The 182,456-nt window shown below is 72.8% G+C and carries 166 protein-coding genes, 3 pseudogenes and 1 riboswitch (1 of these 170 cut by a window edge); of the genes and pseudogenes, 87 read left to right on the top strand and 82 right to left on the bottom strand.

Translation table 11 applies throughout. The features are described from left to right. Positions 1-390: 390 nt before the first annotated feature. Complete coding sequence (locus tag IF00_RS0111000) at positions 391-1,803, bottom strand: FAD-dependent oxidoreductase (RefSeq protein WP_030316867.1); 1,413 nt, start codon at positions 1,801-1,803, stop codon at positions 391-393. Between the two features lie 205 nt (positions 1,804-2,008). Between IF00_RS0111000 and IF00_RS0110995 the strand changes: the two genes are divergently transcribed. From IF00_RS0110995 to IF00_RS0110985, 3 genes are all read left to right on the top strand, one after another. Then, positions 2,009-2,503 (top strand): Lrp/AsnC family transcriptional regulator, encoded by a 495-nt coding sequence (locus IF00_RS0110995; protein WP_030316865.1) that lies wholly within the window; start codon positions 2,009-2,011, stop codon positions 2,501-2,503. Between the two features lie 75 nt (positions 2,504-2,578). After that, complete coding sequence (locus IF00_RS0110990) at positions 2,579-2,974, top strand: TOBE domain-containing protein (RefSeq protein ID WP_030316863.1); 396 nt, start codon at positions 2,579-2,581, stop codon at positions 2,972-2,974. Positions 2,975-3,113: 139 nt separating this feature from the next. Further along, positions 3,114-3,746 carry a DinB family protein gene (locus IF00_RS0110985; RefSeq protein ID WP_030316861.1) on the top strand — a complete coding sequence of 211 codons (633 nt, stop codon included), beginning with the start codon at positions 3,114-3,116 and terminating at the stop codon, positions 3,744-3,746. Positions 3,747-3,800: 54 nt separating this feature from the next. Here IF00_RS0110985 and IF00_RS0110980 read toward each other — a convergent pair whose 3' ends face one another. Continuing rightward, positions 3,801-5,861 carry a SpoIIE family protein phosphatase gene (locus IF00_RS0110980; RefSeq protein ID WP_030316859.1) on the bottom strand — a complete coding sequence of 687 codons (2,061 nt, stop codon included), beginning with the start codon at positions 5,859-5,861 and terminating at the stop codon, positions 3,801-3,803. Between the two features lie 370 nt (positions 5,862-6,231). Here IF00_RS0110980 and IF00_RS0110975 point away from each other — a divergent pair, with 370 nt between their 5' ends. Both IF00_RS0110975 and IF00_RS0110970 read left to right on the top strand, forming a co-directional pair. Continuing rightward, the gene (locus IF00_RS0110975; protein ID WP_030316857.1) at positions 6,232-7,881 is read left to right on the top strand and encodes a hypothetical protein; all 1,650 of its coding nucleotides are present in this window, start codon (positions 6,232-6,234) and stop codon (positions 7,879-7,881) included. A gap of 53 nt (positions 7,882-7,934) precedes the next feature. Then, a complete protein-coding gene (locus IF00_RS0110970) occupies positions 7,935-9,782 on the top strand; it encodes a serine/threonine-protein kinase (protein WP_245234478.1) in 1,848 nt (615 codons plus the stop codon). On the opposite strand, the gene IF00_RS0110965 is transcribed toward IF00_RS0110970, so the two are convergent. From IF00_RS0110965 to IF00_RS0110960, 3 genes are all read right to left on the bottom strand, one after another. Next, positions 9,764-12,964: a helix-turn-helix transcriptional regulator gene (locus IF00_RS0110965; RefSeq protein WP_030316853.1), complete on the bottom strand. Its 3,201-nt coding sequence runs from the start codon at positions 12,962-12,964 to the stop codon at positions 9,764-9,766. The two genes, IF00_RS0110970 and IF00_RS0110965, sit on opposite strands and share 19 nt — an antisense overlap. A gap of 69 nt (positions 12,965-13,033) precedes the next feature. Further along, entirely contained in the window at positions 13,034-13,198 is a 165-nt protein-coding gene (locus tag IF00_RS43555) for a phosphoenolpyruvate hydrolase family protein (protein ID WP_280922609.1), read from the bottom strand. A gap of 5 nt (positions 13,199-13,203) precedes the next feature. Next, complete coding sequence (locus IF00_RS0110960) at positions 13,204-13,638, bottom strand: DUF2000 domain-containing protein (RefSeq protein WP_030316851.1); 435 nt, start codon at positions 13,636-13,638, stop codon at positions 13,204-13,206. Between the two features lie 49 nt (positions 13,639-13,687). On the opposite strand from IF00_RS0110960, the gene IF00_RS0110955 reads away from it, so the two are divergent. Next, the gene (locus IF00_RS0110955) at positions 13,688-14,503 is read left to right on the top strand and encodes an AraC family transcriptional regulator (protein ID WP_030316849.1); all 816 of its coding nucleotides are present in this window, start codon (positions 13,688-13,690) and stop codon (positions 14,501-14,503) included. Between the two features lie 136 nt (positions 14,504-14,639). Next, complete coding sequence (locus IF00_RS0110950) at positions 14,640-15,170, top strand: carboxymuconolactone decarboxylase family protein (RefSeq protein WP_030316848.1); 531 nt, start codon at positions 14,640-14,642, stop codon at positions 15,168-15,170. Between the two features lie 37 nt (positions 15,171-15,207). Here the strand turns inward: IF00_RS0110950 and IF00_RS0110945 are convergent, their stop codons facing one another. From IF00_RS0110945 to IF00_RS0110930, 4 genes are all read right to left on the bottom strand, one after another. Next, complete coding sequence (locus IF00_RS0110945) at positions 15,208-15,591, bottom strand: VOC family protein (RefSeq protein WP_030316846.1); 384 nt, start codon at positions 15,589-15,591, stop codon at positions 15,208-15,210. 137 nt (positions 15,592-15,728) lie between these two features. Next, positions 15,729-16,076: an ArsR/SmtB family transcription factor gene (locus tag IF00_RS0110940; protein WP_030316844.1), complete on the bottom strand. Its 348-nt coding sequence runs from the start codon at positions 16,074-16,076 to the stop codon at positions 15,729-15,731. Positions 16,077-16,270: 194 nt separating this feature from the next. Continuing rightward, positions 16,271-16,657 carry an STAS domain-containing protein gene (locus IF00_RS0110935; RefSeq protein WP_037637908.1) on the bottom strand — a complete coding sequence of 129 codons (387 nt, stop codon included), beginning with the start codon at positions 16,655-16,657 and terminating at the stop codon, positions 16,271-16,273. A gap of 28 nt (positions 16,658-16,685) precedes the next feature. Further along, the gene (locus IF00_RS0110930; RefSeq protein ID WP_051820051.1) at positions 16,686-17,027 is read right to left on the bottom strand and encodes an ArsR/SmtB family transcription factor; all 342 of its coding nucleotides are present in this window, start codon (positions 17,025-17,027) and stop codon (positions 16,686-16,688) included. A gap of 258 nt (positions 17,028-17,285) precedes the next feature. On the opposite strand from IF00_RS0110930, the pseudogene IF00_RS0110925 reads away from it, so the two are divergent. After that, positions 17,286-17,954, top strand: a pseudogene (locus IF00_RS0110925) (NADPH-dependent F420 reductase); the annotation flags it as partial. 53 nt (positions 17,955-18,007) lie between these two features. On the opposite strand, the gene IF00_RS0110920 reads toward IF00_RS0110925, so the two are convergent. Next, positions 18,008-18,622, bottom strand: a complete 615-nt coding sequence (locus tag IF00_RS0110920) for an isochorismatase family protein (protein WP_051820050.1) — start codon at positions 18,620-18,622, stop codon at positions 18,008-18,010. Between the two features lie 160 nt (positions 18,623-18,782). On the opposite strand from IF00_RS0110920, the gene IF00_RS0110915 reads away from it, so the two are divergent. The 3 genes from IF00_RS0110915 (at position 18,783) to IF00_RS0110905 (ending at position 21,323) form a co-directional block, all read left to right on the top strand. Beyond that, positions 18,783-19,487, top strand: a complete 705-nt coding sequence (locus tag IF00_RS0110915; protein WP_030316836.1) for a VanZ family protein — start codon at positions 18,783-18,785, stop codon at positions 19,485-19,487. A 68-nt stretch (positions 19,488-19,555) separates the two neighbouring features. Then, the gene (locus IF00_RS0110910; RefSeq protein ID WP_030316834.1) at positions 19,556-20,251 is read left to right on the top strand and encodes a response regulator transcription factor; all 696 of its coding nucleotides are present in this window, start codon (positions 19,556-19,558) and stop codon (positions 20,249-20,251) included. Then, on the top strand, positions 20,244-21,323 hold the full coding sequence (locus IF00_RS0110905) for a sensor histidine kinase (RefSeq protein ID WP_030316832.1): 1,080 nt from the start codon (positions 20,244-20,246) through the stop codon (positions 21,321-21,323). The genes IF00_RS0110910 and IF00_RS0110905 overlap by 8 nt, the downstream gene beginning before the upstream one ends. Here IF00_RS0110905 and IF00_RS0110900 read toward each other — a convergent pair. From IF00_RS0110900 to IF00_RS0110880, 5 genes are all read right to left on the bottom strand, one after another. Further along, positions 21,320-22,285 carry a hypothetical protein gene (locus IF00_RS0110900; RefSeq protein WP_030316830.1) on the bottom strand — a complete coding sequence of 322 codons (966 nt, stop codon included), beginning with the start codon at positions 22,283-22,285 and terminating at the stop codon, positions 21,320-21,322. The genes IF00_RS0110905 and IF00_RS0110900 overlap by 4 nt on opposite strands. After that, a complete protein-coding gene (locus IF00_RS0110895) occupies positions 22,285-23,589 on the bottom strand; it encodes a DUF2306 domain-containing protein (RefSeq protein ID WP_245234474.1) in 1,305 nt (434 codons plus the stop codon). Before IF00_RS0110895 ends, IF00_RS0110900 begins: the two co-directional genes overlap by 1 nt. A gap of 131 nt (positions 23,590-23,720) precedes the next feature. Beyond that, positions 23,721-24,236: a PadR family transcriptional regulator gene (locus IF00_RS0110890; protein ID WP_030316826.1), complete on the bottom strand. Its 516-nt coding sequence runs from the start codon at positions 24,234-24,236 to the stop codon at positions 23,721-23,723. Between the two features lie 52 nt (positions 24,237-24,288). Then, positions 24,289-24,846 carry a hypothetical protein gene (locus IF00_RS0110885; protein ID WP_030316824.1) on the bottom strand — a complete coding sequence of 186 codons (558 nt, stop codon included), beginning with the start codon at positions 24,844-24,846 and terminating at the stop codon, positions 24,289-24,291. A gap of 58 nt (positions 24,847-24,904) precedes the next feature. After that, on the bottom strand, positions 24,905-25,216 hold the full coding sequence (locus tag IF00_RS0110880) for a hypothetical protein (protein WP_030316822.1): 312 nt from the start codon (positions 25,214-25,216) through the stop codon (positions 24,905-24,907). Between the two features lie 93 nt (positions 25,217-25,309). Here IF00_RS0110880 and IF00_RS43550 point away from each other — a divergent pair. Then, positions 25,310-25,465: pseudogene (locus IF00_RS43550) on the top strand (response regulator transcription factor); the annotation flags it as partial. On the opposite strand, the gene IF00_RS41070 reads toward IF00_RS43550, so the two are convergent. From IF00_RS41070 to IF00_RS0110860, 4 genes are all read right to left on the bottom strand, one after another. Beyond that, positions 25,405-25,896 (bottom strand): STAS domain-containing protein, encoded by a 492-nt coding sequence (locus IF00_RS41070; protein WP_037637959.1) that lies wholly within the window; start codon positions 25,894-25,896, stop codon positions 25,405-25,407. The pseudogene IF00_RS43550 and the gene IF00_RS41070 sit on opposite strands and share 61 nt — an antisense overlap. Before the next feature lie 174 nt (positions 25,897-26,070). Next, positions 26,071-27,213 (bottom strand): 2Fe-2S iron-sulfur cluster-binding protein, encoded by a 1,143-nt coding sequence (locus IF00_RS0110870; protein ID WP_030316818.1) that lies wholly within the window; start codon positions 27,211-27,213, stop codon positions 26,071-26,073. An 18-nt stretch (positions 27,214-27,231) separates the two neighbouring features. Beyond that, positions 27,232-28,722 carry a phytoene desaturase family protein gene (locus IF00_RS0110865; protein WP_030316817.1) on the bottom strand — a complete coding sequence of 497 codons (1,491 nt, stop codon included), beginning with the start codon at positions 28,720-28,722 and terminating at the stop codon, positions 27,232-27,234. Further along, on the bottom strand, positions 28,719-29,144 hold the full coding sequence (locus IF00_RS0110860) for a nuclear transport factor 2 family protein (RefSeq protein ID WP_030316816.1): 426 nt from the start codon (positions 29,142-29,144) through the stop codon (positions 28,719-28,721). The genes IF00_RS0110865 and IF00_RS0110860 overlap by 4 nt, the downstream gene beginning before the upstream one ends. Positions 29,145-29,343: 199 nt before the next feature. Here IF00_RS0110860 and IF00_RS47990 point away from each other — a divergent pair, with 199 nt between their 5' ends. Then, entirely contained in the window at positions 29,344-30,942 is a 1,599-nt protein-coding gene (locus IF00_RS47990) for a serine/threonine-protein kinase (protein ID WP_425338293.1), read from the top strand. A 91-nt stretch (positions 30,943-31,033) separates the two neighbouring features. On the opposite strand, the gene IF00_RS0110850 is transcribed toward IF00_RS47990, so the two are convergent. Both IF00_RS0110850 and IF00_RS0110845 read right to left on the bottom strand, forming a co-directional pair. After that, entirely contained in the window at positions 31,034-32,446 is a 1,413-nt protein-coding gene (locus tag IF00_RS0110850; protein WP_030316814.1) for an aminopeptidase P family protein, read from the bottom strand. Between the two features lie 127 nt (positions 32,447-32,573). Beyond that, the gene (locus IF00_RS0110845) at positions 32,574-33,149 is read right to left on the bottom strand and encodes a hypothetical protein (protein WP_158710441.1); all 576 of its coding nucleotides are present in this window, start codon (positions 33,147-33,149) and stop codon (positions 32,574-32,576) included. 268 nt (positions 33,150-33,417) lie between these two features. On the opposite strand from IF00_RS0110845, the gene IF00_RS0110840 reads away from it, so the two are divergent. Continuing rightward, positions 33,418-34,401 carry a helix-turn-helix domain-containing protein gene (locus tag IF00_RS0110840; protein WP_030316812.1) on the top strand — a complete coding sequence of 328 codons (984 nt, stop codon included), beginning with the start codon at positions 33,418-33,420 and terminating at the stop codon, positions 34,399-34,401. Here IF00_RS0110840 and IF00_RS0110835 read toward each other — a convergent pair. From IF00_RS0110835 to IF00_RS0110815, 5 genes are all read right to left on the bottom strand, one after another. Next, the gene (locus IF00_RS0110835) at positions 34,349-36,478 is read right to left on the bottom strand and encodes a prolyl oligopeptidase family serine peptidase (RefSeq protein ID WP_030316811.1); all 2,130 of its coding nucleotides are present in this window, start codon (positions 36,476-36,478) and stop codon (positions 34,349-34,351) included. The two genes, IF00_RS0110840 and IF00_RS0110835, sit on opposite strands and share 53 nt — an antisense overlap. A gap of 4 nt (positions 36,479-36,482) precedes the next feature. After that, entirely contained in the window at positions 36,483-37,031 is a 549-nt protein-coding gene (locus IF00_RS0110830) for a nitrobindin family protein (protein ID WP_030316810.1), read from the bottom strand. Positions 37,032-37,118: 87 nt separating this feature from the next. Then, complete coding sequence (locus IF00_RS0110825; protein ID WP_030316809.1) at positions 37,119-39,188, bottom strand: iron ABC transporter permease; 2,070 nt, start codon at positions 39,186-39,188, stop codon at positions 37,119-37,121. A 4-nt stretch (positions 39,189-39,192) separates the two neighbouring features. Beyond that, positions 39,193-40,170 (bottom strand): iron-siderophore ABC transporter substrate-binding protein, encoded by a 978-nt coding sequence (locus tag IF00_RS0110820; protein ID WP_030316808.1) that lies wholly within the window; start codon positions 40,168-40,170, stop codon positions 39,193-39,195. Then, positions 40,167-41,027, bottom strand: a complete 861-nt coding sequence (locus tag IF00_RS0110815; protein WP_030316807.1) for an ABC transporter ATP-binding protein — start codon at positions 41,025-41,027, stop codon at positions 40,167-40,169. The genes IF00_RS0110820 and IF00_RS0110815 overlap by 4 nt, the downstream gene beginning before the upstream one ends. 448 nt (positions 41,028-41,475) lie before the next feature. On the opposite strand from IF00_RS0110815, the gene IF00_RS0110810 reads away from it, so the two are divergent. The 5 genes from IF00_RS0110810 (at position 41,476) to IF00_RS0110790 (ending at position 46,641) form a co-directional block, all read left to right on the top strand. Next, positions 41,476-42,336, top strand: a complete 861-nt coding sequence (locus IF00_RS0110810) for an ABC transporter permease (protein ID WP_209439745.1) — start codon at positions 41,476-41,478, stop codon at positions 42,334-42,336. Then, positions 42,309-43,040 (top strand): ABC transporter ATP-binding protein, encoded by a 732-nt coding sequence (locus IF00_RS0110805; RefSeq protein ID WP_030316802.1) that lies wholly within the window; start codon positions 42,309-42,311, stop codon positions 43,038-43,040. The genes IF00_RS0110810 and IF00_RS0110805 overlap by 28 nt, the downstream gene beginning before the upstream one ends. 71 nt (positions 43,041-43,111) lie before the next feature. Continuing rightward, positions 43,112-44,146 (top strand): ABC transporter substrate-binding protein, encoded by a 1,035-nt coding sequence (locus tag IF00_RS0110800; protein ID WP_030316799.1) that lies wholly within the window; start codon positions 43,112-43,114, stop codon positions 44,144-44,146. After that, entirely contained in the window at positions 44,143-45,354 is a 1,212-nt protein-coding gene (locus IF00_RS0110795; protein WP_030316797.1) for an LLM class flavin-dependent oxidoreductase, read from the top strand. Before IF00_RS0110800 ends, IF00_RS0110795 begins: the two co-directional genes overlap by 4 nt. Before the next feature lie 93 nt (positions 45,355-45,447). Then, positions 45,448-46,641 carry an NAD(P)-binding domain-containing protein gene (locus tag IF00_RS0110790; protein WP_425338292.1) on the top strand — a complete coding sequence of 398 codons (1,194 nt, stop codon included), beginning with the start codon at positions 45,448-45,450 and terminating at the stop codon, positions 46,639-46,641. Positions 46,642-46,647: 6 nt separating this feature from the next. On the opposite strand, the gene mltG is transcribed toward IF00_RS0110790, so the two are convergent. Both mltG and IF00_RS0110780 read right to left on the bottom strand, forming a co-directional pair. Continuing rightward, on the bottom strand, positions 46,648-47,505 hold the full coding sequence (gene mltG, locus IF00_RS0110785) for an endolytic transglycosylase MltG (protein WP_030316790.1): 858 nt from the start codon (positions 47,503-47,505) through the stop codon (positions 46,648-46,650). Between the two features lie 306 nt (positions 47,506-47,811). Beyond that, positions 47,812-49,701 (bottom strand): ABC transporter ATP-binding protein, encoded by a 1,890-nt coding sequence (locus IF00_RS0110780; RefSeq protein ID WP_037637905.1) that lies wholly within the window; start codon positions 49,699-49,701, stop codon positions 47,812-47,814. Between the two features lie 90 nt (positions 49,702-49,791). Between IF00_RS0110780 and IF00_RS0110775 the strand changes: the two genes are divergently transcribed. The 3 genes from IF00_RS0110775 (at position 49,792) to IF00_RS0110765 (ending at position 54,884) form a co-directional block, all read left to right on the top strand. Continuing rightward, positions 49,792-50,271 carry a MarR family winged helix-turn-helix transcriptional regulator gene (locus IF00_RS0110775; protein ID WP_030316783.1) on the top strand — a complete coding sequence of 160 codons (480 nt, stop codon included), beginning with the start codon at positions 49,792-49,794 and terminating at the stop codon, positions 50,269-50,271. A gap of 37 nt (positions 50,272-50,308) precedes the next feature. After that, positions 50,309-53,233 carry an FAD-binding and (Fe-S)-binding domain-containing protein gene (locus tag IF00_RS0110770; protein ID WP_030316780.1) on the top strand — a complete coding sequence of 975 codons (2,925 nt, stop codon included), beginning with the start codon at positions 50,309-50,311 and terminating at the stop codon, positions 53,231-53,233. 226 nt (positions 53,234-53,459) lie between these two features. Beyond that, on the top strand, positions 53,460-54,884 hold the full coding sequence (locus IF00_RS0110765; RefSeq protein ID WP_051820048.1) for a Gfo/Idh/MocA family protein: 1,425 nt from the start codon (positions 53,460-53,462) through the stop codon (positions 54,882-54,884). Between the two features lie 61 nt (positions 54,885-54,945). On the opposite strand, the gene IF00_RS0110760 is transcribed toward IF00_RS0110765, so the two are convergent. Continuing rightward, on the bottom strand, positions 54,946-56,562 hold the full coding sequence (locus IF00_RS0110760; RefSeq protein ID WP_030316777.1) for a peptide-N4-asparagine amidase: 1,617 nt from the start codon (positions 56,560-56,562) through the stop codon (positions 54,946-54,948). Between the two features lie 192 nt (positions 56,563-56,754). On the opposite strand from IF00_RS0110760, the gene IF00_RS0110755 reads away from it, so the two are divergent. Both IF00_RS0110755 and IF00_RS0110750 read left to right on the top strand, forming a co-directional pair. Continuing rightward, positions 56,755-58,638 carry an ABC transporter transmembrane domain-containing protein gene (locus tag IF00_RS0110755; RefSeq protein ID WP_030316776.1) on the top strand — a complete coding sequence of 628 codons (1,884 nt, stop codon included), beginning with the start codon at positions 56,755-56,757 and terminating at the stop codon, positions 58,636-58,638. Beyond that, complete coding sequence (locus IF00_RS0110750) at positions 58,635-60,416, top strand: ABC transporter ATP-binding protein (RefSeq protein ID WP_030316774.1); 1,782 nt, start codon at positions 58,635-58,637, stop codon at positions 60,414-60,416. Before IF00_RS0110755 ends, IF00_RS0110750 begins: the two co-directional genes overlap by 4 nt. Positions 60,417-60,488: 72 nt before the next feature. On the opposite strand, the gene IF00_RS0110745 is transcribed toward IF00_RS0110750, so the two are convergent. Continuing rightward, positions 60,489-61,196 carry an NAD(P)-dependent oxidoreductase gene (locus tag IF00_RS0110745; protein ID WP_030316772.1) on the bottom strand — a complete coding sequence of 236 codons (708 nt, stop codon included), beginning with the start codon at positions 61,194-61,196 and terminating at the stop codon, positions 60,489-60,491. A 122-nt stretch (positions 61,197-61,318) separates the two neighbouring features. Between IF00_RS0110745 and IF00_RS0110740 the strand changes: the two genes are divergently transcribed. Then, on the top strand, positions 61,319-62,065 hold the full coding sequence (locus IF00_RS0110740; RefSeq protein WP_051820047.1) for a TetR/AcrR family transcriptional regulator: 747 nt from the start codon (positions 61,319-61,321) through the stop codon (positions 62,063-62,065). Here the strand turns inward: IF00_RS0110740 and IF00_RS0110735 are convergent, their stop codons facing one another. Then, entirely contained in the window at positions 62,066-62,857 is a 792-nt protein-coding gene (locus tag IF00_RS0110735) for a metal-dependent hydrolase (protein WP_030316768.1), read from the bottom strand. 70 nt (positions 62,858-62,927) lie between these two features. Here IF00_RS0110735 and IF00_RS0110730 point away from each other — a divergent pair, with 70 nt between their 5' ends. Then, positions 62,928-65,501 (top strand): DEAD/DEAH box helicase, encoded by a 2,574-nt coding sequence (locus IF00_RS0110730; protein ID WP_030316766.1) that lies wholly within the window; start codon positions 62,928-62,930, stop codon positions 65,499-65,501. A gap of 14 nt (positions 65,502-65,515) precedes the next feature. Beyond that, on the top strand, positions 65,516-66,379 hold the full coding sequence (locus IF00_RS0110725; RefSeq protein ID WP_030316764.1) for an acyl-CoA thioesterase: 864 nt from the start codon (positions 65,516-65,518) through the stop codon (positions 66,377-66,379). A 47-nt stretch (positions 66,380-66,426) separates the two neighbouring features. Here the strand turns inward: IF00_RS0110725 and IF00_RS0110720 are convergent, their stop codons facing one another. Further along, a complete protein-coding gene (locus IF00_RS0110720; RefSeq protein ID WP_030316762.1) occupies positions 66,427-67,497 on the bottom strand; it encodes an RNA ligase (ATP) in 1,071 nt (356 codons plus the stop codon). A 116-nt stretch (positions 67,498-67,613) separates the two neighbouring features. After that, positions 67,614-67,850, bottom strand: a complete 237-nt coding sequence (locus tag IF00_RS0110715) for a DUF6011 domain-containing protein (protein ID WP_030316760.1) — start codon at positions 67,848-67,850, stop codon at positions 67,614-67,616. A gap of 36 nt (positions 67,851-67,886) precedes the next feature. On the opposite strand from IF00_RS0110715, the gene IF00_RS0110710 reads away from it, so the two are divergent. Both IF00_RS0110710 and IF00_RS0110705 read left to right on the top strand, forming a co-directional pair. Next, entirely contained in the window at positions 67,887-68,369 is a 483-nt protein-coding gene (locus tag IF00_RS0110710; protein WP_030316758.1) for a glutathione peroxidase, read from the top strand. A gap of 4 nt (positions 68,370-68,373) precedes the next feature. Continuing rightward, positions 68,374-69,144, top strand: coding sequence for a putative protein N(5)-glutamine methyltransferase (locus IF00_RS0110705; RefSeq protein WP_280922608.1), 771 nt, complete (start codon positions 68,374-68,376; stop codon positions 69,142-69,144). A gap of 31 nt (positions 69,145-69,175) precedes the next feature. Here IF00_RS0110705 and IF00_RS0110700 read toward each other — a convergent pair whose 3' ends face one another. Further along, entirely contained in the window at positions 69,176-70,393 is a 1,218-nt protein-coding gene (locus IF00_RS0110700) for an MFS transporter (RefSeq protein WP_051820046.1), read from the bottom strand. Positions 70,394-70,509: 116 nt separating this feature from the next. Here IF00_RS0110700 and IF00_RS0110695 point away from each other — a divergent pair, with 116 nt between their 5' ends. Then, positions 70,510-71,082 (top strand): CGNR zinc finger domain-containing protein, encoded by a 573-nt coding sequence (locus IF00_RS0110695; protein WP_030316753.1) that lies wholly within the window; start codon positions 70,510-70,512, stop codon positions 71,080-71,082. A 28-nt stretch (positions 71,083-71,110) separates the two neighbouring features. Here IF00_RS0110695 and IF00_RS0110690 read toward each other — a convergent pair whose 3' ends face one another. Genes IF00_RS0110690 through IF00_RS0110630 form a run of 13 tightly spaced genes read right to left on the bottom strand, consistent with a single transcriptional unit; the run spans position 71,111 to position 83,327 of the window. Next, positions 71,111-71,914 carry a hypothetical protein gene (locus tag IF00_RS0110690; RefSeq protein ID WP_030316751.1) on the bottom strand — a complete coding sequence of 268 codons (804 nt, stop codon included), beginning with the start codon at positions 71,912-71,914 and terminating at the stop codon, positions 71,111-71,113. Positions 71,915-71,960: 46 nt separating this feature from the next. Beyond that, on the bottom strand, positions 71,961-72,503 hold the full coding sequence (locus IF00_RS0110685; RefSeq protein WP_030316750.1) for a nuclear transport factor 2 family protein: 543 nt from the start codon (positions 72,501-72,503) through the stop codon (positions 71,961-71,963). Positions 72,504-72,529: 26 nt separating this feature from the next. Continuing rightward, positions 72,530-73,306 carry a hypothetical protein gene (locus tag IF00_RS43185; RefSeq protein WP_030316749.1) on the bottom strand — a complete coding sequence of 259 codons (777 nt, stop codon included), beginning with the start codon at positions 73,304-73,306 and terminating at the stop codon, positions 72,530-72,532. Beyond that, positions 73,303-73,818: a hypothetical protein gene (locus IF00_RS0110675; protein WP_030316748.1), complete on the bottom strand. Its 516-nt coding sequence runs from the start codon at positions 73,816-73,818 to the stop codon at positions 73,303-73,305. The genes IF00_RS43185 and IF00_RS0110675 overlap by 4 nt, the downstream gene beginning before the upstream one ends. Beyond that, complete coding sequence (locus IF00_RS0110670; protein ID WP_030316747.1) at positions 73,815-75,089, bottom strand: MCE family protein; 1,275 nt, start codon at positions 75,087-75,089, stop codon at positions 73,815-73,817. Before IF00_RS0110670 ends, IF00_RS0110675 begins: the two co-directional genes overlap by 4 nt. Further along, positions 75,086-76,294 carry an MCE family protein gene (locus IF00_RS0110665; RefSeq protein WP_030316745.1) on the bottom strand — a complete coding sequence of 403 codons (1,209 nt, stop codon included), beginning with the start codon at positions 76,292-76,294 and terminating at the stop codon, positions 75,086-75,088. The genes IF00_RS0110670 and IF00_RS0110665 overlap by 4 nt, the downstream gene beginning before the upstream one ends. After that, positions 76,291-77,388 (bottom strand): MCE family protein, encoded by a 1,098-nt coding sequence (locus tag IF00_RS0110660; protein WP_030316743.1) that lies wholly within the window; start codon positions 77,386-77,388, stop codon positions 76,291-76,293. Before IF00_RS0110660 ends, IF00_RS0110665 begins: the two co-directional genes overlap by 4 nt. Beyond that, the gene (locus IF00_RS0110655; protein WP_030316741.1) at positions 77,385-78,434 is read right to left on the bottom strand and encodes an MCE family protein; all 1,050 of its coding nucleotides are present in this window, start codon (positions 78,432-78,434) and stop codon (positions 77,385-77,387) included. The genes IF00_RS0110660 and IF00_RS0110655 overlap by 4 nt, the downstream gene beginning before the upstream one ends. After that, on the bottom strand, positions 78,431-79,486 hold the full coding sequence (locus IF00_RS0110650; RefSeq protein ID WP_030316739.1) for an MCE family protein: 1,056 nt from the start codon (positions 79,484-79,486) through the stop codon (positions 78,431-78,433). The genes IF00_RS0110655 and IF00_RS0110650 overlap by 4 nt, the downstream gene beginning before the upstream one ends. Further along, entirely contained in the window at positions 79,483-80,736 is a 1,254-nt protein-coding gene (locus tag IF00_RS0110645; RefSeq protein WP_030316738.1) for an MCE family protein, read from the bottom strand. Before IF00_RS0110645 ends, IF00_RS0110650 begins: the two co-directional genes overlap by 4 nt. Position 80,737: 1 nt before the next feature. Beyond that, positions 80,738-81,544 carry an MlaE family ABC transporter permease gene (locus IF00_RS0110640; RefSeq protein ID WP_030316736.1) on the bottom strand — a complete coding sequence of 269 codons (807 nt, stop codon included), beginning with the start codon at positions 81,542-81,544 and terminating at the stop codon, positions 80,738-80,740. Between the two features lie 5 nt (positions 81,545-81,549). Beyond that, positions 81,550-82,314, bottom strand: a complete 765-nt coding sequence (locus IF00_RS0110635; protein WP_030316734.1) for an MlaE family ABC transporter permease — start codon at positions 82,312-82,314, stop codon at positions 81,550-81,552. Continuing rightward, positions 82,311-83,327 carry an ABC transporter ATP-binding protein gene (locus IF00_RS0110630; RefSeq protein WP_030316732.1) on the bottom strand — a complete coding sequence of 339 codons (1,017 nt, stop codon included), beginning with the start codon at positions 83,325-83,327 and terminating at the stop codon, positions 82,311-82,313. The genes IF00_RS0110635 and IF00_RS0110630 overlap by 4 nt, the downstream gene beginning before the upstream one ends. 579 nt (positions 83,328-83,906) lie before the next feature. On the opposite strand from IF00_RS0110630, the gene IF00_RS0110625 reads away from it, so the two are divergent. From IF00_RS0110625 to IF00_RS0110610, 4 genes are all read left to right on the top strand, one after another. After that, entirely contained in the window at positions 83,907-84,542 is a 636-nt protein-coding gene (locus tag IF00_RS0110625) for a hypothetical protein (protein ID WP_030316730.1), read from the top strand. A 96-nt stretch (positions 84,543-84,638) separates the two neighbouring features. After that, on the top strand, positions 84,639-86,282 hold the full coding sequence (locus IF00_RS0110620) for a DUF6801 domain-containing protein (RefSeq protein WP_030316728.1): 1,644 nt from the start codon (positions 84,639-84,641) through the stop codon (positions 86,280-86,282). Between the two features lie 90 nt (positions 86,283-86,372). Further along, positions 86,373-87,317, top strand: a complete 945-nt coding sequence (locus IF00_RS0110615) for a hypothetical protein (RefSeq protein ID WP_030316726.1) — start codon at positions 86,373-86,375, stop codon at positions 87,315-87,317. 216 nt (positions 87,318-87,533) lie between these two features. Then, positions 87,534-88,742 (top strand): PucR-like N-terminal domain-containing protein, encoded by a 1,209-nt coding sequence (locus IF00_RS0110610; RefSeq protein ID WP_030316724.1) that lies wholly within the window; start codon positions 87,534-87,536, stop codon positions 88,740-88,742. A gap of 48 nt (positions 88,743-88,790) precedes the next feature. Here IF00_RS0110610 and IF00_RS0110605 read toward each other — a convergent pair whose 3' ends face one another. After that, positions 88,791-90,164: a cytochrome P450 gene (locus IF00_RS0110605; protein ID WP_030316723.1), complete on the bottom strand. Its 1,374-nt coding sequence runs from the start codon at positions 90,162-90,164 to the stop codon at positions 88,791-88,793. Positions 90,165-90,306: 142 nt separating this feature from the next. On the opposite strand from IF00_RS0110605, the gene IF00_RS0110600 reads away from it, so the two are divergent. The 3 genes from IF00_RS0110600 (at position 90,307) to IF00_RS0110590 (ending at position 91,851) form a co-directional block, all read left to right on the top strand. After that, complete coding sequence (locus tag IF00_RS0110600; RefSeq protein WP_030316722.1) at positions 90,307-90,774, top strand: VOC family protein; 468 nt, start codon at positions 90,307-90,309, stop codon at positions 90,772-90,774. 101 nt (positions 90,775-90,875) lie between these two features. Next, a complete protein-coding gene (locus tag IF00_RS0110595; protein WP_051820065.1) occupies positions 90,876-91,520 on the top strand; it encodes a DNA alkylation repair protein in 645 nt (214 codons plus the stop codon). 151 nt (positions 91,521-91,671) lie between these two features. Next, on the top strand, positions 91,672-91,851 hold the full coding sequence (locus tag IF00_RS0110590; RefSeq protein ID WP_030316720.1) for a hypothetical protein: 180 nt from the start codon (positions 91,672-91,674) through the stop codon (positions 91,849-91,851). 194 nt (positions 91,852-92,045) lie between these two features. On the opposite strand, the gene IF00_RS0110585 is transcribed toward IF00_RS0110590, so the two are convergent. Beyond that, complete coding sequence (locus IF00_RS0110585; RefSeq protein WP_030316719.1) at positions 92,046-93,263, bottom strand: acyl-CoA dehydrogenase family protein; 1,218 nt, start codon at positions 93,261-93,263, stop codon at positions 92,046-92,048. Positions 93,264-93,425: 162 nt separating this feature from the next. Between IF00_RS0110585 and IF00_RS0110580 the strand changes: the two genes are divergently transcribed. After that, positions 93,426-94,073 carry a TetR/AcrR family transcriptional regulator gene (locus tag IF00_RS0110580; protein ID WP_030316718.1) on the top strand — a complete coding sequence of 216 codons (648 nt, stop codon included), beginning with the start codon at positions 93,426-93,428 and terminating at the stop codon, positions 94,071-94,073. 145 nt (positions 94,074-94,218) lie between these two features. Here IF00_RS0110580 and def read toward each other — a convergent pair whose 3' ends face one another. Beyond that, positions 94,219-94,779, bottom strand: coding sequence for a peptide deformylase (gene def / locus IF00_RS0110575; protein ID WP_030316717.1), 561 nt, complete (start codon positions 94,777-94,779; stop codon positions 94,219-94,221). A gap of 126 nt (positions 94,780-94,905) precedes the next feature. Here def and IF00_RS0110570 point away from each other — a divergent pair, with 126 nt between their 5' ends. The 5 genes from IF00_RS0110570 to IF00_RS0110550 all read left to right on the top strand — a co-directional run bounded on the left by IF00_RS0110570 (position 94,906) and on the right by IF00_RS0110550 (position 99,580). After that, a complete protein-coding gene (locus tag IF00_RS0110570) occupies positions 94,906-96,153 on the top strand; it encodes a Mur ligase family protein (RefSeq protein ID WP_030316715.1) in 1,248 nt (415 codons plus the stop codon). Positions 96,154-96,172: 19 nt separating this feature from the next. Next, complete coding sequence (locus IF00_RS0110565; RefSeq protein ID WP_030316713.1) at positions 96,173-96,901, top strand: type 1 glutamine amidotransferase; 729 nt, start codon at positions 96,173-96,175, stop codon at positions 96,899-96,901. A gap of 192 nt (positions 96,902-97,093) precedes the next feature. After that, positions 97,094-98,119 (top strand): 6-phosphofructokinase, encoded by a 1,026-nt coding sequence (locus IF00_RS0110560; protein WP_030316712.1) that lies wholly within the window; start codon positions 97,094-97,096, stop codon positions 98,117-98,119. 115 nt (positions 98,120-98,234) lie between these two features. Then, positions 98,235-99,182 carry a cytochrome c oxidase assembly protein gene (locus IF00_RS0110555; RefSeq protein ID WP_030316709.1) on the top strand — a complete coding sequence of 316 codons (948 nt, stop codon included), beginning with the start codon at positions 98,235-98,237 and terminating at the stop codon, positions 99,180-99,182. 185 nt (positions 99,183-99,367) lie between these two features. Then, the gene (locus IF00_RS0110550; RefSeq protein ID WP_030316708.1) at positions 99,368-99,580 is read left to right on the top strand and encodes a hypothetical protein; all 213 of its coding nucleotides are present in this window, start codon (positions 99,368-99,370) and stop codon (positions 99,578-99,580) included. 26 nt (positions 99,581-99,606) lie between these two features. Here IF00_RS0110550 and IF00_RS0110545 read toward each other — a convergent pair whose 3' ends face one another. Next, positions 99,607-100,653 carry a DUF3048 domain-containing protein gene (locus tag IF00_RS0110545; RefSeq protein ID WP_030316706.1) on the bottom strand — a complete coding sequence of 349 codons (1,047 nt, stop codon included), beginning with the start codon at positions 100,651-100,653 and terminating at the stop codon, positions 99,607-99,609. A gap of 79 nt (positions 100,654-100,732) precedes the next feature. On the opposite strand from IF00_RS0110545, the gene IF00_RS0110540 reads away from it, so the two are divergent. Next, a complete protein-coding gene (locus tag IF00_RS0110540; protein WP_030316704.1) occupies positions 100,733-101,422 on the top strand; it encodes a lysophospholipid acyltransferase family protein in 690 nt (229 codons plus the stop codon). Positions 101,423-101,520: 98 nt separating this feature from the next. Continuing rightward, on the top strand, positions 101,521-102,558 hold the full coding sequence (locus IF00_RS0110535) for an NAD-dependent epimerase/dehydratase family protein (protein ID WP_030316703.1): 1,038 nt from the start codon (positions 101,521-101,523) through the stop codon (positions 102,556-102,558). A gap of 52 nt (positions 102,559-102,610) precedes the next feature. On the opposite strand, the gene IF00_RS0110530 is transcribed toward IF00_RS0110535, so the two are convergent. The 8 genes from IF00_RS0110530 to IF00_RS0110495 all read right to left on the bottom strand — a co-directional run bounded on the left by IF00_RS0110530 (position 102,611) and on the right by IF00_RS0110495 (position 109,676). Next, complete coding sequence (locus IF00_RS0110530) at positions 102,611-104,191, bottom strand: alpha/beta hydrolase (RefSeq protein WP_030316700.1); 1,581 nt, start codon at positions 104,189-104,191, stop codon at positions 102,611-102,613. 191 nt (positions 104,192-104,382) lie between these two features. Next, complete coding sequence (locus IF00_RS0110525) at positions 104,383-105,126, bottom strand: urease accessory protein UreD (RefSeq protein WP_030316699.1); 744 nt, start codon at positions 105,124-105,126, stop codon at positions 104,383-104,385. Further along, the gene (gene ureG / locus IF00_RS0110520; protein WP_030316697.1) at positions 105,123-105,800 is read right to left on the bottom strand and encodes an urease accessory protein UreG; all 678 of its coding nucleotides are present in this window, start codon (positions 105,798-105,800) and stop codon (positions 105,123-105,125) included. The genes IF00_RS0110525 and ureG overlap by 4 nt, the downstream gene beginning before the upstream one ends. Before the next feature lie 19 nt (positions 105,801-105,819). Then, a complete protein-coding gene (locus IF00_RS0110515; protein ID WP_030316696.1) occupies positions 105,820-106,485 on the bottom strand; it encodes an urease accessory protein UreF in 666 nt (221 codons plus the stop codon). Further along, a complete protein-coding gene (locus IF00_RS0110510; protein WP_030316693.1) occupies positions 106,485-108,206 on the bottom strand; it encodes an urease subunit alpha in 1,722 nt (573 codons plus the stop codon). The genes IF00_RS0110515 and IF00_RS0110510 overlap by 1 nt, the downstream gene beginning before the upstream one ends. Beyond that, positions 108,199-108,579 (bottom strand): urease subunit beta, encoded by a 381-nt coding sequence (locus IF00_RS0110505; RefSeq protein WP_051820045.1) that lies wholly within the window; start codon positions 108,577-108,579, stop codon positions 108,199-108,201. Before IF00_RS0110505 ends, IF00_RS0110510 begins: the two co-directional genes overlap by 8 nt. Before the next feature lie 13 nt (positions 108,580-108,592). Next, positions 108,593-108,895 (bottom strand): urease subunit gamma, encoded by a 303-nt coding sequence (locus tag IF00_RS0110500; protein WP_030316690.1) that lies wholly within the window; start codon positions 108,893-108,895, stop codon positions 108,593-108,595. A 163-nt stretch (positions 108,896-109,058) separates the two neighbouring features. Then, complete coding sequence (locus tag IF00_RS0110495) at positions 109,059-109,676, bottom strand: TetR/AcrR family transcriptional regulator (protein ID WP_030316688.1); 618 nt, start codon at positions 109,674-109,676, stop codon at positions 109,059-109,061. A gap of 104 nt (positions 109,677-109,780) precedes the next feature. Here IF00_RS0110495 and IF00_RS0110490 point away from each other — a divergent pair, with 104 nt between their 5' ends. Continuing rightward, positions 109,781-110,788 carry an ABC transporter permease gene (locus tag IF00_RS0110490; RefSeq protein WP_030316686.1) on the top strand — a complete coding sequence of 336 codons (1,008 nt, stop codon included), beginning with the start codon at positions 109,781-109,783 and terminating at the stop codon, positions 110,786-110,788. A 123-nt stretch (positions 110,789-110,911) separates the two neighbouring features. On the opposite strand, the gene IF00_RS0110485 is transcribed toward IF00_RS0110490, so the two are convergent. Then, positions 110,912-111,190 carry a type II toxin-antitoxin system Phd/YefM family antitoxin gene (locus tag IF00_RS0110485; RefSeq protein ID WP_030316684.1) on the bottom strand — a complete coding sequence of 93 codons (279 nt, stop codon included), beginning with the start codon at positions 111,188-111,190 and terminating at the stop codon, positions 110,912-110,914. 43 nt (positions 111,191-111,233) lie between these two features. Between IF00_RS0110485 and IF00_RS0110480 the strand changes: the two genes are divergently transcribed. The 3 genes from IF00_RS0110480 to IF00_RS0110470 all read left to right on the top strand — a co-directional run bounded on the left by IF00_RS0110480 (position 111,234) and on the right by IF00_RS0110470 (position 113,186). Then, positions 111,234-111,872 carry a ClpP family protease gene (locus tag IF00_RS0110480; RefSeq protein ID WP_063740643.1) on the top strand — a complete coding sequence of 213 codons (639 nt, stop codon included), beginning with the start codon at positions 111,234-111,236 and terminating at the stop codon, positions 111,870-111,872. Between the two features lie 7 nt (positions 111,873-111,879). Further along, a complete protein-coding gene (locus IF00_RS0110475) occupies positions 111,880-112,185 on the top strand; it encodes a hypothetical protein (protein ID WP_030316681.1) in 306 nt (101 codons plus the stop codon). Between the two features lie 390 nt (positions 112,186-112,575). Next, positions 112,576-112,706, top strand: a riboswitch (cyclic di-AMP (ydaO/yuaA leader). Between the two features lie 3 nt (positions 112,707-112,709). Continuing rightward, the gene (locus tag IF00_RS0110470; RefSeq protein ID WP_030316679.1) at positions 112,710-113,186 is read left to right on the top strand and encodes a C40 family peptidase; all 477 of its coding nucleotides are present in this window, start codon (positions 112,710-112,712) and stop codon (positions 113,184-113,186) included. 71 nt (positions 113,187-113,257) lie between these two features. Here IF00_RS0110470 and IF00_RS0110465 read toward each other — a convergent pair whose 3' ends face one another. Further along, a complete protein-coding gene (locus IF00_RS0110465; protein ID WP_030316677.1) occupies positions 113,258-113,695 on the bottom strand; it encodes an ATP-binding protein in 438 nt (145 codons plus the stop codon). Positions 113,696-113,851: 156 nt separating this feature from the next. Continuing rightward, a complete protein-coding gene (locus tag IF00_RS0110460) occupies positions 113,852-115,033 on the bottom strand; it encodes an 8-amino-7-oxononanoate synthase (RefSeq protein ID WP_030316675.1) in 1,182 nt (393 codons plus the stop codon). A gap of 143 nt (positions 115,034-115,176) precedes the next feature. Here IF00_RS0110460 and bioB point away from each other — a divergent pair, with 143 nt between their 5' ends. The 11 genes from bioB to mug all read left to right on the top strand — a co-directional run bounded on the left by bioB (position 115,177) and on the right by mug (position 125,697). Continuing rightward, a complete protein-coding gene (gene bioB / locus IF00_RS0110455) occupies positions 115,177-116,439 on the top strand; it encodes a biotin synthase BioB (protein ID WP_030316674.1) in 1,263 nt (420 codons plus the stop codon). Continuing rightward, positions 116,432-117,712 (top strand): adenosylmethionine--8-amino-7-oxononanoate transaminase, encoded by a 1,281-nt coding sequence (locus IF00_RS0110450; RefSeq protein ID WP_030316672.1) that lies wholly within the window; start codon positions 116,432-116,434, stop codon positions 117,710-117,712. Before bioB ends, IF00_RS0110450 begins: the two co-directional genes overlap by 8 nt. A gap of 20 nt (positions 117,713-117,732) precedes the next feature. Then, on the top strand, positions 117,733-118,467 hold the full coding sequence (gene bioD, locus IF00_RS0110445) for a dethiobiotin synthase (RefSeq protein ID WP_030316669.1): 735 nt from the start codon (positions 117,733-117,735) through the stop codon (positions 118,465-118,467). 103 nt (positions 118,468-118,570) lie between these two features. Next, a complete protein-coding gene (locus IF00_RS0110440) occupies positions 118,571-118,915 on the top strand; it encodes a VOC family protein (RefSeq protein WP_030316667.1) in 345 nt (114 codons plus the stop codon). A gap of 10 nt (positions 118,916-118,925) precedes the next feature. Further along, complete coding sequence (locus tag IF00_RS0110435) at positions 118,926-119,600, top strand: class I SAM-dependent methyltransferase (RefSeq protein ID WP_030316666.1); 675 nt, start codon at positions 118,926-118,928, stop codon at positions 119,598-119,600. A 63-nt stretch (positions 119,601-119,663) separates the two neighbouring features. Next, the gene (locus tag IF00_RS0110430; protein ID WP_030316664.1) at positions 119,664-120,089 is read left to right on the top strand and encodes a GNAT family N-acetyltransferase; all 426 of its coding nucleotides are present in this window, start codon (positions 119,664-119,666) and stop codon (positions 120,087-120,089) included. 222 nt (positions 120,090-120,311) lie between these two features. Beyond that, on the top strand, positions 120,312-121,655 hold the full coding sequence (locus IF00_RS0110425) for a hemolysin family protein (RefSeq protein WP_030316659.1): 1,344 nt from the start codon (positions 120,312-120,314) through the stop codon (positions 121,653-121,655). Next, a complete protein-coding gene (locus IF00_RS0110420) occupies positions 121,652-122,671 on the top strand; it encodes a hemolysin family protein (RefSeq protein WP_030316658.1) in 1,020 nt (339 codons plus the stop codon). Before IF00_RS0110425 ends, IF00_RS0110420 begins: the two co-directional genes overlap by 4 nt. A 131-nt stretch (positions 122,672-122,802) precedes the next feature. After that, positions 122,803-123,585: an SGNH/GDSL hydrolase family protein gene (locus IF00_RS0110415; protein ID WP_030316657.1), complete on the top strand. Its 783-nt coding sequence runs from the start codon at positions 122,803-122,805 to the stop codon at positions 123,583-123,585. A gap of 109 nt (positions 123,586-123,694) precedes the next feature. Then, positions 123,695-125,137, top strand: a complete 1,443-nt coding sequence (purB, locus tag IF00_RS0110410) for an adenylosuccinate lyase (protein WP_030316655.1) — start codon at positions 123,695-123,697, stop codon at positions 125,135-125,137. A 62-nt stretch (positions 125,138-125,199) separates the two neighbouring features. Then, positions 125,200-125,697, top strand: a complete 498-nt coding sequence (gene mug, locus IF00_RS0110405) for a G/U mismatch-specific DNA glycosylase (protein WP_030316653.1) — start codon at positions 125,200-125,202, stop codon at positions 125,695-125,697. Positions 125,698-125,751: 54 nt separating this feature from the next. On the opposite strand, the gene IF00_RS0110400 is transcribed toward mug, so the two are convergent. Next, positions 125,752-126,162 carry a hypothetical protein gene (locus tag IF00_RS0110400; protein WP_030316651.1) on the bottom strand — a complete coding sequence of 137 codons (411 nt, stop codon included), beginning with the start codon at positions 126,160-126,162 and terminating at the stop codon, positions 125,752-125,754. Between the two features lie 208 nt (positions 126,163-126,370). Between IF00_RS0110400 and IF00_RS0110395 the strand changes: the two genes are divergently transcribed. Beyond that, positions 126,371-127,528 (top strand): ROK family transcriptional regulator, encoded by a 1,158-nt coding sequence (locus IF00_RS0110395; protein ID WP_030316649.1) that lies wholly within the window; start codon positions 126,371-126,373, stop codon positions 127,526-127,528. A gap of 53 nt (positions 127,529-127,581) precedes the next feature. Here IF00_RS0110395 and IF00_RS0110390 read toward each other — a convergent pair whose 3' ends face one another. Together IF00_RS0110390 and IF00_RS0110385 are read right to left on the bottom strand one after the other, a co-directional pair. Continuing rightward, a complete protein-coding gene (locus tag IF00_RS0110390) occupies positions 127,582-128,322 on the bottom strand; it encodes a GntR family transcriptional regulator (protein ID WP_030316647.1) in 741 nt (246 codons plus the stop codon). A gap of 291 nt (positions 128,323-128,613) precedes the next feature. Continuing rightward, positions 128,614-129,498, bottom strand: a complete 885-nt coding sequence (locus IF00_RS0110385) for an RNA polymerase sigma-70 factor (RefSeq protein WP_037637948.1) — start codon at positions 129,496-129,498, stop codon at positions 128,614-128,616. Between the two features lie 134 nt (positions 129,499-129,632). On the opposite strand from IF00_RS0110385, the gene IF00_RS43545 reads away from it, so the two are divergent. Further along, positions 129,633-130,466, top strand: a complete 834-nt coding sequence (locus tag IF00_RS43545; protein ID WP_078944614.1) for an alpha/beta fold hydrolase — start codon at positions 129,633-129,635, stop codon at positions 130,464-130,466. 69 nt (positions 130,467-130,535) lie between these two features. Here the strand turns inward: IF00_RS43545 and IF00_RS0110370 are convergent. Then, positions 130,536-131,372, bottom strand: a pseudogene (locus tag IF00_RS0110370) (EamA family transporter); the annotation flags it as partial. A gap of 208 nt (positions 131,373-131,580) precedes the next feature. On the opposite strand from IF00_RS0110370, the gene IF00_RS0110365 reads away from it, so the two are divergent. The 5 genes from IF00_RS0110365 to pntB all read left to right on the top strand — a co-directional run bounded on the left by IF00_RS0110365 (position 131,581) and on the right by pntB (position 136,581). Beyond that, complete coding sequence (locus IF00_RS0110365; protein WP_030316639.1) at positions 131,581-132,150, top strand: DUF6434 domain-containing protein; 570 nt, start codon at positions 131,581-131,583, stop codon at positions 132,148-132,150. A 255-nt stretch (positions 132,151-132,405) separates the two neighbouring features. Beyond that, complete coding sequence (locus IF00_RS0110360; RefSeq protein WP_037637900.1) at positions 132,406-132,987, top strand: TetR/AcrR family transcriptional regulator; 582 nt, start codon at positions 132,406-132,408, stop codon at positions 132,985-132,987. Between the two features lie 211 nt (positions 132,988-133,198). Then, positions 133,199-133,396, top strand: coding sequence for a hypothetical protein (locus IF00_RS0110355; RefSeq protein ID WP_030316630.1), 198 nt, complete (start codon positions 133,199-133,201; stop codon positions 133,394-133,396). A 238-nt stretch (positions 133,397-133,634) separates the two neighbouring features. Next, complete coding sequence (locus IF00_RS0110350) at positions 133,635-135,161, top strand: Re/Si-specific NAD(P)(+) transhydrogenase subunit alpha (RefSeq protein WP_030316628.1); 1,527 nt, start codon at positions 133,635-133,637, stop codon at positions 135,159-135,161. A 1-nt stretch (position 135,162) separates the two neighbouring features. Continuing rightward, positions 135,163-136,581, top strand: coding sequence for a Re/Si-specific NAD(P)(+) transhydrogenase subunit beta (pntB, locus tag IF00_RS0110345; RefSeq protein WP_030316626.1), 1,419 nt, complete (start codon positions 135,163-135,165; stop codon positions 136,579-136,581). A gap of 171 nt (positions 136,582-136,752) precedes the next feature. Here pntB and IF00_RS46825 read toward each other — a convergent pair whose 3' ends face one another. Both IF00_RS46825 and IF00_RS0110335 read right to left on the bottom strand, forming a co-directional pair. After that, complete coding sequence (locus IF00_RS46825) at positions 136,753-137,691, bottom strand: TetR/AcrR family transcriptional regulator (protein ID WP_245234473.1); 939 nt, start codon at positions 137,689-137,691, stop codon at positions 136,753-136,755. 16 nt (positions 137,692-137,707) lie between these two features. Then, a complete protein-coding gene (locus IF00_RS0110335) occupies positions 137,708-138,709 on the bottom strand; it encodes a helix-turn-helix domain-containing protein (protein ID WP_030316622.1) in 1,002 nt (333 codons plus the stop codon). 91 nt (positions 138,710-138,800) lie between these two features. Here IF00_RS0110335 and IF00_RS0110330 point away from each other — a divergent pair, with 91 nt between their 5' ends. The 6 genes from IF00_RS0110330 (at position 138,801) to IF00_RS0110305 (ending at position 149,073) form a co-directional block, all read left to right on the top strand. Continuing rightward, positions 138,801-139,832, top strand: coding sequence for a saccharopine dehydrogenase family protein (locus IF00_RS0110330; RefSeq protein ID WP_030316621.1), 1,032 nt, complete (start codon positions 138,801-138,803; stop codon positions 139,830-139,832). Between the two features lie 106 nt (positions 139,833-139,938). Further along, positions 139,939-141,471, top strand: coding sequence for a MocR-like pyridoxine biosynthesis transcription factor PdxR (pdxR, locus tag IF00_RS0110325; protein ID WP_078944613.1), 1,533 nt, complete (start codon positions 139,939-139,941; stop codon positions 141,469-141,471). 153 nt (positions 141,472-141,624) lie between these two features. Next, positions 141,625-143,214 carry an alkaline phosphatase D family protein gene (locus IF00_RS0110320; RefSeq protein ID WP_030316617.1) on the top strand — a complete coding sequence of 530 codons (1,590 nt, stop codon included), beginning with the start codon at positions 141,625-141,627 and terminating at the stop codon, positions 143,212-143,214. A gap of 105 nt (positions 143,215-143,319) precedes the next feature. Then, positions 143,320-144,729: an SWIM zinc finger family protein gene (locus IF00_RS0110315; RefSeq protein WP_051820044.1), complete on the top strand. Its 1,410-nt coding sequence runs from the start codon at positions 143,320-143,322 to the stop codon at positions 144,727-144,729. Between the two features lie 56 nt (positions 144,730-144,785). After that, a complete protein-coding gene (locus tag IF00_RS0110310; RefSeq protein ID WP_245234472.1) occupies positions 144,786-147,530 on the top strand; it encodes a DUF7824 domain-containing protein in 2,745 nt (914 codons plus the stop codon). Between the two features lie 88 nt (positions 147,531-147,618). Next, positions 147,619-149,073 carry a GNAT family N-acetyltransferase gene (locus tag IF00_RS0110305; protein WP_030316613.1) on the top strand — a complete coding sequence of 485 codons (1,455 nt, stop codon included), beginning with the start codon at positions 147,619-147,621 and terminating at the stop codon, positions 149,071-149,073. Here IF00_RS0110305 and IF00_RS0110300 read toward each other — a convergent pair. Then, entirely contained in the window at positions 148,970-150,211 is a 1,242-nt protein-coding gene (locus tag IF00_RS0110300; protein ID WP_030316611.1) for a trans-sulfuration enzyme family protein, read from the bottom strand. The two genes, IF00_RS0110305 and IF00_RS0110300, sit on opposite strands and share 104 nt — an antisense overlap. 59 nt (positions 150,212-150,270) lie before the next feature. Here IF00_RS0110300 and IF00_RS0110295 point away from each other — a divergent pair, with 59 nt between their 5' ends. The 3 genes from IF00_RS0110295 to IF00_RS0110285 all read left to right on the top strand — a co-directional run bounded on the left by IF00_RS0110295 (position 150,271) and on the right by IF00_RS0110285 (position 153,038). Next, positions 150,271-150,768 (top strand): Lrp/AsnC family transcriptional regulator, encoded by a 498-nt coding sequence (locus IF00_RS0110295; protein ID WP_030316610.1) that lies wholly within the window; start codon positions 150,271-150,273, stop codon positions 150,766-150,768. A gap of 49 nt (positions 150,769-150,817) precedes the next feature. Further along, a complete protein-coding gene (locus tag IF00_RS0110290; protein WP_030316609.1) occupies positions 150,818-152,521 on the top strand; it encodes a DUF885 domain-containing protein in 1,704 nt (567 codons plus the stop codon). A gap of 67 nt (positions 152,522-152,588) precedes the next feature. Continuing rightward, entirely contained in the window at positions 152,589-153,038 is a 450-nt protein-coding gene (locus IF00_RS0110285) for an Lrp/AsnC family transcriptional regulator (protein WP_030316607.1), read from the top strand. On the opposite strand, the gene IF00_RS0110280 is transcribed toward IF00_RS0110285, so the two are convergent. The 3 genes from IF00_RS0110280 to IF00_RS0110270 form a co-directional block, all read right to left on the bottom strand. Beyond that, positions 153,028-156,066, bottom strand: a complete 3,039-nt coding sequence (locus tag IF00_RS0110280; RefSeq protein WP_030316605.1) for an AAA family ATPase — start codon at positions 156,064-156,066, stop codon at positions 153,028-153,030. The genes IF00_RS0110285 and IF00_RS0110280 overlap by 11 nt on opposite strands. Beyond that, positions 156,063-157,241, bottom strand: coding sequence for an exonuclease SbcCD subunit D (locus IF00_RS0110275; RefSeq protein WP_030316603.1), 1,179 nt, complete (start codon positions 157,239-157,241; stop codon positions 156,063-156,065). Before IF00_RS0110275 ends, IF00_RS0110280 begins: the two co-directional genes overlap by 4 nt. Positions 157,242-157,753: 512 nt before the next feature. Beyond that, positions 157,754-158,602, bottom strand: coding sequence for a caspase family protein (locus IF00_RS0110270; RefSeq protein ID WP_030316602.1), 849 nt, complete (start codon positions 158,600-158,602; stop codon positions 157,754-157,756). Between the two features lie 239 nt (positions 158,603-158,841). Here IF00_RS0110270 and IF00_RS0110265 point away from each other — a divergent pair, with 239 nt between their 5' ends. From IF00_RS0110265 to IF00_RS0110255, 3 genes are all read left to right on the top strand, one after another. Beyond that, positions 158,842-159,705: a DNA/RNA non-specific endonuclease gene (locus IF00_RS0110265; protein ID WP_030316600.1), complete on the top strand. Its 864-nt coding sequence runs from the start codon at positions 158,842-158,844 to the stop codon at positions 159,703-159,705. 327 nt (positions 159,706-160,032) lie between these two features. Next, positions 160,033-164,328: an AAA family ATPase gene (locus tag IF00_RS46820; protein WP_063740641.1), complete on the top strand. Its 4,296-nt coding sequence runs from the start codon at positions 160,033-160,035 to the stop codon at positions 164,326-164,328. Positions 164,329-164,334: 6 nt separating this feature from the next. Next, on the top strand, positions 164,335-165,477 hold the full coding sequence (locus IF00_RS0110255) for a trypsin-like peptidase domain-containing protein (protein ID WP_037637896.1): 1,143 nt from the start codon (positions 164,335-164,337) through the stop codon (positions 165,475-165,477). Between the two features lie 180 nt (positions 165,478-165,657). Here the strand turns inward: IF00_RS0110255 and IF00_RS0110250 are convergent, their stop codons facing one another. After that, positions 165,658-166,284: a YigZ family protein gene (locus IF00_RS0110250; protein ID WP_030316589.1), complete on the bottom strand. Its 627-nt coding sequence runs from the start codon at positions 166,282-166,284 to the stop codon at positions 165,658-165,660. A 55-nt stretch (positions 166,285-166,339) separates the two neighbouring features. Further along, positions 166,340-167,803, bottom strand: coding sequence for a PucR family transcriptional regulator (locus IF00_RS0110245; protein WP_030316587.1), 1,464 nt, complete (start codon positions 167,801-167,803; stop codon positions 166,340-166,342). Positions 167,804-167,989: 186 nt separating this feature from the next. Here IF00_RS0110245 and IF00_RS0110240 point away from each other — a divergent pair, with 186 nt between their 5' ends. From IF00_RS0110240 to IF00_RS0110230, 3 genes are all read left to right on the top strand, one after another. Then, entirely contained in the window at positions 167,990-169,477 is a 1,488-nt protein-coding gene (locus IF00_RS0110240) for a long-chain-fatty-acid--CoA ligase (protein WP_030316585.1), read from the top strand. 67 nt (positions 169,478-169,544) lie between these two features. Then, the gene (locus tag IF00_RS0110235; RefSeq protein ID WP_030316584.1) at positions 169,545-171,038 is read left to right on the top strand and encodes a carboxylesterase/lipase family protein; all 1,494 of its coding nucleotides are present in this window, start codon (positions 169,545-169,547) and stop codon (positions 171,036-171,038) included. A 79-nt stretch (positions 171,039-171,117) separates the two neighbouring features. Beyond that, the gene (locus tag IF00_RS0110230; protein ID WP_051820042.1) at positions 171,118-171,558 is read left to right on the top strand and encodes a CoA-binding protein; all 441 of its coding nucleotides are present in this window, start codon (positions 171,118-171,120) and stop codon (positions 171,556-171,558) included. A gap of 56 nt (positions 171,559-171,614) precedes the next feature. Here the strand turns inward: IF00_RS0110230 and IF00_RS0110225 are convergent, their stop codons facing one another. Together IF00_RS0110225 and IF00_RS0110220 are read right to left on the bottom strand one after the other, a co-directional pair. Continuing rightward, positions 171,615-172,178: a YbaK/EbsC family protein gene (locus IF00_RS0110225; protein ID WP_030316576.1), complete on the bottom strand. Its 564-nt coding sequence runs from the start codon at positions 172,176-172,178 to the stop codon at positions 171,615-171,617. 89 nt (positions 172,179-172,267) lie between these two features. Continuing rightward, the gene (locus IF00_RS0110220; RefSeq protein ID WP_030316574.1) at positions 172,268-172,840 is read right to left on the bottom strand and encodes a helix-turn-helix domain-containing protein; all 573 of its coding nucleotides are present in this window, start codon (positions 172,838-172,840) and stop codon (positions 172,268-172,270) included. A gap of 104 nt (positions 172,841-172,944) precedes the next feature. Here IF00_RS0110220 and IF00_RS0110215 point away from each other — a divergent pair, with 104 nt between their 5' ends. Further along, the gene (locus tag IF00_RS0110215; RefSeq protein ID WP_030316573.1) at positions 172,945-173,808 is read left to right on the top strand and encodes a DMT family transporter; all 864 of its coding nucleotides are present in this window, start codon (positions 172,945-172,947) and stop codon (positions 173,806-173,808) included. A 101-nt stretch (positions 173,809-173,909) separates the two neighbouring features. Here the strand turns inward: IF00_RS0110215 and IF00_RS0110210 are convergent, their stop codons facing one another. Beyond that, the gene (locus tag IF00_RS0110210; RefSeq protein ID WP_030316572.1) at positions 173,910-174,656 is read right to left on the bottom strand and encodes an acyltransferase; all 747 of its coding nucleotides are present in this window, start codon (positions 174,654-174,656) and stop codon (positions 173,910-173,912) included. Positions 174,657-174,787: 131 nt separating this feature from the next. Between IF00_RS0110210 and IF00_RS0110205 the strand changes: the two genes are divergently transcribed. Then, a complete protein-coding gene (locus IF00_RS0110205; protein ID WP_030316570.1) occupies positions 174,788-175,315 on the top strand; it encodes a gamma carbonic anhydrase family protein in 528 nt (175 codons plus the stop codon). Positions 175,316-175,400: 85 nt separating this feature from the next. On the opposite strand, the gene IF00_RS0110200 is transcribed toward IF00_RS0110205, so the two are convergent. After that, positions 175,401-176,054, bottom strand: a complete 654-nt coding sequence (locus tag IF00_RS0110200) for a DedA family protein (RefSeq protein WP_030316568.1) — start codon at positions 176,052-176,054, stop codon at positions 175,401-175,403. 194 nt (positions 176,055-176,248) lie between these two features. Continuing rightward, positions 176,249-176,701 carry a DUF4442 domain-containing protein gene (locus tag IF00_RS0110195; RefSeq protein WP_245234471.1) on the bottom strand — a complete coding sequence of 151 codons (453 nt, stop codon included), beginning with the start codon at positions 176,699-176,701 and terminating at the stop codon, positions 176,249-176,251. Positions 176,702-176,807: 106 nt separating this feature from the next. On the opposite strand from IF00_RS0110195, the gene IF00_RS0110190 reads away from it, so the two are divergent. Continuing rightward, positions 176,808-177,980 (top strand): DUF8017 domain-containing protein, encoded by a 1,173-nt coding sequence (locus IF00_RS0110190; RefSeq protein WP_030316564.1) that lies wholly within the window; start codon positions 176,808-176,810, stop codon positions 177,978-177,980. Between the two features lie 144 nt (positions 177,981-178,124). Further along, a complete protein-coding gene (locus tag IF00_RS0110185; RefSeq protein ID WP_078944612.1) occupies positions 178,125-179,543 on the top strand; it encodes an MFS transporter in 1,419 nt (472 codons plus the stop codon). Here IF00_RS0110185 and IF00_RS0110180 read toward each other — a convergent pair. After that, the gene (locus tag IF00_RS0110180) at positions 179,505-180,350 is read right to left on the bottom strand and encodes a spermidine synthase (RefSeq protein WP_030316560.1); all 846 of its coding nucleotides are present in this window, start codon (positions 180,348-180,350) and stop codon (positions 179,505-179,507) included. The genes IF00_RS0110185 and IF00_RS0110180 overlap by 39 nt on opposite strands. A 34-nt stretch (positions 180,351-180,384) precedes the next feature. Then, entirely contained in the window at positions 180,385-181,194 is an 810-nt protein-coding gene (locus IF00_RS0110175; protein WP_245234470.1) for a DNA alkylation repair protein, read from the bottom strand. Between the two features lie 123 nt (positions 181,195-181,317). Here IF00_RS0110175 and IF00_RS0110170 point away from each other — a divergent pair, with 123 nt between their 5' ends. Next, positions 181,318-182,085: a TVP38/TMEM64 family protein gene (locus IF00_RS0110170; RefSeq protein ID WP_030316556.1), complete on the top strand. Its 768-nt coding sequence runs from the start codon at positions 181,318-181,320 to the stop codon at positions 182,083-182,085. Between the two features lie 75 nt (positions 182,086-182,160). On the opposite strand, the gene IF00_RS0110165 is transcribed toward IF00_RS0110170, so the two are convergent. Then, positions 182,161-182,456 carry the final stretch of a thiolase family protein gene (locus IF00_RS0110165; protein WP_030316554.1) on the bottom strand. Its footprint extends 874 nt past the window's final position, so 296 of the gene's 1,170 nt are visible here — the last part of the coding sequence; the start codon falls outside the window, past its right edge; its stop codon occupies positions 182,161-182,163.

The following is a 182,456-nucleotide window of genomic DNA, read 5'->3' as shown; positions in this document are numbered from 1 at the left end:
GGGCGGCTCCTGTTCGAGGCGTGACGCGGCGGGGGGGGGGAGGCGGGGGTGCGGGGGCGTGAGGCGGGGGCGCGGCGGTGTGGGGCGTGAGGCAGGGGGGGGTGGGCTTGGGCGGCCATGCGCACGTCGGCGCACCGCCGGCGACCCGAAGGGCACGATACGGCAGACATCGGGCGCGGCGACGACGCGGCGCCAGGCACCCGGGGCTGTCCTCTCACGCCCTCCGTACCCGCGAACAGGCAGGTCGGACGGGCACGAGGCGACTCCGTTCGCGCCGCCCGCCGTCGCCGCGCGCGGGCCGATTCGATGGCCGATCACGCGCTCCCTGATACACGGCGGATACAAACCCGTGCGGCTGTCCCGGGCACGGCACCTCCCCTGCCCGCCGGCTCAGTCCTCCGTCAGCGCGCGCGTGGCCGGGCCCTGGAGGACGCTGCCGTCGGCGGCGAAGCGGGAGCCGTGGCAGGGGCACTCCCAGGTCTGCTCGGCCTCGTTGAAGCCCAGCTCGCAGCCCATGTGGGTGCAGCGTCGGGCCGTCCGCCGACCCGCCACGCAGTGGCGCGCCACCGTGGACTGTCGCCGTACGACCCCGGGAACCTCGCGGACCGGCAGGTGGCGGCGCGGGTCGACGAGTTCCGTCCAGGCGGGGCGCGGCGCGCCCGTCACGTGCGCGGCAAGCAGGCGGCCGGCGGCGACGCCGTTGCTGAGGCCCCATCCGCCGAAGCCGGTGGCGAGGTAGACATGCTGGGTGTCCGGGTGCTCGTGGCCCACACAGGGCATCCCGTCCGGTGTGTGGACGTCCTGCGCCGCCCACCGGTGGATCTCCGTCGCCTCGGCGAAGCCCGGCAGGTGCCCGCGCGCCCACGCCTCCAGGCTGTCGTACCGCTCGGGCACGCCCCCGCTCCCCGGCTCGAACGCCTCGCCCGCCACGATCAGCAACCGCCGCCCCTCTCCCAGCGGAGCCGTACGCACCGACCGGACGCCGTCGTCGAACGTCACGAACATGCCGTAAGGGGCATGGCGTTCGTCCACGGACGCGGCGACGACGAGTTCCCGGCGCACCGAGAGGCGCACCAGGAGGCTGCTGTGGCAGCGGAGCGGGAAGTGGGTGGTGAGGACGACGTCCCGGGCGTGGACCGTGGCTCCGCCCTCCACCGTGAGACGGCATTCGGCGCCGTCGTGGAGCCCGGTGACGCGCGTGCCCTCGTGGAGGCGACCGCCCCGCGCGACGAAGTCGTCCGCCAGGCCGAGCAGGAACCGGCGCGGGTGGAACTGGAGCTGGTCCTCCACCCTCACGGCGGCCACGACCGGGTACGGGAGCCCCGTGTCGGTCACCGTCGTCGCCCGCAGACCCGCTTCCTCGGCGGCGTCCGCCTCCTCGTGGATGTCCGCCGCACTTCCCTCGTCGACGGTGTACGTGAAGGCCGGCCGGTGTTCGATCTCCGCGTCGACCCCCAGTTCCACGCAGTCCCGCACCACCTGGCGCAGGGCGTCCTCCTGGGCGTCGGCGTACAGGGCGGCGCCCTCCGGGCCCCGACGGCGGCGCAGGCGCGCGTAACAGAGGCCGTGCAGGGAGGTCAGCTCGCCGGCGGCGTGCCCGGTCACGCCGGCCGCGATCCGGCCGGCCTCCAGGAGGACCACGTCCGCCCCCGCGCGGACCAGATCCCGGGCGGTGGACACGCCGGCGACACCGGCGCCCACGACGACCACGTCGGCGGAGAGATCACCGTCCAGGGGCGGGTGCGCGGCGTCGGGCGGCGGCGCCGACGCCGTCCAGTACGAGTTCCCGGATCCGCGTCGCATGGTCGCTCCTCTCCGCGGCTGCCCGGTGGACGGCACGCGGTACCCCTCCTCGGGAGATACCCGGAGCCGTCTGGCTCAGTCGCCTTCCGGCCACCGCCGTATGCGCGGAGGGGCCCTGGAGGAGCGGATTCCGTACCGGAATGAAACGATTCCGAACCCGGGTACCCCCGTACCGCACCGAAGGAACCGAGGAGGACCGCCGCGTATGGCCGTGGACGAGCTCGACACCCGGATCCTGCGGCTGCTCATCGAGCAGCCGCGGACGAGCGTGCGTGAGTACGCGCGGATCCTGGGCGTGGCGCGGGGCACCGTACAGGCCAGGATCGATCGTCTGGAACGCGACGGGGTGATCACCGCGACCGGTCCCGTCCTCTCTCCTGCCGCGCTGGGGCACCCGGTGCTCGCCTTCGTCCACGTCGAGGTGACCCAGGGGCACCTCGACGAGGTCGGCGACGCACTCGCGGCCGTGCCGGAGATCGTGGAGGCCTTCTCCATCACCGGTGGCGGCGATCTGCTCACCCGGGTGGTCGCCCGCGACGCCGGGCACCTGGAGGACGTCATCCAGCGACTCATCCAGCTGCCCGGGGTGGTCCGCACCCGTACCGAGATCGCGCTGCGGGAGCGGGTGGCCCACCGGCTGCTGCCGCTGGTCGAGGCGGTCGGGCGACGGTCGGGCGGCGGGCGGATTCCCCCTGAATGACAACGCTTGTCCAGGACGATGAGATATGCGCCCTTTCCTTGCATATAAGAGCCTCGGGGGCCTAATCTCTCGCACATGCAGTCCTACACCATCGGGCAGGCGGCACGCCTGCTGGGCGTGAGCCCCGACACCGCACGCCGCTGGGCCGACGGCGGGCGGTTCGTCACCCATCGCGACGAGAACGGCCGACGCCTCATCGACGGCCGCGACCTGGCCGCCTTCTCGGTCGAGGTCGCGCAGAGCGGCCAGGGCGACGACGACGTGGCGTACACGTCGGTGCGCAACGCGTTCCCCGGCATCGTCACGGCCGTCAAGCTCGGCGACATCGCCGCGCAGGTGGAGATCCAGGCGGGTCCGCACCGGCTCGTCTCGCTCCTCACCCGTGAGGCCGTCGAGGAATTGGGTCTCGAGGTCGGCATGCAGGCCACCGCCCGCGTGAAGTCGACGAGCGTGCACATCGACCGGATCTGATCCCGCCCCTCGCTCCACCCGACTGCCCGCCGGGCCCGACCCCGCTTGTCACCCCGCCCGGCTACCCACCGGGCCTGACCCCGCCCGCCTCTCCTCACCGGCCGGCCATGCCCCGCCCCTCTGCGATCCGGAGCCCCCGATGGCGATACCCGCTCGGCTCGTCCCCCTCCTCGGCCAGTTCGACTTCGCCCGCCGGCGGCTGACCGACCGCATGGCGGGGCCGGTGAGGGACAGCGGGAACGGTACGGACGTCGAGGTCGGTCCGATGACCGACGCGGAGTACCTCTGGGAGCCGGGGCCCGGCTGCTGGTCCGTCCGACACCGCGTCGAAGGTCCCGGGCCGCGCGCCACCGTGCTGACCGGCACCGAATCCGGCGACTGGGGCAGGGACGCGACCCCGGCACCCCATCCGGCACCGCCGCCGTTCACGACGATCGCCTGGCGGCTGAGTCACCTCAGCGAGCTGCTCGCGCTCCGCGCCGACCACACGAACGGCAGCCACACCCTCACCCGCGACGACTACACGATCAGCGGGGACGTCGCGACGGCCGTCGCCGCGTTCGACACCGCCGCCGGCGCCTGGCGGGACGCCCTGCTGTCCGCCGACGACAAGGCGCTCGACACCGTCGGGTACAGCACCTATCCACACGGCAGCGATCCCGAGGATCCCTTCCTGGAGACCGTCTGGTGGGTGAACCAGGAACTCCTGCACCACGGGGCGGAGATCGCCCTCCTCCGTGACCTGTACCGGCTCCGGCACGCGGGAACCTGAGCCCGGCGCGCCCGGACGAAGCCGAGGCGAACCCCCTTCCCCCGTACGCGATCGTCAGCTGGTCGTCCGGGCGAGCAGTATCGCCACGTCGTCCTGCGCGGGCGCCGCGAGCAGCTGCTTCAGGATGTCGTCGCACAGCTCGTCCAGGGGGCGGTCGAGGTGCCTGAGCGCCCGGCCCAGCTGTCGCATCCCCTCGTCGAGGTCGCGGTCGCGGGCCTCGATGAGGCCGTCGGTGTAGAGGACGAGCAGCCCGCCCTCGGGCAGGGCGACCTCCTCGGTCCCGAAGTCGTGGGCGCCCGTGCCCAGCGGGGTTCCCGGCGGTCCGTCGAGGAAGGTGATCGTCCCGTCCGGAGTGGCCACGGCCGGTGGTGGATGACCGGCGCGGGCGATGACCCAGCCGCCGGTGGCCGGGTCGTGGACGGCGTAGACGCAGGTCGCCATCGTGTCCTCACCGAGGTCGGCCACGACGGCGTCGAGGGAGCTGAGCATCTCTGCCGGCGGGATGTCGTGGCGGGCCAGGGTCCTGACCGCTGTGCGCAGTTGACCCATGACCGCGGCCGCGTGGATGCCGTGGCCCATGACGTCACCGATGACAAGACCCGTCCTGCCGCCGGGCACGGTGATGACGTCGAACCAGTCGCCGCCGACGTCATGGGCGCTCGCGGGCAGGTAGCGGCCGGTGAGTTCGAGCCCGGTGACGTCGGGCAGCGCGCTGTTGGTGAGGCTGCGCTGAAGGGTGAGGGCGGCCTCCCGCTGGGTCGTGTAGAGGCGGGCGTTGTCGATGTTGAGGGCGGCCCGGGCCACGACCTCGTCGATGAGGACGCAGTCCTGCGCGTCGAAGGGCTCGCGGGTCCGCAGCCGGGTCACCGTGACCGAGCCGAGCACCTTGCCGCGGGCCACCATGGGGATGAGCCGTGCCGACCCTATGCGGGTGGCGAAGTAGGTGCGGAGCGCCTCGGTGCGCGGGTCGGTGAACAGGTGCGGGATGTCGGACGTGAAGAGGTTCGTGGGCCGGCCGCGGGCGACGACCCCCTCGTACACGGAGTCCAGCGGGATCTGGAAGGTCTGCCCCGGGACGAGCAGGGACGTGGGGGCCGTGGGGTCCGGGAAGCGGGCCGCGAGTCGGCGGAGCACCCCGCGCGTGGAGGCGACCGGGTCGTCCGGTTCGAGGACGGACTCCAGCATCTGGACGTCCGCCGAGTCGGCCAGCTGCGGCACGAGGAAACGTACCGTCTCCTCGGCCGTCTGCTGCAGGTCCAGGGTCGTGCCGATCCGCGCCCCGGCCTCGGCGAGCAGGGCGAAACGGTGGCGGGCCCGCTCGACCTCGGTGTGCGCCTCCTGGCTCTCGGTGATGTCCACGAGGGACGCGATGAGTCCCAGGGACCGCCGGTCGGTGCGGTCGATGAGCGGGGCGTACGAGCAGGACCAGATGTGGTCGCGGTCGGGGTCGGCGGGGGTACGTCCGACGCGGCGGGCGTCGACGACGGCGTTCCCGCTCTCCATGACCTGGCGCATCAGGGATTCGAGCGAGGCGGCGTTGACGCCGGGCACCACCTCCGTGAGGCGGCGGCCCACGTGCTCGGCGGCCCCCACCCCGTTCATCCGGGCCAGGGCGTCGTTGACCCTGAGGAACCGCAGGTCGGGGCCGAGCAGGGCGAGACCGATCGGCGACTGGGTGAAGAGGCTCTCCATCGCCGCGAGGTTCTCCCGCATGCGCAGGACCTCCGAGGTCTCCACCGCGATGAGCATCGCGCCCGGCCGGCCCTCCGGGTCGGCGGCGGGCACGATCCACATCTCCATGGCGATCGTGTGGCCGTCGCGGTGCAGGACGGGGAGGGTGCCGACCATGGTCTCGCCGGCCTGGACGCGATGGGTGAGCCGTTCGGCGAGTTCACGGTTGTCGTCGGGGACGAGGAGGGGCGTGGCGAGCCGTCCGATCGCGTGCTCGGGGCGGTGGCCGAGCAGATCCTGGGCGGCGAGCGACCACTCGACGATGCGACCCTCGGCGTCTTCACGCCACAGGGCGATCGGGAGCAGTTCGCGGAGCACACCCGCGTCCCCGACGGCCGCCCGGGGCGGCTGCGGAACCCTGCTCGACGACTCGTGAGTCTCCAACGCATCGACCTACGCATCGGCCCGGCCCCGGGGGGCGCATTCCCTATCGAATCACCCTAGCCGAGTACCTGGGGGCGGGCGCTGCGTTGTGCGGCCGAACGATGGGGTGAGGAGGGAGGCGGCGGGGTCGGGGTGAGAGGGGGGAGGGGACACCGGGACATCGGATTCCGTAGTTCTACGGATGTGCGGGCGGCTCGGGGCTGCGAAAGTCGGTCCGACCTCTGTGTACGCGGGTTCCGCCGGGTGCCCGGCCCTCTCCCGCCCCGTTCCTTGCCTCCTCCCCTGTCTCCTCGCATCTCTCGCTCTCCTCGTCCTCTCCCGTTCCCCCGCTTCGTCCCCTCCCGTCCCCTCTCCCCGGAGCACCCCCCACATGAGCAGCCGCTCGCCCGACGAGTTCCGCCTCGGTGTGCGCCCGTACGACCGGCGGGCCGGTACCGGCGACGAACCGGAGGATCCGCACGAGCTGCTCCACCGGGCCCGGCGGCTCACCGCCCATGGGCACCCCTGGGCGGGAAGTGCCTGGGAGCGTGCCGCGACAGCCCTTCAGCGCGCGGGTGGGGCCCTCACTCCCGGGGACCACGCCGACGCTCTGGACGCGACCGCGCTCGACTGCCGGGGCGCCGCGCGGCCGGCTGCGGGGCCGCTCTTCTTCCGGGCCGCCGACCTGCACGAGCAGGCCGGACAGCGGGGCAAGGCCCTGGTGTCGCGGGCACGTGCGCTCGTCGCGGGTCCGGGCCGCGGAGGGACGGCCTGCGCCCGGCTCGCGGAGCTGTGCGAGCGGGCCACGGCACTCCACCGCATCGGGCAGGCCGAGGCCGCCGAGACCGCGACGGTGCGTCTGCTGCACCTTCGGGCCCGCGCCGATCTGCTCGACACCGCACCCGACCCGACGGCCGAGGCAGCCGCCCTGCGCGAGGAACTCACCCGGCTGATCGCCTTCGCCGCACCGCACCGGGCGGATCCCGCCGTCCTCGGCGTGCTCGCCGACACACGGGCGCTGCTCGGCCGGATCGCGGCGCCGGACGACCCGGCCGCCGCACAGACCCATCTGAGGGCGGCACTCGACGACCACCGGGCCGGGGGCCGGCTGTGGCCCGCCACCGAACATCGACTCCTGCTCGCCGCCGTACTGCGGTCCACCGGCGCGCACGAGGAGGCGGCCGCACTCCTGCGAGCCGCCCTCGCCTCCGGAGTGACGGGCGCGCCACTGCGGGCCGCCGACCGGGCCCGTCTCTGTCTGGCCCTGGCACGGACGCTCTCCGGGTCACGCGATCAGGAGCGTGCGGCCCGGGGAGGGAAGGAGGAGACGGCGGAGGAGGGCGGCGAGCGGCTGTCGCTGCTCGCCGAGGCCGTCCGTCACACCGAGGGGCCGGCGCAGGACGTTCGCGTGGGCGCCCTCGCACGGCTCCTGCTCGGTGTCGCCCACGCGGAGCGCGGCCACTACGGCAAGGCCCTCGGCCTCCTCGAACAGGCGCTGACCGGGTTCGCGGAGGACGGCGACACGACGGCGCGCGTACGGGCCCGGGCCTGGCTCGCCGAGTGTCTGCTGCACCTGGGCGAACCCGGCCGGGCGGCGCGGGAGTACGCGCTCGCCGCGGCGGAGGCCCGGTCGTGGGGCGACCCACGCCATGGCGCGGCGCTGGGCCGGCGGACGGCGGAAACGCTCGGCCCGGCCGGATCGTCCGGGAAGACGGCCCACGCGGGCCAGCCGGATGCCGGGGGCGCCACCGCGCTGCCGGAGGAGACCCACCGTCCGGAGACGGCGGGGACCCACCGCCCGGTGCCGGAGGTCCACGGCACGAGCGGTACGGTCGACGCCGACGCGAAGGCCGCGACCGAGGCCGAGGCGGAAGTCGGTGCCCCGGCCGGGGGCTCGCGGGGGCCGTGGCCGGGCTTGCGTGCACTCCCGGAGCCGTTCGGGCCGCCGGCGTGCTACCAGGTCGACGTGTACGGCGAAGTGGGCGGGGCAGGGCCGCAGGCCGCCACCGCCCCGGGGACCCGAGTACAGGGGTGCGAGTGAACAGAGTGATCGACGGCCGCTTCGAGCTGGTGGAGCGGCTGGGCGGCGGCGGCATGGGAACGGTCTGGCGAGCCCGCGACCTGGTTCTCCACCGTGACGTGGCGGTCAAGGAGGTGCGCCCGCCGGATCCCGCGCACGCCGAGCACGACGTCGAGGGAGCCCGGACCCTGCGCGAGCGTGTCCTGCGCGAGGCGCGCGCCCTCGCCCGGATCGACCACCCCAACGTAGTGACCATCCATCACATCGTCGACGCCGGCGAGGGCACCTACCCGTGGCTCGTGATGGAGCTGGTCACCGGCGGATCCCTCCAGGACCGGCTCGACCGGGGCTCGATGACTCCGGTCGAGGCCGCCACGCTCGGCCGCGAGCTGCTCTCGGCCCTGCGGGCCGCGCACGAGCGGGACATCGAGCACCGCGACGTCAAGCCCGCCAACGTCCTGCTGCGCCCCGACGGGCGGCCGGTGCTCACCGACTTCGGCATCGCCGCGATCCGCGAGTCCACCGTCCTGACGGCCTCGGGCTCGATCATCGGCTCGCCCGACTACATGGCGCCCGAGCGGATCCGCGGCGGTGGCGGCAGCGGTCCGGCCGCCGACCTGTGGTCGCTCGGCATGGTGCTGTACGTGGCGGTCGAGGGCCATCACCCGCTGCGCCGGGAGAACACGCTCGCGACGCTGGCGGCCGTTCTCTCCGACGACGTGCCGCCCCCGCGGCGCGCGGGCGAGCTCACCGGCCTCCTTGCCGGGTTGCTGGTGCGGGAGCCGTCCGCCCGCCCGGACGCGGAGGAGCTCGACCGCGCGCTCGCCGCCGTCACGTCACCGGATCCGGCCGCACGTCCGGCACTCCGTCAGGACGCCGACGCGGTACGGGGCCGAGCGCCGGCTCCCTCGAACGGGGCGGGCGCGCAGACCTTCGGCCGGCCGGGTGCGGCGGGCGACGGCCGGAGCGGGGCGACGTCGTTCCACCTGGCGCCTCCGGTGGGCCACCCGGTACCTCCGGCGGTCTCGGGTGCGGGTCCGGCGGTCTCGGGTGCGGGTCCGGCGGTCTCGGGCGCGGGCGCGGGTCCGGCGGTCGCCGCGACGGCGTCGCAGGGCGCCTCGCCCACCGATGCTCCCCCGTCGGCCGCGCATCCCGCGGCCGATGCCGTGTTCGCCCCCTCCGGTGGCTTCCCCGCGACCGCTCCCTCCTCCGCCTCCGCGGCCCGTGCCGCCGGCCGGCGGCGGCGTCGTACCGCCCGGCTCCTGGGTTCCGCCGCCGTCGTGGTGCTCGCCGTGGGGATTCCCGTCGGCGCCATGACGTGGGACTGGCGGCCGGACGACCCGGGAAGCGGCCCGAGCAGCGCGCCTCCGTCGCAGCAGGGGCCGGTCGCCCAGCGGCCCGACGCGTCGAGCACACCGACGTCCACGTCCACGCCGTCGCCGGAGGCGTCGACGGACGTCGAGCCGGTGAAGGGCAGTCTGCTGACGCCCGCCGGGGTCCGGTCCGCCATCGCCGCGATCAAGGAGGCGTCGGGCGGGACCATGGTGACCAGCTTCGTCGTGTACCCCGACTACGCGATCGCCGAGTCACTGGTCAAGGGCAGTACGAAGCGGTACGACCGGTACATGTACCGGGGCGAGGACGCCGCCGTCCGCCAGGGATCCGGCACGGCCTTTCCCGGCTCGGTCCCGACCGACCTCAACGACTTCGACTGGGACGTCCTGCCGGCACTGATGAAGCGCGCGGACAAGGAACTGGGGGTCGACAAGCCGACCAGCCGCTACCTCGTCATCACCCCGCCCTCGTCGGTCTTCGGGACCAAGGCCGGCATCAGCGTCTACCTGTCCGACGCGTACGGCTCCGCGTATCTGAGCGCGGACGCGAAGGGCCGGGTGACGGCGACCTATCCCCGCGAGAACTGACCCTCACCGACGCCGTCCCTGACCACGAGGGAGGCGAGCGCCGCCCGGGTCTCCACTCCCGTCTTGCGGTAGACCCGGGCGACATGGCTCTCGACCGTGCGCGGGCTGAGACAGAGCCGGGCGGCCACGGCCTGGTTGGTGAGTCCTTCGGCGACCAGCACCGAGATCTCCCGTTCCCTCGGGGTGAGGACGGCGAGCCTGCCCCCGGCCGCGCCCTCCGGAGGTGCCGGGCGGGTACGGTCGGCCAGATCGACCAGCATGCGGGCGCCTCCCTCGACGGCCAGTCGTCTGCCTCTGCGCCACTGGGCGGCGGCCGCTGTCCCGTCGCCCGCCGCATGCGTCTGCGGCGCGGCGAGGAGCAGACTGTGGGCCTCCCGCAGGACGGCCCCCGAGCGGGCGCTCTCACGTGCCGCGTCGGTGAACGCCCGTGCGGCGGACGCCGATTCGCCGCGCCGAACCAGGACCTGCCCCCAGGCGCGCAGCGCGGCGGCGCGCTGTACGGGCAGCCCGAGCGGCTCCGCCTCCGCGAGGGCCCGGCGGGCGACCCGCTCGGCCTCCGCCGGGTCTCCGGTGGCGAGGGCCGCGCCCGCGAGCAGTTCGAGGTATCCGGGGCGCAGCGAGGGCTGGAGCCGGGAGAGGTCGCGGTCGCCGCCCGCACGCACGAGCACCTCGCGCACCCGGTGCGGGTCGCTGTGGAGCGGCACGGCGAAGCCGAGCAGGGAGCGGGTCTGGGTGGCCCACCAGCCTTCCGCGGTCCCCACCGTGGCCGCGGCCTCCTCGGCGGCGGCCGAGGGCTCGGGATCACCCAGGGGCCGGGCGTGGAGGAGGACGACGGCCCGGATCGCCCCGCTGAAGCCGACGAGTTCGGCACCGCCCAGAGCGCGGGCGACGGCGAGTGACTCCTCGGCCAGGTCGAGCGCGGCGCCGACCCTGCCGGTCAGCAAGTGGACGTACGCCGAGCAGAGCAGCAACTGCGAGAGCGCGAAGGGCCGTCCGGCACGCCGGGCCATCCCGATGCCGCGGGTGGCATGGCGCTCCGCCTTCCCGTACTCCTCGAGGAAGACCTCGGTCCAGCCGAGTCGTACCAACGACTCGGGATGGGCGGCCAGTTCGCCGTCGGTGACGGTGTCGGTGAGGGCCGCGGCCTCGGTCGCGTGGACGCGGGCGGCGGCGGTGTCGCCCTCGTACACCTCACCGAGCGCGGCCAGGGTGAGCACCTCCGCCGTGCCCGCCTCGTCGTGCCGCGATCTGGCCTCTCCGAGGGTTCGGGCGACGACGGACCGGACCTCGGGGTACCGGGCGGCGAAGAGGGCCCGGCAGCCCCACTCGACGACGAGCCAGGTCCTCAGGTCGGGGCGGGGGCCGGGGGTGCGCTCCAGCTCCCGGCGGAGCAGTGCGTCCGCCTCCGGGTAGCGGCCGAGGTGGCGCTCCATGAAGGCGCAGAGCAGGACGGCGGAGGTCCGCAGCTCGGCCGTGTGCGGCGCACGGCAGGTGTCGATGAGGTGGTGGAGGAGGTCCCTGCTCTCCGCCACCCGGCCGGCGGCTCCGAGGGCCCGGGCCCGTCGGAGCGTCAGGTCGCGCCAGGCGGCACGGTGCTCGGCGGTGTCGGGGAGCAGCGCGAGGACGGCACCGAGCCAGTGGGCGGCGCGCGCGGGGTCGGCCGCGCCGATCCGCTCGGCGGCCTCGACCAGCTCGGCGGCGGCGTCCGGGTCCCAGACCGTCACGGCGTGGACGAGGTGCGGAGCCCGCTCGGTCACGGACGCCCCGGCGGCGGCGAGCGCGGCGGCCGCCCGCCGGTGCAGCTCGCGGCGGCGCCACGGGTCGAGCGTGCTCCGGACGAGCTCGGGCAGGGCGGGGTGGCGCAGCACGAGGATCCGCCCGTCCTCGTCGGTCCGGACGAGGTCGCGACGGGTCAGCTCTCCGAGGACGTCGCCCAGGGTCATGGCGGCCGGAGGGCCGGGCGGGTGCGGCGGGACCGCCGGGGGCGGGGAGACCGGGTGGGCGGCGACCGTGGGCGGGGACACGGCGGCGGCGAGCAGCTCGGCCGTGGCGCGTCCGTCGAGCACGGCGAGCGCCTCGACGACCGCCCGCTGCGCCCCGTCGAGCGGGGCGAGTTCGTCGAGAACCACCGCGACGGGCCCGGTCCCGGACGCCCCTCCGCCCTGGATACGCGCGTGGGCGAGGGCGCGGTGGTAGAGCGGGTTTCCGAGGCTGACGGCGTGGACCTCACGGGCGAGGCCGGTCGGCAGCCCGGGGACGAGCCCCTCGGCGCACTCGTCCGGTGTCAGAGGTCCGAGGGCGAGCCGGGCGAGGTCTCCCGAGTCGGCGGCACGGGCGAGCGCGGAGGCGAGCGCGGGCGTGGTCTGACGCTCGCGGCGGGCGAGAACGAGCAGGACGGGCGACCGGAGCGGATGGCGAAGGAGATGGTCGACGAGCGCGACGGAGGCGGGGTCGGCCACGTGAAAGTCGTCGAGTGCGAGGACGAGGACGGGGCCGCCCGCCGGAACCCGCCGGAGCGCCGCCACGATGCGCCGCAGCCGGGCCGCGTCACCGCCATCGGACCACGCGGCCTCCGCGCCGAACGCTCCGCCGGAGGCGCGGAGGCCGTCCGGGGCACTGACGACGCCGCCCGGGGCCGTACGCGCCGACGTGCCCGAGGCGACCGCGGGGCTCGGGGGCGTCGGTCCGGCCGCAGGGCTCGGGGGCGTCGGTCCGGCCGTGGATCCCGTCCCGGCCGGAGAACCCGCCCCGTGGTCCGCGCGGGGCGCCGCCGGTGTCGACTCGACGAGATCGGCGAGGGCTGACAGGGCCGGGGAGAGAGCGCGGTCGTGGTGATCCAGGTCCGCGAAGGCGTCCGCGAAGGCCTGGAAGGCCGGGCTCGGTTCCCGGCCGGAGACGGTGGAGCCGCCGGGGAGGACGGATCCGGCGGGGACGACGAGTCCGGCCGGGACCGCGGGTCCCGCGCGGCCGCGGAGGACCGTCGCCCCGTGCCGCCTCGCCCGTGCCGCGAACTCGGCGAGGAGCCGGGACTTGCCGATGCCCGGCTCGCCCACGACCTCCACGACCGCCGGGCCCCTGCCTTCGGCACGGTGACGCAGTGGCACGTCGAGCCGGTCGAGTTCGCGGGCCCGCCCGACGAAGGGCGCACGGCCGGCACTTCCCGGATCGGCGAAAGTGTCCACGTGCGGTCCCCCTCGTGCGGTCGTTCTCTTCCCCGCTCCCAGTTGTACGGCACGCCACCGACAACGGCGTCAGCCGGTGGTCGGGGCCTTGAGGGCGCGGGTCTGTTCCGTGATGGCCCGCTTCGTCGGCAGACGCTCGATCGATGAGGCACCGAAGAAGCCGACGACGCCCGTGGTGCGCTCCAGAACGTAGCGCGCGGGCCGGGTGACCGTCCCCCTCCCGTGAGCTCCCAGGGCCCTCAGGGATGCATCCGGGCACCCTTGAGCACCTTGTCGACCGCGTTGCGCGGCCCGTACACCGCGAGGCCGGCCAGATCCAGCTCGCCGGTCCCCACGGCCCGTACGGCCGCGCGGTTGTCGCGGTCGTTGCCGGTGGTGAACAGCTCGGTCGTGAAGACCGCCCGCGGGAGAGCGCGGGAGAGTGCGCGGGCGTGCGCCGCCGTCAGCGTCTCCTTCGTCCCCTCGAAGACGAGCACGGGCTGTCGGAACATCGGCAGGTAGGGGGTGCCGTCGGCGTCCGCGTACGGTTCGCCGATCACCTCGGGCAGCTCCGGTCCGAGGCCGCTGACCAGGAACGCGGTGACGTTCAGGCGCTGCCAGGTCTCCAGGTCCTCCCGCAGCAGTACGGCGATCTTGGTGTCGAAGCGCACGGGCGCGGTGTCGGTGGTCGTCATGGTCCGAGACTGCCGATCCGCCCGCCGTGCCGTCTTGTACATTCCTTGCATGGTGGCCGGTCAGCAGGTTTCGGCATGGCGCCCGCACGTGCCGGGGGTCGTGGAGGTCTTCCACGCCCGCTTCACCGCGCACGCCTACCCGATGCACGTCCACGACGTCTGGACCCTGCTGATCGTCGACGACGGGGCCGTCCGCTACGACCTCGACCGGCGCGAGCACGGCACCCCGGGCGACACGGTGTCGCTGCTCCCGCCGCAGGTGCCGCACAACGGCTCGCCGGCGACCCCGCACGGCTTCCGCAAGCGGGTCCTCTATCTGGATCTGACCCAGCTGGACGAGAGCTTCATCGGCGCGGCGGTGGACGGCCCCGATCTCGTCGATCCGCTGCTGCGCCGTCGCGTCGGCCGGCTGCATGCGGCGCTGGCGGAGCGGGGCGGCGAACTGGAGGCGCAGAGCCGGCTCGCCCTCATCCGCGAACGGCTCCGTACCCGTCTGCGGCCCCGGACGGCCGCCCGCCCGCGACCCGCCGATCCCGGGGTGGCCCATCGGCTCCGCGAGCTCCTCGACGCCCGGCTGCTCGAAGGGGTGACCCTGGACGAGGCCGCGCGGCTCCTCCACGCCCATCCCACCCATCTCGTACGGGCGTTCAGCGGCGCTTTCGGCATCGCCCCGCACCAATATCTGACCGCCCGCCGGCTCGACCGGGCGCGTCGGCTGCTCCTGGACGGGCAACCGCCCGGGGAGGTGGCGACGGCGACCGGCTTCTACGACCAGTCGCATCTGAACCGCTCGTTCAAGCGGCTCGTCGGCACGACCCCGGGGCGCTTCGTCCGGAGGCGCGAGGAAGCGGCGCCCGTGTCGTGAACCGGCCACGCTCCGTGGCGCGGCACGGACGTACGGCCGTGCCCGGCTCGGCAGGCGGTTCGGCGGTTCGGGTGCGTCGGGAACGTCTTCGCCCCGCTCCTCGTTATACCCCCCACGGGTATAATGAGGAGGCTCGATGACCACGAGAAGACTGACCGCGCTCACCCCCGAGCAGGCACCGGGCCGGGCGGGCGAGCTGCTGACCGACATCGCCCGACGGCACGGCTCCGCCGGCGAGATGGTGTCGACGATGGCACACTCACCGGCCCTGCTCGACGGCTGTCTGAACCTCTCCCGGGCGATGAAGCGGGTGAAGATCCCGCGCGCCCTGAGCGAGAAGCTCTCCCTCGCCGTCCGGGAGTGGATCGGCTGCGGCACCTGCGCCGAGGCGCACCGTGCGGCCGGCCGCGCGGCGGGCCTGAGCGAGACGGACATCGAACTGGCCCGCCAGGGCACGTCCACCGACCCGCGGGAGGCCGCTCTGATCGGCCTGGCGCTACGGGTCCTGGCCGAACCGGGGTCCCTCTCGGACGAGGACATCGTCGAGGTCCGGGCACACGGCTGGAGCGACCGGGTGATCGCGGAGGTGGTCGGCGTGGTCACCCTCAACCTGCTGACCGGCGCCTTCAACCTGCTGGCGGGCATCCAGCCGGACCGCAAGGCCTGAGGGAGGGCTTCGGCCCGGGAGTCCGGTCGTCCGCGGCTCAGGAAGGCGTCCTCGCGTGATCGGAGTCGCCACGGAGGACGCAGAACTCGTTGCCCTCGGGGTCGGTGAGGACCGCCCAGCCCGTGCCGTCGGGGTTCCGGTGGTCGGCGGCCAGGGTGGCTCCGAGGGCCAGGAGGCGCTCGACCTCCTCCTCGCGCGAGGCCGTCGGGCGCAGGCACAGGTGGAGGCGGTTCTTGAAGGTCTTCGGTTCCGGTACCTGGTTGAAGTACAGGACCGGGCCGTCCTTGAGCATGACCCGGGTCTCCGGGTCGCCCGGTCCGCTCTCCGGATCCAGCGGGCAACCGGTCACCTCGCTCCAGAACCGCGCCAGCCCATAGGCATCCGAACAGTCGACCGCTACGTTCTGCACCACCGAGTACATGCCGCTCAGCCTGCCCGAGAAGCGGGCCGGCCCGCCACCGAAAACCGCGACGGGGGGGGACGCCGACCTGTGCCGACCGCCCCGCCTTCCGAGGCCCTGTGGCCACCGCACCGGGCGCAGGTGGAGCCGCGTTCCCGCTAGGGGGTCTTCTCCCGGGGTACCGCCACCCGGAGATCGGCCAGCAGTTCCGCCTGTCCCGCGAGGACGCCGGAGAGGATCGTGCGGGCGATCATCAGCAGTTCGGCCACCTGAGGACTCGTCAGCGCGTAGTACACGGCCGTGCCTTCGCGCCGGGCGACGACCATCTTCGCCCGGCGCAGGACGGCCAACTGCTGTGAGAGGTACGCCGGTTCGACGCCGGTGTCGCGGAGCATCTCGGCGACGCCGTGCTCGCGCTCGCTCAGCAGCTCCAGGACGCGAATGCGGACGGGGTGTCCCAGTGTCTTGAAGAACTCGGCCTTCAATTGGTAGAGCGGCGTACTCATCGCACCCACCCCGCGCGTCGCGTCGACCCGGCACTCTGCAGCATGCCCCCATCCTCGCGCGTGCCGGAGCGGAAACGCACCGGGGACGGGTCAGCGGCGGATCATGGCCGGAACCTGCCAGGACGTCCCGGCACTTGGGCGGTACACGGACCGTACTTGGGCGATACGTGAGCGGTCATGGCGCCGCCGAGCCGTCAGGTGGTCGGCCAGGCGTCGCTGCGCCAGGCCCGCTGCTCCGCGCCCGCGTCGCGGTGCGCGGCGAGCGCCGCGGCCAGGTCGCGGTGGACCGGGACCGGGGGGCCTTCGCCCGCCGGGACGAGGGAGCCGTCGGCGGGTATCGCGGCCAGTTCGAGGGCGCGGCCCGCGGCCCGCAGCCGGAGCGCCGCCTCCGCGACGGCGAGCTGCCCGCCGACCGACCAGCCCCGCAGCCGGGTCAGGTCGAGGACGACCGGCCCCGTGCCCCGCGCCACCGCCCACCCGACGGCCCCGGTGAACCGCCCCACGGCGTCGGCTCCGAGGAACCCGGCCAGGGACAGTACGCCCAGGTCCTGCTGGACGGTGTAACGCCACTCGATGGTCATGTGGGTCGTCATCCTTCTCGTACGGCGATCACTGCGGAAGCACGGGCTGCGGAAGCACGGGTGGGAGGCAGGACTGCGGGCCGGAGGCGATCTCGGTGAGGATCCGCCGGGCGGCCTGCATCAGCTGGGTCACGTCTCCGCCGGTGAGCGTGTACACGACGGTGGATCCCTCGCGGGCGGCGGTCACGATCCCGGAGCGGCGGAGCACGGCGAGCTGCTGCGAGAGCGCCGCCGGCTCGATCTCGATCCGCGCGAGCAGTTCGCGCACGGGCATCGGCCCGCTCTGGAGGAGCTCCAGGACCCTGACGCGTACGGGGTGGCCCAGCATGCGGAAGAACTCGGCCTTGGCCTGGTACAGCGGGACCGGCACGGTGTCCTCCGGGGGCGCGGGTGCGCGGGGGCGGGTCGCCGCAGCCCGACGGCTCCCCATGGGCACGGCCCGACCAGGATGTATCGAATTGCAGAAATTTGCAATTTGCCTTTCACGTTCTGAGACGGCTCGCCGCACCCTTCTCGCCGCGCGCCACAGGGACCGGTTTCGCGACCGGTTTCGGGCATCGGGAACAGACGCCGGGTTCAGGCGGCTGGATCAGACATCTCGTAGAGAGCCGGAACGGACAGAAGGAAGCGCACCATGAAGATCGGCATCATCGGCGCCGGCAACATCGGCGGCAATCTGACCCGCCGCCTCACCGCCCTCGGCCACGACGTGTCCGTGGCCAACTCCCGCGGCCCGGAGACCCTCACCGCGCTCGTCGAGGAGACCGGCGCCACCGCCGTCACCGCCTCGGAGGCCGCGCGGGGCGCCGAGATCGTCGTCGTGACGGTCCCGCTGAAGAACGTCCCCGACCTGCCGGCCGGGTTCCTCGACGGCGCGGCGGAGGGTTTCGCCGTGATCGACACCGGCAACTATTACCCCCGCGAGCGCGACGGCCGAATCGCCGCGATCGAGGACGAGGGCCTGACGGAGAGCCGCTGGACCGAGCTCCGGATCGGCCACCCGGTGGTCAAGGCCTTCAACGGCACCTACGCGCAGGACCTCCTGGAGCGGCCGCGCCCGGCGGGCGACCCGGACCGGCTCGCCCTGCCCGTGGCGGGTGACGACGCGGTGGCGAAGGAGAAGGTGCGGCTTCTCATCGACGAGCTGGGCTTCGACTCCGTGGACGCCGGCGGGATCGACGACTCCTGGCGCCAGCAGCCGGACACCCCGGTCTACGGCCTGCGGGAGGGAGTGGGCGCCGTGGTCAAGGCACTGAGCGAGGCCTCTCCCGAGCGTCCCGAAGGCTTCCGGGGCTGACGGCGCACCCTGGTTCCGGTCCGTGGATTCCGAGCGGGCCGGGACCCCGGACCTCAGCGGGCGGCAGGGGCCGTGAACGTGACCTCGGAGGCCCGTACGGTGACCTCCGCGTCGCTCCCCAGGGCGTACGCCGCGACCCGGGAGACCGTCGCGGCCGGGACGACCTCGCTGATTCCGGGCGCCGCCGGAACGTCCTGGGTGGCGTGGGCGTCGTGCGGCACGACGACGCGATAGCCGCGTGCCAGGGCCGTACGAGCCGTCGCCTGCACACACATCTCGGACATCACGCCGCAGACGGCGACCGCACGCACGCCCGCGTCGGTGAGCACACCGCCGAGCCGGGTCTCCTCGAAGCCGTCGTCGTGCGGCTTACGGATGACGAGCTCCCGGGGCCCGGGCTCGACGGGGTGGTGGAGCTCCCAGCCCGGCGTGTGGGGCTCGTCCTCCGCTCCGGGCGGTCCGTCGTTCTGGAGGTGCACGACGAGCGCGCCCTCCCGCCGGGCCCGCGCGAGGAGATCCGTCGTACGGTCGACGAGCCGCGCGGCCGCGGGCACGGCCCCGTCACCGGTGACGAAGGCGGACTGCACGTCCACGACGATCAGCGCGTCCACGGGCGGGGGGATCGGGGTGTCCACGGCGGTCGGGGCGGTATCGACGTGTCGGCTCATCCGATCATGATCCCGCCCAACCGACCTTGCTGCCAGGGGATTTCGAACCCTGTCCTCGCCTCGCGCCCCCGTTCGTACCGGCGCGAGTCCTTTTCTTGTATCGCGGGTGTATCGGGAATCGCATACGCCCCCGCAACCGCCCTCCCACTTCAATGGGGGCATGACCCACAGCGCGCCCCTGCCCACACCGCCCCGCCGCACGCGGAGGATCGTACTCATCGGCCTGGCGGTCCTCGGTCTGGCGGGCGCGCTGTACGTCGTGCGGGGGCCGCTCATGATGTCCGCTCCGCGGTGCATGGCCGGGCGGTGGCACGGCTGCTTCGACACGTTCAACGGTGTGGTGCTCATGACGCTGGTCGCGCTGCCGTTGTCCCTGCTCATGGCGGGGGCCCTGGCGCTCCGGCGGCGGGCCGCCGGTGTCGCGCCGGCGTGGCGGTTGTCGCTGGCCGAGGTGGGCATGGTCCACGGGACGGTGCCGTTCCTGTGGCTGACCATGATGCCGGGCGCCGCGCCGGGCATCGCCCCCGCCCGGGTGAGCCTGGTACCGCTGAGGGACCTGGTCACGATGGGGACGCTCGGGATCGTCGGCAACCTCCTGGTCTTCGCCTCACTGGGCTTCTTCGCCCCGATGCGGTTCGCGGCGTCCGCGTCCCTTCCCCGGGTCCTGGCACTGGGCGCCGGCTGTTCGATCCTGGTCGAGACCGCCCAGTACGTCTTCCAGCTCGACCGGGTGTCCTCCGTGGACGACGTCCTGGTCAACACCACCGGCGCCGCCCTGGCCGCACTGGCCTCGCGGCACTGGTGGCGCACCCGGGGGGACGCGCCTTCGGACCGCCCCCGCCCTGCCATGGCATCGGCGGCCTGAGCCGTGCGTCCGGTGTGCTCCCGGCCTCGCACACGTCGGCGCCGTGTTCCACTGCTTAGGCTTCCGTCATGCGCGTACTGATCGTGGAGGACGAGCCCTACCTGGCCGAAGCCGTCCGTGACGGGCTGCGGCTCGAGGCGATCGCCGCCGACATCGCCGGCGACGGCGACTCCGCCCTGGAACTGCTCAGCGTCCACTCCTACGACCTCGCGGTCCTCGACCGCGACATCCCCGGCCCCTCCGGCGACGAGGTCGCCCGGCGCATCGTCGCCTCCGGGAGCGGCATCCCCATCCTCATGCTCACCGCCGCCGACCGGATCGACGACAAGGCCTCCGGTTTCGAGCTCGGCGCCGACGACTACCTCACCAAGCCGTTCGAGCTGCGAGAGCTCGTCCTGCGGCTGAGGGCGCTCGACCGCAGACGCGCGTACACCCGGCCTCCGGTCCGCGAGCTCGCGGGCCTGCGGGTCGACCCGTTCCGCCGGGAGGTCTTCCGGGACGGACGTTATGTCGCGCTCACCCGCAAACAGTTCGCCGTCCTCGAAGTCCTCGTCGCCGCCGAGGGCGGGGTCGTCAGTGCCGAGGAGCTGCTCGAACGGGCCTGGGACGAGAACGTCGACCCCCTCACCAACGCCGTACGCATCACCGTGTCCGCACTGCGCAAACGGCTCGGCGAACCATGGATCATCGCCACCGTGCCGGGTGTCGGCTACCGCATCGCGACCGGACCCGACGCCGCCCGCCCCGGCACGGCGCGTGGATAGACGCCGGGGGCTCAGCGCCCGAATGAAACTCACCCTGAGCTACGCCGGTTTCCTCGCCGTCGCCGGCGCTCTGCTGCTGGCCGTGGTGTGGGGGTACCTGCTGCGGTACGTCCCCGACAACTCGCAGGGCCTGCTCGGGATCTCGCCCAACCGCTACCTCCTGGTGCGCACCTTCTTCCCGGCGGCGGCCGTGGCGATGGCCTGCCTCCTCGTGTTCGGCCTGGTCGGGGGGTGGCTCCTCGCCGGCCGGATGCTCGCACCGCTCCACCAGATCAGGGAAGCGGCACGGAGGGCCGGGGACGGGTCGCTGTCCCACCGGATCCGGATGAAGGGCCGCCAGGACGAGTTCCGTGAACTCTCCGACGCGTTCGACTCGATGCTCGGAAAACTCGAGTCGCACGTCGACGAACAGCGCAGGTTCGCCGCGAACGCCTCCCACGAACTGCGCACCCCGCTGGCGATCTCGCGGGCACTCCTCGACGTCGCCCGCAAGGACCCCACCCGCGACCGGGAGGAGCTCGTCGAACGCCTGCAGGCCGTCAACACACGGGCGATCGACCTCACCGAGGCCCTCCTGCTGCTCAGCCGCGGCGACACCGGGAACGTCACCCGCGAGAGCGTCGACCTCTCCCTCCTCGCCGAGGAGGCCGCCGAAACGCTGCTCCCTCTCGCCGAACAGCGCCGTATCGCGCTCGACGTCACCGGCGGCGCGGCCCTGACCAGCGGCTCCGCGGAGCTCCTGCTGCGGATGGTGACGAACCTCGTCCAGAACGCCGTCGTCCACAACGTCCCCACCGGCGGGACCGTGACGGTCCGCACCGGGACGGACGGCACCACGAGCGTGCTGCGGGTCGAGAACACGGGGCCGCCCCTCCCACCGGAACTGGTACCGACGCTCACCGAACCGTTCCGGCGGGGGGCGGAACGTGTGCGCACCGGCGAACACGCAGGCGTCGGCCTCGGCCTGGCCATCGTGCACAGCGTCGTCCGCGCCCACGACGGCGCTCTCACCCTCACCCCCCGCCCCACCGGCGGCCTCATCGTCACGGTCCGGCTCCCCGGCGCGCCCTAGGCGCCGTCAGCCGGCGAGGGCCGGTCAGCGGACCAGGCGCCGGGCGCCGCAGCGGGCGCGGTGTCGGGTGGGGTACCGGGCGCGGTGTCAGGTGGGGTGCCGGTGGGGGCGACGCTTCGGTGGTCGGCTCGGGAGAGCAGCCAGTGGCCCGAGACTCCCGTCGTGAAGAGGCCGGTGACAAGGGCGAGAAGCGAGACGCCCGGACCCGAGGTCCAGTCGACCGACCGGAAGTGGACCGCGAGGACGACCGCCGTGGCCAGCGCGATCAGCGGGACGGCCCGCAGCGCGGGACGGATGCGGGTCAGGTCGTCCTCGGCCAGCGCGCCGAGGACGCCGACGCCCAGTGCGAGCGCCCAGACACCGAGGCCCTGCGCGTCGGCGCGGTTCACCGTCCACGGCACGAGCGCGCCCCAGAACGCGGGGAAGGCGAGCAGCCCGGTGCCGATGCCGAGCCACCCCGAGCCGACGACGGCGAGCGGCGGCTTCGACCAGGCGGGCAGCGGTGCGACCGGCTGCCGCGGTGTCGCGCCCGCGCGCCCCGGGGGCCTGCGGTACTGCGCGACCAGGCAGCCCACCGCGCCGAGGGCGAGCAGTCCGAGGGTGGCGACCCAGCCGAGGCTGAAGAGGGCGAGGAAGAGCGGCCCGCCCTCGACCGCCTGGAGGGAGCCGCCGTTCAGCAGGCTCACCGCGAACAGCCCGGCCAGCACGATCACCAGCGGCAGCACCAGGCTCCGTACGTCCTCCCAGAGGCGCGCCCGCCCGATCGTGAAGAGCGCGGGGGCCACTCCGGCCATCGCGGCTCCGATGAGCCCGGGGCTCAGGGCCTCCGGGGACACCCAGGGACCCGCCGCGTACCCGAACAGGCTCGTCACGGTGAGCAGGGCGCCGGTGGTGAGGCTGATGCCGCCCACGACGGCGCTCAGGACGACGATGCCGGGCGACAGTTCCTTCTGGACGGCCATCAGTTGCTCCCGTCCGCTCCTGCACCGCCGGCACCGGCACCGACCGGATGCGCGGTCGACCGGCCGCGTGGGTCCGGCGGACCGTCCGCCGACTCCCCCTGTCGTTTCAGGACTTCGCGGCCGTGGAGGACCCGCAGGCTCACCACGGTGACCGCCGCGTACGCCAGCATTCCCGCGCCGATGCCGACCCCCGCGATCAGGGACGTGAGCCGGTCCAGGCCCATCGTCCGCTCCAGCACGGGCACGGTCACCGCCGAGAAGGCGGGCGCCAGGCACTGGGCCGCCAGGTGCAGCCGCCACTCCTCGCGCGCCCAGGCCGCTCCCCGCCCACGGGCACGCGCCGCGCGGACCGCGACGACGGCGTACGTCAGCACGTACGGGACGAGGTACGCGACGAGCAGTCGTCGCCCCTGCGTCCCCTGGTCGAGGAGGGCGTACGTGATCCAGCCCAGGCACGCGGCGCCCAGGACGTGGGCGGCGACGAGGACCGGGCCCGGGGCCCAGGTGCCGGTCAGGCCGGGAACCTGGGTCCGTCGGTCGAGGGCGCGGGAGGCCAGGAGCGCGCCGAAGGCGACGAGGGCACCGAGGTGCATGATCGCGACGCGGTTGACGTCCTGGAGGGAGAGTCCGGGGTACAGCGCGGGCAGCGCGCCCCATTCGAGCCGCAGCAGCGGAGCGGTCATCAGGAAGCCGTAGCAGAGCAGCAGCCAGCGCTGGTGAAGGTCAGGGAAGCCGCGCACGGCGGCAAGGACCCCGAAGGTCACGCTGCCGACCGTGCCGACCAGGATCGTCGCGAGGACGATCCAGAACGCGGCGCCGCTGAAGGCCTCCGCCGGCGGGGTGCGCAGGAGGTAGAGCGCCGCGCCGGCCATCGAGACGTACACCGTGCCGGCGAAGACGGTTCCGAGGACGCGGTGCAGCCGGATGCGGCGGCGCACCGCCGAGAGCAGCTGCACCGGGCCGAGCAGCATCAGGAGGCCGCCCAGGACCGAGTGGACGATCAGCGGGACCAGGCTGCGGGTGTACGGTCCCATCCGGTCGCGGACGGCGTCGGCCACGAACTCCGCGGACACGGAACGGCCGAGGAGCCACTCGCCGATGGCGGGCGCTCCGGGTGTGGCGTACGGCCAGAGTTCGGTCATGGCGATCGGCGCGTACACGAGGCAGACCACCGTCACCGCGACGACGGACACCCGCCCCCAGTTGATGCCTGCACCGGTGCCGGTGCCCGTGCCCCCGCCCGTATCCGTGCTCGCATCCGTGCTCGTACCTGTGCTCGTATCCGTGCCCGTCGAACGTCCCACGGCGCATCCCCCTCCACCGTCCACGGCGCCGGTCCGCCGCGATAGTCCTTTCTGGACTATGGAGGAAGGTAGGGCGGGGCACCGCCGGGGTCAACCGGTCGGTAACAAGAATCAGGACGCGCGGACCGGGATCAGGACTCGCGGCTCTCGACCCAGTGCCAGAAATCGACCATCATCCGTTCGTAACGGATGCCGAACTCCAAGGCCTCGCGCTGCCCGCGTGTCAGCAACTCACCCACCTCACCGGCGAGTTCCTCGTACTCGTCCAGGGTCCGCCGGTGTTCCTCGATCTGCACCGGGGCATGGACGCGCGGGCTCGCCCCGAACCACAGTTTGAGGATGCCGCGTTCGCGCGCCTCGACCGGGACGAAGGCGGGGTCGGCCAGCCAGCCTCGGAGCGCCTCCGCGCCCTCCTCGGTGAGCTTCATCAGACGCCGGTTCCGGCCCCCGGACTGCCTGACCTCCGAGAGCAGCCCCGCCTCCAGAAGCCGGTCGCACTGGGCGTAGACCTGTGCGTGCGGCATGGACCAGAACGGTGCCACCGTCCGCGCGGCCTCGACCTTCACGTCGTACGGGCTGGCCTCACCCAGCTTGTCGATGATGCCCAGCACGAGGAAGGAGGGCGTGGTCAACCGGACTTCAGACATGCGTCCGACGGTATCGCGCGGGCCCGGCTCCGCCCCTCCCTCCGCTGCCCCCCTACTCCGCCCGCAGGGCCCGCGCCGTCGCCGCCCTGGCCGCCCAGCCCGCCGGAAGCAGGGCGCCGGCCGTCGCGATCACCACGCCGGCGGTCGCGAGAAGGGCCGGCGGGGGCGCGCCGTAGACGTCGATGTCGGCGGACGGAATCGTGGTGCCGACCGCGCGGCCCTTGGCCGGCATGACCTGGCGGTGGAGAGCCGCGCCGAGCGGTACGCCGTGCGGGCTGCCGGCGGCGTTCCCCTCGTACGCGACGAGCGGGGCGCCGCCCTTGAGCCCCGCCGTCTCCACCTGGGTCTGCGCGGTCCGGTACACGGAGGCGGTCCCCGGGAGCGCGGCGATCGCCGCCGCCACCGCGGCCGGATCGGCCGGCTTCCCCGGCAGAGGCGCTCCCGGGACCCCGTCCTCGGCACCCGGCTGCCCCGGTGCCGGGTCGTCCGGCCGCGCCACCGTGCGGACGGTGACGTCGCCGCCCTTGTCCGGGTCCCCGTCGGTCTTCACCGCGACCAGCGTGCTCCCGAGTCCCACCGCGAACGTCACCGCGAGGGCCCCGAAGGCCACCGCCGCGGCCGTACTCGCCGCACGCGCCGGGCGCGCGAGGGCGCGGCGAGGCCCAGGGTCACGGGGCGCGGCAGTGGCAACGGCCGGCCAGGCCGCGGATCCGGAGCCCACGCCCGCCCGCGGCGGACGCACCGAGGCGGAGCACCGCCGCGGTCGGCATCCGGGCGGCACGCAGCGCGGGGCCGAAGGCGGCCCCGGCCACCACCGCGAGGGCGGCCGCCGGGACCACGACGTCCACCCAGAGCGGGATGAGGACCGCCGTCGTCCCGTAGGTCTCCGCAACTTCGGCCAGGAGGGGTACGGCGAGGACATTGCCGAGGGCGACGCCGAGCAGGGCCCCCGCGGAACCCGGGATCGGGGCCTGCGCCACGTAGCCCGGCCGACCTGGAGCGGGGTGAAGCCGAGTGCCTTGAGGATCCCGATCCGGCGGGTCGCGGCGCCCACGGCGCCGCTCCCCACGATGCGGTTCCGGCTGAGCGAGGCGACGGTGAAGACGCATGTCGCCCGCATCCTGTCGAAGCTCCGGCTGCGCGACCGGGCGCAGGCCGTGATCGCCGCCTACGAGACGGGTCTTGTCACACCGGGTTCGGACAGCAGGGGCCCCGCCGGATCCCAGTGAGGAGCCGTCATGTCCGGCAGCCCGCCCGGCGGCCCCACGTCCCATCCGTCCGGGAAGACGCCCGTCACCTCCCCCTCGGGCTCCCCCGTCGCATCCCACTCCGATCCCCGTTCCGGGCACAGGACGTCGTCGAGTTCCGTCAGGCGGATGAGGCGGAGGATCCACGGCTGGTCGCAGACGAGCCGCCAGCACGCCCCCCGCTGCCGGGTGCGCCCGGCGCAGTGGGCGAGAAGGCCGAGCCCCGTGGCGTCGCAGAAGGTGAGGCGCCGGATATCGACGGTCAGGGCGTCGGACTCCCGCACGAGGGCGTCGAGCTCGGGCCGCAGGTGCCGCACCAGGACGAGGTCGAGTTCACCCCGGAGGGCGGCGACGGTCTCGCCGCCGGTCGAGCGGACGACCATGTAGGGGTCATGACGGGGGATCAGCTGCATCGGGCGCTCCACAGGGTGGCTCCATGTGTCGCTTCGAGCGTGGACGTCCCCCTTCCGGGAGGGACGTTTCGCCTCGGCCGCTGTCACCTGAATCGGTGAATGTTCGAGCCACTTCCCCTCGTACGGACGACCGATGTGCGTACGTACGGCCTCACCCCCGGTCCGCACTCCCCCTCACACGTCCAGCTCCACGTCGGTCAGGGGATACGCGACGCACGCGTGCGCGTACCCCGAGTCCGGGTCGGAGAGCCGGAGCCGGGCCTCCTCCGCGTGGTGGACCTCGCCCTTGAGGACGCGGACCCGGCACAGGCCGCACTCGCCCGAGCGGCAGGCGGACTCGGGGCGGATGCCGGCGTCCTCCAGGGCGTCCAGGAGGGGACGGCCGCGCGGGGTGCGGAAGGCCGTGGCGCGGGTGGCGACCGTGACCGGCTCCGCCGGATCGGCACCGGCCGGCCAATGCGGCTGCCGGGTGGGATCGGCGGGGGCCCCGTTGACCTCGAAGCGGATCCGGCGGCGCGGGTGTCCGAGCCGCCCGGTGAGCTGCCCGAGGGCGTACGGGTAGAGGGCCTGGGGCCCGCACACGTACACCATCCGCCCGTCGAGGGGTCCGGCGAGCTCCGTGACGCGTGCGGCGGTCAGCAGTCCGGTGGGGCCCGGCCACCGCGGATCCGGTTCCTGGAGGACGTGGTGGACGCGGATGCCGGGATGGCCGGCGGCGAGCGCGTCGAGCTCCGCGCGGAACAGGATGTCGTCGAGGGACCGGGAGCCGTAGAGGAGATGGAAGCGCCGGTCGAGGCCACGGTCGACGATCTCCCGGAGCATGCTCATCGCGGGTGCGACACCCGAACCGCCCGCGAGGAAGACGACGTCCTCGCCGTGGAAGAGCGGGTTGTGGTGGAAGGTGCCCTGGGGGCCGGTGGTGGTCAGGGCGTGACCGGCGGCGAGGGTGTCGAGCAGGTGGCTGCTGATCCGCCCGCCGGGCACGCGGCGCACGGTCAGGTCGTAGTGGCTCAGGTCGGCCGGGCTCGAGGAGATCGCGTACGGCCGGTTCGTCCCGTCCGCGAACACTCCGACGTACTGCCCTGCGAGGAAGGGCGGCAGGTCGGCGCCGTCGGGGCGGCGGAGCCGGAAGGTGCGGGTGCTCGGCGTCTCGTCGACGACGCGGTCGACCCGGAGGTCGAGGCGGCGCGGGTGGTAGGTGTCGATGGTGCGGCGGGTCCGCGCGGCGTGATCGACGGCGTCGGGCGTGCGGGCCGCGATCTCGTCCCGGATGCGGTCCGCGCCGGCGAAGCGCGCGGCGAGGTGATGAGGCGTCACAGATCTCTCCCGGTCTCTTCAGGCGGTCCTGGACCGCAGCAGGCGCCGGGCCACGCGCGCGCCCGCTTCGAGGGTGGGCTGGAAGCCGCCCATGCCGGACCAGGATCCGGCGAGGTGGAGCCCCGGCACGTGCGGGTGGAGCTCGCTGTCGCGGAACTGCCAGCTCTCGGTGGCGTCCTGGTCGTATCCGTAGATCGCCCCGCCCGGGTGGCCGAGGTAGCGGCTCATGGTGAGCGGGGTGGCGACGTCGACCTCCTCGATGACACCCCGGATGCCGGGGGTGACGGTCTCGACGAGGTCGAGCAGGGTCTCGGCGTAGGCGAACTTCTCCCGGGCGTACGCGGCCGGTTCGACGTCGTCCCAGGCGGAGCCGTACTGGAGGGTCATGAGGCTCACATGAGTGGCCCCGCGGGGTGCGAAGCCGATGGGCTCGACGTCGTACGAGGTGACGCAGATGCCCCGGGCCGGCTCTCGGGTGCGCCAGGAGGCGGACGTGCGGTCGGCGTCCAGGTCGGTGTTGACGAAGGTGGTGCTCGCGGTGAAGCCGAGTTCCGCCGGGGTGGCGTCGAGGCCCATGTGCAGGACGAAGCCGGAGACCCCGATCCGGCGGGAGGCGAGGTCGGTGCGGACGGCGCCGGGGATGTCGAGGCCGTCGAGCATGCCGTAGGTGAGGGGCAGGGAGGCGTTGGAGACGACGTCGGTGGCGCTCACCTCCTGGCCGTCGTCGAGGCGGACGCCGACGACCTTCCCGCCCCGCGTCAGGATCGCGTCGACGGCGGTGTGGAACCGGACGTCGCCCCCGGCCTCCAGGAACGCGTCGAGGATCGCGCCGGACATCGCCTGCGATCCGCCGCGGAGGTGCCAGGGCTTGAACTCCAGGTACGCGAAGAGGACCAGCGCCAGGTCCTGGAAGGGCAGCCGGGACGGGGGCTGGCCGAGGTAGCCCCAGTAGGAGGCGAGGACCGCCTTGAGGCGCTCGTCCTCGAAGTGCTCGTCGAGGACGTCCCGCGCGGGCCGCAGGCCGTGCCGGAAGAGGAGCTCGTCCACCTGGTCGGCGGGAGTGCCGCGCATCGCGGCGATCTGCCAGAAGGTGAGGTCCCGCACGAGGGCGAAGAACCGTTCCAGGCGGGCGTGGTTGCCGGGGAAGTGCGCGTCCAGAGTGGCGGTCGCGCCCTCCCAGTCCGCGGGGAGGGTCACGTCGAAGGAGCCGGGCACGACCGTGCGGTAGAGGTCGGGTTCCCCGACCCAGGTCAGCCGGTCGCCGATGCCCAGTTCGTCGAAGAGGGGCCGCAGCGTGAACGCCTGGCCCTCGGCCCCGATGCCGGAGAGCTGGTGCAGCGCCACCTCGAACTCGAACCGGCCCCGGCGGAAGGAGGTCGCGCAGCCGCCGGGCACGCTGTGGCGCTCGACGAGCAGCGTGCGGGCGCCGGCGCGCTGGAGGGTGGCGGCGGCGGTGAGGCCGGCGTTGCCCGCCCCGATGACGACGGCGTCGAAGTCCGCGCCGCTCACCGCTCGCCCTCGGGGGCCGTGCCCGGGGCGGACGCGGCGAAGGCCTCCTCCTTGATGCGTTCGAACTGGGCGCCCATGGCGGCGGAGAGCGCCTGCGCGGCGGAGAGGGGCCGGACCATGACCATGAAGTCGTCGATCCTTCCCTCTTCGTCGAAGTGGAGGAAGTCGCAGCCGTTGATCTCCATGTCGCCGACCTTCGCGGTGAAGACGAGGGCGTGGTCCCTGCCGTCGTCGCTCCCGATCTCGCGGACGTACGTGAAATCGGTGAAGACGCGCATGACTCCGCGCAGGATCGCGGCGGTGATGGCCTTGCCGGGGTACGGGCGGAAGGCCACCGGGCTGGTGAAGACCACGTTCTCGGCGAGCAGGGCCTCGATGGCGGTGTGGTCCCGGTTCTCGACGGCGGTGCGGAACGGATGCACGAGCACTCCATATGCAACTTGTTGATTAGGTGCAAGTGCAGCTAACCGCATCGCCCGGGAGACGTCCAGAGGCCGGCCGGCCCCCACCCCGGCTCCCCCTCACTCCTGCGACCGTGATCATCCGTGAGTGACGCCGCACGGAGGGTCGGCCATACTGGCCCGCGGCACTCCAACGGGGGTGCCGCGCAGGGGGTGGCGAGTGGACGGCGTGGACCTGCCGGAGCGCATCGGCGACTACGCCGTGGAGCGCGAGCTGGGCTCGGGCGGCATGGGGACGGTGTACCTGGCACGGTCACGGGGCGGACGCACCGTGGCGGTCAAGGTGGCCCGGCCCGAGCTGGCCGCCGATCCGCATTTCCGCGCCCGGTTCCGCGCGGAGGTCGACGCCGCCCGCAGGGTCGGCGGGTTCCACACCGCGCAGGTGGTCGACGCCGACCCGGACGCGGCAGCGCCCTGGCTCGCGACCGCCTACATCGCGGGGCCGACGCTCTCGGGGCTGCTCGCCGAGCACGGACCGATGGACGAGGCCCGACTGCGGCTGCTCGGCGCGGCGCTGGCGGAGGCGCTGCGGGCCATCCACGCCTGCGGCCTGATCCACCGCGACCTCAAGCCGGGCAACATCATCATGGCCGACGACGGACCGCGGGTGCTCGACTTCGGTATCTCCCGGGCCCTGGAGGCGACCCGGCTGACCTTCACCGGCGCGGCCTTCGGCACCCCCGGCTTCCTGGCCCCCGAGCAGGCTCAGGGTCTCGAAGTGGGCGGCGCCGCGGATGTGTTCGCGCTGGGCGCGGTGCTGGTGGCGGCGGCCGGCGGGCAGCCGTTCGGGGAGGGCACCCCGGTGATTCTGATGTACCGGGCCGTGCACGAGCCGGCGGACCTGTCCGCCCTGCCGGAGGGCATACGCCCGGTGGTCGCCGCCTGTCTGGCCAAGGACCCGGCGCAAAGGCCCACCCCCGGAAGGCTGTTGGACCTCTTGGCCCCGGGCACCGCCGCGAAGCCTGCCGCGGACGCGGCTGCCCACCCACCGACGCAGGCCTCCCCGGCGGCGCCGTCCCCGTCGTCGGCACCGGCGCCGGCGCCGACGCCCACCGCCGTGTCGGCCGCCGCAGACATCGCGGATGCCACGACCGTCGGCGCGGCCCCGCACGCCGCGGCCCGGGGCGGCGAGTCCCCGGTGGGGAAGACGCCCACCGGACGGATCCTGGCCGGTGTGGCCGGAGCCCTGCTCGTGCTCGGTGCCACCGGCTACGGCATCCACGCGGCCGGAGGACCGGGCTGGGGCTCGAACGCCTCGTTCCCCCCGGCCACGCACGAGCTCGTCCTTCCCGAGTCGATGGTGGACGGCGCGTACGGGCGCAACATCGAGAACCGCCTTCCCGCCGACCCCCAGTCGGACGACGGAGGCCGGAAGGGCTCGACCCACTACTCCGCCGACTACACCGTCACCAGTACCGGCATCGAGAAGGGGGTCACGTTCCGCACGGTGGAGGTGTACGGCTCGTCCGGACGGTACACGGACCCCGAGTCGGACCGGGACAGCCTGATGAGAGCCATGACCGTCACGGGCAGCGAGACCGTCGACGATCCGCCCAGAACGATCCGCGTGCCCGGCGCGGACGTCGACTTCCGCTGCGAGACGGTGGACGGAAAGACCGTGTGCGGCTGGGGCGACGCCAACACCACCGTCGCGATCGAGTTCACCCCGAGCGCCACCCTCGAAGTGGCGGCGGCGGAGACCCGCAAGATACGCGACGAGATCCGCAGGCCGATCGCGACCCCGACGGCCTCCCCCTAGGGCCTGTCGAGCCCGGCGCCGGCGCCTCCGCCGGCGCCGGCGGTACGCCACCGTCTCCCCCGCGCTCCTTCGTGATCGACCTCCGGCGGGGTCAGCCCGCGAAGCGCGCCATCCAGGACTCGACCTCGGCCGAGGAGCGCGGGAGGCCCGCCGACAGGTTCTCGTGGCCGTCGTCGGTGACGACGAGGTCGTCCTCGATCCGGACGCCGATGCCCCGCCATTCCTCCGGCACGGTCAGGTCGTCGGGCTGGAAGTACAGCCCGGGCTCGACGGTGAGCACCATGCCCGGTTCGAGGACGCCGTCAACGTACTCCCCCGTGCGGGCCTGTGCGCAGTCGTGGACGTCCAGGCCGAGCATGTGCCCGGTGCCGGCCATCGTGAAGCGGCGCTGGAGACCGAGGGCGTAAGCCCGGTCGACAGGGCCCTCGATGAAGCCCCACTCGACGAGCCGCGCCGTCAGGTGCCGCTGGGACGCCTCGTGGAAGTCGCGGTACGGGGCACCCGGCTTGACCGTGGCCATGCCGGCCTCCTGCGCCTCGTACACCGCGTCGTACACCTGGCGCTGGACCGGGGTGAACGTGCCGCTGATCGGCAGCGTGCGGGTGACGTCGGCCGTGTAGAGGGAGCGGGTCTCCACGCCGGCGTCGAGCAGGAGCAGTTCGCCCGGCCGGACCGGGCCGTCGTTCTCCGTCCAGTGCATGATCGTGGCGTGCTCACCGGCCGCGCAGATGGAGCCGTATCCGACGGCGTTGCCCTCCAGGCGCGCCCGGCGGAAGAAGGTGCCCTCGATCCACCGCTCGGAGGAGGCGACGGCCCGCGACAGCTCGCCGACGCAGTCGGTGAACCCGCGGACGGTCGAGTCGACCGCCTTGCGCATCTCGCCGATCTCCCAGGCGTCCTTGACGAGCCGGAGTCCGGAGAGCGCCTCCTCCAGCTCGTCGTCGCGCGCCTCGTCGGTGGTGACCGCGGCCTCGAGTGCCGGGTCGATGCCACGGACGATCCGGGTCGGCACACCGGTCCCCGCGGCCAGGTCCTGGGCGATGGTCCGGACGTCGCGGCAGGACAGCCCGAGGACGACCTCGGCCTCGGCGAGCGAGCGGCGCCGGCCCATCCACAGCTCGGCCGTGTAGCCGATCCAGAACTCGTCGTTGTCGCGGCTGTCGCGCGGCAGCTGGTAGCAGTAGGCGTCGTGGCCGCCGTCCGCGCGGGGTTCGAGCACGAGGGCGCCGTCGCGTGCCTGGTCGCCGGTCATGTGCACGTATCCCGTGTACGGGCGGAAGGGGTACGTGTCGTCGTTGGAGCGGGTCTTGAGGTTGCCGGAGGGGATCACGAGGCGCTCGCCGGGGAAGCGCGCGGAGAGCGCGGCGCGGCGGCGGGCCGCGTACGGGGCCTGCTCGTCGGGCTCGAGCCCGTGCCGCTCGGTGTCCGCCCACCCCGACCTCATCAGGGTGGAGAGCTCCTCGGAGACGCCTTCGTAGAGGCCGTTCTTGCGACCCTTCGCCACGTCCTGCACCTTCTTCCGGATGGGTTCCTCGACCGCCGTGGGCCGGCGGTTTCCGGAAGGTACTCCGCGACGCGGGCTCCGGTTGCCGAAGACCGCCAGTGGCACGGATCGGCCACCCCCGCAGCCTTCAGCGGGGCGTCCAGGCGGCGGCCGGCCAGTCGTACGCGGAGAAGCCGTCCGGCAGCTTGCCGCAGGGCGCGTAGGCGCTGAGGGCGAAGGTGCCCGTCGGCTCGTACCAGTCGACGTCCACCTTGTCGCCCGTCCCGGGGTGCTCGAAGCGGAAGCCCAGGTCCGAGACGTTCTCGCTGACGAGCTTCCAGCCGTCCCGCTCCAGGCGGAGGCGGGTGCGCGCCTGCGCCGCGCGGGCCGTGGTCTCCGGCACGTCCGTGACGCGCCAGGACAGCCCGAAGCTGCGCACGTCGGGGCGGCCTCGGTCGATGTGGGCGACGGATCTGAGGCCGCGGTAGGAGCAGGTGCCCGTCTCCACCCGGGACCGCACCTCGGGGGCTCGGGGCAGCGCGGCCTCGTCGTACACCCGTTGCGCCTGCGCCTTGAGGCGCCCGGCGACCGCGTCGGGGGCGGCCTCGGGGTACGGGGCGCCGTTCCAGAGGTGGTGACCGGCGGCGACCAGGCCCACGGCGATCAGACCGTAGAGGAGCCGCCGCACCACTCGGCGCGGACGGCTTCGGGCGACTGCACTCATGATCGGGAGCGTAGGACGGCCACCCGGCACCGCGCGTGGGCGCTGCTACTCACTCGTGGGTGAGTAGCGGCGCCGCGGCTCGGCGGCCCAGTCCCGGACCGCTCCCCCGACGATGCGGTGGGCGACGGCCGAGGCCCGCGCCGACGCGGTCGGCCCCCCGGGGTCGCCGCCCCTGCCGGCGGCTGTCCGAGGGGGCCTTCAGCCCCGTCACGGCACACGAACGGCGGGGACCCGACGGCCCCGGGTCGAAGGCGTCGATAATCGGTCCATGGCGAACGAGAGACTCGGCGAGGCACTCCGGCTTCTGGGTATCGGGCAGGAGGGCACCCGGGTGTACCGGGCGCTCCTGGAGTGCGGGCCCGCGCCGCTGAGTTCGATCGGGGCCGCGGCCGGACTCGGGGACGAGACGCTGGCGGAGGCGTACCGCGAGCTGGTCGACTGCGGTCTGGCGAGTACGGCCGAGGAGGGTTCCGACGTCGTGGCGCCGGTGCCGCCCGCCGCGGGCCTGGAGATCCTCGGGCGGCGCCGGGCGGCCGAGCTCGACGAGTCCCGGATCACCGTCGGAGGCGCGTTCGAGTCGTTCCGGCGGCAGCGGCTCGCGGGGTACCACGATCCACTGGTGGAGGTCGTGACCGGTGACGCCATCGGGCTCCGGATGCGTCAGGCGTGGGCGAGTGCCCGGGAGCAGATCCGGCAGTTCGACTCGCCTCCGTACTTCCCCCTCGTCGGTGCCACGGACGACGCGCTCGCCACGCTCGCGCGGGGGGTGACCCAGCGGGTCGTGTACTCGCGGGAGTCCCTTGAGCATCCCGGGCAGTTGGAGAACTCGATCGAGCCGTGCATCGAGGCCGGCGAGCAGGCGCGGGTCCTGCCGTCGGTGCCCGTCAAGCTCCTGATCATCGACGACGCGTACGCCCTGGTCGCCCTGTCGATCAAGGAGACGGACGTGTACAACACGATGCTGGTCGTGCAGCCGTGCGGCCTGCTCTCCGCGCTCGTGGCGCTGTTCGAGCAGGCCTGGCAGAACGCGCTGCCGTTCCACGGACGTTCGGCCCGGCCGGCGGGGCTGCTGCCCGCCGACCGGCGTCTGCTCCGGCTGCTCGCGGCAGGCGCCAGCGACGAGGTCATCGCCCGGGAGATCGGCGTCAGCCGCCGTACGCTCTTCCGCCGCGTGCAGGTCCTGATGGCCCGGCTCGGGGCTACGAGCCGGTTCCAGATGGCGCTGCAGGCGCAGCGGTCGGGGTGGCTGTGAGCGGTCCGGGGATCGTCGGCGCCGCCGCTCCCGCCTGCGCTCCTGCTCCCCCTCCGGTGAGCTGCTGCCACAGATAGGTGTGCACGAGCGCGCTGTTGTGGGCGGCCTGTTCGTTGTCGCCCGCGCCGGCGTGCCCGCCGCCGGTGTTCTCGTGGAAGAGGACCCGGTGGCCGAGCTCCCGCAGCCGGGCCGCCGTCTTCCGGGCGTGCCCGGGGTGGACGCGGTCGTCGCGGGTCGAGGTCATCAGGAGGACGGGCGGGTAGTCCCGGTCCGCCGCGAGCCGGTGGTACGGGGAGACATCGAGCAGGTGGGGGCGGTCGGCCTCGTCGTCGGGGTCGCCGTACTCGGCGATCCAGGACGCGCCCGCGAGGAGCTTGTGGAAGCGGGTCATGTCGAGGAGCGGCACCTGGGCGACGATCGCGCCGAAGAGCTCGGGGTGGCGGGTGAGCATGGCGCCCATGAGCAGCCCGCCGTTGCTGCCGCCCTTGGCGCCCAGCATGGCCGGCGTGGTGATGCCCCGCGCGACGAGATCCTCGGCGACGGCGGCGAAGTCCTCGAAGGCCCGGGGGCGTTCGGCGCGGAGCGCGGCCTGGTGCCAGTCGGGGCCGTACTCGCCGCCGCCCCGGATGTTCGCGATGACGTGGGTCCCACCGCGTTCCAGCCAGGCCCGGCCCGTCACCCCGCCGTAGAACGGGGTGAGCGAGACCTCGAAGCCGCCGTAGCCGTAGAGCAGGGTGGGGCCGGGGCCGGGCGCGGTGGTGCGGTCGGGGCCGATGACGAAGTACGGGACGCGCGTGCCGTCCCGGGAGGTCGCGAAGTGCTGGTCGACGGTGAGGCCGGTGGGGTCGAAGTGGTGCGGGGCCTGCTTGAGGACCTCCGAGCCGCCGCCGATCCTCCCGTGGTGGAGGGTGGAGGGCTGGAGGAACCCGGACACGTCGAGGAAGTACTCGTCGGACACGTCGGGGTCGGTGTCGACGACGCTCACGGCGGACAGGGCCGGGACGCCGACGAGCGGCTCGCGCGTCCAACCGCCGCCGTCGGGGACGGGGGTGAGCACCTCGATGTGGGCGCTGACGTCCCGCATGGTCTCCAGGAGGAGGTGGTTGCGGGTCCAGGTGTGTCCGGCGAGGGCGGTCCGGGGATCGGGCGTGAACAGCACGTCGGGAGTGCGGTCGCCCGCCAGGAAGGCGTCGAAGTCGAAGGCGAGCAGCGAGCCCGTCGGCTGCCCGAGCCACGCGGACTTGAGGGTGACGATCAGGTACTGCCGATGGGCGTAGGCGCTCGCGTCGTCGGGCACGTCGATCCGTACGCGGGTGCCGTCGGGGCGCAGGAGGTACGTCTCGCTGTGGAAGAAGTCCAGGGAACGGCCGACGAACTCCCGCTCGAACCCGGGTGTGGTGTCCCGGTAGCCCCACGCGGCCACGTCCGCCGGGTCGGCCTCGTAGACGAGGGTGGCGTCCTGGACGGGTGTGCCACGGCGCCATCGGCGGACGGTACGGGGGTAGCCGGAGTCGGTGAGGGAGCCCGGGCCCAGATCCGTACCGACGAAGACGGTGTCGTCGTCGACCCATCCGATCCGTGTCTTGGCCTCGGGAAGCCGGAATCCGTCGTCGACGAACTCCCGTGTGCCGAGGTCGAATTCGCGCACGACGACGGCGTCGCCACCGTCGCGCGAGAGCCGCACCAGGGCCCGGTCGTACGCCGGCCGCCGCACGCGCGCCCCGTCCCAGACCCATTTCTCGCCCTCGGCGGCGGCCAGCGCGTCGACGTCGAGGAGCACCTCCCACTCGGGGGCGTCCTGGCGATACCGCTCCAGGGTCGTCCGCCGCCACACTCCGCGCAGATGATCCGCGTCACGCCAGAAGTTGTACAGGTGCTCGCCGCGCCGCACGGTGTAGGGAATCCGGTCGGAGGCGTCGAGGACCTCCCTCAGCCGCGCTTTCAGGGCCCCGAACGCCTCGCCCTCGGTCACCGCTCCCGCGGTCTCCGCGTTCCGCTCGGCCACCCAGGCCAGCGCGGCCTCTCCGGAGACGTCCTCAAGCCACAGGTAGGGGTCGTCGTCGTTCAGGTTCCCCATGGGTCTACTTCCCGTCCTCGCGTCGCAGGCGTGCCGACAAGTGGTGTTGCAGCCGGAGGCCCACCGCCGCCAGGTCGTGGACGAACTCCAGGGTGTCCGCGTCCGCGAGGGTGTAGCGGCGGCGTGTGGCCTCGACGTGCTTGGCCGTGGGGGCGAGGGCTACCGTGTGGGTGGTGAGGTCGATCGCGCCGTTCTCGACCCGCCCGACCATGATCTCGGCGATGCCGGTGGGCTGGGTGATCAGCGCCTCGACGGCTCCCTCGGGCTTGAGGCGCCACCAGCCGCTCTCGCGCGCCGCGGGTCGCAGCGGGGTGCCGTCCGCGTCGATCAGCCAGGCGCGCGCCTCGTAGTGCAGGAAGGGGCGGCCGTCGTGGCTGAAGGTGACCTCCTGCGCGTACGTGAAGTCCTCGGCGAGCGTCGGGTACCCGCCCCGGCCCGTGCCGACCCAGGTGCCGAGCAGCCCGGTCACCGGCGCGAGGAACTCGTGCGGTGCCGGTGCCGCGTCCGGCCGGAGGGCGTCGGGGTACGGAGGGTGCCGGTCGCGGTCGGTCATGGTGCGTGCTCCTGGGTCGAGGCCTGTGCCGGAGGGCAGCTTAGGTCGTCCGCCCTCCGGCCGGGTCTCGTGGCACTCGTCGTACCCCTAGCCGCGTCGGCTCCGTACCAGCAGGTAGAGGAAGTACGGCGTGCCGATGATCGCTGTCATCATGCCCGCTCCGAGCTGGGCCGGGGCGATCACCGTGCGGCCGACGAGGTCGGCGGTGCAGACGAGGACGGCGCCGAGGAGGACGGCGACCGGCACCACGCGCACGTGCTGACGGCCGACGAGGGCGCGGGCCGCGTGGGGTGCGACGAGGCCCACGAAGCCGATGGTGCCGGCGGCGGCGACGGCGGCTGCGCTGAGCAGGACGGCGAGGACGAGGAAGCCGAGGCGGCCGCGGCCCAGGTTCAGGCCGAGGAGTCGCGGGGTGTCCTCGTCGAGCGACACCAGGTCGAGTTCGGTGCGCCGGGCGGCCGCGACGACCACGCCCACGACGAGGACCGCCGCGAGGGGGACGATGTCGGGCAGGGTTCGCCCGTACGTGGAGCCCGAGAGCCAGGTCAGCGCCTTGATCGCGTTGAACGGGTCGGTGAGGATGATGAGGAGGCTGATCAGGGCCGCCGCCCCGGTCGCGACACCGAAGCCGACGAGGACGAGCCGGTTCTGCTGGAACCCGCCCCGCGCGGCGAGGCCGAAGACGAGGACGGAGCTGACGGCGGCGCCCGCGAAGGCACCGCCCGCCACGCTCCACGATCCGACCATCGGCACCGTGGTCACCAGGAGGACCGCGCCGAGCGCGGCACCGCCGGAGACACCCAGGATGCTCGGTTCGGCGAGCGGGTTGCGGGTCACGGCCTGGACGAGGGTGCCGGCCAGGGCGAGGGCGGCGCCCGCGAACAGCGCGGCGAGGACGCGGGGCACGCGCGTGTCGAGGACGAAGGCGGTGGTCTGGCCCGCCTGCCCCCGCAGCCAGTTGACCACGTCGCCGAGCAGCAGCTGGGCGTCGCCGAGGAGCACGGCCGCGATGACCACGCCGACGAGGACGACGACCAGGACGGCGGTGGTGGTGAGGAAGACGGCCCGGCTCCTGATGTGCAGCCGGTCGGGCGCGGAGGCCGCGGCCGTGTCCCGGGTCCGGCTGGCCATGACGATGAGGAAGACGGCACCGACGAGGCTGGTGACGATTCCCGTCGGGACGCCGACCGCCACGTCCGAGGGCACGAGGACGCGCAGGAGCACGTCGGATCCGAGCACCAGGGCCGCGCCGGTGAGGCCCACGACGGGCAGGTTGCCCCGCGTGCGCGTGAAGGCGCGGAACCGCCGGGCGAGCGGCCGGACGAGCGCGGGCGCGCACAGTCCGACGAAGCCGATGGGTCCGGCGAGGGTGACCGCCGCCGTGGAGAGCAGGGCGGCGAGCACGACGGCGGTGAGCCGGGTGGCGCGGACGGGTACGCCGAGGCCGCGGGCGGCGTCGTCGCCGAGGGCGAGGGCGTCGATCCGGCGGGCGAGGAGCAGCAGTCCGACAAGTCCGACGACGGCGATCGGCAGCATCTGGAGGACGCCGTCGAAGCCGTTCTGGGCGATGCTGCCCTGGTTCCAGTGGTAGATGCCTTCGGTCTGCTGGGGGAACAGCAGGAGCAGGCCCTCGGTGACGGCGGTGAGTCCGAGGGTGAGGGCGCTGCCCGCGAGGACGAGCCGGACGGTGCCGGTGCCGAGGCCGGACAGGCCGAGGACGACGGCCGCCGCGGCGAGCCCGCCGGTGAACGCGATGCCGGAGGAGGCCAGCAGGGGCAGCGAGACGCCGGTGGCGCCGGCCAGACCGAGGGCGAAGTAGGAGCCCGCGTTGACCGCGAGGGTGTCGGGCGAGGCGAGGACGTTCCGGCTGACGGCCTGGAGGGCGGCACCCGCCATGCCGAGGACGGCGCCCACGAGCAGGCCCGCGGCCATGCGGGGCAGCCGGGACGCGACGACGACGGACGCGTCGGACGCGTCGGCACGGCCCGTGAGCGCCTTCCACACCTCCGGGGCGCCGACCGCGGCCGTGCCCTGGGTGATGTCCACGACCGCGAGGGCGACGACGAGAAGGATGAGGGCGGCCGTCACCGGGGCCGCGCCCGTCCGGGACGTGGCCGTCGGCGGACGGGTGGGGGGGGTGGTTGCGGTGACGGCCATGGTGTTACTTCGTCAGGGCGGCGACGAGGGAGTCGACGTACTTGCCCATCGACCCGGGGCCACCGAACATCCAGACGCCGTCGGGCAGACGGTGGACGTTGCCCTTCTTGACGAACGGCAGCGAGGTCCACACCTTGTCCTTGGCGAGGACGCCCTGGAACGGGTTGCTGGAGGCGTCGCCGTCGTTGCCGATGTACGCGAACTGCACGTCACCGATCGTGGTGAGGCCCTCGACGTCGGTGGCACCGAGGCCGTAGGCCGGGTCGCCCTTCACCGTCCAGGCGTTCTTCAGGCCGAGCTTCTCGTTGACGGCGCCGATGAGCGAGCCGCTGGTGTAGGGCCGGAGCGAGACCTGGTTGGAGACGACGTACCCGTCGGCGAAGGCGTACTTCGCACCGGCGAGCTTCGCGTCGGCGAGGGCCTTCCTGCCCTCCTGGAGCTTCGCCTCGAACTGCTTCTTGAGCTCGGTGGCCTTGTCCGTGGTGCCGGTGGCCTTGGCGATCAGGTCGAGGTTCTGGGTCATCCGGCCGATCGGGTCGGCGGCGTCGGCGGCCTTCACCTCGAGGACCGGGGCGATCTTGCGCAGCTGCTTGACGGCGGCCGGCGGCAGGTCGGAGGTCGCGAGGATGAGGTCGGGCTTGAGGGCCGCGACGGTCTCCATGCTCGGCTCACCGCGCGTGCCGATGTCCTTGGGCTCGTTCTTCAGCGGGACGGCCGTGTCCCAGGTCTTGTAGCCCTTGACGTCGGAGACGCCCACCGGGTCGACGCCGAGCTCGATGAGGTGCTCGACGACGTTCCACTCGGTCCCGATGACCTTCTTGGCGGGGCCGTCGAGCTCCACCTTGGTGCCGGTGGCATCGGTGAGGGTGATGCGCTCGGTCGTCTTCTTCGCGTCGTCGGCGGCGGGCTCGGTGGTGCCACAGGCGGACAGGGCGAGGGCCGCGGTGGTGGCGGCCGCCGCGGTGAGGAGAAGTCGTCTCATGATGTGGTGCTGAGCCTTTCGCTTCGCGAGTGGTGGCGGCCTATCGCACGGGTGCGCAGCCGGCCGGTGAGTGGATCGGTGTCTACTTCGATACGGATGCCGTACGTGCCGGTCAGCCGCTCGGGAGTCAGTACGTCCTCGGGGGCGCCGTCCGCGACCACCCGTCCCGCGTCGAGCAGGACGATCCGGTCGGCGACGGCCGCCGCCTGGTCGAGGTCGTGGAGAACGGCGCCGACGGCGATGCCGTGGTCGTCCGCCAGGTCACGCATGAGGTCGAGGAGTTCGACCTGGTAGCGCAGGTCGAGGTAGGTGGTGGGCTCGTCGAGCAGCAGCACGCCCGTCTGCTGGGCGAGGCAGCCGGCGAGCCAGACGCGCTGGAGCTGGCCGCCGGAGAGGTGTTCGGCGCCGCGCCCGGCGAGTTCGGTGACGCCCGTCATGGCGAGCGCGCGGTCGACGGCTTCCTTGCCGCCCGGGTCGGCCTTGCCCCAGCGTCCCCGGTACGGGTAGCGGCCGAACTCGACCACGTCGCGCACCGTGAGCCCGCTGGGGGTGGGGCGTCCCTGGGTGAGCAGGGCGACGTGGCGCGAGAACTCACGGGGGCTCAGCGCGAGGCCGTCGACGGCCCCGTCGAGCATGAGCGTGGCCGTGCGCGGCTGCTGGAGCCGTGCGATGGTGCGGAGCAGCGTCGACTTGCCGCTGCCGTTGGGGCCGACGAGGACGGTCACTTCGCCGGGGCGCAGCGTCATGGAGGCGTCGTGGACGACATCGACGCCTTCGTACGCCACGGTGACGCCCGTGGCCGAGAGTTCATGACCGCGGGGACGAGTCGTCGCGTCGGTCTGTTCAGCTGCTTGCACGTCGCAGAGGTTAGCCTAACCTTACCGATCGGCAAAAGGGGGTCCTGAGTCGCGGACACAAGAGGCATTCAGGCCAAGCTGATCTCCCGGTCCCACTCCACCCCCTTCGATCGCGAAGGGCGTCCACGCACCCCCGAAGCGCGTCCACGCTCCGAGACACCGTTGACCCGGAGCGTGAGCGTCGCTACCTTCGCGCCATGTTGCGTACAGCCCTGCTCACCACGCGCGGTCACATCGACCTGCTGCGGGTGGCCTCCGCCGCGTGTCGCCGCGGCTGCTGACGCCCTTTCACGTCTCCGACGCGCCGCCGTCCCTCCGACGCCGCGCGACGTACCCGTATCCCCACTGACGCTCTGACCGCCGCGTGCCCGCGCTCACCCCGCGCCGCCCGCGGTCGCTGACGCGTACCCACACGCCCTTCCCCTCGTCCCTCCCCCGGAGTCCCGCCATGACGGTCGACCACGCCCCGCCCCATTCCCCGCCCGACATATCGCCTTTGCCGGATGTCGAGCCCCTCACCCCCGACCGCGGTCCCGGCCGCACCCCCACCGTCCCGCGCTGGCTGCGCCGCACCGTGGGACCCGTCCTGCTCCTCGCCCTCTGGCAGACCCTCAGCACGACAGGAGTGCTGCCGGCCGAGGCGCTCGCCTCGCCGGGGACCATCGCCCGCGCCGGCGGTGAGCTGATCGGCGACGGGACCCTCCCCACCGCGATGGGCGTCTCCCTGCGCCGGGTCGCCGCCGGACTGCTGATCGGCGGCATCGTCGGCATCGCGCTCGCTCTGCTCTCCGGGCTCTCCCGGCTCGGCGAGGACCTCGTCGACGCCCCCGTCCAGATGCTGCGGACCGTGCCCTGGGTCGGCCTGATCCCGCTCCTCATCATCTGGCTGGGCATCGGGGAGGCGCCCAAGGTGGCGTTGATCGCGCTCGGCGTCGCCTTCCACCTCTATCTGAACGTGTACGCCGGAATCCGCGGCGTCGACGCCCAACTCGTCGAAGCGGGACAGTCCTTGGGGCTCGGACGCTGGGGTCTGGTCCGGCACGTCGTGCTTCCGGGCGCGCTGCCCGGGGCCATGACCGGGCTGCGGTACTCCCTGGCCACCGCCTGGCTGGCACTGGTCTTCGGCGAGTCCATCAACGCCGACGCCGGCATCGGCTTCCTCATGAACCAGGCGCGGGAGTTCTTCCGCACGGACGTGATCGTCGTCTGCCTCGTCGTCTACGCCTTCCTCGGCCTTCTCGCCGACGCCGTCGTCCGTACTCTCGAAAGGCTGCTTCTGCAATGGCGACCGACCTTCACCGGGCAGTGACCGTCCAGGGCCTCACCCGTTCCTTCGACGGGCGGCCCGTCGTCGACGGACTCGATCTCACCCTGCACGCAGGCCAGTTCACCGCGCTCCTCGGCCACAGCGGCTGCGGCAAGTCCACCCTCCTCCGGGTCCTCGCCGGGCTCGACCGGGAGATCTCCGGCACCGTCCTCGTCCCGCGCCGTCGCGCCGTCGCCTTCCAGGCGCCGCGCCTGATGCCGTGGAAGCGGGTCTGGCGCAATGTGCTCCTCGGGCTGCCCGGGAAGCCGGGCCGTGCGGTGGCGGAGAAGGCTCTGGCCGAAGTCGGACTCGGTCACCGCTCGGGCGCCTGGCCGAAGACGCTCTCCGGCGGCGAGGCGCAACGGGCCTCCCTCGCCCGGGCCTTGGTACGGGACCCGGACCTGCTGCTGCTCGACGAGCCGTTCGGCGCGCTCGACGCGCTGACCCGGATCAAGGCGCAGCGGCTCGTGGCCGAACTGTGGCAGCGGCGCGGCTGCACCGTGCTGCTCGTCACCCACGACGTGGACGAGGCCCTGCAGCTCGCGGACCGCGCCCTGGTGATGCGGGACGGCGTCATCGCGTACGACACGGCCGTCGACCTGGACCGGCCCCGCTCCGCGGGCGATCCCGCCCTGGCCGCGCTCCGCACCCGACTGCTCGCCGAACTGGGTGTCAACGAGGACGCGTTCGCCGGACAGGCGGCCTGACCGATGCCTCTTCCCCTCCCTCACCCTCTCCCTCGGCCCCTCCGTCGTCCCCTCCCCAAGGAGCGATCCCTGTGAAGTCCTTCCGTCTGTCCACCGCGGCTCTGCTCGTGCCGCTCGCGCTTCTCGCCTCCGCCTGCTCCGGCGCCTCCGCGGCCGGTTCGTCCTCGAACTCCGACGGCAAGGGCTCGCTCGTCCTGAACGTCGGCGACCAGAAGGGCGGCGTCGAGGCGCTGCTGCGGGCTTCCGGTGAGCTGGACGACCTCCCGTACCGGGTCACATGGTCGACGTTCACGTCAGGACCACCCCTGCTGGAGGCGGTGAACGCCAAGGCCGTCGACATCGGCTCGGTCGGCAACACGCCGCCCGTCTTCGCCGCGGGCGCCGACTCGAAGATCACCGTGATCTCCGCGACGCACGGCGACTCCGCGGGCGAGACGATCCTCGTCGGGAAGGACTCGCCCCTGGGCTCCGTGGCGGACCTGAAGGGAAAGCGGGTCGCCGTCGCCCAGGGCAGCTCCGCCCACTTCCAGCTGATCTCCTCGCTCGGAAAGGCGGGCCTGGAACTGAGCGACGTCCGGGTCACCCTGCTGCAACCGGCGGACGCCCTGGCCGCGTTCACCAGCGGCAAGGTGGACGCCTGGGCGGTCTGGGACCCGTACACCTCGCAGGTCCTGCTGAGCGGCAAGGGCCGGGTCCTCGCCGACGGGCGCGGGCTCGTCAACGGCCTCGGCTTCCAGGTCGCCGCCCCCTCGGCCCTCGCCGACCCCGCGAAGGCCAAGGCCATCGGTGACTTCGTCGAGCGGCTCCGGCGCGCCCAGGCCTGGGTGTTCGACCACCCCGAGGACTGGGCAAAGGTCTGGGCGAAGGAGACCGGGTTGCCGTACGAGGTGGCGCTCGCCGCCGTGAAGCGCAGCAACGGCACCCGTATCCCGGTCGCCATCGACGACGCCGCGATCGCCTCCGAGCAGAAGATCGCGGACACGTTCGCCGCCCTGGGGCTCATCCCGCGCACGTTCCGCTTCGCCGACTTCGTCGACACCCGCTTCAACAAGGACCTGCCGCCGTCCACCACTCCGGCGCGCAGCTACGGAAAGGCCTCCTCATGACCGTCCATCTGCACTGGTTCCTGCCCACCGGCGGCGACGGCCGGACCCTCGTCGACCGGCACGCCTACACGGACGGCGGGATCACCCGCGACCGCGCCGTGTCCGGGGTGCGCGCGCCCGACATCGACTATCTGATCCAGATCGCCAAGGCGGCCGAGCAGTTGGGGTTCGAGGCCGTGCTGACCCCGACCGGGACGTGGTGCGAGGACGCCTGGCTCACCACGGTCGCGCTCGCCCAGCACACCGAACGGCTCAAGTTCCTGGTGGCGTTCCGGCCGGGGGTGATCTCGCCGGTGCTCGCGGCCCAGATGGCGTCCACGTACCAGCGGATCACCCGCGGCAGGCTCCTTCTCAACGTGGTGACCGGCGGGGACTCCACCGAGCAGCGCCGCTTCGGCGACCACCTGGACCACGACCGGCGGTACGCGCGCACGGCCGAGTTCCTGTCGGTCGTGCGGGGTGCCTGGAGCGGGCGGCCGTTCGACTACGAGGGCGAGCACTTCCGGATCGAGGGCGGGCTCACCGCGCTGCCGCCGGACCCGCTGCCCGAGATCTTCTTCGGCGGCTCCTCCGTCGCGGCCGGTCCGGTGGCGGCCGAGCACGCGGACGTCTATCTGACCTGGGGCGAGCCGCCGTGGCAGGTCAAGGAGAAGATCGACTGGATCCGGGGCCTCGCGGAGGAGCGCGGCCGCACGGTCCGCTTCGGGATCCGGCTGCACACGATCTCCCGCGATTCGGCGCGCGAGGCCTGGGCGACGGCCGACCGGCTCCTCTCCGATCTCGACGCCGGGACGATCGCCGCCGCGCAGCAGGTGCTGGGCCGGAGCGAGTCGGTCGGCCAGCAGCGGATGCTGGCGCTGCACGAGGGCGGTTCCCTCGGTCGCGACCGGCTGGAGATCTCGCCGAATCTGTGGGCGGGGGTCGGTCTCGTACGGGGCGGGGCCGGCACCGCGCTCGTCGGCAGCCACGCCGAGGTCGCGGACCGGATCGAGGAGTACCACGACCTGGGCGTGGAGCACTTCGTCCTGTCCGGGTACCCGCATCTGGAGGAGGCGTACTGGTTCGGCGAGGGGGTGCGGCCGGAGCTGGCGGCGCGTGGTCTGCTGCCGACGGTCCTGCCCTCCCCGCTGCTCGGTGTCCCGGCCGCGAACGGCCGGCCGGCTTCGGCGCCGGGGGGTGCTCCGCTGCTCGTGGCCGGCGGGCGGTAGGACGCGGCCCGGCGCACGGCAAGGCGGCCGGCTCGTCGGCTCCGGTCGTGGGGGCGCGGGAAGATCCGCGCCCCCACCTCGGTTGGTAGAACCGTGAACGATTACGGGGTCGAAGAGGCAGGGACCGTGACAGCGGCCGAGGAGCCGACGCCGGTGGACGTCGTCGTCATCGGCGCGGGACAGGCCGGGCTCTCGGCCGCCTTCCACCTGCGCCGCACCGGCCTGGAGCCGGACCGGGACTTCGTCGTCCTGGACCATGCCCCGCGACCGGGCGGCGCCTGGCAGTTCCGCTGGCCGTCGCTCACGTACGGCAAGGTGCACGGGATGCACGCGCTGCCCGGCATGGAGCTGACCGGCGCCGACCCCGTTCGGCCGTCCTCGGAGGTGATCGGCGCGTACTTCGACGCGTACGAGCAGACCTTCGACCTGCGGATCCACCGCCCCGTCGACGTCACGGCCGTCCGCGAGGGCGACCGCGGACGAGGGGACGAGGCCGGGCGGCTCCTCGTCGAGACCTCCGAGGGTACGTACGCCACTCGTGCCCTGATCAACGCCACCGGCACCTGGGACCGCCCCTTCTGGCCGCGCTACCCGGGCCAGGAGACCTTCCGGGGGCGCCAGCTGCACACCGCCGGCTACCCGGGCCCGGAGGAGTTCGCCGGGAAGCGGGTCCTCGTCGTCGGCGGCGGAGCCTCCGGCACCCAGCACCTCATGGAGATCGCGGACGTCGCCGCCGACACCTTCTGGGTGACCCGGCGCGAGCCGGTCTGGCGCGAGGGGCCGTTCGGGGAGATGGAGGGACGGGCCGCCGTCGCGCTGGTGGAGGAGCGGGTACGGCAGGGGCTGCCCCCGAAGAGTGTCGTCTCGGTCACCGGGCTTCCCCTCAACGACGCGATCCGCGCCGCACGCGCGCGCGGGATCCTGGACCGCCTCCCGATGTTCGACCGGATCACCCCGACCGGGGCGGCCTGGGACGACGGCCGGACGGTCGACGTGGACGTGATCCTCTGGGCGACCGGCTTCCGGGCGGCGATCGACCATCTCACCCCGCTGCGGCTGCGCGAGCCGGGTGGCGGGATCCGGGTCGAGGGCACCCGCGCGGTCCGGGACGAGCGGGTCCACCTCGTGGGGTACGGACCGTCGGCGTCGACGATCGGTGCCAACCGGGCCGGCCGGGCGGCGGTCGCGGACATCCGGCGCCTGCTGCGCCGCGAGACGACCGCCGCGGCGACGGCGACCGCACCGGTGGCCACCGCGCCGGCCTCACCGGTGGCCGCCTCCGTGTGATCCGGCTCAGCCCTTCTCGGCGCCCCGGTTGGCGTTGAACTCGGCCACATTGGCCTGGTGGGCCGCGTAGTCGGCGGTGAAGCGGGTGTCTCCCGGGGTCACGGTGACGAAGTAGAGCCAGTCGCCGTCCGCCGGACGGATGACCGCGTCCATGGCCTGGTCCCCCGGGTTGCCGATGGGCGTCGGCGGCAGCCCCTTGCGCTCATAGGTGTTGTACGGGCTCCGGAGGCGTGTGTCCTCCAGCGTGGTGTCCACGGTGCTGCGGCCGAGCGCGTAGTTGAGGGTCGAGTCCATCTGGAGGGCCATGCCCCGGGCGAGCCTGTTGTGGACGACCCGAGCGACCTTGGCCATGTCTTCCGGGTTGTCGGCCTCGGCCTGGACGATGCTGGCCGCGATCACCGTCTCGTACACGCTCATGCCGTGTGCCCGCGCGCCCTCGGCGATGCGGGCGGCACCGAAGCGCTTCCCGGCCGTGTCGACCATGAAGCGCAGCAGCCCCGCGGGGGTGGTCGCGTCGAGGACGGGATACGTCGCCGGGAAGAGGTAGCCCTCGGGGTTTCCTCCCGCGGCCGCGGGCAGCGGGAGGGCGGACGCGGCCGCCGCCTTCCGGGCGGTGCCTTCGGGCACGCCGAGCGCCCGGTCGACGGCCGTGTAGACCTGGCCGGCCCGCCAGCCCTCCGGGACCAGGAGCGCCCGGGGCTGTTCGACGACCGGCTCGTCCCGCGTCAGGAGCAGGGGCAGGGTGACGGCGACGGCGACGGCCGCGGCGACGAGAGCTCCGAGGAGGAGTGCGAGGCGGCCGCGCCGGGTGAGCCGGGGACGGCGACGTGGGGGTGCGTACGGTGAGGGCGGCCGGTACGTCATGGCCGCACGCTAACCCGCTGTGTACGGGAATCCCGGGAACCCGCGCACGCGGCGGCGCCGCCGGCCCCCTGGGACGGGGGGCCGGCGGCGCCGGGGCACTGCGATCGTCAGACGAGCCAGCCCAGGAAGTGGAGGACGCCGGCGAGCAGGTTGGTGATGACGTTCATGGTGGTGCTTCTCCTCGTACAGGTACATCAGTGGGACTGATGCTTCAGTGGGACCGCACGGTCACGGTCTGCAGCCCGTCGATCGCGCACCGCAATCATCCGACGTCGTACGGGAGTTGAGCAACGATTCCCGGAACGATCACACGTTCTGGGGAACAACCGCTCCCACGTTCGCCTGTTCGGCTTCGGCGGTGGCGGTGGCGGTGGCGCCCATGACTTGCGCGGCGCTCAGAGCGTCCCGCCGGACCAGGGCCGCGTACTTCCCGTCGCGGGCGAGCAGGTCGTCGTGCGTGCCGCGCTCCGCGATCCGGCCCGCCTCCAGGACGACGATCTGGTCGGCGTCACGGACGGTGGAGAGCCGGTGGGCGATGGTGATGGTGGTCCGGCCGGCCGACAGGGCGTCGATGGCCTGCTGCACGGCATGCTCCGTACGGGTGTCGAGGGCACTGGTGGCCTCGTCGAGGATCAGCACGGGCGGGTCGCGCAGGATGGTGCGGGCGATGGCGAGGCGCTGCTTCTCGCCGCCCGAGAAGCGGTAGCCGCGCTCGCCGACCAGGGTGTCGTACCCCTCGGGCAGCGAGGCGATGTGGTCGTGGATCTGGGCGGCGCGGGCGGCTGCCTCGATCTCCTCGTCGGTGGCGTCCGGCTTGGCGAAGCGGAGGTTGTCGGCGACGGAGGCATGGAAGAGGTACGTCTCCTGGGAGACGACGCCGACCGCGCGGGCGAGGGTGTCGAAGTCCAGGTCGCGCACGTCGACCCCGTCGAGGGTGACGCGGCCGCCGGTGACGTCGTAGAGCCGGGGCACCAGGTAGCTGAGGGTGGACTTGCCGGAGCCGGTGGGTCCGACGACGGCCAGGCCGCTCCCGGCGGGCACGGTCAGGTCGACGGAGTCGAGCGTCGGGCGGCCGCCGCCCTCGGGGTCGTAGTGGAACTCGACCTTCTCGAAGGCGACCTCGCCGCGGACCTCGGCGAGCCGGACGGGCTCGGCGGGCTCGGTGATGTCCACGGGCAGGTCGAGGTACTCGAAGATGCGCTGGAAGAGCGCGAGGGACGTCTGGATCTGCACGCCGGTGGAGAGCAGGCTGACGGCGGGGCGGAACAGGCCCTGCTGAAGCGAGACGAAGGCGACGAGGGTACCGAGGGAGATGGCGGCCCCGCCGGAGCCCAGGGCGATGCCGGCGGCCCAGTAGATCAGGGCGGGCATGGCGGCCATGACGATGCCGATCGTGGACATCCGCCACCGTCCGGCCATGGAGGAGCGCACTTCGAGGTCGACGAGGCGCTCGGACTCCTCGGCGAAGGACTTGGTCAGGGAGTCGGCGCGGCCCATGGTGCGGCCGAGCAGGATGCCGCTGACCGAGAGGGACTCGGTGACGGTCGCGGCCATGGCGGCCATCTGCTTCTGGCGCTGGGTGGTGATCCGCTTGCGCTCGTCGCCGACGCGGCGGCTGATCCAGACGAAGACCGGCAGCAGGAGCAGCGAGACGAGGGTGAGCCGCCAGTCGAGGGCGAGCATCGCGGCGACGGTCGCGACGACGGCGGTGAGGTTGGAGACCAGGGAGGTGGCCGTCGAGGTCACCGTCGCCTGCATGCCGCCGATGTCGTTGGCGATGCGGGACTGCACCTCGCCCGTACGCGTGCGCGTGAAGAAGGCGAGTGGCATCCGCTGGAGCTGCTCGTAGACCCCGGTGCGCAGGTCGTGCATGACGCGCTGGCCGACGGTGGTGGAGATCAGGGTCTGGAGCACGCCGAAGACGCTGGTCAGCACGGCGGTGGCGATCATGCCGAGGGCGAGCAGGCTGAGCAGCCCGGTGCGCCCCTGGGGGATCGCGGTGTCGAGGATCTCCTTGAGCAGGAAGGGTGAGGCGACGGTGACGAGCGAGGCGGCGCCGACGAGAAGGCCGACGAGCGCCAGGCGGGCACGGTAGGGACGGAAGAGCCGCAGGATGCGCCGCAGCTGCGCGGGCTCCTTCGGCTGCGAGGAGTCGCGGGGCGGGGGCGTCCAGTCGGACTGGTCGTGGGGGCGCATGGGCTCCTTCGAGGGTTCGGCGATGTCGATGAGAGCTTAGCTCATTGTTACCTATGCTCACAATGAACATGGTCCTGATATTGTTCCCGCATGAGCACCTCCGCCGTCCCGACCGGACCCGGCCGTTCGGGGGAACCCGACGCCGACGGCCTCCTCGCCGAGCAGCTGCTGCGCCTCACCCGGCGTCTGCACCGCATCCAGAAGCGCCACCTGGAGCCGGTCGGCATCACGCCCGCCCAGTCCAGGCTGCTCCGCACGGTCGCACACTTCGGGGAGCCGCCCCGGATGGCCGACCTCGCGGCCCGGCTCGAAGTGGTCCCGCGCGCGGTGACCAGTCTCGTCGACGGCCTGGAGGCCGTCGACCGGGTGCGCCGGGTGCCCGATCCGAGCAACCGCCGGGTGGTGCGCATCGAGCTCACCGACGCGGGCCGCGCCACGCTGCGGGAGCTGCGCAGCGCGCGCCGGGCGGCCGCAGAGGACATCCTTGCTCCATTGACCGCCGCACAGCGCGAGGTGCTCGGAGGTCTGCTGTCCGCCCTGGTCGACCCCGGCCCGGAGGGCGGCTGCTGACCCTCGGGCGCGCGGACGCGCGAAGGGGAGCCGTGACATGCCGTTGTTCGAGCCGAACCCGCAGGCCCTTCGCCCCGGTACGAAGCGGAGTCCGGCCCCGGACCGCGTGCCGGAGCTCCAGGCCAAGGGGACGCCGAGGCGGCTGCGCGAGGAGCTCACCGAGTTCCTCGGTCCGGACAAGGTCCTCTCGAAGATCTCCGACCTCGTGCGGTACGCCTCCGACGCCAGCCCGTACCGCTTCGTCCCCCAGGTCGTCGTGGTCGCCGAGGACATCGACGACATCTCCACGATCCTGTCGTACGCGCACGGCAAGGGCCGCGAGGTCGTCTTCCGGGCCGCCGGGACCAGCCTCAACGGCCAGGCGCAGGGCGAGGACATCCTGGTCGACGTGCGCCGCCACTGGGCGGGCGTCGAGGTCCTGGACGGCGGTGCGCGGGCCCGGATCCGCCCCGGCACCACCGTCGTACGGGCCAACGCGGCACTCGCCCCGTACGGGCGGGTCCTGGGTCCCGATCCGGCCAGCGCCATCGCCTGCACGATCGGCGGGGTCGTCGCCAACAACGCCTCGGGCATGACGGCCGGGACGACGAGGAACTCGTACCGGACGGTCGCCTCGCTCACCTTCGTGCTGCCGAGCGGGACGGTGGTCGACACGGCCGACCCGGCCGCCGACGAGGAGCTGGCGCACGCCGAGCCGCGGCTGTGCGCGGAGCTGATGCGGCTCAAGGCGGAGATCGAGGCGGACACCGGGCTCACCGACCGGATCCGCGCCAAGTACGCCATCAAGAACACCAACGGCTACCGGCTCGACGCCTTCCTCGACGGCGACACCCCGGTGCGCATCCTGCGGGGTCTCATGGTGGGCTCCGAGGGCACCTTCGGTTTCATCTCCGAGGTCGTCTTCGACACCCTGCCGCTGGACCGCGAGGTGTCCTCGGCCCTGCTCTTCTTCCCCTCGCTGCCGGCGGCGGCCGAGGCCGTCCCCCTCTTCAACGCGGCGGGAGCGCTGGCCGTCGAGCTGATGGACGGCAACACCCTGCGGGCCTCGGTGAGCGTGGCGGGCGTCCCGGCCGACTGGGCGGAGCTGCCCAAGGAGACGGCGGCGCTCCTGGTCGAGTTCCGGGCGCCGGACGCGGCCGCGCGCGAGGCGTACGAGCGGGCGGCGGCGGAGGTCCTCGCCGGACTCGATCTGGTGGCCCCGGTGGCCTCCGTGGAGAACGCGTTCACCACGGACCCGAAGCGGATCTCCGGCTACTGGAAGGCCCGCAAGGCCTTCGTGACGGCGGTCGGCGGCTCACGCCCCTCCGGTACGACCCTGATCACCGAGGACTTCGCGGTACCCCCGGCCCGGCTCGCGGAGGCCTGCGAGGCCCTGCTCGACCTCCAGTCCCGGCACGGCTTCGACGCCGCCGTGGCCGGCCACGCCGCGCACGGCAACCTCCACTTCCTGCTCGCCTTCGACGCGGGCGACCCCACCGACGTCGAGCGGTACGCGGCCTTCATGGACGAGTTCTGCAAGCTGACCGTGGAGCGGTTCGACGGCTCCCTGAAGGCGGAGCACGCCACCGGCCGCAACATCGCGCCGTTCCTGGAGCTGGAGTGGGGAACCCGGGCCACGGACCTCATGTGGCAGGTCAAGGAGGCCATCGACCCCGACGGGGTGCTGGCCCCGCGGATCGTCCTGGACCGCGACCCGCACGCCCATCTGCGGGGGCTCAAGACGATCCCCACCGTGGAGCGGATCGCCGATCCCTGCATCGAGTGCGGCTTCTGCGAACCGACCTGTCCCAGCAGCGATCTGACGACCACTCCGCGCCAGCGGATCGTGCTGCGCCGGGAGATGATGCGGCAGCGCGACGGCTCCCCGGTCGAAAGCCGTCTGCTGGAGTCGTACGGCTACGACGCCGTCGACACCTGCGCCGGCGACTCCACCTGCAAGCTGGCCTGTCCGGTGGGGATCGACACGGGCGCGCTGATGAAGGAGTTCCGGCACGAGCGGCACACCTCGCGCGAGGAACGGATCGCCGCCCTGGCCGCGAAGAACTTCCGCGCGGTGGAGGCCTCCGCGCGCCTCGCGGTCGCCGCGGCCGACCGGATCGGCGACCGGGTCCTGGAGTCGGTGACGGGCCTGGCGCGCCGGGCGGTCAGCACCGACCTCGTACCGGAGTGGCTGCCGGAGATCCCGGGCGCGGCGGCGCGGCGGCTGCCCCGCACCCACCGTCCCGCGGCGGTCGCCGTCTACTACCCGGCCTGTGTGAACCGGATCTTCGGGAATCCGGACGGCGAGCGGGGCCCTTCCCTCCCGGAGGCCGTGGTCGCGTTGTCGGCACGCGCGGGGAAGCCGGTGTGGATCCCCGACGACGTGGCCGGAACGTGCTGCGCGACGATCTGGCACTCCAAGGGGTACGAGCGGGGCAACGAGGTGATGGCGAACCGCATCGTCGAGGCGGCCTGGGGCTGGACCGCGGGCGGGACGCTGCCGCTGGTGGTGGACGCCTCCTCGTGCACGCTGGGCATCGCGCACGAGGTCGTGCCGTACCTGACGGAGGACAACCGGGCGCTGCACGCCGAGATGACGGTGGTCGACTCGCTGGTGTGGGCGGCGGACGAGCTGCTCCCCCGGCTCGACGTACGCCGGAGGGTCGGTTCCGCCGTGGTCCATCCGACCTGCTCGATGCGGCACCTGGGCGACGAGGACAAGCTGACGGAGCTGGCGCGGGCATGCGCCGAGGAGGTCGTCGTCCCCGCCGACGCGGGCTGCTGCGCCTTCGCGGGCGACCGGGGCATGCTGCACCCGGAGCTGACGGCCTCGGCGACGGCCAGGGAGGCGGCCGAGGTGACGGCGCGGCCGTTCGACGCGCATCTCTCGGCCAACCGGATGTGCGAGATCGGGATGGACCGGGCGACGGGCCGCAGGTACGGGTCGGTGCTCCTCGCCCTGGAGCGCGCGACACGACCCTGACGCCCTTCGCGTTCTTGGCGGCCCCTCACCCCGCTGTGGGTGCGGGGCCTTTCGTACGTTCGGGTGAGGGAGGGTGTCCGGTACGGCTCGGTCCGAGATCCGGAACAGTACAGTCCAACCACCCGTCGCGAGAGTCCTGTCGGCGCCTTGCGCACCGTCGGTCACCGGGGCCTGGGTCCTGAGCGGGATTCATGAAACAGCCGTGCCCACAGCTCCGGGAGGTTCCATGAACGAGCAGCCACCGCACGACCCGAGCCGCCGCGGGGTCCTCAGGACCACCGCCGCCGCGGCCGGGGCGGGTCTCGGCATCAACGCCCTCGGTGTCCCGTCCGCGGGGGCGGCGGCCCCGGCCGCCGCCCCCGCCGCCGCATCACCCGTCGTGACCGCGGCCGCGCCCCGGCGCCTCGGGGCCACCATGGCCGGGGTCCCCTTCACGGGCCGCTCCACCGTCCGGGTCGGCATCGTCGGCTACGGCAACCGGGGGGCCGGCATGATCGGCCACTTCCTCTCGCTCCCCGGGGTCCGGGTGAACGCCGTCTGCGACCCCGTGCGCGACAAGGTCGAGCGGGCCGCCGCGGCGGTGGTCGCCGCCGGCCAGCCCGCCCCCGCCGTCTACGCGAACGGCGAGAACGACTACGAGAACCTCTGCGCGCGCACCGACCTCGACCTCGTGTACGTGGCCACCCCCTGGGAGTCCCACTTCCAGATCGCCCGCGCGGCGATGCTCAACGGCAAGCACGTCGGCGTGGAGTGTCCGGTCGCGATGCGGCTCGACGAGCTGTGGGCGCTCGTCGACCTGTCGGAGCAGACCCGCCGCCACTGCATGCAGCTGGAGAACTGCTGCTACGGCCGGAACGAGATGCGCGTGCTGCGGATGGCGCACGCCGGAAAGTTCGGCCGGCTCCTGCACGGAGCGGGGGCGTACAACCACGACCTGCGCGGTCTGATGTTCTCCCCGACGTACTACGAGGGCCCCTGGCGGCGCCGCTGGCACACGCAGTTGAAGGGCGACCTCTATCCCAACCACGGCTTCGGTCCCGTCGCCACCTACATGGACGTCAACCGGGGCGACCGCGCGGTGAGCATCAGCAGCTTCGGCACACCGGCGCTGAGCCTCGCCGAGTACCGCGAGGAGCACATGCCGCCCGGCGACCCGAGCTGGAAGGAGACGTACATCGGGAGCGACCGGACGATCAGCCTGATCCAGACGGCCCAGGGCCGGGTGATCCGTCTGGAGCACGACGTCTCCACCCCGCACCCGTACAGCAGGATCAACAGCCTGGGCGGCACCCGGGGCGTCTTCGAGGACTACCCGGCCCGGATCTATCTGGAGCCGGACCACAAGGACGACCAGTGGGCCGACTTCGCCGCGTACGCGGGCGAGTTCGACCACTGGCTCTGGAAGGACCACGGCAACCCGCCGGGCGCCCACGGCGGCATGGACTACATCATGGTCTTCCGCCTGATGCAGTGCATGCGGCTCGGACTGCCGCCGGACTTCGACGTCTACGACGCCGCCACCTGGACGGCGCCGGTGCCGCTGAGCCACGCCTCCATCAAGGCGCAGGGCGCGCCGCAGGAGATCCCCGACTTCACGCGCGGCGAGTGGCGCAAGGCCCGCTCGGGCGTGGATTCGGTGAAGCCCGCCTGACGGCGGGACTCCCGGCGTACGGTGCCCGGCCTCCGCGTGCGGGGTCCGGGCACCGCCCTGTTCAGCAGCGCCGCAGGTCCTGGGTGACCGTTCCCTGAACGGCCGTCAGGCTCCGGTCGTAGCAGCCGTCGGAGCCGTACAGCCGGTAGCGCTCGTTCGTGGTCGCGACCGCGTGCCGCTGGTCGCGCGGGACACCGGTGGTGTACGTGGCGTCCCCGGTGTACGTGTCGTCGAGCCGCGACCAGGACAGGCGCCGTCCGTCGCGCAGGACCGTGGTGTCGGCGCGGTCCCCGAGGGTGAGGACGGTCCGCAGCCGGTCGCCCGTGCCGATCGTGGTCTCGCCGTCCATGGTGTACGTCCGGTCGGCGCGGGTGACGGTCCGGCCGCTGGTCACGGTCTCGCGGTCGGTCCAGCGCGCGGTGAACGCGTCCGGGTTCTCCCCCTCGCCCCAGCGGTGCACGGAGGTGTGGGCGACGGTCCGGTCGACGGTGGTGGTGACCCGGCCGTGCGAGGTGTTCAGGTGTCCGGCGACGGTGAGCCGGTGGCCGGCGTCGGTGTCGAGCCGGTGGAGGGAGTCCGCGGTGCCCGCCGTGTGGACGGAGGAGTTGCGCGGGGCCGTCTCCTCGTGGCGGTCGAGGCCGCCGGTGACGACGCGGCTGCCCTCGTCCTGCCAGAGGAGCACGTTGGTGGGGGTGGACCACCCCGACAGCCCGGCCGGGACCCCGGCGACGGTGACCTCCACGCGGTGGGCGCGGCCGTCGTTGAGTACGGCTGCGAAGGGGGTCAGGTCGTAGAGGATCGGCTGGACGTCGAAGGCGCGGGGCCCGGGGGTGACGTACCAGAGGAAGGGGTTCGACCAGCCGCCGGTCCAGACGGTGGGGAAGGGTGCGGCGATGCCGGCGAGGCGTCCGTCGACGGAGACGCGGACCTCCCGGTGCGGTCCGTCGGTGGCCCGGCACGAGTAGGGGGCGGCGTCGGGGACGGAGAGGTACCAGTACTCCTCGCAGCCGCCGCCGGAGCCGGTGGCGTACACCTCGGCGAGGACGCGCTCGGTGTTGCGCGGGGTGGTGAGGGCGGGGCCGGTGAGGGGGATCACCCGGTCGGGCGTGCCGGCGGCGGGTTTCACACGGCCCTGGGCGGTGTGGAAGGTGAGGGTCACGCGGACGTCGAGGACCCCGGTGTAGGTCTCGTTCACGACATTGCCTATGAGCATCTCGACGGCGCCGGGGCGGCTGAGGGTGTCGCGGTAGCGGGTGACGTCCTTCTCGACCGACCAGGTGATGCCGTCGGGCGAGGGCTGCGGCGTCGAGGTGCGGAGGATCTCCACGCCTCCGACGGTGAGGTACCCGAGGCGGTCGTACTGGCGGCCCTTCACGTGTCCTTCGAGGCGCAGGACGACCTTGTTCCAGCGGGTGCCGCATTCCTTCGGCGGGGTGTATCCGCCCTGATAGGGCGTGAAATCCCGAAACCGGGCGGCGGCGAGGACGACCTCGCAGCTGCGGGTGCCGGGCGTCTCGACGGGCGGGGCGGCGGTGACCGGGTCGTGCCAGTCGCTCGTGAACTCGGCCGGGGGCGTCGGGCCGTTCGGACCGTCGGCGGCGGCCGGGTGGGCGGTGAGGAGCGCGCCCGCGGCGAGGACCAGGCCGCTGAGCATGCTCATGATCTTGAGTGATCTCATGGGGCTGGAGTGAAGCGCGCTCGGCACCGTGCGGTCCAGAGGACGATGAGCGGACATGGCGCGATCTGTTCCCCCGTGTGGAAAATCGATTGCCGCTCCCGGGGGAATTCGCGAACCTTGCACGGCTTTCCCCGCCGTCGCACACCCCCGGCGCGCGTTCCCCCAGTCGAGACCCGGAGACCCTGGGACGCCATGCAGATTCGAGATCTTCCCTACGCCGACCCCGGGGTCCCCGACGTCCGCTCGGGCACCCGGTTCCTCGTCTGGCTCGGCCGTCAACAGCTCGGCGGGCAGGTGAAGTCCATGCTGTGGGGACTTCTGCACCATCTGGGCATCGCCGGACTGCCCCTCGGCATCGGCATCGCCGTGCAGTCGGTCGTGGACCGCGACGGCGGGCGCCTCGGGCTGGCCGGAGTGCTGCTCGTGGTGCTGGGCGCCGCGATCTCGGCCGGTGACGTGATGCTGCACCGCACCGCCGTCACCAATTGGATCACGGCCGCCGCGCGCGTCCAGCAGCTCCTCTCCCGCAAGACCGCCGAACTGGGCTCCGTCCTGACCCGGCGGGTCGCCGCCGGCGAGGTCGTCGCCGTGTCCACCGGCGACGTCGAGAAGATCGGCTGGTTCGTCGAGGCGCTGTCGCGCTTCGCCGCGGGCGCCGTGGTGCTCGTCTTCATCTGTGTGGGCCTCGTCGTCTACCAGCCCGCCCTGGGCGTCGTCGTGGCCGTCGGTGTCCCGGTCCTCGCCCTCGCCGTGCTGCCGCTGCTCCCCCGCGCGACCCGCCGGGCGGACATCCAGCGCGAGAAGGCCGGCAAGGCCACCGAGCTCGCCTCCGACACCGTCGCCGGACTCCGTGTGCTGCGCGGCATCGGCGGAGAGGAGCTGTTCCTCGGCCGCTACCGCGCCGCCTCCCAGGAGGTCCGCACGGCCGCCGTGCGCAGCGCCCGGATGTGGGCGCTCATCTCCGCGATCCAGGTCGTGCTGCCCGGCATCCTGCTCATCGTCGTGGTGGCGTACGGCGCGCGGCTCGCGTTCGACGGGCGGATCACGGTCGGCGAACTGGTCACCGTCTACAGCGCGGTGGCCCTGACCTACCACCCGCTGCGCAACTTCGAGGAGATCGCCATGGCCTTCTCCTTCTCCCGGCCGTCCGCGAAGCGGGCCGCCCGGGTCCTGGCGCTGGCCCGCACGACCGGCACCACCACCGCGGACGACGGGAACGAGGACCGCACGGCGGCCGGCGACCTGTACGACCCGCTGACCGGGCTGCTCGCGCCGGCCGGCCGCTTCACCGCGGTCGTCTGCGGCGACCCGGACGTGGCCGGACGGCTCGCGGACCGGCTCGGCGGCCACCCGGCCGATCCGGGCGAGGACCACACCTCGGTGCTGCTCGGCGGGGTCCCCCTCGACGAACTGCGGCTGGACACCGCCCGTACGGCCGTCCTCGTCCAGGACAAGGACCCGGTCCTGCTCTCGGGCACCCTCCACGAGCTGCTCGACGTGCCCCGCTCCGGCGAGGTGCTCCCGGACCGGGCCCTGGCCGCCGCCCAGTGCGACGACGTCCTCGACGCGCTCGCCCAGGCGTCCGTGGACACCGACGGCGATCCGATGCGCACCCGGATCACCGAGCGGGGCCGGTCGCTCTCGGGCGGCCAGCGCCAGCGGCTCGCCCTCGCCCGGTCCCTGGTGACCGACCCGGAGGTGCTCGTCCTCGACGAGCCCACCTCGGCGGTCGACGCGCACACCGAGGCCCGGGTCGCCACCGGCATCGGCGCCCTGCGCGCGGGCAGGACCACCGTGGTCCTGGCCTCCTCGCCGCTGCTCCTGGACCGCGCCGACCGGGTCGTCCTGGTCCACGAGGGCCAGGCCGTCGCCGTCGGCACCCACCGCGAACTGCTCGCCCGTGAACCCCGCTACCGCGCGGTCGTCACCCGCGAGACCGACGAGGAACTCGCCGCGGCGGCGCCGCCCGCCGCCCTCGACCCGCTCGGCCCGCTGGAGGGGCACGCCGACGACGAACCGGGCGGCGGACTCGACGCGACCGACGAACTCGAAGCACTGGAAGGGGAATCGGCATGATCGGCCTGGCGCCACCGGAGTACGACCCGGCGGCCCCGACGACGGCGACGACACTGCCCGTCGCCGCCGACGCCACCGTCCGCGGTTACGTTCGCGAGCTGCTGCGCCGCCACAGACGGGCGTTCGCACTGCTCATCGGGGTGAACGCGGTCGCCGTGATCGCCTCGATGGCCGGCCCGTACCTGCTCGGCTCGGTGGTGGACCGGCTGGCCACGGGCGCGCGTGAACTCCATCTGGAGCGCACGATCGCCCTGTTCGCGGCCGCCCTGCTCATCCAGACCCTCTTCGTCCGGCTCGTCCGGCTGCGCGGGGCCATGCTCGGCGAGGAGATGCTCGCCGACCTGCGGGAGGACTTCCTCGTCCGCGCGGTCGGCCTGCCGCCGGGCGTCCTGGAACGGGCCGGTACGGGCGACCTGCTCTCCCGGATCACCACGGACGTCGACCGGCTCTCCAACGCGATGCGCGAGGCCGTGCCCCAGCTGGCCATCGGTGTCGTGTGGGCCGGATTGCTGCTCGGCGGCCTCGCGGTCACGGCGCCGCCGCTCGCGCCGGCCGCGCTGCTCGCCGCGCCGCTGCTGATCGTGGTCTCCCGGTGGTACTTCCGGCGGGCGCCGGCCGCGTACCGCTCGGAGTCCGCGGGGTACGCGGCGGTGGCCGCCGCGCTCGCCGAGACGGTCGACGCGGGCCGCACGGTCGAGTCGCACCGCCTCGGCGCGCGGCGGATCGCGCTGTCGAACCGGCGGATCTCGGAGTGGGTCGCCTGGGAGAGGTACACGCTCTTCCTGCGCTCGGTGCTCTTCCCCGCCGTCAACCTCACCCATACGACGGTGCTGCTCGCGGTGCTCCTGTTGGGCGGGGTGTTCGTCCTCCAGGGCTGGATCGACGTCGGGCAGCTGACGACGGGCGCGCTGCTCTCCCAGATGCTGGTGGACCCGATCGGCATCGTGCTCCGCTGGTACGACGAACTCCAGGTCGCGCAGGTGTCCCTGGCGCGGCTCGTCGGCGTCCGTGACATCGAGCCGGAGGCCGGCGACAGGGAGGTACGGCCCGAGGGCCGGGCCGTCCGGGCGGACGACGTCAGGTTCGGCTACCGCGAGGGTGTCGACGTGCTGCACGAGGTGTCCCTGAAGGTGGCCCCCGGCACCCGGCTGGCGCTGGTCGGCCCGTCCGGCGCCGGCAAGTCGACCCTCGGCCGCCTCCTCGCGGGCATCTACGCCCCGAGAACCGGCTCGGTCACCCTCGGCGCGGCCGAGCTGGCGCGGATGCCCGCCGAGCGGGTCCGTGAGCACGTGGCCCTGGTCAACCAGGAGCACCACGTCTTCGTGGGCTCGCTCCGCGACAATCTGCTCCTGGCCCGGACGGGGGCCACGGACACCGAGCTGTGGGGGGCGCTCACGGCGGTGGACGCGGAGGTCTGGGCACGGGGGCTAGACGAGGGCCTGGACACCGAGGTCGGCTCGGGCGGCCGTGCGCTGACTCCGGCGCAGGCCCAGCAGATCGCGCTGGCCCGGCTCGTCCTCGCGGACCCGCACACCCTGGTCCTGGACGAGGCGACCTCGCTGCTCGACCCGCGCGCGGCCCGGCATCTGGAGCGGTCCCTCGGCCGGGTCCTGGACGGGCGGACGGTCGTGGCCATCGCGCACCGGCTGCACACCGCGCACGACGCCGATCTGATCGCGGTGATCGAGTCCGGCCGGATCAGCGAGCTGGGCAGCCACGCGGAACTGGTCGCGGCGGACGGGGCGTACGCGGCGCTGTGGAGGTCGTGGCACGGGTGACGCCCGTGGGAAACGGGCCGGGCCGGGGTGTCGTACGACGCTCCGGCCCGGCCCGTTTCTCCCGGGCCCTGATCAGTAGCCGACGGTGAAACGGCGCTGGACGAAGCGCGGCAGCTCCGCCTCGTCGACGAGGGCGACGGCCGCGTCCTCCGCCGAGACGCGGCTGCGCCCCTCGGCGTCGCGGACCGGCTGGTCCTCGCCGACGCGGAAGCGGCCGGTGCGCTCGCCGGGGGCGATGTCCTCGGCGGGGCTGAAGTAGGTCCAGCGGCGGTTGGAGGTGCGCAGCACGTTCAGTGCGTCGCGGTGGCCGCGTACCGCCGCCGCGTAGGCGCGGGGCAGGCCGACTTCGTCGAGGGTCTCGTGGAGCCGTTCCTCCGCGTCGGCGAGCACGACGCCGGGCTCGACCTCCAGGCTGCCCGCGCCGCCGACCACGATGAGCCGGGTCCTCGGGTGGCTTTCGAGGGCCTTGAGCAGGGCGCGGGCCGCGGTGGCGTAGACCCCGGCGTCGGCGATCGAGCGCCGGACGGTGTCCGCCATGTCCCGGGCTGCGTTTCCGGGCTGGAAGGCGCTGATGAGGACGTCGAGTCCGGGCAGGGCGGCGGTGATGCCGGCCGGGTCGAGGACGTCGAGGCTCGCCCAGGTGATGTTCTCGCGGGTCTCCCGCGCCGCCGCCCCGGTGGCGTCGCGGCTGAAGGCCCTGATGTGGTGCCCTCGCTCCAGGGCCTCCGCGACGACGCGGCTGCCGATGGTTCCGGTGGCTCCGACGACTCCGATGTGCATGGCTCTCCCCTGTGCTCACACCCTCGGTCGCCACCGACGTGACGCCGTGAGAAAACTATACGCCGTGAAGTGCACGGCGTGCAGTTTCCATACGGCGACCAGGAGAGGGATAGGCTGCCCGCATGACCGGGACATCGGGAACGACCACGGGGACGGCTCCGGCCGGGCGCGGCCGCCGCGAGCGGCTGCGGGCCGAGACCACCGCCGAGATCAAGGACACGGCTCTGGGCCTGATGGCCTCGGGCGGTCCCGACGCCATCACCCTGCGGGCCATCGCGCGCGAGATGGGAATGACGGCCAACGCGATCTACGGCTACTTCGCCACCCGCGACGACCTGGTCACCACGCTCATCGACGATGTGTACTCGGCGCTCGCCGACGCCGTGGAGGCGGCCTGGGCGCACGCCCCCGCCGAGGGCCCCGCCACCCGGATCCTCGCCTGGGCCCGCGCCTTCCGCACATGGGCCCTGGCCAACCCCGAGGGCTTCCGGCTCGTGTACGGCGACCCCGTGCCGGGCTACCGGGCGCCCGAGGAAGGGCCCGCGCCGGACGCGGCCCGCCGGGTCTGCACCGGCCTCGCCGGACTCGCCGCGGCGGCCTGGCCGTACGCCGAACCGCTCTACCGGGACAGCGCGTTCGGCTGGGACGACTTCGACGCCGGGCTGCTCGACAAGGTGCGCCCGGCCTTCCCCGACCTGCCGCCGGCCGGCGTCGCCCTCGCGCTACGGCTCTGGGGGCATCTGCACGGACTCGTCGCCCTGGAGGTGTACGGGCATCTGGGCCGCCAGACCACGAGCCCGGACAAGCTGTTCCAGGAGGAGCTGAACCGGCTCGTGACGACGCTCGGGGTACCGAAGACCAGCGGCTAGCTAGAGGAAGCCGAGCGCCGAGGCTCCGCCCACCCCGCCGAGCACCATGAACGCGGGCATCAGGACCTTCAGCTCGACCCAGCTGCCGGCCCGGAAGCGCATGCCCTTCGGCGGGCCGAGCGGGTACCACCGCTTCCGGCCGACCGGGATGGGCCACAGGATCGGGCAGCCGGAGACGGTGAGCGCGTCGCCGATGTCGTGGACGAGGGCACCGAGCACGATCGGAAGCCCGAGCCACAGGTACTCCTGGCCGGGGCCGGTGAAGAACCAGTCCGCGCCGTTGCCCGGCTGGTCGAGGACGCCCGCCAGGATCCACGCGCTGGTCGCGCCGAGCAGCCAGACCAGGACGTCGCTGGACATCCGGGCGGCCCGCCACAGCAGGCCCTCCACGGCGAGGACCAGGTGCACGAAGAGGATCGCGAGCACCGCCCACCGGCCGCCGGTGACCGCGGCGACGGACGCGCCGCCGCCGATCAGGACCGCCCAGAGCCAGGTGTGGGTCAGGGTCCGGTGGCCGCCCGACCTGCGGGGGTCGGCGGAGGAGCGGGTCGCCTTGTAGACGGCGTACGACAGCTTGTCGACGATCTCGCACAGGCCCTTGGAGACCGGTCCGAAGGCCCGCGAGATGGTCGCTGACTTGTGGTCCAGGTCGGGGGCGAGGGCCGCGCCCGCGCAGATGAGTGCGCCGACGACGAGAACCGGCCACGGCATCGGGCGGTCGAAGGCCGCCGCGGCCGCTCCGACACCCAGCCAGGCCGCCGCTCCGGACAGCGAGTGTGCCGGTCCCATCATGGTTGGCCCGCCCCGTTTCTCCCCTGCCGGCGCTCAGTTGACGACCGGTCGACGGACGAGCCTATCGTCCGTGATCTTCGAACCGGTGGCCGGTTCCCTCATCCGGGCGGAATCCAGGCAAGATGGGGGCGTGACCCTTATCGATCAGCTGCCGCCGACCGCCGACCCCGACGCCCTCTTCGAGGCCTTCTCCTCCTGGGCCGAGGACCGGGGCATCACGCTCTACCCGGCCCAGGAAGAGGCGCTGATCGAGGTCGTCTCCGGGGCCAACGTGATCCTCTCCACGCCCACCGGATCGGGAAAGTCGCTGGTCGCGGCGGCTGCCCACTTCACCGCGCTCGCGAACGACCAGGTGACCTTCTACACCGCGCCGATCAAGGCGCTGGTGTCGGAGAAGTTCTTCGACCTGTGCAAGATCTTCGGCACCGAGAACGTCGGCATGCTGACCGGCGACGCCTCCGTGAACGCGGACGCACCGGTCATCTGCTGTACGGCCGAGGTGCTGGCGTCGATCGCGCTGCGGGACGGCAAGTACGCCGACATCGGCCAGGTCGTCATGGACGAGTTCCACTTCTACGCCGAGCAGGACCGCGGCTGGGCGTGGCAGATCCCGATCCTGGAACTCCCCCAGGCACAGTTCGTCCTCATGTCGGCGACGCTCGGTGACGTGTCGATGTTCGAGAAGGACCTGACCCGGCGCACGGGCAAGCCGACCTCGGTGGTCCGCTCGGCGACCCGGCCGGTGCCGCTCTCCTACGAGTACCGGCTGACCCCGATCACGGACACGCTGACGGAGCTTCTGGAGACCAGGCAGGCGCCCGTCTACATCGTGCACTTCACGCAGGCGCAGGCCGTCGAGCGCGCGCAGTCGCTGATGAGCATCAACATGTGCACGCGCGAGGAGAAGGACAAGATCGCCGAGCTGATCGGCAACTTCCGCTTCACCACCAAGTTCGGCCAGAACCTCTCGCGTTACGTCCGGCACGGCATCGGCGTGCACCACGCGGGCATGCTGCCGAAGTACCGGCGGCTCGTCGAGAAACTGGCGCAGGCCGGCCTCCTGAAGGTGATCTGCGGGACGGACACGCTCGGCGTGGGCGTGAACGTTCCCATCCGTACGGTGCTCTTCACCGCCCTCACGAAGTACGACGGCAACCGGGTGCGGACCCTGCGCGCGCGCGAGTTCCACCAGATCGCCGGCCGCGCCGGCCGGGCCGGCTTCGACACCGCCGGTCTGGTCGTCGCCCAGGCGCCCGAGCACGTCATCGAGAACGAGAAGGCGCTCGCCAAGGCCGGCGACGACCCGAAGAAGCGCCGCAAGGTGGTCCGCAAGAAGGCGCCGGAAGGCTTCGTCGCCTGGAGCGACACCACCTTCGACCGGCTCATCGACGCCGAGCCGGAGCCGCTGACCTCGCGCTTCAAGGTCACCAACATCATGCTGCTCTCGGTGATCGCCCGCCCGGGCAACGCCTTCGAGGCGATGCGCAAGCTCCTGGAGGACAACCACGAGCCGCGCAAGGCGCAGCTGCGGCACATCCGCCGGGCCATCGCGATCTACCGCTCCCTGCTCGACGGCGGTGTGGTGGAGCAGCTGGACACCCCGGACGCCGAGGGCCGCACGATCCGCCTCACGGTCGACCTCCAGCAGGACTTCGCGCTCAACCAGCCGCTGTCGACGTTCGCCCTCGCCGCCTTCGACCTGCTCGACCCCGAGTCCCCCTCGTACGCCCTGGACATGGTCTCCGTCGTCGAGTCGACGCTCGACGACCCGCGCCAGATCCTCGCCGCCATGCAGAACAAGGCGCGCGGCGAGGCCGTCGGGCAGATGAAGGCGGACGGCGTCGAGTACGAGGAGCGGATGGAGCGGCTCCAGGACATCTCGTACCCGAAGCCGCTCGAGGAGCTGCTCTGGCACGCGTACAACATCTACCGGAAGTCGCACCCGTGGGTCGGCGACCACCCGGTGTCGCCGAAGTCGGTCATCCGTGACATGTACGAACGGGCGCTGACCTTCACGGAGTTCACCTCCTGGTACGAGCTGGCGCGCACCGAGGGCATCGTCCTGCGGTACCTCGCGAGCGCGTACAAGGCGCTCGACCACACGATCCCCGACGACCTGAAGACCGAGGACTTGGAGGACCTGATCGCCTGGCTGGGCGAGATGGTGCGCCAGGTGGACTCCTCGCTGCTCGACGAGTGGGAGCAGCTCGCCAACCCGGAGGTCCAGACGGCGGAGGAGGCCCAGGAGAAGGCCGACCAGGTCAAGCCGGTCACGGCCAACGCCCGCGCCTTCCGGGTCCTGGTGCGCAACGCGATGTTCCGCCGGGTGGAGCTGGCGGCCCTCGACAACGTGGACGCGCTCGGCGAGATGGACGCCGAGGCGGGCTGGGACGCGGACGCGTGGGGCGAGGCGATGGACGCGTACTGGGACGAGTACGACGACCTCGGTACGGGCCCCGACGCGCGCGGCCCGAAGCTGCTCGCCATCGAGGAGGACGCGGCCCACGGCCTGTGGCGCGTCCGGCAGACCTTCGCCGACCCGAACAACGACCATGACTGGGGCATCAGCGCGGAGGTGGATCTCGCGGCCTCCGACGAGGAGGGCCGTGCGGTCGTCCGCGTGACGTCCGTCGGACAGCTGTAGAGGAGAGGGCTGACGTGACCAATCCCGCCGAGAGGCTCGTCGATCTGCTCGACCTGGAGCAGATCGAGGTCAACATCTTCCGCGGGCGGAGCCCGCAGGAGTCGCTGCAGCGGGTCTTCGGCGGGCAGGTCGCCGGGCAGGCCCTCGTCGCGGCCGGCCGCACCACCGAGGGCGACCGGCCGGTGCACTCGCTGCACTCCTACTTCCTGCGGCCGGGCCGGCCCGGCGTGCCGATCGTGTACCAGGTGGAGCGGGTGCGGGACGGGCGGTCGTTCACGACCCGCCGGGTCACGGCCGTGCAGGAGGGCCGGACGATCTTCAATCTGACGGCCTCCTTCCACAAGCCGGAGGAGGGCGCGTTCGAGCATCAGCTGCCGCCGCGGCACCTGACCGACCCGGAGAGCCTCCCGGACCTCGCCGACGAGATCCGCGAACACCTCGGCGCCCTGCCGGAGGCCCTGGAGAGAATGGCCCGTCGGCAGCCCTTCCAGATCCGGTACGTGGACCGGCTGCGCTGGAACCAGGACGAGGTCAAGGGCGCGGATCCGCGGAGCGCGGTGTGGATGCGGGCCGTGGGGCCGCTCGGCGACGACCCGCTGATCCACACCTGCGCCCTGACGTACGCCTCGGACATGACGCTCCTGGACGCGGTACGCATCCCGATCGAGCCGCTCTGGGGCCCGCGGAGCTTCGACATGGCGTCGCTGGACCACGCGATGTGGTTCCACCGGCCGTTCCGCGCGGACGAGTGGTTCCTGTACGACCAGGAGTCCCCGATCGCGACGGGCGGCCGGGGACTCGCGCGGGGCCGGATCTACGACCGCGAGGGGCAGCTCCTGGTGTCGGTGGTTCAGGAGGGCCTCTTCAGGAAGCTCTGAGCCGGGTGCCCGACCGGACAGGGCCGGTCAGGCCCGGTCCCGTCCCGTCACTCGTACTCGGTGCCGCCCTTCCGCGTCAGGTAGGCCGGGCTGACCGCCTTGGCGATGGCCCGGCCGCCGACGACCGGGCTGTACCGCTCGGTCGCGGGCCGGATCACGACGCCCTCCCGCAGGTGGGTCTCCCGTCCCGAGACGGTCTCCCGGCCGCTCGCGTGGACGAGGACCGTGTCCAGGTCGTACGGGCCGGAGTACAGCCGCGGTACGAGCGGGACCTCGCCGGCCTCCAGGACCTCGGCCGGGTCCAGCCACACCACCCGACCGTCGATCTCGGCCGACACGTCGAACAGCGCGTAGCCGACGGTCTCGGAGCGGGCGTCGGCGCCGTAGGCCAGGTCCTGCACCCCGGAGCCGTAGACCTCGCCGAAGAAGCCGACCCGGCGGGCGCCGAGACGTTTCGCCACTCGCTCGGCGACGGCGGGCAGGCCGTGACCGTGGACGGCGCGCCAGTACAGGTTGCGCGGGTCCTCCTGGAGGGCCAGGCCCTTCGACCCGAAGCCCTTGGACGAGACGTGGACGCGTCCCTCCTCGGCGAGGAAGGTCATCAGGCAGGCCGTGCCGTGGAGCTTCTCCGTCAGGACGACGGGCTCGCCGGGCTCGAAGATCTCCGGATACCGCTGAAGGTTCTCGATGTCGACCCAGGGCAACAGGTCGGGCGCGACCTCCACGTCACCGCTCATGGTCGGCGGTATCGGCGGCACCCACTTGGTGATCCCCAGCGTCTCCGCGAAATCGGTCCGCTCGGCCGCCGCAAGGGCCAGGTCGGCATCGGCCAGCGCGCCGGGCCGGCACACGATTCCCTGCGACAGCTCCCCGCGCAGCCGTACGGCCTTGACCCGGTCCGAGTTCCCGCCGGCGAGCCGTCCCGTGAGCCCGAGCTCCTCGACGAGCGCGGTGGGCAGCACGGCCTGCTCCGGGATGTAGACGGCGGCGTCCCCGGTCCGATACGCGCCCTTGGCGACGACGGCCCGGTAGAGGCCGACCTGTGCCAGCTCCAGGGCGTCGGCGTTCGGATGGGGATGGACGGTCAGGACTTCGGCGGTGACGCGCAGGGTCGACATCTCAGGACTCCGGGTGCTCGGGTTTCAGTCTCATCGGGGCCCACTGTGCCGACGGGGAAACGGCTGGGCGATCTTTTTTCCGGCTGGTAGCGTCACCGGGTTCCCGCCCAAGGGCCCTACAGGGCCTGGTCGATGCCCGGGAGGGTGTCCTGGTCCACCTCGTGGCGGCGGGTGCGGATGTCGGGCGCCGGCGGATGGAGTCTGGCGTCGCAGGTGGGGCCGAGGCCCGTGCGGCGGGAGTCGGCGCCGGTGAGGGGACGGCCGCAGAGGCGGCAGAGGATCCGGCGCGGTCGGGACCCCGGTTCCCCCTCGGGTCCGGAATCGATCGAGATTGCCAGTGGTTCGTCTCCCATGCTGAGATCAAACCCTATCCCCACGAGGAGCAGTCCATGAGCCTGTACGACATCCCGCTGAAGACCCTGACCGGCGATCCGGTCTCCCTTGCCGACTACCGGGACCGCGCGGTCCTGGTCGTGAACGTCGCCTCCAAGTGCGGCCTGACCCCGCAGTACGAGGGTCTGGAGAAGCTGCAGAAGGAGTACGGCGACCGCGGCTTCACCGTGCTCGGCGTGCCCTGCAACCAGTTCGCGGGCCAGGAGCCCGGCAGCGCCGAGGAGATCCAGACCTTCTGCTCGACGACGTACGGCGTCTCCTTCCCGCTCCTGGAGAAGCTCGACGTCAACGGCGAGGCCCGCCACCCGCTCTACACGGAGCTGGTGAAGGTCGCCGACGCCGAGGGCGAGGCCGGTGACGTCCAGTGGAACTTCGAGAAGTTCCTGATCGGCCGCGACGGCCTGGTCACCCGCTTCCGTCCGCGCACCGAGCCCGGCGCCCCCGAGATCGTCTCCGCGATCGAGGCCCAGCTTGTCTGACGTCGTGAGCGACACGGGGGTCGTCGAGCGACTGCGGGCCGCGGGCTGTGTCTTCGCCGAGGAGGAGGCGGAGATGCTGCTCGCGGCGGCGGCCGGGCCCGCCGAGCTGGACCTGATGGTCGAGCGGCGGGCTTCGGGCCTGCCCCTGGAGCACGTCGTGGGCTGGGCCGAGTTCGCCGGGCTGCGCATCGAGGTGGACGGCGGGGTGTTCGTCCCCCGGCGCCGTACGGAGTTCCTGATCGAGCACGCGGTGGACCTGGCCCCGCCGGGCGCCGTCTGCGTGGACCTGTGCTGCGGCTCCGGCGCGGCGGGCGCGGTCCTGCTCGACCGGGTCGAGGGCGCGGAGGTGCACGCCTCGGACATCGAACCGGCGGCGGTGCGCTGCGCCCGCCGGAACGTCGAACCGCGCGGCGGCCGGGTGTACGAGGGCGACCTCTTCGCCCCGCTGCCCCCGGAACTGCGGGGCCGTGTCGAGGTCCTGGTCGCCAACGTGCCCTACGTGCCCACGGGGGACATCGGGCTGCTGCCCCCTGAAGCCCGCGACCACGAGCCGCTCGTCACCCTCGACGGCGGCCCGGACGGTCTCGACGTGCTGCGTCGGGTCGCCGCCGAGGCACCGGAGTGGCTGGCGCCCGGCGGGCGGCTGCTGGTCGAGACGAGCGAGCGGCAGGCCGAGCGGGCGGTGGACGCGGTCACCGCCTGCGGTCTGGAGGCACACGTCCTGAGCTGCGAGGAGCGGTACGCGACCGTACTCGTGGCGACCCGGGCGGCCTGACGGGGGGGGCCGATGCGCTGCCGGACGGACCTCAGCGGCGCACGGCCTCGTTGATCACCGTAGGCTCCTTCCGGGAGCCGGGCCGCCGCCGGATGCCCGCGTAGACCACCGCCGCCACGATGTGCAGGGCCGCGATGGCGGCCAGGTCCCAGGCGGCCGAGCCCGAACCGGCCCCTCCGACGAGAGCGGCCCCGAGCGCCGCGGCCGAGACCTTCAGCCCGGCACCGATGGTGAACACCTGGGTCCGGCGGTTCGGCGGTGCGTGGTCCGCGCGCAGGCGCAGGGTGGCGGTCAGCAGGAGGCCGTCGCACACCCCGGCGGCCGCGAAGGCGGCCGCGCAGGTGAGCGGCCCCGGGGCAAGGGCCGCCACGGCGAGTGCGAGTCCGGTGCCGGCCAGGCCGGTCACGGCGAGGCGGACGGGGTCCGCGGCCGGCCGCAGCCGGGCGAGGGCGAGGGAGCCGGCCAGGGCGCCCGCGGCGAACGCGGTCATCAGCCAGCCGCCCGTGCCGGGGCGCCGCTGGCTGTCGGCGAGGAGGACGGCGGTCGTGGTCAAGGCGCCGAGCCCGACGAAGGCCAGAGAGGTGGCCGTGGTGATCGCCCGCAGTTCCCTGCTGCCCCAGACCGCCACCAGACCGGCGATCAGGTCACCCCGTACCGCTGAGGCGTCCGGCCGGGCGGCCGGGCGCGGAGGCAGGGGCAGCGCGCAGGCGAGCACCGCCGCGGCTGCCGCGGCCACGGCCAGGGCCGCCAAGGCCGCACCGGAGCCCACCGCCGCGGCAGCCGACCCGGCCGCTGCCGGGCCGACGACGCCGGCGGCGTTGTAGACCGAGGCGTCCAGGGCGTAGGCACGGTCCTGCTCCGGGCCGGGGCCGAGCATCAGGGCCGGCAGGCTGGAGAGACCGCCGGAGACGACCGGGCCGCAACAGCCGCCCGCCGCGGCGATGACGAGCACCGCGGGCAGGGGAAGGCGCCCGACGCTCATCGACAGGGCGGCGATGGCTGCGGCGAAGCCCGCGAGGGCGACCGAGTAGAACGCCCTGGGCCGCCGTGCGCGGGCCGCCAGGGCGCCGGCCGTCGGGGCCGCCAGGACGTGCGGGGCCATCCACGCCGCCAGGACGACAGCGCCCTGTGTCGCGTCGTCGAGGCGTTGCGCGGCGAGCATCACCACCCCCACCGCCATGCCTTCCTCGGCCGTCCGCGCACAGAACGCCGTCGCCAGGTAGAGCCTGGTGCCCCCGAGCCCGGACATGCCCGTCCCCTTCCGTAACGGCTTATCACGTAAAGACGTTACAGTAGAGGCGAAGGCCGGACCGGGCACCCCCGGCCGGCGGCGACGACAGGCATCTACGGCATGGAGGGCGCGCCGTGAACCAGCAGGGCTTCCAGCCCGCCCAGCGCTTGATCGACATCGCGAGCGCGGTACGGACCACCCCGGACCTCTCCCGGGCCGCGCTCGCGGAGCTCCTCGCCCACCATGACGAGAGCCCCGACGACCTGACCGGAGCCGCGTTCTCCGACGAGGACGCCCGGGAACTGCGGGACGCGGCCGTTCTGATGTCCGGGATCCTCGCCGAGGCCGACATCGACCGGGCCGCGCTCGCCCTCAACCGCGTGCTCGCCGCGCACGCCTCCGCGCCCCGGCTCTCCCGCCACGACGGGCACGCCTGGCACCTGCACGTCGACCACGGCGACGACGCCGGCTGGGGCACCTGGTTCCTCGCCTCCGGCGCCCTGGCACTCGCGCGGATCCTCAGCGAGCACGGGCGGGTCACCTGGGGTGCGTGCGAGGCCTCGAACTGCCGGAACTTCTACCTCGGCACCGGGCCCGGAAGCCCCCGCCGCTACTGCTCCACCACCTGCGCGTCACGCGCACGGGTCGCGGCCCACCGCCGCCGCAAGCAGCAAGCGGCCCCCACGGACGGCCGGCCGAGCCGCTGACGACGACACGGACGCCCCCGAGGCCGGCTCAGCGGCCGAAGGTGTCGATGTTCTCGACGAGCCAGCGGCCGTCGCGGAGCACGACGTCCACGGCGAACATCGCGCCCGCGTAGACACCCTGGTCCCCGGCCTTGGCCGTCTTGCCCTTCGACGGCAGGCCGGCCGTGCTCACGCTGCTCTGGTCGGCGTAGACCAGGACGCGGGCGCGGTCGCCGTCGATCCGCTCCACCGCGCTGTCGGTGACGGTCGTGGTGATCACCGTCTTCTGCTCGGCCGCCTTGGCGAGCACCCCGCCCAGCAGCGTCCGGTGCTGGGCGACGGCCTTGCCCGTCAGGAGCGTCTTGCCGGCCCGCTCGAAGGGGGTGGTGTCGGCGTGGTCGTACGAGAACAGCGCGGCGACGGCGGCGCCCGTCTGCCCCTTGATCTCGCTGGTGCGGGCGAGATCCGTGAGCGCGGTGTTGCCGCGCGCGGGGTCGTCACGGAGCTCGCCCGCCCTGCTGTACGCCCAGCCGGCGAAGCCGCCGAGCAGAAGCGTCAGGAGGCACAGGACGGCGAGGGGGACGCGGCCGGCCCTCCGGCCACCGGTCGTCTCGCGGGTGGTCCCCTCACCGCCGGTCTTCCGGCCGTCGGTCGTCCGGCGGGCCCCCGTCTCCCCCTTCGGCTCCGCGGCCGTCTCCCGTACGGACTTCGCCGCCGGTCGTTCACCGGTGCGCGGGGCGGGTTCCGTGAGCACACCCGCGGGCGTACGGGTCCTGCCGCCGGGTCCCGACTGGTCGGCGAGGGCGGCCCGGCGGCGGCGCTGGCGGTTGAGGTGGTGGCGGGGCGTCGGCATCGTGCGTGTCCTTTCGGGTGCGGGCGGCTGTCGCGGTACGGGCCGGTCAGCCGACCGCCGTGCCGCCCACCGGGGCCTGCCCCAGCGCACTGAGCTTCCAGTGGCCGTCGGTGCGGGTGAGTTCGCCGAGCATGCGGCTGTCCTTGTCCGTGCTCTTGCTGTCGGGCGTCGTGACGGTGATGCGCAGAGCGACGAGCAGCCGGGCCCGCCCCGCCCGGTCGTCCAGTTCCGTGACGGCCCCGGACAGCACCCGGGCGGTGGTCACCGTCCTCGCGGCCCTCACCTGGCCCGTGAACTCCTTGCGGCCCTCGACCAGTTGTTCGTGCAGTGCACCGGTCGTGGAGGACTCCCAGAGGTCGAGCCCCTGCTCCACCCGTTTGTGGTCCAGGGTGTTGAGGTTCTGCACGGCCTGCTCCCCGGCGGCGAGCGCCTCGTCGCGCTGCACGGCGTACGCGGCGGAGTCGTCATGGGCGGCCGCGTACCAGTCCCGGCCGGCCCATGCCGCGGAGGCACCCGCGGCGAGGGTGAGCACGAGGGCCACGGCCAGGGCCGGGCGGATGCCCGCCGGGGTGCGGACCGGACGTGTCATGGGGTGCTCCCGTCTCCCGCTCATGGTCAGCGGGCCTTGATGTCGACGATCAGCCACCGCTCGCCCTGGAACTTCGCGGTGACGGTGAGCTGGGCCGCCGCGGACGTGGCGGTCGGCTCGTCCTGACGCGCGTCGTCCCGGCGCGAGGTCTGGTCGAGAAACACGAGGAGGCGCGCGCTGTCCTCGTCGAGTTCGATCACGCCGGTGCGGACGGTCTGGGTGCTGAGGGTGATGCGCTGCTCGACGAGCTTCGCGCGGACCTGGGCGAACAGGTCCGCGTACTGACGGGCGGCGCGTCCGGCGAGGACGGTTCCGGCGGAACGCTCCACAGCGTCGTCGCTCGCGGGTGTGTAGGAGAAGATCCGGGCGAGGCCCTCGCCGACGTCACCGCCGACGCGGGCGGTGGCCCCGGCGTCGGTGAGCGCGTGGTTGCGTGCCGATGAGGTCGACGTGAGCTGGTGGGCGCCGTGGAAGAAGGCGCTCCCGGCGAGGAGCAGGGCGGCGACGGCCGAGACGAGGGCCGCCTTCTGCCAGGTGGCGGGGAAGGAGCGGACGGGGACCTCCGCGTCCCCGTCCGTGGCCTCCGGCTCCCCCTCGACGAGGGTCGTGGCGCCGCCCGGGGCTTCGGGTGCGGCATCGCCCGGGGCCTCGGCTGCGGCGACCGCCGGGGTTCTCGTCGTGGCGACGGCCGGGGTTCTCGTCGTGGCGACGGCCGTCTCCTCCGGTTGCTCCGGTGCCTCTCCCCCGTCGGTCGCGGGCTCGGTCGACCGGGCGGTCGTCGTCCTGCGCAAGAGTCGCGTCATTCGTCCTCGTTCTCCTCGGCTCCGGCGACGGGGACCGCGCTCAGCGCCGCGACTCTCCAGGTGTCCTCGCCGGTGCGCGTCAGGACCGCCTCCAGGCGCTTGCGGTCGGTGGTCGCGGCGCCGCCTCCGCGCGGGGTGACGTCGACGCGGACGGTCGCGATGAGTTTCGCCGTACCGGCTCTCGTGTCGAGCGCGGTGAGGGCGGCCTCGGTGACCGTGGCGCGCGCCGAGGCGCCCACCGCGGGTGTGGTACGCCCCAGTTCGGTGCGGAGCGGTCCGGTGGAGGCGTCGCGCCAGGCCCGGATGCCCGCTGCGGCGTGCTCGCGGGTCGAGGCGTCGAGGGAGTTGAGGACGGTGAGACGGTCCCGGCCCTCGGCGAGCGCCGTGTCCCGTTCGCGGCTGAAGGCGAGGCCCTCGTCGGTACGGGCCTGTGCGTAGGTCCAGGCGCCGGTGCCGCAGAAGCCCAGGGCCACGACGAGGGCGCCGGCGCCGAGGATCCGGCCCCGCCTCATCGGGTGCCGCCGGTGTTCAGGCCGAGGAGACCGGCCATGTCCGTCGGCCCGCCGTTCTGGCCGGGCAGCGCGAGCGCCCCGGGCAGCGCCCGCCCCGTGTCCGTCGTGGTGCGCGCGCTGCCCGAGGGCAGGGAGCCGGGCCGGGCCGGTACGGGGACGCGGCCGCCCTTCGGCGCGTGGGCCGAGCCGCGTACGTTGACCCCGGCCGCGGCGGAGCCCGTACAGGAGGCGCCGGTGTTGAGGGCGGGCGCGGTGCCCAGGTCGAGACCGTTGCGGTAGCGCGTGGCGCCGTATCCCGAGGTACAGGGCAGCGGCTTGAAGAAGGTGACGGCCATGCCGAAGTTCATGCGGCCTCCTTCGACGGCGGTGGCTCCGGCGGAGACGGCCGTCGGGTACTTCACGAACAGTTCCTCCATGCCGCGCTGCCGGGTGACGGCGATCTCCGAGGTGGTCAGGAGGTTGGCGAGGACGACGCTCAGGCTCGGGTCGAGATCGCGCAGGAGTCCGCTGACCTGGCCGGTCGCGTCGGGGGTGACGGCGAGGAGGCGGCGCAGGTCGCCGTCGGAGCCCTTGAGGGTGGTGGCCAGGGTGCGCGCGCCGGTGGCGAAGTCCCGGATGGCGCGGCTCTCCTCGGCCTGGGTGCGCAGGACGACCTCCCCGTCGTCGATGAGCCGGGTGGTGGCAGGCAGCGACGTGTCGGCGGCCTGGACGAAACGGCTGCCGCTGTCCAGGAGGACCTGGAGGTCGTCGCCGTGTCCCTGGAAGGCCTTGCCGAGTTCGTCGACGACCGTGCGCAGGGACTCCAGGGGTACGGAGCCGGTGAGGTCGTTCATGCTCGCGAGCACGTCGGTGACCGGTGCCGGTACCTGGGTGTCGGACTGTTCGATGCGGGCGCCGTCGGCGAGGAAGGGGCCGTCGTCGCTCTCGGGGCGCAGGTCGATGTACTGCTCGCCGACGGCGGAGAGTCCGGCGACCACGGCCCGCGCGTCGGCGGGGATCCTCGGAGCGGACTTCTTGATGCGCAGTTCGGCCACGACGCCTTCGGCGGTCAGACCGATGTCGCCGACCCGTCCCACGGAGACGCCCCGGTAGGTGACGTCGGAATGGGTGAACAGGCCGCCGGTGCGGGCGAGATGGACCCGCACCGTGTAGTGGTCGGCGACGCCGGCGTAGCGGCCGAGGTCGGCGTAGCGGACGCCGACGAAGCCGAGGACGAGGACGGCGATGACGAGGAAGGCGAGGTTCTTCAGCCGTACGGTACGGGTGATCACCGGGTCTCGCCTCCGTCCTTCGGCGGGGTGGCCGGGGGCAGCGGCAGGGGCGGGTGCGTGCTCGGGATCCGGCCGCTCGCCCCGGTTCCCCCGCGGGCGGCCGGACCCGGGTCGGACGGGGTGGGGGTGGGCGTGGGCGTGGGTTCGGTCCTGGGGATCAGCGGCGGGATCACCTGGGTTCCCGGGGCGGCGGCGAGGTGCAGATAGGTGTTGAGGTAGTCGCCCTTGACCCCCCGCAGCACTTCGTCGGTGAAGGGGTAGGTGAGCAGTACCTGGAGCGATTCGGGCAGGTCGGCACCGGCGTCCGCGAGTGCCGTGAGGGTGGGCGCGAGGGCCTTGAGGTCGGCGACCATGTCCTTCTTGCTCGCGTCGATGGTGGTGACGGCGACCCCGGACAGGGTGTCCAGGGCGCGCAGCATGGTCAGCAGAGAACCCCGTTGGTTCTCCAGCGTCTTGAGACCGGGAGAGAGTCCGGTGAGGACCGTGTCGACGTCCTTCTTGCGGCCGGCGAGGGTGGCGGAGAGCCGGTTGAGGCCGTCGAGGGCGCGGGTGATGTCGCCGCGGTGGGCGTCCAGGGTCGTGACGAGGGTGTTGACCCGTCTGAGCATCGCGCGGACCTCGGGTTCGCGTCCGCCGAGCGCCGCGTTGAGTTCGCGGGTGATGGTCTTGAGCTGGTTGACGCCGCCGCCGTTGAGGAGCAGGGACAGGGCGCCGAACACCTCCTCGACCTCGGTGTTGCGGCTGGTGCGGGCGAGCGGGATGACGCCGCCGTCGGCGAGCCGTTCGCCGTCGTCCTTGGGCGGGGCGACGAGCTGGATGTACTTCTCGCCCAGGAGGCTCGACTGTTCCAGGCGGGCGCCCGCGTCGGCGGGCAGCCGGACGTCGCCGTTGATCTTCAGGGTGACGCGGGCGGACCAGGTGTCGGCTCCGAGCTCGATGGCGGTGACGCGGCCGACGGCGACGTCGTTGACCTTGACCGCGGACTGCGGCACGAGGCTGAGGACGTCGTCGAGTTCGGCGGTGACCGTGTAGGGGTGGGAGCCGAGGTCGGCGCCGCCGGGCAGGGGCAGGTCCTCGATGCCGTCGAAGCGGAAGGGGTTCCCCGGGGTCACGCCGAGGACGACGGCGAGCCCGACGCCGAGCGCGATCACTCCGACGGCTCCGGCTCCGGCCGCCCTCCGGGTGGGCAGGGCGGGGCGTCTCATCGCTCCCCCTTTCCGGTGGCCGCCGAGGGAGCGCCGGTCGGCGAGGAGCCGCCGGGCCCCACCGCGCCCCCGGCTCCCCCTGAGCCGCCGGTCGACGCCGAGCCGCCGGTCACCGGCAGCGGGAGCAGCGGTCCGCCCATGCTGATCTCGTTGAGGTTGGCGCGGCCGTCCAGGGTGCGGGTGTCCTTGTTGTACGCGTTGACGACATTGCCGGCGGCGAGGGGGGCGACATCGAGGGCTTCGGCGAGAGAGGCGCGCTGGTCGACGAGGGTCTGGGTGAGGGGGACGAGCCGGTCGACGTTCTTCTTCAGTTCGCCGCGGTTGTCCTTGATGAACGCCTTGACCTGGACGAGGGCCTTGCCGAGTTCCTTGAGGGCGCCCGCGAGGTCGTCCTTGTTCTCCGCGAAGTAGCCGACGACCTCGTCGAGGCGTTCCTGCGCGGTGCGGACGTCGCCGTCCTTGTCCTTGAGCATGGTGGTGAAGGTCTGGAGCCGGCCGAGGGTGGTGAAGAGGTCCTCGCTGCTGCCGTCGAGGGTCTTGGCGGCCTTGCCGAACTCCTTGATGGAGGTGCCGATGGACGTGCCGTTGCCCTTGAGGTTCTTCGCGCCGGTGTCGAGGAGTTCGGACAGGGCGCCGGTGGAGTTGGCGCCGTTGGGTCCGAGTGCCCGGCTCAGTTCGGTGATCGAGTCGTAGAGCTGGTCGATCTCGACGGGGGTGCGGTTGCGGGCGGCGGGCAGTTCCGCGCCGTCGCCGAGGGTGGGGCCGGTGCTGTACGCGGGGGTGAGCTGCACGTACCGGTCGGCGACGATGCTCGGGGCGACGACGAGGGCCCGGGCGTCGGCGGGAACGCGTACGCCCTCGTCGAGGAGGAGCCGGACGCGTACCCGGGTGCCCTGCGGCTCCACGGACTCGACCTCTCCGACCCGTACGCCGAGGACGCGCAGGTCGGAGCCCGCGTAGATGCCGACCGTGCGGTCGAACCAGGCGGTGATCCGGGTGCCGTCGTCGTCGAGGACGCGGACGGCGACGAGACCGCAGGCGGCGAGCAGCACGAGGGCGAGCCCGGCGACGAGGGGCCTTCTGGGTCTGGTCATCGTTCACCGCTCCCCTTGGCCGTCGCCTTCTGTTTCGGCGGCAGGCATCCGGTCGTGGGCTGCGAGGCCTCGGGCAGATAGGTGCGGGGCACCACTCCGCACAGGTAGCTGTCGAACCAGCGGCCGCTGCCGAGGGTGTTGCCGACGAGCCGGTAGTACGGGCCGATCAGCGCGAGTGTCTTGTCGAGCTGGCCGCTGTTCTTCTCCAGGACTCCGGTGACGCGGCCGAGGGCCTTGAGGGTGGGGCCGAGCTGCCGGTCGTTGTCGCCGACGATGCCGCTGAGTTCGGTGCCGAGCGCCCTGCTGCCCTTGAGGAGGGCCCGGATGGCGTCGCGGCGCTTCTGGAGTTCGCCGAGCAGGGAACCGCCGTCTTCGATGAGGGTCTCGAAGCTGGACTTCTTGTTCTCCAGGGTCTTGGTGAACTTCCTGCTGTTCGACAGGAGCCGGGCGAGTTCGGTGTCGCGCTTGGAGACGGACTTCGACAGTTCGGAGAGGCCGGTGGCGGCGTTGCGGACGTGCGGCGGCGAGTTCTTGAAGGTGTCGGAGATCGTCTCGAAGCTCTCCGCCAGCCGGGCGGTGTCGATGGCGTCGACGGTGCCGCTGAGGTCCTCGAAGGCCTGGGTGACGTCGTACGGGGAGGTGGTGCGCGCCTGCGGGATGCGGGTTCCGGGGTCCTGCCGGTCGGAGCCAAGCGGGTCGAGCGCCAGGTACTTCTCGCCGAGGAGGGTCTTGATGGCGATGGCGGCGGTGGAGCGGTCGCCGACCCAGGCGTCGCCGACCTCGAACGTCACCTTGACCTTGGCTCCGTCGAGGGAGACCTCGGTGACCTTGCCGACCTTGACGCCGGCGATGCGCACTTCGTCGCCGGCGTCGAGTCCGGCGGCCTCGGAGAAGTCGGCGCTGTAGGTGGTGTCGTCGCCGACGAGGGGCAGCCGTTCCACGTTGAAGGCCAGGGCGGCGACCAGGGCGAGGAGCAGCAGTCCGGCGACGGCGACGGCGATCGGGTTGCGCTCCTTGACCGGCTTGAGCCGGGGGCGGGGGCTCATCCGCGGCACCTCGGTTCGGTCACGGCGATCCCGGTCGGCGGCTTCGAGCCGTCGGATGTTCCCACGCCGGTCACGCGCGCCTCGCAGAGGTAGAGGTTGAACCACGATCCGTACGAGGACAGCCGTGCCAGGGCGGTCATCTTGGCGGGGGTGTTGGCGAGGAAGGACTCGATGGCGGGGGTGTGCTCGCCGAGGGTGCCGGAGAGCCTGCCGAGTTCGCGGATGTCCTTCTTGAGGGGAGCCCGCGCCTCCTGGAAGAGCCCGGCGGTCGTCGTGGTGAGGGCGCCGATGGCCTGGACCGCCTCACCGAGGGGTTTGCGGTCGGTGTTGAAGCCGGTGACGAGTTTCTGGAGGGTGACGACGAGGTCGTCGAAGGCCGCCTCGCGGTTGTTGAGGGTCGTGAGGACGGTGTTGAGGTGGGTGACGACCTGGCCGATGACCTTGTCCTTGGCGGCGACCGTCTTGGTGAGGGAGCCGATGTGGCGCAGCAGGCTGTCGACGGTGCCGCTCTCGCCCTGGAGGACCTGTACGAGTGATCCGGCGAGGTCGTTGACGTCGGCGGGCGAGAGGCCCTCGAAGAGCGGCTTGAACCCGTTGAAGAGCAGGGTCAGGTCGAGGGCGGGGGTGGTGCGGGCGAGGGGGATGGTGTCCCCGTCCCGCAGGGTGCCGGCCAGGTCGCCGCTGCCCCGGTCGAGGGAGACGTAGCGCTGCCCGACCATGTTGAGGTACTTCACGGCGGCGGTCGCCGAGCGGGGCACCGAGCGGTCCTCGCGGACCGAGAAGGTGACCTGGGCGGTGCGCCGTTCGACGACGCGTACGTCGGTCACCTCGCCGACCTTCACTCCGGCGATGCGCACGGAGTCGCCCTTGACGAGCCCGGTGACGTCGGTGAACAGCGCCTTGTACGAGCGGGTGGCGGAGCCGACCCCGGTGTTGGCGATGCTGAGGCCGAGGACGGTGGTGGCCAGCGCGGTGACCAGGGCGAACGCGAGGGACTTCAGGAGCGTGCCGGTCAGTCCGCGGCGGCGCGTGGGGGTGGGCCGTTTCGTCATCGGAGGGTCACCTCCGCGCCGCGGAACGCCGGGCCGACCAGTGTGCTGCTCCAGTCCGGCAGGTCGCCGGGCCGCTTCTTCGCCCCGGGGGCGAGCAGTTCGTTGACGAGGTCGTTCTCCTGCGGGGAGTTGGCGGGGCCGAGGTCCTGGTCGGCGGCCGCGGAGGCCCGTACGGCGGGTGCGACCGGGATGCCGAGGTAGGGGACGGGGTAGCAGCGCGGGCCGCCGCCGGAGCCGTACGACGGCGTGTCCCGGCCGGGGACGTACGCGCCGCGCGAGGGCACGGTGGTGACGTCGACGTGCAGTCCCGGCTGGTTCGTTCCCTTGCCGAGGGCCTTGTCCATGGCCGGTACGAACTGGGCGAGGGTGCGCAGGGTGCAGGGGAAGGACGGCGCGTACTCGGCGAGCAGTTGCAGGGTGGGGCGGCTGGTGGCGCTGAGCCGGATGATGTTGTTCTTGTTCTGGCGCAGGAAGGCGGTGAGGTCCTGGGCGGTCCTGGTGGTGGAGCCGAGGGCGCCGGCGAGGTCGGCCTCCTTCTCGGCGAGGGTGCCGCTGGTGGTGGTGAAGTCGGTGAGCGCCGTGACGATGTCCGGGGCGGCGTCGGCGTAGAGGTGGCTGACCTTCACGAGTTCTTTCAGGTCGCGGGTGAGGGCGGGAAGGTGGGGGTTGAACTCCCGGAGGTGGGCGTCGAGCCGGGTGAGGGTGTCACCGAGCTTGTCGCCGCGCCCTTCCAGGGCCTGGGAGACGGCCGACAGGGTGGCCGAGAGCTTCTGCGGCTGGACGGCGGTGAGCAGGGGCAGGACGTTGTCGAGGACCTGCTGGAGTTCGACGGCGTTGCTGGAGCGGTCCTCCGGGATGACGTCGCCGGGGCCCAGCGGCTCGGCCGTGGAGTCGCCGGGCGGTACGAGGGCGACGAACCGTTCCCCGAAGAGGGTCGTGGGGAGCATCTGGGCGCGGACGTCGGACGGCACGTGGCGGAGGGTTCCGGGCCGCATGGCGAGGGTGAGCCGGGCTCCGCCGTCGGTGGCGTCGATGGCGCGGACCTCGCCGATGACGACGCCGCGGAGTTTCACCTCGGCGCCGAGGTGCATCTCGTTCCCGACGCTGCCGGTCTCGACGACGATCGGGTCGGAGTCGGTGAACTTCTTGTCGTAGACGGCGACCGCGAGCCAGGCGAGCAGGGCGGGCACCAGGAGGAAGACCACGCCGGCGAACCGGCGGCGCAGGGTCTCGGCACGTGAGTCGCTCATCTCACCCCGCCACCTTCACGGTCGTGGTCGCGCCCCAGAGGGCGAGCGACAGGAAGAAGTCGGTGACGCTGATGAGCACGATGGCGTTGCGGACGGAGCGGCCGACCGCGATGCCGACGCCGGCGGGGCCGCCGGAGGCGCGGAAGCCGTAGTAGCAGTGGGCGACGATCACCATCACGCTGAAGATCAGCACTTTCAGCACCGAGAGCAGGACGTCCGTCGGTGACAGGAAGAGGTTGAAGTAGTGGTCGTACGTGCCCTGGGACTGGCCGTTGAACAGGACCGTCACATAGCGCGAGGCCAGGTAGGAGGAGAGCAGGCCGATCGCGTACAGCGGGACGATGGCCACGACACCGGCGATGATGCGGGTGGTGACCAGGTACGGCATGGAGCGGATGCCCATGCCTTCGAGGGCGTCGACCTCCTCGTTGATGCGCATGGCACCGAGCTGGGCGGTGAATCCGGCGCCGACGGTCGCGGAGAGGGCGAGCCCGGCGACGAGCGGGGCGATCTCGCGGGTGTTGAAGTAGGCGGAGACGAAGCCGGTGAACGCGGCGGTGCCGATCTGCTCCAGGGCGGCGTAGCCCTGGAGGCCGACGACGGTCCCGGTGAAGAGCGTCATCGCGATCATGACGCCGATGGTGCCGCCGATGACGCCGAGGCCGCCGGAGCCGAAGGCGACCTCGGCCAGCAGCCGTTGCACCTCCCTGAGGTAGCGGCGCAGTGTCCGCGGTACCCAGAGCAGGGCCTTGACGTAGAACAGGAGCTGGTCACCGGACCGGTCGAGCCAGACGAACGGGGAGGCCATCGCGCTCAGCCTCCCTTCGGCGGGACGATCTGCAGGTAGATGCCCGTCAGCACCATGTTCACGAAGAACAGCAGCATGAAGGTGATGACGACGGACTGGTTGACGGCGTCGCCGACCCCCTTGGGGCCGCCGCGGGGGTTGAGTCCCCGGTAGGCGGCGACGATGCCGGCGATGAACCCGAAGATCAGGGCCTTGAGTTCGCTGATGTAGAGGTCGGGCAGCTGGGCGAGGGCGGAGAAGCTGGAGAGGTAGGCGCCGGGGGTGCCGCCCTGGAGGATGATGTTGAAGAAGTAGCCGCCGAGCGTGCCGACGACGGAGACCATGCCGTTGAGCAGGACGGCGACCGCCATGGTGGCGAGGACGCGCGGGACGACCAGCCGCTGCACGGGCGAGACGCCCATGACCTCCATCGCGTCGAGCTCCTCCCGGATCTTGCGGGAGCCGAGGTCGGCGCAGATGGCGGAGCCGCCGGCGCCGGCGATCAGGAGGGCGACGATGAGGGGGCTGGCCTGCTGGATGACGGCGAGGACACTGGCCCCTCCGGTGAACGACTGGGCCCCCAGCTGCTGGGTGAGCGAGCCGACCTGGAGGGCGATCACGGCGCCGAACGGGATGGAGACGAGCGCGGCCGGCAGGATGGTGACGCTGGCGACGAACCAGAACTGCTCGACGAACTCCCGGAACTGGAAAGGGCGTCGGAAGACGGCCCTGGTCACTTCGGCGGCGAGGGCGAAGAGCCGGCCGGTCTGCCGCAGCGCGCCGGTGATCACGAGCCGCTCCCGGTGATCCGCTCCCGCTTGGGCAGGGTGTACGCCGCGCCGTCCCTGGCGTAGGTGTCGCGAATGGCGGCCTGGGCGGCGTGCGGCAGCCGGTCGAGCATGCCGAGGACGCGCTCCCGGCGACGTCCGACGGCCGCGCGCGGCGGGAGGCCGGGCGAGGGCTCCAGCTGCGGGACGATGACGCGGGGCGCGGGCGGAAGGGTGGCGGGGTTGTCCAGCTCGGCGGCGAGCAGGGCGGCGTCCTTCTCCTCGGACATGCCGATGGGGCCTTCGCGGCGGCCGGCGAGGAACTGGGTGACGACCGGTTCGTCGCTGGTGAGGAGGACCTCGCGCGGGCCGAAGGTGACGAGGTTGCGCCGGAAGAACATCCCCATGTTGTCGGGGACCGTGGCGGCGATGTCCAGGTTGTGGGTGACGATCAGCATCGTCGCGTCGATGCGCGCGTTGAGGTCGATGAGCAGCTGCGACAGATAGGCGGTGCGGACGGGGTCGAGCCCGGAGTCCGGTTCGTCGCAGAGGACGATCTGCGGGTCGAGCACCAGGGCGCGGGCCAGGCCGGCCCGCTTTCGCATGCCGCCGCTGATCTCGCCCGGGAGCTTCCCCTCCGCGCCCAGCAGGCCGACGAGTTCGATCCGCTCCATCACGATGCGCCGGATCTCGGACTCCCGCTTGCGGGTGTGCTCGCGCAGCGGGAAGGCGATGTTGTCGAAGAGGGTCATGGAGCCGAAGAGGGCGCCGTCCTGGAACATGAGGCCGAAGAGTTTCCGGGTCTCGTAGATGTCTCGTTCCGGGCTGCTCACCATGTCGACACCATTGATGAGAACACGGCCCTGTTGGGGTTTGAGCAACCCGATGAGCGATTTCAGGAAGACCGTCTTCCCGGTTCCGGAAGGGCCGAGCATCACGCTCACCTCTCCGGCCGGCAAGGTCAGGGTCACGTCCTGCCAGATATTCTGCTTACCGAAGGACATGGTCAGACCCTCAACGACTACTTCGATTCCCATCCCACCTCCAGCAAGCGTGCGTCGGGGGTGCGCCGCGGGCGCACGTTAAGTCGGTGCGGATCACTTGGACAAGAGGCTTGGCGCAAAATCCTTGATCCGCTCCTGTATTTGTCACCACGGAGACAAAGACCGGGTTCGACTTTGTCTGCACGGAGACACACGGATGGGCCGACCTGCGACGCTGTCGTCGCCCCGGGAACGTTACGACCGAGTAACCTCCTCGGGCAATACCGGATGCGGAGTTTTCGACGCCAGATGCGGGGTGGCTCGGCATTTATCAGGCGGGAGACAATTCCATTCCGCCGGTTGTCACCGGGGAGAGCAACGCCTAATCCAGCCATCCCTGATCGATCATAATTGTCGACATTGCGCACCGCGGAACCAAGGCGATTCCGGCCACCGCTCACCCGCTTGACAGGCAATTAGCCTTCTTCAAAGAATCATGGACTGCGGCATTGTTCAGCTAAGTTTCCCGCAAGTAACGTCAGGTTTCGCGGCCGAGAAATACCGGGCCGCCGGCCGCTCCCCCACCGCGGTCGCACCCTCAGCTGGTCAATCCCCAAGGAGAGTCCGGGACCCATGAAGAAGCAGATCAGAAACTTCGCCGTCGTCGCCGGGGCGGCCACCGCCGCGTTCGCCCTCGCCGCCGGCCCCGCCTCGGCCGTGCCCTCGACCGTCTGGACCGTCAACCCGACGCCCGCCAGCTTCACCGCGGCCAACAGCGGCAACGTCGTGCTGAGCGTCAACGGCATCGCCATGACGTGTACGAAGTCGAACGCCTCGGGCACCATGGCGAGCGCCACCGGCAACCCGGCGACCGTCGCGTCCATCAGCGCCATCGCCTTCGGCGCCACGGGCGCGCCCTGCACCAGTGTCCTGGGCAACGTGACCACCGTCGCGACCACCCCGTGGACCGTGGTGGCGCAGGACTACACCGCCGCGACCGGGGTCACCAAGGGCTACGTCGGCAACGTCGACGCCAAGGTGACGGTCGGCGCCTGCGTCTTCCGCGTGACGGGCAAGGCCTCCGGCACGTACACGAACTCGACGGGCAAGCTGGCGGTCAACAGCGTCTCCGGCGAACTGACCGTCGTCTCCTCGACCAACTGCGGCTCCGCCGTCCCGGTCGGCGCCAAGCCGCTCTTCAAGGGTGACTACCTGGTCAAGGTGGCCGGCACCAGCACCATCCCGACGATCGTCGGCTCCAACCCGTAACACGCGAGAACCCGCGTCCGCCCGTCCGGCGACCCCGGCCGGGCGGACGCGGGGCTGTCCGCGCCCGCACACGAACGACCCCGAGCGGAGCACCAGATGAGAGGCCCACGGCCCACCCCCCGGTCCACCCGCGTCCGCGCACGCGGGGCGACGATCGCCGCGTTCGTGGCGCTCGCCCCGCTGCTTCCCGCAGCGGCCGTCGCCGTCGGGACGCTGAAGGTCGACGCCGCCCTGCCCTACGTCTGCACCCTGCCCTCGGGGCAGCAACCGGCGACGGTACGGATCAGGGCGACCGTCCCCGACCGGGCGACCGTCGGCGAGACGATCGAGGCGGCCGACGCCGGCACGACGCTCGAACTCCCGGCCGCGGCCGTGGCCGAGCTCACCGCGCTCAAGGCCGCCACCGTACGGGCGGAGACGCTCCTCACGGTCGGCGTGGGCCAGAACGGCGAGAGCACCGACGTCGCTTGGCGCGGCACGACGCAGCCCTCCGCCGTCCCCGCCGACGGGCCGCTCACGCTCACGAGCACCGGCGACGTGCCCGCTCTCACGACGGGCACCGCCGGCGACCTGACCCTCACCGCCGGAAGCCTCGCCGTCGACCTCGCCCCGAGCACGGCCGACGGCGCGCCCACCAGTCCGGCGTCCCTCTCCGTCAGCTGCGTCCCCGGGCCGGACGCGGCCGGACGTACGGGACTCGCCGTGATCCCCGTGACCCCGGGCGCCGTCACCACCCCGAGTCCGAGCACGCCGACCGCTCCCCCGTCGGGTCCTTCCTTCCCCCCACCCCCCTCGTCGCCCTCGTCCCCGGCCCTCCCCTCCGGAGCGCCCTCGGCGCCGACCGGCCGGGAGACCGCGAGCACGACGACCGGAGCACCGCGGGACCCGGCGTCCGCCAGTGGCGCGGCCAAGGGCCCCAGGGTCGCCGCCGACGGCACGCCCGGCACCACCGCCGGACGCCCGAAGGCGCCGCCCTGCATCACCGAGCAACCGACCTCCACCTCGCTCTCCGCGTACATCACCGGCTACTCCAATGTGCGCAAGCTCGACGGGGCCTCGCTCATCCCGGTGTCCTGCGTCCAGTTGGAGCAGGGCGAGCCCGTGATCGACTTCCGTCCGGACGGCACCCTGCACCTGCTCCAGAAGTCGGAGGGCTCCCTCCGGTACCAGGGGCGCAAGCAGTCCCCGCCCTTCTCGTCCACCTTCCTGACCTTCGGCTTCGCGCCCACCACGGCGACCCTGGTGCTGGAACAGGCGGGACCCCTGATCGTCGAGTCGGACGTCCTCCTCGTCTTCCCCGACAACATCGCGGAGACCTACATCCGGGTGCCTCTCGTCCTGCGCGTTCTCGACGTCGAGGTCAACGGCACCCGGCTGGACGTCGGCCCCGACTGCCGCACGGTCACGCCGCTCGCCTCCCCCGAGCCCCAGCCCGCCAAGTACCCCGGTGACCACCTGGTGCTGCTCGGCAAGGGCCAGCTCCTCAACGGCACCGACGCCACCGGCTACGTCCTCACCAGTGGCGGCCCGCTCACCGGCGAGGTGACGGTCCCCGCGTTCAAGGGCTGCGGCGCCGGCGGCGAGAACCTCGACCGCCTCCTCACCGCGTCCATCTCCGGCCCCGGCAACCACATCAGGCAGATCCAGGGGCAGACCTGCGCGGTGGGCGTGGAGGTGCCCACCGAGGGCCAGTGCACCGCGGACCGCCAGCCGTACGTGGTCCCCAAGCCCGAGCGCTGAGCCCGCGCGCCGGTCCGTCGCCTCCCGCTTGACCGCTCGCCCCGCCCCGCACCCCCGCACCCCCGCGCCCCCTCAACGAAAGGCACCGTCATGCCCCTCGTCTCCTCCCGCACGCGCCTCGCCACGCTCTCCGCCCTCACCGCGCTCGGCGCCTTCGCCTCCATCGGGACGGCGACGGCCACCGGACCCCAGCTGAACGGCAGTTGGGCGCCCTCCAACCGCTGCCCCGTCGACGCGGCCGGGATGCTCGCCTCGGACGGTCTCGACACCTCGCCGCAGTGCGTCGTGTCCTACTCCGTCAGCGGCTCCATCAAGCTGGGGAACACCACCGTGCCGACCGGGAGCACCAACCTCCAGATCGGCGTCGTCCAGAACCCCGACGGCACCAGCACCGTCGCCGCCCCGGCCGGCGGCGCGCTCATCGCCGCCCCGGCCACCGTCCCCGGCGGCCTCCTCGGTCTGATGTGTCCCAGTGACATCCCGTTCATCAGCGACATCTGCCGGCAGCTGACCGATGCCAAGCTGAACAAGATCACCGCCACCATGGAGTCGGTCGGCACCCCCTCGGACTTCGACCAGATCGCGGGCGTCCTCACCGACAAGCCGATCGTGTCGATCCCGGTCCGCATCCGCCTGGAGAACCCCTTCCTGGGCGGCAACTGCTACATCGGGACGAAGGCCAACCCGATCATCCTGCGCCCGAGCAACCTCACCTCGCCCGACTTCGGCGTGGAGCGCTTCAACGGCGACGGCTCCCCGAACGAGGAGGGCGACATGAGCCGCCTCAACATCCTCGGCTCCACCCAGAGCGACAAGACCTTCGCCGTCCCGGGCGCCAGCGGCTGCGGCCTCGGCTGGTTCGGTCTGATCGACGCGGCGGTCAACCTCAAGACGGGGCTGCCCTCCGCCGCCGGCAAGAACAGCCTCACCCTCGACAACACCCAGACCCACCTGACGGGCCTCTTCGCCCCCGGTCTCGCCGCCCCCGACGCGGGCAAGGTCCTCTCCCGGAACTGGCACTCGGCGGTCCGGTAACAGCCACCCAGGGTCGATTCCCGGCCTACTAGGTAAGCGCGTACCCCTCCGGCACGCCAACTCTTGCTCAACGTGTGTACAGCACACAGCAGTTGACTTAGCTTCAGCAGTCCACGTAGGTACGCACCTGACGACCACGGCGGCGCCCATCACGCCATGCTGGGCTCCGCACCGTCGCTCCCCCACCGGTCGCGTAGGAGAGCAAGGGATCGGTTCATGCCCGCAATCGCCCAGTCGCCGGACATCGGTGAACCGCTCGAACCGCTCCCCAGGGAGTTCGCCGCCCTGATGAGGCCGGAGATCCCCGGCCTCATCAAGGAGATCGGCATGGAGGTCCAGCGGACCTACCCCGTGTACGCCCATCTCTTCAACGGGCCGCACTCGGACGCGATCCGCCAGGGCGTGGAGCAGGCACTCGCCGCCTTCGTGGAGCGGGTCGCCGACCCCGGGACGAACTCGGCCCTCAGGGACGAACTGCTGCGCAAGTTCGGCCGGGTGGAGGCCTACGAGGGGCGCGACCTCGACACGTTACTGGGCGCCTACCGCCTGGGCGCGCGCGTCGCACTGCGCCGGGCCAAGATCATCGGACGGACGTACAACCTCTCCCCCACCCTGATCCTCGCCTTCGCCGACGCCCTCTTCGCCTACGTCGACGAGCTGGAGGCGCTGTCCCGCGAGGGCTACGTCATGGTCCAGACCCGTGCGGTGTCCGATGTGGCCGCGCTGCGAAGACAGTTACTCCACCTGGTCGTCGCCGGGCCACCGCTGCCCCGGGCGACGATCGCCGAGCTGTGCCGGGACGCCTCCTGGCAGCTCCCCGCCGAGTGCACCCTGGTCGCCCTCCGCCCGCCGCTCGCCGAACTCGTCCAGGCGGGGCTCGACCGGGACGTCCTCGCCGACCTCAGCCTTCCCCAGCCGTATCTGCTCATCCCCGGCCCGCTGACCGCCGACCGTCTCACGATGCTCGGCTCCGCCCTGGCCGGCACCTCCGCCGTCGTCGGTCTGACCGTGCCGCCGGCGCAGGCCGCCCATTCCATCCGCTGGGCCCGGCGCGTCCTCCACCTCATCGACGACGGCATCGTCGCCGACGCTCCCCTCGTGCACTGCGAGGACCATCTGACAACGTTGTGGCTGCTGTCCGACCCGGCCCTGGTGGCCCAGCTCGCCCAGCGCGAACTCGCCCCGCTCGACGAGCTGTCCGGCACCCGGCGCGACCGGCTGATCGAGACCCTGCGGGTCCACATCTCCACCCGGGCGCCCGCCGAGCAGGTCGGTGAGATGCTCGGCGTGCACGCCCAGACGGTCCGCTACCGGCTGCGGAACCTGGACAGCCACTTCGGCGACCGGCTCCTCGACCCCGACCATCGCTTCGCCCTCGAAGCGGCCCTGCGCGCGCTCCACCTCGGCGGGAAGCGGAGGGACTGAGCGGGGGCGGCGTCCGCGTCGTCGGGGCGCGACCGCGACGACGCCCGTCTACGCCGTCCTGGGCGTGAGGCGGCAGCGGGCCGGGCCCGCCGCCTGCAGGGTGATCGCGGGCGCCACGGGCACCACCGTGTCCACGGCCTCGAAGTCGTACCGCTGGAGGATCATCGCCAGCGCGATCACGGACTCCAGCATCGAGAAGTGCTGGCCGATGCAGGCGCGCGGGCCGCCGCCGAAGGGGAACCAGGCGTAGCGGGGGCGGGCGGCCTCCGCCTCGGGTGTGAAGCGGTCGGGGTCGAAGCGCTCCGCGTCCTCCCAGTAGTCCGGGTGGCGGTGGGTGACCCAGGGCGCGACGATGACGTCCGCTCCGGCCGGGATGGCGACGCCGCCGATCCGGGTGGCGGCGACGGCGCGGCGCCCGATGACCGGGGCGGCCGGGAAGAGCCGCATGGCCTCCTTGAGGACCTGGGTGACGTACGGCAGGGCGTCGAGGTCCCCTGCGCCGGGGACGCGGCCGGCGAGGACCCGGTCGACCTCCTCGTGGGCCCGCTTCCGCTCCTCCGGGTGCAGGGCGAGGAGGTGGAGGGCGAAGCCGAGGGAGGTGGCGGTGGTCTCGTGGCCGGCGAGCAGGAAGACGAGGACCTGCTCGCGCAGCTCGGTCGCGTCGAAGCTGCCGTCCTCGGCGCTCTCGGCCTCGACGAGGAGGGTCAGCAGGTCCTGGCCGTCGCCGGGGGCACGGCCGGAGCCGCGGCGCTCGGCGATGATGCGGTCGCAGACCTCGTACAGCGCCCGGTGGACGGCGGCCGCGCGACGGTTGCCGGGGGTGGGCCAGTCGCGGGGGACGTTGAGCGGGGAGTAGCCGCGGCGCAGGACGTAGGCGCCGACGTCGGGGAAGCTGTTCTCGACGATCTCGACGGCCGCGTCGACGTCCGTGCCGAAGAGGATGCGGGCGACAGCGCGCAGGGCGAGGCGTGCCATGTCCTGCAGGACGTCGACGGACGCGGCGTCGGCCTCCCGCCACTCCTCGGCGAGGGTGGCGACCTCGGCGGCGATGGCGGCGGCGTAGCCGTCGACCCGGCGGCGGGTGAAGAGGGGCTGGACGAGCCGGCGCTGGCGGAGGTAGTCCTCGTCCTGGCTGGTGAGCAGCCCGTTGCCGAAGGACTCGCGGACCTCCTGGTAGAAGGCGTTGTCCTTGCGGAAGTTGGCCGATTCCCCGGCGAGGACCTGCTGGGCGCCCTCGGCGGAGAAGACGCCGTAGACGGTGGCGCGGATCCCGGGCGGGCCGGCGGTGATCCGTACGACGTCGCCGTGGTCGCGGCGGGCGCGGAGGAAGGTGCCCAGGGAGTCGTTCTTGAGGTCGAACAGGGAGCCGAGCAGCGGAAGCCCCGCGAGTTCGGGCGCTTCGGCACCGGTGGTGATGGCCATGAACGGTTCCCCTCGATCGTCGCCTGACGGGTGATTGTCCCGCAGGAGGTGACTCACGGGTAGGGATCCTCGAACGGTGGACCGAATCTGGCCTGTTGGCTCGATCCGGGCGACTGTCAGTGGTGTCTGAGAGGCTCGCCGCATGGAGCGACCCGAGATGACCCTGCAACTGACCATCGACTGCGCGGACCCGCAGCGCCTGGTGCCGTTCTGGCTGGAGGCTCTGCGGTACGTCCCCGATCCGCCGCCCGAGGGCCACGCCACCTGGCGGGCGTACTGGGAGGCGATCGGTGTCCCCGAGGACGAGCTGGGCGAGGGCGCCGGAGAGCTCCCGGAGTCCATCGTGGATCCCGCGGGCGTGGGCCCCCGGGTCTGGTTCCAGCACGTCCCGGAGCCGAAGACGGTCAAGAACCGCGTCCACCTGGACCTGAAGGTCGGCGGCGGCCGCGGGGTGCCGCTCGCCGTGCGCCGCGAGCGGGTGGACGGCGAGGTGACGCGGCTCACGGCCATCGGCGCGACGATCCTGTACACGATGGACGAGCCGAACGGCATGGACTACTACGCGGTGGTCCTCCAGGACCCCGAGGGCAACGAGTTCTGTCTCGTCTGACGTCCAGCCCGGCAGGGCGGGACGAGGTCCGTGGCAGACCGCCTCGCGCGGATGACGAGGAACAGGAGACCGAGGTGGCCGAGACGACGGTGGCCGAGGTGATGGCCGAGCTGGCCGCGCTGGAGGACCCGAAGGCGCGCGCGGTGAACGAGAGACACGGTGACGACCACGGTGTGAACCTCGGCAAGCTGCGCGCGCTCGCGAAGCGGCTCAAGACGCAGCAGGACCTCGCGGAGCGGCTCTGGGAGACGGGCGACGGCGCGGCGCGACTGCTGGCGCTGCTGATCTGCCGCCCGAAGGCCTTCGGGCGGGACGAGCTGGACGCCATGCTCCGCGGGGCGCGCACGCCCAAGGTGCACGACTGGCTCGTGAACTACGTGGTGAAGAAGAGCCCCCACGCCGAGGAGCTGCGCGTGGCATGGACCGCCGACCCGGATCCGGTGGTCGCGAGCGCCGGCTGGGCCCTGACCACCGAGCGGGTCGCGAAGAAGCCCGACGGGCTCGACCTCGACGGGCTACTCGACGTCGTCGAGGCGGAGATGAAGGACGCCCCGGACCGTCTGCAGTGGGCGATGAACCACTGCCTGGCCCAGATCGGGATCGAGCACCCCGAGCAGCGCGCCCGGGCGCTGGGCATCGGTGAGCGCCTGGAGGTGCTCAAGGACTACCCGACACCCCCGGGCTGCACGTCTCCGTTCGCGCCCGCCTGGATCACCGAGATGGTGCGCCGCCGAGAGGGGGCGTAGCGGGGTCCTGTCGGCCCTGGAGCGCATCCGGCGGCAATCGCGGCCCCTGGATGCGCTCCGGCGGGAATGCGGCCCTCCGCTCCGACGGCGTGGCGGAACGCACGTCCGAATCCTGCCTGCTTTGTCAGACCCGGGCCCTAGCCTTGGACGCATGTCCGATCACCACAGAGAGCCCCCGAGTCCTGAAGCCCTCAACGACGCCATCCGCACCCTCTGGGTGCGCGCCGGCGAGCAGCAGCGCTCCCTGACCGCCGACGAGCAGCGGATCTATCAGGTGCTCGTGGCGGCATGGGCCGAGGCGACGCAGGCGGAGCAGGGGCTCGCGGCTTAAGGATCCGCCTCGTCGCGGCCGGGCCGCGGGCCCCCGAGCGTCGTCGGCCTCTCGGGACCGGCCTGCTTCGGGAGGTCCTTGCCGGGGGTGAATCGCCTCCGGGGTGGGGAAGGCCCGTACCTCCACGGTGCGGGCCCCTCTCCTCCTGGACTCTTCCGTGCGCGTCCCGCCGGGAGGTCCGGCCGCGCACTCGCCTACTTCGCGAGGGCCCGGCTGATCACCATGCGCTGGATCTCGCTGGTGCCTTCGAAGATCGTGTAGATGGCCGCGTCGCGGTGCATGCGCTCCACCGGGTACTCGCGGGTGTAGCCGTTGCCGCCGAGGATCTGGATGGCCTGGGCGGTGACCTTCTTGGCGACCTCGCTCGCGTACAGCTTGGACATGGAGCCCTCGGCCGCCGTGAAGGGCTTGCCGGCCGTCGCCATCCAGGAGGCGCGCCAGACCAGGAGGCGGGCCGCGTCGATCTGGGTGGCCATGTCGGCGAGCTGGAAGGCGACGCCCTGGTTCTCGATGATCGGGCGGCCGAACTGGACGCGGGTCTTGGCGTAGTCGAGGGCGACCTCGTACGCGGCACGGGCCGTGCCGACGGCCATGGCGCCGACCGCGGGGCGGGAGGCCTCGAACGTGGCCATGGCGGCGTTCTTCACACGCTCGCCGCCACCGGCCCTGGCCTTCTCGCGGGCCCGGGCCAGGCGCTCGTCCAGCTTCTCCTTGCCGCCGAGCAGGCAGTGGCCGGGGACGCGGACGTCCTCCAGGACGACCTCGGCGGTGTGGGAGGCGCGGATGCCGTGCTTCTGGAACTTCTGGCCCTGGGAGAGACCGGGGGTGTTCGGCGGCACGATGAAGGAGGCGTGGCCCTTCGAGCCGAGCTCGGGGTCGACGACCGCGACGACGACGTGGACGTTGGCGATGCCGCCGTTGGTCGCCCAGGTCTTGGTGCCGTTGAGCACCCATTCGTCGGTGGCCTCGTCGTACACCGCGCGGGTGCGCATCGAGGCGACGTCCGAGCCCGCGTCGGGCTCGGACGAGCAGAACGCGGCGACCTTGACGTCGTTCGCGTCGCCGTACATCTGCGGAACCCAGGTGCCGATCTGCTCCTCGGTGCCGTTGGCGAGGACGCCGACGGCGGCGAGGCCCGTGCCGACGATGGAGAGCGCGATGCCGGCGTCGCCCCAGAAGAGCTCCTCCATCGCCATGGGGATGCCGAGACCGGTCGGGTCGAAGAACTGCTGGGCATAGAAATCGAGCGAGTAGATGCCGATCTTGGCCGCTTCCTGGATGATCGGCCAGGGAGTCTCCTCACGCTCGTCCCATTCGGCGGCCGCGGGGCGCATCACATCGGCGGCGAAGCCGTGGAGCCAGTCGCGGACCTGCTTCTGGTCATCGTTGAGTTCGAGCGTGAACTCGCCCATATTCCCTCCCAGCAGTACGTTACTTGCGGTAACACCAGTCTGTTACCGGCTGGTATGGGCTGTCAACCTGCGAAGGAGCGATTCGGCCCGACCGGCAGCGGACACCGGACGGGTGTTACGTTGCGACAGCCTCACGAATCGCACGGGCGGGGAGACACGCTTATGGACATCGCACACCGGACCACCGACCAGCAGACGCCCGCCGAACAACGGCGACGCGAACTGCTGGAGGCGGCGGACCGGGTGGTGCTCCGGGACGGCCCCAAGGCGTCCATGAACGCGATCGCGGCGGAGGCGGGCATCACCAAGCCGATCCTCTACCGCCACTTCGGCGACAAGGGCGGCCTCTACCGCGCCCTCGCCATCCGGCACACGGACGCCCTCCTCGCCGCCCTGCGGGCCGCGCTCGACGCGCCGTCCGACCGCCGCCGCCGCGTCGAATCCACCCTCGACACCTACCTGGCCTCGATCGAGGCGCTGCCCCAGGTCTACCGCTTCCTCATGCACCCGGCGGAGGAGTCGCACCAGACCGAGCAGGGTTTCGACGTCGGCCGGCACTCCGCGCCGCTGCTCCGGCGGATGGGCGAGGAACTCGGCCAGGTCATCGCCGAGCGCGTCGACCTCGGCCCCGGCGCCGATGCCCAGGCCCGGATCTGGGGACACGGCATCGTCGGCATGATGCACGCGGCCGGCGACTGGTGGCTCGGCGAGCGCCCCTGCTCGCGCGCCGACCTCGTCCGCAGCCTGGCCGACCTCCTGTGGGGCCGCCTCGCACAGGCACCGGACCTCCCTGGCGGACCGGGCTTCTAGCGCATCGCCGGGGCCGCCGGGCCCCGGCACCCCCGGGCCCGCAGGTCCGGCACCCCGAACCTCCAGCGCGGCACCCTCGGGCCCTCCGGCCCGGGGACCCCCGCAAGGCCTCCGGGCCCCGAGAGCCCCCGGGCCCCGGCCGTCGTCAGCCCTCCAGCACCCCGGCCCCGCTCCCCCACGGCTGCTTGCGGATCGCGCGGACCAGACGTGACTTGCGCCACCCCGTGACGTGGTCCGCATAGACCCCGCCGTCCAGATGGTCGGCCTCGTGCTGGAGGCAGCGGGCGAAGAAACCCGTGCCCTCCACCCGTACCGGCGTCCCGTCCAGCCGTACGCCCTCGACCACCGCACGGTCGTAACGGGGCGTCGGGGCCTCCAGCCCAGGCAGCGAGAGGCAGCCCTCGGGCCCCCGGAACATGTCGCCGTCCGCCTCCACCAGGCGCGGGTTCACGACATGTCCCAGGTGGCGGGTCTCCTCGTCGTCGGGGCAGTCGTACACAAACACCCGCAGGCCCACGCCCACCTGGTTCGCCGCCAGACCGACGCCGTTCGCCGCGTACATCGTGGCGAACATGTCCTCGACGAGCCGGGCGAGTTCGGGCCCGAAGTCGGTGACGGGCGCGCAGGGCGTGTGCAGCACGGGGTCGCCGAGCAGAGTCATCGCTCGGACCTGGCCGGAACTGCCGGGGATGGGGCGGTTTCGCATGGCGGTAAGGGTACGGTCCGCCGTGACCTGGCTGTTTCGCGCGGCCGCATGGTGGTGCCGCTGTTCGGGCTGCTGGCCGGATCTCGATAGGCTGAGCCCGGACCGACGCAAGGAGGAACAAGAACGATGTCAGGACACCCCGGTAATCCAGAGCCGCTGTCGCCGCGCGCCAAGCTGGCCGTGACGGCGGGCAGGGCCGCGGCCGCGGTGTCGCGTGCGGCGGGACGCGGCAGCGGATCGGTGATCGGCGGCAAGGTGGCGCTGAAGCTCGACCCCGATCTCCTCGGCCGGCTCGCGCAGCATCTGGACGTCGTCCTGGTGTCGGCGACCAACGGCAAGACGACGACGACCCGGCTGATCGCGGAGGCCCTGCGCGCCGCCGGCCCCGTCGTCTCGAACGCCCTCGGCGCCAACATGCCCGCCGGCATCACCTCGGCGCTCGCCGGTGGCTCGGACTCCAAGTACGGCGTCATCGAGGTCGACGAGAAGTACCTGGCCGGCGTCGCCCGCGACACCACGCCCAAGGTGATCGCGCTGCTCAACCTCTCCCGAGACCAGCTCGACCGCGCCGCCGAGACCCGGATGCTCGCCGAGAAGTGGCGCGAGGGTCTCAACGGCACGAAGGCCGTCGTCGTCGCGAACGCCGACGACCCGCTCATCGTGTGGGCCGCCTCCTCCTCGCCGAACGTGGTGTGGGTCGCCGCCGGCCAGGAGTGGAAGGACGACGCCTGGTCGTGCCCCGCCTGCGGCGGTGTGATGCAGCGTCCGGGCGACGACTGGTTCTGCGGCGAGTGCGGCTTCCGCCGTCCCGCGCCGAGCTGGGCGCTCAGCGGCGACCACGTGCTCGACCCGCACGGTTCGGCCTGGCCGATCCGGCTCCAGCTGCCCGGCCGCGCCAACAAGGCGAACGCCGCGACCTCGGCCGCCGTCGCCGCCGTCTTCGGAGTGCCGCCGCAGGTGGCCCTGGAGCGCATGTACCAGGTGCAGGCCGTCGCCGGACGCTACGACGTGGTGTCCTTCCAGGGCCGTGAGCTGCGACTGCTGCTCGCGAAGAACCCGGCGGGCTGGCTCGAAACGTTTTCCCTCATCGACGGACCGCCCGCCCCGGTGATCCTCTCCGTCAACGCGCGCGGCGCCGACGGCACGGACACCTCCTGGCTGTGGGACGTGGACTACGGCCGGCTCGCCGGACACCCGATCATGGTGATCGGCGACCGCCGCCTGGACCTCGCCGTCCGCCTGGAGGTCGCGGGTGTGGACTTCCGCGTCTGCGAGACGCTGGACGAGGCCGTCGCGATGGCCCCGCCCGGACAGATCGAGCTGATCGCCAACTACACCGCCTTCCAGGACGTCCGCCGCCGCGTCGGCAACTGACCCGTAGAGGACTTGCAGCATGAGTGACAGCAGCCTGCGCCTGGTCTGGGTCTACCCGGACCTGCTCAGCACCTACGGCGACCAGGGCAACGTCCTCGTCGTCCAGCGCCGTGCCGAACAGCGCGGACTCAGCGTCGAGCGCGTCGACGTCCGCAGCGACCAGCCGGTGCCGACCTCGGGCGACATCTATCTGATCGGCGGCGGCGAGGACCGTCCGCAGCGGCTCGCGGCCGAGCGGCTGCTCCGTGACGGCGGCCTGTCCCGGGCCGCCTCCAACGGCGCGATCATCTTCTCGGTCTGCGCCGGCTACCAGATCCTGGGGCACGAGTTCATCAACGACGTCGGCGAGCGGCAGCCGGGCCTCGGCCTGCTCGACGTCACCACGACCCGCGGCGAGGGCGCCCGCTGCGTCGGCGACGTCCTCGGGGACATCGACCCGCGGCTCGGCCTGCCCCAGCTGACGGGCTTCGAGAACCACCAGGGCATCACCCATCTCGGCCCGACGGCCCGGCCGTTCGCGCGGACGGTGTTCGGCAACGGCAACGGGACCGGCGACGGCACCGAGGGCGCGTACAACGACACCGTCTTCGGTACGTACATGCACGGCCCCGTCATGGCCCGCAACCCGCAGATCGCGGACCTGCTCCTGAAGCTGGCCCTCGACGTGAACGCGCTGCCGCCGACGGACGACCGCTGGTACGAGGCACTGCGCGCCGAGCGCATCGCGGCCGCCACGCAGCCCGCGTAGCGGTCGCACGGCCCGTCCCGGACGGGTCCGGGGGGGCAACACGCGCGCCGTTGTCGACCCCTCGTACGAACGTACGTTGTCCACTGTGCGGACATCCGGTTCGGCCCCGCCACCCTGCGGCGATAGGGTGGCGGGGATCCAGCCGGACGACGTGGTCCGGGAGTCGGCCCACGTTGCAAAGGTTTTTGGGCTATGCGCATTGGCGTGCTCACCTCCGGCGGAGACTGCCCCGGTCTGAACGCTGTCATCCGTTCCGTCGTGCACCGCGCCGTCGTCGACCACGGCGACGAGGTCATCGGCTTCCACGACGGGTGGAAGGGCCTCCTGGAGTGCGACTACCGCAAGCTCGATCTCGAGGCGGTGGGCGGCATCCTGGCCCGCGGCGGCACCATCCTCGGCTCCTCGCGGGTCCAGCCCGCGCACCTGGTCGACGGCGTCGAGCGGGCCCGCGGCCATGTGGCCGACCTGGGGCTCGACGCGATCATCCCGATCGGCGGCGAGGGCACCCTCAAGGCGGCGAACCTGCTCTCCGAGGCGGGTCTCCCGATCGTCGGCGTCCCGAAGACGATCGACAACGACATCGCCTCCACCGACGTCACCTTCGGCTTCGACACGGCCGTGACGGTCGCCACCGAGGCCCTCGACCGGCTGAAGACCACCGCCGAGTCGCACCAGCGCGTCCTCGTCGTCGAGGTCATGGGCCGTCACACCGGCTGGATAGCGCTGCACTCCGGCATGGCCGCCGGCGCGCACGCCGTCGTCGTTCCCGAGCGGCCCTTCGACATCGACGAGCTGACCGCCCGGGTCGGCGAGCGCTTCGAGGCCGGCAAGCGGTTCGCGATCGTGGTCGTCGCCGAGGGCGCGAAGCCGCGTGAGGGCTCGATGGACTTCAAGACCGCCGGCACCGACATCTACGGCCACGAGCGCTTCACCGGGATCGCCAACCAGCTCTCCGTGGAGCTGGAGCGGCGCCTCGGCAAGGAGGCCCGTCCGGTGATCCTGGGGCACGTCCAGCGCGGCGGCACCCCCACCGCGTACGACCGCGTCCTCGCGACCCGCTTCGGCTGGCACGCGGTCGAGGCCGCGCACCGCGGCGAGTTCGGCATGCTGACGGCCCTGCGCGGCACGGACATCACGATGGTCCCGCTGGCCCAGGCGGTGGAGAGCCTCAAGACGGTGCCCGCCGACCGCTACGCCGAGGCCGAGTGCGTGATCTGACGCACACCGGCGCGGACGCGCTCGCACGACACCGCCCCCGGTCGCAGTCGCGGCCGGGGGCGGTTCTAGTCTGGTGCGGACAACAAGCGCGAATCGGGCTCCAGGAGTGCACACGATGGATCACAGCGGGCACGGCATGACCACGGATCTGCCGCCGTTCACGCTGGGACGGGGCCTGGAGTTCTCTCCCGACCTCTTCTTCCTGATCGGCTGCCTCGCGGCGCTCGGTCTGTACGGCTGGGGCGTGACGCGGCTGCGCCGGCGCGGGGACGCGTGGCCGGTGAGCCGGACGGTGTTCTTCACGGTCGGCGTGCTGACCATCGCGCTCGTCATGTGCACGAGGCTCAACGACTACGGCATGGTCATGTTCAGCGTGCACATGGTGCAGCACATGGTGATCTCCATGCTCTCGCCGATCCTGCTGCTGCTCGGCGCGCCGGTGACGCTGGCCCTGCGGGCGCTGCCGGTAGCGGGCAGGGGCTCGACGGGGCCGCGCGAGCTGCTCCTGAAGCTGCTGCACAGCCGGTACATGAAGGTGATCACGCACCCCGGCTTCACGATCCCGATGTTCATCGCGAGCCTCTACGCGCTCTACTTCACGCCGCTCTTCGACTTCCTGATGGGCTCCAAGCCGGGCCACATCGGGATGATGGTCCACTTCCTGATGGTGGGCGTGGTCTTCTTCTGGCCGATCATGGGCGTCGACCCGGGCCCGCACCGTCCGGGTTATGTGATGCGCATGCTGGAGCTGTTCGCGGGCATGCCGTTCCACGCCTTCTTCGGCATCGCGCTGATGATGGCCTCGGAGCCGATGGTCAAGGCGTACGAGAATCCGCCGGCCTCGCTGGGGATCGACGCGCTCACCGACCAGAACGCGGCGGGCGGCATCGCCTGGGCGTTCAGCGAGATCCCGTCGGTGCTTGTGCTGATCGCGCTGGTCTACCAGTGGTACCACTCCGAGCAGCGGCAGGCGGTCCGCAAGGACCGGGCCGCCGACCGGGACGGGGACAAGGAGCTGGAGGCGTACAACGCGTACCTCGCCTCGCTCCAGACCCGCCGGTGACGCTCGGCGTGCGGTGAGCGGTCCCTTCTTCGGGCCCGGCGCGGGACCTCCTCCGGGGTCCGGCGCCGGGCCCGGTTCCTTTTCCGGCGCACGCCGGAGCGTCCGGGGAGTAGCGCGCGCCCCTCTCGGGGGGTCACGATGGGCTGGACGGCTTCCACGACCTCGGTCGGGAGGAGGGCGGACTGATGTCCGGTGGCACGAAGACGATGGCGGTGCTGACCTGCGCCGCGGTGGTGCTCACGACGGCGTACACGGTGGCGCTCGGCAGCAGCGGCTGGCTCTGGTTCGGCTCCGTGGTGCTCGCGGTGGCGACGATCGGCCTGGCCGCGTCGGACGGCGCGCCCCCGGCCGGCCCGCGCCGCCGACCGCCGGCGGGCCCGGGCCCGGCGAATCCCTGAGCCGGCCGGACCGGTCCGCCGCGCACTCAGTTCCGCGGTGCGAGGACCACCCAGACCTGTCCCGGTGCGAAGGCGAGCCGCTCGCCGCCCGGGGTCGTGAAGGTGGTTCCCGACGTCGCCGACGTACGGGACCAGCGGGCCTCGAACGCGCGCCCGTCGCGCAGGACGAGCGCGGTGCCGCTCCCGACGGTCTCGGTGTACGGGGAGACCGCGCCGGTGACGTCGTGGAAGGCGGAGGAACGGACGGCGACGCGCTGGACGACCACGGTCGACGGGGCGAGGGCTCCCGTGTCCGTGGCGCGTGCCGCGCGGCCGTCCATCGCCACCCGCCAGGTCCGGTCGGAGGCGGACCAGGTGAAGGCGTAGCGCGCCGCCGGGTAGCGGACGGTCTCGGAGGCGACCGGGGTTCCGCCCTTCGGGGCGGGACCGAAGCGGAAGCCGATGTCCCGGGCGTTCTCGGGCTCCCGGACGGCGGCGACGGCCCGCTCGGGGCGCAGGTAGAGGTTGTGCGGGGCGGCCCGGTCCGGGGAGCGCCGGAAGGCGCCGGGGCCGGTGGTCTCGGTGACGGGGTGGAGCGGCGCGGCACTCAGCAGCGGGTTCAGGGCGGACTGCGCCCCGGAGTAGGCGAGGACGGGCCGGCCGAAGGCGCCGAGCAGCTCTATGTCGGACTCGCGGGCGCTGCGGACGGGCCCGACCAGCTCGGGGAGGCGGGAGGAGTACACGGCGAGGAGCCGGGTGGCACCGCCCTCGACCTGTTCGACGTAGACGAGGTCGGCGGCGCCGAGCCCGGTGTGGGGGCGGGCCGCGACCACGTTGTCGATCTTGACGGCGAGGACGGGGCCGGACCGTGCCGGCAGCCCGGTGAAGGGCGAGAGGCCGCTCGGCGCGGGTGCCGTCGTGGCGGGCGCGGGTGTCGTGGTGGCGGGCGTCGGCGTGGCGGGCGCGGGCGTCGGCGTGGGGGCCGGCTCCGGCGGGCCCGAGTCGGAGCAGCCGTACAGCCCGGCCGCCGTCACCGCGCACAGCAGCGCGGTGAGGACGCGGCCGGGGCGCCTGGCTGCGCGCTCGCCCGTCATGGTGACGCTCCCCCACCAGTGGACCACGGGGCCGCGCACGGATACAACGGGCTTGACGGACGACGAACGGGGGTCGCGGGTGTTCTACCACCTGATGAAGTACGTACTGCTGGGACCGCTCCTGAAGCTGCTCTTCCGGCCGCGTATCGAGGGTCTCGAGCACATCCCGGAGGAGGGGGCGGCGATCGTCGCGGGCAACCACCTCTCCTTCTCGGACCACTTCCTGATGCCGGTCGTGCTCGACCGGCGGATCACCTTCCTGGCGAAGCAGGAGTACTTCACGGGGCCGGGGATCAAGGGCCGGCTCACGGCCGCCTTCTTCCGGGCGGCCGGGCAGATCCCGGTCGACCGCTCGGGCAAGGAGGCCGGCAAGGCGGCGATCCGGGAGGGCCTCGGGGTGCTCGACAAGGGTGAGCTGCTCGGCATCTACCCGGAGGGCACGCGCTCGCACGACGGGCGGCTCTACAAGGGCAAGGTGGGGGTGGCGGTGATGGCGCTGACGGCCGGGGTGCCGGTGGTTCCCTGCGCGATGGTGGGGACCTTCGAGATCCAGCCGCCGGGGAAGGTCGTGCCGAGGATCCGCCGGGTCACCATCCGGTTCGGGGCGCCGCTGGACTTCTCCCGGTTCGCCGGGTCGGCGGGCGAGAAGGCGGTGGTCCGCGCGGTGACCGACGAGATCATGTACGAGATCCTCCGGCTGTCCGGGCAGGAGTACGTGGACGACTACGCGGCGGTGGTGAAGGAGGCGGAGGCGCAGGCCGACGGCTGAGCCCCGGCCGGAGTTCCCCCGCCGGGGACGCTGTGAGCGGATCCGCGCACGGCGCAATGCCCTGGGCCGCAGCGCCGGACGGTCGTAGCGTCTCGATCATGACCAAGGGAACCGCGTTCGTACTGGGTGGGTCGGGACAGGTGGGGCGGGCGGCCGTGCGGGCGCTCGTCGCGGACGGCTGGGAGGTGACGGCCGCCTCGCGGGGCGGCGGCAGGGACGAGAGGTGGCCGGCCGAGGTCCGGTCGGTGGCGCTCGACCGGACCCGGGAGGGCGCGCTCGCGTCCGGTCTGGGGGACGGCTGTGACGTGCTGGTGGACATCGTGGCGTACGACGCCGGGCACGGCCGGCAGCTGACGGGGCTCGCGGGGCGGATCGGTTCGGCGGTGGTGGTGTCCAGCGGCGCGGTCTACGAGGACGAGCAGGGGCGCAGCTTCGACACCCAGGACCGGCCGGACGGCTTCCCCGACTATCCGCTGCCGATCCCGGAGGACTGGCGGACGGTGGCGCCCGGCGACACGTCGTACGGCACGCGGAAGGTGGCGCTGGAGCGGGAGTTGCTCGCGGCGGGCGACGCCCTGCCGACGACGGTGCTGCGGGCGGGCGCGATCCACGGGCCGTACTCCCCGGGTCCGCGGGAGCTGTGGTTCGTGAAGCGGGCGCTCGACGGGCGGCCGGTGCGTCCGCTCGCGTACGGCGGGGCCTCGCGGTTCCACCCGGTGCACGTGGACAATCTCGCGGAGCTGGTCCGGCTGGCGGCGGCGAACCCGGGCAGCCGGGTGCTGAACGGCGGGGACCCGGAGGCGCCGACGGTGGCGGAGATCGGGGCGGCGATCGACGCGGTCATGGGAGTCGGCAGTGAGACGGTGCTGATCGAGGGCGCGCCGCCGCGGGGCATCGTGGGGTCCACCCCGTGGACGGCGCCGCGGTCCGTGGTCTACGACATGGCGACGGCGGAGCGGGAGTTGGGGTACCGGCCGGTGGTGTCGTACGCCGGCTCGCTGCCGGAGACGGTCGCGTGGCTGACCGAGCGGTCGGCGGGCCGTGAGTGGCGGGAGGCCTTCCCCGGTCTCGCGAAGTACGGGGTGGACTTCTTCGACTACGCGGCGGAGGATGCCTGGCTGGCGTCGCGGGGGTGACACGGGTGAGGGGAGGGACGGTTGTCCCTCCCCTCACCGGGCCGTCAGCGTGTTACGGCTTCGGGGTGGCGTGCGGGGCGCAGGTCTGGTCCCTGGCGTCCAGCTTGCCGGTCAGCAGGTAGGCCTCGACCTTGGTGTTGAGGCACGGGTTGACCAGGCCGGTGATGCCGTGCGAGCCGGCGTCCTTCTCCGTGATCAGGCGCGAGCCCTTGAACCGCTTGTGCAGTTCGACGGCGCCGGCGTACGGGGTGGCGGCGTCGCGCTCGGACTGGGCGATGAGCACCGGCGGCAGGCCCTTGCCGGTCTTCACCTCGGTGGGGCGCTGGCGCGGCGCGGACCAGGTGGCGCACGGCAGGTTCATCCATGCGTTGGCCCAGGTCATGAAGGGGTACTGCTGGTGGAGCCGGCTGTTGTCCCGGTCCCACTTCTTCCAGCTGGTCGGCCAGGGGGCGTCGGCGCACTCGACCGCGGTGTAGACGGCGTTGCCGTTCTCCGACGCGGCGTTGCCGGCGGTGTCGGTCGGGTCCGAGGCCGCGTTGTCGATGAGCGGCTGCGGGTCACCCGCGGCGTACGCGCTCCAGGCTTCGGCCACCGGGGCCCACATGGAGTCGTAGTAGGGGGCGTTCTGGAAGAAGCCGATGAGCTCGGCCGGGCCGACCTTGCCGCCGAGGGGCGCCTTCTTGGCGGCGGCGCGCAGCGTCACCCACTGCTGCTGGACCTCGGCCAGGGTGTCGCCGAGGTGGTAGGTGGCGTCGTTCTGGGCGACCCAGGTCATCCAGTCCTTGAGCCGGCCCTCGAAGGCGATGTCCTGGTCGAGGTTGACCTCGTACCAGATCTTGCGCGTCGACGGGTTCACGACGCTGTCGAGGACCATGCGGCGGACGTGGGTCGGGAAGAGGGTGCCGTAGACCGCGCCGAGGTAGGTGCCGTAGGAGACGCCGACGAAGTTGAGCTTCGCCTCGCCGAGGGCGGCGCGGATGACGTCGAGGTCGCGCGCGGTGTTGGGCGTGTTCATGAAGGGCAGCATGTCGCCGCTCTTCTCGGCACAGCCCTTGGCGTACTCGGCGGCGAGCTTGCGCTGCGCGAGCTTGTCGGCCTCGCTGTCGGGAACCGGGTCGGGCTTGGGGCCCTTGACGAACTCGCTCGGGTCGACGCAGGAGATGGGGGCCGACTTGCCGACGCCGCGCGGGTCGAAGCCCACGAAGTCGTAGGCCTTGGCGGCGCCCGCCCAGATCGCGTTCTTGGTGGTGACCCGGCGCGGGAAGCGCAGGCCGGAGCCGCCGGGGCCGCCCGGGTTGTAGAGGAGCGCGCCCTGGCGCTCGGCGGGAGTGCCGGTGGCGTTGATCCGGTCGACCGCGATCTTGATCTTCTTGCCGTTGGGCTTCGCGTAGTCGACGGGGACGGTGACCCAGCCGCACTGGATCGGCTTCTCGAGGCCCCAGTCGGCCGGACAGTCCTGCCAGTCGATGCCCGCCTGGGCGGCTCGCGCCGCTGCGACGGCGACGCCGATCGACTCGGCGTCGCGCAGGTGACGGTTGCTGTCGGCGTTCGCGGCCGGGGCCGCGAGCGCGCCCGCGACGAGCGTGCCCGCTATCAGAGTGCCGGCCGAGCCGAGCACTGCCGTACGTCTCAACGTGTACTCCCCCAAGATGAGCGCCACCCCCCGTGGCGGCGCTGTGTGTTGGCTGTCCGGGGGATCCTTTCGTCCCGGAGGCACCCGGTGAAAGAGCGAACACCTGTTTCTTTGCCGAACCAATAACCGGTGAACGGTGTACCGCTGAGCGGTGACCTCTCGGCAGCACGCGCAGAACCGGTCAGAACTCCTCAGAACGGGGCGAGTTCAGACAGGGCGGTGTCGAGCAGACGCCGGACCGCGAGGGCGTCCGGGGCGACGGCGGTGACGAGGGCCGCGGGCCCGGCGAGCGGGGTGACGGCGGCGTGCTCGCCCAGCAGCCGCGGCCGCACCGGCTTCTCCGCGAACGCGGGATCGACGACGAGGAGTTGCCCGGTGGCCCGATGACCACCGAGGACCGCGCCTCCGTCCCAGCCACCGGGAGCGCCGGGACCGAAGGCCAGCTCCTGGTCGAGGAGAGGGCGCCCGGCGCGGCGGACGGTGAGGCGGGTGACGAGGGTGCCGGGCGGCTCGCCGTGCCGGCCGAGGATCTGCTCCTCGCGCAGGACCAGCCGGGCCGTGGCGGCGAGCTCGACGACGGTCCGCATCCGCAGCCGGGAGCCGTGCACGGAGACCACCTGTTCGGGCAGCCAGCGGAGCACCCCGCCCTCGCCGACGGCGATCCGGACGTCGTACGCGGCCGGCTCGGCGCTCCGGCCCGGCAGGGCGAGGGTGGCGGCGGCCGAGTCGACCAGGAGCCTGGCCCCGTCCCGCACCTCGGCCTCGACGGCGAGCCGGTCACCGCCGAGCGGCGCGCTCATCGCCCCGACGACGGTGACCCGGGTGTACCGACCCGAGGCCCTGGTCCGGCGCAGGGCGAGGGGCCCGTCGCTCACGAGCAGCGGCAGGCCCCCGTCGGCGTCCGCGGCGATCCGGGCGGTGGCGCGCAGGCTCACGCGGTCCATGCCCCGAGCTGGGCCCGGACCCAGTCGGCGACCGGGGCGACGCCGTGCTCGGCGCGCAGCGAGGTGAAGGCGACGGGCAGCTCGCCGCGCTGCTCCCTGGCGTCGCGCGCCATCCGCTCCAGGTCGGAACCGACATACGGGGCGAGGTCGGTCTTGTTCACGACGAGGAGGTCCGCGGTGGTGACGCCGGGGCCGCCCTTGCGCGGGATGTCGTCGCCGCCTGCCACGTCGATGACGAAGATCTGGGCGTCGACGAGTCCCCTGGAGAAGGTGGCGGTGAGGTTGTCCCCGCCGGACTCGACGAGGATGAGGTCGAGCGGGCCGACGGTGTCCTCGAGCTCCTCGACGGCTTCGAGGTTGGCGGAGATGTCGTCACGGATGGCGGTGTGCGGACAGGCGCCGGTCTCCACGGCCTGGATCCGCTCGGGCGGCAGGACGGCGTTGCGGAGCAGGAACTCGGCGTCCTCGCGGGTGTAGATGTCGTTGGTGACGACCGCGAGGGAGAGGCTGTCGCGCAGGACCCGGCAGAGGGCGGCGACGGTGGCGGTCTTGCCCGAGCCGACCGGTCCGCCGAGCCCGATGCGCAGGGCGCGGCGGGTGCCGTCGGGGCGGTGGGCGTCGGCGGAGACGGCGCCGTGGTGGGTGTGACCGTGGTCGAGGTGCATGGGGCGGCTCCAGTGGTTCTCAGGATGCGAAGAGGCGGACGGGCCAGGACGCGTGCTGTTCGGCGGTGATGTCGAGAAGGGGCGCGGAGGCCGCGGGCAGGGCGCCGACGCCCTGCCGGGCGGCCCGTGCGGCTTCCTCCGCGACCAGGTCCATGGCGGGGGCGAGGCGGGCGAGGACGGCGGTGGCCTGGAAGGGGTCCAGGCTCAGCAGGCGGACCGTGGCGGTGGCGGGGCCGCTGACGGTCTCGTACGCGACGCAGTGCGCGGCGTCCTCGGGCCCGAGCCCGGCGGCGCGGGCGGCGACGCCGAGGACGACGGGCTGGTGGGCGCCGCGCGGGAACGCGGTGGCGAGCGCGTCGAGTTCCGGGCAGGGCCAGGTGGCGCGTGCCGCCCGCATCATCTGCCGGCCGAGCTTGCGGGCGGCGGCGCGCAGGGCGGGCGAGGGGGTGCGGGCGTCGGCGGCCGCGTCGAGGTCGCCCGGGTCGAGTCCGTGCGCGGCTGCGGCGGCGAGCGCGGCGGAGGTGAGGCCGGTGGTGTGCAGCCGGCCCCGGCAGAAGGCTTCGAGGCCGACCGCGTCCTTGATGCGGCCGGCCTTGACGGCGGCCTCGGCGCCGCCGGAGTGGGCGTGCCCGCCGGCGGGGAACCGCCCGTCGGCGAGTACCAGGAGTGCGGCGCGACTCGCCATCAGAAGAGGAAGTAGCGCTGGGCCATGGGCAGTTCGGCGGCCGGGGCGGGTTCGACCGCTTCGCCGTCGATCGTGACCGTGAACGTGTCGGAGTCGACCTCGACCCGGGGCATGGCGTCGTTCTCCCGCATGTCCGCCTTGGTCACCCGGCGGGTGCTTCCGATCGCGGTGAACTCCTTGTGCACGCCCAGCCGTTGTGCGATGTCGTCCTCGATCGCCGCCTGGGCGACGAAGTTGACCGAGCCGGCCGCCGCCGCCGTGCCGAGCGCGCCGAACATCGGCCGGGGCAGGACGGGTTGGGGAGTGGGGATGGAGGCGTTGGCGTCGCCCATCTGCGCGTAGGCGATCTGGCCGCCCTTGAGGACGGTGAGCGGCTTCACCCCGAAGAAGGCGGGCTCCCACAGCACCAGGTCGGCGAGCTTGCCGGGTTCGACGGAGCCGATGAGGTGGTCCATGCCCTGGGCGACGGCCGGGTTGATCGTGTACTTGGCGACGTAGCGGCGCGCACGGTGGTTGTCGGCGCGGCCGTCCCCGGGCAGGGCGCCGCGCCGCTTCTTCATGACGTGGGCGGTCTGCCAGGTGCGCATGACCACCTCGCCGATGCGGCCCATGGCCTGGGAGTCGGAGGAGATGATCGAGATGGCGCCCAGGTCGTGGAGGACGTCCTCGGCGGCGATGGTGGAGGGCCGGATCCGGGACTCGGCGAAGGCGAGGTCCTCGGGGACGGCCGGGTTGAGGTGGTGGCAGACCATCAGCATGTCGAGGTGTTCCTCGATGGTGTTGACGGTGTGCGGCCGGGTCGGGTTGGTGGAGCTGGGCAGGATGTACGGCTCCGAGACCACCGTGATGATGTCGGGCGCGTGCCCGCCGCCGGCTCCTTCTGTGTGGTACGCGTGGACGGTGCGCCCGGCGATGGCGGCGAGGGTGTCGCCGACGAAGCCGGCCTCGTTCAGGGTGTCGGTGTGGATGGCGAGCTGGGCGCCCGTCTCCTCGCACACGCCCAGGCAGGCGTCGATGACGGCGGGGGTGGCACCCCAGTCCTCGTGGATCTTGAATCCGAGGGCTCCGCCGCGCAGTTGGGAGTGCATGGCCTCCCGGGACATGGTGTTGCCCTTGCCGAGCAGACCGATGTTGACGGGGAAGGTGTCGAGGGCCTCGAACATCCTGGCCGTGTGCCAGGGGCCGGGGGTGACCGTGGTCGCCCTGGTGCCCTCGGCCGGTCCCGTGCCGCCGCCGACGAGGGTGGTGACGCCGGTGGCGAGCGCCTGCTCGACGACGGTGGGCGAGATGAAGTGGACGTGGGCGTCGACGGCACCGGCGGTGATGATCCTGCCGTTGCCGACGATGACCTCGGTCTCGGGGCCGATCACGAGGTCGGGGTGGACGCCGTCCATCGTGTCGGGGTTGCCGGCCTTGCCGAGGGCGGTGATCCGGCCGTCCCGGATGCCGATGTCGGCCTTGACGATGCCCCAGTGGTCGATGATCACGGCGCCGGTGATCACGGTGTCGGGGGCGCCCTCGGCGCGGGTGGTGCGGGCCTGGCCCATGGACTCGCGGATGACCTTGCCGCCGCCGAAGACGGCCTCGTCGCCGGCGCGGCCGGGGCCGCCGCTGCGGTCCTCCTCGATCTCGACGAGGAGATCGGTGTCGGCGAGCCGGATGCGGTCGCCGGTGGTGGGGCCGAACAGGTCGGCGTAGACGGCGCGGTGCAGGTCAGGCACGGTCGGTCCCCTCGGCCTCGATGGGCTCGTCGGCCTCGTCGGCCCGGTCGGTGGCGTGGCCGGTCGGGTCGAGCGGGCCCCCCGTGCCGCCGCGCAGGCCGGGCACGATCCGGCGGCCGGCGAGCGGGACGAGTTCGACCTCGACGGGGATGCCCGGCTCGAAGCGGACGGCGGTACCGGCGGCGATGTGCAGCCGCCGGCCGTGCGCCGCGGCGCGGTCGAAGTCCAGGCCCGGGTTGACCTCGGCGAAGTGGTAGTGGGAGCCGACCTGGACGGGTCGGTCGGCGGCGTTCAGCACGGTCAGACGCGTGACGGGGCGCCCCTCGTTGAGGGCGACGGGGCCGTCCGCGTACAGGATCTCTCCGGGGATCATCGGCGCGGCCCGTTCAGACGATGGGGTCGTGGACGGTGACGAGCTTGGTGCCGTCGGGGAAGGTGGCCTCGACCTGGACGTCGTGGATCATCTCGGGGATGCCGTCCATGACCTCGTCGCGAGTGAGCACCTTGCGTCCCGAGGCCATGAGTTCGGCGACGGTACGACCGTCCCGGGCGCCTTCGAGGATGTGGGAGGTGAGGAGGGCGACGGCCTCGGGGTGGTTGAGACGCACACCCCGGGCCAGGCGCTTGGCGGCCACGTCCGCGGCCACATGGATGAGCAGGCGTTCCTGTTCGTGCGGGCTCAGTTGCACTCTTCCACCTCACAGTCGTCGACCGGGACACCCGGACAGCTGCGGACCCTACCGACCGTCAACACCTTGTTGAACTGCGGAGATGCGGCTCGCGGCCAGACATTGCACGTTAGGGCGGAAGTTTTTCCGGCTCGTTAACTACGGCTTTGCTCTTTCATGATCGTCATACCGGATCGACCGACATGGACATCAGGCCGCGGAGCCCGTCCTCCAGGACGTCGACGGCGACGTCGCCGAAGAGGGCCTGCTGGGCGATGAAGCCCTGGACGACGGCGATCAGCGTGCGGGCCACGTGGTCGGCGGGAACGTCGGCGGCCAGGATGCCGCTCTCCTTGTAGGCGGCGACCAGGTCCGCCCAGACGACCCGCATGCCGTTGTAGCCCTCCGAGAGGGTCCGCGCGAGCTGATCGTCGCGAAGGGTCTCCGTCCACACCTGGATGATCAGGCGCGCGAAGGCCTGCCGGTCGGCGCCCTCGATCCGCTCCTCCAGGAAGAGCCGGAGCACCGCGCCGATCAGTACGTCGGGGGTGGGCGGCGGCGTGGCCCTGGACGCCTCCTCGAAGGCGCCCCGGATGCCGGCGAAGGCCTCGGTCGCGATGGCCGCGATGATCTCGTCCTTGCCGCGGAAGTACCGGTAGACCGCGCCGGCCGACAGGCCGACCTCGCCGAGCACGTCCTGCATCGAGGTGGCGTGGAAGCCGTTGCGGGCGAAGCAGCGCGCCGCGCCGTCGAGAATCTGGCGCCGCCGGGCGTCGAGGTGTTCCTGGGAGACACGAGCCATGACCCGAACCTAAAACGAATATTCATTCTTGACAACTTCCGAGGCCCGCAGGACAGTGATGGCAGATAAAAACGAACGATCCTTCTCTTTGAATCGAGGACCCCATGTCCGCCAACGCCACCGCCGCCGGCGCGGGGCGCAGGACCATCGCGGTGATGGTGCTGATCCCCGTCGTCGTCGCCCTGACCCTGTGGGCCTTCGCGTGGCCCGCGGCCCGGACGGCACCCCGCGACCTGCCGGTCGGCGTCGCGGGTCCCGCCACGGCGGTCACCGCCCTGGAGCAGGATCTCGCCCGGCACGAGGGGGCCTTCGAGATCCACCGCTACGAGGACGGGGCCGCGGCCCGCGCCGCGATAGAGAACCGGGATGTATACGGAGCGGTGGTCGTGACCCCGGGCGGTACGGAACTCCTGACCGCCTCGGCGGCGAGCCCCGTGGTGGCCGGCCTCCTCCGGGAGGCCCTGACCGCACAGGCCCCGGACGGCGCGAAGGTCCAGGTCACGGATGTGGTCCCCGCCCCCGCGGGCGACCCGCGCGGGGCCGTGCTCGCCTCCAGCCTGCTGCCGCTCGCCCTGGCCGGAGCGGCGGCGGGAGTCGTCACGACCCTCCTCGGTCTGCGCGGCGGGCGCGCGGTGGCCGCCCTCGCCGGCGCCGCGGCGCTCGCGGGCACCGTCGGCGCGGCCCTCGCCCACAGCTGGCTCGGCGCACTCGGCGGGAACTGGTGGGCCGAGGCCGGGGTTCTGGGCCTCACCGTCCTGGCCATCGGCTCGACGTTCGCCGGACTCGCGGCTCTCTTCGGAAAGCCGGGCCTCGGACTCGGGGCGCTGCTGATGATCCTGCTCGGCAACCCGTTCTCAGGCCTGTCGAGCGCACCGGAACTCCTGCCGTCCGCGGTGGGCACCCTCGGCCAGTGGCTGCCGCCGGGCGCCGCGGGCTCGGCCCTCCGCTCCCTCTCCTCCTTCGAGGGCGCGGCGGCGGGCGGACCGCTGCTCGTCCTCACCCTCTGGGCGGCGGCGGGTCTCACGGCGACCGTGATCGGGGCCCGAAGGCGCACCGACCCCGTGGAGCCGGCGTCCGTGTCGGCGGTCCCGATTCCGGCGCGCGCGGGCTGATCCCGGCCCACCGAGCCCGTACGCGCGAGAAGACGGCCGCGTGCCCCCGCTGTAGCGGACGGGGGCACGCGGCTTTTCCGTATGCGATCGCGGGACGGCGGAGGCGGGTCGGCCGGACCGGCCCTAGGAGACGCCGGGCTCGCGATGGTGGGCGGCGATGCCGAAGCGGCGCTGTTCGCCGGTAGCGGAGTCCAGGGAGTGGAGGCCGGAGACCGAGCTGATCACCTGCTCGTCGGCGGGCTTCTCGGCCGCCTCGAGTTCCTCCAGGTCAGCGGCGGAGACCAGGGCGACCAGCGGCTTCCCGTGGCGGGTGACGACGACGCGCTCACCGCCGTACACGACGCGGTTGATCAGGTCGGCGAGCTCGGCTCGCGCTTGCGTCACCGGGATCTCGTAGGTCATGCTCCCCATCTTACGGGCTGTACGTCCTGTACATTTTTTACAGATGGAGGTACCCGCCATGGAGGCTCGTCACGTCCTGCCCGAGTTCACGGAGCGCACCAGCTACGGAACCCGGACCCTCGACCCCTACTCGAAGCTCCTCTCGTCCCGGATCGTCTTCCTCGGCACACCGATCGACGAGACCTCGGCCAACGACGTCATCGCCCAGTTCCTGTATCTGGACCACGCGGGGCCCGAACAGGACATCTCGCTCTACATCAACTCCCCCGGCGGCTCGATCAGCGCCATGACCGCGATCTACGACACGATGCGCTCGCTCCACTGCGACGTGGAGACCACCTGCCTGGGCCAGGCCGTCTCCACCGCCGCCGTGCTGCTCTCCGCCGGCACCCCGGGCAAGCGCATGATGCTGCCGGGCGCCCGGATCACACTGCGTCAGCCCGCCGTGGACGAGCCCCTCCAGGGCCAGCCGAGCGACCTCGACATCCACGCCCGTGAACTGCTGCGTCTCCGCGCACTGATGGCGGGGATGCTCGCCGAGCACACGGGGCGGGACCGGGAGCGCGTCGACGCCGACCTCGACCGGCTGACGGTCCTGGACGCGCCCGCGGCGGTCGCGTACGGCCTGGTGGACCACGTGATCACGAGCCGGCGCGCGGGCGCCGGCGGCGCGGCGGGGTGAACCGGCCGTGGTCCCCGAGCTGCCGCCACTGCCCGCCCTGACCCGCGCCGAGAGTGAACTCGTCGACGCCTACCTCGAAGTGGTCGACCTGCTGGGGAAGATCAATCCATCCAGGAGCACGCATACCTATGGCGCGTTGCGCGCAGCACAGGCCCTGGCGGGGCGGGCGGACGCACTTCTCCAAGCCCTGACGCTCATGCATATGCGGGGCGAGAGCGAGCTACACGCGGACACCTTGGCACGCGCGCTCCGCGTGCTGGACGGCGAGCGCCGAGCCGGCCGCGTCACCGTTCCGCACACTCGGGCGAGTTGACATTTCCGCGTGTCGTGTCGAGGCCCGGACGGCCGACGCGCACCGCAGAATCGCTCCCCCGTTCGGCGTAGTCGACGAGTCGACATATGTGCCGGGTGAGTTGCACAACAGGTGTACGCATTTGGCGGAATGGGGCGTTCCACCGCTGGTGCGAGGCTCGTAAGCGACACCTCCGGAGATCACAAAGGCTCTCTGTCCACCCGTATGGATCAGTCGTGAGGAGCCTCACATATCGCCGTTTCAGCTCGGATTTCGACCTCGGTGTGGGTCAAGATCCCTGTCGACGACAAGCCCCCGCCACCACGGCGGGGCGGTCCGGGCGGACGCCGAGTCCTGCCGCTGTCCCGGACGTCTGGTCGACAGGATTGGATCGGCAGGAGTGGAGGACCCGATTTTTACGGGGCGTACGCGCTGTTCCGGCAGCGGGGCCGTCCCTTGGGGTGAAGCCGCGTCAGCGGCCGGGCATCTTCGCCAGCCCGAACCCGACAGGTCATCCTTCGCAGGCGGCTGACGAAGGGTTGCGCATGACTGCGCAGATGCACGTCCCGTCCCTGCTGTCCCGGGCCGGAGCCGTATCGGCTCTCACCCTCGCCGCCGTCGGCGGCACGCTGTTCGCACCCGGTGCGGCAACGGAGGCCCAGGCAGCCACCACGCACGCGAACAAGGCATTGAGCGTCGCCGCGTCCAAGAAGGGAGCTCCGTACCGGTACGGGAGCACCGGACCCTCGAGGTTCGACTGCTCCGGTCTGACGCTCTACGCGTACAAGCAGGCGGGCAAGTCGCTGCCCCGCACCGCGCAGCAGCAGTACAACAAGACCCGGCACATCCCCGCCTCCACCAGGCAGAAGGGGGACCTGGTCTTCTTCCACTCCGGCGGGAGGGTCTATCACGTGGGTATCTACGCCGGCAGCGGCAAGATCTGGCACTCGCCCAAGACGGGTTCGTGGGTGAAGCTCGACAAGATCTGGTCGTCGAAGGTCTACTACGGCCGCGTCCGCTGATCAGGCGGCGGTAGCGGTTCGTCCGTGAGGGGTTCGGTGGCGCCGCCGCACCCCTGACCGACAGGCCAGCCCTAGCAGCTGGCCACGGGGGCCACGGTCCACGGAACAGTGATCCAGACCGTCTTGCCGCCGTCCTCGGTCGGCGTGACCGACAGACGGCCGCCGGCTTCGGCGGCCAGGACGCGGATGATGACCATGCCGCGACCGTTGTCCTGCTGAACCGCCGCCGGGAGGCGGCGCGGCCGGCGCGGATGGCTGTCGGTGACGCCGATGTGGAGCCGCTCCTCACGCTCCAGGCGGACGTCGACCGTGAAGGTGGGCGACTGACCGAGGGTGTGCAGGACGGCGTTGGTGGCCAGTTCGGAGACGATCAGCCGGATCGAGTCCGCGATCTCCGCGGCATCGTCCAGGCCCCACCTCATGAGGACGTCGGCGACGTACCGACGGGCCGTGGGAACCGAGGCGGGATCGCTCGGCAGCGTGACGGATGCTTCCTGGTGATCTGCCATGGCGACGCTGTCCCTTTCCCACCGGAGCCACCGCCCCGGATTGCGCTTCGCGTCAGAGTGCCACCGATCGTGCCGCGCCGTGCGGCGTTCCACCAAGATATGTCCCCATCTGTCGCCCGAAGCGGTGAACTCTGCTGACCGGGAACGCCCTTGGGCCTACCCGGCGTCGGGAGCGGTGCGCAGGATCGTCCGTACCGCGTGCTCGATCTGCGCGTCGGTCAGATCGGCGCGGGCCGTGAGCCGCAGCCGCGAGATGCCGTCGGGGACGGACGGGGGCCGGAAGCAGCCGACCGCCAGACCCTGTTCCCGGCACTCCGCCGCCCAGCCCAGGGCCGCCTCCGGTGACGGCGCGCGCACCGAGACGACGGCCGCGTCGGGCCGGGCCGCCGTGAGACCGGCCTCGGTGATCAGCCGGTGGAGCGTGGTCGCGACGGTACGGGCCCGCTCGGCGAGGTCCGGCTCGGCCCTGATCAGACGCAGGCTCGCGAGGGCGCCGCCCGCGGCGGCCGGGGCGAGACCGGTGTCGAAGATGAAGGTGCGGGCCGCGTTCACCAGGTGCTCGATCACCCGGGCCGGGCCGAGGACGGCACCGCCCTGGCTGCCCAGGGACTTGGAGAGGGTCAGGGTGGCGACGACGTCCTCGTCGCCCGCGAGTCCGGCCTCGTGGAGGGCGCCCCGACCGCCTTCGCCGAGGACGCCGAAGCCATGGGCGTCGTCCACCACGAGTCCGGCGCCGTGCGCGCGGCAGGCGTCCGCGAGCTCGGGCAGCGGGGCCTTGTCGCCGTCGACGGAGAAGACGGAGTCGCTGACGACCAGGGCCCGGCGCCCGGGGTGCGCGGCGAGGGTCTTGCGTACGGCCTCGGGTTCGGTGTGCGGCACGACGGCCGTCTCGGCGCGGGCCAGGCGGCAGCCGTCCACGATCGAGGCGTGGTTGGAGGCGTCGGAGACGATCAGGGAGTCCCGGCCGCCGAGCGCGGTGAGCGCGGCCAGGTTGGCGGTGTAGCCGGAGGAGAAGACGAGGGCCGCCTCGAAACCGCAGAACTCGGCGAGCTCGCGCTCGAGCCGGGTGTGCAGCCGGGTGGTGCCGGTGACGAGCCGCGAACCCGTGGAGCCGGCGCCCCAGCGCCTCGCCGCGTCGGCCGCCGCCTCGGTGACCTCCGGGCGGCGGGTGAGGCCCAGGTAGTCGTTGCCCGCCAGGTCGAGGAGGTCCGACTCGGCGGCCCGCGGCCGCAGCGTACGGACCAGACCGGCGTCCGCCCGGCGGCGCGCCTCGGCGTCGGTCCAGTCGAACGCGGTACGGCGGGGGCCCGCGGCCCGTGCGTCGTCGGCCTGTGGCATTCGGCGATCCTTTTGTAGGCAGCGCACAGACCCTAACCGGATGATGCCGAGGTCGGGATGTGGTCATCCACACACCTCTATCGGGGGCGTTTGTTCGGATCCTCCTTGGCCCGGGGGTGGGCGGTAGGCGAGGATCAGCGCTTATGGACCTGCTGAACACGCTGGTGGAGAAGGGGCTGCGGCGCGAGCTGCCGACCCGTGAAGAAGCGCTCGCCGTCCTGGCGACCTCCGACGACGAACTGCTCGATGTGGTGGCGGCGGCCGGCAAGGTGCGCCGTCAGTGGTTCGGGCGGCGGGTGAAGCTCAACTACCTGGTGAACCTGAAGTCGGGCCTGTGCCCGGAGGACTGCTCGTACTGCTCGCAGCGGCTCGGCTCCAAGGCCGAGATCCTCAAGTACACCTGGCTGAAGCCGGACGAGGCCTCCCAGGCCGCCGCCGCGGGTGTCGCGGGCGGGGCCAAGCGGGTCTGTCTGGTCGCGAGCGGCCGCGGTCCGACGGACCGGGACGTCGAGCGGGTCGGCAAGACCATCGAGGCCATCAAGGAGCAGAACGAGGGCGTCGAGGTGTGCGCCTGTCTGGGCCTGCTCTCGGACGGCCAGGCGGAGCGGCTGAAGGACGCCGGTGCCGACGCGTACAACCACAACCTGAACACGTCCGAGGCGACGTACGCCGGAATCACCAAGACCCACACGTACGCGGACCGGGTGGACACCGTGCAGAAGGCGCACGCCGCCGGTCTGTCGGCCTGCTCGGGTCTGATCGCGGGCATGGGCGAGACCGACGAGGACCTCGTCGACGTCGTGTACGCGCTGCGCCAGCTCGACTCGGACTCGGTGCCGGTCAACTTCCTCATCCCCTTCGAGGGGACGCCGCTCGCCAAGGAGTGGAACCTCACCCCGCAGCGCTGCCTGCGGATCCTGGCGATGGTGCGGTTCGTCTGCCCCGACGTCGAGGTGCGGATCGCGGGCGGCCGTGAGGTGCACCTGCGCTCGATGCAGCCGCTCGCGCTGAACATCGCGAACTCGATCTTCCTCGGCGACTACCTGACGAGCGAGGGCCAGGCCGGTCAGGCCGACCTGGACATGATCGCGGACGCGGGCTTCGAGGTGGAGGGCGCGGGCACCACGACGCTCCCGAAGCACCGTGCGGACGCGCTCGCCGCGGCGGGCGGCGGCTGCGGTTCCCAGGCGTCGGCGGGCTGCGGCTCGCACGACGCCGCGGAGGGCGCGGGCTGCGGCTCGCACGCCGAGGCCGGCGGCGGCTGCGGTCCGTGCGGCGGTCACGCGCGGACGGCCCCCTCGGCCGAGCCCACCGCCGAGCCCGCGAGCGAGGTGCCCGGTGCGCGTCCCGACCTCGTGGCGGTGCGCCGCCGCGGTGCCGGGACGGAGCTCGCCCCGAATGCGTAACGACGAACTGCTCGCCCTGGACCGGGCGCACGTCTGGCATCCGTACGGGCCCATGCCGGGACGTACGGAGCCGCTGGTCGTCGAGTCCGCGTCGGGTGTCCGGCTCCGGCTCGCCGAACCGGTGCACGGTCAGGCCGAGTTGATCGACGGCATGTCCTCCTGGTGGTCGGCGCTCCACGGCTACAACCACCCCGTCCTCAACGAGGCGGCGCACGGCCAGCTGGACCGGATGAGCCACGTCATGTTCGGCGGGCTCACCCACGAGCCGGCCGTGCGGCTCGCCACCCGCCTGGTCGAGATCACCCCGGAACCCCTCCAGCACGTCTTCCTCAGCGACTCCGGTTCGGTCTCCGTCGAGGTCGCCGCCAAGATGTGTCTGCAGTACTGGCGCTCGGTGGGCCGGCCCGGCAAGCAGCTCCTGATGACCTGGCGCGGCGGCTACCACGGGGACACCTGGCAGCCGATGTCGCTGTGCGACCCCGAGGGCGGGATGCACGAGCTGTGGTCGGGCGTCCTCCAGCGCCAGGTCTTCGTCGACGCGCCGCCGGTCACGTACGAGGAGTCGTACGCCCGGATGCTCCGGGAGCAGATCGCTCTCCACGCGGACGAGGTCGCCGCGGTGATCGTGGAGCCGGTGGTGCAGAACGCGGGCGGGATGCGGTTCCACCCGCCCGCGTACCTGCGCGTCCTCCGCGAGGCGTGCGACGAGCACGGGGTCCTCCTGATCTTCGACGAGATCGCGACCGGCTTCGGCCGTACGGGCACGCTGTTCGGCGCCGACCAGGCCGGGGTCTCGCCCGATGTGATGTGCGTGGGCAAGGCGCTGACGGGCGGTTACCTGTCGATGGCGGCCACGCTCTGCACGACGGAGATCGCCGAGGGCATCTCGCGCGGCGAGGTTCCTGTCCTGGCGCACGGGCCGACCTTCATGGGCAATCCGCTGGCCTCGGCGGTGGCCTGCGCGTCGATCGACCTGCTGATGTCCCAGGACTGGGCCCTGGAGGTCAAGCGCATCGAGACGGGACTCCGCGAGGGACTCGCCCCCGCCGCGGAACTCCCCGGTGTGCGCGAGGTGCGGGTGCTCGGCGCCATCGGCGTCGTCCAGCTCGACCACGACGTCGACATGGCCGCGGCCACGGAGGCGGCGGTCCGGGCGGGCGTGTGGCTGCGCCCGTTCCGCGACCTGATCTACACGATGCCGCCGTACGTGACCGGCGACGAGGACCTGGCCCGCATCTGCGCCGCGGTGCGCGCGGCGGCGGCCGCGGGCTGACCGGAAGAGCGGGGAGAAGAGTGGGAATCATCGTCGTCAGCGGTACGGGCACGGAGATCGGCAAGACCGTCGTCACCGCCGCCGTGGCCGCCGTCGCCACCGCCGCCGGCCGCACGGTCGCCGTCCTCAAGCCCGCGCAGACCGGCGTCGGGCCGGACGAGCGCGGTGACGCGGACGAGGTCGTGCGGCTCTCGGGCGCCGTGGGCTCCGCCGAGCTGGGCCGTTTCCCGGAGCCGCTGGCCCCGGGGACGGCGGCCCGGCGGGCGGGGCTCGCCCCGGTCGGGCCCGCGGAGGTCGCCGAGGCCGCGCGGAAGCTGGCCGCCGAGCACGACCTGGTGCTCGTGGAGGGTGCGGGCGGGCTGCTCGTCCGCTTCGACGAGGAGGGCGGGACCCTCGCGGACGCGGCGGCGCTGCTCGGCGCGCCCGTGCTCGTGGTCGTCCCCGCCGGTCTGGGGACGCTCAACTCCACGACCCTGACGGCGGAGGCGCTGCGGGCGCGCGGGATCGAGCAGCTGGGCGTGGTGATCGGCAGCTGGCCGGACGCGCCGGACCTGGCGATGCGCTGCAACCTCGCGGACCTGCCGCAGGAGGCGGGCGCGCCGCTCCTCGGGGCCGTACCGGAGGGGTCGGGGTCGCTCGACCCGGCGGAGTTCCGGGCGGCGGCGGGCGACTGGCTCGGTTCGGCGCTCGGCGGCACATGGGACGCGGAGGCGTTCCGGGAGCGGTTCACGGAGCCGTACGCGGGAGCTTCGTAGCGCGGGACCCGGGACTCGTGCGGCAGAAGGCCGGGCTCGTGAAGCAGGACGCGGGAGCCCCGTACCGAGGGACGCGCGTGCCTCCACTCCGTAGGCTGGAGGCATGCGCGCTCACGTTCAGGAGATCGTCTTCGACTGTGCCGATCCGGCCGCCCTGGTCCGGTTCTGGGCAGGGCTCCTCGGCGGTACTCCGGTCGACCGGAGCGGTGACTGGTCGTACGTGGACCCGCCGGATTTCGTCCGGCTCGCCTTCCAGCGGGTGCCGGAGGGCAAGGCCGTGAAGAACCGCGTCCATCTCGACCTGGAGGTCGAGGACCCTGTCCTGGCCGCCGACGAGGCCCTGCCCGCGGGCGCGTCCACGGTCGGTGGCCTCGTGACGGACGAGCAGGGTTCCTTCCAGGTCATGCGGGACCCGGAGGGCAACGAGTTCTGCTTCGTGACCGGCTGAGGAGGCTCCGATGACACCACCGAACGCTCCGTCATCCGCTTCACCCGCCTCACCCCACGTCCACCATCCGCTGTTCGCGCGTTTCTACGCCCGGTTCAGCGTGTCCGCCGACGTCAGGGGCGGGCTCGGCGAACTGCGGGCGGAGCTGCTCGCCGGGCTGTCCGGCCGGGTGATCGAGATCGGGGCGGGCAACGGGCTGAACTTCGCGCACTACCCGGCCGGTGTCACCGAGGTGGTGGCGCTCGAACCGGAGTCCCGGCTCCGGCGGCTGGCCCAGGAGGCCGCGCTCCGGGCCCCGGTCCCGGTGACCGTGCTCCCGGACACCGCCGAGGCGCTGCCGCTGGAGGACGCCTCCTTCGACGCGGGAGTGGCCTCCCTCGTCCTGTGCACGGTACGGAACCTCCCGCAGGCTCTGGCCGAGCTGCACCGGGTGCTGCGCCCCGGCGCCGAGCTGCGGTTCTTCGAGCACGGCGTGGCCGACACGCCCGGCCTCGCACGCGTGCAGCGGGGTCTCGACCGGACGGTCTGGCCCCTGCTCTTCGGCGGCTGCCACACCTCACGCGCCCCGCTCGCGGCGATCGAGGCGGCCGGCTTCACCCTGGGCCCGTACCGCTCGTTCGACGTGCCGGAGAAGGGGCCGCGGCTGCCCTCCTCTCCCTGTGTCCTGGGCTCGGCCCGGCGATGACGGCGCCGTCCCACCGACCGGAAATCCTGGCGACGGCCCGACCCCGCATGATGGGATCCGGCCATGATCGATCTGCAGATACGTGCCGCCACCCCCGACGACGCCGAAGCGGTGCTGGCCTTCTGGAAGGAGTCCGCCGAGGGGACCTCCATCTCGGACGACGTGCACGGGGTGACCCGGCTCGTCGAACGCGACCCCGAGGCGCTCCTCCTGGCGGTCGCCGACGACCGGATCGTGGGATCCGTCATCGCCGGCTGGGACGGCTGGCGTGCCTCCCTCTACCGCCTCGCGGTCCTGCCCTCGCACCGTCGCCGGGGCATCTCCACCGCGCTCCTGCGCACGGCCGAGGAACGGTTCCTCGCGCTCGGCGGACGGCGCGTGGACGCCATGGTCCTGGAGGCGAACGCGACCGGACAGCGGCTGTGGACGGCGGCCGGGTACGGGCGTGAGGACCACTGGCGCCGCTGGGTGAAGCCCCTCACCGACTGAGCGGCGTCGACCGGCCGCCGGGCCGGTCATCCCGCTGTTTTGCCGATCCTTTACCATGGTCTCTCCTCCAGACGACCGAACGACCGAAAGGTGTGAGCGTCCGCCCATGGGCGAGCCTCCCAGTAGTACCGATTTCCGTACTGCTCCCGAAAGCACCGGCGACGACAGCCGACATCGAGCATTCCCCCTCCCCCTGGCTGATCATGGGACGGAGGTGAACCGATGACCGAAGTGCTTCTGCTCCTCCTGGCGCTCCTCCTCTCCGTCGCGTGCGGCGCGTTCGTCGCGGCCGAGTTCTCGCTGACGACGGTCGAGCGCCGTGAGCTCGAGGACGCCGCGGCGCGTGGCGAGCGCGGTGCGGCGGGAGCGCTCAAGGCCGTCAGATCGCTGACCTTCCAGCTCTCCGGCGCCCAGCTGGGCATCACCGTCACCAACCTGATCGTCGGCATGCTGTCCGAGCCGTCGATCTCCAAGCTGATCCGGGGGCCGCTCGAGGACCTCGGCCTCTCCGCCTCGGTCGCCTCGTCGGTGGCGCTGGTCCTGGGCACCGCCCTGTCGACCGTCGTCCTGATGGTGGTCGGCGAGCTGGTCCCCAAGAACTGGGCGATCTCCTCGCCCCTCGCGGTCGCGAAGGTGGTCGCCACCCCGCAACGGGTGTTCACCGCCGCCTTCAAGCCGCTGATCAGCCACCTCAACAACACCGCGAACCGGATCCTGCGCCGCCTCGGCATGGAGCCGACGGAGGAACTGGCGTCGGCGCGCTCTCCGCAGGAGCTGGTGGCGCTCGCCCGCCACTCCGCGAAGGAGGGCGCCCTGGAGGCGGACACGGCCGAGCTGTTCGTCCGTACCCTCAACCTGGCGGAGCTCACCGCGGAGAACGTGATGACGCCCCGCGTGCAGGTCACCGCGCTCGACGTGCAGGCCACCGCCGAGGACGTCGCCAACGCGACCCGGGCGACCGGCCTCTCCCGCTTCCCCGTCTACCGGGGCAGCCTCGACGCGGTCGTCGGCATCGCCCATATCAAGGACGTCCTGGCCATACCGGCCGAGGAGCGGCGTCACCGCCGGATCGGCGAGCTGCTGCGCGAGCCGCTGCTCGTCCCCGAGACGCTGACCGTGGACCGTCTCCTCGACCGGCTGTCCGGGAAGCAGACGATGGCCGTCGTCATCGACGAGTACGGCGGTACCGCCGGGGTCGCCACCCTGGAGGACATCGTCGAGGAGGTCGTCGGCGAGGTCCGCGACGAGCACGACCCGCACGAGACGCCGGACCTGGCGCGGGCGGGCGAGGACGCGGACGGGCGTGAGCTCTGGTCCGCCGACGGCGCCGCCCGTACCGACCAGGTGCAGGTCATCGGCCTCCGGGTGCCGGACGGCCCGTACGAGACGCTCGCGGGCTTCGTCGCCCATGAGCTGGGCCGTATCCCGGCCGTCGGGGACAGCGTGGAGCTGCACGGCTGGCGGCTCGACATCGTCGACGCCTCGGGCCGGCGCGCCGCGCGCGTGCTGCTGCACGCGCCCGTGCCGCAGGAGCACCAGGACGAGACCGGGGAGGCCGGCCGATGACCGTGATCCAGCTGTTGATCGGTCTGCTGACCCTCGTCGTCAACGCCTTCTTCGTCGGCGCCGAGTTCGCCCTGATCTCGGTGCGCCGCAGCCAGATCGAGCCGCTGGCCGAGGACGGGAACCGGCGGGCGCGCAGCGTCATCTGGGGCCTCGAGCACGTCTCCGCGCTGCTCGCCGCGGCGCAGCTCGGCATCACGCTCTGCACCCTGGTGCTGGGCATCGTCGCCGAGCCGGCCATCGCGCATCTGCTCGAACCGGTCTTCGACGCGGTGGGCGTGCCGCACGGTCTGGTCCACCCGATCTCGTTCGTGATCGCGCTGAGCGTGGCCACGTATCTGCACATGCTGCTGGGCGAGATGGTGCCGAAGAACATCGCGCTGGCGGAGCCGACGCGTACGGCGCTGCTGCTCGGCCCGCCGCTGGTGACGCTCGCGCGGGCGCTGCGACCGGTGATCTTCGCGATCAACGCCTTCGCCAACGCCCTGCTCAAGCTGTTGCGGGTGGAGGTCAAGGACGAGGTCGCGGCGACGTTCTCGGACGACGAGCTGGCCCGGATGGTCACCGACGCCGGTGACGCGGGGCTGCTCGACGACCGGGCCGCCGAGCGGCTGCACGACGCCCTGGAACTGGGCCGCCGTCCCGTACGGGATGTCGTGATGCCGGCGGAGAAGGTCGTGTACGCGCGGGTCGGCACGACTCCGGGTGAGCTGGAGGCACTGTCGGCGCGGACGGGCTACTCGCGCTTCCCGGTGGTCGACGAGGAGCACAGGATCCTGGGCTATCTGCACGTCAAGGACGCCCTGGACGTCTCGCCGCGCGAGGAGCCGTTCCCGGTGTCCGCGCTGCGGCCGATCGCGCGGGTCCGCGCCGCTACGCCGCTGGACGACGTGCTGACGGCGATGCGCCGCAGCCGGACCCATCTGGCGGCGGTGCTCGACGAGGACGACAAGCCGGCCGGCCTCGTGACGATGGAGGACGTGCTGCGGGAGCTGGTGGGCCGCCCGGCGGCGCCGTAGCACCGCGTACAGGTCGGGAGGGCCCCGGGAACACGCGTTCCCGGGGCCCTCCCGCGTTCGCAGCACGGTGGTCTCGCCTCCCGGGCTCCGGCGGAGCGCCGCGCATACCGCGCGGTATGATTCTCTGCGCCATGGAGATCAATGCCACGTACAACAGTTTCGTCGCCCTCGGCGACAGCTTCACCGAAGGTATGTCGGACCGGAAGCCCGACGGTTCCTACCGGGGCTGGGCCGACGTCCTCGCGGACCGGCTGGCCGCCCGCACCCCCGACTTCCGGTACGCGAACCTCGCCGTACGCGGCAAGCTCATCGGCCAGATCGTCGAGGAGCAGGTCGAGACGGCCGCCGCGATGAAGGCCGACGTCGTGACGCTCGTCGGCGGGCTCAACGACACCCTGCGGCCCAAGGTCGACATGGGGAGGGTGCGCGGCCTGCTCACCGAGGCCGTCGAGCGGCTCGCCCCGTCCTGCGGGCAGCTGGTCCTGATGCGCAGCCCCGGCCGGAACGGGCCGGTCCTCGAGCGCTTCCGACCCCGGATGGAGGAGCTGTTCGCGCACGTCGACGACCTCGCCGCCCGGCACGGGGCCCTGGTCGTCGACCTGTACAGCGCTCCCTCGCTCGCCGACCCCCGGCTGTGGGACGTGGACCGGCTCCACCTCACCGCCGACGGGCACCGGCGGGTCGCCGAGGCCGTGTGGCAGACGCTCGGCCTGGCACCCCGGGAGGACTGGCGGACGCCGCTGCCCCCGACCCCGCTGCCGGGCTGGGCGAGCCGCCGGGCGGCGGACGCCCGCTTCGCCAGGGAACACCTGGGACCGTGGATCGGGCGGCGCCTCACCGGCCGCTCGTCGGGCGACGGCCGCGCGCCCAAGCGCCCCGACCTCCTGCCGTACGAGCCGTCGACGGAGCTGTAGCCCCGGTGGGGCCGCGCACGGGAGCGAGGACCGTGAGCTGCGTCTCGTAGCAAACTCCAGGTCGGACCGTGGCGCTGGCCTGCAGAAATCGCCAGTAAACTCTGTCCACGTGACTGCTGTGACTGCGAAGCCCCGCATCCCCAACGTTCTGGCCGGCCGCTACGCCTCCGCGGAGCTCGCCGTCCTCTGGTCCCCCGAGCAGAAGGTGAAGCTGGAGCGTCAGCTCTGGCTCGCCGTGCTGCGTGCGCAGAAGGACCTCGGGATCGAGGTTCCGGACGCCGCCCTCGCCGACTACGAGCGCGTGCTCGCCCAGGTGGACCTCGGTTCCATCGCCGAGCGCGAGAAGGTCACCCGGCACGACGTGAAGGCCCGGATCGAGGAGTTCAACGCCCTCGCCGGCCACGAGCACGTCCACAAGGGCATGACCTCGCGCGACCTCACCGAGAACGTCGAGCAGCTGCAGATCCGGCTCTCCCTGGAGCTGATGCGGGACCGTACGGTCGCCGTCCTCGGCCGTCTCGGCAAGCTCTCCGCCGAGTACGCGGAGCTGGTCATGGCCGGCCGCTCGCACAACGTCGCCGCCCAGGCGACCACCCTCGGCAAGCGCTTCGCGACGGCGGCGGACGAGCTGCTCGTGGCGTACGCCCGCCTGGAGGAGCTGCTCGGCCGCTACCCGCTGCGCGGCATCAAGGGCCCGGTCGGCACCGCCCAGGACATGCTGGACCTGCTCGGCGGCGACGCCGGCAAGCTGGCCGACCTGGAGCAGCGGATCGCCGGTCACCTCGGCTTCGCCCACGCCTTCACCTCGGTCGGCCAGGTCTACCCGCGCTCGCTCGACTACGACGTGGTCACCTCGCTGGTGCAGCTGGCCGCCGCCCCGTCGTCGATCGCCAAGACGATCCGTCTGATGGCCGGCCACGAGCTGGTCACCGAGGGCTTCAAGCCCGGCCAGGTCGGCTCCTCGGCGATGCCGCACAAGATGAACACCCGCTCCTGCGAGCGCGTCAACGGCCTGATGGTCATCCTGCGCGGATACGCCTCGATGACCGGCGAGCTGGCGGGCGACCAGTGGAACGAGGGCGACGTCTCCTGCTCGGTGGTCCGCCGGGTCGCGCTGCCCGACGCGTTCTTCGCGCTCGACGGCCTCCTGGAGACCTTCCTCACCGTGCTCGACGAGTTCGGCGCCTTCCCGGCCGTCGTCGCCCGCGAGCTCGACCGCTACCTGCCCTTCCTGGCGACCACCAAGGTCCTCATGGGCGCCGTGCGCGCCGGCGTCGGCCGGGAGGTCGCCCACGAGGCCATCAAGGAGAACGCCGTCGCCTCCGCCCTCGCCATGCGCGAGCAGGGCGCCGAGCGCAACGAGCTCCTCGGCAAGCTGGCCGCGGACGAGCGCATCCCGCTGGACCGGGCGCAGCTCGACGAGCTGATGGCGGACAAGCTGTCCTTCACCGGCGCCGCCGCCGACCAGGTCGCTTCCGTGGTCTCCCGTATCGAGGAGATCCTCAAGCAGCACCCGGAGGCCGCCGCCTACGCCCCCGGAGCGATCCTCTGACCGGGAGCCCCCGGTTCACCAAGGAGCAGCTGGAGGCCGCCCGTGACCGCGTCGTTCCCGACGTGGTGGCGGGCGGCCTCTCGGTGTTGTTCTGCGGGATCAATCCGGGTCTCATGACGGCGGCGACGGGCCACCACTTCGCCCGTCCCGGCAACCGGTTCTGGCCGGTGCTCCATCTGTCCGGGTTCACCCCGAGGCAGCTGCGGCCGGACGAGCAGGAGGAGCTCCTGACGTACGGCCTCGGGATCACCAACGTCGTGGCACGGGCGACCGCGCGGGCCGACGAGTTGACCCGCGAGGAGTACCGGGAGGGCGGGCGGATCCTGGCCGGGAAGGTGGAGCGGCTCGCGCCCCGCTGGCTCGCGGTCGTCGGTGTCACCGCCTACCGCACGGCCTTCGGCGAGCCGAGGGCCGCCATCGGGCCTCAGGAGCGCACGATCGGATCCACGAGGATCTGGGCGCTGCCCAACCCGAGCGGTCTCAACGCGCACTGGACGGCGGCGACGATGGCCGCGGAGTACGCCCGCCTCCGGGAGGCCGCCGAAGCCCACGCGGGCTGAGGCGGACGGCCCGGGAGCGCCGACCCGGCTGCCGGACGCGTCGGGCCCGCGCCGTCAGTTCGGCGGGTCGACCATGGTGAGCACGGCGAGCAGCTGGAACGGCAGTTCCTTGTCCCACTGGGAGACGCCGAGTCCGATCCACAGTCCGTCGGCCCGCCACAGGCGCAGGTTCGGGGTGTGGCAGCTGAGGGTGGACCAGGGCTCGGGTATCGACTCGCCCTCCATGCTCCGCTCCAGGACGGGCCAGAGGTCGAGCGTCCGGGGCTCGCCCCAGCGCGCGGTGAGCAGGGCGCCGAGCCCGTCCCGTTCCGCTTCGTACTGGTCCTCGACGATCGGGCGGCGCGTGCCGTCGTCCTCCCAGAAGTCCTCGCTGGTCGCGAGCTCCGCCAGGTGGTGGTCCGTGCCGTCGTCGAATCCCCGGGCCCTGAGTAAGTCGATCGCCGCCAGGTGGTCTGCCGTGGTCATGGCTCCAGTAAAGCCCCCACCACTGACAGTTGGCGCCGTGTCAGACACCGCGGCGGGCGGCGGGCCGGGCCCGCGGTCGTCGCGGAGCCGGCGCCGGGCCCGTACGGGACCGCGGGCGCATCCGAAGCGTCATGGGGGCGGCACTCGCCGCGACCGGGCCCATTGAGTACCATCCGCCGAAGAGGTGCACGAGCTGGGAGGACACACTGTGGGGCGGCTGACCGGCGGGGATCCGTCTCTGCTGCGGCGGATCAACTCCGCGGTGGTACTCCATGCGCTGCGCGGCGCCGAAGCGCCGACGCTCACGGATCTGACCCGGATCACGGGCCTTTCGCGGCCCACGGTCGAAGGGGTCGTCGAGGGACTCATGGAGGGCGGCCTCGTCGTCGAGGCGGCGCCCGAGGAGGGCGAGGCCCGGCGGCAGGGGCGTCCCGCGCGGAGGTTCCGTTTCCGCGCCGAGGCCGGTCATCTGCTCGGCATCGAGATCGGCCCGCACCGGGTGGCCGCGCTGCTCTCCGGTCTGGACGGACGGATCATCGGCGCCGGTTCGCGCGAGGTGTCGGAGACGGCTCCCGAGGACGAGCGCCTCGACCGGGTCCGTACGGTCGTGGCCGACGTGCTGCGCAGGGCCGGGGTCGCCCGGTCCAATCTGCGAGCCGTCGGCGTCGGCACCCCCGGCATCGTGGAGGCCGACGGCACCGTCCGCCTCGGTACGGCCCTGCCGGGCTGGACGGGCCTCGCGCTCGGCGAGCGGCTGCGGCGCTCCTTCAAGTGCCCGGTCATCGTGGAGAACGACGCGAACGCGGCGGCCGTCGCCGAACACTGGAAGGGCGCCGCGACCGACTCCGACGACATCGTCTTCGTCCTCGCCGGGCTGAGCCCGGGCGCCGGTTCGCTGATCGGCGGCCGGCTGCACCGCGGTTTCGGCGGGGCCGCCGGGGAGATCGGCGCCCTGCACCTGCTCGGCCGGGGCGTCACCCCCGAGCATCTGCTGTCGACGACGGACGAGCCGCTGCACCCGCTCGACGAGCAGGCGGTCGCCGAGGTCTTCGCGCTGGCCCGCAAGGGCGACGCCCGCGCGGAGGCGGCGGTGGAACGCTTCATCCAGCGGCTCGTGCACGACGTGGCGGCGCTGGTCCTGGCGATCGACCCCGAGCTGGTGGTCGTCGGCGGATGGGCGGCCGGCCTGGACGGCGTGCTCCAGCCGCTCCGGGAGGAGCTGGCCCGGTTCTGTCTGCGGCCGCCGCGGGTGGTGCTGTCACTGCTCGGCGAGGCCGCGGTGGGGACGGGTGCGCTGCGGCTCGCCCTCGACCACGTCGAGGAGCAGCTGTTCGCGGTCGACGGCACGGTGACGGCCCGCCGCTAGGAGGATCCTCGCGACGGGCCGTCGGCCGGCGTTCGGTGTTCGTGGGAGGGGCGCTACGAGGCCATGACCAGGTCGACCGAGTCGCCGAAGGTGAGGCGGCAGGTGTCGGCACGGTAGGTGGCCACGGAGACGGCGGCGGTACGCCCTCCGGAGAGGTAGCGGGTCGTCACGACGAGCACGGGCGCGCCCGGCAGCCGGTCGAGCTCCTTGGCGTCGTCGGCGCGCGCGGAGCCGAGCTCCACGGATCGGTCCTGGCCGTCGAGGGCGAGGTGCTGGAGCTCGCGGAGCACCGCGCGGGCGCGGGATGCTCCGGCGGGCGCGTCGATGGCGCTGAGGCCCGGGACGGAGCCGACGGGCACGTAGAGCAGCTCGGCGGCGACGGTCTGGCCCTGGCTGACGCGGATGCGGCGGACGACGTGCACCCGCTCCTCGGCGCCGCTCTCCAGGACGCGCGCGACGGCGGCCGGCGCCACGTCGGCGGCGGAGTCGAGGGACTGCCAGGCATCGTCACCGACGCCCGGCCAGGTGTGCTGGGTGGTGGAGACGTCGACGCCGACGCGCGGCGGAGCGACGGTGGTGCCGACGCCGCGACGGCGCTGCAGCCGGCCTTCGAGCTCCAGCTGCTCCAGGGCCTGACGGAGCGTGGCACGGGCGACGCCGAAGCGTGCCGCGAGATCGCGCTCGTTGGGGAGGATCTCCCCGACCGCGAAGTCCGAGTCGAGTGCTTCGCCGATGACTGTCTTGAGGTGCTGGTACTTCGGTTCCGGTACCGATGCCAGCTGCGTGGTCCCCACCCTGATCCTCCGCAATTCGCCGTGTCCCGCGGCGTTTTTCCGCGCCCTTGTTTATTAAAGGTTCCTGCACTAACTCTGCGACCATAAGGCGAGCCCACCCCTTGGTCAAGACCAATCCTCTGTCGAACGACCCCGAATGTGACCCTCTGACCTAGATCGTTCACAGGACGTTCGCGCCCCCGTGTGCCCCGCGCAGCAAAACACCCCGCCTCCCGGGAGGGAGACGGGGTGAAGTTCCGGCTGATCGGCGCCATCGGGCCGATGCCTCGCGCGGGGTGCGTCCCGGGCGGGTCAGAGACCGGCGAGCGCCTGGAGCTTGTCGGGGTTGCGGATGATGTAGACGCACTGGACGCGCCCGTCGAGCACCTCGATCTGGAAGAAGGAGTCCGGCTCGCCGTCGACGAGGGCGAGCAGGGCGGGGGCGCCGTTGAGTTCGAGGAAGCGGAACTCGAAGGTCTCGCTTGCGCCCTGGGCGGTGGCGTGCAGGAAGCGGCCGACCTTGTCGGCGCTCTCGATGATCCGCAGCGGGGCCTTGGACTTGCCGCCGCTGTCGCCGACGAGCCGTACGTCGGGGGCGAGCAGGGCGAGAAGATCACCGAGGTCGCCGCCCGCCGCCGCGGTGAGGAAGCGCTCGGTGAGGTCCCGGCGCTCGGTCGGGTCGACGTCGTAGCGCGGCTTGCCCTCGTCGACATGACGCCGAGCGCGCCCCGCGAGCTGGCGTACGGCCGCCTCGGAGCGGTCCAGGGCGGTGGCGATCTCGGCGTACGGGAAGCCGAAGGCCTCGCGCAGCACGAAGACGGCCCGCTCCAGCGGGGAGAGCGATTCGAGGACGACGAGGACGGCGAGCGAGACGGAGTCGGCGAGCAGGGCTCGCTCGGCCGTGTCGGGCGCGGTCGGCCCGAAGTCGGTGACGACGGGCTCGGGCAGCCACGGCCCGACGTAGGACTCGCGGCGCGTCTGGGCCTGCCGGAGCCGGTCGATGGCGAGCCTCGTCGTGATCCGTACGAGGAAGGCCCGGGGCTCGCGGACCTCGGCCCGGTCCTCCGCGGTCCAGCGCAGCCAGGCCTCCTGGACGACGTCCTCGGCGTCGGCGGCGCGGCCGAGCATCCGGTAGGCGACGCCGAGGAGCATCGGACGGTGCTCCTCGAAGTGCTCGGTCAGGGTGTCGGTCGGAATATCGGTGGGCACCCGTCCATCCCAGCCCACCGCGGTCGCGCTGTCCAGTTCCGGACGGGGTCTTGAACTCCAGGCTACTGATCGGTAATTCTCACTGACGGGACGTCTGAAAAGCTTCAGGACTGGGAGTCCGCATGCCCGACCGGATCACGTTCACGATCGAGACCCCGACGGGCCCCCGCGCGGCGTCCCTCACGTACGAACGGCGGGGCGAAGGGGAACCGCTGCTGCTCCTGCACGGCATCGGACACCACTGGCAGGCCTGGGAGCCGGTGCTGGACATCCTGGCCGCCGAGCGGGACGTGATCGCCGTCGACCTGCCCGGCTTCGGCGACTCCGACGAGCTGCCCGAGGGCTGCCCGTACGACCTGTCCACCGTCGGGAGCGTGCTCGGCGCGTTCTGCGAGGCCATCGGCGTCGAGCGCCCGCACGTGGCGGGGAACTCGCTCGGCGGACTGCTCGCCCTTCAGCTGGGCCGGGAGAAGCTGGTGCGCTCGGTCACCGCCCTCTCCCCCGCCGGCTTCTGGTCGGAGGGCGAACGGCGGTACGCCTTCGTGACGCTGCGGGCGATGCGGGGCGCGGCGAGGTCGCTGCCCGTGCCGGTGATCGACCGCCTCTCCCGGACGTCCGCCGGGCGCACCGTGCTCACCAGCACGATCTACGCCCGCCCGGGGCGCCGTTCACCCGCGGCCGCCTACGCCGAAACGCTCGCGCTGCGCGGGGCGACCGGGTTCCGCCAGACCCTGGCCGCCGGCGGGAGCGTGCGCTTCCGCGACGACGTCGCCGACGTCCCCGTCACGGTGGCCTGGGGTGCCCGCGACCGGCTGCTCCTTCCCCGGCAGGGCGTCCGCGCCAAGCACACCATCCCCGGCGCGCGACTCGTCCGGCTGCCGGGCTGCGGCCATGTGCCCATGAACGACGACCCGGCTCTCGTCGCGCGCGTGATCCTGGACGGCAGCGGCGGCTGAGGCCGCCTCCGGGGCCGGCCGGTCGCCTGCGGCCCTGCGCACGAAGAGGCCGGTGCCCACGGCGGCGCCGGCCCCCACCAGCAGGCTGCCGACCGCCTGCGGGAGCCCGAAGGCCGCGCCCGCGACCAGAGCCGCGCTCAGTGCGGCGGCGACCGGGATCGCGCCGGTGAAGAGGGTGGCCCGTTCCATGCCGACCCGCTGGACACCCATGTAGAACAGGACGAACCCGACCACGGTGGCGAGCGCCGCCTGCCAGAACAGGGCGCCCGCCTCCACCGCCGTCGGCATCCGGAAGAGACCGGCCCCGTCCACGACCAGGCCCACGAGCGCCGCCTCGGCCGCGCCGACCCCGCACACGACGGCCGTGAGCGACTTGGGTCCGAGCAGCCGGAGGACGGGGACGGCCAGCACCGTGAAGCCGACCTCGCCCGCGAGCGCGGCCACGGACCAGCCGATTCCCGCCAGGTCCGTACGCCCCCAGCCCTGCACGGTGAAGGCACCGGCGGCGACGAGCAGAGCCCCGTACAGCACGGCGGGGGCGGGCCTGCGGCCCTCGGTCAGCGGGACGAGGACGGCGACGACGACCGGGGCGCAGCCGACGAGGACGCCGGGCACGGCCGGCTCGGCGGTCCGTTCGGCGGCGAGGACCGCCAGGTTGAAGCCGACCATGCCGACCCCCGCGAGGAGGGCGAGCCGCAGCCAGTGACGGGCGGTCAGGAGCCGCAGCGAGGCGAGCCCGCCACGGCCGAGCAGGGGAAGCAGGAGCAGACAGGCGGCGCCGTAGCGCAGGGCCTGGCCGCCCGCGTACGGGTAGTCGCCGAGGAGGCTGTTCGCCGTGAAGGAGGCGCCGACGAGGGCGTAGGCGAGGGTCACGAGGAGGATCCCGCGGAGGGCGTTCGCGTTCATGCCTCCGACGCTAGGAAGGAGCGCGGCCCGGGTTGAGGTCCACTTCTGTCACGCCATCGGGGACCACTTCCGACCGGTGCCGTCGTCCGGGCCGACCGCCGGATTCTCCCCCGGTCTCATCCGAGCTGCCGGATTCTCACCGCGTCGGGTTGGGCCGCCGGTTCGTCTCGCCGAACGCCGGGCGTACCGCCTCTCCTACCATGGGGACATGAGTTCGAATGTGGGCGCTGAAGTGCGACCGGAGCCGAGTGCCGCGCTGAGCGGCGACGAGTTGGCCCGCTGGTACTGGACACTGGCCGAACTGACCGCACTCGCCCGGGATCTCGGGGTGCCGCGGGGCGGTGGGAAAGTGGCGCTGACGGAGCGGCTACGGGCGGCGTTGGACGGCGTCGCCCCGCTGGCCGCCCCGCCCCGGACGCGCAGCGCCGGCCGCCAGCTCACCGCGCCGGTGAGCGGGGCCACCGTGATTCCCGAGGGCCAGCGGTGCAGTCAGGTGCTGCGCGAGTACTTCCGCCGCGAGATCGGCCCGGCATTTCACTTCGACTCCCCCATGCGGACGTTCGTCGCCGAAGGCGCAGGGCGCACCCTGGCCGACGGCGTCGTCCACTGGCACGCCACACGCCGGGCCGCTGCCCAGGGTCAGGAGATCGGATCGCAGTTCGAACTCAACCGCTTCCTCCGCGACTGGCATGCCGAGCATCCGGCAGGCCGCAGGACCGAAGCGCTCGCTGCCTGGCGCGCTCACCGCGACCGGCCTCGTGGTCCGGCCGCGGGGTGACGACCCACAGCCATGCCGGGGCGCCGGGAGCCGGATCCCCGTCGCTCGATTCCTTCCGTGAAGGCGTCGTCAAGTCCAAGGGCGAGATCCTGATGAGCGCCTCGTTAGACTGTCGACTCATGATCGACTTTGCTTGTCCGGCCGGGGGGTCGCGTGGTTGAGAGAAGCACCGGCGAGCCGAAACGCGGCCGCTCGACGACCGCCACCGCGCCTCATGCGCCTGCCCGGCCGGAAGCGGCACTGCAGCGTCGTGGGGTGGCCCGGGTCAAGGCGATCCTGGACGCCGCGGAGGAGATCCTGGCGGAGAGTGGCTACGAAGCGGCCACCCTCAAGGCGATCGCAGAACGGGCGGGCATCCCGACACCGTCCGTCTACCACTACTTCAACGACCGCTACCAGGTGGACGCGGCCATCGTCAGGCATCACAGCGACGCACTGCTCGGTGTGCTCGACGGCATCGACGGCGAGGAGTTCCGGTCGATCTCCGACGTGGTGCGCCTGGTGTTCGACCCGATCGTCGCGTACTTCCGGGCGCACCCGAGCTGTGTCCAGCTCTGGTTCTCCGGTCGTCATGCGGCTCTGAGCGACCAGTTCCAGGAGTTCGACGACCAGGTCGCGGAACGCCTGTGGCGACTGGGAATCGGTCGCGGGCTGCTGCGCGTCGACACGCCGCCTCTCGTGATGAAGCTGGCGTTCGAAGCCGGCGGACGCCTCTTCGACGTCGCGTTCCAGAAGGACCGGAACGGGGACCAGACGACGATGACCGAGGCGAAGCGGATGGTGACCGCCTACCTCGAGACCTACGCGGAGAAGAGCACGGCCCACCGGGCCGACTGATGCCTCCGGCACCGGCCGGTGCCCGCACCCCTTCTGTGACACCGCCAAGGGCGGGACGGGCCTCCGACGGCCTGCCCCGCCCTTGGCGGTGTGTCACCGCAGCGGGGCACCCCACCGCACCTCTTCCCGGATCCGGGTCCTGAGGAGCTTGCCCGCGCGTCGCGCGGGAGCGCCTCGGTGATCGCGCGTCGCGACCGCCCTCACCCGGCAGATGACGGTCCGCAACGCGACCCTCGAACACCCGGAGGACGCGCACCGCGTGAAGTCCCTCGCGATGTTCTACAGCAGCATCGGAGACGGGCGCGAGGGCGTCGCCGCCTTCCGCGAGAAGCGCTCCCCGCGCTTCACGCTGCGGGCTTCCACGATGCCGCCGTTCTACGACGGCCGGCTTGATGCGCCCGCGTCCTGAACACCGGCCACCGGCCTCAGCGACGAGGCCGCCTTCCTGGAACGGCTCTTGCGCCCGGCCCGCCGCACGATTCCTCCAGCCGCCCACAACGGTTACATCGGCTATATGGCATGACTCACGTCTGGCGCGCTTCCGCATCGGGGTCACCGCGGACGATTCTGAGCAGCATCAACAAACGCGCTTCGGAGTCGAGATCAATGACGGCCGTGACGGCCCGAGCAGCGAACGGAGAACACTCGTGATTGTCGGAGTCCTCAAGGAAGCGCGGGCAGGTGAGAGCCGAGCGTCGGCGACACCTGCCACGGTCGAACAGATCCGCAAGCTGGGGTACGACGTGGTCGTCGACTCGGGTGCGGGCGTCGCCGCCGGCTTCACGGACAGCGCCTACGAGGCCGCCGGTGCGACCGTCGGCGACGCGACGGCCGCGGACGTGGTGCTGGGGGTCAACGCGCCGACGCCGTCCCAGTTGGACCGGGTGCGGCCCGCGGCGACGGTGATCGCCCTGTTCGCCCCGGCCTTCGACCCGTCGATGGTGGAGGATCTGGGCCGGCGTCCCTTCACGGCGCTGTCGATGGACGCCGTCCCGCGCATCAGCCGCGCGCAGTCGATGGACGTGCTGTCGTCCATGGCGAACATCGCCGGATACCGGGCCGTCATCGAGGCCGCGCACGAATTCGGGCGCTTCTTCACGGGTCAGGTGACGGCGGCGGGCAAGGTGCCCCCGGCGAAGGTGCTCGTCGCGGGCGCCGGTGTCGCCGGGCTCGCCGCGATCGGCGCGTCGGGATCGCTCGGCGCGATCGTACGGGCGACCGACCCGCGGCCGGAGGTGGCCGACCAGGTCCGCTCGTTGGGCGGCGAGTACCTGTCGATCGCGTCCCCGGAGGTCGAGGTCTCGGCCACCGGCTACGCCAAGGAGATGGGCGACGACTACAAGGCGCGCGAGGTCGAGCTGTACGCCGCGCAGTGCCGCGAGGTCGACATCGTCATCACCACCGCGCTGATCCCGGGTCGCCCCGCGCCGACGCTGATCACCGCGGAGATGGTGGCGAGCATGAAGCCGGGTTCGGTGATCGTCGACATGGCCGCCGCCAACGGCGGCAACGTCGTCGGCACCGTGAAGGGCGAGAAGACCGTCACGGACAACGGTGTGACGATCATCGGATACACCGATCTGGCGGGCCGCCTGTCGGCGCAGGCCTCGCAGCTGTACGGCACGAACCTGGTGAACCTGCTCAAGCTGATGACGCCGGACAAGGACGGCTCTCTGGTGCTGGACTGGGACGACCCGGTGCAGCGCTCGATCACCGTCGTACGCAAGGGCGAGTCGGCCTGGCCGCCCCCGCCGGTACAGGTCTCCGCGGCCCCCGCCGCCGCCCCTGCCGCGGCCGTGGCGCAGCCGGCGCCGAAGAAGCAGCCGAAGTCGGCGAAGCAGCGATTCGGCGGCGTGGCCCTCGGCGCCCTGGCACTGTTCCTCACCGCCGGATTCGCCCCCGCGGCGCTGCTCCCGCACGTGACGGTCTTCGTGCTCGCGATCGTGATCGGCTACTACGTGATCGGCCATGTGCACCATGCGCTGCACACGCCGCTGATGTCGGTGACGAACGCGATCTCCGGGATCATCGTCGTCGGCGCGCTGTTGCAGATCGGTCACACGAGCACCGCGGTCACGGTGCTGTCGGTCGTCGCGATCCTTCTGGCCAGTATCAACGTCTTCGGCGGCTTCGCGGTGACGCGTCGCATGCTCGCCATGTTCAACCGGAGCTGACATGTCTGCGACCCTTGCCGCACAAGCGGCCTACCTTGTTGCCGCGCTCCTCTTCATTCTTGCGCTGGCAGGACTTTCCAAGCACGAATCGGCACGGCTGGGCAACGCGTTCGGCATGCTCGGCATGGGCGTCGCGCTCGTCGCGACGGTCGTGCTCGCGGTGGACGGCGACGCCAGTACCGCCGGCCTCGGCCTGATGGCCGTGGCGATGCTGATCGGCGCGCTGATCGGTCTCCAGCGGGCCCGCGGCGTCGAGATGACCGGGATGCCCGAGCTGATCGCGCTGCTGCACTCCTTCGTCGGCCTGGCGGCCGTGCTGGTCAGCTGGAACGGCTTCCTCAACGTCGAGCACGACCCGGACGGCCACGAGGCGGCTGCCCTGGACGCCCTCGGCACACTGGGCATCCATCACGCCGAGGTGTTCATCGGCCTGTTCATCGGCGCGGTGACGTTCACGGGCTCCATCGTGGCCTACCTCAAGCTCGCCGCGAAGATCGACTCCAAGCCGCTGATGCTGCCGGGGAAGAACGTCCTGAACCTCGGCGCACTGGGCCTGTTCGTCGCCCTGACCGTGTGGTTCGTCATCACGCCCGAGCTGTGGCTGCTGATCACCGTGACGATCCTGGCGCTGGCGCTGGGCTGGCATCTGGTCGCCTCGATCGGCGGCGGTGACATGCCCGTCGTGGTCTCGATGCTCAACAGCTACTCCGGCTGGGCCGCGGCCGCCTCCGGCTTCCTGCTCGGCAACGACCTGCTGATCATCACCGGTGCGCTGGTCGGCTCCTCGGGTGCCTACCTGTCCTACATCATGTGCAAGGCGATGAACCGCTCGTTCCTGTCCGTCATCGCCGGAGGTTTCGGCATCGAGGCGCCGTCGGGCGCCGAGGTCGACTACGGGGAGCACGCGGAGATCACCCCGGAGAGCACGGCCGAGCTGCTGGCGTCGGCCCGGTCGGTGGTCATCACGCCCGGGTACGGCATGGCCGTGGCCCAGGCGCAGTACCCGGTCGCGGAGCTCACCTCGAAGCTGCGCGCGAAGGGAGTCGACGTCCGGTTCGGCATCCACCCGGTGGCCGGCCGCCTGCCCGGGCACATGAACGTCCTGTTGGCCGAGGCCAAGGTGCCGTACGACATCGTCCTCGAAATGGACGAGATCAACGAGGACTTCGCGCAGACCGACGTCGTCCTCGTCATCGGCGCCAACGACACGGTCAATCCGGCCGGAGCCGAGGACCCCTCCAGCCCGCTCGCCGGAATGCCGGTCCTCACGGTCTGGGAGGCCGGCAAGGTCATCGTCTTCAAGCGTTCGATGGCCTCCGGCTACGCGGGCGTACAGAATCCCCTGTTCTTCCGTGAGAACACCTCGATGCTCTTCGGCGACGCGAAGGCCCGGGTCGAGGACATCGTCGGCGCCCTCTGACGTACCAGGACGAGCGAGCGCGTCGCCGTGACGCCCTCGGCGGCCGCCCTCCGCAGGGAGGGCGACCCAGCCCGGGACGTCCCTGTGCTCCCTCCGCCGGTGTGGCGGCCACGGCCGCCGCACCGGCGGAGGGGTTCGAGGAGATCGTCGCTCGGTTCTCCGCGGACCTGCTCACGGTCTGCCCGCAGCTCGAAGGAAGGCTCGGGGAGGGAATCGTGCGACGTCACCCTCGCGTGGTGCCGTTCTGGGCACCGCAGGGGCGCGCATCGTTGCCGACGCTGCGCGCCCCTCTCGGACCGATCCACCTCGCCGGCGACTATCAGTTCGACATGCCGTCGCTCGCCGACGCGGCCACCTCGGGCGCGAACGCGGCGAAGGCGGTTCTGTCGAGCCTGGGCCGCTGATCCTTCGGCCCCGGTCGGCCGACCACCCCGCCACGACGGCACGGGGCCTGCGGCTCGTGCCGCCCGGTGACCGCCACGGCGCGTACGTCTCCAGGTGGGCGGTCACGAGTCGGCAGGCCTCGTCGATCGTGGCGTCGTCGCCGTCCTTCGTCGCGCGGAACGCGATGTCGAGGAGCCTGATGCCCGCCTCGTACGCCACCTGGAGGACGAGCGGCGGGGTGTCGGCCGCGATCAGCCGGCGCTCCACGAGCAGGTGCAGGAACCGCTCCGTCTGCGCCTCGTCGAAGGCCCGCACCAGGTCGGTCACCGTCGCGCTCTGCGCGGAGAACCACAGCTCCGTGGAGCTCGGGTGGCGGCGGAAGCAGTCGCGGACGGGGTCGATGGCGGCGTCCGCGGCCTCGCGCAGGGTGCGCGGTTCCCGGCCCTCCAGTCCGATCCCGATGAGCCGGTCGAGCTCTTCCACATGGCGCTGCAGGAGGGCGGCGTCGACCTGGAAGCGGTCGGGTAAGCAGTGGTAGACGGAGGCGATCGGGATGCCCGCACGCTCGCCGACCGCCTTCAGGGTCGCGGCTTCGTACCCCTGCTCGTCGAGGAGGGCCTCGGCGGCGTCGAGGATCGCGCGCCTGCGTTCCATGCCCCGGCGCTGTACGGGGCGGGCGGGCTCCTGGGCTGTCGACTTCTTCTCGAACACAATTCGAGATCGCATCAGCGCCCCCGGGCTTTCACAGGAGACGGTCGGCGCCGGTGCGGGCGCGGAAGGTGCGGCGGTAGGTGTCCGGGGGCACGCCGACCGTGCGGTTGAAGTGCCGGCGCAGGGTGGTGGCGGTGCCCATGCCGGTGGCGGTCGCGATGCCCTCGACGCTCTCGTCGGTGGACTCCAGCAACTCCTGGGCGTGGCGGATCCGCTGGGTCAGCAGCCACTGCAGCGGGGTCGTACCGGTCACCGACCGGAAGTGGCGGCCCAGGTTGCGCGAGCTCATCCGCGCCCGGCGGGCCAGGTCGTCGACCGTCAGCGGCTGGTCGAGCCGCTCCATCACCCAGGGGAGCAGATCGCCGAGCGGGTGGTCGTCGCGCGCGGGCACGGGGGTGGTCACGAACTGGGCCTGGCCGCCCGCGCGGTGCGGGGGTACGACCAGGCTGCGGGCGACCGTGTTGGCTACGGCCGAGCCGTGGTCGAGGCGGACCAGGTGCAGGCAGAGGTCCATCGCGGCGGCCTTGCCCGCGGAGGTGAGGACGCGGCCGTCGTCCACGTAGAGCACGTCCGGGTCGACCTCCACCCGGGGGTGGCGGGCGGCGAGTTCCTCGGTGTGCGCCCAGTGGGTGGTCGCCCGCCTGCCGTCGAGCAGGCCGGCGGCGGCCAGCACGAACGCGCCCGTGCAGAGGGAGGCCACGCGCGCGCCCGCCTCATGGGCCGCGCGCACCGCGTCGACCAGTTCGGCGGGCGGGGCCTCGTCGGTTTCGGCGAGGGCGGGAACGATCACCGTTCCGGCGCGCGCCAGCCGGTCGAAGCCGCCGTCGGGCTCCAGCCGGAACCGGCCGATCCGGACCGTGGAGGGTCCGCAGAGGGCGACGTCGTACCAGGGGCCGGTCACTCCGGACGGGGGCGGCCCGAAGACCTCGTACGCCACGGACAACTCGAACTGACGCATGCCCTCGGTGACGGCCAGCGCGACGGTGCCCAGGTCCGTCCTCGGGTGGGTTTCCACGTCCGTAATTGTACGCATGATGTCGTTCCGGACACTCGTGTACGACGGCCGCCGAGGCCAGGATTACCTCAAGAGAACGGTTCGAGTCGTACGAGAGCAGGGAGAAGTCATGAGAACGGGGCTCACGGTCGCGGTGTTCGGCGCCTACGGACACACCGGGCGGTTCGTGGTGGCGGAGCTGCTCGCCCGCGGGTTCGTCCCCGTGGCCGTCGGCCGTGACGCCGACAGGCTGCAGGCCCTCGCGGAGTCCCGTCCGGGGCTCGACGTGCGGCCGGCGTCGGTCGACGACCCTGCGTCGCTCGACCGCGCGCTGGCAGGCGCGGCGGCCGTGATCAACTGCGCCGGGCCCTTCGCCGTGACCGGCTCCCCCGTGATCGAGGCGGCCCTGCGGGCCGGCATCCCGTACGTGGACGTGGCGGCCGAGATCGAGGCCAACGCCGACACGTTCGAGCGGTTCACGGACCGGGCCCGCGCGGCGGGAGCGGTGATCGTCCCCGCCATGGCCTTCTACGGCGGCCTGGGCGATCTGCTCGCCACCGCCGCCATGGGCGACTGGGCGTCGGCCGACGAGGCCCACATCGCGTACGGGCTGAGCAGCTGGCACCCCACCGCCGGCACCCTCGCCGCCGGCAAGGTCTCCCGGGAGCGGCGGAACGGCCGCCACGTCCGCTTCACCCAGGGTCGACTGGAGTACCACGACGACGAGTTCACGGTCCAGGACTGGCCCTTCCCGGCCCCGATGGGTCCCCGGCCCGTCATCGGCGAGTTCACGATGGCCGATGTGGTCACCCTCCCGAGCCATCTGAAGGTGCCCGAGGTGCGCACCTACATGGCGGTGGACGCGGCCCAGGACCTGTCGGCGCCCGACGCGTCGGCTCCGGCCGCGGTCGACGAGCACGGCCGTTCCGACCAGACCTTCCTCGTGGACGTCGTCGTCCGCTCGGGCGACGCGGAGCGCCGGGCCGTGGCCGTCGGCCAGGACATCTACGCCGTCACCGCACCGCTCGCCGTGGAGGCCGTCCAGCGCATCCTCACCGGCCGGACCAGGACGACCGGCGTGGCCTCGGCCGGCGAGATCTTCGATGCTCCGGACTTCCTCCGCGCGCTCGCCCCGCACATCTCCTTCGAACTGCACCGGTGACCGTCTCGCCGCCGGATCGGACTGATACCGGTCCGCGCGGGGCGCGGCATCATGGTCCCCGGCCGGGACCGCCGGTCCGCGGGACGGGGAGAAGGGCCACACGGACATGAGGAGCCACGGACAGGCGGCCTGGGAGCTGCTCCTGCCGGCCGCCGCCGCCCCGGCCCGGCGGCGCGGGCGGGCCCTCCAGGAGGCGCTGCGCGAGGCGGTGCGCTCGGGCCGGCTCGCGGCCGGGACCCGCCTGCCGTCGACCCGCGCGCTCGCGGCCGACCTGGGCGTGTCACGGGGCCTGGTCACGGAGGCGTACGAACAGCTCACCGCCGAGGGCTATCTGCGCAGCGACCGGGGCGCGGGCACATGGGTGGGCGACGCGGCGAGGGGCCGCCTCGGCGTCACGCCCGCGCGTGGGGCAGCCGAGGACCTGGGCGCGGCGAGGCACGCGGGCGGAGTCCGCGCCCGAGGTACGGACCGGGGGACGCACGCGCGTGAGGCCGTCGTGAACGGTGCGGAAGCCGGCACGCACGCGCGTGGTGCGGGTGCTCCCGCCGGCCGCGTGGACTTCCGCCCCGGGACGCCCGATCTGTCACTGTTCCCCAGAGCCGCCTGGTCGGCGGCCCAGCGGGCCGTCCTCGCGCGTCTCCCCCACGCCGCCCTCGGGTATCCGGACCCGCGCGGGCTGCCCGAACTGCGGGAGGCGCTGGCCGGGATGCTGACCCGGCGCCGGGGCGTGGTGGCGGATCCGGAGCGGCTCGTGGTGTGTTCGGGGGTGGCACAGGCGTCGACCCTGCTCGGCTTCGTGCTGCGGGCGCGGGGGCTCGACGCGGTCGGCATCGAGGATCCGGGGAGCCCGGAGCACGGGCGGCTCTTCGCCTCGACCGGTCTGGACACGCTGTGGCTGCCCCTCGACGAGGAGGGGCTGCGGCCGGAGACGCTCGCCGCCTCCGGAGTACGGGCGGTGGTGGTCACGCCCTCGCACCAGTTCCCGTCCGGGATCAGCTGGTCGGCGGAGCGTCGTGCCGCACTGCTCGACTGGGCGCGGGCGGTGGACGGTTACGTCCTGGAGGACGACTACGACGGCGACTTCCGGTACGACCGGGCTCCCGTCGGCGCACTCCAGGGACTCGACCCCGAGCGGGTCGTCTACGCCGGTTCGGTCAGCAAGTCGCTCGCGCCCGGTCTGCGGCTCGGCTGGATGCTCGTCCCGGAGGCGCTGCTCGCCGAGGTCGTCGAGCGCAAGCGCACGATGGACCTCGGCAACCCCGTGCTCGACCAGGCGGTGCTCGCCGAGTTCGTGACGCGGGGCGCGTACGACCGGCAGTTGCGTCGCTGTCAACGCACCTACCGGGAGCGGCGGGACGCCCTCCTGTCGGCCCTCGCGGAGCACCTGCCGGGCACCGGCGTGAGCGGCATCGCCGCCGGACTGCATGTCATCGCGCGCGTGCCGGGGCGTTACGGGCCACCGGAGCGGTTCCTGGCACGGTCGGCGCAGGCGGGTGTGGCGCTGCGGGCCCTGGAGGAGTACGGCACGGCGCGCCCCGGGGACGGGGAGGTACGGCTCGTGATCGGCTACGCGCACCTGGCGCCGTCCGTGGTTGCGGCCGGGATCCGCAGGGTGGCGGAGGCGGTCGGCCGAAGGTGAGGTGAGGCGATCCCTTCACACGCCCGGCGTCGGAGGCCCGCTGCGGCCCTCGTGCGAGTGTTCACGCGGGGTTCGTGTGGGCGCCGCCCCCGGCCGTTAGGCATGGGGGGCGACGCACCGCCCCCGCCCGGACAGCCCCTCGGAGGCTCTTCCATGTCCCAGTCCGTACCCGGCAGTTCCCCCTCCCCCGCCCGGCGCAGCGTGCTGCGCGGTTCGCTCGCCGCGTCGGCGGCGCTCACCCTCGGCGGTGCCGGTGCCACCGCCCCGGCGTTCGCGCTGTCGGGCCGGCCCCGAGCCGAGTGGGGTGTGCAGACGGGTGACGTCACGACGTCCTCGGGTCTTGTGTGGGTGCGCTCGGACCGGCCGGCCCGCATGCTCGTGGAGACCTCCGCGAGCGAGTCGTTCCGTCGGGTGCGCCACCACCACGGGCCGCTGATCGGCGCCGGCACGGACTTCACCGGCACCACCGCGCTGCGCGGGCTGCCCGCGGGCGAGCAGATCCACTACCGGGTGACGCTCGCCGACCCGGACGATCCGCGCCGGACGGGCGAGCGGATCGCCGGCACCTTCCGCACCGCCCCCGACCGGCGTCGGGACGGGGTCCGCTTCCTCTGGTCGGGAGACATCGCCGGGCAGGGCTGGGGCATCAACCCCGACGTCGGCGGTTTCCGCGCGTACGAGGAGATGCGCCGCCTCGACCCGGACTTCTTCCTGTGCAGCGGCGACTCGATCTACGCCGACGGGCCTCTCCAGCCGAGCGTGACGCTGCCCGACGGCCGGATCTGGCGGAACGTGACGACGCCCGAGAAGTCGAAGGTCGCGGAGACCCTCGACGAGTACCGGGGCAATTTCCGCTACAACCTCCTCGACCACAACGTCCGGGCGTTCAACGCGCAGGTGCCCACGGTGATGCAGTGGGACGACCACGAGGTGCGCAACAACTGGTACCCGGGCCAGATCCTGGACGACGCGCGCTACACGGAGAAGGACGTGGACGTCCTCGCCTCACGCGCCCTGCGCGCGTTCGGCGAGTACACACCGGTGTCCACCCTCCACGTGCGCGGGGGCGGTCGCGAGGGCCGGATGCACCGTGTGGTGCGGTACGGGCCGCTGCTCGACGTGTTCGTGCTCGACATGCGCTCGTTCCGCAACGCCAACTCCCCCGGGCGCCAGGCCGACGACACCACCGGCATCCTCGGCGCCGAGCAGCTCGGCTGGCTCAAGCGGGAGCTGGCCGCCTCCACCGCGGTGTGGAAGGTGCTCGCGGCGGACATGCCGCTCGGCCTGGTCGTCCCGGACGGCACGGACATCGAGGCGGTCGCGCAGGGCGACCCCGGTGCGCCGCTGGGCCGTGAGCTGCAGATCGCGGAGCTGCTGCGGTTCGTCAAGCACCGGCGGATCACGGGCACGTTGTGGCTGACGGCCGACGTGCACTACACCTCGGCGCAGCACTACGCGCCGGAGCGGGCGGCCTTCCAGGATTTCGCGCCCTTCTGGGAGTTCGTGTCCGGTCCGCTGGCCGCGGGCGGCTTCCCGGCGAACGCGCTGGACGGGACGTTCGGCCCGGAGCGGGTGTTCGTCCGGGCGCCTCAGCGGGCCAACCTGTCTCCGATGGAGAGCCCGCAGTACTTCGGCGAGGTCGACATCGACGGCCACAGCGGTGAACTGACGGTCCGTCTGCGGGCGGACGGCGGGACGGTGCTGTTCAGCAAGGTACTGCGACCGGGGCGCGTCGGGCAGTAAGTCCTGGTCGGGGTGTGGTGCGGGGGCCGGGTCACGCCGGTCGTGACGGCCGGACGGGCGGCCGCTCCCCGGTGATTGTCAGTGCCGGGTCCTAACGTCGTTTCCATGACGCGATCCGTACAGGCACTCGCCTATGCCCGCCCTTCCGCGCTGGAGTCGACAGGCTCCGGCCGGCTGCTCGGTCTGGAGACGGCGGGGGGTCTCACGCCCCGGGGGGCCGAGGCCCATCCCCGCTTCTTCGCCGGCTTCCTGGCCTCGCCGCAGGTCGCCGCCCGCGGCCTGCTCGCGGTCGCCGACGTGGCCGCGGCCCGCTACCACCAGCGGATACGGCCGGGGTCGCTCGACCCGGTGGTGACGGGGAACGGGGACCGGCTGCGGTTCGAGTCCTTCTCCGGCTGCGGCGGGGTGTACGCACGCCTGGACGTGCTCGACGAGGGGCTCGGCGGTACGGAGACGGGGCACGGAACGACCAACGTCGACGTCAACAACCCGCTGCGTGAGGCGCTGTCGCGGATGACGGGGGACGATCCGCTGCACCTCCGGGTGGGTCCGGAGGAGATGGCGGTGACCACGCTCGCCGGGGCGGTCGTGGAGAAGAAGGTCCCGCTGCCGGACCGCTGGCTGCGGGGCTTCGCCGAGGCGCAGGTCGCCTCGGCCCGGTTCGATCTGCGGGCCGAGCTGAGCGGGGCGGAGGCCGTCCGTTTCCTCCGCTCCCTCCCTCGCAACCAGGCCCGTGGGCGCGGGCCGATGTGGGTCATGCAGTCCGGCCGGACCCTGCGGCCGACGACCCGGCCCGGCGCGGGCGCGGTGTGCCTGCCGGGGCCCGACCGGCTCGCCGCCCTGGAGCGGGTGCTCCGGCACGCGACGGGGCTCCGGGTGTACGGGCCGGTGCCGGACGGCACGGTGGCCACGGCGAGCGCCTGGGAGGTGGTCCTCCCGGGCATGCGGCTCACGCTGACCCTTTCGCCCGACCCCGCGCGGGGCTTCTCCGGCGAGGGCGGGGTCCTGGAGGCCCTCGCGACGGAGGAGGCCGCACAGGACGCCGAGCTGGTCGCGGTCCTCCTCGCCTGGGAGCCGCGGATCGACCCGGCCGATCTCGCGGCGCAGGCCGGGCTCACGATCGACCGGGTGCGGGCGGCGCTGACCCGGCTCGGCACGGCCGGGCGCGTGGGGTACGACGTGGCGGACGCGGCGTACTTCCACCGGGAACTGCCGTACGACGCGGACCGCGCCGAGCGGCACAACCCACGCCTGGTGAGCGCCCGCCGGCTGGTCGCGGAGGGTGCGGTGACCGTCGAGGGCGATCTGGCGACCGTGGCCTCGGGCGACCGGCGCTACCGGGTGCGGGAGTCGGACGGGGTGCTGAGCTGCACCTGCCAGTGGTGGGCCGACTACCGGGGCCGCCGGGGCCCCTGCAAGCACGCGCTCGCGGTCCGGATGGTCCGGCGGGGCGCGAGGCCCGAGCCCGTCGGCGCCCGGGGCGACGGCACGACGGTCGCCGGGGCGGCGCGATGACGGGGAGCGCCGGGGCGACGGTGGACGGTGGGGGGACCGAGGTGGGGAACAGCCTGGTGAACAGGGTGATGGACAGCATGATGATCAAGGTGAGGAGCGCCGTGGTGCGCGGGGCGGGGAACGACGCGGGAAGCGACACGGGGAGCACGGGCGGTGCGGAGGGGGGCACCCCGGTCGAGCAGCTGCTCGCGGCGGTGCGCGCGGGGCGCGCCCACAAGGTGCCGGCGCTCCTGGAGCCGCTGGACGCCGCCGCCCGGAAGACCGCCCTCGGACAGTTGAAGTCCCTGCGCTCCGAGGTGCGCGCCTGGGACTGGAAGCGGTGGAACGAGGCGACCGCCGTGCGGCGCGCGCTGTACGTGGCGGGCGCCGGCTGCCAGACCGGCGCGGCCGCGACGGCGACCTGGCTCGGCGGGCGCGACCTGCTGAGCTGGCGCTCCGAGGACGGCACCCTGGTCCTCTCGGTGCTCGCCGACCGGGATCCGGCGTGGACGGCGGACGTGGCGCAGCGGCTCGCGGCGCGGCCGACGGTGGCGGAGAGCAGTTACGGCCTGATCCGCGGACTCGTGGAGCGCTCCGGGTGCGCGGTGCCCGCGACCGACGGCTATGTCCTCGCGTGGACGCGGGAGATCACCGACTCGCGCCTGCTGGAGCGGCTCCGGGAGGACTCGCACACGCGGGTGCTCGTGCCGCACGCGCTCGCCATGGCCGAGACGCCCGACCGGCTGACCTGGTCGGTCGGTCCCGAGGCGCCGACGCACTGGCCGACCGCGCTCGCGACGCTCGTCACGGAGGGCGTGCTCGACCGGGCCCAGGTCGTGGACCTGTGCGTCTCCCGGCTGCTGCGCGGCGGCCGGGCCCGGGATCTGCGCTTCCCGCTCGATGTGCTGCGGCTCGTCGAACCGAGCGCGGCCGAGCGCCGGGAGCGGGTCCCGGACTGGATCGGGATGACGGCCGACGCGCCGTCCCCCGTCGCGGGGTACGCGCAGGAGGTCCTCGCGGGCCTTGCCGCCGACGGCGCGCTGGCGGCCGGGGCGCTGGCCGAGATGACGGGCGGGGTGCTGTTCCGTACCGAGAAGAAGCTGGTGCGGGCCCAGTTGACGCTGGTCGGCAAGGTGCTGGCGCGGGAGCCCGGCGTGGTGGAGGAGCTGCTGCCGGCCGTGGCGGAGGCCTTCGGGCACGAGGACACCACGATCCAGGAGCGGGCCCTGAAGCTGGTGGGCCGTCATGCGGCGGCGGTGGACGTCTCCGTACGGCGTGAGCTCGCCGAGCAGGCCGGTCTGCTGAGTCCGGTGCACCGTCCGGCGGCCGTGGCGCTGTTCGGCAGCGACCTGGAGGTGGAGTCCGGGGCCCCTTACGAGGAGATCCTGCCGCCGGTCCCGGAGCGGGAGCCGGTGGCTCTCCCGGCGACGACGGTCGAGGCGCTGGTGGAGGAGCTGCTGACGAGGGGCCAGTACCAGGACCCGGCGGCGTTCGAGCGGACCCTCGACGGTCTGGTGCGGCTCGCGCGACGGGACCGGAAGGGTCTTGAGGAGGCGGTGCGCGAGGCGTTCCCGACGGAGCACTGGGAGCACCAGCACTACTTCAGCCACTACACCCACGGCGCGGAGGTGGTACTCGCGGGGCTGCTGGGGCTGTTGCCGGGGTGGCGCGTCGACTCCGGGCGGGCGAAGGGCAACGGCCGGGAGGCCTGTCACCACGAGGCTCTGTCGGGGATCCTGGACGCCCGCCTGTGGGAGGCCGCCGATCTGATCGGCACGGACGCGCTGCCGTTCCTGCTCGCCGCACCGACCCTGCACAGCGGTGAGATCGACCCGGTGGTGCTGGTGGAGCGGCTGCGCGGCTACCGGGAGGCGGGCGTCGAGCCGGCCCCGGCCGACTTCGCCCAGGCGCTGTTGCGGGTCGGGCACGGGGATCCGTCGGCCGGGCGGGCGGCCGAGGAGGCCGAGGCGCTCGGCACGCGGGCGGGACGACGGCTCGCCGCGTGGCTGCGGGCGGCTGAGCCCCTGGGGACGAGGGTGCGGTTCCTCGACCGGGGGAAGGACCGGGCCTCGCAGAAGTGGTGGCTGACGGACCGGATCGTCGTCGAGATCGACGATCGCCCCGTGGTGCGCAAGGAGTTCCCGGCCGCGTTCCGATGGCTGGGCGGCGAGCTGCGGGCGACTCCCCGTCGCTGCTACCACTGGCTGGACACGCGGGCGCACTGGGCCACGGCGTTGCCGCTGGACCGTGAGTTCGTGGCGGCGTGCGTCCTGTCCTCCCTCGCTTCGGGGGCCGACGCGGACCAGCGCGGCGTGACCGAACCACTCACCGCGCTCGCCGAGGCGGGTGGCCCGGTCGGCAGGGCCGTCCATCTCGCCCTGGCGTTCGGTCTGGGCTGCCAGGACGCCGACGACCGGCTGCGCGCGGTGGACGCGCTGCTCGTCCTGGCGTCGCGGGGCGACCTGGACGCCCGTTTGCTCGGCACGGAGCTGGCGTGGCTGGTCGTGGAGGGCTCGGTGAAGCCGAACCGGCTGGCGGACGCGCTGCGGACCACGGCCGCCACGGGCGCGTACGGCACGGTCTGGGCGGTCCTGGAGCCGCTGCTGCCGAAGCTGCTCGGCGCGGAGAAGCCGGTCCGCGGTCTGGGCGAGGTGCTCGCGGTCGCGGCGGACTGCGTGGAGCGGTGCGGGGCCCGGGGTGAGGTGGCCGGGCTCGACCTGATGGCCTCGGCCCGGAGCGCCTCGCAGTTCGTCGTCCAGGCGAAGCGGCTGGCAGGCGCACTCCGGCGGGGGGCCGATCAGCCGCTGACAGAAACGGTCTGAATCGTTCTTTAAGCCGCTAGATGGGCGCTTAACCCGTCAGTCACAAAGCGTTCGTGATCGCGCAACACCACTGGGTCACAGTGAGGTCATGACCGATGTGACGTCTTCGAAGAGCGCCCGCCGTCCGCACCACTGGCGGCACGACCTGATCGAGCTCGCCGCACTGTTCACCGCAGTGGTGGTGGCCGACACGATCGCCAAGACCATCGCCAAGGGGCCCGACGGCCCCTACCTCCTGGTGTTCTCGGCGATCGCGCTGGCCGCCACCGTGGCCTTCCACACCTGGTGGGCCCGGAGGCGCAGTCATGCGAGCCATGCGCCGCCCACCGGACACACCGGCGGGCACTCCACCGCGGCCGCCCCGGTGAGGGCCGAGGAGGAGCAGGGAGAGACGGGGCCCGTGGTGCCTGTCGAGACCGCACTGTGGCGGATGCGGACCACCGTCGCGGACACGCCGGGCAGCCTCGCCGCCCTGTGCACGGTCCTCGCCCGCCTGGGCGTGGACATCCTCACCCTCCAGACGCATCCTCTCGCCGACGGCACGGTCGACGAGTTCCTGCTGCGGGCCCCCGCCGATCTCTCCGCCCAGGCCCTCGCCCGTGAGACGGCGGCGGCCGGCGGCCGCGACACCTGGACCGAGCGGGCCGACGCCCACGACCTGGTGGACACCCCGACCCGGGTCCTCGGCCTGGCCACCCGTACGGCACTCGACGCGGCCGAGCTGCCGCTCGCGCTGCGCCGGCTCCTGGGCCGCTGCACCCTCCACTCCGTGCCCGCCGTCTCCCTCACCGGCCGCCCCACCGGCGAACACGCCCCGGTCGAGGGTGTCCTGGAGGAGACCGTGATGCGGCTGCGCGACCCCAACGGCGGCACGCTCATCGTGGAGCGGCCCTACCTCCCCTTCACCCCGACCGAGTTCGCCCGGGCCCGCGCCCTCGTGGAGCTCGACGCCCGGCTCGGCCCCCGCGTCCCGCGCAGCCAGGACGTCCTGACCCTCCCCGAGGGCAACGAGATCACCGTCCGGCGCGCGGACCAGCGCGACCTGCCCGCCGCGCGCGCCATGCACGACCGCTGCTCGGCACGCACCCTCGGCCTGCGCTACCACGGCCCCGTCGGCGACGCCGACCGTTACCTCGACCATCTGCTCAGCCCGCGCTTCGGGCGCACGCTCGCCGTCCAGACGGCCTCCGGCCGGCTCGTCGCCCTCGGGCATCTGCTCTGGGACGGCGACGAGACCGAGGTGGCGCTGATGGTGGAGGACGACTGGCAGCGGCGCGGCATCGGCTCCGAGCTCCTCGGCCGGCTGGTGGCGATGGCCGAGGAGACCGGTTGCACGAGCGTGTACGCGGTGACGCAGTCGTCCAACACCGGGATGGTGGCCGCGATGCGGGCGCTCAACCTCCCCCTGGACTACCAGATCGAGGAGGGCACCCTGGTGATCACAGCCCGGCTGGCCTCGGCACCGCGACCGGCCGCCCGGCCGCAGCACCGTGAGACCCGGCAGGAGCAGCCGCACGAAGGGGTGCGGCGGGCGGAGCGCTGAGCGCCCAGGTCAGATCCCGCCAGAGATCCTCGACGTCCTCGAGACCGACCGACATCCGCAGCAGCCGGTCGCTGACGCCCGACGAGCGCCGGTCGCCCTCGGCCACGATGCGGTGGCTGATGGAGGCCGGGTGCTGGATGAGCGTGTCGACGCTGCCGAGGCTGACGGCGGGGGTGATGAGCCGGACGCCGGCGATGACGTCGTGCGGGTCGCCGTACACCTCGAAGGCGATCATGGCGCCGCCGATCTTCGGGTAGTGGACCCGAGCGATCCGGGGGTCGGTGGCGAGGCGCCGTACGAGTTCCGCCGCGGTGCCGGACGCGGCCCGCACCCGTACCGGCAGGGTGGAGAGACCGCGCAGCAGCAGATAGCCGGCGAGCGGGTGCAGCACTCCGCCGGTGGCGAAGCGGACCTGGCGGAGGGTACGGGCGAACTCCTCGTCGCAGGCGACGACGCCGCCCATGACGTCACCGTGCCCGCCGAGGTACTTGGTCGCGCTGTGCAGCACGATGCGGGCGCCCTGCTCGACCGGGCGCTGGAGCACGGGCGTGGCGAAGGTGTTGTCGACCAGGAGCGGCACGGAGCCGCAGGAGTGCGCGAGGGCGCGGATGTCCGCCTCGGCGAGAGTCGGGTTGGCGGGCGACTCCACCATGACCAGGCCGGTGTCGGGGCGTATCGCCTCCGCCACGCCCGCCGGGTCGGTCCAGGTCACCTCGGTGCCGAGCAGACCGGCGTCGAGCAGGTGGTCGCTGCAGCCGTACAGCGGACGCACCGCGACGACATGGCGCAGGCCCTGGCTCGCCCGGGCGAGGAGGACGGCGGTGAGGGCCGCCATGCCACTGGCGAACGCGACGGCGGCCTCGGCGCCCTCCAGGCGGGCGAGGGCCTCCTCGAAGCGGGCGACCGTGGGGTTGTCGAGCCGGGCATAGACCGGCGGCCCGTCGAGACGGGCTCCGGTGGTGGCGAACTCGTCGATCCGGGCGGCCTCGGCCCGGGCGTCGTACGAGGGGTAGGTGGTGGACAGGTCGATCGGCGGGGCGTGCAGACCGAGCGAGGCGAGGTCTTCGCGGCCGGCGTGCACGGCTTCGGTGGCGAGGGCTCTCGGGGTGGCCGAGTGGCCGTAGTCCATGGCGTCCATGGCGGCACTGTGAACGTTTACCGGGAGGTAGCGGGAATTCGCCGTGCTACGTTCGCCAGATGGCCGATTCTGTCGTACTGGACGCGGTCGATCTGCACATTCTTCGCCTCCTGCAGAACGACGCCCGGACCACCTACCGCGAACTCGCCGCCGAGGTCGGAGTGGCACCGTCCACCTGCCTGGACCGGGTGGCGCGACTTCGCCGCACAGGCGTGATCCTCGGACACCAGCTACGACTGGATCCGGCCAAACTCGGCCGAGGGCTTGAAGCGCTCCTTCTCGTCCAGGTCCGGCCGCACCGGCGGGAACTGATCGGTCCGTTCGTCGACCGGATCCGGGCCCTGCCGGAGTCCCGGGCGCTGTTCCATCTGACGGGACCCGACGACTACCTGGTGCACGTGGCCGTCGCGGACCCCGCCGACCTGCAACGACTCGTCCTCGACGAGTTCACGTCACGCCGTGAGGTCGCCCGCGTCGAGACGCGGCTGATCTTCCAGGAGTGGGAGTGCGGCCCGCTCCTGCCGCCCGCTTCGAGCCCCTCCTTGTCAGCCGACTGACCCTCGACGAGGGTGACGCGGGCCCGCCGGAGGCGCCAGGATGACCCCCATGCCAGAGACTTCCAGCAGCCCGCTGCCCCGCCAGGTCGCCGACGAACACGTCGACGCGCTCATCGCCCTCGACCCGATCACCGGTACGTACCTGGGAGTCAAGGAGAGCGCCGGACTGCTGCCCGACTTCTCGCCGGCCGGCCAGCGGGCCGTGGCCGACCTCGCCCGCCGGACGCTCGCCCGGCTCGACGCGGCGGAGAGCGTCGAGGGCGCGGACAGCGAGGCCGAGCAGCGGTGTGCCCGTCTGCTGCGGGAGCGCCTGACGGCGGAACTCGCCATGTTCGAGGCCGAGGAGGGCCTCTGTACGGTCAGCAACATGCGCTCTCCGGCGCACAGCGTCCGCATCGTCTTCACGGTGATGCCGACGGAGACCGAGGAGGACTGGGCCGCGGTCGCCGCCCGGCTGCGCGCGGTCCCGGCCGCGCTCGAGGGCTACCGTTCCGCGCTCGCGCTCGGTCTCGAGCGCAAGCTCCTCGGCGGGCCGCGCCCCACCGCCACCTTCGTCGACCAGCTCACCGAGTGGGCGGGCGGGGACAGTGGGAAGCAGGGCTGGTTCGAGGAGTTCGCCGCCGCGGCCCCCGACACCCTGCCCGAGGATCTGCGCGCCGGGCTCGCGAAGGCGGGCCGGGGCGCCACCGAGGCCGTCACGGCTCTGCGGGACTGGATGCGGGACGTGTACGCCCCGGCCGTCGCCGATGCCCCGAACACGGTGGGCCGCGAGCGCTACCAGCGCTGGACCCGCTACTTCAACGGCACGGACCTGGACCTCGACCAGGCGTACGCGTACGGCTGGACCGAGTACCACCGGCTGCTCGGCGAGATGCGGACCGAGGCCGAGCGGATCCTGCCGGGCGCCGGCCCCTGGGAGGCGCTCGCCCACCTCGACGAGCACGGCACCCACGTCGAAGGGGTCGACGAGGTCCGGGTCTGGCTCCAGCAGCTCATGGACGAGGCGATCGAGGCGCTCGACGGCACCCACTTCGAACTGGCCGACCGGGTACGGCGGGTGGAGTCCCGCATCGCCCCGGCGGGCGGCGCCGCCGCGCCGTACTACACCGGCCCGTCCGAGGACTTCTCCCGGCCCGGCCGCACCTGGCTCCCGGTGGACGGCACGACGCGCTTCCCGGTGTACGACCTGGTGTCGACCTGGTACCACGAGGGCGTGCCCGGCCATCACCTCCAGCTCGCCCAGTGGGTGCACGTCGCCGACCGCCTCTCCCGCTACCAGGCGACCATCGGCAAGGTCAGCGCCAACTGCGAGGGCTGGGCGCTCTACGCGGAGCGTCTGATGGACGAACTCGGCTTCCTGCCCGACGCGGAGCGGCGCCTGGGCTACCTCGACGGGCAGATGATGCGCGCGTGCCGGGTGATCGTGGACATCGGCATGCACCTGGGTCTGGAGATCCCGGCCGACTCGCCGTTCCACCCGGGCGAGCGGTGGACGCCCGAGCTGGCCCAGGAGTTCTTCCAGCGGCACAGCAGCCGCCCGCCGTCCTTCGTCGAGAGCGAGCTGACCCGCTATCTGTCGATGCCGGGCCAGGCCATCGGCTACAAGCTGGGCGAGCGCGCCTGGCTGCTCGGCCGCGCCAACGCGCGGGCGGCGCACGGCGACGCGTTCGACGCGAAGGCCTGGCACATGGCGGCCCTCTCGCAGGGCCCGCTGGGCCTCGACGACCTGGTCGACGAGCTCTCGCGGCTGTGACGACCGAGCACTGAGATCCCCGGCCGATCGCTTGATCGGCCGGGGAATCCCCTGCTATCTCTCGTTCATGACCTCCGAGTACACCCCCGACGCCACCGACTGGCGCATTCTCGAAGCCCTCCAGGCCGAGGGCCGCGCCAGCTTCGCCGAGCTCGCCCGAACGGTGTCGATGTCGCCGTCCGCGGTGACCGAGCGGGTGCGGCGCCTGGAGGAGGCCGGGGTGATCGCCGGGTACACGGCGATCGTCGACCAGGACCGGCTCGGGCTGCCGATCCTGGCGTTCGTACGGCTCCGCTACCCGCACGGCAACTACAAGCCGTTCCACGATCTGCTCGGCACCACGCCGGAGGTCCTGGAGGCGCACCACGTCACCGGCGACGACTGCTTCGTCCTCAAGGTCGCCGCGCGGTCCATGCGGCACCTGGAGGAGATCACCGGGAAGATCGCCACGCTGGGCTCGGTGACCACCAGTGTCGTCTACTCCTCGCCGCTGCCGAGGCGTTCGCTCAGCCGCTGAGCGCGTCCCCGCCGGTGCGGAGCCGTACGGCCGAGCCGTGCCGCGCCTTGACGACCTCCAGTTGGGCCGGGATCCGGCGGCGCAGGTCGCCGACGTGGCTGACGATGCCGACGCTGCGCTCGCGCTCGCGCAGCGAGTCGAGGACGTCGAGGACCTCGTCGAGCGTCTGCTCGTCGAGGCTGCCGAAGCCCTCGTCGATGAAGAGGGTGTCCAGCCGTACGCCGCCCGCCTCGTCCGTGACGACGTCCGCGAGGCCGAGGGCGAGCGCGAGGGAGGCGAAGAAGGTCTCGCCGCCGGAGAGCGTGGAGGTGTCGCGCTCGTTGCCGGTCCAGGCGTCGACGACGTGGAGGCCGAGGCCGGCCCGCTTGCCGCCGGAGCGCGCGTCGGAGTGGACCAGGGTGTAGCGGCCGGAGGACATCCGCTGGAGCCGGGCGGTCGCGGCGGCGGCGACCTGTTCGAGGCGGGCGGCGAGGACGTACGACTCCAGGCGCATCCGGCGCTCGTTCTCGGCCGAGGTGCCGGCGGTGAGGGCGGCGAGGCGGGCCACCCGGTCGTACTCCTCGCGGAGCGGTCCGAGGCGGCGGACCTCCGTGAGGGCCTGCCGGGAGAGGCCGGCCAGGCCGGTGGCCCGTTCGCGGGCGGCGGCCAGCGCCGAGTCGGCCTCGCGGAGCGCGCGTTCGGCCGCGGTGTGGGCGGCGTCCGCCGCCGTGGGGTCGGCCGGCGGAAGCGCGGCGGCGGCCGCGGTGCCGGGCTCGGCGAGCCGGTCCGCGACGGCGGCGGCCTCGGCCTGCCAGGCGTCCACGCGCTGCTGGTGGTCGCGGCGCTCGCCCTCGCGCAGGAGCGCGGCAGCAGCCTCGGCCGGGGTGGCGAAGCCCGCACGGTAGGCCGCGTCGGCGAGGCGGTCGTCGGCCTCCTTGAGGTGCTGGGCGGCGACTTCGGCGGCGCGTACGGTGCGGGTGGCGTCGGCCAGGAGGGCGATCCGCCGCTCCAGGCGGGTGGCGTGTTCGGCCACGGTGGCGAACGCGCCGCGTCCCCGGGTGAGTTCCTCGTCGAGGGCGAGCTGTTCGCGGTCCAGGGCCTCGCGCCGCGAGGTCCGCGCGGCGACGCGCCGTTCGGCCTCCCGCTGTGCGGCGACCCGCTCCTCGTACTCGTGCTCGGCCCGCGCGAGCGTCTGCCGTGCGCTGTGGGTCTGCCCGGCGAGCGCGTGGGCCTCGGCGTGGAATCCGGTCAACTCATCGACCTCATGGGCGAGTTCACCGACGGAGGGCTCGGGTGAGCCGGCCGGGGCACCCGCCCGGACCTCCGCGCGGGCCGTGGACCAGGACTCGTGGGTGACGGCGAGCGCACGCTCGGCGGCCGTACGGTCCTCCTCGGCGCCGGTGTAGGCGGCGTAGGCGGCGTCCTCGGTGGCGCGGTCGACGTGGTCGGCGGTGGTACGGGCGGGGGCCGGGTGGGCGGTCGAACCGCAGACCTGGCAGGGATCGCCCGGGGCGAGGGTGACCGCGAGTTCGGCGGCGATGCCCTCCAGGCGGCGGGACTTGACGTCCAGCCAGTTCTCGTGGGCGGTGTTCCGGCGCTCCCGGGCGTCCGCGAGGCGCGCCTCGGCCGCCCGGGTGTCCTCGGCGAGCGCGTCACGGCGGAGGGCCGCGTCGCGGCGGCGGCGAGCGGGTTCGAGGCGGCCGGCGAGGTGCTCGGCGCGGGCGGCGGCGTCGCGGGCGGCCTCGACGTGCTCGCTGAGCGCGGCGCGGCGTGGTTCCCAGTCGGCGAGCCAGTCGGCGGTGTCACGGAGGACGTCGTCGTCGGCGCGCGCCTCGCGTGCGAGCGCGGCGCGTTCGTCGGCGATCATGGCGGCGCGGCGCTCGGCGCGGCGGGCGGATTCCAGGCCGCCGAGCTCCTCGCGCAGCCGGTGTTCGAGGGCCGAGAGGTGCTCGGCCCCGGCGTCGGCGAGGTCGCCGGGCAGCTGGGCGCGGGAGCGTGCGCGGGCGGCGTGCGCGGCGGCGTGCGCGCGCTCGGCGTCCTGGCGCAGGCCGAGCGCGGGGGCCACCCGGTCCGCCTTCAGGCTGCGGTCGAGGGCGGCCTGGAGACGGTCCCGCTCGGGCGCGTGGGCGGTGAGCCGCTCGCGCCGGAGCAGCGCGTCGGCGTGCCGGGCCTGGCGGGCGGCCAGGTCGTTCTCGGCGTCGAGCGCGGCGCGCGCCGCGCCCTGCCGTGCCTCGGCCGCGTCGAGCCGTACGCGCGCGATGTCGAGCGCCTCGCGGGCCTCCGTACGGGCGACGGCGGCCCACGTGAGGACGGCGTCGGCGACGCCGGGGTCGCCGGGCCGTCCTTCGACGGCGGTCCTGGCGACGGCGAGGCCCCCGGCGGCCTGGCCCATCCGGTGGGCGAGGGCGAGGAGCCGCTCGTCGCCCTCCTCGACCTGCTGTTGTGCGGCGCGCCTCAGTTCGGCGAGGCGCTCCTCCACGGCGGCGAAGCGGCGGGTGTCGAAGAGCCGGCCGAGGAGCTTGCCACGGGCCTCGGCGTCGGCACGCAGGAAGCGGGCGAAGTCGCCCTGCGGGAGGAGGACGACCTGGCAGAACTGCTCGCGGCTCATGCCGACGAGCTGGGTGATCTCCTCCCCTATCTCCTGGTGGGAGCGGCTGAGGCCGTTCCACGCGCGCGTGGCGGGGTCGTACTCGCGCAGCCAGGTCTGGGCCTTCTCGGTGGTGAAGCCGCCGCCGCGTTTCTTGGGGCGCTGCTGGGCCGGGCGCCGGGTGATCTCCAGGCGCCGCTCCCCCACGGTCAGTTCGAGGACGACCTCGGTGGAGGTGCCGACGGGGGCGTGGTCGCTGCGCAGTGTCGCGCCGGGGGTCTGCCGGACGCCTGGCACGCTTCCATAGAGGGCGAAGCAGACGGCGTCGAGGACGGAGGTCTTGCCGGCGCCGGTCGGTCCGTGGAGGAGGAAGAGCCCGGCGGCGGAGAGGGCGTCGAAGTCGACGGTCTGCGTGCCGCCGAAGGGGCCGAACGCGGTGATCTCCAGACGGTGCAGCCTCACCGGCCCACCTCGCGCTCGGCCGTGTCGATCCGTACGTCGTCGAAGGCCCCGTGGAGGACCGTCCGCTCGGCGCCGTCGAGGGCCGAGCCGCCGCGCACATGGGCCACGAAGTCCTCCGCGATCTGCTGGTCGGTGCGGTCCCTGAGCCGCTGGGCGTAGGAGGCGCCGGGGTCGTCGCCCGTCCGCTCGGGGTCGAACACCAGGTTGAGGGTGTGAGGGAAGCGTGCGGTGAGCCGGGCCATCGGCTCGGCGGGGCGCACCGGGTCGGTGAGCGTGGCCTCGACCCAGGACTGCTCGTGGCGCGCGTGCGCGGGGTCGGCGAGGAGGTCGTCGAGCCGGCCCCGGAGCCGGGCGAGCGGGCGCGGGACGGGGCAGTCGAGCCGCTCGGCGGCGACGGTCGCCCCGTCGGGGTTACTCGGGCCCAGGTCGACGAGCCACATGGTCTTGCGGTGGTCGGCCTCGGAGAAGGAGTACGCGAGGGGGGAGCCGGAGTACCGGACGCGCGGGGTGACGGTCTGGCTGCCGTGGAGGTGGCCGAGGGCGACGTAGTCGACGCCGTCGAAGATCGCGGTGGGGACGGCGGCGACGCCGCCGACGGTGATGTCCCGCTCGCTGTCGCTGGGCGCGCCGCCCGCGACGAAGGCATGGGCGAGGACGACGGAACGCGTTCCGGCGGGCCGGTCGGCGAGGTCGGCGCGGACCCGGCCCATCGCGGCGGCGAGCACGGCCTCGTGCCCGGCCTTCTCGGCTCCGAGCCGTTCCCGGACGAGGACCGGTTCGAGGTAGGGCAGTCCGTAGAGCGCGACGTCGCCGTGGGTGTCGGTGAGGACGACGGGGGTGCCGATGCCGGCGGGGTCGGTACGGAGATGGATACCGGCGCGCTCCATGAGTCCGGCGCCGACGCCGAGGCGGCGGGCCGAGTCGTGGTTGCCGGAGATCATGACCGTGGGCACGCCGGCCTCGGCGAGACGGTGCAGCGCGGTGTCGAACAGCTCGACGGCGGGCAGCGACGGCACGGCCCGGTCGTAGACGTCACCGGCGACGAGGACGGCGTCGACCTCGTACGCGTGGACGGTCGCCACGAGGTGGTCGAGGAAGGCGGCCTGGGCGTCCAGGAGGCCGACGCGGTGGAAGGACCGGCCGAGATGCCAGTCCGAGGTGTGCAGAAGCCTCACTCGCCCCGCCCCAAAGCTCTGACCTGCACTTTTCCCGCTCCTCCACCTCCGAAACCAGCACGGAACCAGCACGGGCCCCGTGGTCAGCGCCCACCACGCTCATGCCGGTCGGCACCTGATCCCTCAACGTCCTTCAGTCTGCCACCGGCGTCCGGGGTCAGGTGACCACGGATGCCGGCGGAGACCTGGATCGTGGCGCGTCCTCATTCGAGTTCCCATGCCTCAGCGCCGTGAAGAGCGTCGCATGAGACAGCCGTCACACCGAGGCCGTCCCCAGACCTCGTCGGCATTGCCGTGCCCAGTGCCCATGACCTCGCTGTCACGGGCTCACCGGGTACGGCCCCGCGCCGGACGATCTGGCTCGCAGGCGTCCGGGCGCAGGCGCCACCTTCGCCGCGGCGGCTGTTGGCCGGCCACCTGAACGGGCGGAGCGAAACGCTCGGCCACCTGAAGGGGCGGAGCGAAACGCCCCTCTCCTGTCCCGAACCGGGCGGTCCCGGGTCCCCGCCTGTTCAGACCGTGAAGGGCTTCTGACCGAGGAAACTCTCCGCCGGCTCCCCCGTCACGTAGAAGTTGGGGCTCTGGATGGCGGGCATGCGGCGCTGGATCGCGCGGTGGAAGGAGCGGTAGCCGCCCTCGAACGCTCCGTCGTTCCAGACCTTGAGCAGGCGCGCGGTGAACAGGCCGTTGACGTCTCCGTCCGAGGCGAGCTGATTGTCCTGACAGGCCGAAATGAGGAGGGCGTCGGGATCACCCGCCCCGTCCTGTGCGTTCTTCAGCTCGCGCTGCAGCCCGGCATAGAACTCCCGGTCACGGGCGAAGACCTGCTGCTGCTTGAAAAGCGGCATCAGCCGGGAGGCGGCCTCCACCCCGGCCGGGTCCCTGGTCTGGAACTGCGATTCGAGCGCCTCCGGGGTGAGCAGGTCCTGCACGGACTCGATACCGCTGCCGCTGTTGCAGCAGTCGAGCAGCGCGACGATGCGCACCCCCTCGGACATCCGGCGGAACTCCGAGTAGAGCTCGTCGTCGAGGAACATGCGGTCGTAGAACACCAGGGTCTCGTCGAGCATGTCCGGTTCGTCCCCGGTGGTGTCGTCCACCTGGGCGCCGTGGCCCGAGTACGTGAAGAGCAGGATGTCTCCCGCGGTCAGCCGGCCGGCAGCGTCACGCAGGGCGGTGGTGATGTTCTCGACGGTTCCGTCGGGGGTCAGGATCACGGTCTCGCCGAAACCGTTGGCGCGGGCGATGGCCGCCATGTCTCGCGCGTCGTTCTCGCAGGCGTTCAGCTGGCCGTCCCAGCCGTCGTACTTGGCAGGGTCGACCGAGTTGAGTCCGATGTGGATGGACAGGCCAGTGGGCATGAAGGGTCTCCTTGGGCGCGGCGGCGCAGGGCGCCGGGTCACGGATGTCACGGGGAGTCACCTCATCCGTTCCGTGGACGGACCCCGGCTGAACCATGAGTGCGCCTGCGCCCCTCGTTCGGGCGCCCTCCGGCGGCCCTGAGGGGCTCTCCGGAGGGGCTCCCCCGAGCACGCCCTCTGTTCGAGTGGCTTGGCGTCCGACACCGTGAGTGATCGCCGCAGCGCGGTACTTCCATCCTATGAACACTTCACCTGAGACCGCGGCATCGCGCGGTCCGCTGGACGATCGCACCGGCTACGACGAGGCCTTCCTGGGCGAGATCGTGCCCCTGCCCGTGCCCGGCAACGGCATCCCGACCATCGTTCTGCCGTACACCCACTTCACGGTGGTCCACCGCCCCGACCGCCGGTTCGCGGCCTCCACCGCCGTCTGCATCGACGGCTCGAAGCTGGTGGAGAACGTGGACCGGCAGGACGACTGGAACCTCGACCCGCGAATCCCGGCGAACCAGCAGGCCGGCCAGGCGATCTACGCCGACAACGACCTGGACAGGGGACATCTGGTGCGCCGACTGGACCCTGTGTGGGGCACGGTCGACAAAGCCAACAAGGCCAACGCCGACACCTTCCACTTCACCAACGCGGCCCCGCAGCAGAACACGTTCAACCAGGGCAAGAAGCTGTGGCTGGGGCTGGAGAACTTCCTCCTCGACCACGCGGCCAAGTTCGACCGGAAGCTGAGCGTGTTCACCGGCCCGGTACTGCACGACTCCGACCCGCCCTACCGCGGTATCCAGGTACCGCTGCGGTTCTGGAAGGTGGCGGCCTTCATGCAGGACGGCAACCTCGCGTCCACGGCGTACATCCTCGACCAGAGCCCCGACCTCAGCCGGGACCGCGAGCGGGCCATGGCGGGAGCCAAGGCCGGCCCGCCGCCGCTGGGCCCCTTCCGCACCTTCCAGGTGCCGGTGGCGGACATCGCCGAGGTGACCGGCCTCGACCTCGGCCCGCTCCCCGACGTGGACCTGATGCCTCCGGTCCGCGCCCCCGGCGACCGCTGGCACCGTCTGGAGAGCTACGACGACATCATGATGCGGAACTGACGGCGGAGCCCGCGGTCGTCCACGTCCACGGTCCGGCACTCCGACCCGCTGCGCGGACCCGCGGAGCGCCCGACGGAGGACGGGCCGGGCGGTGTAGAAGGCCGCCCGGCCCCGTGCCACAGGCCCCGTCGCCAAGGTCCTCGCCGTGGCCCGGCGGGAGGCCGCGTACCCAGGTGCTGCGCGAGGAGCAGCGCCCGGTGCCGGTCCGGCAGGGGACCCCGTTCGAGCCCTGTTCAGCCGCCTTGCGACGGGACAGACCGGGTGATTCCATGAAATGTATCAGCCGGTCCTCTCCCAGCCCTCAACGGGCGGCCGGGCAGGTGCGGAATGCCGCTCACCGAACCCCAATGGGACATCGTCACCGAATGGGTGGGGTCGTATCTCCTCGACAACATCGACCCACACGCTGCCCTCCGAACCATCGGATTTGATGAAGCATTCATCAAATCCGTCTCGCTCACAGGAAGATCGGGCGAGAACGCCATCGGGGTCGTCACAGCGATCACCCGCAGGAAACCGAAGGTCCGTCATCAGTTCCGGCTGGTCGACGGCCTGATCCGCCAGACCGAGGTAGGCGTGCTGGCTGACACCGCGGCCCTGGCCATCGAGTTCCGGGACGTCCTGCAGAAGGACCTGGAGCACGACAGCTCCGAGGACGGCCACTACCGCAGCACCGTCCTCGAAGGAGGCGCCGAGGTCTTCATCGACCGCGCGGAACTCCGCCAGAGCGCGCGGAGGCTCGTCGACGATCCGAGAAGAATGGTGCTGCTGGTCGACGGCACACCCAACAGCGGACGCTCATACACTTTTTCCTATATCCGGCACCTCTCGCACCACTGCGCGTTCACCCCGGTGCGGGTGGTGCTCTCACGTACGTCTACGGCCGCCGAGGTGCTCCAGCAGCTCGCCACCTGGGTCGCCCCGGACACGAGCGACCACGGCACCGGGCTCGCGAGGTTGAACGCAACACAGTTGAACGATCCACAGGCCAGGCTCGAGAGCGACGCGAACAGCGTGGTGCGCTGGGCGACCGCGTCGGAAGAGCGGTTCTGGCTGGTCTTCGACGAATGCGACCAGCTGGACGTGAACTCCGACGTCTGGGACTGCATCGGAAAGATCGCGCGTGCCATCTACGGAAACGCCCGCCCGGAGTCCGCGCCCCGTCTGGTGCTGCTCGGCCATTCCCCGTCGATGCCCCACCTCCCGCACGAGATGCGCAACTACCAGTGCTGGGACACCGCGCGGGTGCTGGAGGAGAAGGATCTGCGGGGGTTCTTCAACGAGTTGTTCACCGGCTCCCCGGAGCCGCCCGGACCGTCCCCGGACTTCGAGGGTGTGGCCGCGCTCGTGGACGCGGTCGTGTCCGAGGTCCTGCGGGCCGCCAGGGGCCCAGGGGAGGACAGCTACATGCGGCGGATCTGCACGGCGGCGGAGGCGGCCGTACGTGTCCATGGATCTCTGGACTCCGTCGAGGAGTTCATCCCCCGGCTACGCGCGGAACTGCAGGCCGAACAAGCTCAACAGGACCCGCCTGTATCGGAGTTGCGGCAGGCGTACCGCGAGGCGGCCTGTCTGCTGACTCACTTCGACCCCGGGCGGCTGCTGCTGCCGGGCGAGACCACACCCAGCGGGAACGCCGCGCTGGAACTGGTCGACGACTGCCTGAGGGTCGGCACGGCCGAGCATCCCCTCCTGGTACTCAAGCCCGAGGTGCGCGAGGCAACGCTGCGCGGGCTCTCAGGCCCCGAGGCCGCTATCCGTGCACTGGTCGCGAACCTCTCCCCCGACACCGTAGAGGCTCTCCTCCTGGGCACGACCGAAAGTGAACTCCCGCTACGCCGGGGCTACTTCAGTCCGCCGTCGGCCGAGCCGGCTGCCCGGCCGGGCAGCCGTGACACGGAGGCCCTGTCCCTCGCCTACCTCGCGGGCAGCCCGCCGCCCCTGGAGGACCGGAACACCGCCGAGCTCACCGACACCCTGCAGGCCGTCCTGTGGCTCTCGCAGGTGCCCGGCACGACCGGCCTCCCCGATCCCGATGACGTGCAGCAGCTGATGGAGCGGGCCCGGCTGCTCCAGCCCCTGGAACAGCTTCTCCGCGACCCCGTCCACGGGCGGACCGCGGAACTGAACGAGCTGCGCGCCTACGTCGGACTGCCCGTCGAGGAACCGCACCGCGGGCCGGTGGAACCGGACGGGCCGGTGGCGGGCGAGAGGCCGCCGGCGAGGCCGAAAAGGCCCACCGCACCGCGGGACTTCGTCCCCGCACGCGCCCTGGCCCAAGAGCCCCCGCTGCTGGTCCACGGCCTCGCCGGCATCGGCAAGAGCACCCTGCTCGCGAAGTTCCTGCTGGACAGCCTGCGCGACCACGGGCCCGGTTTCCCTTTCGCGTACGTCGACTTCAACCGCCCCACCATCTCCATCAACGAGCCGGCCACCCTGATCGCTGAGATCGCCCGGCAGTTCGGCATCCAGTTCCCGCACCACCGGGACGCCTTCGACGCCCTCGCCCGGGAGTGCGAGGAGACGGTCGGTGCCCTGCGCGAAGAGGAGGAGGAGATGCAGGAGCTGTACGGGCTGTCCGCCACCCGCTCGACCCTCGGACGGTCCTCGTCCGCCGAGTTCCACGCGCAGTCGAGTGCCCGGGAGACGGAACTCGTACGGCGGGTCGCCGCCCTGGTCGCCGAGGCGGTGGCCGTCCCCGCGGGCGAACCCGACCCTCCCCTGGTGATCTCGGTGGACTCCTTCGAGGAGGCCCAGTACCGCGGTTCCCCGATGGTCGGCCGTATGTGGGCCGTCTGGGCCGCGCTGCAGGAGGTGTACCCGCGACTGCGGTTCATCGTCTCCGGGAACGCACCGATCCCCCACCCGGGCCGCCTGGCCGAGCTGAGGACCATCGAGCTGCGCGAGCTGGAGCCGGAGGCCGCCGTGGAGGTCCTCGTCTTCAACGGGGTCGAGGACGAGACCGTGGCCCGGGCCCTCGTGGAGCGGGTGGGCGGCCATCCGCTCACCCTGAGGCTGGCCGCGCGGGCCGCCGTCCTCACGGGCGACGACGCCGGGGCGATGGCCGGGCTGATCGAGGACCTCCCCGACCGGCGCCGCGGCCTCCACCACGCAGTCGACCAGATGCTGGTCCAGGGAATCCTGTACGACCGCATCCTGCGTCACATCGTCGACGACGAGGAGCGCCGCCTGGCCGAGGCGGCGCTGGCCCTGCGGACCATCACCCCGGAGCTGATCCAGGACGTGCTCGCCGAGGCCTGCGGGATCGAGGTGGCGGGCCCGGAGCACGCTCGCCGGCTGTTCCGCCTGCTGTCCCGGCTCGACCTCGTGGAGCCGGCCGGGCCGGGGGCCGTCCGCCACCGTGCGGACCTGCGCGCCATCATGCTGCGCCTCGCCGACCGGAACGAGATCCAGCTGCTGAAGGCGGTCGACCGGCGTGCGGTGACGTACTACCGGCAGCTCGTGGGACTGGAGGCCCGCGCCGAGGAGATCTACCACCGGCTGCGGCGCGACGAGAACCCGCGGGCGGTCGAGCGGCGCTGGCTGCCCGGAGTCGAACGGTTCCTGATCGGGGCGGGCAAGGACATGGCGCCCCGGGCGGCCGCCTTCCTCGCCGCGCGCACGGGCGGGCACGTCCCGGAGACCGATCTGGCCGAGGCCGACCAGGAGGACTGGGAGAAGCTCGCGGCCCGTGAGGTCGAGGACCTGCTGGCCCAGGGCTTCGTCGACGCGGCCGCGGTCCGGCTGTCCGAGCGCCGCCCGTGGACGCCGGGCAGCCGGCTGCACCCGCTGCTGGTCGAGACCCTGGCCCGGCAGGGGCGCCGAAAGGAGGCCCGCGCCGAGGCGGAGAGCGCCGTGGACCGGGCGGAGGAGGGGAGCCAGTCCGAGCTGCAGTTGGAGCTGCTGCCGCTGGCCGCACGTCTGGCCGAGGAGGAGGGCGACATCCACGAGGCCGAGCTCGCCCTCGAGGAGGCCGAACACGTGGCCACCCGGATCGGCCGCGTTTTCGAGGCGATGGGCGCGCTGCTCGCCCGTGCCAGGCTCACCGCCGCATCGCCTGGGGAGAACACGGAGGCCGGCGCGAAGCTGGCCCGGCAGCTGCGTTCCATGCCCGCCGAACAGCTGAACCGGAACTCCGCGCTCGTTCGCCTGGCCGCCGCCCAGGTGTCCGAGCAGGACCCGAAGGCACTGGAGCACACCCTGCAGGTGGTGGGTCTGCCCGCGTCCGAGGACGCCGTACCTGACACCCTCGCCGAGGCCATCCGGCGAGCGGCCGCCGACCAGCCGCAGCTGCACCGGCCCTTGCGGACCATCCTGGAGAGCGCGGCCGGTCCGCCGGAGCCCGGGGAGGCGGATGCGCCGCCCACCGGGACGGGCGGAATCCTGCGCAAGGCCCAGCGGCACGGCACCCTCGACGGGCTGGCCCGGCGGCTGCTGCAGGTCAAGGACCAGAGCGGGCAGCTCCTCTCCGGGGTGGCCGCCGCGATGGGCGCGAGTACGCCCGTGCCCGGACCGGCAGAGAGCCGCCCCGTCCGGCCCGTAACCCCGGGCGGTGGCGCCGGACCGGACACCGGGCCGACGTCCCCTCCGCCTCTCGAAGGGAACGGCCCGCGAGCGGCCTGATCATCCATGAGCACGACACCCTATCTGCCGGCCGAACAGATCTATGAGATCGCGGACGCCGCCATGGAGGCCGATCTGGCCGACCAGCGGCGGCTGCTCTTCATCGGCATCACGCCGCAGTACAGGAACTTTCTGCCCAGTGCCTCCGGCCCCTACCAGCAGATGCTCTCCGACCTGAGCGCGATGAACCAGGTGGAACGGCTGATAGACACCAGCGTCCCCCTGCAGCAGTGGCTGGAGAACGCCCGCAGGCTGACCCAAGCGGCGACCGCGATCGCCGTCTTCGACCACGCCCTGGACATGGTGATCCGAAAGGCGACGGGTGAGCCGGATGTCGCCCCCGTGGTCTTCACGGGAGAGACCAAAGAGGAGATCATCTTCCGGGACGACACGGTTCCGTTCCTCTTCATGCGGGGCGGCGACAGGGCCGGCCGCGCCGTGGCCCGGATCAAGGTCCCCCCGTACCAGGGAGGCACCCCGCAGCCCCAGGCCTATCCACACGCGGGCACCGGCTGGCTGATCGCCCCGAGACTGCTCGTCACCAACCACCACGTGGTGACCGCCCGGTCCGGGACCGGCGCGGAGCGGATGGCGGTGGACCCCGCCGACCTGCAGCTGCAGGCACAGAACTCCACGTGCCGCTTCGACTACCTGGACGACGAATCCGGGACCGAGGAGGTGTCCGGCGGCGCCCTGCTCGCCTCGGACGAGGAGCTCGACTACGCAGTCCTGCGGCTGGCGGACGGCCGGGCCTCTCCCGAGACCGTCCTGCGGGTGGCCACCGAACCGCTGAAGGTGGCCAAGGACCAGCCGGTGGCGGTCAACGTCATCCAGCACCCGGGCGGCGCGCCCAAACGGATCGCCCTGCGCAACAACCTCGTCTACGAAGCGGACGACCGGGACCTGCGCTACTTCACCGACACCCGCGCCGGTTCCTCGGGCTCGCCCGTCCTCACCGACGACTGGACCGTGGTCGCGCTGCACCGCGGCGCCCGCCGGGTCGAGGACGTCAGATTCCAGGGCAAGAACACGGCGTTCGTGAACGTCGGCACCCAGGTGAGCAGCGTCCTGCGCCATCTGCAGCAGAACAGCCCCGTGGTGCACGCGGAGATCACGGCGGCACAGGCGGCGCTCGCCGCACAGGGATGACCGGCCCGTCACCCGTGGCGAACGGCCCGGCGCGGGTCTTCGACGACCCGGCGGCCGTGGCCGCACGCATCCGCGTCCCTGTGCGCCCACCACGCTGTCCCGCCGGGGCTTGCGGTCGGGGCCGCACACGCTTCGCCGTCAGAGGGCGCCGATCATGCCTCGCCCGTCACGGTCCGCGCGTCACACCTCCCCGTACGCCTCGCCGCCCGGTTCGAAGGTGGCCGTGCCCGCCGTGGCGTCCGCGAGCCAGGCGCGGAAGGCGGGGACGTCCGCGTCCGGGAGGCCGATCTCGATCGTGACGGCGTCGGTGTAGCGCACGTCACGGACGGCGCGCCCGGTCGCCCTCAGGTCGTTCTCCAGTTTGCCCGCGCGCTGGTGGTCGACGGTGACGGTGGCGAGCCGGAAGCGCTGCCGGGTCACCGTGCCGAGCGCGTCGAGGGCCTCGCCGACCACCCCGCCGTACGCGCGGATGAGGCCGCCCGCGCCGAGCTTCACGCCGCCGTAGTAGCGGGTGACGACGGCGACGACGTACCGCATCTCGCGGCGCAGGAGCATCTGCAGCATCGGGACACCGGCCGTGCCGCCCGGCTCGCCGTCGTCGCTCGCCTTCTGGACGGAGGCGTCGGCACCGAGGACGTACGCGAAGCAGTTGTGGCTGGCGGTCGGGTGCTCCCTGCGGATGCGCGCGACGAACTCCTGCGCCTCCCGCTCGTCGGCGACGGGCGCGAGCGCGCAGAGGAAGCGCGAACGGTTGATCTCGGACTCGTGCACACCCTCGCGGGCCAGCGTGACGTACTGCTCCTGCATCCGGCCAGCCTACGTTCCGTGGCCGCCGCCCACTCCGGCGGTCGCGCCGGCCTCGCTACACGGCCTCCGGCTCGCGCTCCCCGGCGGCCGGTTCGGGCGGGGTAGCCAGGCCGGCGTACGGCAGGGCGCGCAGGGCGAGCGCCCAGCCGAGCCGGGCCTCGCCCGACTCGCTGGAGCGGCCGGTGAGCTCGGAGATGCGGCCGATGCGGTTGAGGACGGTGTTGCGGTGACAGTAGAGCTGCTCGGCGGCCCGCGAGGCCGAGCAGCCGTGGTCGAGCCAGGCGCGCAGGGTGGTGAGGAGCGCGGCCCGCTCCCCGCCGGTGGCGAGCACCGGGCCGAGGTGGACGGTGACGATCCTCTCGGCGATGTCGGTGCGCCCGCTGAGCAGCACCTGGGCGAGCCGGTCGTCGAAGACGCCGACCTCGCCGCTGCCGGCGGGGAGGGTACGGAGGGTCTGCTCGGCGAGGCGCAGGGCCCGCCCCGCCTGGGAGAGACGGTCGAACTCCGGCGAGACCCCGGCGGTCGCCCCGGTCCGCTCGCGCAGGGCCGCGAGGAGCGCGCGCGTGGCAGGGTCGCTTCCGCCGAGCGGGGCGGCCGCCGCGGCCCGCCCGGCGGGCGCGTCGCGCCGGGGCAGCCGGACGATCCCGGCGTAGCGGCCGGAGCGGGGCCGCCAGTACGACCACATGCCCTGGGCCTCCAGGACCGGCGAGGGGTGCGGCGGGGCGGCCGGGTCCTGGGCGGCGACCACGACGACGTACCGGTCCACCGGGGGGACGCCCAGCGCGGCCGCGGCGGCGGAGGCGACGGCCGGGTCGTCGGCGCGCCCGTCGAGCAGCGCCTCGAAGAGGGCGACGCGCCGGGTGTCCTGGCGGCTCTGGAGTTCCAGCTGGGCGATCCGGTACGCGTCGGCCATCGCGACCGAGTAGCGGTCGATGGTCTCCCAGACACCGCTCGCCATGTCGAGCTCGACGTCCCGGCTGTCGGAATCCCGCCCGGCCCGGATCCGGAGGTACTCGGCCATGACCTGCCACAGGACCCGGCCGCCGCGCCGGTAGGCCTGGAGCACGGTGTCGAGCGGCACGCCCTGTTCGGCGCGGCGACGGCCGGTCTCGCGGGCCGCCCACTCGAAGTCGCCGCCGGTCGCGGCGAGCCCCCCGAAGTCCTCCAGGGCGCGCAGCAGGTTGTCGCGGCAGATCTCCCAGAGGTCCTCGCGGGTGACGGGCGCGCCGGATGCGTACGTGCCGGAGTGGGCGCGGATGTCGTCGACGGCGCGGTCGGTGAGCCGGTCGATGTCGGCGAGCATCGCCGTGGCGAGTGCGCGTCGCAGCGCGCCGGAGCCACCGGAGCCGCTCAGGGGCGTGTGGAATCCACCCGGGCGGCCGGAGCCCGTCGGGCCGGCGCGGGCTCCGCCGGAACCCGTCCGGGGCGCGCCGGGGCCGCCCGCGCGCGCCGGGGTGGTACGGCTTCCGCCGGGGCGCGACCCCGGGGGTTCTCCGGGTGCGGCCGAGCTGTGCGTCATGGCTCGCACCGTAGCGCCGGGATTTGGCGAATGCCACGGGTCGGGCGGCACGGCGGGGCCGCTGCCCAGCTCGGCGGGCCGCATGGTGGGCACCTGCACATGGCGTCCGGACGGGGTCGCGGCGGATTCTGTGCCGTGTCACCGATCGTCAACAGAGCTGTTGACTCCGCGTACCTGGAGCGTGCCATGTCACTGAGCGTCGCCGGCGTCCTCGGCGAGTCCGCCCGCCACTTCCCCGACCGGATCGCGGTCGTGGAGGGAGCGACCCGGCTCACCTACGGCGAGCTGTGGACGGAGGCGCTGCGCTGTGCCGCCGGGCTGCGCGAGGCCGGGGTGAAGCCGGGCGACCGGCTGGCCGTACTGCTGCCGAACACGATCGAGTTCCTGCGGGTGTACTACGGTGCGCTCGCCGCCGGCGCGACGGTCGTACCCGTGCACGCGCTGCTCGTCGCCGACGAGGTGCGCTACGTCCTGGAGCACAGCGGCGCGGTGGGCATCGTCAGCGGCGGGCCGCTCTGGGCGGTCGCCGACGAGGCGGCGCGCGCGGCCGGCGTACGCGCCTTCCAGGGGGCGCCCTCGACGGCCCGGCCGCCGGCCGCCGCCGAACAGGCGGATCCCTCGGACACGGCGGTGATCCTCTACACGAGCGGCACGACGGGCCGCCCGAAGGGGGCCCTGCTCACCCATCTCAACATCGTCATGAACGCCTCGGTGACCTCGCAGGACCTGCTCGGGCTCGGCGCGGGCGACGTGGTCCTCGGCTGTCTGCCCCTCTTCCACAGCTACGGCCAGACCTGCGCGATGAACGGGACGCTCCGGCAGGGCGCGACGCTCGTGCTGATGCCCCGGTTCAGCGGACCGGCCGCCCTGCGGGTGCTGGCCGACGAGGGCGTGACGGTGTTCATGGGCGTACCGACGATGTACCACGCCCTGGTGGAGGCGGCGGCCGGTTCCGACGTACGGCCGGAGGCCCTGCGCGCCGCCGTGTCGGGCGGGGCCGCGCTGCCGGTCGCCGTCCTTGAGCGCTTCGAGGAGACCTTCCGTACACAGGTCCTGGAGGGGTACGGCCTGACGGAGACCTCGCCGGTCGCGACCTTCAACCAGCCGCACGTCGGCCGCCGTCCCGGCACGGTCGGGCACCCGGTGTGGGGGGTCGAGGTGGGCATCGCGGACGCGGCCGTGGACGGCGAGATCCTGCTGCTCGCGGACGGCGGGATCGGGGAGGTCGTGGTGCGCGGGCACAACGTCTTCGCCGGCTACCTCGACGACCCGGAGGCGACCGCGGCGGCCGTCGTGGACGGCTGGTTCCGCACGGGCGACCTGGGCGTGCGCGACGAGGACGGGTTCCTGCGGATCGTGGACCGGAAGAAGGACCTGGTCATCCGCGGCGGCTTCAACATCTACCCGCGCGAGGTCGAGGAGGTGCTGGTGCGCCACCCCGCGGTCTCTGAGGTCGCGGTGATCGGTGTCCCCGACGACGCGAGGGGCGAGGAGGTCTGCGCGGTGGTGGTGCGACGCGAGGGCGCCGCCGCGCTCTCCGAGGACGAGCTGGTCGACTGGTCGCGGGAGCGGCTCGGCCGCCACAAGTACCCCCGGATCGTGCGTTTCGTCGAGGAGCTGCCACTCGGTCCGACCGGCAAGGTCCTCAAGAGGGCTCTGGTGTCGGGGGGTTGACCGCGGGCCCTGCCCTGCCCGCATGATCGGGACGGTGCGTCACCGTCGACGGAGGAAAGGTGAATCGATGTCGGAGTACATCGCGGAACACGTCCCGGACGGCCCCCGGGCCCGCACGAGGAACGGCGTTCTGCGCGGCGCTCTGAAGGACGGCGTGGCGTCCTTCCTCGGAGTCCCCTACGCGCAGGCCCCCGTCGGGGCGCTGCGGTTCCGCGCACCGGAGCCGGCGGAGGCCTGGGACGGGGTACGGGAGGCCACCGACTTCGGGCCGACGGCACCCAAGCGCCCGTACGCCCCGCCGCTCGACGCCCTGCTCCCCGACCCCGAGGTGGCGGGCGACGACTGCCTCAACCTCAACGTCTGGGCGCCGTGGCCGGCTTCCCAGGAGGGCCCCGACGAGGGCGGGCGCCCCGTCATGGTCTGGATCCACGGCGGGTCGCTGAAACACGGCTCCTCGGCGGTCCCCGTCTACGACGGCACCGCGTTCGCCCGGGACGGCGTGGTCCTCGTCTCCCTCAACTACCGGCTCGGCATCGAGGGTTTCGGGGTCTTCCCCGACGCGCCGACCAACCTCGGCCTGCGTGACCAGATCGCCGCACTGACCTGGGTACGGGAGAACATCGCGGCCTTCGGCGGAGACCCCGACCGGGTCACCGTCTTCGGCGAGTCCGCGGGGGCGATCTCGATCGCCGCCCTGATGGCCTCCCCTCTCGCGAAGGGCCTGTTCCGGCGGGCCGTGATGCAGAGCGGGGTGCCGAGCGCCCGGTCGCTCGACGCCGCGCGGAGGACCACGGAGGCGATGGCCGCACGGCTCAAGGTGCCGGCGACGGCGGAGGCGTTCGCCCGGGTGGACCCGGAGCGGCTGCTCGCGGCGCAGACCGCGGTGACGGGCAAGGGCAATCCGGTGCTCAGCGGCCACGCCTTCCACATCGCCGTGGACGGCGATATCCTGCCGGACCACCCGGGAGACCTGCTCGTCGACGGCGCCTCGGCGGACGTGGAGCTGCTGATGGGCACGAACACGGACGAGTACCGGCTGTGGTTCGTGCCCGGCGGACACACCGAGAAGGTGGGGTCCGTGGGGCAGCGGCTCCTGCTCCGGAAGGGGCGTATACCGCCGGACGTGGCGAAGGTGTACCGCGCGGGCCGGCCGCAGGAGAAGCCGGGCGAGATCCTGGGCGCGCTCGCGGCGGACAAGCTGCTGTGGATGCCGCTGAACATGTTCGCGGACGCCCGGGTGAACACTCGCGGGGCCGCCGCGACGTACATGTACGAGTTCGGCTGGCCCTCCCCCGTCCTCGACCTCCGCGCCTGTCACGCGCTGGAACTCGGCTTCGTCTTCGACACGCTCGACCGGCCGGAGACCCGCGCCCTGACGGGCCCGGACGCGCCCCGCGACCTGGCGGCGGCGATGCACGCTGCCTGGGTGTCCTTCGCGGCGACGGGCGACCCGGGCTGGCGCCGGTGGGATCAGGCCCGCCCGGTGATGACCTTCGGTCCGGGCCTCCCGTCCCTGGTCGAGGCCCCGCGTGAGGCCGAACGGCGTGCCTGGGACGTCTGAGGCCGATGGCGGGAATCAGGGCAGGTGGTGGCCGGTTGACGAGGCTGACGGGCCACACCGAAGAGAGGCAGCGAGCACGATGAGCGTCGAGCACACGACCGCCGAACCGACCGGCTACTCCGCGGAGGAGACCGTACGGCGGATCCTCACGTCCACCGGCGACACCTGGGCGGTGGTCGGCCTCTCCACGAACACGCGGCGGGCCGCGTACGGCGTGGCGGCGGTCCTCCAGCGCTTCGGGAAGCGGATCGTACCGGTCCACCCGAAGGCGGAGACGGTCCACGGCGAGCAGGGGTACGCGACCCTCGCCGACATCCCGTTCCCGGTCGATGTCGTCGATGTCTTCGTCAACAGCGAGCAGGCGGGCGGGATCGCCGACGAGGCCGTCGCGATCGGTGCGAAGGCGGTCTGGTTCCAGCTGGACGTGATCGACGCGTCCGCCTTCGCCCGCACGCGCGAGGCGGGCCTGGACATGGTCATGGACCGCTGCCCCGCGATCGAGATCCCGCGCCTGGGCTGAGCCCCGGGAGACCTTCGGGCGCCTTCGAGGGATCCTTCCGGACCCTTCGAGGGCGCTCAGGCGACGGGGACGCCGAGCCCGTCGAGGACGACGGCGCCCGGGAGTTGGGCGAAGGCCTTCCCGGGCAGGATCAGCTTGCCGCGCCTGCGGCCGCTGCCGACCAGGACCCATTCGGTGTCCACCACGGCCGCGTCCACGAGGAGGGGCCAGTCGGCCGGGAGGCCGATGGGGGTGATGCCGCCGTATTCCATGCCGGTCTCGCCGGTCGCGGTGTCCATCGGAGCGAACGAGGCCTTGCGGGCGCCGAGATGCTTGCGGACGACCCCGTTGACGTCGACCCGCGTCGCCGACTTCACGACGCACGCGGCCAGGGTCGCCGCCCCGCCGCGCTTGCCGGCGACGACGACGCAGTTCGCGGACGCGTCGAGCAGCGCGGGCCCGTAGTGCTCGACGAAGACCGCGGTGTCGGCGATGGCCGGGTCGGTGTCCACGTACAGCAGCTGGTCGGCCGGGACGGGCCCGGTCCAGGCCCGGACGGCGGCGGCTACGGGGCCGGTCAGGAGATCCAGGCAGTCGGGGGCGGGCCGGGCGTCGTCGAAGGTTCCGATGGGTGCGCGCATACGCCTCACGCTAACAACGACGGCCCGGGGCGCGGCCGCGCGTCTCGACGTACGAGCCGGTCGGTACGGGCGTGCGGCCTCCGGCCCGCTCAGCGCACGGGCGGGATGGAGACGGCCATCGTCATCTCGGCCGGCTCGTCGCCGTCGTTGCGGTACTCGTGCCCGGTGTTGGCCTCGAAGACGGCGGAGGTGCCGGCCGGCAGGCGGTGTTCCTCTCCGTCGACGACCAGGGTGAGGACTCCCGCGGTGACGTTGAGGAGTTCGACCGTCCCCTCGGGGTGCGGGTCGGAGGCGCTGCCGTCACCCGGCATGAGGGTCCAGGACCACAGCTCCAGGGGGCCGCGGGCCTCCGTGCCGACGAGCAGGGTGGTGTGGCTGCCGGTGGAGGTGGACCACATGCGGACGGCCTGGTCCGGCGGGACGATCCGGACCTGGGGGCCCTGTTCGTAGTCGAGCAGTGTCGTGATGGAGACGCCGAGCGCGTCGGCGAGCTTCACGGTGGTGCCGACGCTGGGGTTCGTCCGGGCCTGCTCGATCTGGATGATCATGCCGCGGCTCACGCCCGCCCGTGCGGCGAGGGCGTCCAGGGTGAGTCCCCGCTCCTTGCGCCAGCGCTTCAGGTTCCGGGCGAGCGACTGCGTGAGCTGATCGAGGTCCGACACATTCCGTCCAATATTTTGGATGACAGAGTTCAATACACTGAACTACGGTGGGGTGCACCCGATTGTTCACTGCACTGTACTGCCGTCCGTGACTGCGAGGACTCATGACCGCCCTGTTCGCCCTGGCCACCAGCCTTCTGTGGGGCCTCGCCGACTTCGGCGGCGGGCTCCTGACACGCAGGATCCCCGCCCTCACGGTCGTCGTGGTCTCCCAGCTGCTCGCGGTCGTCGTCCTCGGCACCGTCGTCCTCGCGACCGGCGCGTGGACCGAGGCGGGACCGCAGCTCTGGTACGCGGTCGGGGCGGGCGTCGTCGGCCCGGCGGCCATGCTCGCCTTCTACAAGGCCCTCGCGCTCGGCCCGATGGGGGTGGTCTCGCCGCTCGGTTCGCTCGGTGTCGTCGTCCCCGTCTCGGTCGGCCTGCTCGTCGGCGACCGGCCGGGGCTCGTCCAGTTCGCCGGAATCGGGGTGGCGATCCTCGGCGTGGTCCTCGCCGGCGGGCCGGAGCTGCGCGGAGCGCCCGTCCAGCGCCAGGCGGTCCTGCTCACCCTGGTCGCGGCCTTCGGCTTCGGCTCGGTGATGGCGCTGATCGCCGAGGCCTCCACGACGGTCACCGGACTCTTCCTGGCCCTCTTCGTCCAGCGCGTCACCAACGTCCTGGTGGGCGGCGCAGCGCTCTACGCCTCGGTGAAGCGCGGCGGCAGGGCCCTGCCCGAGGGCGGCCCGCAGGTGATCCGCGCGGCCCTCCCGGCCCTCGCGTTCGTCGGTCTCGCCGACGTCGCCGCGAACGGCACGTACGCGATCGCGGCCCAGCAGGGCCCGGTCACGGTCGCCGCCGTCCTCGCCAGCCTCTACCCCGTGGTCACGGCCCTCGCGGCCTACGGCGTCCTGAAGGAACGCCTCCGCGCGATCCAGGCGGCGGGCGCGGGCCTCGCCCTGGTGGGTACGGTCCTGCTGGCGACGGGCTAGAAGCCGTACGTCCGGGACACGCCCCGGGAGCCTGTCTCGCGCCGGCCCGATCCGCCGGGCTCGCGGCATCTCCCTGATCCGGCCCGATCGACACGACACCCCTAGCGCGCCTGCTCGACCTCCCACGCCGCGAGCGCCGCGAGCTGTTCCGAGGTCACGTGGTCGGGGATCGGGACCGGGGCCGGGGTGCGCAGCGGGGGCTGCCAGCCCTTCTCCTCGTCCCAGCTGCGGACGACCTTGGCCGGGGCGCCCGCGACCACCGAGTGGTCGGGCACCTCACCGCGTACCACCGCGCCCGCGGCGACGACCACGTTCCGGCCGAGGCGGGCGCCGGGAAGGATCACGGACCCCGTGCCGAGCCAGCAGCCGGGGCCGATCGTGACGGGCTCCGAGCGGGGCCACTGACGGCCGACCGGCTCGTCCGGGTCGTCGTAACTGTGGTTGGTCGAGGTGATGTAGACGTACGGACCGCAGTACGTGTCCGAGCCGATCGTCACCTTCGCGTCGGCGATCACATGGCTGCCCCGGCCGAGGACGACACCGTCGCCGAGCGTCAGCACCGTGTCCGTGCCGAGGTCCAGGCCCGGCAGCATCCCCGCGGTCAGCGTGACCTGCTCGGCGACGATGCAGCACTCGCCGATCTCGATCCACCGCTCACCGAAGACCGTGCCCTGCGGGAACGCGAGCCGGGTGCCCGCGCCGAGCCGGCGGAAACGCAGCTTCCCGGGGTGCTCGGCCGTGACGGATCCGGTCTCCTGCACCCAGCGCCAGCCGCCCTGCACGGCACGGTTGAGCATCCGGCGCCGCCAGGCGGCAAGGGACGAGAACGTGTTTCTGTTCCTGGGCACCCGGACACCGTAGTCGGCACCGTCGTGCCTGATCACCGCAGTGCGCTGTGATGTCCGTCATGGGCACGGCATAGGCTGCCGCCGGGGGCACCCCCGGGCGTGACACGACGGCTGACGATCAGGAGCGAACCATGACAGAGGCGTTGATCAAGGGTGTGGGCGGCAAGGAGCCGCAGATCGACCCGACCGCCTTCACCGCCCCGACCTCCGTGGTGCTCGGCGAGGTGACGCTCGGCGCCCGCGCCAGCATCTGGTACCACGCGGTACTGCGCGCGGACTGCGGCCCCATCGCCATCGGCGAGGACTCCAACATCCAGGACAACTGCACGGTCCACGTCGACCCCGGCTTCCCGGTCTCGATCGGTGACCGCGTGACCGTCGGCCACAACGCGACCGTGCACGGCTGTGTCATCGAGGACGACGTGCTCGTCGGCATGGGCGCGACCGTCCTCAACGGTGCGCGGATCGGTGCCGGTTCGCTGATCGCCGCGCAGGCGCTCGTCCCGCAGGGGATGGAGATCCCGCCGGGATCGCTCGTGGCGGGCGTCCCCGCGAAGGTCCGCCGTCCGCTGACCGAGGAGGAGCAGGCGGGCATCCGGCTGAACGCCGAGATGTATCTGCACCTCGCCAAGGGCCACGCCGAGGCCTTCGGAGAGTGAGCCGTAAGGCGTCCGGTACGTGAGGGAGGGCGGCACCCGTCGACGGGTGCCGCCCTCCCTCACGTACGACCTGGTGCGTCCTGCCTCAGTCGGCGACCGCGACCGGCGCCGGCTCCGGGGCCTCGGCCTGCTCCGCCGCCGCCTTCTTGGCGCGGTTCTTGATGATCAGCATCGAGGCGACGCCGATCAGCACGGCGAGGACGAGCCCCAGCCACGAGAAGCGCTTGAGCCAGGCCTCCGCGACGATGCCGACCGAGTAGATGACGGCCGTGGTGCCGCCGGCCCACAGGATGCCGCCGAAGACGTTGGCGATGAGGAACTTCCAGTACGGCATGTGCAGGACGCCGGCGAGCGGCCCGGCGAAGATGCGGAGCAGCGCGATGAAGCGGCCGAAGAAGACCGCCCACATGCCCCACTTCTGGAAGGAGCGCTCGGCGAGCCCGATGTTGGCCTCGCTGAAGTGTTTGGGGAACTTCTTCCCCAGCCAGGCCAGCAGCGGCCGTCCGCCCCTGCGGCCGATCGCGTAGCCGATCGAGTCACCGATGATCGCGCCGGCGGTGGCGCAGGCGCCGAGGACGTACGGGTTGATGTCGCCGTGCTGCGAGGCGAGCAGCGCCGAACTCACGAGCACGATCTCGCCGGGAAGCGGGATGCCCAGGCTCTCCAGCCCGATCACCACGCCGACGAGGACGTAGACCGCGATCGCGGGGATCGTCTCCAGCCACTCCTGGACGTGCAACGCGGCTTCCTCCCGTTTCGACTGCCCTGCCGCGCCCGGCCCCTGGTCGGGGGTCCCTGGCGCCGGCGTGCACCGCGGCGGGCACGCCGGGGCAGCCTACCCGGTCGGGGTGGACGGACCGCGCCGTCGGCCGCCGGGAACGCGGCCGCCCCCGGACCCGGGCGGGGTACGGGGGCGGTCCACGGCGTCCCTGGTCAGGCGTTCGGGCGCAGGGTCCACACGACGGTCATCTCGCCGGTCACGGCGCCGTCCTCGCGGGTGATCTCGATCTTCACCGGGAACTCCGGCCGCTGCCCGGCGTCGAGCTCGCCGACGACCTCGGAGGCCGGGCGGCCCAGGGTGGCGGTGGCCGTGACGACGCCCATCGCGAGCTTCTTGTACCCGATCTCGGCCTTGACGGCGAGCGGTACGGCGCGGCTCAGCTGGTCGCCGAAGGCGGCGAGCACGATGGCGCCGCTGGCGGACTCGGCGAGCGTGAACATCGCTCCGGCGTGCGGGCCGCCGACGTGGTTGTGGTAGGCGGGCTGGTCCGGCAGGCGCACGACGGCGCGCTCGGCAGTGGTCTCCAGGAACTCCAGGTTCAGGGTTCCGGCCATGGGCACCGTGGCGGCGAGCATCTCGCCGACGGTCATCTGGTCTGCGCTCATGACCGTGATGTTACCCACCAGTAGCAGCCTTGGCCATCCCCCCGTGCACGCGCTGTGCGGGGGCGGGCGTGGTCGAGGCGGCCCCGCACCTCTATGGTTACTGGCCATGTGGCCAGGACAGCAGCCGCCCGGGGGCGAGCAGAACCCGCAGGACCAGAATCAGAACCCCTACCAGCAGTCGGGGTACCAGCAGCCGAACCCGTATCAGCAGCCGCCTGCCCAGCCCGGGTATCCGCAGCCGCCGACGCAGCCCGGCCATCCGCAGCAGCCGCCGACGCAGCCCGGCTACCCGCAGCAGCCGCCCGCGCCGCCCGGCTACCCGCAGCAGGGATACGGCCAGCAGCCGGGTTACGGCCAGCCGAACCCGTACCAGCAGCCGACCGTTCCGCAGCAGTACGCGGTGCCGGGACCGGTGCAGCCCGGCGGGCCCGACGGCGGGAAGAAGAAGACGACGCTCGTGGCGATCGTCGCCGCGACCGCCGTGGTCGTCGCCGCCGGTGTCACCGGCTTCCTCGTCCTCGGCGAGGACGACGACAAGAAGCCGCTCGCCGACGACAAGAAGCCGACCTCGACGGCCTCCGCGCCGGTGAACCCGTCCGCCGACCCGTCGACGATCCCTTCCACGGAACCGAGCGACACCCCGTCAGGGATCGCCAACCCGCGCGACGGCGCCGCCCAGCAGCCGACGATCCCCGGCTGGAAGGTCGTCTACAACCCGAAGTACGGCACGCTCTTCGACGTACCGCCGGAGTGGGAGGTGCTGAAGCCGGGCATGATCACCTTCTTCGAGGACGAGAAGAAGAACGACGGCAGCCCGCTCGTCACCATGTCGTCGCCGACGCGCCTCAAGAGCGAGTGGTGCACGTACGACACCGACAAGAACGGCAGCATGGAGACCTGGGGTCTGAGCACCGCCGGCACCAAGGGCGGCCAGGGCGCCAAGAACACCGCGGACGCCTCGCGCAGCGAAGCCGGCACATGGGTGTGGGGCGGCTACGCCCAGCACATGCCGCAGAGCACCATCAAGATCACCAAGCCGGTTCCGTACACGACGAAGTCGGGACTCACCGGCCACATGGCGACGGCGACGGCGCCCGGGGTCAAGAAGCGCAACAAGTGCGAGTCGGACGGCAAGTCCATCGCCTTCACCTTCAAGAACGCCAAGGGCGACTTCTCGACCTGGGTGCTCTACGGGGCCGACGGCGTCAAGGACGAGCTGCCGGACGCCACCATCAAGCAGATCCTGTCCACCGTCCGGCTCGCGCCGACGGAGTCCTGACCGGACCTGATGCGACGCATCGACCCCGGCACGTGGTCCGTCCACGTGCCGGGGTCGACCCGTCCGGACCGCTGTCAGGCTCCCCGGGCGCCCCGTCCGGATATCGGGTTGGCATACGGGCGGTCCGCCAGGGATAGTCCCGGGGTGAACAGTCCCGCCGCCGCCCCCCACCGCGCCCCCCTGGGCTCGCGCCGCCCCGAGTGGGCCGGGCGCAACTACGTCCTGCTGACCGCCGCCACCATCGTGACCAACCTCGGCACGCACGGCGCGCTGATCGCCACGACGTGGGCGGTGTTCGAGACCGGTGGCGACGCCGGCGACGTGGGACTCGTGGCGATGGCACGGTTCCTGCCGCTCGTCCTCTTCCTGCTGATCGGCGGCGCGGTCGCCGACCGGGTGCCCCGGCACCGGGTGATGGTCGCCGCCAACGTCCTCAACTGCGTCTCGCAGGCCGTCTTCGCCGCCCTCGTGCTCGCGGGTACGGCCCAGATCTGGCAGATGATGGTGCTCACCGCGCTCTGCGGCACCGGCCAGGCCTTCTTCAACCCGGCGGCCGAGGGCATGCTCATGTCCAGCGTCACCGGGGAACAGGCGAGCCGCGCCTTCGCCGTCTACCGGATGGCGATGCACGGCGCGTCCATCGGCGGCGCGGCCCTCGGCGGCGCGCTCGTCGCGTTCGTCGGACCCGGCTGGGTCCTCCTGATCGACGCCGTCGCCTTCGCGGTCGCGGGCGGGCTGCGCGCGTTCCTGGACGTGAGCGGGATCCCCGCGCGCGCTCCCGGCGGCGGTCTCTTCTCCGATCTGCGGGAGGGCTGGCACGAGTTCATCGGCCGGCCCTGGCTGTGGTCGATCGTCGCCCAGTTCTCCGTCGTGGTCGGGCTGATCGGGGCGGTCGAATCGGTGTACGGGCCGCTGGTGGCCAAGGCCGAACTGGGCGGCGCGCGCCCCTGGGGCATCGCGCTGGCCGCGTACGGCGTGGGAACGCTCGCCGGCGCCTTCCTGATGGCCCGCTGGAAACCGCGCCGGCTGCTGTTCGTCGGCACGCTCTGCGTCTTCCCGATCGCCCTGCCGTCGGCGGCGCTCGCCGTACCGCTCGACGCGGTGGGGCTCACGGCCGCGATGTTCGTCAGCGGTGTGGCCATCGAGGTCTTCGGCGTCTCGTGGATGACGACGATGCACCAGGAGATCCCGGAGGAGAAGCTGTCCCGGGTATCGGCCTACGACTGGTTCGGCTCGACGGCCCTGCTGCCGCTGACGACGGCGCTCGCCGGCCCGGCGGAGAGCTCGTTCGGCCGGAGCACGGCGCTGTGGGGCGCGGCGGGGCTGATGGTGCTGGTCACCGCCCTCGTCCTGCTGGTGCCGGACGTACGCAATCTGACCCGGCGTCCGCACACGAAGGAGGCCGTCGGGGCGACGCCGGCCGCCACCGCGGACTCCGTACCGGCCGCGACGGTGGCGCCTCTCGCCCCCGCTGCGGCTGCCGGCTCGGCCGGCGCCGCAGCCGCTGTCCCGGCCGGCGGCGCCTCAGCCGATACCGAAGGCACCCGCCGGCGGAACGGGTGACGGGACGGCCCCGGCGTCGAGGACCGGAGCCGCGGCGCCGGTGAACCGGTCGAGCGTGGCCCCGTGCTCCACGCGCGCGGGGAAGGCGTCCGCCGCGGCCCGGCGGGCGAGGTGGGCGGTGTCGATCTCACGCCCCGAGGCCACCAGGACCGCGTTCCCGAAGCGACGGCCGCGCAGCACGGCCGGCTCGGCGACCAGCGCGAGCTCGGGGAAGACGGCCGCGAACGTGGCGAGCTGGGAGCGGAGGAAGGCGAAGGGCGCGCCGTCGGCCAGATTGGCGGCGTAGACGCCGCCGGGGCGCAGGACGCGCCGGACCTCGCGCGCGTACTCCACGGACGTGAGGTGGGCGGGCACGCGCGAGCCTCCGAAGACGTCGCCGACGACGAGGTCGGCCGAGGCGGCGGGAGCCGCCTCGAGCCAGCGCCGGGCGTCCGCACCGTGCACGGTGATCCCGGCCCCCTCGGGCAGCGGCAGGTGTTCGGCGACGAGCGCGAGCAGCCCCCGGTCGGCCTCGACGACGTCCTGGCGCGAGCCGGGCCGGCTGACGGCCACGTAGCGCGGCAGGGAGAGCGCCCCGCCGCCGAGGTGCAGCACGTCCAGCGGTTCGCCCTCGTCGGCGGCGCCGTCGACGACATGGGCGAGCCGGCGCGCGTACTCGAACTCCAGGTACGCCGGGTCGTCGAGGTCCACGTACGACTGGGGCGCGCCGTCGACCGTGAGGAGCCAGGCCCGCTCCCGGTCCACATCGGGCATCAGGCGCGCGGTGCCCTGGTCGACCTCACGGATGACGGGAATCTGCTCGTTCACGCTCTCATTGTGCAGGGGGCCGCCGCGGGGATCGTCAGAGGTGCTTGAGGGCCTCGCGTACGGAGAGGGGCGAGAGCCGGGTGGTGTTCGCGGCGACGAAGGCGCGGACCTCGGCCGGGGCCGTCTTGCCGTACTCGCGCAGGCTCCAGCCGATGGCCTTGCGGAGGAAGAAGTCGGTGTCGGCGGCACGGCGCAGACAGTGGGCGAAGAGCCGGTCCGCGTCGGTGGCCCCCTTGAACCGCAGCTGGTGGAGGATCGCCGTCCGGGCCACCCACAGGTCCTCGTCCTCGATCCACTCGTCCATGCGGTCGCCGAGGGCGGGATCGGCGGCGACGAGACCGCCGACGACATGGGCCGCGAGGTGGTCGACCGTGTCCCACCAGGAGACGGTGGTGACGAGGCTGCGGGCGACGGGCAGGAATCCGGACGAGCAGCGCTTCACGTGCCGGCGCAGGTAGTCGACGGCGAAGTAGTGGTACTCGCGCTCGGGCAGCGCGAAACAGCGCAGGGCGACGGCGGCGCAGTCCTGCTCGTCCGGTCGGGGGGTGCCGTCGAGGACGGTGCGGGACAGGTCACGGCGCTCGGGGCTGCGCAGCCCGAGGAAGGGAGCGACGCCCTTCATGTACGCGACCATCTCCTGCGCGCGGAAGGGGTTCCCCGCGGCCGGGTAGACGGTCGTGAGCCGCTCGAGAACGGTGTCGGCGAGGGCGCTGTCGGGGATGCCGGCGGGGCCGCCGGCCGTCGGCGCGTTCCCGGTCACGGGGCCCTCGGTTTCGTGGTCCGTCGGCGCGGTCCCAGTCACGGGGCCCTCCGTGTCGTGGTCCGTCGGCGCGGTCTCGATCATGAGGTCCTCCGTGTCGTGGTCCGTCCGATCACGGGCCGCCCGCCCGCGGCCAAGGGCTGTCCGCCTGGCGGGACATGACGCACATTACGGCGATCATACGGACGCGTCCGTTACTCTCCCCGAATGCTCGCTCCCGTGCCCCGGCCGCCGGGCTCCCTCGCCCTCCGCTGCTCCCGGGCCCTGCTCGCGCCCCGCGCACGGCTCTCGATGCTCGCGCTGCTGCTGCTCACCGCGGCGGCTCTCGTCGTGCTGTACGAGCCGCAGCGGCTGCTCTCCTCCGGCTGGCCCCGGCAGACGGACGGGACGGGCGCGGTGATGCTCTTCGGTCTGGCGTACGGCGTGTGCACGGCGGCGTTCGTCCCGCGTCCGGTGCTCAATCTGGCGGCCGGCGCGCTGTTCGGCTCGGCCTTCGGTCTGACGGCGGCGATCGCGGGGACGGTGCTCGGCGCCGGGATCTCCTTCACTCTCGGCCGCTTCCTGGGGCAGGAAGCACTGCGGCCGATGCTGCGGGGCCGCTGGCTGACGGCGGCGGACGGGCAGCTCAGCCGGCACGGGTTCCGTTCCATGCTCGCGATCCGGCTGTTCCCGGGGGTGCCGTTCGCTGCGGCCAACTACTGCGCCGCCGTCTCCCGGATGGGGTACGTGCCGTTCCTGGTGGCGACGGCGCTCGGCTCGGTGCCCAACACGGCGGCTTACGTCGTGGCGGGTGCGCGGGCGGGGGAACCCGGCTCCCCGGCATTCCTGGTCTCGGCGGGCTTCATCGCCCTGTCCGCCGTGGCGGCCGCGGTGGTCGCCTGGCGCAAGCGGCACCACCTGCGGGCCCCGGCTCCGGCCGTGGCACCGGAGCCGGAGCCGGAGCCGACGCCCGAGACGGTGGGCGGCCCCCGCTAGGGCCGAGCGGCCTGAGCAGAGCGGCCAAGGCAAGAGCGGCCGGGGTCAGAGCGGCCGGGGTCAGAGCACGCGGGGTCAGAGCGCCTCGACGATCATCGCGTTGGCAAGGCCGCCCGCCTCGCACATCGCCTGGAGCCCGTAGCGGGCGCCCCGGGCCCGCAGTGCGTGGACGAGCGTGGTGGTGAGGCGGGTGCCGCTGGCGCCGAGGGGGTGGCCGAGGGCGATCGCGCCGCCGTGGACGTTGACCTTGGCAGGGTCGGCGCCGGTCTCCTGCTGCCAGGCGAGGACGACACTGGCGAACGCCTCGTTGATCTCGAAGAGGTCGATGTCGGCGAGAGAGAGGCCCGAGCGTCGCAGCACCTTCTCCGTGG

The organism is Streptomyces flavochromogenes (assembly GCF_000717595.1).
Classification (GTDB): domain Bacteria; phylum Actinomycetota; class Actinomycetes; order Streptomycetales; family Streptomycetaceae; genus Streptomyces; species Streptomyces flavochromogenes.
The sequence above is the reverse complement of the archived record's forward strand: the minus strand, read 5'-3'. Positions and strand labels throughout refer to the sequence as shown.

Excerpts from the sequence above, each read along its gene's own strand:
- IF00_RS0111000 (WP_030316867.1), bottom strand. The coding sequence starts at position 1,803 with ATGCGACGCGGATCCGGGAACTCGTACTGGACGGCGTCGGCGCCGCCG.
- IF00_RS0110995 (WP_030316865.1), top strand. The coding sequence starts at position 2,009 with ATGGCCGTGGACGAGCTCGACACCCGGATCCTGCGGCTGCTCATCGAG.
- IF00_RS0110990 (WP_030316863.1), top strand. The coding sequence starts at position 2,579 with ATGCAGTCCTACACCATCGGGCAGGCGGCACGCCTGCTGGGCGTGAGC.
- IF00_RS0110985 (WP_030316861.1), top strand. The coding sequence starts at position 3,114 with ATGGCGATACCCGCTCGGCTCGTCCCCCTCCTCGGCCAGTTCGACTTC.
- IF00_RS0110975 (WP_030316857.1), top strand. The coding sequence starts at position 6,232 with ATGAGCAGCCGCTCGCCCGACGAGTTCCGCCTCGGTGTGCGCCCGTAC.
- IF00_RS0110970 (WP_245234478.1), top strand. The coding sequence starts at position 7,935 with ATGGGAACGGTCTGGCGAGCCCGCGACCTGGTTCTCCACCGTGACGTG.
- IF00_RS0110960 (WP_030316851.1), bottom strand. The coding sequence starts at position 13,638 with ATGACGACCACCGACACCGCGCCCGTGCGCTTCGACACCAAGATCGCC.
- IF00_RS0110955 (WP_030316849.1), top strand. The coding sequence starts at position 13,688 with ATGGTGGCCGGTCAGCAGGTTTCGGCATGGCGCCCGCACGTGCCGGGG.
- IF00_RS0110950 (WP_030316848.1), top strand. The coding sequence starts at position 14,640 with ATGACCACGAGAAGACTGACCGCGCTCACCCCCGAGCAGGCACCGGGC.
- IF00_RS0110945 (WP_030316846.1), bottom strand. The coding sequence starts at position 15,591 with ATGTACTCGGTGGTGCAGAACGTAGCGGTCGACTGTTCGGATGCCTAT.
- IF00_RS0110940 (WP_030316844.1), bottom strand. The coding sequence starts at position 16,076 with ATGAGTACGCCGCTCTACCAATTGAAGGCCGAGTTCTTCAAGACACTG.
- IF00_RS0110935 (WP_037637908.1), bottom strand. The coding sequence starts at position 16,657 with ATGACCATCGAGTGGCGTTACACCGTCCAGCAGGACCTGGGCGTACTG.
- IF00_RS0110920 (WP_051820050.1), bottom strand. The coding sequence starts at position 18,622 with ATGAGCCGACACGTCGATACCGCCCCGACCGCCGTGGACACCCCGATC.
- IF00_RS0110915 (WP_030316836.1), top strand. The coding sequence starts at position 18,783 with ATGACCCACAGCGCGCCCCTGCCCACACCGCCCCGCCGCACGCGGAGG.
- IF00_RS0110910 (WP_030316834.1), top strand. The coding sequence starts at position 19,556 with ATGCGCGTACTGATCGTGGAGGACGAGCCCTACCTGGCCGAAGCCGTC.
- IF00_RS0110900 (WP_030316830.1), bottom strand. The coding sequence starts at position 22,285 with ATGGCCGTCCAGAAGGAACTGTCGCCCGGCATCGTCGTCCTGAGCGCC.
- IF00_RS0110890 (WP_030316826.1), bottom strand. The coding sequence starts at position 24,236 with ATGTCTGAAGTCCGGTTGACCACGCCCTCCTTCCTCGTGCTGGGCATC.
- IF00_RS41070 (WP_037637959.1), bottom strand. The coding sequence starts at position 25,896 with ATGCAGCTGATCCCCCGTCATGACCCCTACATGGTCGTCCGCTCGACC.
- IF00_RS0110845 (WP_158710441.1), bottom strand. The coding sequence starts at position 33,149 with ATGAGTGCAGTCGCCCGAAGCCGTCCGCGCCGAGTGGTGCGGCGGCTC.
- IF00_RS0110840 (WP_030316812.1), top strand. The coding sequence starts at position 33,418 with ATGGCGAACGAGAGACTCGGCGAGGCACTCCGGCTTCTGGGTATCGGG.
- IF00_RS0110835 (WP_030316811.1), bottom strand. The coding sequence starts at position 36,478 with ATGGGGAACCTGAACGACGACGACCCCTACCTGTGGCTTGAGGACGTC.
- IF00_RS0110830 (WP_030316810.1), bottom strand. The coding sequence starts at position 37,031 with ATGACCGACCGCGACCGGCACCCTCCGTACCCCGACGCCCTCCGGCCG.
- IF00_RS0110825 (WP_030316809.1), bottom strand. The coding sequence starts at position 39,188 with ATGGCCGTCACCGCAACCACCCCCCCCACCCGTCCGCCGACGGCCACG.
- IF00_RS0110820 (WP_030316808.1), bottom strand. The coding sequence starts at position 40,170 with ATGAGACGACTTCTCCTCACCGCGGCGGCCGCCACCACCGCGGCCCTC.
- IF00_RS0110810 (WP_209439745.1), top strand. The coding sequence starts at position 41,476 with ATGACGGTCGACCACGCCCCGCCCCATTCCCCGCCCGACATATCGCCT.
- IF00_RS0110805 (WP_030316802.1), top strand. The coding sequence starts at position 42,309 with ATGGCGACCGACCTTCACCGGGCAGTGACCGTCCAGGGCCTCACCCGT.
- IF00_RS0110795 (WP_030316797.1), top strand. The coding sequence starts at position 44,143 with ATGACCGTCCATCTGCACTGGTTCCTGCCCACCGGCGGCGACGGCCGG.
- mltG (WP_030316790.1), bottom strand. The coding sequence starts at position 47,505 with ATGACGTACCGGCCGCCCTCACCGTACGCACCCCCACGTCGCCGTCCC.
- IF00_RS0110780 (WP_037637905.1), bottom strand. The coding sequence starts at position 49,701 with ATGCGCCCCCACGACCAGTCCGACTGGACGCCCCCGCCCCGCGACTCC.
- IF00_RS0110775 (WP_030316783.1), top strand. The coding sequence starts at position 49,792 with ATGAGCACCTCCGCCGTCCCGACCGGACCCGGCCGTTCGGGGGAACCC.
- IF00_RS0110770 (WP_030316780.1), top strand. The coding sequence starts at position 50,309 with ATGCCGTTGTTCGAGCCGAACCCGCAGGCCCTTCGCCCCGGTACGAAG.
- IF00_RS0110765 (WP_051820048.1), top strand. The coding sequence starts at position 53,460 with ATGAACGAGCAGCCACCGCACGACCCGAGCCGCCGCGGGGTCCTCAGG.
- IF00_RS0110760 (WP_030316777.1), bottom strand. The coding sequence starts at position 56,562 with ATGAGATCACTCAAGATCATGAGCATGCTCAGCGGCCTGGTCCTCGCC.
- IF00_RS0110755 (WP_030316776.1), top strand. The coding sequence starts at position 56,755 with ATGCAGATTCGAGATCTTCCCTACGCCGACCCCGGGGTCCCCGACGTC.
- IF00_RS0110750 (WP_030316774.1), top strand. The coding sequence starts at position 58,635 with ATGATCGGCCTGGCGCCACCGGAGTACGACCCGGCGGCCCCGACGACG.
- IF00_RS0110745 (WP_030316772.1), bottom strand. The coding sequence starts at position 61,196 with ATGCACATCGGAGTCGTCGGAGCCACCGGAACCATCGGCAGCCGCGTC.
- IF00_RS0110740 (WP_051820047.1), top strand. The coding sequence starts at position 61,319 with ATGACCGGGACATCGGGAACGACCACGGGGACGGCTCCGGCCGGGCGC.
- IF00_RS0110735 (WP_030316768.1), bottom strand. The coding sequence starts at position 62,857 with ATGATGGGACCGGCACACTCGCTGTCCGGAGCGGCGGCCTGGCTGGGT.
- IF00_RS0110720 (WP_030316762.1), bottom strand. The coding sequence starts at position 67,497 with ATGTCGACCCTGCGCGTCACCGCCGAAGTCCTGACCGTCCATCCCCAT.
- IF00_RS0110715 (WP_030316760.1), bottom strand. The coding sequence starts at position 67,850 with ATGGGAGACGAACCACTGGCAATCTCGATCGATTCCGGACCCGAGGGG.
- IF00_RS0110710 (WP_030316758.1), top strand. The coding sequence starts at position 67,887 with ATGAGCCTGTACGACATCCCGCTGAAGACCCTGACCGGCGATCCGGTC.
- IF00_RS0110700 (WP_051820046.1), bottom strand. The coding sequence starts at position 70,393 with ATGTCCGGGCTCGGGGGCACCAGGCTCTACCTGGCGACGGCGTTCTGT.
- IF00_RS0110690 (WP_030316751.1), bottom strand. The coding sequence starts at position 71,914 with ATGCCGACGCCCCGCCACCACCTCAACCGCCAGCGCCGCCGCCGGGCC.
- IF00_RS0110685 (WP_030316750.1), bottom strand. The coding sequence starts at position 72,503 with ATGACACGTCCGGTCCGCACCCCGGCGGGCATCCGCCCGGCCCTGGCC.
- IF00_RS43185 (WP_030316749.1), bottom strand. The coding sequence starts at position 73,306 with ATGACGCGACTCTTGCGCAGGACGACGACCGCCCGGTCGACCGAGCCC.
- IF00_RS0110675 (WP_030316748.1), bottom strand. The coding sequence starts at position 73,818 with ATGAGGCGGGGCCGGATCCTCGGCGCCGGCGCCCTCGTCGTGGCCCTG.
- IF00_RS0110665 (WP_030316745.1), bottom strand. The coding sequence starts at position 76,294 with ATGAGACGCCCCGCCCTGCCCACCCGGAGGGCGGCCGGAGCCGGAGCC.
- IF00_RS0110660 (WP_030316743.1), bottom strand. The coding sequence starts at position 77,388 with ATGACCAGACCCAGAAGGCCCCTCGTCGCCGGGCTCGCCCTCGTGCTG.
- IF00_RS0110655 (WP_030316741.1), bottom strand. The coding sequence starts at position 78,434 with ATGAGCCCCCGCCCCCGGCTCAAGCCGGTCAAGGAGCGCAACCCGATC.
- IF00_RS0110650 (WP_030316739.1), bottom strand. The coding sequence starts at position 79,486 with ATGACGAAACGGCCCACCCCCACGCGCCGCCGCGGACTGACCGGCACG.
- IF00_RS0110645 (WP_030316738.1), bottom strand. The coding sequence starts at position 80,736 with ATGAGCGACTCACGTGCCGAGACCCTGCGCCGCCGGTTCGCCGGCGTG.
- IF00_RS0110640 (WP_030316736.1), bottom strand. The coding sequence starts at position 81,544 with ATGGCCTCCCCGTTCGTCTGGCTCGACCGGTCCGGTGACCAGCTCCTG.
- IF00_RS0110630 (WP_030316732.1), bottom strand. The coding sequence starts at position 83,327 with ATGGGAATCGAAGTAGTCGTTGAGGGTCTGACCATGTCCTTCGGTAAG.
- IF00_RS0110625 (WP_030316730.1), top strand. The coding sequence starts at position 83,907 with ATGAAGAAGCAGATCAGAAACTTCGCCGTCGTCGCCGGGGCGGCCACC.
- IF00_RS0110620 (WP_030316728.1), top strand. The coding sequence starts at position 84,639 with ATGAGAGGCCCACGGCCCACCCCCCGGTCCACCCGCGTCCGCGCACGC.
- IF00_RS0110615 (WP_030316726.1), top strand. The coding sequence starts at position 86,373 with ATGCCCCTCGTCTCCTCCCGCACGCGCCTCGCCACGCTCTCCGCCCTC.
- IF00_RS0110610 (WP_030316724.1), top strand. The coding sequence starts at position 87,534 with ATGCCCGCAATCGCCCAGTCGCCGGACATCGGTGAACCGCTCGAACCG.
- IF00_RS0110605 (WP_030316723.1), bottom strand. The coding sequence starts at position 90,164 with ATGGCCATCACCACCGGTGCCGAAGCGCCCGAACTCGCGGGGCTTCCG.
- IF00_RS0110600 (WP_030316722.1), top strand. The coding sequence starts at position 90,307 with ATGGAGCGACCCGAGATGACCCTGCAACTGACCATCGACTGCGCGGAC.
- IF00_RS0110595 (WP_051820065.1), top strand. The coding sequence starts at position 90,876 with ATGGCCGAGCTGGCCGCGCTGGAGGACCCGAAGGCGCGCGCGGTGAAC.
- IF00_RS0110590 (WP_030316720.1), top strand. The coding sequence starts at position 91,672 with ATGTCCGATCACCACAGAGAGCCCCCGAGTCCTGAAGCCCTCAACGAC.
- IF00_RS0110585 (WP_030316719.1), bottom strand. The coding sequence starts at position 93,263 with ATGGGCGAGTTCACGCTCGAACTCAACGATGACCAGAAGCAGGTCCGC.
- IF00_RS0110580 (WP_030316718.1), top strand. The coding sequence starts at position 93,426 with ATGGACATCGCACACCGGACCACCGACCAGCAGACGCCCGCCGAACAA.
- def (WP_030316717.1), bottom strand. The coding sequence starts at position 94,779 with ATGCGAAACCGCCCCATCCCCGGCAGTTCCGGCCAGGTCCGAGCGATG.
- IF00_RS0110570 (WP_030316715.1), top strand. The coding sequence starts at position 94,906 with ATGTCAGGACACCCCGGTAATCCAGAGCCGCTGTCGCCGCGCGCCAAG.
- IF00_RS0110565 (WP_030316713.1), top strand. The coding sequence starts at position 96,173 with ATGAGTGACAGCAGCCTGCGCCTGGTCTGGGTCTACCCGGACCTGCTC.
- IF00_RS0110560 (WP_030316712.1), top strand. The coding sequence starts at position 97,094 with ATGCGCATTGGCGTGCTCACCTCCGGCGGAGACTGCCCCGGTCTGAAC.
- IF00_RS0110555 (WP_030316709.1), top strand. The coding sequence starts at position 98,235 with ATGGATCACAGCGGGCACGGCATGACCACGGATCTGCCGCCGTTCACG.
- IF00_RS0110550 (WP_030316708.1), top strand. The coding sequence starts at position 99,368 with ATGTCCGGTGGCACGAAGACGATGGCGGTGCTGACCTGCGCCGCGGTG.
- IF00_RS0110545 (WP_030316706.1), bottom strand. The coding sequence starts at position 100,653 with ATGACGGGCGAGCGCGCAGCCAGGCGCCCCGGCCGCGTCCTCACCGCG.
- IF00_RS0110535 (WP_030316703.1), top strand. The coding sequence starts at position 101,521 with ATGACCAAGGGAACCGCGTTCGTACTGGGTGGGTCGGGACAGGTGGGG.
- ureG (WP_030316697.1), bottom strand. The coding sequence starts at position 105,800 with ATGCACCTCGACCACGGTCACACCCACCACGGCGCCGTCTCCGCCGAC.
- IF00_RS0110515 (WP_030316696.1), bottom strand. The coding sequence starts at position 106,485 with ATGGCGAGTCGCGCCGCACTCCTGGTACTCGCCGACGGGCGGTTCCCC.
- IF00_RS0110505 (WP_051820045.1), bottom strand. The coding sequence starts at position 108,579 with ATGATCCCCGGAGAGATCCTGTACGCGGACGGCCCCGTCGCCCTCAAC.
- IF00_RS0110495 (WP_030316688.1), bottom strand. The coding sequence starts at position 109,676 with ATGGCTCGTGTCTCCCAGGAACACCTCGACGCCCGGCGGCGCCAGATT.
- IF00_RS0110490 (WP_030316686.1), top strand. The coding sequence starts at position 109,781 with ATGTCCGCCAACGCCACCGCCGCCGGCGCGGGGCGCAGGACCATCGCG.
- IF00_RS0110485 (WP_030316684.1), bottom strand. The coding sequence starts at position 111,190 with ATGACCTACGAGATCCCGGTGACGCAAGCGCGAGCCGAGCTCGCCGAC.
- IF00_RS0110480 (WP_063740643.1), top strand. The coding sequence starts at position 111,234 with ATGGAGGTACCCGCCATGGAGGCTCGTCACGTCCTGCCCGAGTTCACG.
- IF00_RS0110470 (WP_030316679.1), top strand. The coding sequence starts at position 112,710 with ATGACTGCGCAGATGCACGTCCCGTCCCTGCTGTCCCGGGCCGGAGCC.
- IF00_RS0110465 (WP_030316677.1), bottom strand. The coding sequence starts at position 113,695 with ATGGCAGATCACCAGGAAGCATCCGTCACGCTGCCGAGCGATCCCGCC.
- IF00_RS0110460 (WP_030316675.1), bottom strand. The coding sequence starts at position 115,033 with ATGCCACAGGCCGACGACGCACGGGCCGCGGGCCCCCGCCGTACCGCG.
- bioB (WP_030316674.1), top strand. The coding sequence starts at position 115,177 with ATGGACCTGCTGAACACGCTGGTGGAGAAGGGGCTGCGGCGCGAGCTG.
- IF00_RS0110450 (WP_030316672.1), top strand. The coding sequence starts at position 116,432 with ATGCGTAACGACGAACTGCTCGCCCTGGACCGGGCGCACGTCTGGCAT.
- IF00_RS0110440 (WP_030316667.1), top strand. The coding sequence starts at position 118,571 with ATGCGCGCTCACGTTCAGGAGATCGTCTTCGACTGTGCCGATCCGGCC.
- IF00_RS0110435 (WP_030316666.1), top strand. The coding sequence starts at position 118,926 with ATGACACCACCGAACGCTCCGTCATCCGCTTCACCCGCCTCACCCCAC.
- IF00_RS0110430 (WP_030316664.1), top strand. The coding sequence starts at position 119,664 with ATGATCGATCTGCAGATACGTGCCGCCACCCCCGACGACGCCGAAGCG.
- IF00_RS0110425 (WP_030316659.1), top strand. The coding sequence starts at position 120,312 with ATGACCGAAGTGCTTCTGCTCCTCCTGGCGCTCCTCCTCTCCGTCGCG.
- IF00_RS0110420 (WP_030316658.1), top strand. The coding sequence starts at position 121,652 with ATGACCGTGATCCAGCTGTTGATCGGTCTGCTGACCCTCGTCGTCAAC.
- IF00_RS0110415 (WP_030316657.1), top strand. The coding sequence starts at position 122,803 with ATGGAGATCAATGCCACGTACAACAGTTTCGTCGCCCTCGGCGACAGC.
- IF00_RS0110400 (WP_030316651.1), bottom strand. The coding sequence starts at position 126,162 with ATGACCACGGCAGACCACCTGGCGGCGATCGACTTACTCAGGGCCCGG.
- IF00_RS43545 (WP_078944614.1), top strand. The coding sequence starts at position 129,633 with ATGCCCGACCGGATCACGTTCACGATCGAGACCCCGACGGGCCCCCGC.
- IF00_RS0110365 (WP_030316639.1), top strand. The coding sequence starts at position 131,581 with ATGAGTTCGAATGTGGGCGCTGAAGTGCGACCGGAGCCGAGTGCCGCG.
- IF00_RS0110355 (WP_030316630.1), top strand. The coding sequence starts at position 133,199 with ATGACGGTCCGCAACGCGACCCTCGAACACCCGGAGGACGCGCACCGC.
- pntB (WP_030316626.1), top strand. The coding sequence starts at position 135,163 with ATGTCTGCGACCCTTGCCGCACAAGCGGCCTACCTTGTTGCCGCGCTC.
- IF00_RS46825 (WP_245234473.1), bottom strand. The coding sequence starts at position 137,691 with ATGCGATCTCGAATTGTGTTCGAGAAGAAGTCGACAGCCCAGGAGCCC.
- IF00_RS0110335 (WP_030316622.1), bottom strand. The coding sequence starts at position 138,709 with ATGCGTACAATTACGGACGTGGAAACCCACCCGAGGACGGACCTGGGC.
- IF00_RS0110330 (WP_030316621.1), top strand. The coding sequence starts at position 138,801 with ATGAGAACGGGGCTCACGGTCGCGGTGTTCGGCGCCTACGGACACACC.
- pdxR (WP_078944613.1), top strand. The coding sequence starts at position 139,939 with ATGAGGAGCCACGGACAGGCGGCCTGGGAGCTGCTCCTGCCGGCCGCC.
- IF00_RS0110320 (WP_030316617.1), top strand. The coding sequence starts at position 141,625 with ATGTCCCAGTCCGTACCCGGCAGTTCCCCCTCCCCCGCCCGGCGCAGC.
- IF00_RS0110315 (WP_051820044.1), top strand. The coding sequence starts at position 143,320 with ATGACGCGATCCGTACAGGCACTCGCCTATGCCCGCCCTTCCGCGCTG.
- IF00_RS0110305 (WP_030316613.1), top strand. The coding sequence starts at position 147,619 with ATGACCGATGTGACGTCTTCGAAGAGCGCCCGCCGTCCGCACCACTGG.
- IF00_RS0110300 (WP_030316611.1), bottom strand. The coding sequence starts at position 150,211 with ATGGACGCCATGGACTACGGCCACTCGGCCACCCCGAGAGCCCTCGCC.
- IF00_RS0110295 (WP_030316610.1), top strand. The coding sequence starts at position 150,271 with ATGGCCGATTCTGTCGTACTGGACGCGGTCGATCTGCACATTCTTCGC.
- IF00_RS0110290 (WP_030316609.1), top strand. The coding sequence starts at position 150,818 with ATGCCAGAGACTTCCAGCAGCCCGCTGCCCCGCCAGGTCGCCGACGAA.
- IF00_RS0110285 (WP_030316607.1), top strand. The coding sequence starts at position 152,589 with ATGACCTCCGAGTACACCCCCGACGCCACCGACTGGCGCATTCTCGAA.
- IF00_RS0110270 (WP_030316602.1), bottom strand. The coding sequence starts at position 158,602 with ATGCCCACTGGCCTGTCCATCCACATCGGACTCAACTCGGTCGACCCT.
- IF00_RS0110265 (WP_030316600.1), top strand. The coding sequence starts at position 158,842 with ATGAACACTTCACCTGAGACCGCGGCATCGCGCGGTCCGCTGGACGAT.
- IF00_RS46820 (WP_063740641.1), top strand. The coding sequence starts at position 160,033 with ATGCCGCTCACCGAACCCCAATGGGACATCGTCACCGAATGGGTGGGG.
- IF00_RS0110255 (WP_037637896.1), top strand. The coding sequence starts at position 164,335 with ATGAGCACGACACCCTATCTGCCGGCCGAACAGATCTATGAGATCGCG.
- IF00_RS0110250 (WP_030316589.1), bottom strand. The coding sequence starts at position 166,284 with ATGCAGGAGCAGTACGTCACGCTGGCCCGCGAGGGTGTGCACGAGTCC.
- IF00_RS0110245 (WP_030316587.1), bottom strand. The coding sequence starts at position 167,803 with ATGACGCACAGCTCGGCCGCACCCGGAGAACCCCCGGGGTCGCGCCCC.
- IF00_RS0110240 (WP_030316585.1), top strand. The coding sequence starts at position 167,990 with ATGTCACTGAGCGTCGCCGGCGTCCTCGGCGAGTCCGCCCGCCACTTC.
- IF00_RS0110235 (WP_030316584.1), top strand. The coding sequence starts at position 169,545 with ATGTCGGAGTACATCGCGGAACACGTCCCGGACGGCCCCCGGGCCCGC.
- IF00_RS0110230 (WP_051820042.1), top strand. The coding sequence starts at position 171,118 with ATGAGCGTCGAGCACACGACCGCCGAACCGACCGGCTACTCCGCGGAG.
- IF00_RS0110225 (WP_030316576.1), bottom strand. The coding sequence starts at position 172,178 with ATGCGCGCACCCATCGGAACCTTCGACGACGCCCGGCCCGCCCCCGAC.
- IF00_RS0110215 (WP_030316573.1), top strand. The coding sequence starts at position 172,945 with ATGACCGCCCTGTTCGCCCTGGCCACCAGCCTTCTGTGGGGCCTCGCC.
- IF00_RS0110205 (WP_030316570.1), top strand. The coding sequence starts at position 174,788 with ATGACAGAGGCGTTGATCAAGGGTGTGGGCGGCAAGGAGCCGCAGATC.
- IF00_RS0110195 (WP_245234471.1), bottom strand. The coding sequence starts at position 176,701 with ATGAGCGCAGACCAGATGACCGTCGGCGAGATGCTCGCCGCCACGGTG.
- IF00_RS0110190 (WP_030316564.1), top strand. The coding sequence starts at position 176,808 with ATGTGGCCAGGACAGCAGCCGCCCGGGGGCGAGCAGAACCCGCAGGAC.
- IF00_RS0110175 (WP_245234470.1), bottom strand. The coding sequence starts at position 181,194 with ATGATCGAGACCGCGCCGACGGACCACGACACGGAGGGCCCCGTGACT.
- IF00_RS0110170 (WP_030316556.1), top strand. The coding sequence starts at position 181,318 with ATGCTCGCTCCCGTGCCCCGGCCGCCGGGCTCCCTCGCCCTCCGCTGC.